This is a genomic window from Aquabacterium sp. A3, assembly GCF_038069945.1.
GTDB lineage: Bacteria > Pseudomonadota > Gammaproteobacteria > Burkholderiales > Burkholderiaceae_C > Aquabacterium.
Window position 1 is genome coordinate 1 of the sequence record NZ_JBBPEV010000003.1, and the last position, 228,150, is coordinate 228,150.

Genomic DNA, 228,150 nt, shown 5'->3' on the forward strand with positions numbered 1-228,150 from the left:
TGGCGTGGATGTTGGGCTGCCAGGTCATGAACCAGTCGGTCGAGAAGGGCAGCTGGCCTTTGGAGGGCGACTTGCCGGCCACTTCCTTGTACAGGCGCAGCAGGCGCTCGTAGGACATGTCGGTCTCGGATTCCAGCACCTGCAGGCGTGCCCCCAGGGTGATGAGCGTGACGGCACGCTCGATCTGCTTGGCTTCGGTCAGGAGGCTCTTGGTGCGCATGGTGGTGTCTCCGAGGGAATGTGAGGGGTGTCTGGTGAGCCGGATTCAGGCGGCTTCTTGATGGCGGCCGGCCATCAGGATCGAGGCATGCAGGCGGTTGACGCTGTCGTTGCCATCCTTGCTGTGGTTGGTCAGCAGGCTCCACACCAGGTCATCGTCCACCCGCATGCGGCACAGCAGCGTGTTGCCCGATGAAATCTTGAGGATCTGGGCGGGCGACAGCGAGGACAGCAGCGTGGCGGTCTCTTCGGAGATGCCCAGGCGGAACAGGGCCTGCTCACGATCACTGCGGATCAGGTTCTGTGCCAGCATCAGGTAGGACAGGTTGACTTCGCGGATCTCTTGCAGCATTTGGTCGGCGTTCATGGCGGGCTCCTGAAAACGGTGGAAAGGTCGGGTTTCAACGGTTTGTTTCGGGGGCCAGCCGGTTTGTTGTGCTGGCATGGGTTGAATTCTGGGCACCCCTGGTGGTTTTCTGAATAGGCACGCCGCTGTAAGGCGCGTCGGGTCTGTGCTGAGCACCGTGTCAGAAAAAATCCGACAAACCCGTCCTGATGCCCGGTGAAACAGGCCAAAACACGCGCACAAAAAAGCCCGGCATCGCCGGGCTTGTTTTGCATCGCGCAAGTCAGCGCGGGTGCGTGGGGGCGCCTCAGGCGCGCTCGGGCAGGATGGATTCCACCTCGATGTGCACCGCCTTTTGCGGGCCGCCTGGCAGGCTGTAGCGCGCGATGCGCTTGAACACCGTCCACAACTGGGCGGCGAACGAGCCGGTGTTGTAGGGCACGCCATACTTGGCGCACACGGCACGCACCTTGGGCGCCATCTCGATGTAGCGGTTGGCCGGGATGTCCGGGAACAGGTGGTGCTCGACCTGGTGTGACAGGTTGCCGCTCATCAGGTGCAACACGCTGCCGCCGCTGATGTTGCTGGAGCCCAGAATCTGGCGCAGGTACCACTGGCCTTTGGTTTCGCCTTCGATGGACTCGCGCTTGAAGGTGTAGACCCGCTCGGTGAAGTGGCCACAAAAGATGATGGCCCAGGCCCACACATTGCGCATCAGGTTGCCGATCAGGTTGCCCGCCATCACCGCCAGTGCGCCGTCGATGGCACCTTGCGTGCTCTGGAAGAACAGGCCTGCGGCCAGCGCCCCCACCAGGGGCCACGCGATGTAGTCCTTGCGCACCTGACGCCAGATCTTGGCGCGCACCAGCAGCCACTGGGGCCGGCACTCCGACCACTTCTTGCGGCCGATGGCCACCTTGTCCATTTGCAGGTCATGGATGGCCACGAACAGCTCGAAGAAGGTGGCCAGCAGGGCCGTCAGCAGCAACTGGAAGGGGTGCAGCCAGCTCCAGCGCAGGTCGTTGGACAGGCGCAGCAGGCCATAGCCAAAGTCCCGGTCTTTGCCGATCACGTTGGTGTAGGTGTGGTGCACATAGTTGTGCGAGTGACGCCATTCTTCCTTCGGGCAGGTGTTGTCCCATTCGAAGGTGTCGCCATGGAAGCGCGGGTCGTTCATCCAGTTGAACTGGCCGTGCATCACGTTGTGGCCCAGCTCCATGTTGTCGATGATCTTGCTGATGCCCAGCAGGACGGCGCCCAGGATGAACGTGGGCGGGAACCAGCCAAACATCAGCAGGGCGCGGCCAGCCAGCTCGGTGCCACGCACCAGCTTCAGGATGCCCCGGATGTAGCGCGCATCGCGCTCGCCCAACTGAGCCCGGGTCTCATCGCGGATGGCATCCAGTTCCTGTTGGAAGGCTTCCAGTTCCTCGATCGACTTGGGGCCGATCTGAAGCGTTTGTGGATTCATGGTCATTCTCGCGTTCATGTCATGGATTCGAGTTCGACATCGCTCATGGCGCTGCTCACGCACAGGCGGATGGGTTGGCCTTCGCCATCGATCCGCTCGCCGCTGACGAGGTCGCGCACCGACCCGCTCTTGAGTCGGCAGGTGCATTCATGGCAGATGCCTTGCCGGCATCCGTGCTTGATCTGGTGTCCCGCCTCTTCGCCAGCCACCAGCAGGGTCAGGTTGCCGGCCGCCACGAAGTCGATGTGCCCCTGGATGCGATCCAGGGCCACGCGATGTCGGGCGTTGGGGTCGCCACTCGGGCTGGGCGCCGTGAAGGCCTCCAGGTGCAGTTGGGGCGACAGCCCTTGCTCAGCCCACAGGGCTTTGGCCGCGTCCATCAAAGGCGCCGGGCCGCAGCAATAGGCGGGCATGGTGCGCCAGTCGGTGCAGGCCGCCTCCAGCAGGGGCAGGTTCAGCACGCGGGCCGCGCCGCCCTCGGGCGATGGGGTCACCGGGGCCTGGCCTGGGGTGTGGGCCATGCTGTCGATGGGCACGTAGTGCAGCTGCTTCCAGGTCCTGGACAAGGCCAGCAGCTCTTGCGCGAAGATGCGGTCCACGCTGCTGCGGGCAAAGTACACCAGGGTGACCAGGGTGTTGGGCGCCGTGGCATACAGGTGCTGCAGCATGGACATGCATGGCGTGATGCCGCTGCCACCGGCCAGCAGCAACACCTTCGGCGGGGTCGTGGCCGGCAGCACAAAATCGCCGGCCGGGGGATCGATGTCGATCACCGCACCCACAGGCAACTGGTCTCTGATGTGGTTGGACACGCGCCCCCCGGGCTGACGCTGCACCGTGATGGCGATCTGATTGGTGTGGCCCTTCACCGAGCGCGGCGAATAAGCACGCCGATGGCGAACGCCATCGATCGTCACGCCAATGACCACATACTGGCCGGGCGTGAGGGCAGGAAAAGCCGCGCCCACTTGCAGCACCAGGGTGCAGGCCGACGGGGTTTCCATGTGTTTGGCCACCACCCGCGCCTGCAGGTGGTGCACCCGCCACATCGGATTGATCCACCCGAGGGTGTCATCCAGGACGGCGGGGGTCAGTCCCAGCGGGCTCAACAAACCGGCGACTCGGCGGGTGGCGGCAACCGGCAAGGGCACGGCGGTGGCGGCTGGCATCTCGATTCAACTCCAGGGAAACAACAACATTTGGCGACAGGGTAGTGTTTCACCCTCCGAAGGGGGAACCGGGTAAGCCCCTGAAGAGGGTCTGTCACCCCTTAAATGGGTGACGTTAGGCCGCGGATTGTGCAACACCTGTCTCATCGACAATTGGGGCACATCAATGAACATGAAGGACCTCGATGGCCCGCCTGCCGCGTGCTGAAGTGCCTGGATGGCCGCAACTCGTGCAGCAACGCTCGCACGATGGCGTGCCCTGGATACGTGACGAGGTGGACGGGTTGCGCGCGCTGGCCGACCTGAAAGAGGTGTCGGCTGCGGCGGGGGTGCAGGTGCACGCCTACGCCATCGTGGCCGAGCAGATGCTGTTGCTGGTCACGCCCGATGCGCCGGCCGGGGTGTCCCGAATGATGCAGGCATTCGGGCGGCGTTACGTTGGCGCCTTCAACCGGCGCCATGCCCGCGCTGGCACCCTGTGGGCGGGGCGGTACCGCAGTGCCATGCTGGACCCGGCTCATTTCTTGCTTGATGCCATGGTGATGGTCGACGCCCTGGGGACAGGCCGCGCGGGTGGCCTGGCGTTCACCAGCTTGGCGCACCACCTGGGGCAGGGCGCCGAGCGCTGGCTGGTCGATCATTCGGCTTACTGGGCCCTGGGCAACACCCCGTTCGAGCGGCACCTGTCATGGGCTCGTCGTGTCGAGCTGGGGCTGGATGCCGCCATCCGCGATCGCCTGCTGGCAGGTCTGCGCGGTGGGTGGCCGATCATCTCGGGTGAGCAGGTGTCGGTGCTGGAGGCGGCTGCCGGTCGGCGCTTGGCCCCGGCCCGCCGAGGTCGCCCCAAAAAAATTCAACCTGACCCCAATTAGTTTGAGTCGAATTTGTTTTGCTTATTAAATGTGATCTGACCCTATTTTAATTTTCTTGTCATCAGGGCGGGTGAGGGTTATCCTCACGCTCCCCCTAGTTGTTTCCACACTTTCCAACTGGAGCGCCCTCATGAGCCAGGCGACTTCGGGAACCTCGTTCCCTATCATCCCCGTGTCTGACGCCGCCGCTGCGCCTTCCGCAGCCATGGCCACCCGTCAGGAAATCCAGGCAGCGGCCGACACCGGTCTGTATGTCAACGCCGAGCACGATGCGTGTGGCGTGGGTTTCGTCGCCCACATCAAGGGCCTGAAGGCGCACAGCATCGTGCAGCAGGGCCTCAAGATCCTGGAAAACATCGACCACCGCGGCGCCGTGGGTGCCGACCCGCTGATGGGTGACGGTGCCGGTCTGTTGATCCAGATCCCCGACGAGTTCTACCGTGCCGAGATGGCCAAGCAGGGCGTTGAGCTGCCCCCGCCGGGCGAATACGGCGTGGGCATGATCTTCCTGCCCAAGGAAAGCGCCTCGCGCCAGGCCTGCGAGCAGGTCATGGAGCGCGCCATCCGCGCCGAAGGCCAGGTGTTGCTGGGCTGGCGCGATGTGCCGGTGGACGCCGACATGCCCATGTCGCCCCTGGTGCGCGAGAAAGAGCCCGTCATCCGCCAGGTCTTCATCGGTCGTGGCCCGGACATCCTCGTGCCCGATGCCCTGGAGCGCAAGCTCTACGTCATCCGCAAGACGGCCTCCAGCAAGATCTCCAGCCTGAACCTGACCCACGGCAGCGAGTACTACGTGCCCAGCATGTCGTGCCGCACCATCATCTACAAGGGCCTGCTGCTGGCCGACCAGGTGGGCAAGTACTTCCTGGACCTGCGCGACGAGCGCGTCACCTCGGCCCTGGCCCTGGTGCACCAGCGCTTCTCCACCAACACCTTCCCCGAGTGGCCGCTGGCTCACCCCTACCGCATGGTGGCCCACAACGGTGAAATCAACACCGTCAAGGGCAACTTCAACTGGATGCGCGCCCGCGAAGGCGTGATGAAGTCGCCCGTGCTGGGCGATGACCTGGCCAAGCTGTACCCCATCAGCATGGACGGCCAATCCGACACCGCCACCTTCGACAACGCGCTCGAACTGCTGGTGATGGCGGGCTACCCCCTGGCTCAGGCCGCCATGATGATGATCCCGGAAGCCTGGGAGCAGCACAGCACCATGGACGAGCGCCGTCGCGCCTTCTATGAGTACCACGCCGCGATGATGGAACCCTGGGACGGCCCCGCCGCCATGGTGTTCACCGACGGCCGCCAGATCGGCGCCACGCTGGACCGCAATGGCCTGCGCCCCGCCCGCTTCCTGATCACCGACGACGACCTCGTGGTGCTGGCCTCCGAATCCGGTGTGCTGCCCATCCCCGAGAACAAGATCGTCAAGAAGTGGCGTCTGCAGCCTGGCAAGATGCTGCTGATCGACTTCGAGCAAGGCCGCATCATCAACGACGAAGAGCTCAAGGCCCAGTACGCCTCGGCCAAGCCCTACCGTCAGTGGATCGAAAACGTCCGCATCAAGCTCGACGCCCTCGAAGGCAAGGGCTCGGCTGGCGAGTTCGCCGAGTCGCTGCTCGACCGTCAGCAGGCCTTCGGCTTCACCCAGGAAGACATCAAGTTCCTGATGGCCCCGATGGCCACCAACGGCGAAGAAGCCACCGGTTCCATGGGCAACGACTCGCCCCTGGCCGTGCTGTCGGACAAGAACAAGCCGCTGTACAACTACTTCAAGCAGTTGTTCGCCCAGGTCACGAACCCCCCCATCGACCCCATCCGCGAAAACGTGGTGATGTCGCTGGTGTCCTTCGTCGGCCCCAAGCCCAACCTGCTGGACATCAACGCGGTGAACCCGCCGATGCGCCTGGAGTTGAGCCAGCCCGTGCTGGACTTCGACGACATGGCCCGTCTGCGCAACATCGAAAAGACCACGGGCGGCAAGTTCAAGCCCTTCGAGGTGGACATCACCTACCCGGCGGCCTGGGGCCATGAAGGCGTGGAAGCGCGCCTGGCCTCGCTGTGCGCCGAGGCCGTGGAAGCCATCCAGAGCGGTCACAACATCCTGATCATCACCGATCGCAAGATGGACCGCGCCAACATCGCCATTCCCGCGCTGCTGGCCCTGTCGGCCATCCACCACCACCTGGTCCGCAAGGGCATGCGCACCTCGGCCGGCCTGGTGGTCGAAACCGGCACCGCCCGCGAGGTGCACCACTTCGCTGTGCTGGCCGGCTACGGCGCCGAAGCCGTGCACCCCTACCTGGCCATGGAAACGCTCACCGAGCTGGCCCGTGACCTGCCGGGTGACCTGTCGGCCGACAAGGCCATCTACAACTACATCAAGGCCATCGGCAAGGGCCTGTCCAAGATCATGTCGAAGATGGGCATCAGCACGTACATGTCGTACTGCGGCGCCCAGATCTTCGAAGCCATCGGCCTGAACAAAGAGCTGGTCGACAAATACTTCCGTGGCACGCCCACGCAAGTCGGCGGCATCGGCGTGTTCGAGGTGGCTGAAGAAGCCATCCGCAACCACACGGCCGCCTTCGGCACCGACCCGGTGCTGGCCAACGCCCTGGACGCAGGCGGCGAATACGCCTGGCGCACCCGTGGCGAAGAGCACATGTGGACGCCGGACGCCATCGCCAAGCTGCAGCACAGCACGCGCTCGGGCAAGTTCGACACCTACAAGGAATACGCCCAGATCATCAACGATCAGTCGCGTCGTCACCTGACCCTGCGCGGCCTGTTCGAATTCAAGATCGACCCGGCCAAGGCCATCCCGGTCGAGGAAGTCGAGCCCGCCACCGAGATCGTCAAGCGCTTCGCCACGGGCGCCATGTCGCTGGGCTCCATCTCCACGGAAGCCCACAGCACCCTGGCCCTGGCCATGAACCGCATTGGCGGCAAGTCCAACACCGGCGAAGGCGGTGAAGACGAGCGCCGTTACCGCGACGAGCTCAAGGGCATCAAGATGAAGGCCGGCACCAAGGTGTCGGACATCGTGGGCGCTTCGCGCATCGAAGCCGACTACGAGATGAAGGAAGGCGACAGCCTGCGCTCGAAGATCAAGCAGGTGGCCTCCGGCCGCTTTGGCGTGACCACCGAGTACCTGGTGTCGGCCGACCAGATCCAGATCAAGATGGCCCAGGGCGCCAAGCCCGGTGAAGGTGGTCAGCTGCCGGGTGGCAAGGTGTCCGAGTACATCGGCAAGCTGCGTCACTCGGTGCCCGGTGTGGGCCTGATCTCGCCCCCGCCGCACCACGACATCTACTCCATTGAGGATTTGGCTCAGCTGATCCACGACCTGAAGAACGTCAACCCCAAGGCCGACATCTCGGTCAAGCTGGTGTCGGAAGTGGGCGTGGGCACGGTGGCAGCCGGTGTGGCCAAGGCCAAGGCCGACCACATCGTGATCGCCGGCCACGACGGCGGCACGGGCGCCTCGCCCTGGTCGTCCATCAAGCACTGCGGCACGCCGTGGGAGCTGGGCCTGGCCGAAACGCAACAGACCCTGGTGCTCAACCGCCTGCGTGGCCGTGTGCGCGTGCAGACCGATGGTCAGATCAAGACCGGTCGCGACGTGGTCGTGGGCGCCCTGCTGGGTGCCGATGAGTTCGGCTTTGCCACCGCACCGCTGGTGGTCGAAGGCTGCATCATGATGCGCAAGTGCCACCTGAACACCTGCCCGGTGGGCGTGGCCACGCAAGACCCGGTGCTGCGCAAGAAGTTCTCCGGCAAGCCTGAGCATGTCGTGAACTACTTCTTCTTCGTCGCCGAAGAAGCCCGCCAGATCATGGCCCAGCTGGGCATCAAGAAGTTCGACGAGTTGATCGGTCGTGCCGACCTGCTGGACATGAAGAAGGGCCTGGCGCACTGGAAGGCCAAGGGCCTGGACTTCAGCCGCGTGTTTGCGCTGCCCCCGGTGCCGGCCGAGATCCCGCGCCTGCACGTGGACACGCAAGACCACGGTCTGGACAAGGCCCTGGACGTCCGCCTGATCGAGAAGGCCCAGCCCGCCATCCAGCGCGGCGAGGCCGTCAAGTTCATGGAAGTGGCCAAGAACGTCAACCGCACCGTGGGCGCGATGCTGTCGGGCGAGCTGATCAAGCACCATCCCGATGGTCTGCCCGACGACACCGTGTTCATCCAGATGGAAGGCACGGGCGGCCAGTCCTTCGGCGCCTTCCTGGCCAAGGGCATCACGCTGTACCTGATCGGTGAAGCCAACGACTACACCGGCAAGGGCATGAGCGGTGGCCGCATCATCGTGCGCCCCAGCATCGAGTTCCGCGGCAACGCCACCGACAACATCATCGTGGGCAACACCGTGCTGTACGGCGCCACCAGCGGTGAGGCCTTCTTCCGTGGTGTGGGCGGCGAGCGCTTTGGCGTGCGCCTGTCCGGCGCCACGGCGGTGGTCGAAGGCACGGGTGACCACGGTTGCGAATACATGACCGGCGGCACCGTGGTGGTGCTGGGTCAGACGGGTCGCAACTTTGCCGCCGGCATGTCGGGCGGGCTGGCTTACGTCTATGACGAAGATGGTCAGTTCAACAAGCGCGTCAACCTGGCCCAGGTGTCCCTGGAGAAGGTGCTGCCCGCGGCTGAGCAAGCGGATGCCGGCATCCCCATGCACAAGGGCATGGCCGACGAGGCCCTGCTCAAGAAGCTGGTTGAAGACCACCATCGCTGGACCGGCTCGCAGCGTGCCCGCGAGATCCTGGACAACTGGTCGACCGCCGTCACCAAGTTCGTCAAGGTGTTCCCGCACGAGTACCGCCGCGCCCTGACGGAAATGGGTGCCAAGCAAGAAGCCTCGGCCGTGGTTGCCAAGGCCAAGTCCGCCACCAAGGCCAAGGCCTGATCGGCGCTCGAGGAGTTTGAAATGGGAAAAGTCACTGGCTTTCTGGAATTTGAGCGCCTGGAAGAGGGCTATGAGCCCGTCGAACAGCGCGTCAAGAACTACAAAGAGTTCGTCATTGGTCTGACGCCCGAGCAGGCCAAGCAACAGGGTGCGCGCTGCATGGACTGCGGCACGCCCTTCTGCAACAGCGGGTGTCCGGTCAACAACATCATCCCCGACTTCAACGACCTGGTGTACCACCAGGACTGGAAGCAGGCGATCGAGGTGCTGCACAGCACGAACAACTTCCCCGACTTCACCGGCCGCGTCTGCCCGGCGCCCTGTGAAGCCGCGTGCGTGCTCAACATCAACAACGACCCCATCGGCATCAAGTCGATCGAGCACGCCATCATCGACCGCGCCTGGGCCGAAGGCTGGGTCAAGCCCCAGCCTGCCCAGGTCAAGACCGGCAAAAAGGTCGCCGTCGTGGGCTCCGGCCCCGCTGGCATGGCCGCCGCTCAGCAACTGGCCCGCGTCGGTCACGACGTGACCGTGTTCGAGAAGAACGACACCATCGGTGGCCTGCTGCGTTTCGGCATCCCCGACTTCAAGTTCGACAAGTCGCACATCGACCGCCGCGTCAAGCAGATGGAAGCCGAAGGCGTGGTCTTCAAGACCAACGTGCTGGTGGGCGAGATGCCCGCAGGCTCCAAGGTCACCAACTGGGCCAAGGAATCGGTCAGCCCCGAGCAGCTCAAGAAAGACTTCGACGCCGTCATCCTGACCGGTGGCGCCGAGCAGTCGCGTGACCTGCCCGTGCCGGGCCGCGACCTGGCCGGCATCCACTTCGCCATGGAGTTCCTGCCCCAGCAGAACCGCGTCAATGCGGGCGGCAAGGTCAAGGACCAGATCATGGCCACGGGCAAGGACGTCATCGTCATCGGCGGTGGGGACACCGGCTCTGACTGCGTGGGCACCTCCAACCGCCACGGCGCCAAGAGCGTCACCCAGTTCGAGGTGATGCCACAGCCGCCCGAGCAGGAAAACAAAGAGCTGACCTGGCCCTACTGGCCGATCAAGCTGCGCACCTCGTCCAGCCACGAAGAGGGTTGCGCCCGCGAGTTCGCCATCGCCACCAAGGAATTCTTTGGCGAGAACGGCAAGGTCACGGGTCTGAAGACCGTGCAGGTGGAGTTCAAGGACGGCAAGTTCGTGGAAGTGGCCGGCACCGAGAAGACCTACAAGGCCGATCTGGTGCTGCTGGCCATGGGGTTCACCAACCCGGTCAACACCCTGCTGGACGGTTTTGGTGTTGACAAGGATGGCCGCGGCAACGCCAAGGCCTCGACCGACGAAGGCGGCTACCGCACCAACGTGGACAAGGTGTTCGCGGCCGGTGACGTGCGCCGGGGCCAGTCGCTGGTGGTGTGGGCCATCCGCGAGGGCCGCCAGGCCGCGCGCGAGGTCGATGCCTTCCTGATGGGCTCGACCACCTTGCCGCGCTGATCCATCGGCCTGTTGCGCCCACCCATCTGGGTGTTCGGCAGGCTTGAGACGGATCGCCTATCATCCGAAGGGCTGGTGCATCACTCACCGGCCCTTTTTGTCTCTCATGCCCGAATCCACTTCCTCTCCTTCCGACGCCTTGTCCTCTCCCTCTGATGCGCTGGTCGAGTTGCGCGGGGTCACCTGCGGCTATGGCGATCGCGTCATCCTGGAGAACATCGACATCCTGGTGCCACGCGGCAAGGTGGTGGCGCTGATGGGCACATCGGGTGGTGGCAAGACCACCGTGCTGCGCCTGATCGGGCGGCAGTTGCTGCCCATGAAGGGCGAGGTGCTCTTTGATGGGCAGGACCTGGCACAGGTGCAGGGCGAATCCTTGATGGCCCTGCGTCGTCGCATGGGCATGTTGTTCCAGTTTGGCGCCTTGTTCACCGACCTGTCGGTGTTCGAGAACGTGGCCTTTCCACTGCGCGAACACACCCGCCTGCCAGAGTCCATCATCCGTGATCTGGTGCTCATGAAGCTCAACGCGGTGGGCTTGCGCGGCGCCCGTGACCTCATGCCCAGCGAGATATCGGGCGGCATGTCCCGGCGGGTGGCCCTGGCGCGTGCCATTGCGCTCGATCCCGAACTGGTGCTCTACGACGAGCCCTTTGCGGGGCTGGACCCGATTTCCATGGGCGTGTCGGCGCGGCTGATTCGCGAGCTCAACGACACCATGGGCCTGACCAGCGTGGTCGTGTCCCACGATGTGGACGAAACCTTCCTCATCGCCGATCACGTCGTGTTGCTGGCCAATGGCCGCGTGGTGGCCCAGGGCTCACCGGACGAGATGCGCGCCAGCCAGGATCCCCTGGTCAAGCAGTTTGTGCATGCCGAGCCCGATGGTCCGGTGCGTTTCCACCACCCGGCGGCGGACGCCGGTCAAGATTTCGGGGTGCGCTGATGCTGCGCTGGTTGCAACCGTCGGTCGTGGGGCATGCCGTGCGCAGCAAGCTGGCCGATGTCGGCTATGCCTCGCGCCTGTTCCTGCAGTTGGTGGCCTTGCTGGCCGCGGCGTTTCGTCGCCCGCGCCTGGTGGCCGAGCAGGTGTTCTTCCTGGGCAATTATTCGCTGGCCATCATCGTGGTGTCTGGCCTGTTCGTGGGGTTTGTGCTCAGCCTCCAGGGCTATTACATCCTGCAGCGCTATGGCTCCAGCGAAGCACTGGGCCTGATGGTCGCCCTGTCGCTGGTGCGTGAACTCGGGCCCGTGGTGTCGGCCTTGTTGTTCGCGGGGCGGGCCGGCACGGCGCTGACCGCTGGCATCGGCCTCATGAAGGCGGGCGAACAGCTCGCCGCCATGGAGATGATGGGGGTCGACCCGCTGCGCCGCGTGCTGGCGCCTCGTTTCTGGGCGGGCGCCATCGCCTTGCCTCTGCTGGCAGCCGTGTTCTCGGCCGTGGGCATCATGGGGGGCTGGCTGGTGGGCGTGGTGATGATCGGGGTGGACCCCGGCGCCTTCTGGTCGCAGATGCAAAGCGGTGTGGACGTCTGGTCTGACGTGGGCAACGGCCTGCTCAAGAGTGTCGTCTTCGGCTTCACCGTCACCTTCATCGCCCTGCTGCAAGGCTTCGAATGCAAGCCCACGCCCGAAGGGGTGTCGCTGGCCACCACCCGCACGGTGGTCATGGCCTCACTGGCGGTGCTGGGGCTCGATTTTGTCCTCACGGCCATGATGTTTTCCATCTGAGGCCACACAAGAACGCAAGGACTGACAAGATGCAAAAATCCAAACATGACGTCTGGGTGGGGCTGTTCGTGCTGATCGGGGCGGCGGCCATCCTGTTCCTGGCCCTCAAGGCGGGCAACCTGCTCACCTTGTCTTTTGATCCCGGCTACAGCGTCACTGCGCGCTTTGACAACATCGGCGGGCTCAAGCCCCGCGCGGCGGTCAAGAGCGCCGGTGTGGTGGTGGGGCGGGTGCAGTCCATCAAATTCGACAGCCAGATCTATCGCGCCGAGGTCCTCATCACCTTGAACAATGGCGTGGTGTTTCCCAAAGACACGTCGGCCAAGATCCTCACCGCCGGCCTGCTGGGCGAACAGTACATCGGCCTGGAGGCCGGGTTTGGTGAAGAGCAACTCAAGCAGGGCGACGAGATCACGACCACGCAGTCGGCCATCGTGCTTGAAAACCTCATTGGGCAGTTTCTGTACAACAAGGCCGCCGAGGGTGGCCCTGCGGCCGGAGGCAAATGATGCACGCTCGCCTGTTTTCTGTGCTGAAACTGGGCTTGGCCGCGCTGACGCTGTCGGTGGTGGCCGGTTGTGCCACCCGCGCCCAACCTGACCCGCTGGAGGGGTGGAACCGCAAGGTGTTTGCCTTCAACGAGGTGGTCGATCAAAACGTCATGCAGCCTGTGGCGCGTGGCTACCGCGAGGTGACGCCTCAGCCCGTGCGCTCGGGCGTGAGCAATTTCTTCGGCAACCTCAAAGACCTGTGGTCCACGATCAATCTGTTTTTGCAAGGCCGCCTCAAGGACGGCGCCATGGGCGTCATCCGTGTGAGCATCAATTCCACGCTCGGGCTGGGTGGCCTGATCGATCTGGCCACGCCGATGCAGATCGACAAGCCCAACGAGGACCTGGGGCAGACGCTGGGGGCCTGGGGGGTGCCGCAAGGTGCCTACGTGGTGTGGCCCCTGTTGGGTTCGTCCACGTTCCGTGACTCGGTGGACATCCCGGCCGACATGTACAGCAGCGGCGCCTTGCTGACCTCGGACCACGGTACGCAGTGGGGCATGGCCGCGCTGCGGGTGGTGGATGTGCGGGCTCGTTTGCTGGACGCCTCCACCCTGGTGGATGACGTGGCCCTGGACAAATATGCCTTTGTGCGCTCGGCCTACCTGCAGCGACGCCTGAGCCTGGTGCACAACGGGCAGCCGCCCATGCTGGACGACGAGGACGATGATGAGCCGGTTTATGCGCCCTACGAGCCTGAACCGGAGCCAGCGTTGGATCCAGCGCCTGAAGCCGAGCCGGCCCCGGCCCCCGCGTCGGCGCCGGCTTCCGCCCCGTGAATTTGCAAAGCCTTGTGAAGCCTGGCGCCTGCGGTCGTCCGACCCGGCAGCTGGTGCGTTGAATCACTGACAGATCAAGAAGAAAGGACCTCCATGCGTTCCTCCTCGACAGGGCAGTATTTCTGCTGGCGCCAGGCCGTGGCGCCGATCGTTGTGGCCACTGCGGCCGTGTTGGCGGGTGCTGCGCCCGGCGTGGCCCATGCCCAGGCGGTGGCCGCCACCGAAGAGGCGCGCATGCAGGCCCCCGACACCTTCGTGAAGATGATCACGGCGGACGTGTTCGCGGCCGTCAAGGCCGACGCCGCCATCCGCGGGGGCGACCTGGTCAAGCTCAACCAGCTGGTGGACACGAAGATCATGCCCTACGTGAACTTCCAGCGCATGACGGCGTCGGCCGTGGGCCGGGGCTGGCGTCAGGCCACCCCTGAGCAGCGCCAGCGTCTGCAGGCCGAGTTCAAGAACCTGCTGCTCTACACCTACTCTGGCGCCGCCGCGCAGATCCGGGATCAGACCGTCGAGTACCGCCCCGTGCGCGCACGTCCGGGCGACACCGAGGTGGTGGTGCGCACCCTGGTGCGCGGACAGGGCGAGCCCATCCAGATCGACTACCGACTGGAGAAGGCCAACGATGGCTGGAAGATCTACGACGTGAACGTGCTGGGGGCCTGGCTGGTGCAGACCTACCAGAGCAGCTTTGCGCAAGAGGTCAACGCCTCCGGCATCGAGGGCCTGATCAACAAGCTGGTCGAGCGCAACAAGCAACTGGCCGCGCGCAAGGCGGGTTGACGCCATGTTGATGTTGCCCGCCGTGATCACGCATGCGGAAGTGCCGCATGTGCTGGATCTGTTTCGCCAAACCCTGGAGCAGGCCGAGGCCCAGCAAGGGCAGGCGGGCGTCATGTTGACGGTGGATGGCTCGGCCCTGACGCAGTTTGACTCCAGCGCGCTGGCCGTGTTGCTGGAGTGCCAGCGCATGGCGCGCAACCGTGGCAGGGCCTTTGCCGTGCAGTCCCTGCCGCCCCGGCTGCGAGAGCTGGCGCGGCTGTATGGGGTAGAGCAGTTCCTGCAGTCGGCGTGAGCACCCTCACCTGAGTGGTGCAGGCAGTGTCTCCCTAGTTTGAAGGGTGTTCTTTGACCGGCTGATCCTTAGCATGTGGTGGTCACATTGTTGGGGAGTTGGTCATGTCTTTGAAAACCTGGGGCACAGGTGCTGTTTTATCGTTGGTGCTGGGCGTGGCCCATGCCCTGCCGGCGGTGTCGTTGAGCTTTGCGCAGCCAGATGGCGTGGTCGGGCCGACCGACGAAATCCCGGTGCAGTTGCTGCTCAGCGTGGATCCGGATGCCACCGAGTCCCTCGTGCTGGATTTTGACAGCCCCACGCTGGGCTTGTTGGACCCACCGTTGTCGGGCACCTATTCGTACCAGGACGCCGAGGGCGTGTGGCAAGGTGTTGAGGTGCCATTTGTCTCGTACGAGTACGCCTACCTGAGCAACTGGTTCGGGTGTGCGGGCACGTTCACCAATGGCTGCACCAATGGCACCCCTTACACCTTCAGCTTTGGTGATGGGGCGGCCAATGTGACTTCACTGGCGCCGGGCGACGTCTACCTGCTGGACTTCGGTGTTTTCAAGCCGGCCCATGGTGCAGTACCGGCGGGCACGTATGTGTTCCATGGCGCGGGGCTTGATTTTTCGGTGTATGGACAGGGTGAAGACCCCTTCAACCCTGGCGAAATGGTGTCGATCGAGTTTCGTCAGGTGCTGACATCCACCTGTTCGGATTGGTGGGCCGGCACCGATTCGGTGTGTACTGGCGCAGCAGCCTTCAGCCGTACCGTGATGGCGCCGGTTCCCGAGCCCGGGGCGTGGGCCCTGATGGCCGCGGGGTTGCTGGTGGCGTTGCCTTCGTGGCGCGCTCAGCAACGCCGGGCGCGCAAGCGCCACGAGCTGGTCTGATCACCTCGGTGGCTCAAGCCTCTTCCGGCCAGCAAAAACCGTCCCTGGTGAGCAAGGCGCTGGCGGCCGAGGGCCCCCAGGTGCCGGCGTTGTAGGGTTTGGGGCCCAGCTCATCGCCTTGCCAGGCTTCCAGAATGGGCTCAACCCACCGCCACGCTTGTTCTTGCTCGTCCGAGCGCACGAACAGGTTCAGGCGGCCGGCCAGCGCATCCAGCAGCATGCGTTCGTAGGCGCCCACGCGCTCTGAGCTGAAGGCCCGATCAAAGTCCAGGTCCAGCGACACGGGCGACAGGGGCTCGAAGGCCTGTCCACTGGCGTGATTGCCCGTGCCCCGCGAGGCCATCAGGTGCAATTGCAGGCCATCTTCTGGCTGCAGCTTGATCACCAGGCGATTGGGCAGGTGCCGGCCCGGAAAGATCGCATGGGGCAGGGCCCGAAAGTTCACCACGATTTCGGCCTGCCGCTGGGCCAGCCGCTTGCCGGTGCGCAGGTAAAACGGCACGCCAGCCCACCGCCAGTTCTGTACCTCGCACCGCAGGGCCACGAAGGTTTCGGTGCGGCTGTTGGTGGGTACCTTGGCTTCTTCCAGGTAGCCACACACCGCTTGCCCTGCGGCTGCCCCCGCGCGGTATTGCCCGCGCACCACATCGCTGACCACCGAGCGCTCGTCAAACGGTTTGAGTGAGCGCAGCACCTTGAGCTTTTCGTCGCGGATGGCGTCTGCATCCGGGCTCGATGGTGGCTCCATGGCGATCATGGTGAGCAGTTGCAGCGCATGGTTCTGGATCATGTCGCGCAGGGCACCCGTGCGGTCGTAAAAGTCGCCCCGGCTGCCCACGCCCAGCCCCTCGGCCAGGGTGATCTGGATGTTGGCGATGCTTTCGCGACGCCACAGTGGCTCGAACAGGACGTTGCCGAACCGCAGCGCCATGAGGTTTTGCACCGAGGGCTTGCCCAGGTAGTGGTCGATGCGCAAGGCCTGCTGTTCGGTGAACACCGCCCCCACCGCGCGGTTGATGGCCTGCGCCGAGGCCAGGTCGTGCCCCAGGGGTTTTTCCAGCACGACACGCACGCGCTCGTGGTTCAGGCCCGCCGCCCCCAGTTGCTCGCAGATCACGGGAAACAGGTGCGGGCTGGTGGCCAGGTACATCACGACGGTGCGCGCATTGCGGTGCTGCAGCCACTGCTGAAGCTGTTGGTAGTCGCCTGCCTGCGACAAATCCATGCGCAGGTAGTGCACGCGCTGTGAGAACGCGTTGAATTCGGCCTCGGTGGGGCGCTTGGCTTCTTCGGCCTGCAACAGCCGCTCGAACAGCCATTGCCGGTATTGGTCGTCGTTCTGATCGTCGCGGGCCACCGCCAGGATGCGGCCGTCGGCGGGCAGGGTGCCATGGCGCCAGGCCTGGAACAGGGAGGGCATCAACTTGCGCCAGGTGAGGTCGCCGGTGCCACCAAAAAAGACCAGGTCAAAGGACATGTGCGTGTGTGGGGTGTGAGACGTGTTCACAACCCCTTTGAGGGGTGTGCTGGGACTTTGTCATCAAATTCAGTCCAGAATGAAGGTGACGATAAATCAATTCGGGCCGCATTTCGGCCTTTCAGCGTTCAGGTAGTGCACATGTCCTCCCAACTCGACCAGCTCAAGGCGGTCACCACCGTGGTGGCTGACACCGGTGATTTCAAGCAGCTTGCCCAGTTCACCCCGCAGGACGCCACCACCAACCCGTCATTGATCCTCAAGGCCGTTCAGAAGCCCGACTACGCGCCTTTGCTGGCCGACACCGTGGCGGCCCACCGCACCGCGCCGCGCGAGGCCATCGTGGACCAGGTGCTGGTGCGTTTCGGCCTGGAGATCCTGAAGGTGGTGCCTGGCCGTGTGTCGACCGAGGTGGACGCCCGCCTGAGCTTCGACACCCAGGCCACCATCGCGCGAGCGCGCGGCCTGATGGCCCTGTACGAATCCGCCGGCGTCGACCGTGAGCGTGTGCTGATCAAGATCGCGGCCACCTGGGAGGGCATCCAGGCCGCCCGCGTGCTGGAGGCCGAGGGCATCCATTGCAACCTCACCCTCTTGTTTGCGTTCGCCCAGGCACGCGCCTGTGGTGATGCGGGGGTGCAATTGATCTCGCCGTTTGTCGGCCGCATCTACGACTGGTACAAGAAGTCGGCGGGGGCGGCGTGGGACGAGGCCGCCAACGCGGGGGTCAACGATCCGGGGGTTCGCTCGGTCAGCCGCATCTACCAGTACTACAAGCAGCACGGTGTGCGCACCGAGGTCATGGGGGCCAGCTTCCGCAACGTTGGGCAGATCCTGGCCCTGGCGGGCTGCGACCTGCTCACCATCAGTCCTGACCTGCTGGCCCAGTTGCAGGCCACCGATGGCCCCGTCACGCGCCACCTGGTGCCGGCGTCTGGCGTTGACGTGGCCGAAGCGCCCCTGAGCGAGGCCGAGTTCCGCTATCAGCTCAACGACGATGCCATGGCCACCGAGAAACTGGCCGAAGGCATCCGGGCGTTCGCCGTGGACGCGGGCAAGCTCGATGAGCTGATCGACGCACAGCGTTCGTCGCGTTGATCCGGCCCGAGGATGCCCGCATGAGTTCTGCACCGTCTCGCGCGCCTCGTTGCGACCAGACCGTGGCCTGGCAGGCCCTGATGGGGCACGCCCAGGCCCATGGCCGCTCCATGGACTTGCGCGCCTTGTTTGCCGATGATCCGCAGCGTGTGCAACGCCTGGGCCTGGCGGCCCCCGAGGTGTTTGCCGACCTGTCGCGCGCGCACTGGGACATGGCCACCCACAAACACCTGCTCGACCTGGCGCGTGAATGCCGCCTGGAGGCCCAGCGCGATGACATGTTGCGAGGGGCATGCATCAATGGCACCGAAGGGCGCCAGGTGCTGCACACGGCCCTGCGGGCGCCTCAGGGACAAGGGCCGCACAGCCAGGCCGTGCACGAGGTGCTGGAGGCCATGCTGGCCTACGTCGAGGGTGTGCGTGCGCGTGCTGGTGGCACCCAGCCGGGCGACATCCGCGATGTGGTGAACATCGGCATCGGCGGCTCTGACCTGGGGCCCCAGATGGTGGTGCCCGCGCTGGAGGCCTTCGTGCACCCCGGTCTGAACTTCCACTTCGTGTCGAACGTGGATGGCCAGGATCTGGCCTCCGTGTTGCGCAAACTCAGGCCAGAGCACACGCTGTTCATCATCGCCTCCAAGACCTTCACCACCCAGGAAACCATGGCCAACGCCCACGCGGCACGGCAATGGTTTGTGGAGCACGGCGGCCACGACGTGGCGCACCACTTTGTGGCCACCACCACCAATGTCGAGGGCGCGCGTGCGTTCGGCATCAGCACCACCTTCGGATTCTGGGATTGGGTGGGCGGTCGTTTTTCCATGTGGTCGTCCATTGGCTTGCCCATTGCCCTGGCCCTGGGGGCCGAGCAGTTTCGGGCCATGCTGGCCGGGGCGCACGCCATGGACCAGCACTTTGCACAGGCGCCGCTGGAGTCCAACCTGCCGATGTGGCTGGGTTTGCTGGACGTGTGGTACCGCAACGGCCTGGGCTACAGCAGCCGCTGTGTGTCGCCCTATCACCATGGCCTGCGCCGATTGCCGGCCTACTTGCAGCAACTGGTGATGGAAAGCAACGGCAAGTCGGTGGACATGGCTGGCCAGTCATTGCCTTACGCCACCTGCGGCGTGTGGTGGGGCGAGCCGGGCACCAACGGTCAGCATGCGTTCTTCCAGATGCTGCACCAAGGCACCGACGTCATCCCGGTGGAGTTCTTGCTGGTGCGGCGGCCCAGCCACCGCGACGCTGCGCACCTTTCGCCCGCCTTGAAGGCCTTGCTGGACGAGCAGCACGACAAGCTGCTGGCCAACGGGCTGGCCCAGGCCCAGGCCCTGATGTGGGGCAAATCCACCGAGCAGGCCCGCACCGAGCTTGCGCCCACGGCGGGTGCCGACGTGCCCCCCGAGGTGATCGCCCGCCACCGCACCTTCCCGGGCAACCGCCCCAGCACCACGCTCTTGCTGGACGAGGTGACCCCCCATGCGCTGGGTGCCCTGGTGGCGCTCTATGAGCACCGCACGTTCGTGGCCGGTGCCCTGTGGGGCATCAACTCCTTTGACCAATGGGGGGTGGAATTGGGCAAGGCCATGTGCAAAGAGTTGCTGCCTCGCATGGCCGATGGTGATGTGCGTGACCTGGACCCGGCCACGGCGGCCATGATCTGCCGCTTGCGCACGCCGGGCGGCGCATGAGCGGCCTGCCCGCTGCGGGCGCGATCGATGCCGTGGTGTTCGATTGGGGCGGGGTGCTGTTCACCTGGCAGCCCGCGGCCCTGATCCTGTCCGTGTGGCCGCACCTGGTTCGCGACGAAGTGCAGGCCCAGCAGATGGCCCAGCAGGTGTTTCAGTCGTTTGTGCCCGGCAGCGAGTGGTCAGAGTTTGACCGTGGAGCGCTCGAGCCCGAGGTGGTCTGCCACCGCATTGCGGCCCGCACCGGCCTGCCGGTGGCCGATCTGCAGCGCCTGATGCAGGCCATACCGCCCCACCTGGCGCCGGTGCCGGCCACCGTGGCGTGGCTGCGGGCCCTGGATGCGCATGGCGTGCCCTTGTTTTTCCTGTCCAACATGCCCAGGCCTTACATGCACTTCTTGCTGGCGCGGCACGACTTTCTGAAACGCTTCAGGGGTGGGGTGTTTTCGTGCGAGGTGGGGCAGGTCAAGCCCAACCCGGACATCTTCCACACCACGGCCCAGCGCTGCGGTCTGCGGCCTGAGCGAACGGTGTTCATCGACGACCACCCCCAGAACGTGCAAACGGCCCGCAGCGTGGGCTGGCGGGCCGTTCAGTTTCAGAGTGTGGCGCAGTGTCAGGCCGAACTGGCGATGCAGCCCTGGTGGTCTGCTGCGTCGCCCGTCTGAATCAGTGCGCCACCGCGTCGATCGTTGTCGCTTCGGCCAGGGCCTTGCGCATTTTTTTCATGGCGGCCACCTCGATCTGCCGGATGCGCTCGGCGCTGACGCCGTACTCGGCCGCCAGATCGTGCAGGGTGAGGCCACCTGAGCCATTGTCATTGACCTGCAGCCAGCGCGCCTCGACGATGCGGCGGCTGCGTTCGTCCAGGCTGTCCAGGGCGTGGCGGATGCCATCGCTCGCCAGCCAATCGCGGCTGCGGGCTTCGATCACGCGGGTGGGCTCGTGCACCTCGTCGGCCAGGTAGGCCATCGGTGCCACAGGGGCCTCGCCGTCGTCGTCGACCGGGGCTTCCAGGGCCACGTCGCCGCCGGCCATGCGCATCTCCATCTCGATCACGTCTTCAGGGCGCACATCCAGCTCGGTGGCCACGCGCTGGATTTCGGCTTCCGTCAGTCCGGCACGTCCCAGGTGGGCTTCGTGGGCCACATCGGCATCGGCCGCTTCACCCTTGAAGCTGTGCTTGAGCGAGCGCAGGTTGAAAAACAGCTTGCGCTGGGCCTTGGTGGTGGCCACCTTCACCATGCGCCAGTTCTTCAGGATGTATTCGTGGATCTCGGCTTTGATCCAGTGCATGGCGTAGCTGACCAGGCGCACCCCCTGATCAGGGTCGAAGCGCTTGACGGCCTTCATCAGGCCCACATTGCCTTCCTGGATCAGGTCGCTCTGGGGCAGGCCATAGCCCAGGTACTGCCGAGAAATGGACACCACCAGGCGCAGGTGAGACATCACCAGGCGTGACGCAGCCTGAACGTCCTGCTGGTCGCGCAGGCGGCGGGCCAGTTGCTGCTCTTCGTCGGCTTCCAGCATGGGGATGTTCTGGACGGCACGGATGTAGGCGTCCAGGTTGCCCAGCGAGGGCACGACACTCCAGGGGTCACGGGCGACAAGGGCGGTCGACAGGGTCATCAGGGCCTCCTTCACGGTGTGGGGGGGCTGACACACCCCCGACAAACTCATATTAGCACTCTTGCTTGGTGAGTGCTAAGGCGGAAAAAGTTCCACCACTGGCCAAGGGGCTGCCCCTCTGGCCCACCCACGCCATGTCGGCGCCCTCGAGGGTTGATGTGCGTCAATGAATCGTCAGACATTCAACTAAAGTCAAACGCCAGCCGATAAGCCGTGAACTGGTTGGCGAGCCTGTCCGCGGTGGGCAGGGGGTTCATGTCAGGGGGGTTGAATGAACTGGTTTGAGCGGCTGACGCTGAAGCGTCAATTGGGTTTGGGCTTTGGCGTTCTGATCGCCATCTTTGCGGCGGTGGTGGGTTTCGCGCTGTGGACGGACGCCCGACTGGTGCGTGCCGAGCAGTGGAATACCCACACCTTGAAGGTCATGCAGCACGCCAACCACCTGTTGGTGTCCATGCTCAACATGGAGACCGGCGCGCGCGGGTACTTGCTGGCTGGTGAGCAGGCCTTCCTGGAGCCCGTGAGGTTGGGCGAGCGGCAGTTTGAAGAGCAGTGGCAAGCCCTGAAGTCGCTCACGGCAGACAACCCGGTGCAGCAAGAACGACTGCAAACCATGTACGAGCACGAACAGGCGTTTTCAGGTGTGGTGCAGGATTTCACCGACCAGCGTCAGGCGGCCGGGGGTGATGCCGAGCAAATGGCCGTGCTGTTGCGTGATTTTTCTGAAGGGCGCGACAAGGCCCACATGGACGCGTTCCGTGAGGTGCATCAGGCCTTCACGTTGGCCGAGCAAACCCTGCTGGACGAGCGGTCGGCGCAAGCCCTGCAACTGCGGCACACCTTGGACGCGGTGCTGATGGGGGGGCTGTTGGTGGCTTGCCTGACAGCTGGCCTGGTGGGCTGGACCCTGATCCGCGCACTGTACCGCCAGTTGGGGGGCGAGCCTGCGCAAGCCGCTGCGGTGGTGGCCCGCATCGCAGATGGGGACCTGTCTCACCCAGTTTCGGTGTCGGCGGGTGACCGTGACAGCCTGATCGCCCGCATGGCCTACATGCAGTCCAGCCTCACGCGCCTGATTGCCGAGGTGCGCAACAACGCGGAAAGCGTGGCCACCGCCAGCGCGCAGATCGCGCAAGGCAACCAGGACCTGTCGGGGCGCACCGAACAGCAGGCCAGCGCCTTGCAGCAAACAGCGGCCACCATGGACGAGTTGGGCTCCACCGTGCGCAACAACGCTGACAGCGCGCGCCAGGCCAACCAGATGGCCCAGAACGCCTCGGCCGTCGCGGTTCGGGGTGGGGAGGTGGTGCAGCAGGTGGTGGACACCATGGGGGGCATCAGCCACAGTTCCCGCAAGATCGGCGACATCATTGGCACGATCGACGGCATCGCCTTTCAGACCAACATCTTGGCGCTGAACGCTGCGGTGGAGGCCGCCCGCGCAGGTGAGCAGGGACGAGGTTTTGCCGTGGTGGCCGCTGAGGTGCGCACGCTGGCGCAGCGCAGCGCCGAGGCCGCGCGCGAGATCAAGGCCCTGATCGGCAGCAGCGTGGAGCAGGTGGATGCCGGCGCTGCCTTGGTGGCGCAGGCGGGCGGCACGATGGAAGAGGTGGTGGCCTCCATTCGCCGGGTGGCCGACATCGTGGGTGAGATTTCTGCGGCCAGCAGCGAGCAAAGCACCGGCGTGCAGCAAGTGGGGCAGGCGGTTTCGCAGATGGACCATGCCACTCAGCAGAATGCGGCCTTGGTGGAAGAAAGTGCCGCAGCGGCAGAAAGCATGCGTCAACAAGCCGAGCAACTGGTGCGCCTGACCAGCACCTTCCGCATGGCCGCCGGGCAGTGATGAAACTTCGGCCTGCAGGCCGGGTCCATCAGGGCCTTGCATGCTTGCCTTGTTCATGGACACCACCATCGCCGTGGGCCCGCTGGCCCTCAACCTCTTGCCCGTGCTGCTGGCCTTGTCGGCCTGGGTGGGCGTGTGGGTCGGGCAGCGCCTGGCCCCGCCCGAGCACCGTCAGGCGGTGGATCAGACCCTGTGGCGCGCCCTGATCCTGGGCCTGGTGGTGGCCCGGCTGGGCTACGTCTGGATGTGGCGCCAGGCGTACCTGGCACAGCCGTGGAGCATCCTGGACATCCGCGATGGCGGCTGGGCCCCGGCGGCGGGTCTGGCGGCGGCCTGTCTGTACGGCATGTCGCGGGTGCGGGCGCGGTCTTTTTTGCGCCGTCCGGTCATGGCGGGGTATGCCGTGGCCTTGTCCGTGATGGGCCTCAGCACCTGGTTGATGTGGACGCAGGCCCCTCGCGCCGTGCCCTTGCCGGACCTGCAGGTGCAGGGTCTGGACGGCCAACCCCAGACACTGCAGTCCTTGCGCGGCCGGCCCGTAGTGCTCAATTTGTGGGCCACGTGGTGCCCGCCCTGCCGGCGTGAGATGCCGGTGCTGCAGGCGGCCCAGCAGGCGCACCCCGATGTGCACATCGTGCTGTTGAACCAGGGCGAATCGGCCGCCGTCGTGCAGGCCTACCTGCGCACGCATGGGCTGGCGCTGCGCCAGGTCTGGCTGGACCCAGCCCAGCGTGCGGGGGCCGCCTTCGACCAGGTTGGTTTGCCCACCACTTTGTTCTTTGATGCCCAGGGTCGGTTGGTCAGCCGTCGCGTGGGCGAGCTGTCATCCGCCGTGTTGCAAGACCGGTTGCGTGACATCGGGGCGGATTGACGCTCCCGGGGGCATTCAGGTGGCAGTGCGCTGCTGGTTGCCCTGCCAGCCTTGGGCCATCAGGGTTCGCAGCGTGTCTCTGACCGGCAGATGGCAGGGCAGGTCGGTGTTGGTGTGGTGCCAGGCCCCAGAGACGATGTGGTCGGCCGGGATGCGGGCCCTGGAGTTCAGCGCCCCAAAGCCATCGAGCTGGCCCATCACGTCGGTCACCTGGGTGCACTCGCGTGGCATGGCAATCCGTGCACTGAGCGTGACGATGCGCTGGCGCCTGCCCAGCTCGGACAGCCGCTCAGGCGCGCGCTGTCGCAAGGCAAACAGGGCCTCTGACAGCACGAGGTTGCCTTTGGAGTGCCCGATGAGCATGCCGATCGGCACCCGGTCGTCCTGCAGCAGCCCCAGCACGGCCTGGGTGTCGCGGCTGGTTTGCGCCAGCGACCGGGAGGGGCCATCGCCATCGGGCTCGGCGATCAGGCCTGTTTCCCGCCAGCGGTCCAGGCCTTCGAACTGATGACGCAGCGCGTTGAGTGCGCCGAACAGGAAGAACCCGCCCAGGGCCTCGGTGAGCAGGTCGGACAAACCGTAACCCGAGACGACGGCCACGGTGGGTCGGCCCAGAGCGTCGGCCACATTGCGCGCCAGCGCTGCCGAGCCCAGCGCCGAGCTGCCCACCCCGGCCACGACCACCGGCACCCCATCACGCAGGCTCGCACTGTCAAGGTGGGCGCACAAGACATCGCGGCTGGCGCACAGCACCACGGGCCCCTGCCCGGAGGGCGGCACATGCAGCAAGGCGCCTTCGGCCGCCAGGGTCGGGGCCAATGTGCGGGCCTCTTCGGGGCTGATCACCTTCACGTCGTAGAAGAGGGCGTCCAGCAGGGCGTTGCGCTGTCGCACCAGCTCCAGCGTGCCTTCAGAGGTCAGGGGCGCCGGCGAGGGAGCCTGCGGTGTCATCCAGCGCGTGAGTTGCGTGGCCCACCAGGTGGCGGTGCTGCTGTGGTCCGGCATGAAGACCTCCCTGTGACGATGGGTGTGGTGTCGGGGGCGACAACCACTCGAAAACCCGTGATGGCATCAGTGTGCATCGTCCTGAAACCTGGGTAAAGTCTGTTGAAGGAGGCGGCGTTCATGAGGTGGTGGGCTGGGTGGCTGATGGGGTGGCTGTGCTGGTGCGCGTCCGTCATGGCGCAACCCGGCGCGGTGGTGCTGGGGGCTGAAGACGACTGGGCGCCTTACTCCTCGGTGGACGCCCCCGGTCAGCACCCCGCAGGCCTGTCGCCTGAGCTGGTGAGCGCCGCCTTTGCCACGCAGGGGGTGCAGGTTCGTTTTCAGAGCCTGCCCTTTGCGAGGTGCATGCTGCACGCCCAGCGCGGGCTGATCGCCGGCTGCTTCAATGCCACCCGAACCCAAGACCTGCATGACCGGTATTGCTGGCATCCCACGCCACTCTTTGAGGAAGAGCTGGCCATCTTTGGCCCGATGTCGGCGCCCGACGCCATGACGCGTGAGCGCATGGCGGGCAAGCGCCTGGGCGTCACCTTGGGTTACACCTACCCGTCGGAATGGATGCAAGATCGGCGCATCATCCGCGTCAGCGCCGCCTCTGATGACAACCTGCTGAAGATGCTGGTGGCAGGCCGGGTGGATTACATCTTGCTCAACACCATGCCCGGCTGGGAGCGCATCAGCCGAATGCCAGCCGTGCAAGGGCGGGTCAAAAAGGTGTCGGTGATCCGGCAAGACGGGTTCTGGGTGGCCTTCTCCAAAAGGCACCCCGAGGGGATGCGGCTGTGTGCGCAGTTTGAACAAGGCTTGCAGGCCCTGCACGCCTCGGGACGGTACCAGCAGATGATGGCCCAGTTCCGGGCACGGTGGCAGCCACATTGAGGATGGTCGTGAAACACAGTGTCTCGCGTCGCATGATCTTTCTGGTGCTGGCCGCCAGCCTGCTGACGGCCTTGGCCGGCACGGCCTACCAGATTCATGCAGCCTACCGCGACGGCTTGCGCGCCATGGACGCCACCCTCAACATCATCGAGCACAGCCACGTGCCGGCGTTGACGGCCAACGTGTGGATTCTCGACCAGGGGCTCATTGAAAAGCAGCTGCAAGGCATTGCCCAACTGCCCGACGTGACCGACGTGACCTTGTCGGGGGACTTCCCCTTTGCCGTGCCCACCGTCCGGCGCGAGGTGCCCGCAGAGTTTCGCTGGCTGGATGCGCCCACGCGCGCCGAGCGCTTCTTGTTGATGCACCTGGACCCGGCACAGACCGAACCACCTCAGCGCATTGGCGAGCTTCGCGTGCAGTTGTCGCTGGCCGGCTTGCATGACCGATTGTGGCGTCTGGCCCTGAGCACGGTGGTGGCCGAGGTGGCGCGCATGATGGTGCTGGCGATGGTGATCATCATCGGGATGCGGCTGATGATCACCCAACGCATCGAGCGCATTGGCCGTTACGCCGCAGACCTCAGCCTGGACCGGCTGGACCAGCCCTTGATCCTGCCGGACCCTCGCGAGCGCCCTGATGAAATCGAGGGCCTGGCGGCGGCGATCAACCGCATGCGGGCGTCGCTGTCGGACCAGATCGAGCAGCGGCGCGAGATTGAACAGCACAGCCAGCAGTTGCTCATCGAGAAAGAGGCGGCCGAGCTGGCCAATGTGGCCAAGAGCAGCTTTCTGGCCACCATGAGTCACGAGATCCGAACACCGATGAACGCGATCATCGGCATGTCGCAGCTGGCCATGCAGACGCCGCTCAATGAACAGCAGCGCAACTATGTCCAGAAGGTGCACACCTCGGCCAGGCTGTTGCTGGGCATCGTCAACGACATCCTGGATTTCTCGAAGATCGAATCCGGCAAGCTGGAGCTGGAGTCGGTGCCGTTCAGTTTGCATGACCTGGTCTCAGGTCTGGCCGACTTGCTGCGCCTGCGGGCGCAAGACAAGGGCCTGGAGCTGATCATCGATCAGGCACCCGACGTGCCGGACCGCCTGGTGGGCGACCCGTTGCGCTTGCACCAGGTGTTGCTGAACCTGGCCAGCAATGCCGTGAAGTTCACACCGCAGGGCGAGGTGGTGATCGGCATTCGCCGCGTGGCACCGGCCGAAGCCGGGCGACTGAGGTTCTGGGTGCAGGACACGGGCATTGGCATGTCGGCCGACCAGGTCGGGCAGTTGTTTCAGCCCTACGCGCAGGCCAGCCCCGACACCGCCCGACATTACGGTGGCAGCGGGCTGGGCCTGGCGATCAGCCAGCGCCTGGTGGGCTTGATGGGCGGACAGATACAAGTGCACAGCGAGCCGGGGCAGGGCAGCACCTTCGAGTTCGAACTGAGCTGGCCCGTCGAGGCCACCGAGCCCCCGAGCCGCGCCGAGCCGCTGGTGCCGGCGGGCACCCGCAGCCTGCTGGTCGAGCCGCATCCGCACCTGCGGTCTTTGCTCACATCGCAGCTTCAGGGCTTGGGGTTCCAGGTGGATGCGCTGGCCGATGAGCGCCAGGTGGTCGACCATGTGCGGGTGGCCGACCTGGCGCGCCGACCTTACCGGCTCTTGCTGCTGGAGGCCAGCGGGCGCGACGGGGCGGGGCTGGGCTGCCTGCAGCAACTGCAGGCGGCCGGCCTGACGGTGCCGGCCATCGTCATCACCACGGCGCAAGAGCGTGAACAGACCATGGCCCGTTGGCGCGAGGGGGGGCTGGCGGTTCGGTTGGTCATCGGCAAGCCCGTCACGCCCGGCGCGCTGCGAGGGGCGTGTCAGGCCCTGCTGGACAATCGCAGCACCGCGGCATCGGCCGCCCGGCCGGTGGGCATCATCGATTTTGACCGGCACCGCGCCGCGCTGGAGGGCGCGCGGGTGCTGCTGGTGGAAGACAACGAGATCAACCAGGAACTGGCCGTGGACCTGCTGGCCCGCGTGGGCGTGCGTGTGGTGGTGGCCGGCAGCGGCGATGAGGCTTTGCAGGCGCTGGAGCGCGCGAGCTTCGACGGTGTGCTAATGGATTGCCAGATGCCTGGCATGGACGGGTACGAGACCACGCGCCGCATCCGGGCCAACGGTCGTTGGCGCGAGTTGCCCATCATCGCCATGACCGCCAACGTGATGCAGGGCGATCGAGAGAAGGCCGTGTTGTCGGGCATGAACGACCACGTGGGCAAGCCCGTGGACGTGGAAGACCTGTATCGCGTGCTGACACGGTGGCTGAGTCCGGGAGGGCAGGCGCCGGTGGCCCAGATCATCGAGACGGCGTCCTCCATGGACATCCTGGCACAGCATGGCGTGGATGTGCGCGCGGGGCTGGCGCGCACCCTGGGCAACGATGCGCTGTACCGCCGCATGCTCACGCTGTTTGCGCAACAAGAGCGCGACTTTGTGCCCCAATGGCGACAGGCCATGGAACGGCTGGACGAGCGCACCTTGCGCCGCATGTTGCACACCATGACCGGGCTGGCCGAGACCCTGGGCGCCACTCAGGTCGAACGCGCCTGCGAGCAACTGAACCAGGCGCTGGACCGTGGCCTGGCCCACGAGGACATGCGCACAGCGCTCAACCGGCTGGAGCACGCCTTGCAGCACATGTTCGACGGCATCGACCGCATGCCGGCCGTGGTGTGATCAGGGCAGTCGGGCTTCGGCAGGAGGCTCGCCACCGTACTGGATGTCGATGCGCTTGTAGACCTCACCGGTGGCCGGGTTGAGGATGTTGGACACGCCGGCATAGTGCAACAGCCTGCGGCCGGAGCGATCGTAGATCAGGTCGATGGGATCGACCAGAAAGCGCAGCATCGAATCCGGCTCCACGCGGATGCGGGTGGCGGCCTGTTGCAGGTAGGTCAGCTCGCCTGCGTGCCGGGCGCGGAAGGCGTAATCGCTGAGCCGGCCTGCCACCAGCAGCCGGAAGCGCACCGTCTGACCGCGCTGCAGGCTGGGCCAGAGGTCCATGATCAACTGGTTGAAGCCGGAGTCGCCCGCCACATGGCCTTCGGGCATGTCCAGCCGCTCTTCCTGTCGGGTTCGCTGACTGGTCTTGAACATCATCACCGTGCCGCCCACCTCGGTGATGCCCTCGCTGTAGCCCTGCGCCGGCAGCTCCAGCCGGTAGACCGGGACGGTGCGGTGACTGCGGTAGTCCACCGTCTTGCGCGCCATCTCCTGGCCTTGCGGGTCCAGGTAGGTGGTGGTGCCCGTCACGGGGGCGCCGTCGCGCCCGATCTGCAACTGGTGCACCTCGGTGTACAGGTAGCGTTGTGTGTTGGCGTCGCGCACATAACCCACGATCCGTTCGGATGTGGCCTGCGCGTGCGCAGGGTGCAGTGCTGCAAGCGCCAGCACCAGCCCCAGTGAAGGGGCGATCACCCAAGGCGCCCTCCGCAGCGGCGGGCAATGAAGGCGGTACAACAGCTCGGTCATGCGGTGTCTCAGGCGTCAGAGGGGGTTGGAACTCCCCGTGCGGGCTGCCGCAGCGGGGCGGGGAGGCCAGGGCACCAGCATGCTCGTGCGGGCCGCATAGTCTGCATAACCGGGCTTGCGCCTGAGCAACTCGCGCTCCATCAAGGGCACACCTGACAGTTTGAGGATCAGACCCAGCATGACCACCGGCGCCAGCAGTGACCACCAGCCCCATGGGCCGCCCCAGGCCAGCGGCACATAGGCCACCCAGTGCAGGCATTCAAAAAAGTAATTCGGGTGGCGGCTGTAGCGCCACAGCCCTCGGTCGCACACCCCCGCATGCCCCGCGCGTTTGAAGGCGGCCAGTTGCGCGTCGGCCAAGGCCTCGCCGCCCAGCGCCACCACCGCGATCAGCACCGCCATGCCCAACGCCCACGTCGGGGGCATGTCGGGACGCCAGGCCACCGGCATGAAGGCGCTGGCCGCCAGCATGAGCGTGAACACATTCTGGAACTGAAAAAACCAGAACAGGCGCGATGCTGCATGGGGCGCCCATTCCTGGCGCAGTTGCGCGTAACGCCAGTCTTCTGGCGTGCGCCAGTTGCGCCACCACAAGTACCAGCCCAGCCGTGCGCCCCACAGTCCGCCCAACGTGGCCAGCAGCCACCGCAACTCGACGGGCGCGGGGCCCACCCAGGCAAACCACAGTGCCAGAGCGCCCAGCGCCCAGGCCCAGATGCCGTCCACGATGCCCGCGTTGCCCAGGCGGCGCTGAATCAGCCAGGCCAAGGCCTTGGCTGCAAACAGCACCAACGCTGCGGCCAGCAACGCGATCAAAGGGTCCATGCCTGTCATTGCCACACCATCGTCGTTCAACGCGACGATTGTAGGGTGGCCAGGATTCCATGGCTACTGGTCAGGGTAAACCGTGACCAATGGGTAAAGTTATGTTGCTGCCCCGGACGTATCGTCGTTGAGCACGCTGGGCGTGGTGGCCCGATGGAATCCGTTGAAGGTGGGTGCACCCGGGTGCGGTGCCTGAGGCATGACCGGGTTGTTCAGGGGCGCGCCACCATCGATGGCCACCGTGATGCCCGTGACGAAGGCCGCCCCGGGGCTCAGCAAGAAGCAGATCACCGCGCTGACCTCGGCCTCCAGGCCCATGCGCTTCATGGGCAGGTTGTTCTTGAGGCTGCGGATCATGGGCGCCATGGCCGGCCCATAGCTGTCCATCCCGCTGGAGGCGATCCAGCCTGGGGCCACCGCGTTGACGCGGACATGGGCATGGGCCCACTCGAAGGCCGCCGTTTTGGTGAGGTTGGCCATGCCCGCACGGGCGGCGCCACTGTGGGCCATGCCGGGCATGCCGTTCCACATGTCGGCGGTCATGTTCACCACCGCACCACCGGTCTTGTGCATGCTTTGGTTGAACACCTCGCGCATCATCAGAAACCCGCCGGTCAGGTTGTTGGTCACCACCGCGTCAAAACCGCGCTTCGAGATGGCGGCCATGGGGGCAGGAAACTGCCCGCCGGCATTGTTCACCAGGCCGTGGATCGCACCGTGGCGCTTGACGATCTCGGCCACAGCGGCCTTGACCTGGTCCTCGTCGCGGATGTCGAAGGCGATGGTGTCGGCCTGGCCGCCGTCTTCCGTGATCTCGGCTTTCACCCGCGCGAGCTTGTCTTCGTTGCGCCCGGTGATCACGACGCGCGCGCCCAGTGCCGCCAGTTCGTGTGCCACGCAGCGCCCAATGCCGCTGCCGCCGCCGGTGACGACGATGACCTGGTCGGTGAACAGACCAGGACGGAAGACGCTGTCGTAATGCGGGGGCGGGGCGCTGATGCTCATGGGGTGTCTCTGGGCGGGTGATCGGGCATGGAAAGTGCCAACTCTACTGTCAGTTAACGTTTACGTCAACTAGTGACAATTAAGGTAAATTAGCGCGTCATCACTTCACGAGCAAGGGCCTGGCACATGACCGCACACGCACTGGATTACTTCAACGACACGCATGCCATGGTGCGCGAGACCACCCGCCGTTTTGTGCAGCAGGAGATCCTGCCGCACATTGCCCAGTGGGAGGAAGAGGGCGGTTTCCCTCGGGCGCTGTACCAGAAGGCGGGCGCCTTGGGCCTGCTGGGCATCGGCCATCCCGAGCGCCTGGGTGGCACGGGCGAGCACGATGTGTTCATGAAGGTGGCCGTGAGCGAAGAGCTGATGCGCAGCACCTCAGGGGGCCTGGTGGCCAGCCTGGGCTCGCTCGACATCGGCCTGCCGCCCGTGTGGCGCGGCGCCTCAGCCGAGGTGCAAGAGCGCGTGGCACCCGCCGTGCTGCGTGGCGACAAGATCATGGCCCTGGCCATCACCGAGCCGGGTGGCGGCTCCGACGTGGCCAACCTCCGCACCCGTGCTGTGCGCGACGGCGATCACTACGTGGTCAATGGCGCCAAGACTTTCATCACGTCGGGCGTGCGGGCCGATCACTACACGGTGGCCGTGCGCACGGGGGGCGAGGGTTATGGCGGCGTGTCGCTGCTGCTGATCGACAAGGGCACGCCGGGCTTCAGCGTGGGCCGCAACCTCAAGAAAATGGGGTGGTGGGCATCGGACACCGCCGAGCTGTTCTTTGAGGATTGCCGTGTGCCCGTGGGCAACCTGATCGGGCCCGAGAACGCCGGCTTCATGCTCATCATGTCGAACTTCCAGGCCGAGCGCCTGGCCCTGGCCGTGATGGCCTACATGACGGCGCAGATGGCACTCGAGGCCTGCATGACCTATGTGAAAGAGCGCGTGACCTTTGGCAAGCCGCTCAGCAAGCACCAGGTCATTCGCCACAAGCTGGCCGAGATGGCCACGCAGGTGGACGTGGCCCGCGAGTACGCCTTGCGGGTGGCCGCGCGCATGCAGGCTGGCCAGCCGGTCATCCAGGAGGTGTCGATGGCCAAAAACTTCGCCACCGAGGTGGCTGACAAGGTCACCTACGAGGCGGTGCAGATCTTCGGTGGCATGGGCTACATGCGCGAATCGGTGGTGGAGCGGCTGTACCGGGACAACCGCATCCTCTCCATTGGCGGCGGCACACACGAGATCATGAACGAGATCATCGCCAAGCAGATGGGCCTGTGAGGCTGGAGGCCGGTGCCGCGCTGTAACACAGGCGGCTGGGCCGCAACCGCATGCGCACCAGGCCGATCACGCTGCTGATGCCGGCCTGGTTGGGGTCGATCACGGGCACGTAGGTTTGCAGCACCTCGCTGAGTCGCTGCGACAGCACATCGGCCACGCCGACAAAGCCCGTGCAGCCCAGCAACAGCGCCTGGGCGCCCCGCTGGCGGATCAGCTCCAGCGCCACGGGCATGGCCGCGGCCACCACCTTGTCCACGTTGTCCAGCTCATCGACCGGACAGTTGATGGGGGCGATGCCGGCAAAGTTGTCCTGTTGCCCGTAGGTCAGCACATGGCCCTGCTGCATGGCCAGCGTGCTGGGCAGGATGGTGAGGATGCCGAAACGCTGACACAGGCTCAGTGCCGTGAAGGCCGAGCTGGGGAAGCCACCGATGATCGGGATGTCGATCACCTCGCGCGCCGCCTCCACGCCGCACATGTCGAAGTCGCTCAGCCAGATGCCGTCGGCGCCTGCGTCCTGCAGTTGCCTGGCCAGTTGCACGACCGGAAAGCCGTTGTGCAGCCAGTCGGTGCGGTTCTGGATGCAGTCGTGTCCCTGATGCAGGTTGTGCACGCTCACGTCCACATCCGGGGGCAGCACAGGGCGGACCGCCTCCAGCAGGCGATCGTTGTACTGGCTGGTGTTCACCGGCGCGATGATGGCGATGCGCAGTTGGCGTGTGGTGTCAACCATGGACCACCTCCTGGGCATGGGTGCCTGGCAAGGTCTGCAACCGCTCCACCGGCACGTACGGCCCCCGGTAGCCCAGTGTGTTGACCTGGGCCATGAAGCTGTCGAGGATCAAGCCGCCGGGCACGCGCAGCGGGGCCGCCGCAGGCAGGCCCAGCAGCGTCACCGGGCGCCCTCGGTAAGCGGGGTTCAGCCGACCATCCGGTTGCACGAGGTCGCCATTGGAGGCCACGGCATCGCCTTCGCCCTCAAAGAACCAGCACAGGCTGTCGGGCGCCATGCCCAGCGGGTGTGCATGGCGGCTGCTCCAGGCCAGCAGGGATTCGTTTTGATAAAGCACTTCGGTGGTGGCGTCACCCGAGCGCACACTCACGGTACCCAGATCGAAGCCGCCCGTGGTGTCGACCGCGGCCTCCCACAACTCACCTGTGGCGCACAGGGGCAGGGCCTCCAGCCCCCAGCGTGTGCGCAGCAGGGCCTGCATGTCGCGCAGCGATCTGGCTTCGCCGTTGCGCAGGGCCTGGCCCAGCTGCAGGGCCCGTGTGAGGGTGCCGGTGATGGGCATGGCCCGGCGCAGTTCCGCCGGCTTCATGACCCACATGGCCAGGCCGCCAAACTCTTTGAATTCGGGGGCGGCCACGATCGGACGCATCATCTGCTCCAGGATGACCGAGACATCCTGCTGATGCTGAGGGTCGCCATGCTCACCTTTGGCCGGGGTGACGTCCAGCTCGACGGTCAAACCGTCCTGGCTCACCAGCACGGCGGGCCGGGGATCCACGTGCTGCGCGGCGTAGGTCAGCATCGGCAGCGAGGGCACGGCGCGGCCTGCGCCATCGCCGTCAATCACCGTCAAGCCCAGGCGCGCCGCCACCAGGCAGGCCACGCTGAAGCCCAGCGCGCCACTTTCCGGGGGCACCACATGGGTCAGTTGGCGGCCCTGGGCCCGCAACTGTGCCTGGATGGTGGCCACGGCCTGCACGGGGCCCAAGGGGTACGCCGCGCCATCGATGGCCTCGGGCGACCCCATGTAGGCCACCATGACCGCCTCGCCCTCGTGCACCTCGTCCACGCTGAGCACCGTCACGGTGTCGGTGGGGTAGTAGGCGCCACGCTCGAAATGCGACACCAGTTGCCGGGCAGATTCCAGGGTGCCGCCCCCGCCACTGCCAAAAAAGCAACCACCGATGATCAGCGCCTCGAGGTCGGCGCGGTTCAAGGTCAAGGCCATCCCATGCTCTCCAGACCCCGGTGCGGGGCAGTTCATCAAGAACTGGATGGTGCAATCTGGTGGCGCAGGGCCAAAGCCTGATGTGTGCCCTCAAAGCGGCTTTGTTTGTCCAGGGGGCGCAGCAGTTTGTCGAGCAGCTCGGTGGCCGCACGCGTGCGACCGAGCTGGTGCAGCAGCGCGGCCAGGTGGGTGGTGGCGCGGATGCGCGCGGGCACGGCGCCCAGGGCGGTGGCCGTGGACAGGGCGCTGCGCAAGGCTTCTTCGGCGCCTTCCAGGTCGCCCGTGGCCTGCCGGGCGCGCCCCTGAACATCCAGCAATTCGCCCAGGTACGCCCGGTCCTGGTGGTCCAGGCAAACGTCCATGGCCTGGGTCATGAGCCGGTCGCATTCCGAGGGGTGGCCCGCCGCCAGCAAGACTTCACCCAGCTTCCACGCGTGGAAGGAATAGAACAGACGGCCACCGTTGCGCAGCATGTGCACCTCGAAGCCATCGCGGATGGCGGTCTCCGCCTCGTCATAGCGATGTTGGGTCAGCAGGTGCACGCCCCGGAAGATCTGCCCCACCCCCTGGTAGAACACGAAGCCATGGCGTGCCGAGAGCTGTTCGAGTTCGCAGGCCAGCGCGCCCATGGCGTCGGTGTCGTTGAACAGGCACGACAGCCACGCGGCCCCTTGCAGCGCGATGGCCTGGTTGAAGGGGTGATCTGCGGTTTGCTCCACCCGGGTCACCAGCCGACGTCGGGCCGCTTCGGCGCGGTCGAAGTCGCCCACCTGGAAGGCGGCCAGGCCCTCGAAGTTCAACGCCAGGCCGACCAGGTCAAAGCCCTGGGTGCGGCAGCGCTCCTGGTTGCCCACGGGCACCAGACCACCCCGCTGCAGGCAGGCCAGCGCCTCGCCGCTGTCGCCCAGCCAGAACAAGGTGTTGGCCATGGCCACGTGGGCCTCGGCCACCAGGTCGGCGTCGCCGCTGCCCTGAGCGCGTTGCAGCATCTCCTGCACCGTGCCCCGTGCTTTGCCCAGGTCCATGGCCATCAACTGGGCCGTCCAGATGCCAAACAGGATCGAGCTCAGTTCAGCGTCGTCCACGATGCCATCGCCCACCGCGAAGGCGGCTTCATAAGCGGCCAGCGCATCGGCGCTCAGCCATCCCTCCAGCGCCCGAAGGCTGACGCCCAGCTGGCGGTGCAGGTCGTAGCTCAGGCGGCGGGATTCGGGCGTTTCGCTGGTGTTGCGCAGCCGGTCCAGACCCATGCGCAGCAAGGGCACGGCCTCTTTGAAGGCGGCCGCCTGGATGTGTCGCTCGGCGTCGTCGAGGCAGTCTTGAGCGGTGCGCTGCCGGTCACTGCGGGCCGCCAGGCGCCGCTCGACGGCCTTGCGGCTCACGCCCAGCAGCCGGGCTGCAGCCGATTTGTTGTCGTCGCTGAGCTGCATGGCCCGGTCGATCAACAGTTGTTCGGCCATGGCCAGTTTGTCTTCTCCCGGCAGGCTCAGCAAGGCGTCGGCCAGCGAAATCGGATCCACCTGCTCGTCCAACGCCACAGGATCGAGGAAGCGCTCCAGCTCTTCCAGGGTGATGTGGGCGTGTTCCGAGAGCACGCCCAGGCGGTCCACCACGCTGCGCAACTGCCGGATGTGTCCGGGCCACTGGTGGTTCTGCAGGCGCTGCAGCGCCGCTTCGCTGAAGCTCAGCGAGCGCGCTTGCAGCGACGCAAAGTGCTTGACCAGCTCCGGGATGTCTTCGCGGCGCTGCTCCAGACCAGGCACCTGCAGCACGAACACCGCCAGGCGGTAGTACAGGTCTTCGCGGAAGGTGCCGACCTTGACCAGGGCCTCGAGGTCTCGGTGGGACGCTGCCACCACCCGCCCCGAAAAGCGTTTGACCTCGGTCGACCCCAGTGGGCGAAACGAGCGGGTCTCCAGCACGCGCAGCAGTTTGGGCTGCAAGGCCAGCGGCAACTCGCCGATCTCGTCGAGGAACAGGGTGCCGGTGCCCACCCGCTCGAAGTAGCCCGGATGGCTGCTGACGGCCCCCGTGAAGGCGCCTTTGGCGTAACCGAACAATTCGGCCTCGACCAGGTGCTCTGGCAGGGCGCCACAGTTGATGTCCATGAAGGGCGCCTGCGGCTGCCGACCTCGGCGGTGAATCAGCTGCGCCATCACCTCCTTGCCCGATCCGGTGGGGCCGGAAATGAGCACGGCCCGGTCGGTGTGCGCCACGCGATCCAGCATCCGCAACAATTGCTGAAAAGCGGGGGCGTGCCCAACCACACCCGTGTCGGTGTGGGCCAGCGTGGGGAGCAGCGTTTGCATGGAAAGCTTTTGTAAAAACGTCATCCATCCTACCCGAAATCGTCCACCAGGTTCTTGCAAATGGACGTTTTCGTCCATGAGTTTGGGCTGAAATCGCCCTGATTCTGGAAATTCAGCCGATATGGGGGCTGGCACACAGCTTGCAGTAAAGGTGGTGAATGCCAGGCTCTTCAAATCCGGGACATGGTGGCGCCAGTGCCCCGGATCGAGCCGTATCACAACAAGGCATCTGCTCAGGGAATCGCGCCGCCAGAAGTACAGGGAGAGTCTTCACGCCATGCAGGAGCCGACCCTCGACCACCGTCAGGCCAATCCTCACGCCCTGGCCACGATCATGAAGGCCAGCGAAGAGGGCCAGATCGTGGCCCACCAGGACATCCTGGACGACCGGGGCGTCAAGTTGTGGGCCAAGGGGCAGCCGGTGTCGCGCGAGTTGCAGCAACGCTTGCTGGAGCGCAAGCTGCGCGAACCGCTGGAGTCGTGTTTGCGGGCCGAAGACGGTGTCACCCACCACGATTTGCAGGTCACTGCCGAGCGCTTGCTGGCCGAACTGCCCGCCCTGCGCAGCGGCGTGGGGCCATGGGCCGACGCCCTGTTGGCCGACATCGCCCACCTGCCCCTGCACCCGGTGGCTCAACTGCTGTTGACGGCCGGTCGCAGTCATTCGCCACAAGCCCACGACCATGCGGTCATGGCCATGATGCTGGCAGGGGCCTTGGGCATCCATGCGGGGGGCGATCGTTACCAGGTGCGGATGCACATGCTGGGAGGGCTCCTGCACGACCTCGGCGAGCTGTACATCCAGCCCGATTACCTGCATGACGACCGACCGGTCAGCCCGGAGTCCTGGCGTCACATCTGCGTGCATCCCCGCGTGGGCGAGATGCTGCTGCAGCAACAAACCGATTACCCAAGAGAGTTGTGCCGCGCCATCGGCGAGCACCACGAGCGGGGCAATGGCCTGGGCTATCCCCTGCGGGCGCGGCAGGTCAGTTGGTTGGGCAAGCGTCTGGCAGCCGTCGAGACCTTCATGGGCGTGCTGTCCAGCCAGGCGCCTGATGCCTGGGATCACGCGGCATTGGCCGTGCGCTTGCTGCCCAGCGAGTTCGATGAGGTGGCCGCCGGGTTCGCCAGTCAGGCGGCGCGTCGCCACGGGGCGGACCACCCGGCCTCGCCGGTGGCGGTGGACGCCGATCAGGTCTGGGCCCGGGCGCAGTCGCACAAGCAGGGCATCCAGGCGGCGTTACGGGCCTCATGGAAGCTGGCCTCGTCGGCCGAGCCTCGGTTGACGGCGGCCGCTGGCCTGATCACGCCGATCCTGGAAGAGCTGATGCGGGCGTGTGACGCCCTGGGTCTGTGGGCGCCACGGCACCTGCTGGGAGGCTCGCTGCATGAACTGCATCTGGCCAACCAGGAGCTGGACTTCAGGATCCAGACCTTGCCCCGGGTGATGTGCTGGCTGGACGAGCGCTGGTCGCCCGAAGAGCGGCTGGCGCTCGACGACGTCTGGAGCGCCTTGCAGGGGCGTCAGGCAGAACTCGAACCCGCCTGATCCTGGTGGAAGCGCCCGAGCAGGGTGGACGCCTCAGCGCGACCGTGCGGCCACGAAAGCGCCGCCAGACACCAGCAGCAGCCCGGCCACCAACCAGGGAGTGAGGGGCTCGTCCAGCAAGGGAACGGCGCCCAGGCCCGCCATCACCGGCACCAGCGCCACCAGGGCGCCCGTGCGTTCGGCGCCCAGCAGCTCCACCGCCTTCAGGAACAACACCATCGCCAGGATGGTGGGCCCCAGGCCCTGATACAGCCCTTGCAGCACCAGCATCTCGGTGGGCACCTCATGCAGTGCCTTGGGCAGCCACAGCAGGTAAATGGGCATGAACACCAGGCATGAGGCCAGGGCCACGAACCGCGTCAGCAGCCAGGGGTCGTACACCCATTTTTTCACCAGCACGCTGTAAGCCGCCCAGGTGAGTGAGGCCAAGAGCATCAGCAGGTCGCCCGTCAGGGTGCTGTCGCCTTCGTGGTGTCCCAGCACCTGGGGCACCGCCACGCAGGCCACGCCCAGGGCAATCGGCAGCAGGCCCCACAGGCGTTGCCGTGAGGGCCGCGCGCCCAGAATCACCCACGCCAGCGCGGTCACCAAAAACGGCTGCATGCCCGGCAGCAGGATGCCGCCGTGGGCGGCGGGCGCCAGCTTGAAGCCCGCGTACACCAGCACCAAAAACAGCAGGCCACCCAGCAGGGCCAGCGTCCACAATCGCAGGTCGCGCCAGGCCGCGCGCGGGATGTTCAGCGCAAACGGCAGCAGCACCAGCGAGGCGGTGCCCAGGCGAAGGGCCACGATGTCCCACCCGGTCAGTGCGGTCTTGCCCCCCAGGCGAGACACCAGGATGAACCCAGCCCAGATCAACACGGTGCCCAGGGCCGCCGCGTAGCCCCGGGTCAGTCCGGGACTTGAGCTCGATGCTGGATCAGACGGTGCCATGCGCGACGGCCACGGCCGTCATGTTGACGATGCGCCGCACCGTGGCCGAGGGCGTCAGGATGTGCACCGGCTTGGCCGCACCCAGCAGGATGGGGCCCACGGTCACGCCCTGGCCACCCGTCATCTTCAACACATTGAAGAGGATGTTGGCGGCGTCCAGGTTCGGGCAGATCAGGATGTTGGCCGTGCCGTCCAGCGTGGTTTCGGGCATCAGCTTGTGGCGCACCGATTCACTCAGTGCCGCATCGCCCTGCATCTCGCCATCGGCCGGCACATCCGGCATGCGCTGGATGAACAGGTCGCGCGCCGTGCGCATCTTCTTGGCCGACGGACGGCTGCTGGAGCCGAACATCGAGTGCGACAGGAAGGCCACGCGCGGTGGCAGGCCAAAACGCTTGACCTCTTCCACGGCCAGCACGGCGATGTCGGCCAGCTGTTCGGCCGTCGGGTCTTCGTTGACGAAGGTGTCGGCGATGAACAGGTTGTGGTTGTCCAGGATGAGCGCGTTCAGCGCGGCCAGGCCATGGGCCTCGGGGCGTGCGCCGATCACTTCGCGGATGTGGTCGAGGTGGAAGTCGTAGCGCCCGATGACGCCGCAGATCATGCCGTCGGCATCGCCCATGTGCACCAGCAGGGTTGCGATCAGCGAGTTGGAGCGCCGCACCACCACCTTGGCCAGGTCGGGCGAGATGCCATCGCGGGCACACAGCTTGTGGTACGCGTCCACATACGACTTGAATCGGTCGTCTTTACCGGGGTTGACGATTTCGCAGTCCACGCCGGGTTGCAGGCGCAGACCGGCCCGCTCGGCGCGCTGCAGGATGACTTCAGGCCGGCCGACCAGGATGGGCTTGGCGATGCCTTCGTCCACGGCGATCTGGGCGGCGCGCAGCACGCGCTCATCCTCACCTTCGGCAAAGGCGATACGCTTGGGCGCGGCCTTGGCCCCCAGGAACAGCGGGCGCATGAACAGGCCCGTGTTGGTCACGAATTGCGACAGCGACTCGCGGTAGGCCTTGAGGTCGGCGATGGGGCGCGTGGCCACGCCCGAGGCGGCAGCGGCCTCGGCCACGGCGGGTGCGATGCGCAGGATCAGGCGCGAATCAAACGGCGTGGGGATCAGGTAGTCCGGGCCGAAGCGCAGTTCGCGCCCCGGGTAGGCGGCGGCCACCTCGTCGGATATCTCGGCCTTGGCCAGGTCGGCGATCTGGCGCACGCAGGCCAGCTTCATGGCCTCGGTGATCTTGGTGGCGCCGCAGTCCAGCGCGCCCCGGAAGATGTAGGGGAAGCACAGGACGTTGTTGACCTGGTTCGGGTAGTCCGACCGGCCCGTGGCGATGATGCAGTCGGGGCGGGCCGCCTTGGCGATTTCGGGGCGGATTTCGGGCTCGGGGTTGGCCAGCGCCAGGATCAGCGGCTTGTCGGCCATGGTCTTGACCATGTCGGCGGTCAGCACGCCCGGGGCCGAGCAGCCCAGGAACACGTCGGCCCCGTCGACCACGTCGGCCAGGGTGCGGGCGTTGGTGATCTGGCAGAAGCGTTGCTTGGACTCGTCGAGCTTGCCCGCCTTGGCGTCGGCGCGTTCGCTCTGGATCAGGCCCTTGGAGTCGCACACATAGATGTTCTTGCGTTGCACGCCCAGGCCCACCATCACTTCCAGGCAGGCGATGGCGGCGGCGCCTGCGCCCGAGACGGCGATCTTGACCTCACCGATCTGCTTGCCCACCAGCTCCAGGCCGTTGAGCAGCGCGGCGCTGGAGATGATGGCCGTGCCGTGCTGGTCGTCATGGAACACGGGGATGTTCATGCGGTCCGACAGCTTCTTCTCGATGTAGAAGCACTCGGGCGCCTTGATGTCCTCGAGGTTGATGCCGCCCAGCGTGGGCTCCAGCGCGGCGATGATGTCCACCAGCTTGTCGGGGTCGCGCTCGGCCAGTTCGATGTCGAACACGTCGATGCCGGCGAACTTCTTGAACAGGCAGCCTTTGCCTTCCATCACCGGCTTGGAGGCCAGCGGGCCGATGTCGCCCAGGCCCAGCACGGCGGTGCCGTTGGTCACCACGGCCACCAGGTTGCCGCGCGAGGTGTACTCGGCCGCCAGGGTCGGGTCTTGCTCGATGGCCAGGCAGGGGTAGGCCACCCCGGGCGAATACGCCAGAGACAGGTCACGCTGGTTGGACAGGGGTTTGGTGGGGGTCACCGACACCTTGCCACGGGTGGGCAGGCGGTGGAACTCCAGGGCGGCATCGCGCAGCGATTGCTCGGCATCGGACAGGGGCTTGTCGGCACTCATGGCGGTGAACGGTTTCTCCGGACAGGGCGTGCATGGTAAGCGATCCGCCCGTGAGATATCTGACACCGAGTGTGTCAACATTGATTCGAGTGTGCGGACAACCCCCTGTCCGCCATGCTGGGCACATGGTGAAATCAAGTTTGGCGCCAATTGGTCGAATCCCACATGGATTGTTCACCCGTTTGATGAGAAGCAGCCCTGGATGACCCCAGACCACGTGTCCGCGTTGAGGCATTGGCCGGCCGCCTTGCGCCAGGCCTGGCATTCGGTGGTGCCTCATGAGTCGGTGGATGGGCCACTGGTTCGGCACTTTCGGGCCCGTCAGATCATGGCCCTGCTGGCCTTGCTGCCCTTGATCGCCACGGGCAATGTGGTCAACACGCTCATCATCGGCTGGTATTTCCGGGCCCATTTGCCCCACACCTGGTTGTGGGCTTGGTGCCTGGTGGCCACCGTCAGCCTGGTCGTGGCGTATTTCTGGTGGCGTGCCCTGATCCAGTCGGGGCGTCGCCCCACGGCCGATCCCAGCGCCACCTCCATCATCGCGGCACAGGTGGTGTTTTTTTCGCTGCTGTGGTGTGCGATGCCCGTGCTGGTGTTCCCGCAGGCCGATCACCATGGGTCCATGCTGATCGCCACCGTGATCGTGGGCATGATCTGTGGTGGGGCCTTCATGCTCAGCCCCGTGGCGCCAGCGGCCCTGGCCTACGTCGGGGGCATGGGGGTGGCCAGCGCGGTCGGCTTGATGCGTTCCAGCTATGCCAGCGGCGGCGCGCTCCTGGTGTTGCTGGCCGTGTATTGCGTGATCATGGGTGGTGTGGTGCTGACCACCGCGCAGGCGTTCATGAGCCGCTTGCGGGCCGAGGCCGAGACCGAGCGCCAAAAGCAACTGGTTGATCTGTTGCTGCGCGATTTTGAAGAGCACGCCTCTGACTGGCTGTGGGAAATCTCGCCCACGGGGCATTTGCGCCATGTGTCGGCTCGCCTGTCCGAATCCTTCGGGGTGCCTGCCCGCCAGCTGGTGCAGCGCTCTTTGCTGGACTGGCTGAGCTGGATGAGTCCCAAGGACGCGGTCGACGGAGGAGAAGCCCTGGCGCGTCTGACCTCGTGCATGCGGCTGGGGCAGCCGTTCCGCGACCTGGAACTGCCGGTGGAAGTGGGGCAGGAGCTGCGCTGGTGGTCGCTGTCGGCCAAGCCCTTGTTTGATGAGCAGGGGCGGGCGGCAGGCTGGCGCGGGGTGGGCGCCGACGTCACCCAGAAGCGGCTGGCGCGGGAAGAGTTGGCCCGCCTGGCCAATTTTGATGCCCTGACAGGACTGGCCAACCGCCACCGGTTCAGCAAGGAGCTGGACCGCCTGGGCCATCGAGCGAGCGTCACGCCCCGAGACTGCGCCTTGCTGTTCCTGGACCTGGACAACTTCAAGGCCATCAATGATTCACTGGGCCACAGCGTGGGTGACCAGCTCTTGCGCCGCGTGGGCGCCCGTTTGCGCACATGCGTGGCCGACGGTGACCTGCTGGCCAGGCTGGGGGGCGATGAGTTTGCCCTGTTGACCTGGCACCACACCTCGGAGCCGTCGGCCTCCGCCCTGGCCGAGCGCCTGCTGACGCTGCTGGCCGAGCCGTGTCAACTGGACAATGTCCTGGTGGAGGTGCGCGCCAGCATCGGGGTGGCGCTGGCGCCGCGCGATGGGGCCGATCCGCAGTCCTTGCTGCAGTGCGCCGATCTGGCCTTGTACGCTGCGAAGGCGGCAGGACGCAACACCCACCGGTTCTTTCGGCCCGACATGGCCGACATGGCGCGCGCCCGAGCACGCCTGCAGCATGAACTGGGCATGGCGCTGGCGGCGCAGCAGTTCACCCTGCATTTCCAGCCGCAGCGCCGCCTGGTGGGCAATGAGCTGATCGGCTTCGAGGCGCTGGTGCGCTGGCAGCACTCCGAGCGGGGGCTGATCGGGCCGGGCGAATTCATCCCGGTGGCTGAAGAGACCGGTCAGATCGTGCCCCTGGGCACCTGGGTGTTGCGCGAGGCGTGCCGTCAGGCGGCGCAATGGCCGGGCCACCTCCGCGTGGCCGTCAACCTGTCGGCCGTGCAGTTTCGCAGCAGCGCCCTGATCGAGCTGGTGGATGAAGCCCTGTCGCTCAGCGGTCTGGCCCCCGAACGGCTGGAGCTGGAAATCACCGAGTCGGCCCTGATCGAAGACCATGAAGGCGCACAAGCCACCCTGATGGCCTTGCGCAGTCGTGGCGTGCGGGTGGCCATGGACGACTTCGGCACGGGTTATTCGTCCTTGGCCTACCTGCGGCGCTTCACCCTGGACAAACTCAAGATCGATGGCATGTTCGTGCGTTCGCTCGACAGCGACGCCGACGCGCAGGCCGTGGTCATGGCCATCATCAGCCTGGCCCGCGCACTGAGGCTGGAGACCACCGCCGAAGGCATCGAAACCCCAGGCCAGCTGATGATGCTCAAGGCGCTGGGCTGCGACGACGTGCAGGGCTACCTGATCGCGCGGCCGATGCCGGCGTCCGAAGTGCCCGCTTATCTGAGCAAGGTGCAGGCCGTGACGGTGTGATGATGCGCGCTGACCAGGGAACCTTGAGGCGCCCGGACGCACCAAACACTGCCCACTGTGCTGCGCAGTGACAGAGCGGTGGGTCATGGGCCGGTGATACATTGGCAGGATTGAAGGGCTTCGGAGATGACCCGGGCCCCATGCTTCAACAGAGGAACGAACGATGAAGTGGATGCAAGTCTTGATGCGTTGGATGATGGCCTCGCTGTTCATGGTGGCCAGCCTGGGGGCGCAGGCCTCTTCGCCCACCGGCGAGTACGTGCTGGGAGCGGGCGACCAGATCCGTATCACCGTGTTTCAAAGCCCCGACCTGTTGCTGGAGACCCGCGTCAATGCCGCAGGCTCCATCTCCTACCCGTTGATCGGGTCGGTACAGCTCGGCGGCTTGACCGTCAGCCAGGCCGAGCAGAAGATCGCCAACGCCTTGCGTGAGGGCAACTTCCTCAAGCAACCGCAGGTGTCGATCCTGGTGCTGGCCGTCAAGTCCAACCAGGTCTCGGTGCTGGGCTACGTGAACCGCCCGGGCCGTTACCCCCTGGAGGCCGGTACCTCCAAGGTCAGCGAAGTGCTGGCCCAGGCCGGCGGCATCCTGCCGGGCAGTGGCTCGGAGATGATCGTCGTCACCGGCACTCGCGATGGCAAGCCGTTCCGCAAGGAGATTGACTTCCCGCTGATCTTCTCGGCCGCCGGCGGTGGCAACGACGTGGTGCTGCAAAACGGCGATGCGATTTTCGTGGACCGCGCGCCGCAGATCTACATGTACGGTGAAGTGCAGCGTCCGGGCACGCAAATCCTGCTGCGCGACACCACGCTGTTGCAGGCCCTGGCCACGGGTGGTGGTCTGACCCTGCGCGGCACCGAGCGTGGCATCCGCGTGCACCGCCGTGACGCCTCGGGTCAGGTCAAGGTGATCCAGCCCGAGATGAACGACAAGTTGCAGCCTGGCGACGTGATCTACGTCCGCGAGAGCCTGTTCTGATCACTCCGGCCGCTGCCAGGCGGCCGCGAAGAAACCATCTGTGGCGTGGCGATGAGGCCACAGCCGCAGGTGGCCTGCGGGGGTGACCAGTTCATCGGCCCGTGCCACACCGGCCTGCGTCAGCAGGCCGTTGGCATTCATGGGCTGCCATTCGGGCATCTCGGCCTGGAAAGCGGCCACCACGTCTTCGTTTTCCGCCGGCAGCAGGCTGCAGGTGGCGTAGACCAGGCGTCCGCCAGGTTTGAGCAGGCGGGCAGCGCTGCGCAAAATGGCCAGTTGCTTTTCGCGCAGTTCCTGAACGGCCTGCGGGCTTTGGCGCCATTTCAGATCGGGGTTGCGGCGCAGGGTGCCCAGGCCCGAACAGGGCGCGTCCACCAGCACGCGGTCGATCTTGCCGGCCAGGCGCTTGATGCGCTCATCGCGCTCGTGCGCAATCTGGGCGGCATACACGTTCGACAGCCCGCTGCGGGCCAGGCGCGGCTTGAGCTTGTCCAGGCGGTGGCCCGACACGTCAAAGGCGTACAGCCGGCCGGTGTTGCGCATCATGGCGCCCATGGCCAGGGTCTTGCCGCCGGCGCCGGCGCAAAAATCCACCACCATCTCGCCGCGTTTGGCGCCGGTCATCAGGGCCAGCAACTGGCTGCCTTCGTCTTGCACCTCCACATGGCCGCCCACGAACAGGGGCAGTTTTTGCAAGGCGGGCTTGCCCTGCAGGCGCAGCCCGATGGGCGAGTAAGGGGTGGGCTCGGCGGTCAGGCCGGCCTCGGCCAGGGCGGCGCTCACCTCGTCGCGTTTGGCCTTGACCTCGTTGACCCGCAAATCCAGCGGCGCCCCGCCCGAGAAGGTGTCGACCAGTGCCCAGAAGCCCTCGTCCCCCAATTCGGCCTTCAAGGGGTTGGCCAGCCAGTCGGGCAGGTTGTGACGCAGTTTTTCGGGCAGCGTGCTGCGGTCGATTTGTTGGGTGCGCTCCAGCCAGGCCAGTTCGTCAACCGTCAGGCCATTTTTGAGCACATGGGGCTGGCCTTGCCAGGCCAGGATCACCATGCGGCGCTCCATGGGACCGTGACCGGATTGGGCCAGGTGGGCCCACAGCAGGCGCTGGCGCAGCACGGCGTAGGCCGTTTCGGCCAGGGCGTGACGCTCGCGCACGCCCAGCGACTTCTGGCGCTTGAAGAACAGGGACACGAGGCCGTCGGCAGGGGCGTCGAGCTTGAGCACCTCACGGACGAGCTGGGTCGTGAGATCGAGGAGGACTTTGGGATGCATGGACGTGATTATCCCGCGCCCGCTCCCATTCCGGGGGCGCCCACAGGTGTTTCATGCGTTGACCCCAGGGGCCGGGCCGTGCGATGTCGCGCAGCATGTGCACCCACTCGTGCACCGTCAGCCACAGCGGGTTGTGGCTGCGCACCTGGCGCACCAGGCCGTAATCCACGGGCTCGCGCTCTTCCACGAAGGTGCCGAACAGGCGATCGAAAATGATCAGCGTGCCACCGTAATTGCGGTCGATGTAGGCCGGGTTGCGACCATGGTGGGCCCGGTGGTGCGAGGGGGTGTTGAAGATGAACTCGATGGGGGCGGGCAGTTTGTCCACCCACTGGGTGTGGATGAAGAACTGGTAGGCCAGGTTCATGGACAGTGCAAACAGCACCCACCCAGGCTCAAAGCCGATGAACACCATGGGCGTGTAGAACAGCCAGTTGCCGGCAAAGCTGTACAGCCAGCTTTGGCGCATGGCGGTGGTGAAGTTCATGTGTTCGGAGCCATGGTGCACCACATGGGCGCACCAGAACCAGCGGATGCGGTGGCTGGCGCGGTGAAACCAGTAGTAGCAAAACTCCACGCCCAGGTACAGGGCTGCAAACGTCCAGGCCGTCACCTCGATGGTCATCAGTCGGTGCTCGTGGGCCCAGTTCATGGCGGGCAGCACAAACGCCACCACCAGCATCACGTCCAGCACGGTGTAGATGCCGCCCAGGGTCATGCTGTCCAGAGAGTCGCGCAGCTCGTACACCGGGCGGCCGTTCGCGCCGAGGGTGCGGCGCATGCGCCACCACTCCAGCACCACGGCGGCAAAAAAGACGGGCATCAACAACACCAGCACCCAGTCACGCACCTGCGTGTGGCTCAGGGCATTCACCGCATGGCCCCAAACAGCAAACCAATCGGACATCACACACCACTCGGACGAGATCACGACAAGCAGGATCTTCCGACGACGCCCCCCATGCTGGCTTGACATCGTCAGACAAATTCTTGACGTATCGCGTCATTCTTCATGGGAACGCCTCCCGTGAAGTACCGATGGTCAGCCGCGCGACGGCTGGGCATGATCCGTTCATCTCAGGGTGGCCGAATGATGTCCGAGTCTCGCATTGCTGCTTCTTATGCCCGCTTGCTGCACGACTATCTGCAGCGGCAAGGTCACGATCCGTCTGCCGTTTTGGGTCCACAGACGTTGACCACGCAACACTTTGTGCCCATGGCGGTGTGGCAGACGTGGCTGGCCGCCGTGGATGACCACGAAGGTCGCCGTCCGGCGCTGGGCTTGCGCATCGCCGAGGGCGTCCGCGCCCAGCACTTTGGTGTGGTCGGGTACGCGGCGCTGGCGTGCGCCAACCTGGGCGAGGCGCTGCAGCGCATGGAGCGCTTCCACGCGTCGGTCTACGACGCCAATCCGGCGCACCTGTCGGTGCACGGCGACACCGTGTGCATCGAGTGGGGGGTGGCGCGTGGCCGGCCTGGCGCGCTGGTGGATGAAACCGGCCTGGCCTCGCTGGTGCAATTGTCCCGGGACCTGGTGGGCAAGCACATCCCGGCGCGCGAAGTGTGGTTTGTCAACGAGACTCCGGCAGACTTGGCGCCTTACCGGCAGTTCTTTGGTGGCGAGGTGCGCTTCGACATGCCCTGTACCCGGCTGGTGCTGGACGCGGCCTGGCTGGCCCATCCTTTGCGCAAGTCCGACCCAGAACTGCTGGCGATGATGGACCGCCAGGCAGAGGCCTTGCTGCAACTGGTGTCGCAGGTGCCATCGGCCATCGAGGCGTGGCGCCGCAGCCTGGTGCCCTTGATTCGCGAGGGCCGCACGACGCTGGCCGAGTTGGCGCGCCTGCACCACACCAGCCCCCGCAGCCTGCAGCGACGCCTGGCGGACCAGGGCACCACGTTCCAGGCCTTGCTGGACGAGACCCGGCGCCACCTGGCCGAGGCCCACCTCAAGGAGGGGCGGCTGGACCTGGCAGAGATCGCCTTGTTGTTGGGCTACTCCGAGCAAAGTGCGTTCACGCGCGCCTTCCGGGCGTGGACGGGGCAACCGCCCGCCCAATGGCGCAGGGCCCAATTGCGAGGAGCCTCATTGCCGGGGGCTTCTGTGCACACGCCCGCGCCATGAAGCCGATGAACGAGGGGGCGTGCGTGACCCTGCCTGCGGCCCCCGTCAACCTGCTCACACAGGGGCAGCCCTGTGTGGGCCGACATGCCGGCTGCCTGCCCATGGTGGACTTGCGCCACCTGCCCGCGCCCTGGGCCCGCTCGGCCTGGTGGCGGCGCTTTCACCACAAGCGCTGGCAGTACGTGGGCATCGGATCGTCCACGGTGTTCGTGGGGCTGGCGGTGGTGGACCTGGGCTGGGCGGCCACCGCGTTTGTGTATGTGTTCGATCGCCTGCGGCGTCGCCTGCTGCTGGATTGGTCTGCCGATGGTTTGCCCGGTTGGCATGGCAGTGTGTCTGACCACCCGGTCATGGGCATGCACAGCCGCTTCGAGGGCCGTGGGGGCACGCTGACCCTGACCCAGCAAGGCGATGGCGGCCCCTTGCAGGTGGACGTCCGGCTGCATGAACTGTCGTTGCAGGCCGCGCTGTCGTGGCACGATCGACCGCCATTCCTGCTGGCCGTGGGGCCGGTGGAGGGCGGCTCGCTGCACACCACCCACAAGTCACCCGGCCTGCCGGTGCAGGGCACGCTGCAGTGCCAGGGCCAGCACCTTGACCTGGGCAAGGCGGTGGCCTGCCTGGACAGCTCCAATGGGCTGCTGCCTCGGCGAACCCGCTGGCGATGGGCGTGTGCGCATGACCTGGACCTGGGCTTCAACCTCCAGTCGGGGTATTTTGGCGGACACGAAAACGCGCTGTGGCTGGACGGGCAACTGCGCCCCCTGGGCGCCGCGACCTTCCAGTTTGATGAAGGCAACCCGCTGGCCGAATGGCGCATCCGCACCGAGGACGACTTGCTGGACCTGAGGTTTCAGCCCGAGGGCGCCCGCAGCGACGACCGCCACTGGGGGGTGGCGGCCACGCGTTACGTACAGCCCGTGGGCACCTTTCACGGACGGGTGCGGGCCGACCAACGCAGCCCGTGGCGCCTGGTCGAGCACCTGGTGGGGGTGACCGAAGACCACGACTCCTTGTGGTGACCGCGCCCGACCGGGCCCTCACTCGTACTTCAGCCGCGCATCGTTGGGAATGCCTTTGATCGGGCATTCCGCCGTGCCCACGGTGGGGCGCGTGATGGCCTCCACCTTGGCCTGGGCGGCCATGGGGTCGGTGATCCACTCGCGGTAGAAGTCGTAAGGGCACTCGGCCACGCCCTTGTCGCCTTCGCCCGAGTTGATCTTGCCCGTGTAGCCGCGGTGCAGGAGCTTGAACAAATGGTTCTGCGATTGCGAGGTGGCGCGCGCGTCACGGATCAGCCGCTTGCTCAGCTGCGCGTACTGGATGCCGTAGTCCTCTTCGCCGCACTCGCCCAGCGTGCGCCCGTCGAAGCCGATGATGGCGCTGTGCCCGAAGTAGCTGTAGACGCCATCGAAGCCCGCCGCGTTGGCCACGGCCACGTAGCTGTTGTTGGCCCAGGCCATGGCCTTGGCCATCAACACCTGCTGGTCTTTGGCCGGGTACATGTAGCCCTGACAGCGCACGATCAGCTCGGCGCCCTTCATCGCGCAGTCGCGCCAGATCTCGGGGTAGTTGCCGTCGTCGCAGATGATCAGGCTGACCTTCATGCCCTTGGGGCCGTCCGACACATAGGTCTTGTCGCCGGGGTACCAGCCCTCGATCGGCGTCCACGGCATGATCTTGCGGTACTTCTGCACGATCTCGCCCTGGTCGTTCATCAGGATGAGGGTGTTGTAGGGCACCTTGTTGGGGTGGTCTTCGTGGCGCTCACCCGTCAGCGAGAACACGCCCCAGACCTTGGCATTGCGGCAGGCCTGCGCAAAGATGTCGGTCACGTCGCCGGGAATGCTCACGGCGGTGTCCATCATCTCCTGCTTGTCGTACATGATCCCATGGGTGCTGTACTCGGGGAAGATGACCAGGTCCAGGCCGGGCAGGCCCAGCTTCATGCCCTCGATCATCTGTCTGATCTTGTGGGCGTTGTCGATGACCTCGGCCGTGGTGTGCAGCCGGGGCATCTTGTAATTGACGACCGCGACGCCGACGGTGTCGTCGCTGCTGGAGATATCGCCGTGCAACATGGTGCGCTCCTGTCGGGGGTGGAAGACCCCTGATTCTGGAAAGCGCCTCGCATCCACCCAATACGTTGTTTGACGTACAAGTCCGCCCGCTGGCGGCACAATCGGGCTCATGTGGACACAGATCATCGAGGCCGACCTGGGCCACCCTGAGCACGCCGACGCCATCGTCATGCTGCTGGACGTGTATGCGCGCGACCCGGCCGGCGGCGGCCAGGCCTTGAACGATCGCGTGCGTGAGCGCCTGGTGCCCGAGTTGCGCAAGCGCACCGGGGTGCATGTGGCGCTGGCTTTCGAGGGCGATGAGGCCGTGGGCATGGCCATCTGCATGGAAGGGTTCTCAACCTTCGTGTGCGAGCCCCTGCTCAATGTGCACGACCTGGTGGTGCACCCGTCCCGCCGAGGGCAGGGCCTGGCTGGCCAGTTGCTGGCCGAGGTCGAGCGCATCGCGCGCCAGCGCGGCTGTTGCAAGGTCACGCTGGAGGTGCTGGAGGGCAACACCTCTGCGCAGGCCGCGTACCGCCGCGCCGGTTTTGAAGGCTACCAGCTCGACCCGGTCATGGGACGGGCCATGTTCTGGCAGAAATGGCTGTCTTGAGCAGCCCACCAAGGAGACCGACGATGTCTGATGCGCGAGCCACCTTCACCCGGATGGAACACAGCACCCAGGACGACTGGGCGGTGATCATGCCGCAGGCCATGAAAATGGCGCAGGGCCTGCCAGACCGGGTGCTGGCCCATTTGCGGCTGCTGGACGGGGATTTTGGCGGGTTTCCGGTGGACCGGCTGACCCATTGCCTGCAGGCGGCCACGCTGGCCGAGCGCGATGGCCGAGACGAGGAGTACATCGTGTGTGCGCTGCTGCACGACATCGGTGACACCCTGGGCAGCTACAACCATCCAGACATCGCCGCGGCCATCCTCAAGCCCTTCGTGAGCGAAGCGCACTTGTGGATGGTGCAGCACCACGGCATCTTCCAGGGCTACAACTTCTTTCACCACATCGGGCTGGACCGCCACATGCGTGACCAGTTTGCCGAGCACCCACACAGCGCCTTGACGGCCGAGTTCGTGGCCCGGTACGACAACCCGGCCTTCGATCCAGCGGCCGCCTTCCAGCCTTTGAGCCACTTTGAGCCCATGGTGCGCCGCGTGATGGCCGCCCCCAGGCAATCGGTGTACAAGGCAGCGCTCGCCGCCTCGCCGACGCGCTGAGGCCTCAGCCCTTCATGAGCTTGCGCGACAACCACACCGAGCCGGGCTGGTACCACGAGCCCAGCAAGCGCACAAAGAAATCCATCAGCTTGGCGTCCGGGCCCACCAGCACGCGACGCTGATTGCGCTCCACCGCCCGCAGGATCTGCAGGGCGGCGCTTTCGGCCGTGGTCACGTTGAGCATCTTGTCAAAGCGCGAGCGGGCCGCTTCGGCTTGCCCGCCGGTGGCCTGGTCCATGCTCTGGTCCATCTTGGCCGCCCGGGCGATGTTGGTGCGGATGCCACCCGGGTGCACGCAGGTGGCGCTCACGCCGCACTTCTCCAGGTCCAACTCCTGACGCAAGGCTTCGGTGAAGCCGCGCACCGCGAACTTGCTGCTGTTGTACGTGCCCTGGGTGGGCGAGGCCAGCAGGCCGAACAGGCTGGAGGTGTTGACGATGTGGCCCTCGCCGGCGCGCTTGAGGTGCGGCAGGAAGGCCTGCGTGCCCCACACCACACCCCAGAAATTGATGCCCATGATCCACTGGAAGTCTTCGGGTTTGACGGTCTCCAGGAAGGCGCCCAGGGCCACGCCGGCGTTGTTGAACACCAGGTTGACCTTGCCGTGGTCCCGCGCGGCCTGATCGGCCCAGGCGAACACCTCGTCGCGGTCGGCCACATTCACCTTGGCGGTGGTGACCTTCACGCCCAGCTTGCCGGCCAGAAGGGCGGTCTCGGCCAGGCCGGCCTCGTTCACGTCACTCAGCGCCAGGTGGCAGCCGCGGCGGGCCAGTTCCAGCGCCAGGGTGCGCCCCATGCCGGAGGCCGCGCCGGTGATGGCGGCCACTTTGCCGTTGAAGTTCTTCATGGTCGGGGTTCCTTGATCAACTGAAGCGGTGGTGCGCGGGCTTGAAGGCCTTGCACATCTGGCGGAAGGTGAAGCTGAAGCCCGGGAACATGGCGATCACGTGGCCGCTCTTGCTCTTGTACCAGCTGTTGCAGCCGCCCCAGTGCCACACGGTTTTCTTCATCTCGCGGTGGATCATGCTGGTGTAGTCGGCCTCGGCCTGCGTGGTCACCTCGATGGTCTTGGCGCCTTTCTTTTCGGTGGCGGCGATGGCGCGTGCGATGTACTCCATCTGCGCCTCGATCACGAAGATGGCCGAGGTGTGGCCGATGCCGGTGTTGGGGCCCGTGACCACGAACAGGTTGGGGAAGCCCGGCATCATGGTGCCCAGGTAGGCGCGTGGGTATTCGGCCCAGTACTGCGCCACGGTGGTGCCGCCCTGGCCGATCACTGGGTAGCTGATCACGCCGTCGGTGGCGTCGTAGCCGGTGGCGTAGACGATGGCGTCCACATCCACCTGCTCGCCCTTGGTGGTCAGGATGCCGCGTGCGTTGATCTCGGCGATGCCGTCGTCCTTGGTGTGCAAGGACACATTGGGCCGCGCCAGCGCCGGGTACAGCGTGCTCGACAAGATGATGCGTTTGCAGCCGATGGTGAAATCGGGCGTGACCGCCGCTTGCATCTTCGGGTCTTTGAGTTGCGCCTTGATGTGTTGTTGGGCGGGACGCTGCGCGACCAGGTGCAGGCCCAGCTTGCTGTACTTGAAGCCCAGCATGCGCAGCTCCAGCTCCCAGTAAATGGCCGTGCGCAGCATCTTGTAGATGAGCTTGTTGCCCAGCAAGGCGCGCTGCCAGGGCTTGAAGACCCGGTCAGGGCGCGGCAGCACCCAGTGTGGTGTGCGCTGGAACACGTGCAGCTTGCCCAGCTTGGGCGCGATGGCCGGAATCACCTGTGCGGCCGAGGCGCCGCTGCCGATGATGGCCACGCGCTTGCCCTCCAGCGGGTAGTCGTGGTTCCAGTTGTTGGTGTGCCAGGTGGTGCCCTCGAAGGTGTCGCGGCCCTTGAAGTTGGGAATCACGGGTGTGGACAAGGGCCCCGAGGCGTTGATGAGGTATTTGGCCAGGAACTGCCCTTGGGTGCTGGTGTCGATCACCCACAGCTTGCGGGCCTCATCCCACTGCACCTGCTGCACATCGGCGTTCAGGCGCACCTTGTCGTCCAGCTTGTGCTTCTTGATGCAGTACTTGGTGTACTCCACCAGCTCGTGCTGTTCGGCGAACATCTGCGACCAGGGATAGGGCTCGAACGACAGCGAGTACAGCGGCGACTGCACGTCCACGGCTGCACCGGGGTAGCTGTTCTGGCTCCAGGTGCCCCCGATCCAGGGGCGGCGCTCCAGGATCAGGAAGTCGTCGACGCCGATGCGGCGCAGGTAGTGGGCGGCGGCCTGGCCGCCGAAGCCGCTGCCGATGATGATCGCGGTGAACTGCTGCATGTTGAGGGGGCGCGTGGTGGGCGTTACAAGTGAAGATGAATGTCGTCAGTTTACAAGTGACGATGAATGTCGTCAAATACGGGGATGACCCGATCCTCTGTTTCGTCCTCGTCGGGGCGTGCCTATGCCGGCGAAAGCCTGGGCGAACGCGTGGCGCGCCGACGAGCGCAGTTTCTTGAAGCCGGGCTGGAGGTGTTCGGCACCACCGGCTACCGCACGGCCACCGTGCGGCAATTGTGTCGACAGGCGGCGTTGACGGACCGGTACTTTTACGAGTCTTTTGGCGGCCTGGAAGACCTGCTGGTGGCCGTGTACGAGCGCCAGTTCGACCAGTTGCAGCAGGTGGTGTTGCAGGCCCTGGCGGAGGACGCGGTGTTGAGCGATCCGATGTCGGCCGTGGAGGCCGGCCTGCAAGCGCTGTTTGACATGGCCTCTGACCCCCGCGTGGCGCGGGTGTGCTGGCTGGAGGTTCTGGGCGTCAGCCCCCGGGTGGATGCGGTGTACACACGCACCTTCGAGCGGTTTGCGAGCCTGGTGGTGGCGTTTGCCCGGCAGCGTTTTCCCAACCTTGACGTCTCTGACGACGAGGCCCGGGTGCTGGGCTATGCGCTGATCGGCGCGGTCAGTCTTCCCGTGCAGCAGTGGCTGCTGGGCGGCTACCAGGAGGAGCGCGCCACGCTGGTGGCGGCGACCGCCCGGGTCTACCGCAGCGTGATCGCCAGCCTGGCGTGAGCCTTTGGAACTGACCTCAGTGGCTGATCATCCACGGGCGCTTGGTGGGAAAGGCTTTGGCCCCGTTGGGCGCCGTGACCGTCGCGCTGCGGATGCCTTTGCTCGTGCTGCAGCAGCCACAGCCTGAGGGGTGGCGCAAGCGCCCATAATTTCCATACGCGCCCTCGGCGTAGCCCTTTGAACTCATGGGCGCATGGCGCGCTGTTTCATTGCGGTCCATGGCCGTGCGTGTGTCGCTGCTCAGGCAGGCCAGGCGTGGGGCGCTGACGAACACGCGCGGTGATGCGGTGCCGCAGTCGGGACAGGCGGCCGGCTCGTTGCGCTCGGCCAGGCTGCGAAAGGCGTCGAAGCCCCCGCAGCTCGGACAGTCGTAGTCGTAGGTGGGCATGCGGGGGCTCCTGGCTTCAGCGTTGCACTGTCACTTCACGATGTCGTACGAGATCGGCATGTCGATGCTGCCATCGAGCATCTTCACGGGGCCCGAGGCCGTCGGGTTGATGTCGAAGTCGAAGATCTCGGTGGGCAGCCACAGCGTGGCGCAGGCGTTGGGGATGTCGACCACGCCGCTGATGTGCCCCTGCACCGGCGCTGTGCCCAGGATCGAATACGCCTGAGCCTTGGAGTAGCCGAACTTGGTCAGGTACTCGATGGCGTTCAGGCAGGCCTGGCGGTAGGCCACGTGCACGTCCAGGTAGTGCTGCTTGCCTTGCTCGTCCACCGAGATGCCCTCGAAGATCAGGTAGTCCTTGTAGTTGGGCGTGATGGGGCTGGGCTTGAAGATGGGGTTCTTGATGCCGTACTTGGCCATGCCGCCCTTGATCAGCGTGACGCGCATGTGCACCCAGCCGGCCATCTCGATGGCGCCGCAGAAGGTGATCTCGCCGTCGCCCTGGCTGAAGTGCAGGTCGCCCACGCTCAGGCCCGCGCCCTCCACGTACACGGGGAAGAAGATCTTGGAGCCGCGTGACAGGTCCTTGATGTCGCAGTTGCCGCCGTGTTCACGCGGGGGCACAGTGCGGGCGCCTTCGGCCGCAATCTTCTCTTTGACCTCGCCCGTGGCCTTGCCGGCGTGCGTGGTTTTGGCAAAGGGCGGGTTGGCCAGCGGCGGCACGCGATCCGGCTGGGTGGCGATGAAGTCCACCTCGCGCTCGTTCCACATGGCCAGCATCTTCGGGTCGGGCAGGCAGCCGATCAGGCCAGGGTGGATGAGGCCCGCGAACTCGACGCCGGGGATGTGGCGGCTCTTGGTGAACATGCCGTTGAAATCCCAGATGGACTTCTGTGCGTTGGGGAAGTGCTCGGTGAGGAAGCCGCCGCCGTTGTTCTTGCTGAAGAAGCCATTGAAGCCCCACAGGCTGTCGGGCTTGGCGCCGATGTCCAGCAGGTCCACCACCAGCAAGTCGCCAGGCTCGGCGCCCTTGACGCCCACCGGGCCCGACAAGAAGTGCACCGTGGTCAGGTCCACATCGCGCACGTCGTCGGCGCTGTCGTTGTTCTGGATGTAGCCGCCCGTCCAGTCGTAGGTCTCGAGCACGAAGTCGTCACCCGGGTTGACCCAGCAGGCCATCGGGATGTCGGGGTGCCAGCGGTTGTGCACCATCGGGTTGTTGTAGGGGGAGTCTTTGAGATCGACCTTGATCAGGGTTTCGGGCATGACGTGCTCCTTGGTACGAACGAATCAGACGGACAAATAGGCTTTGATGCGATCGGCATCCGTGTCGGCGCGGGTGGTTTCATGCACCAGCCGGCCGCCTTCAATCACGAACAGGCGGTCGGCCACGTCCATGGCGAAGCTCAGCACCTGCTCGCTCACGACGATGGTGATCTCGCGCAGCTTGCGGATCTCGTTGAGCGCCTTGGCGATGTCTTTGATGATCGAAGGCTGGATGCCTTCGGTGGGCTCATCGAGCAGCAGCACCTTGGGGTTGGTGACCAGGGCGCGTGCGATGGCGAGTTGCTGTTGCTGGCCGCCCGACAGGTTGCCGCCCTTGCGGTGCTTCATGTCGAACAGCACAGGGAACAGCGCATAGATCTCGTCGGGGATGCGTTTGTTCTTGGCATTCTCCAGACCGGTCTGGATGTTCTCTTCCACCGTCAGGGTGGGGAAGATCATCCGGCCCTGTGGCACGTAGGCGATGCCCTTTCTCACGCGCTGGTAGCTTTCGTCCTTCACAACGCTGCTGCCGGCCACGGTGATTTCGCCGGCCTTGGTGGGCAGCACCCCCATCAGGCTCTTGAACAGCGTGGTCTTGCCCATGCCGTTGCGGCCCATGATGGCCACGGTTTCGTTCTTGTTGGCCTCGAACGAAATGCCATGCAGCGCCTGGCTCTGGCCATAGGCCACGAACAGATCCTTGACTTCCAACATGCTGTGATCCTTTCTCTGGCCGATCAATGGCCGAGGTAGACGTCAATGACCTTGGGGTCGCTCTGAACCTGATCCATCGTGCCTTCGGCCAGGATCTTTCCCTGGTGCATCACCGTGACCTTGGAGGCGATCTGCTTGACGAAGTCCATGTCGTGTTCGATCACGATCATCGAGCGGCCCTTGCAGATGCGCTTGAGCAGGTCGGCAGTGAGCTCGCGCTCTTTGGCGCTCATGCCGGCGATCGGCTCATCCAGCATCAGCAGCTCAGGCTCTTGCATCAGCAACATGCCGATCTCCAGCCACTGCTTCTGGCCGTGGCTCAGCAGGCCGGCCTCGGTGTCGAGCTTGTCGGCCAGGCCGATTTCTTCGGCCACCACCTGCATCTTGGCCTTGACCTCGTCGGTGCACTTGAACGCCAGCGCACCCAGCACCGAGCGGCCCCGGGGGTACGACACTTCCAGGTTCTGGAAGACGCTGAGGTTCTCGTAAATGGACGGTGTCTGGAACTTGCGCCCCACACCAGCGCGCACGATGGCGTGCTCGGACTTCTTGGTCAGCTCTTGTTCCTTGAACTGGATGCTGCCCGTGCTGGACTTGGTCTTGCCGCAGATCAGGTCCAGCAGCGTGGTCTTGCCGGCGCCATTGGGGCCGATGATCACGCGCAGCTCGTTCTTGTCCACGTAGAGGTTGAGGCTGTCGATCGCCTTGAATCCATCGAAAGACACGGTGAGGTCTTCGATGTAGAGCACGAATTCCTTGGGGCTCATGGTCGGTTCCTTGCTGGTGTCGTTGGGTCAGGCCTGTTGTCCGCTCATGCCGCCTGGCAGGCCGCCCACGTCCTTGCCCGATTTCGGGGGCGGCGGCTCGGGGTAGCTGGCCTGGGCAAGCGCCACGCCTTCACGGATTGCTCGGCGTTCGATCTGCTTGCTGCGCCACCAGGGCTTGATCTTTTCTTCCCACAGACCGGCCAGGCCGTTGGGGAAGGCCATCGTCACGCCGATGAACAGGGCGGCCATCAGGAAGAGCCACAGATCGGGGGCGGATTCGGAGAAGTAGGTCTTGCCGAAGTTCACCAGCAAGGCGCCGTAGATGGCGCCCACCAGGCTCATGCGGCCACCCACGGCGGCATAGATGACCATCTCGATGGAGGGCACGATGCCCACAAAGGAGGGCGACATGAACCCCACCTGCAGCGAGAACATGGCGCCGCCGATGGCCGAGATGCCCGCCGACAGGCAGAACACGAAGACCTTGAACATGGACACGTCGTAGCCCGAGAAGCGCACACGGTCTTCCTTGTCACGCATGGCCAGCAGCAGCGTGCCGAGCTTGGACGACTGAACCCAGCGACACAGCAGCACACACGCGATCAGCAAGGCGCAGCACACGTAGTACAGCACCATGCGGGCTTCGTCGGTGCGGATGTCCCAGCCGTTCAGGGTCTTGAGGTCGGTGATGCCGTTGACGCCGCCGGTGTAGCCCTGCTGGCCGATGATCAGCACCGTCAGCACCAGGGCCACGGCCTGCGTGATGATGGCGAAGTACACACCGCCCACACGCCGCTTGAACATGGCAAAGCCGATGATGAAGGCCAGCAGCATGGGCACCGCCACCACGGCGATCAAGGCGAAGGCCAGGCTGTTGAACGGCTCCCACCACCAGGGCAGGGCGGTGAGCTGGTTCCAGTCCATGAAGTCGGGGATGCCGGGGGTGGACTGGATGCTGGTGCTTTCGGGGTCCGAGGCCTCCAGCTTCAGGAACATGGCCATGCAGTAGCCACCCAGGCCAAAGAACACCCCCTGGCCCAGGCTGAGGATGCCGGCGTGGCCCCACAGCATCACCAGGCCCAGTGCGACAAAGGCGTAGGTCAGGTACTTGCCCACCATGTTGAGCCGGAAGGCGTCCAGGCTCAGCGGGAACACCACCAGCAGCACCACGGCCAGCAGCAAGAGGCTGCCCAGTTTTTGTTGGTTCATCCAGTTTGTGATCGCATTCATGTTGATACTCCCGTGGCGATGTCAGCGGCGAACCTTGGAGGCGAACAGACCTTGTGGACGCAGCATGAGGATGCCGATCACCAGCAGCAGGGTCAGCACCTTGGCGTTCGATCCGCTCATGAAGAACTCCGAGATCGATTGCGTCTGGGCGATGCCGAACGCCGAAGCCACCGTGCCCAGCAGGCTGCCTGCGCCGCCGAAAGTGACCACCAGGAAGCTGTCGACGATGTAGAGCGAGCCGCTGGTGGGGCCGGTGGAGCCGATGGTGGTGAAGGCTGCGCCCGCCACGCCGGCGATGCCGCAGCCGATGGCAAAGGTCAGGCGGTCGGTTTGTTTGGTGTTGATGCCAATCGCGTTGGCCATCACCCGGTTGCTCACGGTGGCGCGCACCCGCAGGCCCCAGCGCGCCTTGTACAGCGCCACCAGCAGCAAGCCGGTCACCACCAGGGTCAGGCCCATCACGAACAGGCCGTTGATCGGGATGTCCAGTCCTTCAGCCGGCGCCCACGAGCCCATCAGCCAGTCGGGCAGGGTGGGGCTCACTTCCTTGGGGCCGAAGGTGGAACGAAACACCTGCTGCAGACCCAGGCTCAGGCCCCAGGTGGCCAGCAAGGTGTCCAGCGGGCGTTTGTACAGGTGCCGTATCAGCGCCCACTCCGTGAGCCACCCGGCAGCGAACGCGATCAGGAAGGCAGCCACGATGGCCACCGGAAAGTACATCTGGATCAGGCCCGGGGCAAAGCTCTCGGTGAGCACAGAGCCCAGGTAAATGGTGTAGGCGCCAATGGTCATGAACTCGCCGTGGGCCATGTTGATCACGCCCATCTGCCCAAAGATCACCGCCAGCCCCAGCCCCATGAGCAGCAACACCGAAAACAGGCTCAGCCCGGCAAAGCCTTGCATGAGCCCGATGTTGAACATGTCGGTCAAAGTCAAGTCCATCTTGATCACCCTCGCATCAGAAAAAACCTGCGCGGCCCGGCCAGCACAGGCGCGGGCCGCCGCAGGAAGCAGGTGGCATCCAAAGGGGCCACCTGCGCGCTCACACGGTCACTGATATCCCTTGGGGAAGGGGTTGGGTTCGATGAGCTCGGCCGATTCGGCCACCACCTTGAAGGTGCCGTCGGGCATGCCCTGGCCAATGCGGGCCTTGCTCCACAAGTGGTGGTTCTCGTGCACCTTCACATAGCCTTCGGGCGCGGTCTTCAGCTCGATGCCAGGCGAGGCGGCCACCACCTTGTCCACGTCGAAGCTGCCGGCCTTCTCCACCGCGGCCTTCCACAGCCACGGGCCCAGGTATGCGGCCTGCGTCACGTCGCCGATCACGGCCTTCGGCCCATAGGCCTTCTTGAACGCGGCCACGAAGGCCTTGTTGTTGGCGTTGTCCAGCGACTGGAAGTACTTCATCGAGCTGTAGAAGCCGGCGAAGTTTTCGCCACCCACGCCCGTCATTTCGTCCTCGGTCACCGACAGGGTCAGCAGGAACTGCTTGGCACCGGTGATGCCCGCGGCCTTGAGCTGCTTGTAGAAGGCCACGTTCGAGCCGCCCACCACGGCCGCGAAGATGCAGTCCGGGCGTGCGATCTTGATCTTGTTGATCAGCGAGTTGAAGTTGGTGTGACCCAGGGGGTAGTACTCCTCGCCCACCACCTTGCCCAGCTTGCCCACCGATTCGATGTGCTTGCGGGCGATCTTCATCGAGGTGCGCGGCCAGATGTAGTCCGAACCGACCAGGAAGAAGGTCTTGGCCTTCTTCTCTTTCGAGCCCCAGTCCAGCGACCAGATGATCTGCTGCGTGGCTTCCTGGCCCGTGTAGATCACGTTCTTGGACTGCTCCAGGCCTTCATAGAAGGTGGGGTAGTACAGCAGGCCGTTTTCTTTCTCGAAGATGGGCAGCACGGCCTTGCGCGACGCCGATGTCCAGCAGCCGAAGACGCAGGCCACCTTGTCGTTGACCAGCAGCTTCTTGGACTTCTCGGCGAAGGTGGGCCAGTCGGAGGCGCCGTCTTCCTTGATCACCTTGATCTTGCGACCCAGGATGCCGCCCATGGCGTTGATCTGGTCGATGGCCAGTTGTTCGGCCTGGATGGAGCCGGTTTCGGAAATGGCCATGGTGCCCGTGGCCGAGTGCAGCTGGCCCACGGTGACTTCGGTGTCGGTGATGGCCAGCTTGGTGGTGTTGACCTTCGCGGTCGGGAACTTCTGGGCGCTGGCCACGGCGGGCAGGCCGGCCACGGGCAGCGCGGCCAGGCCTTGCATCAGCAGGCGACGATGGCGGTCCATCTCGGTGCGCTGGGATGGGTTGTCGAACTGGTCATCACGGTCTTGGCTCATGAAAATGCTCCTTGCACAAAAAAGGGTTGCGCGTGTTGCGCATCGGTGCATGTCGTTCGCGGGATGCGTCACAGCGACCTGGGTGCAACGTTAAGGAGCCCTGGGTTTTCCATGAATACGTCAATTAACGTAGTGCACGCACATCGGGGGGTGCGCACACTGCTGGAGCGCTTCTTGCTGAAAGCATGTCTGCCGCGTTGTCCGGAGCCCGTTTGTGTCCGTTGCCCGACAGAAGATCTTTCGCATCCGCCGCGAATACAACTCCTGGGTTGCCAATGAAACCCTGGAGGACTATGCGCTGCGCTACACCCCGCGCACCTTCCGCAAGTGGAGCGAAATGCGCGTGGCCAACACGGCCTTTGGCGCGGTGTCGTTCCTGGCGCTGGAGGCCATCGGGGGGGCGATCGCCCTGAGCTACGGCTTCACCAACGCCTTGTGGGCCATCCTGGTGGTGGGGCTCATCATCTTCCTGACGGCGCTGCCCATCAGCTATTACGCGGCCAAGTACGGGCTGGACATGGACCTGCTCACGCGCGGGGCGGGCTTCGGTTATCTGGGCTCGACGCTGACATCCTTGATCTATGCCAGCTTCACGTTCATCTTCTTCGCGCTGGAGGCGGCCATCATGGCCTTGGCCATCCAGATGGTGTTCGACTGGCCGCTGGCCTTGTGTTATCTGATTTCCTCGTTGGTGGTCATTCCGCTGGTGACGCACGGCATCACCTTGATCTCGCGCCTGCAGATGTGGACGCAGCCCCTGTGGTTGGCCATGCTGGTGCTGCCCTTTGTGGTGATCGCCTGGAAGCAGCCCGACGCCTACGTGGACTTCACCAGCCTGTCGGGCCGGATCTCTGGCTCGTCGGATTTCGACCTGATCTCGTTCGGCATGGCCGCCACCGTGATCTTCTCGCTGGTGGTGCAGGTGGGTGAGCAGGTGGACTACCTGCGGTTCCTGCCAGAGAAGACGCGCGAAAACCGCTGGCGCTGGTGGGGGGCGGTGCTGGTGGCGGGCCCAGGCTGGATCGTGCCGGGCATGCTTAAGATGATCGCCGGGGCCTTTCTGGCCTTTCTGGTCATCCAGCGCGAGGTGCCCGTGGACAAGGCCATCGAGCCCACGCAGATGTACCTGGCGGCGTTCAGCGAGGTGTTCACGTCGTCCAGCTGGGCGCTGTGGGCCACCCTCATCTTTGTGATCGTCTCGCAGATCAAGATCAATGTCACCAACGCCTATGCCGGCTCGCTGGCCTGGTCCAACTTCTTTGCGCGTCTCACGCACAGCCACCCTGGGCGCGTGGTGTGGCTGGTGTTCAATGTGCTGATCGCCGTGTTGCTGATGACGCTGGGCGTGTTTGGCGCACTCGAGCATGTGCTGGGGCTGTACAGCAACGTGGCCATCGCCTGGGTGGGCGCCCTGGTGGCCGACCTGGTCATCAACAAGCCCCTGGGCTGGTCGCCGCGAGGCATCGAGTTCAAGCGCGCCCATCTTTATGACCTCAACCCGGTGGGGCTGGGTGCCACGATCCTGGCCGCCAGCGTGGCCATCGCGGGGCATGCGGGTCTGCTGGGCGAGGCCGTGCTGCCCTGGTCTCCGTTCATTGCGCTGGGCATCGCGTTGGTGGCCTCGCCGGTGCTGGCCTGGGCCACGCGGGGGCGCTTTTATCTGGCACGCCAACCCCGGCCGGTGTGGCGACCGGGCGAAATGGTCCGTTGCTCGGTGTGCGAAAACGAGTTCGAGTCCGAGGACATCGCCACCTGCCCTGCCTACGAGGCCCCCATCTGCTCCTTGTGCTGCACGCTCGAGTCGCGCTGCCACGATCGCTGCAAAAGCCGCTCTCGCGCGGCCGAGCAGGTCTCTGATGGCCTGGTGGCGCTCTTGCCTGTGCAGTTGTCGCGCCGCATGAACTTCCAGGTGGGGCACTACCTGGTGGTGTTCTTGTCGCTGGCGGCGCTGCTGGCGGCGGTGCTGGGCGTGGTGTATTACCAAGAGGGCGTGGTGCACACGGGCTTGCTGGCCGATGGCAGCATTGCTTCGGCGGCCTTGCAAGGCCCCTTCATCAAGGTGTATGCCCTGCTGCTGATGGTGGTGGCCGTGTGTGCGTGGTGGGTGGTGCTGGCCTCTGAAAGCCGGCGCATGGCGCAAGACGACAGCAACCGCCAGAACCAGCTGTTGCAGCAGGAAATCGACGCCCACCGACGCACCGATGCGGCCTTGCAGCAAGCCAAGGAGCTGGCCGAGGCGGCCAATCAGGCCAAGACCCGTTACGTGGCCGGCATGACCCACGAGCTGCGCACGCCGCTCAACAGCATCCTGGGCTACGCCCAGATCCTCATCAAGGGGCAGGGGCTCGATGCCCGTGGACGGCATGACGGACTGACCACCATCCAGCGCAGTGGCGAGCACCTCATGGGCTTGATCGACGGCCTGCTGGAGCTGGCCCGCATCGAGGCGGGCCGTTTGCGGCTGGAGCCTTCGCCCGTGCCCTTGCAGGCGTTTCTGGACGACGTGGTGCGCATGGTGAGGCCGCAGGCCGAGGCGCGCGGGCTGACGTTCGAGCTGCAGACCCGCGGCCGTGTGCCCGAGTGGGTGCAGGCCGATGCCAAGCGCCTGCGCCAGATCTTGCTGAACCTGCTGAGCAATGCGGTGCGCTTCACCGAACGTGGCAGCATCACGCTGCGCGTGGACGCCCGCCGTGAGGTCTTGCGTTTCGAGGTGCTGGACACCGGCATGGGCATCGCCCCTCAGGATCTGGACCGCATCTTTCTGCCCTTCGAGCGTGGTCGTGGGGGGCGCCGCATCGGTGAAACCGGCACAGGCCTGGGCCTGACCATCACCCACTTGCTGACCGAGCTCATGGGCGGAGAGTTGTCGGTGCGCAGCCAGCTGGGTGTGGGCAGCACGTTCATCGTGCGGCTGTACCTGCGCGAGATCTCTGCGCCCGTGCAGGCCCCGCTGGCGGTGGACGGACTGCCAGACCCCGTGGGCTTGCGGTCCATCGTGGGCTATGAAGGCCCGCGCCGCACCTTGCTCGTGGTGGACGATCAGCCCATCCAGCGGCACATGCTGGCGGGCATGCTCTTGCCGCTGGGTTTTGTGGTGCGCGAGGCGGCCAGTGGCAGCGAGGCGCTCGAAAGCGTGCGCAGCGATCCGCCTGATGCCCTCTTGCTGGACATCAGCATGGACGACATGGACGGCTGGGCCACGGCGCGCGCGCTGCGTGCCAGCGGGGTGACGTCGCTGCCCATCATCATCGTGTCGGCCAATGTGTTCGAGAACCGGCCCGAGAACCTGGAGGCGGCGTCCTGCCAGGCCTTTGTGGGCAAGCCCGTGATGGAGTCCGAGCTGCTGCGGGCCCTGGGCAGTGCCTTGGGGCTGAACTGGGTGACCCGCCACACCCAGGTGCCAGGCCACCGCCTCGGCAGCACGGCGCCACCGTCCGAGGTGGCGTCTGCCCTCGGTTCCTCAGATGTGCCCGCGCCGCCCGCCGACGCCGTCTGGGAGCTGAGCCGCCTGGCGCGCAAAGGACACGTGCAAGCCTTGCGCGAATCCTTGGCGGACTGGCGCCGCACGCACCCCGATCATGAGCCCCACTGGGTGCGCCTGCATGGCTGGATCGATGCCTTTGAACTGGATGCCGTGACGGCTTACCTGAGCCCATTTGTGGAGGAGGATCCGATCGATGAACCCCAAGCGTGAACAGCATGCCGGGACCGTGCTGGTGGTGGACGATGTGCCAGACACCTTGCGCATGCTGTGCGACGCCCTGATGCAGGAGGGCTACACCGTCCTGGTGGCCCGTGATGGCGAGCAGGCGCTGGAGCGGCTGGCGGCCATCGAGCCTGATGCCATCCTGATGGACGCGGTGATGCCCGGGCTCTCAGGGTTCGAGACCTGTCAGCGCATCAAGGCCCATGCCGTGTGGTCGGCCATTCCCGTCATCTTCATGACGGGCTTGTCCGACACGGCCGATGTGGTGGCCGGCTTCGACGCCGGCGGGGTGGATTACGTGGTCAAACCCGTGCGCATCGAAGAGGTGCTGGCCCGACTGAGCACCCATGTGCGCAATGCACGGGCCGCGCGTGAGGCCTGGCAGCGTGCCAGCGAGGCGGCCGCCCAACCCAGCCTGGCCGAGGCCGCCGTGTTGTCGCGGCTGGAAGAAGCCGCCCTGACGCCCCGTGAAACCGAAGTGCTGACCTGGGTGGCCCGGGGCAAGACCAACCGGGACATTGCCGACATCCTGGGCATGAGCCACCGCACGGTCAACAAGCACCTGGAACACATCTTCGAAAAGCTGGGTGTGGAAACCCGCGCTGCGGCGGCGGCCCTGGCCAGCCCCGTGCTGGCGGGCGGGGCCGGGGGGACTGGTGCGGCCTGAGCCCCGGTGCTACATTGCCAAGACCAATTTCAAACTGAGGAGAGTCGCATGCGCACCTGCCTGCCAACCTTGGGCGCCCTGGTCCTGGCGCTGAGTTCCAGTGTGGCGTCGGCCAACCTGCTTTACACCTTTGACAACGATGCGCAAGGGGTGACGTCCACCGGGGCGATTCTCACCGAGGGCTCGGGGTTTCTGACGCTGCAGGACATTGACGGAGCCGACATGGCGGTGTACTTGCCATCGGCTGACCTGGTCAACGGGTTGCAGTACCTGGGTGGCACGCTCTCATTTGATGCCATCAACCTCAATGGCGCCAGCAACGACTGGTTCTCGTTCGGCACGGTGCGCTTGAGTGGCGGTGGTCAGTTCGTCGAACTCGACATCGTGCCCGGCGCCGAGCCTGGCGGTGCATGGCAAACGTACGCCGTGGCGCTGGACGAAGCCACCTGGGGGCCCAGCCTGTCGGTGGTGCTGGCGCAGTTGTCCGGTGTGAGCATCACGCTGGAGTCGCACATTGGCTACGACAACAGCAATGGCGGCTTTGAACTCAATGGTGTGGACAACATCCGCCTGGCCGCTGCCGTGCCCGAGCCAGGCACTTGGGCGCTGGCCCTGGCCGGCCTGGCGATGCTGCCCTGGGTGGCCCGTCGTCAGTTGGCGAAGCGCCACTGAGGCCGGCCGCCCACGTCAAACTCAGGCTTTATTGCGCTTGAACAGTTTGCCCAGGCCGCCCAGCAAGGCGATACCGCCCAGCAGGATCACTTTGGCGAACTTGGCCAGAAAGGCCGCGGCCATGGCAAAAAAGCCCAACTTCTTCGCCGCCACGCCACCCACCAGCGCCGCCAACCCGTACTCTGCAACCTTGTCGGTTGACGAGTCGAAGTCGGCGTAGCGCTTGCCATCGCTGAAGCTCAGTGCGGCCAACAAGGTCTGAGCATGCGCTTTGTCCTGTGGGATGTCTGCCAGCGCGGTGATGAGGTTGAGCGTGATGTAGCCATCACGGCCCAAGGCATAGGTGTTGTAGTTGATGCTCATGGGGGCGTCTGCTGGGTCTCCCTTGTGGCGAGCCGACATGGACCACACCAGGCGATGGGTGTCGTTGCTGTAGTTGGGACGCTCCACCCAGTCAACGATCTCCAGTTCTGCGTGACCGTTCTTGCGGCGCTCTTCGTTGGCCGCCTCGGTGCCTTCTTTCAGGCTCTTGAAAAGATCGTCGACGTTCCAGTTTCGGGCATCGTCGTCCTGGATGTATCCAGATTCCTCGAATTCGGCGACGACCATCCAGTGCTGGTCATCGGCTTGCGGGAAGATCAGGCCCAGCTCTCGTGAGTCGGTGTGGTTGCCCATGGCCTGCATCAACTTGCTGGCAGCAGGCTCCGGCACCCACACGTAACCGGCCGGCAGCTTCAGCGTAGCCTGGTCGCGCAAGAGGATGTCGGCGGGCCCCACGATTTGCGCCGCCTCGACTTCGCGCAGGATGTCAGCCATCTGCTCGTCGCGCTGGCTGGCCCCAGCCGGTGACGCCAGAGCCAGGGTGATGGCCATCACCCCCGCCATGCCGATCCAAGAAAAAATGCGTGTCACCGCCTGCCGGACGGCGTTCAATGTGCAGATCATGCCCTGCTCCCTGTCTACTGTTTTCTGATGAATCAGCTTAACAGAACCAGGTGACGCTTTGAACAGCGTGGCGGTGGCCTTCAGTCGCTCCAGCAGACCTGCTGGCGTCCATCGAGGTGGCGAACCACGCCACCGTGTACGCTCAGTTGCTCATCGACCAGCCAGCGCACCGCCTGCGGGTAGATCTGGTGCTCTTGGACCAGCACTCGCGCAGCCAGCGTGTCGGCCGTGTCGTCGGCCCGTACCGGCACCGCTGCTTGCAGGATGATGGGGCCGTGGTCCAACTCGGGCGTCACGAAGTGCACCGTGGCACCGGCCAGCTTGCAGCCCGCCTCGATGGCCCGCTGGTGCGTGTGTAGCCCCGGGAAGGCCGGCAGCAGCGAGGGGTGGATGTTGAGCAGCCGGCCTTCGTAACGGCGCACAAAACCCTCGGTGAGGATGCGCATGAACCCGGCCAGCACCACCACGTCGGGCTGAAATCCATCGATCACCTGGGCCAACTCGGTGTCGAAGGCCTCACGGCTGCCAAAGGCCTTGTGGTCGACCACCGCCGTGGCGATGCCGTGAGCCGCCGCAAACTGCAGGCCGGAGGCGTCGGCCTTGTTGCTGATGACGGCGGCGATGCGGGCGGGCCAGCCTTCGCGCTGGCAGGCGTGCACGATGGCTTCCATGTTGGAGCCGCGGCCGCTGATGAGGATGACGATGGATTTCATGGTGAGCCCGGGATTTTAGCGGGGCGCCTAAAATGGCGGGATGACCCAACGCGTCCTCACCGGCATCACCACCACCGGCACCCCCCACCTCGGCAATTACGTGGGGGCCATCCGCCCCGCCATCGCGGCCAGCCGCGAGCCCGGCGTGGAGAGCTTCTTCTTCCTGGCGGATTACCACGCCCTCATCAAGTGTGACGACCCGGCGCGCATCGCCCGGTCGCGGCTGGAGATCGCCGCCACCTGGCTGGCCGCCGGCCTGGACACCGAGCGCGTCACGTTCTACGCACAAAGTGACATCCCCGAGATCACCGAGCTGAACTGGCTGCTGACCTGCGTGACCGCGAAGGGGCAGATGAACCGCGCCCACGCCTACAAGGCGTCGGTGGACGCCAATGTGGCCAAGGGAGAAGACCCCGACGCCGGCGTGACGATGGGCCTGTACTGCTACCCGGTGCTGATGGCCGCCGACATTTTGATGTTCAACGCGCACCGCGTGCCCGTGGGCCGCGACCAGGTGCAGCACATCGAGATGGCGCGGGACGTGGCCCTGCGCTTCAACCACCTGTACGGCGCCGGCAAAGAGCTGTTTGTGCTGCCCGAGGCCGAGATCGAAGAGGCCGTGGCCACCTTGCCCGGGCTGGATGGCCGCAAGATGAGCAAGAGCTACGACAACACCGTGCCCTTGTTCGAGGGGGGCCCCAAGGCCCTGAAAGACGCCGTGGCCCGCATCGTGACCGACTCCAAGCTGCCGGGCGAGCCCAAAGAGCCCGAGGGTGCCCACCTGGTCACGATCTTTGATGCCTTCGCCGATGCCGGGCAGCGCGAGGCGTTCCGTGCCGATTTGCGCGCCGGCCTGGCCTGGGGTGAGGCCAAGCAGCGCCTGGTGGACCTGATCGAAGCCCATGTGGGGCCCATGCGCGAGCGCTATGCCGAGTTGGTGGCCCACCCGGCTCAGATCGAATCGGTGTTGCAGGCCGGGGCCGACAAGGCCCGTGCGCGCGCCACGCCGTTCCTGAAGGAGTTGCGCCACGCCGTGGGCCTGCGCCGCATGGTGGCGTCGGGCGCGGTGCAGACCGACGCACCGTTGACCGCCAAGCCAGCGGCGCCCGTGTTCAAGCAATACCGCGAGGCCGACGGGCAGTTTTATTTCAAGTTGAGCACCTCAGCCGGGGACACCTTGCTGCAAAGCCAGGCCTTTGCCGACGGCCGCGAGGCCGGGCAGTGGGTGAAGCGATTCAAGCAAGAAGGCGCCGCACCCTTGGGGGATGCACCCGTGTCGCTGGCCGACGGCGTGGCGCAGGCCGATGTCATCGCCGCGCTGGATGCACTTCAAGCCCACGAGGTCGAACTGGCGGCTGCCAAGGCCGCCAATCTGGCCGCAAATCGGGCCGCCAACAAGTCAGGAACCTGAGGTGGCCGGCATCCACATCACCGACATGGAGTCGGCGATCAACTGGTGGCGCGAGAAAGAGCGTGCCACGCCGGCAGGCTTGCTGGAGTTGGGCCCTGAGGTGCAGGCCTTGGCGCAGGTCTATGCGCTGATGGTGTACTACCGCGAGACCGAGTGCGACGAAGACTCCATGCCGCGCCAGGCTTACCGAGCGTGGCTGGCCTGGTACGACACCACGCAAGACACCCCCTGCATCGCGATCTGCTCCACCAGCCAGGGCGACGACCTGTGCAAGGGCTGCGGGCGCACCTTCGACGAGGTGCAGCTGTGGCCCGAAATGAGCCCGGCCGAGAAGCGCGCCACCTGGCGGCGCATCACGATCGAGTCCAGCGCCTGGCGCTTCAACCGCTACGCGGAGCGCGCGCCAGATCAGGCGGGCCGCACCACGTCGTCCGACTGATCGGCCGGGACGACGGTCGAGACGGTGGAGGCGGGCACGGGGCGGCCCTTGAGGCGGTCGCGCACCACCTTGGCCATGAAGGGGCCGATGGTCTTCAGGAAGGCCCACAGGTCGGCGCGGGCAATGCACGGCAGTTCGGTGCCTTGGGCCCAGGTGGGGTTCAGGCGCTCGAAGTGACGGATGTCCGGGTCGCGGCGCATGGCGTCGGTGATGTCGGCCACCTCGGGCTTGAGGCGGTTGGCATCGTCACCAAACTCCAGCAGCATGGTGTCGCGGTTGAGCTTGCCCGGGAACATCGCTTCGCAGTACTCGGCCACCATGTCGGTCATGGCCGGGTTGTCTTCGCCACGGCGAGGGTAGTAATCAGGGAAGTTGCGGGCCATCAGCAGGTAGGTTTTGTAGCCCTTGCTGATCAGCAGCCAGTACTGGGGCGTGAGCGGGGCCTTGAGGGCCTCGATGAAGATGCGCCAGGCGAACGCCTTTTGCAGGGTGCGCGAGCCCCGGTGCGCACCTTCGATGATGGTGTCGCCACTGAACAGGCCCTTGGCCTTGCGGCCGGCCAGCTGAAACTCGTACACGCCCAGGGTGGAGAAGCCCACGATCTCGCCCGTGTCGCGGCGGCGCACGATGAAGGCGCCATCCTTGCGTGACAGGTCGTCCAGAAAGGTGTCCAGCGGGCTGCTGGCGTAGTGGGCCTCGAACAGTGCGTGCATGCGCAGGATGTCTGGCAGGCTGAGGGTGCGAACTTTCTGGTAGCGGGTGGTCAGCATGATGTTGGCGCTTTATGTGTCGTTGTGTCAGTGAATGTTCCTTCACGACGCCGCGCCGCCTCACCGGGTTTCTCTGTACGAATCTCGATAAACGCTCACTCGGGGGGTGTTTGAAATGTGCGCTATTTCACTAGGTAGATGGGTCAATCGTTCGTTTGAAACGGGGGTATGGGGTGGTGCCCTGTCGGATAGCGCTCTTTGGCCGGCTGGCCCTCCAGCGGCGGCATGTCGATGGTCTGTTCGGGCACCTGCTGGTCGGGGAGGTGGTCCAGCAGGTGGCGGATCAGGGTGAGCCGGCCCAGGCGCTGGTCGTTGAAGTCCACCAGCGTCCAGGGGGCCTGTTCGGTGTGGGTGGCTTTGAGCATGGCGTTGCGCGCCTGGCCATACTCGGCGTACTTGGTGCGGGCCACCACGTCCACCGGCGACAGCTTCCAGCGTTTCAGCGGGTCGTCCAGGCGTTCGGCAAAGCGTTGTTCTTGCTCGGCCTGGTCCACACACAGCCAGTACTTGAACAGCAAGATGCCGTCGTCGGTCAGCATGCGCTCGAACAAGGGGGCCTCGCGCAGGAAGCGCTTGTATTCCTCGTCGGTGCAAAAGCCCATCACCTTTTCCACCCCGGCCCGGTTGTACCAACTGCGGTCGAACAGCACCACGTTGCCGGCCGAGGGCAGGTGGGGCACGTAGCGCTGGAAGTACCACTGGCTGCGCTCCAGCTCAGAGGGCTTGCTCAGCGCCACCACCTGGCAGCGACGAGGGTCCAGCACCTCGGAGATGGCCCGGATGACACCGCTTTTGCCCGCCGTGTCGCGGCCCTCGAAGATCACCAACAGGCGCTTGTGGTGGTGGGCCAGCCAGCGTGACATCTGCAGCAGTTCGTGCTGCATGGGCTCCAGGGCGGCTTCGTAGTCTTTGCGGTTGAGGCGGGTGGAAGCGGTCTTTGATGGTTTTGCCATTTGAAAATCCTCGCCCGGTGGGCTGTTCGCTTTGATCCAGATCATGGGCGCGTTTCTTTCCGCGATCCACGTTCTCAAGTTTGAATTGGCGCGGTCGTAACACCGGTCGTCAAACCGATCGGACATGCACATGATGAACCTGTTTGCCTCCAGCCGGCCTCAGTCGGGCACCTTCGATGGGCAGTCCTTGCCCGGCTCGTTGCGCCAGATGGGGGTCAAGGGCCGTTCAGGTGTCCTGGCGGTGTTCGTGCCGCCCCGGGTGGACCTGGCGCGGGTCAATCAGGCGCTGCAGGCGATGGCCCCGCAGGACATGACCGTGGTTTGTCTGTCGTCCACCGGCGCCTTGTGCAGCCAGACGGGTTCGGTGTACTGCGATGCCGAGGGTCCTCGCTGCAGCTGGATGTTCCTGCCGTCCGGGCTGGTGGTCCGACATGAGTTGCATGTGATCGATTTGAACGTGCAAGGTCCGCATGACGCCAGGGCCCGCGTGGCGGCCATCCGTCAGGGACTGGACCGTGTTCAGGTGGGCATGCCCTTGTCGGCCGATCGCCACTTTGCCCTGGTGTACTGCGACGGGGTGTCTGCGTCTGAAGGTTTTCTGATGCAGGCCTGGTACGCCAGTGCCCGCTTCCCGTGTCTGGCCATCGGCGGCTCGGCCGGCGGTGCGCTGGAGTGGGGCAAAACCTTCATCGGCACGCGCCAGGGGGTGTTGCAGCACCAGGCGGTGGTGATCTTTTGTGAAATGGCCGCCGGCAAGTCGTTTGCGCCGTTCAAGAGCCAGAACTTCGAGCCCACCAACAAGAGCTGGCTGGTGGCGCAGGCCGACCCCGTGTCGCGCACGGTCAGCACGGTGTTTGATGATCAACACCGCCCTCAGCCCATCACCGAGGCCTTGTGCGCGCATTTTCAGTGCGCCCCAAGTCAGTTGGTGCAGCGCCTGAGCGACCATACCTTCGCGGTTCAGGTGGACAAGTCCTACTTCATCCGCTCGGTCGCGAGCATGGGTGACGACTGCATCACCTTCTTTTGCGACCTGGAGTTTGGCGACCGCCTGCACCTCATGCGCGCCACCCGTTTTGTGGACAGCACAGAGCGCGACTGGCAGCAGTTTCTGTCAGGCAAGCCCAAGCCGTCGGGGGTGCTGATCAACGACTGCGTGCTGCGGCGGGTGAACAACGCCCAGGCGCTGGGGCAGGCCCATTTTTTCCAGGGGGTGCCTGCGGCCGGTTTTTCCAGCTTTGGCGAGGTCATGGGGGTGCCCATCAACCAGACGCTGACCGCCTTGGTGTTCTTCGACGGTGATGCGCGCGCCATGACCCGGTTTCCGGTGGATTACGCGGCCTACTCGGCCCACTACGCTCAACGGGCCTTGTACCGTTGGGAGGCCCTGCACACCATCCAGTCGGACATGGTGAACCGCATCGTGCGGTACCAGCAGGGCATCGAGCCCTTGTTGCAGGCCTTGCCCCGCCTGGAGCAGGCCACCTCCACCCAGTCCGACGCGCTGGACCTGGCGGAAAACAGCATCCGCAGCCTCAGCGACACGGCCTCGCAAACGCAGGATGCCCAGCGCAACCTGGGCACCGAGCTGACCGAGCTGGAGCGCATCTCCAACGGCATCAGCCAGATCACCCACGGCATCAGCCGCATCGCTGATCAGACCAATCTGCTGGCGCTCAACGCGGCGGTGGAGGCGGCCAGGGCAGGGGAGTCTGGCCGGGGCTTTTCGGTGGTGGCCGATGAGGTGCGTCGCCTGGCGCAATCGTCCAAAAGCCAGGCCGACGCCACCCGCAAGGACATTGACGGCGCGGTGGACGCCATCGCCCGCATCCGGGAGGTGGCGGCGCGCACGGTCGAAACCACCCAGGGCATGGCCAGCCAAAGCATGTCGGCGGCCGATCGCATTGCCTTGATGAGCGCGCAGACCAGCGAAGAACGCCGCAACATCACGGAGGCGATCGGCAAGCTCAAGGACCTGGCGCGCAGCGTGGATGCGATGAACGAAAGCGTGGAGCAGGTGGCCATGCTGACGCGCCTGGCGTCCACATGATGGGGACTTGAGCGCTTCGGGAGCCCGCAGCCTCGATAGAATCGAGGCATGAGCGACGCCCCTTCCGATTCCACCCACAAGCCCACCAACTTCCTGCGCGGCATCATCGACCGCGATCTGGAGCAGGGCACCTACGCCAGCCGCCGCTGGGCCGGCACGCCAGGCGATGCGGCCCACCACGAGGCGGGCCAGCCCGATCCGGCCAAGATCCGCACCCGGTTTCCGCCCGAGCCCAACGGCTACCTGCACGTGGGCCACGCCAAGAGCATCTGCCTGAACTTTGGCCTGGCGCGTGATTACGGTGGCGTCTGCCACATGCGCTTTGACGACACCAACCCCGAAAAGGAAGAGAAGGAGTACGTGGACTCCATCCTGGACGCGGTGACGTGGCTGGGCTTTGGCTGGACGTCGAGCTTCAACGGGCAGGCCGAGAGCCACCTGTACTACGCCAGCAACTACTTCGACTTCATGTACCGCGCGGCCGAGGCGCTGATTGCCGCCGGCCTGGCGTATGTGGACGAGCAGACGCCCGAAGAGATGAAGAAAAACCGCGGCGACTTCACCACGCCCGGCACCGACAGCCCTTTCCGCAGCCGCACGCCGGACGAGAACCTGGCGCGTTTCCGCGAGATGCGTGACGGCCAGCTGGCCGACGGCGCCGCCGTGCTGCGCGCCAAGATCGACATGGCCAGCCCCAACATCAACATGCGGGACCCGGCCATCTACCGGATCAAGCGGGCCACGCACCACAACACGGGCGATGCCTGGTGCATCTACCCGATGTACACCTTCGCGCACCCCATCGAAGACGCGCTGGAGCAGATCACGCATTCGATCTGCACGCTGGAGTTTGAAGACCAGCGGCCGTTTTACGACTGGTTGCTGGACAACCTGGCCACGCTGGGCCTGCTCAAGCAACCGGTGCCGCGCCAGTACGAGTTTGCGCGCCTGAACCTCACCTATGTCATCACCTCCAAGCGCAAGCTGAAAGCGTTGGTGGACGAGGGTGTGGTGACCGGCTGGGACGACCCCCGCATGCCCACCATCGTGGGCTTGCGTCGTCGTGGCTACACCCCCGAGGCCATCCAGTTGTTCGCCGAGCGCATCGGCGTGAGCAAGGCCGACAGCTGGATCGACTACAGCACGCTGGACATCGCCCTGCGCGACGACCTGGAGGGCAAGGCCCACCGGGGCATGGCCGTGCTCGACCCCGTCAAGCTGGTGCTCACCAACTGGGACGAGGTGATGAGTGCCGGCCACCTGGAGCCTTGCTCGCTGCCTGCGCTGCCGCACCCGCCCGAAGGCGTGGAGTCGCCGGTGCGGCATTTCACGCTGGGCCGCGAAGTGTGGATCGAGCGCGAAGACTTCGAAGAGGTGCCGCCCAAGGGCTACAAGCGCCTGTTCCCGGGCAACAAGGTGCGCCTGAAGGGCGGCTTCGTCATCGAATGCACGGGCTGCGCCAAGGACGCCGATGGGCGCGTGACCGAGGTGCTGGCCACCGTGGTGCCCGACACCAAGAGCGGCACGCCCGGCGCCGACAGCGTCAAGGTCAAGGCCGCCATCACCTGGGTGGGCGCGGCCGATGGCGTCGAGGCCGAGGTGCGCCTGTACGACCGCCTCTTCACCGACCCGCATCCCGATGCGGGCGGCAAGGACTTCAAGGCCAGCCTGAACCCCGACAGCGTGAAGGTGGTCAAGGCCTACGTCGAGCCCTCGCTGGCGGCGGCTCAGCCTGACCAGAAGTTCCAGTTCGAGCGCTTTGGCTATTTTGTGGCCGACCGCGTGGACCACGCCGCGGGCCGACCGGTCTTCAACAAGATCACGGGCCTGAAAGACGGCTGGAAATGAGCCTGAGCGCCGGTCTGCGCCGCCAACTGCTGGTGCTGGCCGGGCTGGTGTGTCTGGGCCTGGGCGGCCTGGGGGTGGTGCTGCCAGGGCTGCCCACCACGCCCTTTGTGCTCTTGGCCGCGGCCTGTTTTGCCAAGGCCTCGCCCCGTTTGCACGGCTGGCTGATCAACCACCGCTGGATGGGCCCGATGGTGCGCGACTGGGAGGCCCACCACAGCCTGCCCATGCGCATCAAGGTGCTGGCCATCGGCACGATGGTGCTGATGGTGGGCTTGTCGGTGTGGCAGCTGGGCGGGCGACCCTGGGTGCAGGGTGCCATCGCCATGGCGGGGGTGGTGGGGGTGATCGTGGTGGCGCGCATTCCCACGCGCCAGGCGGCGCCTCCCCCCTGAGGGGGGCTCAGTAGTGGGGCGGCAACTCGTCGCGCAGGCTTCTGAACGTGGGCCCCTGTGCCGCGCTGCCCAGTTGGTCGCGCAGTGACCGCAACTCGTGAACCAGTGCGTCGATCGTTGCCTGCTGGCGCGCCACCGTGAGGTTCAGCGTGTCCAGCAGATCGTCCGCATAGGTCAGCTTCAGTTCGAGCTCGGTGACGCGCTGCTCCAGGGCGTCCGGGCCTGCGGTGGTGGCGTTGGCGTTGACGCGAGAGGAGGTCATGGCATCTGATCGGGTTCGGTCAAGGGGTGGCGGCGGGCCTGTCGCTGGCGCTGCATGGCCAGCAGTCGATCCCGCTCTGCGTCGGTGGCGCCAGGGCCGGGCAGCACGGTCACGTCCCGAGGTCGAACCGGGCGACCGGTGGTGGTTTGCAAGGCCATCGCGCCCAGCGGTTCCTGGGTCACGCGGTCGACCAGCGTGACCGCAGGCCCTTCGGGCGGCGCCTCGTGTCGGTCGCCCCATTGGGTGAGGGCCACCAGCACCGGCAAGAGGTCGCGGCCCTTGTCCGTCAGGGCATACGACAAGGCCTTGCCGTTCTGGCTGGTCTGCAGCACCTCCAGCACCCCGTGGGTCACCAGGCGGCTCAGGCGCTGGCTGAGGATGTTGGGCGCAATGCCCAGGCGGGCTTCAAACTCGCCGAACCGGCGCGCACCCCAGAAGGCTTCCCGCACGATGAGCAGCGTCCACCACTCGCCGATCACGTCCAGTGACCGGGCGATGGAACAGCGCATGTGGGCAAAACTGCTGCGTGACATGGGCGACATTGTAGGCTTCGCCCCAGTTGCTTGCATCACGAAAGTAAATGGCTTAGGATATTTGCTTTCAATTTGCAAGTAGATGTGGGGTTGATGATGGCCGAGATCGCCTTGTTCGTTCATTCCACGGGCACGGGCCCGTTCATGTGGAACCGCCTGCTGGCCCAGCGCCCCGAGGGGCTGACGCCCTTGACGCCCACCAACCGGGGCTACAGCCTGGCCGATGCCGTGCCTCGGGGACAGCCGGTGAGCCTGGCTGACGAGGTGGCGCACCTGCGGGCGCAGATTCCGCCGGGCACCGCGGCCGTGCACCTGGGCGGGCATTCTTATGGCGGTCTGGCGGCCCTGACCCTGGCGCTGGACCCGACCCTGCCGGTGCGATCGGTGTGGCTCTACGAGCCGGTGTTGTTTGGGGCCTTGCGCGCCGACCTGTCCAGCCTGCCGGCGGATGCGGCCGCAGACGTGCGCCACCTGTTTGAGGGCGAACACCCGATGCTGGACGACGAGACGGGTGGCCTGGCCCTTTGGCTGGAGCGTTTTGTGGACTACTGGAATCAGCCGGGCGCCTGGGCCGCCATGAGCGACAAGGCCCGGCAGATGGCGCAGTTCGTGGGCTGGAAGATGTACCAGGAGGTGAGGGCCGTGTCGATCACGGCCGAGCCTTTTGACCACTATCGCTTGTCCGTGCCGCTGACCCTCGTGCGGGGTGAGCGCTCGCCCGCGCCCACCCGCGAGATGGTGCAGCGTCTGGCGGCCGTGAACCCGCAGGCCCAGGTGGAGGTGTTGTCGGGCCTGGGGCACATGTCCTTGATGAGCCACCCGGAGCAGGTGCTGCCGACCCTGCAACGGCACTGGCGTCGGGCCATGGCGTGACCCTGGATTGACGTGCCTGCGTTCACGGTTTTGTCGTGCCACGCCGGGTGCGCCAGCGCCAGCGTGCGTACGATGTGCTCATGGACAATGCACCCACTCTTCACACACGCCCTGCCCGCGGCACCCGCCATGTGGCCGTGATCGGGGCAGGCATGGCCGGCCTGAGTTGCTCCACCGCCTTGCACCACGCGGGCTGCCGCGTCACCGTGCTGGACAAAAGCCGTGGTCCGTCAGGCCGCATGAGCACGCGCCGTGCCGAGGGCTGGCAATGTGACCACGGTGCGCAGTACTTCACCGCCCGCCACCCAGCGTTCGCCACGCAGGTGCAGGCCTGGGCGGACGCGGGTTGCGTGGCGCCCTGGTCGCCCCGTTTGCGGGCGTGGTCACGCGAGGCGGGCTGGAGTCAGCCGGGTGAGGCCGTGACACGCTGGGTGGGTGTGCCACGCATGACCGCGCCGGCGGCCAGCCTGGTGGGGGCCTTGCAGGCTGCAGGGCATGTGCTGCACCTGCAGCACACGGTCACCGGCCTGCTGAGGGGGCCCCAGGGCTGGCAAGTGCAGGTGGCCGAGGCCGATGCGCCGGGCATGGGCACGGCGTTCGATGCCGTCGTGCTGGCCGTGCCGTCGCCCCAGGCTGCGCCCTTGCTGCGCCCGGTGGCGCCGTCGTGGGCCGCTGGGGTGCAGGCCGTGCGCATGCGCGGCAGTTGGGCCTTGATGGTGCGTTTTGAGCGGCCACAGGCCGCCACGTTGGGCTGGGAGGCGGCGTTCGTCAACACCCCGCCTTTGCGCTGGGTGGCCTGTGACAGCCACAAGCCTGGACGCCCCTTGGGCGTGGAAACCTGGTCATTGCACGCCGACGCCGACTGGAGTGATGCGCACATTGACGATGAGCCCGACACCGTGGCGGCCGCCATGCTGGCCGCTGCGGCCGAACTGGGCTTGCCCGCACCAGCCGCCTGGACAGCGCACCGGTGGCGTTACGCCGACACGGCGCCGCAGCCCGTGCGTCCGGAGGTCTGGGATCCGGCGCTGCGGCTGGGTCTGTGTGGCGACTGGATCAACGAGGGCAAGGTGGAGGGCGCCTGGCTGAGCGGGCAGGAACTGGCACGCACCATGCTGTCATCCGGGCTGTGATAGAACCGATGGGCTGCTGAGGTGCCATCGCGCCTGAACCTGTCTCACGAAAGGACTGTTGCATGGCCATTCCGTGGCTGACCCTGCTCAAGACCGTGCCCTGGACCGACGTCATCGCCAATGCCCCGGCGGTGGCACAAGGTGCCCGCAAACTCTGGCAAAAGGTGGGGCGTGGTGCGGCCGAGGAGGCCACCGCCACCCCGTCGCCGATCGTGGTGCCGCCGGGTGGGGATGTGGTGCAGGCGCTGATTGAGCGTGTCGAGCGCCTGGGGGCCGAGTCCAGTGCCTTGCACCAGGAACTCCAGACCTCGTCCGAGCTGATCAAGGCCCTGGCCGATCAGAACGCCTTGTTGATCGAGCGCGTCGAAGCGCACCGCGTGCGGCTGCGTTGGCTCAGCGCCCTGGTGTTGCTGATGGGCCTGGGGCTGGCGGGCTTGTGGTGGCGCCTGGCTTGAGGGCCTCAGCGCCCACAGGCGCCTGCCAGGTGCCCCCCACGGGCAGCACCTGAAACTCATCCGGAGCCAGGCCAGCAGCCTCGCGCGCGCGGGCCAGGTCTTGCGGCGGGGCATCGGCCCGCTCGTCACTGAGCACGAAGGTGCCCCAGTGCACCCCCAGGCTCTGACAGGCCCGCAAATCCTGGTGGATGCGCACCGCCTCGGCCGGATTGACGTGGTAGTCCCGCATGAACCAGCGCGGCGCGTAGGCGCCGATGGCGATCAGGGCCAGGTCCGGGCCGGCGCACGCGCTGGGGCCAAGGCCGACCGGCTGGCGCTGAAACAGGCGTTCGTAGGTGGCCTTGAAGTCCGGGCTGTAGCCGGTGTCACCACTGAAATACCAGCGCCAGGGCGCGCGCGCGGCGGTACCCTGGGGCGAGTCCATGACCGCCCAGCCGCCCCACAGGGTTTGCCGGCGGTCGCGCAGGCCCCGCGCCGACCAGTGCTGCACGGGCGTCAGGTGAAACTGAACGCCCTGCACCTCATGGTGTTGCCACCAGTCCAGCTCGATCACGCGTGTGATGCCTTGCTGCCTGAACCAGTCGGCCAGGCGCAGCGGCACCAGAAACAGCGGTGATCCACCAGCTTGCGCGGCCAAGGCGCGCACCGAGGCCTCGTCCAGGTGGTCGTAATGGCTGTGCGAGATCAGCACCACGTCAATGTGTGGCAATTGGGTCAGCGACAGGCCCGGGGGCTGCAATCGCTGGGGCCCTGCCCACGACACGGGCGAAGCCCGCTCCGAGAAGTGCGGATCGGTCAGCACATTCAGCCCCATGGCCTGCACCAGCACCGTGCTGTGGCCGATCCAGGTGGCGGCCGGCTGCATGTCAACGCCGGCGCGTGCGTTGCGCTGGATGAAGGGCAGATCGGCCCTGCGGCGCGGGGTGGGCGCCCATGGACGGTCGTCCCTGGGGGCGAACCGGCGCTCCCACTGCCAGCGCAGAAAGCTGCCCAGGCCCTTGCGCTCGTCGTCGATGTGCAGGTTGCGAAAGCCCGTGTCGGTGTGGTGGGCGGGGCGCGTGGTGTCAGCCTGCGTTGCCCCTTTGGGCAGGGGCGCGCAGGCCGTCAGCGCGCCGGCCATGACCAGGGCAGCCCACGTGACCACAGTGCGTCGTGTCATGCCAAGGCGACCCTGCTCATTCGCCGGTGCTGCTGCCTGCGGCCGACTTGCCGCCACCACGGCGTCCGCCACGACTGCGGGGCGCGCGGGCTGGTGGGGTGTCGGCAGCCTGAGTGGGGGCAGGCGCGTCCGAGGCTGGGGCCGGCGCCGAAGGCTGATCAGCCGGTTCTGCGGCCTTGGATGCAGTTCGGGCGCGTCCACCACCCGTGCCGCGTGCCGCCGTTTTGCGGGCGCTGCGCTTGGTGGCGGGGGCAGGCGTCTTGTCGGTATCGGCCGTTGCGGGGGCGCCGATCTGGGTCTCGGGCACCGTGGGGGCATCGCTGGCGGCGGTGTTCTGGGCAGTGGGCACGTTGGCGGGCTCCTCATGGCGTCCGCCACCACCACCACCACGGCGGCCTCGGCCTGAGCGGCTGCGGTTGCCTGCACTGGCGCTCTGACGGTCGCGACGAGGAGCGGTCGCTTCGCTGCCATGTTCAAGCTCAGGCGCGTCACCGTCTTCGGCCATGAAAGACAACACCACGTCGGCCACGGCCTCATCACTGTGGGCCGTTGGCCCTGCGCTCATCGGCTCAGAGACCGGGATGGGCGCCACGGGGGGCTGGGCCGCTGACGGTGTGGCTTGGGCCATCGCCGGCACCCCGGTGCCACGCGACACATACGTGCCCGACTTCTCGTCACGCCCAAAGTCCAACAGCCCGCGGGCACGGGCCTCTTCCAGCAGGTTGCCGAAGGTGCGAAAGCCGTGGTAGTTCTCGTTGAAGCCCGGGTTGCGGCGCTTGATGGCCTCTTTGAGCACCGAGGCCCAGATGCGCCCGCCTTCGTCGCGGTCGGTCACCAGGGCCTCGTAGGTTTCGGCCGCCAGTTCCACCGCCTTGGTGCGGCGGGCGTCCATCTCGGCCTTGCGCTTGGCCTCTTCTTCGGGCGAGCGGCGTGGCTGGGCCTGATCGCGGCCCTCGCGGCGGGCCGACTGGCGCTGGCTGTCGCGCACCAGGTCGTCGTAGAAGATGAACTCGTCGCAGTTGGCCGTCAGCAGGTCCGAGGTGGACTGCTTGACGCCCACGCCGATCACGTACTTGGCGTTCTCGCGCAGCTTGGACACGAGCGGCGAGAAGTCCGAATCGCCCGAGATGATGACGAAGGTGTTGACGTGGGCCTTGGTGTAGCAGAGGTCCAGCGCGTCCACCACCATGCGGATGTCGGCCGAGTTCTTGCCCGATTGCCGCACATGCGGGATCTCGATCAGTTCGAAGTTGGCTTCGTGCATGGGCGCCTTGAAGCTGCGGTAGCGCTCCCAGTCGCAATAGGCCTTCTTGACGACGATGCTGCCTTTGAGCAGCAGGCGCTCCAGCACCTTCTTGATGTCGAACTTGTCGTAGTTGGCTTCGCGCACGCCAAGGGCGACGTTCTCGAAGTCGCAAAACAGCGCCATGCTGATGTGGTCAGGGGTAGAGGCCATGAGGAGGTGTGTGGGGGGTGTAAGGGAAGCGCGCCTGCATCAAAGCAGGCCCGCCTCGCGAAGGTAGGCACTGGGCCGGTCGGCGTCGCACAGCAGCGTCAGGCGCTGGCGCGCGCGGGTCATGGCCACGTACAGCAGGTTGCGATTGTCCACCGTATCGCCACCGGGCGCGAATTCACCGCGGTTCAGCCCGGGTACGATCACGTGATCGAACTCCAGGCCCTTGGCCGCTTCGATGCTGCTCAGCAGCAGGCAGTGCTGGGCTTTCATGGCCTGCTGGCGCAACTCGCGCTCGTTCATGGCGCGAAAGAAGGAGGTGAGGTGGTCAAAGCCATGGGCCGACCGGATCAGGCCCTCGATGTTGCCCACCACCTGGGCGATGTCCTGGCTGCGCACCAGCACCCGCTCGGCCAGGGCCTGCGGCTGCAGCACGGCCATGAAGCGCCGCTGCAGTTGCTCGGGGTCGTCGCTGTCCAGCACGTCCAGCGCGTCTTCCAAGCGCTCGCGCACCGCGCTGGGTGCATTGCGCAGCACCTGGTTGTTCAAGAAGGCCTGGGCCAGTGTGGGTTGCTGGGCCACCTCGCGGATGGCCTGGGCTTGCAGCTTTTGCTGGCGGGCCTGGGCGTCTGGGGCGTCGCTGCTGGCAGGGGCGCCATCATCGCCTTCGCTGACGAACGAGCCTGAAAAGCTCAACAGCGCGTTCAGCACCGCCTGCCGCACCTCCACCCGCTCGATGCCCTCCAGGCAGGCCCGTCCGCAGGCGTACAGACCGCGCACGAACAGCACCTCGGGCCGCTGCAGGTAGGGTTGGAAGCCCGTGGTGCGGTAGTCCAGGCCATGGTCCAGCAGCAGGTTCTCCAGCTCGACCGACTGGTGCGGGTGGCGCAGCAGGATGGCGATGGCCGACAGCGGGGCCTCGGGCGGCAGGCCCACGCGGTCGCGCACCAGTCGCGTCAGCTGCCAGCGTTGATCGGCCAGGTCGGTGGTGCGGATCAGCTCGATGGCGGTGTCGCGCGCGGTTTGTGCGGCGTAGGGCTTGTGGCGGGCCACGCGGCTCACGGCTTGCGCCAGGCGGGGCCCGAAGCGCCAGCTGGTGCTCAGGGGCAGGCGGGTGGCGGGGGCCACTTCGCGGTCGAAGGTCTCGCCCATGAAGGTGGCGTCGGCGCCGGTCAGGGCGTGGATCACCTGGTCGCGGTCGCCTACGCCCACAAAGCCCGCGTGGTTGCGGGCCATCAGCTCGCGCAGCACCGTGAACATGGCGCGGTTGGTGTCGTGCATCTCGTCGACCAGCAAGAGCTGCAGGCCCAGGGCCAGGGGGTGGTCTTGCCCGGTCTCGCCACCCAGCCAGCCCTCGTCATCGCGCAGCAGGCAGGCCAGGTCGTAGGTGGCATCCTGCGGGCCGCGAAACACCGGGTGGTCGGGGTGGCCGCCCCGGCGGATGTGCTCGTAGGCGCGCAGCACCTTCAGCGTCATGTAGTCTTGCCCCAGCTCGGCGGCCAGGGCCGGGCTCAGGCGCCGGTCAGCGGCCTCGGTGTGCAGCAAGAGCGTGCCCTTGAGGTACTCAAAGCTGGCCAACAGACCCTCCACGCTGGCCTCGCCGCTGTCGTGGATGCTCAAGGCCTCGGGGTAGGGCTCGTCCATGCGCTGCTGTACCCGCGCGATGGCCGCCAGCACATGGGGCCGCCGCTGCTCGGCCAGGGGCAGGGTGGGGGTGTCGGTGCCCTCGATGTGGCGCAGCCGCGCCGCACAAAAGGCCTCGAAGGTGCTCACCTGCACGGCCCGGCGCGTCGCCGCAGGCAGGCCCATGCGGGCCAGCGCGTCTTGAAAGGCCTGCACGGCGGCGTCGGTGTAGGTCAGCACCAGCACGCGGGTGGGGTCGGCCCCGCGCAGCAGGGCCTGGGCCAGGCGCAGGGCCAGCGTGGTGGTTTTGGCCGCGCCCGCGTTGGCCTCGATGATCAGGTGGGCTTTGCGCGCCAGCTGGATGGCGCGTTGCTCGGCCGTGGGCACCAGGCCCTTGGGCTCGAAGACGGCGTCGGGGCTGCTCACAGGCCGCGCGGGTCCTTGCGGCCACCCACCGGGCGGCCTCCGCGCTTGCCCTTGTTGGCTTGCGCTTCCAGCTGCTTCAGGCGTTGCCGCTCTTGTTCGGCCGCCTTGGCCTCGGCCAGCCAGGTCTGGATCTCGTCGGGCGTTTCCAGGGTGATGGCGCCCAGGGCCGCGCTGCGAAAGTCGTGGATGACGATCTCGGCGGCCTTGGCCAGGTTCACCTTGCCGCCGCTCATCACCGCGCCGCGTTTGCGGCCAATCTCTTCCAGCAGGGCATCGTCATGGCGCTGCCCGATGGTGTCGGGCTCATCCAGCCGGTACCGGGCGGCCAGCAGGTCGGCGTAGGGCTTCTTCAGCGTGCCCAGCAACTCCAGCGCCACCTCTGCGTCGTCATAGGCATTGCGGCCCACGGCGCCACTGGCGGCCAGGTGGTAGCCGCTCTTCTCCACGATGATCTTGGGCCACAACATGCCGGGCGTGTCGTACAGGTAGAAGTCGCTGGCCAGGTTGATGCGCTGCTCGATGCGCGTCACACCGGCCTCGTCGCCCGTCTTGGCGGCCTTGCGTCCCACCAGGGTGTTCATCAGCGTGGACTTGCCCACGTTGGGAATGCCGCAGATCAGCACGCGCAGGGGCTTGTCCATGCCCTGGCGGTGGGGGGCCAGGGCGCGGCACGCCGTGATCAGGCGCTGGGCCGGGGCCTTCTCGCCCGCATCAAGAGGGATGGCGCTGGTTTCGCTCTGGGCGTTGTACCAGTCCAGCCAGAGCTGGGTGCGGGCGGGGTCGGCCAGGTCCTGCTTGTTGAGCACCTTGAGCTTGGGTCGCGTGCCCGTGAGCTGCGCCAGCATGGGGTTGGCGCTGGAGCCAGGCAGGCGCGCATCCAGCAACTCGATGACGACATCGGTGTCCTTGAGCCGCTCGATGAGGGCTTTCTTGGTCACGTGCATGTGACCGGGGAACCAGTTGATGGCCATGGCGCAGGAGAACTTTCAGACGGGAGCAGGGGCAGTGGCGGCCTCGGGCAAGGCGGCAGGGCTGTATTGTGGGCCCTGTGCCGCCGGGTGTCCTTGCAGGGCGGCGTCCAGCCAGGCCTGGATGTCGCGGCTGTCACGCACGGTGCGCAGCGCGTCGTAGGCCGCTTGCGCTTCAGGGTGGGTGCGCCGCAGGTAGTTCAGCCACTGCTTGAGCCGGCCGGCGCGGTGGCGCGCTTCCACGCGCGTACACACCTGAGCCCAGAACACCTGCAGCATGGGCAAGAGATCGTGCCAGCCCACGGCGCGGGCGGCCTGCCCGTCCAGCTCGGCGCGGATGGCCCAGGCCAGCCCCGGGTTGGCCACCAGGCCGCGCCCCAGCATCAGCGCGTCACAGCCCGAGGCCTCGCGGCAGCGGCGGGCGTCGTCCACCGTCCAGATCTCGCCGTTGGCGATCACCGGGATGCGCACCACGGCCTTCACATCCGCGATGCGCTCCCAGTAAGCCGGTGGGCGGTAGCCATGCGCTTTGGTGCGGGCGTGCACCACCAGTTCGGCCGCGCCGGCCTCGTCAATCGCGCGGGCACAGTCTTCGGCCAGGCGGTCGTCGTCGTAACCCAGGCGCATCTTGGCCGACACGGGCATCTCGGGCGGCACGGCACGCCGCACGGCGGCCACCACGCGGTGCACCTGTTCAGGCTCTTGCAGCAGCAAGGCCCCACCGCCATGGCGGTTCACCACCTTGGCAGGGCAGCCAAAGTTCAGGTCGATGCCGGCCGGTCCCAGTCGGGCCAGGCGCGCGGCGTTGTCGGCCATGCAGGCCGGATCAGACCCCAGCAACTGTGCCCGCACCGGGGTGCCCGCCACCGTGCGCCCGCCGTTTTTCAGCTCGGGCACGATGCGAACAAACGCCCTGTCGGGCAAGACCGTGCCTGTTACCCGGATGAATTCGGACACGCACCGATCCACCCCGCCCACACGGGTCAGCACATCCCGCAAGGTGCAATCCAGCAGGCCTTCCATGGGGGCGAGCAGCAGGGTCATCGGGGTCAGGTGGGGCGATTTGAAACGGGCGCCAGTGTAGGGCCTGCGCCCACAGTTTCGGACTCAAGTTGGGGTCGAAGACGACGATACCAAACACAGCAGATCTGTTCTTCAGCCCTTCCGACGTCGCCGCGATGCTTTCTGACCCCGTCACCTCCGCCCCTGTCGCTGCCACGCACGATCTTCTGTGTGAACTGGATCACGCACGCACCCGCGGACCGCTCCAGCACATCGTCATCCCACCATGCCCGGAACTGCTGGTGCGATTGCAGCAGGCCTTGGCCTTGGCCGAGCCCGATCTGGGCGAGGTGGCGCACATCGCCACCTCGGACGTGGCCATGTCGGCCACGCTGATCCGGCAGGCCAACAGCCCCGCGTTCGCTGCAGGGCAGCCGGTTCAGACCATCGGTCAGGCCATGAACCGCCTGGGCCTGGATCACACCGCATCGGTGATGTCGTCCTTCCTGATCCAGAAGGCCATCCGCGTCAACTCGGCCCATTTGCAGCGCTTTTGGGAGCAGTCCACCAAGCGCTCCATCGCCATGACCTACCTGGCCAGCAAGCTGCCCGGTGTGTCGACCGATCTGGCGCAAACCTACGGTTTGTTTTGCCATGTGGGCTTGCCGGTGATGATGCAAAGCGTGAAGGGGTATGCCGGGACGATGGTCGAGGCCCGGGCCCGGATCGATCGCTCTTACATCCAGACCGAAAACGCCAACCACAAGACCGACCACGCGGTGGTGGGGGCCCTGGTGGCCCGGGTCTGGCGCTTGTCGCCGCTGGTGGTGGCCGCCATTCGTCTCCACCACGACCTCGACACCCTGGGTGAGCGCAGCGCCGACCCCGAAGTCAACACGCTGATCGCCATGGGTTTGCTCGCGGAGTACCTGACGCTGCGTCATGAGGGGCTGGAGCCTGATGCCGACTGGCAGCGCCACGGTGGCGAGGCGATGGCGTGGCTGCACGTCCACGCTGAAGACCTTGACGCCTGGGAAGACGAACTGCGCGAGGGCCTCAACACGGTCTGACCGACCCGCTGCGGATCAGCTACCATCCGGCCCATCAAACAGGGCCTGTGCGCCGGGATGGATTTCATGGCTGGTACAAGCTTGCTGGTACTGATCGACGACATCGCCACCTTGCTGGACGACGTGGCTGTCATGTCCAAGGTGGCCGCCAAGAAGACGGCCGGTGTGCTGGGCGATGACCTGGCGCTCAACGCCCAGCAGGTCACGGGCATCCAGGCCGATCGCGAGTTGCCCGTGGTCTGGGCGGTGGCCAAAGGCTCTTTGCTCAACAAGCTGATCCTGGTGCCATTGGCCCTGGCGATCAGTGCACTCGCACCGTGGACCATCACGCCCTTGTTGATGGCCGGCGGGCTGTTCTTGTGCTTTGAAGGGGCAGAGAAGCTCTTGCACAGTGTCTCTGGTGCTGCGCACGAACGGCAGGCCCATCACCAGGCTCTGACACAGGCGGTGGCCGATCCGGCCGTGGACATGGTGGCCTTTGAGCGCGCCAAGATCAAAGGCGCCATCCGCACCGACTTCATCCTCTCGGCCGAGATCGTGGCCATCACCCTGGGCATCGTCGCAGAATCAAGCCTGACCCAGCAACTGGCCGTGCTGTCCATCGTGGCCGTGGCCATCACGATCGGGGTGTACGGCCTGGTGGCGGCCATCGTGAAAATGGACGACGCGGGCCTGGCGCTCAGCCAGCGGCCACATGCCGGCCTGCAAGCGATGGGGCGTGCGCTGCTGGCCGCGGCCCCTCGCCTCATGAAGGCCTTGTCCGTGCTGGGCACGCTGGCCATGTTCCTGGTGGGGGGCGGCATCCTGATGCATGGCATACCCCATGCGCAAGAATGGGCGCATCACGCCGTGCAGGCCAGCGCGCCCGCTGCGGTGTCGGGGGGCTGGCTGATGTCGAGTCTGTCAACCGGGCTGGATGGCCTGGTGGGTTTGCTGGCCGGGGTCTTGCTGGTGGCCGGCATGGGCCTCATCAAACGGTTCAAGCCTTGAAGGGGTCGGCCGCTTCAAGTTCCACAGGCAACCAGCGCCCCAGGGTGGCCGCCAGCGCGTCGCGGTCAAAGGGTTTGGTGAGGTAGTCGTCCATGCCTTCGGACAGGCAGTGCTCGCGGTCGCCCGTGAGTGCATGGGCCGTCAGCGCCACGATGGGCGTTCGGGGGCGCGCCGTGTCTTCGTCTTCCAGTGCGCGGATCATGCGCGCCGCCTGGTAGCCGTCCATCACCGGCATTTCGCAGTCCATCAAGATCAGGTCAAAGGCATGATCCTTGAACAAGGCCACGGCCACTTCGCCGTTGCGGGCCTGCATGCAACTCACGCCCAGGCTTTCCAGGGTCATGCTGGCAATGAAGGCATTGACCTCATTGTCTTCCACCAGCAAGACCTCGCCGCGCATCTTCAAATGTCGCCCAGCCGCTGGCGGTGGCGCGTCGTCCACCGGCTCGGCGGCTGACGTGGACGGCATGTTGGCCGGTGAGTTGGTGCTCAATGGCAGGTCCAGGGTGATCTCGAACGTGGTGCCCACGCCCATCACGCTGCGCACCTGGATGCGTCCGCCCATTTCTTCGACGATCTGTTTGCAGATGGCCAAGCCCAGGCCGGTGCCGCCATACGAACGCCGGTTGCCTGACTCGACCTGATAGAACGGCTGGAACAGGTGCTCGATGGCTTCGCCCGGGATGCCCACCCCTGTGTCAGAGACGTCAATGTAAAGACGTGCCTCATTGGGGTTGGGCGTGCTGGCTTTCAAGCTCACCAGCACCTCTCCTTGCTGGGTGAATTTCACCGCGTTGCTGATGAGGTTGAGCAGCACCTGCCGCAGCTTGCCGGCGTCGCCCAGCAGGGTTTGGGCCATCGCCGGCACCCGGCTCAGGTCGTGACGGATGCGGATGCCTTTTTGCTCTGCCGTGGCCTGGAACGCCTGGCAGGCCCCGACCACGGTGTGCTTCAGATCGAAGGGTTGAGGGTTCAAGCGAATCTTCTGCGCATCGATCTTGGCGAAGTCCAGGATCTCGTTGAGCACCTGAAGCAGGTTGCGCGCGGAATCCCGCGCGGACTTGACGAATATCTGATCCCGGTCGGTGAGTTGATCGTCGTCCAGCATGCTCAGCGCGCCGATCACACCGTTCATCGGCGTGCGAATCTCGTGACTCATGTTGGCGAGGAAGGCGGTTTTGGCCCGGCTGGCGGCTTCGGCTTGTTCCTTCATGCGGCGCAACTCTGCCATGTGGTTCTTGCGCTTGGATTGAAGGAAGAGTTTGCGTTCCCTCGCCAATGAAAACCGGTACAAGCTAAAGCCCAGTGCATTCGCCGCCAGAATATGTACCGTCATCCGCTTCATTGCTGCCCAATCCAGATCAGGCTGTTGAAGGTTGTGCAGGATGGCCATCACCCCAATAACGGTTGCCAGCAGTAAAGTGCTTCCTGCTCGGAGCCTAGCGAATGCGTAAATCAGGAATGTGGCAAACACCGTTGCAGACGTCAGCCCCCAGCTGAGGCTCATGGAGGAATCATCTTGGTGACGAGAGACGATCACAAAGTTGCTCATTGCGCAGGTGATGATGACTGCGCTCATGAAGCTCAGAACGTAGTGTTTTGTGTAGAGATCCTTGAAATAGCGGGTGCTGATTCCAAATGACAGCAGCCCCAAGATCAAGAAAGCGCGACCAAATTGACTTGGGTCGCTGATGTCGGCCTGGTGCGTAACAAGGTCCGATACAAAAAAAATCAAGAAGTACAAGGCCGCAACCGTTGTGGTCACGAACAGAAATCTTTGGCCATTCGACCGATATGCTGCCTGGAACTCTTGCTCCAGTCGTCGATTTGAAAAGCCGCGATTTCCAAGGGTGCGCAACTTATTAATCATGGCTGATCCATTTCGAGCCACCCACCTCTGCGCTGAAGTGCGTCAAACGGCATTGCCTGGGCAACACCCCAAAGACTGATTGCGCGATTATTATTGATGGATCATGCGTTGAGTCAGGTAACAAGGTGCTAAAAAGCTGCCTTTTCAATGTACTCTTACTCGACCATGGTGAGGGCGCGATCGGTCAGGTTCGGCTGGAGTAGTGAGGTGTTGAAGCGCTGATGGACGATTGTGTAGTCGATGTCAGCGCCTTCATGTTGAGTCTCTGCTAAAAATTCGTAGAAAGGGCAAGAGGCCTCCCTCAGTCGTTGATCTACAGTGCCTATGGGAATGTAAAACAACGACACCGGAACCCCAGGCTGAGCTGATGTCTCCACCTTTTTCCCAGGAAAAACATCCTCAAAAGTCAGTGCCTTGTAGATGCGATCTATGGGGCTTCTCGCGATCAGAAGCAGGTACTCTATGCCAGCGCGGTAACTGATTTCAAACGCATATTTGATCAGTGCCGAAACCACCAGCTTGCCATCGGGCCCACTGGCTGCAGTCATGCGGCCAGCTTCGAGCAATGGCTGGCCCCGGAAGCAGCTTGGTAACGAGAACTCTTTTTCAAATCTCAAGGGCTTGTTGATGTTGGTGTTCAGTCGCATTGAGCCCACCAGTTTCCCTGAAGACGTTTCGGCCATCAGGTGAACCACATCCGCACGCAAGTCATCAGCTTCAGGTTCATGCAATGAGAGGGCGTGTACCAAGTCTGGCTGATGCCTGCGATATGCCTCGGCGCGCTGATGCGCAATTTTTTCGAGATCCTTCAGGTCACTGGCCAGCCTCACTCGGAATGGGAGCATCGCCACTTTCCTGGGGACACATGAGTAAGGAGGATTCAAGCGTGCAACAGGTCGCGACATCTACAACACCTCTTAAGACCCTGCTGTGAGAGCACTCGACGAGATCTGGATAGCTTGCTTCGAGAGCCCAATTTCACAAAGATACACAAGAATTGTGAAACTTTGTGAAATTTTTCACGTTACGGTGTTGTAAACCTTGAATCGCACTTCGTCAAGAGCTGAGCTTATCGTGCAAGAGTCTGAATTCCTGCGTCACCTTGTGCCGAGGGTCCAGGTGCACCATGGGGCGGGCCTGCTGATGTGACTCTTTGATCTTCACGGACGAACTGAGGTACGGCTGCAACACTGGCAGGCCTTCGTCGATCAGTTCCTGCACCAGCTTTTGCGGCAGGGATGCTCGCGGCTGGAACTGGTTCACCACGATGCCGCTGACCCGCAGTTCGTCGTTGTGGTCGGCCTGGATCTCTTGCACGCTCTCCAGCAGTGCGTACAGCGCGCGGCGCGAAAAATCGTCGCAGTCGAAAGGGATCAGGCAGCCCTGGGCGGCGATCAGGGCCGATCGCGTGTAGAAGTTCAGGGCCGGCGGCGTGTCGATGTAGATGTGGTCGTAGGTGTCGCTCAGTTCGTTCAGCGCGTCACGCAGTTTGTAGATCTTGTAGCGCGACTCCAGCTTGCTGTGCAGTTCGTCCAGCGTGGGATGCGAGGGCATGAGGTGCAGTCCTTCCCAGGGCGTTTCCACCACATAGGCCTCAGGCCCTTTGGGGCGCGCACTGAATTTCAGCGTCTGGTCAAAGAACTCGGCCGCCGAGACCTCGGCGTCGGTTTGTGCGTCGCCCAGCAGGTAATGGGTCGAGTTACCTTGCGGGTCCAGGTCGATCACCAGGGTCTTGAGCCCCTCGGCGGCGCTGATGGCCGCCAGATTGCAGGTGATGGTGGACTTACCGACGCCACCTTTTTGATTGAACACGACGTAACGCATGGTCCTTGCCTCATGGTGGAATGACTGCGTACATTGTGCACTGCAGCACGACCCATTCAGGGCCATCCAGGCAAGGACCTGCGCGTTTGCGGGATCAGCGTCCCGCGTCAGGCAACTCGATCTTGACTTCGAGCACTTCCAGGTCGCCCTGGCGCTCCATCGCCACCTTGATGTCGTCGGGGTTGATGGACACGTACTTCGAAATCACCGCCACCAGTTCTTTCTGCAAATCAGGCAGGTAGCTGGGGCTGTGGCTGCGGCCATTGCGCTCATGTGCGAGGATGAGCTGCAGCCGCTCTTTGGCGACGGTGGCCGTCTGCTTCTTTTCACCGAGGAAGAAGGAGAGGAATCCCATGGCGGTCACTTGCCTCCAAACAGGCGCTTGAAGAAGCCGGGCTTTTCGGCCTCGATGAAGCGCAGTGGTTTGTCCTGGCCCAGGAAGCGATCGATCACGTCGCTGTACGCCTCGGCCACGTCGGTGCCCTTCATGTGGATGGCGGGAATGCCCTGGTTCGAGGCGTTGAGCACCGTCTCGGATTCGGGGATGACCCCGATCAGTTTGACGCGCAGGATCTCATGCACGTCTTCCAGCGAGAGCATCTGTCCGCCCTCGACCCGGTTGGGGTTGTAGCGGGTGATCAGCAGGTGCTCCTTGATGGGTTCGGCGCCGTCCTGCGCCCGCTTGGTCTTGCTGTTGAGCATGCCCAGGATGCGGTCGGAGTCGCGCACCGACGAGACTTCGGGGTTGGTCACCACGATGGCCTCGTCGGCGAAGTGCATGGCCATGAGCGCACCGGTTTCGATGCCGGCGGGGGAGTCGCACACGATGTACTCGAAACCCATCTCGGCCAGATCCTGCAGCACCTTCTCGACGCCTTCTTGTGTCAGCGCCTCTTTGTCGCGTGTTTGCGAGGCGGCCAGCACAAAGAGGTTGTCACATTGCTTGTCTTTGATGAGGGCCTGGTTGAGGTTGGCTTCGCCATGGATGACGTTGATGAGGTCATACACCACCCGGCGCTCGCAACCCATGATGAGGTCGAGGTTGCGCAGGCCCACGTCGAAATCGATGACGGCGGTCTTGTGGCCGCGAAGGGCCAGGCCGGAAGCAAAGCTGGCGCTGGTGGTCGTCTTGCCAACGCCCCCTTTGCCGGAGGTCACCACGATGATCTTGGCCATGGATGGCGGTCCTTTCTGAGATGGGGTCGAGTAGGGGGTCAGAGGTCGATGGGGTCGAATACCAGCCTGTCGCCTGACAGGCGAATCTGTGCCGGCCTGCCCTTCACGTTGGCAGGCAGCGGGTTCTCGGTGGTTCGGTACGTGCCTGCGATGGACAGCAACTCGGGCTCCATGCAGGTGGAAAAGATGCGCGCCTGTTCATTACCGCGCGCACCGGCGATGGCCTTGCCGCGCAAGGGGGCGTAAACGTGGATGCTGCCATCGGCAATGACCTCGGCGCCATGGTTGACGGCGGCGGTGATGATCAGGTCTCCACCCTTGGCGTAAACCTGTTGCCCGGAGCGCAGGGGCTTGTCGATGATCATGGTGGGCGCCTGGCCGGGCACCTCCACCGGCACTTCAACGCGAACCTCCACGGGCACCTCGCGCACGACTTCCCGGATCACCTCCTGCACCACGGGCTCGGCCCGTGAGGGCGCGCCCAGGCTTTCCGGAGCCTCGGCCAGTCCCGCGTCCAGCGCCGCCCTGGCCTGAGCCGGACTGCCACCCCGAAAAGCCACTGGCTTGAGCTTGAACCTGGCCAGCAGGGGCAGCAGGATGGGAAAGTTCACCGGCACGTCCAGGCTGGCCAGGTGCGTGAGGTCGATGACGACGGGCTCGCCATTGAAGATGTCGGGTGTGGCGCCGAAGCGTTCGGTCAGTGCGGCGTCCAGTGCCGTCAGGTTGCCCGTCTTCAGCAAAAAAGCCTCCAGGGTGAGCGAGGCGCTCTTGAAGTCGAACAGGGTCGAATCGTTTCCGGGGGCGGGCATGGACTGGCGGCTCAGATAAAGCACGAAGTTTAAGCCAGCGGCGGGCGCATTCTGATGCGGCGGCATACTGGCGTCAGGACAAGACAGCGCATTGGCGTGCGCATGCAATCGATGGCTTCGGGTTGGACGGACGCGCTGTGGTGGCGCGGTGACCAGGTGGGGTTGGCGGTGGCCTTGGGGGCCGGCCTGCTCGTGGGCCTGGAGCGTGAGCGCCGCAAAGGGCAGGGCGATGACCGCCGGGCTGCCGGATTGCGCACGTTCGCTGTCGCCGCCATGGCGGGCGCGCTGGCGCAAAGCCTGTCTGCGGCGCTGGCGGTGGTGGTGTTGCTGGGCGTGGTGGGCATGGCCACCTTGTCGTATGTGCGCAGTGCCTCCAAAGACCCGGGGCTCACCACGGAGCTGGCGTTGGTGGCCACCACCCTGATCGGCATGCAGGCCGTTGTGCAGCCAGCTCTGGCGGCGGCGTGCGCCGTGTTGCTGGCGGCGGTGCTGGCGGCACGCAGCCGATTGCACCGTTTTGCCACCGACTGGCTGGGCGAAGACGAACTGCACGATGGCCTGCTGCTCGCGGCGCTCGCCCTGGTCTTGTTGCCCCTGTTGCCCCAAGAGCCCCTGCCCTGGCTGGGCGGGCTGTCATGGCATCGGTTGCTGGTGCTGGTGCTCATGATCCTGGTGTTGCAGGCCGCCAGCCACGTCGGGCAGCGCCTGCTGGGGCCGCGTTGGGGGCTGCCGATCTCGGGGTTGTTGGGTGGATTTGTCTCCAGCACCGCCACGGTGGGCGCCATGGGCAGTCTGGTGCGGTCGGGCCCGACCACGTGGCGTCACGCCGCCTGTGCGGCGGTCTTGTCCACGGCGGCCACGTGGGTGCAAGTGGTGTTGATGGCGTCGGTGGTGGCGCCAGCGCATTGGCCTGCCTGGGTGTCATTGGCCGGTGTGGGTGTGGTGGTGCCCCTCCTGGTGGGCTGGAGCCTGTGGCCGCCATCAGGGCCGGGGGGGACGGATGAGGCCATGGCTGGCCAAGCCCGCGCACAGGGGCGTGTGCTGCGCTTGCGCGAAGCCCTGATGGTGGCGGCCCTGTTGCTGGGCGGGGCCTTGCTGGTGCAATGGGCGCGGGGTTGGGGCGAACTGGGCCTGGTGGCGGGGGTGGCGGTGGCCGCCTTGGCCGATGCCCACGCGCCGGTGGTGGCCGTGTTGTCCTTGCAGCAGTCGGGCCAGTTGGGTCTGGTGGATGCCATGCAGGCGGTGCTCACGGCGGTGTCGGTCAACAGCCTCACCCGCACCACGGTGGCCTTGCTGGCGGGCGGGGCGCGCTTCGGTCTGGCCGTTGGTGGCGCCTTGGCGCTCAATCTGATGGTGGCGTGGGCATGGTGGGCCAGCCAGGCGGGCGCCTGACTTTATAATTCTGGCCCCCACTGAGCGTGGGCAATCGGCGCAGACGGTCTGCGTGGATCACCAAGGTGCCTCGATGGCCAATGACCTGCTTGTTCGTCAGACGCTGCGCGCCTATGCGCTGTCGGCGCTGGCTTTGTTGCTGATTTTTGCCTTCAGCATGCCGCTGGACGAGGCCGATCGGGTGTTCTACCTCAAGGAGGGGGGTGTGATCGAGACGGTCAGCGCCCTGAGCTACCTGATGTGTGCAGCCTACATGCTGATGTGGACGGGGCGGGCGCGGGCCTGGCCCTACATCGTGCTGATGGTGCTGTTTGCCATGCGCGAGTCCGACTTCGACAAGCGCTTCACCGAAGTCGGTGTGCTCAAGGGCAAGTTCTTGTTTTCGCCGCTGGTGCCCATCCACCAAAAGCTCATTGGTGGCGCCGTCATCTTGCTGGCGTTGTGGGTGCTGTACACCATCGTGCGTCGCGATGGGCGCAGTTTCCTTCGCGCTTTGCGTGACCGGGCTGTTGATGCCTGGGGCTGGGCCACCGCCATCGTCCTGATCGTGGTCAGCAAGGGGCTGGACGGCCTCGACCGCAAACTGGCGGGCTTCGGCATCCAGATCGACCCGCTGCTGGATCTGCACACCGGCGCGGCCGAAGAAATCCTCGAACTGGGCATCGGCCTGTACATCTTCCTGGCCTGCCGTTTGTTTTTTGCCCGCACAGACAAGGCGGGCGCCCGCTGATCAAGGCCGTCGCCGCGCCCGTTTTACCGGTGCCGTGGGCCGTTTGCTGATGCCGCGTGGGTCGCGCTCGCCGGTCTCGCGGGGCGGCAGGCCGGTGTGCTGGGTCAGCACGCGCCCCACGGTCACCACCGAGGTTTTGGTGCCGGCCTTGGTCGAGTTCTTGCGCCGCGCGCTTTCGTAGCCGCCATCGGTGGCCGGTTGGTAGGTGGGGATCAGGTGGTGCTGCCCATTGCCGATGAGGTCGGCGCGGCCCATGGCCTTGAGCGCCTCGCGCAGCAGCGGCCAGTTGTTCGGGTCGTGGTAGCGCAGGAAGGCCTTGTGCAGGCGGCGGCGCTTCTCGCCCTTGACGATGTCCACGCGCTCGCCCCTGCGGCTGTCACGGCTGATGCCTTTGAGCGGGTTCAGCCCCGAGTGGTACATGGCCGTGGCCGTGGCCATGGGGCTGGGGTAGAAGGTCTGCACCTGGTCGGCCTTGAAGCCGTTGGACTTCAGCCAGATGGCCAGGTTCATCATGTCTTCGTCGGTGGTGCCCGGGTGCGCCGCGATGAAGTAGGGGATGAGGTACTGCTTCTTGCCCGCTTCGGCGCTGTACTTCTCGAACAGCGCCTTGAAGCGGTCGTAGGCGCCCATGCCGGGCTTCATCATCTTCGACAGCGGGCCTTGCTCGGTGTGTTCGGGCGCGATCTTCAGGTAGCCGCCCACGTGGTGGGTCACCAGCTCTTTGATGTACTCAGGAGAGCGCACGGCCAGGTCGTAACGAAGCCCCGAGCCGATCAAAATCTTCTTGATGCCCGGCAGTGCGCGCGCGCGCCGGTACATGCGGATCAGCAGGCTGTGGTCGGTGTTGAGGTTGGGGCAGATGTCCGGGTAGACGCACGAGGGCTTGCGGCAGGCGGCCTCGATCACCTTGGACTTGCAGCCGATGCGGTACATGTTGGCCGTGGGGCCGCCCAGGTCGCTGATGACGCCCGTGAAGCCCTTGACCTGGTCGCGGATGGTTTCGATCTCGCGGATGACGGAGTCTTCGGAGCGGCTCTGGATGATGCGGCCTTCGTGCTCGGTGATGGAGCAGAAGGTGCAGCCGCCAAAGCAGCCGCGCATGATGTTCACGCTGAAGCGGATCATGTCCCAGGCCGGGATCTTGGCGTCGCCATACTTGGGATGGGGCGCGCGGGCGTAAGGCAGGTCGAAGACCAGGTCCATCTCGGGCGTGGTCAAAGGGATGGGCGGTGGGTTGATCCACACATCGCGGGCACCGGGGCCCTCGCCATGGCGCTGCACCAGGGCGCGGGCGTTGCCGGGGTTGGTCTCCAGGTGCAGCACGCGGTTGGCGTGGGCATAGAGCACCGGGTCGTCCTTGAGTTGCTCGTAGGCCGGCAGACGGATCACGGTGCGCTCACGCGGGGGCAGGGCGATCTTGCCACGCTGGGTGGGCTGGGCTTCGAGTTCGTCGGCCTCAGCATCGTGGTCGTGGGCATCGATGTCCGCTGTCGCGACCGCCTCTGCGGTTTTCTTCCTCAGCGCCGGGTTGGGCACGATGCGGATGGGCTTGGCCTGGCCAGCCTTCAGGGGATCGGCCTTCACCGGATCGAAGGCCCCCGCATCCTCCAACGCACAAGTCTCGCCCTGTTCGGCGGCCAACTGTGTGGTCATCAAATAGGGGTTGATGTGCTGGTCGATGCGGCCGGGGCGGTCCACGTCGGTGCTGTCCAGCTCGAACCATCCCACGGCCGTGGGGTCGTCGCGTCGGCGAATGAAGGCGGTGCCGCGCACATCGGTGATGTGCTCAACGGGCTCGCGGGCGGCCAGGCGGTGGGCGATCTCGACGATGGCCCGCTCGGCGTTGCCGTACAGCAGCAGGTCGGCCTTGGCGTCCATCAGGATGGAGCGGCGCACTTTGTCTTGCCAGTAGTCGTAGTGGGCGATGCGGCGCAGTGAGGCCTCGATGCCACCCATGACGATGGGCACGTCCTTGAAGGCTTCGCGGCAGCGCTGGGCGTACACCGCCGAGCAGCGATCAGGGCGGGCGCCGCCCACGCCGCCGGGCGTGTAAGCGTCGTCGCTGCGGATTTTGCGATCGGCCGTGTAGCGGTTGATCATCGAGTCCATGTTGCCGGCGGTCACGCCCCAGAACAGGTTGGGGCGGCCCAAGGCCTTGAAGGGCTCGGCACTCTGCCAGTCCGGCTGGGCGATGATGCCCACGCGAAAGCCCTGGTTCTCCAGCATGCGGCCGATCACGGCCATGCCGAAGCTGGGGTGGTCCACATAGGCGTCGCCTGTGACGATGACGATGTCGCAGCTGTCCCAGCCAAGGGCGTCCATCTCGGCCCGGGTGGTGGGCAGAAAGCGGGCCGTGCCAAAGCGCTTGGCCCAGTGGGGCTTGTAGCTGCTCAGGGGTTTGGCGGTGGGCAGGGTGGGGGCGATCTGTTCAGGCATGGGCCAGGCGGGAATGCGGGTGCCGTGGGATGGGCAACCCGCTATTGTCGCTGCAGGCCGCACCGGCAGGGGGCGAGACCCCCTTGGCCCTGGGGATGCAGGGGCCATATTTCTGAATGTAAAGACCCCCTGGGGCCAAATCCCTTCAATGCGTGGGTTGGTTCTGTGCGCCTCACAATCAGGGTGTCCGAAATCACCATTTGAATCACCCGTGACTGGAGCCTCGTTTTCAATGAACAGCATCAAGCAGACCCTGACCAGCATCCTGGCCTCCGTGGCGGTGGCCGTGGGGGGCGTGACCTTGTCGGTGGCCCCCATTGAAGCCGAGGCCAAGCGCCTGGGCAGCAGCCGGCCCGCCGGCATGCAGCGCCAGATGCCCCCCAAACAGCAGCCCAGCCAGCCGACGCAGAACCAAAACGCGGCGCCTCAGCAAGGCACGCCGGCACAGCAGCCGACCAATGCCGCAGCGGCGGGTGCCACTGGCGCGGCCGCCCAGGCGGGCAAGCGCTCGTGGATGGGGCCGATCGCCGGCCTGGCGGCCGGTTTGGGCTTGGCGGCGTTGGCCAGCCACCTGGGCTTCGGTGAAGAACTCGCCAACTTCATGATGATGGCCTTGCTGGCGGTGGTGGCTGTGGTGGTGATTGGCTGGCTGATGCGCCGCTTGCGTGGCGGCCAGGCCGCCGGCCCCCAACTAGCAGGCGCCACCGCAGGCGCTGGCACGGGCCCCGCGCCCATGGCCCGTCAGGCCTTCCAGGCCCCGGCATCGCCGTCTCCGCAGGCCTCCTCGGGCTCCTCGGCCGCTGCCCCTGCGGTGGCCTCCGCCAGCAGGCCCGCAGGCTTTGATGCGGCCGGCTTCGAGCGCATCGCCAAGATGATCTTCATCCGCTTGCAGGCCGCCAACGACGCGGGCCAGGTGGACGACCTGCGCAAGTTCACCACGCCTGAGTTGTTCGCCTCGCTGCGTCTGGACCTCCAAGAGCGCGCTGGCGCGGCACAGCAGACCGACGTGCTGGAGTTGCACGCCGAGTTGATCGACACGGCCCAGGAAGATGGGCAATGGGTGGCGACGGTGCGTTTCACCGGCTTGATCCGCGAAGAGGCCGAGGCGGGCGCTCAGCCGTTCGACGAGTTGTGGCACCTGGTGCGTCCCCTGGACGAAAGCCGCGACTGGGCGATCGCCGGCATCACGCCTCAAGACGTGCTGTGAGCTGCTGACGCCCCTGCATTGACGTCACTCACGACGTCAATGGCATCGGCATGACCCTGTGATGAGCCGGAGGTGACCCGCGTTGCCTCCGGTTTTTTTGCGTTAAATGGCGCCTGGGCATCCATTCGTTGGACGTTTGTCCATGTTGAATCTTGTTTGAATCGTTTTGAGGGCGGTTTTTGCCGTTCCATGTCTCCATTGTGGGTTTGATTTTTGGCAATATCGAGTTCATGAAAAGGAGATGAACGGCCATGAAACACGACAATGGATTGGATGACTCGGGCATGCCCCGGTATCGCAGCAGCGCCGCTGCCCGGATGGTGAACATTCCCGTCGCCACGTTGCGGGTTTGGGAGCGTCGCTACAAGGTGGTGGGGCCCCAGCAGGCGCCCTCGGGCCACCGGCTGTACTCCAGCCAGGACGTGCGTCGCCTGGTGCTGATCAAGCAGTTGTTGAACAAGGGGCACAGCATCGGCATGCTGGCGCGCCTGGACACAGCGCGCCTCCAGGAGCTGCTGGATGAAGCAGAAAACACCGTGTCACTGACGCAGCGCACGGCCATGGAGCGCCCCGCCCAGCGCGAGGTTTCGTTGGACGAGGCCTTGACGCAGCCGGTGCGTGTGCTGCTGGCGGGCCCCGACGCCGCGCCACGTTGGCGTGACGTGCTGGACGCGATGCCGGGCATCGAGGTGATTGGCAGCGCCGAAGACAGTGGTCCCGCCGAGCTGGCCCTGCGACAAGCCCAGGCCGATGTGGTGGTGGCCGATCTGGGCCCCGTGCACATGGAAACGGTGGACTGGCTGGTGCGCCTGACCCGGCTGGTGGGCGCCCGGCAGATGATCGTGGTTTATGGCTTTGCCAACAGCCAGGTGCTGGAGGCCTTGCGCGCCCGCGCAGCGTTGATCAAGCGGGCGCCCATCGAGGCCGGTGAGTTGGGGCAGGTGGTGCGAGACACCGTGCGCGGCTGGCGCACCGTGGCCCAGGGCCTGCGGTCGGTGCCTGATCCGGCGCCGCCCCGTCGCTTTGACGCGGTGGCCTTGCAGCAGTTGATCCGCGCCATGCCCCGCGTGGCGTGCGAGTGCCCGCAGCACCTGTCCGAACTGGTGCGCCTGCTCAGTCAGTTCGAGGAGTACAGCGCCGAGTGTGAAACCCGCCAGCCGGCCGACGTGGCCCTGCATGCCTACCTGTACCGCGTGGCCGGCCATGCTCGGGCCCTGATGGAAGAGGCCCTGGCCACCCTGGCCGTGGCCGAAGGGGTGCCCCTGCCTGACCGCATGCCCTCGGGCCGGGCTTGATCATGGGCGACGAGCGCGGTTTGGCCCTGGATCCAGGGCTGGCGGTGGTCGTGGGCGCAGGCGGTGGGGTGGGGCAGGCGCTGTGCGAGCGCATCGAACAGCACCTGCCTCAGCTTACGCTGTGTCGCCTGGGCCGGCGTGAATCGGTGCGCCTGGAATTGCTGGACGACGACAGCCTGCAGCAGGCCCGCGACCACGTGGCGGCGCTGGCTGCGCAGCAGCCCCTGCGCCTGTTCATCGACGCCACGGGCTATCTGCACCAGGGCGATTGGCAGCCCGAGAAGAGCTGGCGTACGTTGGAGCGCGACCACCTCATGCACCAGTTCGCCATCAACACCGTGGGCCCGGCCTTGCTGATGAAGCACTTCTTGCCGCTCATGCCCCGGCGCGAACGCTCGGTGTGGGCCACGCTGTCGGCCAAGGTGGGCAGCATTGGCGACAATCAACTGGGTGGCTGGTATGGCTACCGGGCGGCCAAGGCGGCGCTCAACCAACTGGTGCGCACGGCCTCGATCGAGCTGCGCCGGCAGTCGCCGCAGGCCGTGTGCGTGGCCCTGCACCCCGGCACGGTGAACACGGCCTTGTCGGCGCCGTTTGCCAAAGCGGGGCTGGAGGTGCAAAGCCCGGCCCAGTCGGCCGAGCGTTTGCTGGCCGTGATGCAAAGCCTGCAGCCTGAGGACTCAGGCGGATTTTTCAACCACCACGGGCAACGGCTGCCCTGGTGAGGCTTGCGCCGCGTCCGCTTCATCCGCCTCGCCCGCCTCATCCACCAGAAACCCGCCACTCTGGTGTGCCCACAGCCGGGCGTACAGCCCGCCGTGCGCCAGCAGCTCGGCGTGGGTGCCTTCTTCCACGATGCGCCCCTGGTCCAGCACGATGAGCCGGTCCATGGCCGCGATGGTCGACAGCCGGTGGGCAATGGCCACCACGGTCTTGCCCTCCATCAGCCGGTACAGGCTGGTCTGGATGGCGGCCTCCACTTCAGAGTCGAGCGCGCTGGTGGCTTCGTCCAGCAGCAGGATGGGGGCGTCCTTCAGCATCACCCGCGCAATCGCGATGCGCTGGCGCTGACCGCCCGAGAGCTTCACGCCCCGTTCGCCCACATGGGCGTCGTAGCCGCGCCGGCCTGCCGGGTCGCTCAGGCCATCGATGAAGCCCTGCGCTTCGGCGCGTTCCGCAGCGCGGCGCATGGCCTCGTCGTCGGCATCGGGGCGGCCATACAGGATGTTGTCGCGCACCGAGCGGTGCAGCAGCGAAGTGTCTTGCGTGACCATGCCGATCTGCGCGCGCAGGCTGTCCTGGGTCACCTCGCGCACGTTTTGCCCGTCGATCAGCACGCGGCCCGACTGCACGTCATGAAAGCGCAGCAGCAGGTTGATCAGGGTGGATTTGCCCGCGCCCGACCGCCCCACCAAGCCGATCTTCTCGCCAGGCCGGATGCACAGGTTCAGGTGCTCGATCACGGGCTTGTCGGGGCTGTAGGCAAAGCTCACGTCTTCGAAGCGGACCTCGCCCCGCGTCACGCGCAGCGGCTGGGCCCCCGGCGCATCGACGATCTGGTGCGGGCGCGACAGGGTGTTCAAGCCATCCTGCACGGTGCCCACGTGTTCGAACAGCGAGGCCACTTCCCACATCATCCAGTGCGAGATGCCATTGAGGCGCAAGGCCATGGCGGTCGAGGCCGCCACCGCGCCCAGGCCCACCTGGCCTTGGGTCCACAGCCACAGCGTGGCGCCCGCCGTGCTCAGGATCAGCAACATGCTCAGCGTGTGGTTCACCACCTCGAAGCCACTGACCAGGCGCATCTGCCCGTGCACCGTGGTCATGAACTCCTGCATGGCCGCGCGTGCATAGGCCGCCTCGCGGTGAGCATGCGAAAACAGCTTGACCGTGGCGATGTTGGTGTAAGCATCGGTGATGCGGCCGGTCATCAAGGAGCGGGCATCGGCCTGGGCCCGGGCGCGATCGCTCAGGCGGGGCACGAAGTAAAACACCGCGCCGACATAGCAGAGCAGCCAGCCCAGAAAGGGCAGCAACAGCCAGGCGTCAAAGCCGCCCACGATCACCGTCATGGTCACGAAGTAAATGACCACGAACACCAGGATGTCGCCCACGATGAAGCAGGTGTCGCGCACGGCCAGGGCCGTCTGCATGACTTTGGTGGCCACCCGGCCGGCAAACTCGTCCTGGTAGAACGACATGCTTTGCGCCAGCATGTGCCGGTGAAAGCGCCAGCGCAGCGCCATCGGGAAGTTGCCCGCCAGCGTCTGGTGCTTGAGCAGGGTTTGCAGCCACACCGCCAGCGGACTCAGCAGGATGACACCGGTCAGCATCAGCAGGTGCGTGCGGGCCTCGGTCCACAGCGTGGCGGGGGTGTATTGCCCCAGTTGGTCGACGATGCCGCCCAGCATGCCGAACAGCCAGGCTTCAAACGCCGCGATGCTGGCCGTCAGCAAGGTCATGCCCAGCAGGAAGGGGCGCATGCCTTCGGTGCCGGCCCACACAAACGCCAGAAAACCCTTGGGCGGCGTCTTGGGGGGCGCCTCAGGGTAGGGATGGACCAGGTTCTCGAACCACTTCAACACGTGCGGGCTCCGCTTGCGGGCAAAGTCGCAAGGGTAGCGCGAAGTTCAATACACCTCAGGCACGATCATCGAATCCGGCACCGGGTTGCGGATGTAGTCCTCATGACGCACGCGTGGGGGCAGCGTCACTGGCTGGTGGGGCACCTCGTGGTAGGGCAGTTGAGACAGCAGGTGGTGGATGCAGTTCAGGCGCGCGCGCTTCTTGTCCACGGCCTGCACCACCCACCAGGGGGCTTCGGGGATGTGGGTGCGCTCCAGCATCACTTCCTTGGCTCGGGTGTAGTCTTCCCAGCGGCGGCGGGATTCCAGGTCCATCGGGCTGAGCTTCCACTGCTTGAGCGGGTCGTTGATGCGGGCCACGAAGCGGGCGGCCTGCTCTTCATCGTTGATCGAGAACCAGTACTTGATGACGCGGATGCCGCTGCGCACCAGCATTTTTTCGAACTCGGGCACCGAGCGGAAGAATTCTTCGTACTCGTCGTCGCTGCAAAAGCCCATCACGCGTTCCACGCCGGCGCGGTTGTACCAGCTGCGGTCGAACAGCACGATCTCGCCGGCGGCCGGCAGGTGGGCCACATAGCGCTGAAAGTACCACTGTGTTTTTTCGCGGTCGTTGGGGGCGGGCAGGGCCGCCACCCGGCACACGCGGGGGTTCAGGCGTTGGGTGATGCGCTTGATGGCCCCACCTTTGCCTGCGGCGTCACGCCCCTCGAACAGCACCACCACCCGCTCACCGGTGTGCACCACCCAGTCTTGCAGCTTCACCAGCTCGCCTTGCAGGCGGAACAGCTCGCGGAAGTACATGCGGCGCAGTTCCTGCGATTCGCGCGCGCGGCCAGACTGAGCATCCAGGAACTGGTCGTCCAACTCCTGCTCCAGCTCTTCGTCGTAGCTGTCCAGCAGGTCTTCCTGCAGACGTCGCAGCAGTTCAGGATCGAGGGGCGGTAGAGGCTTGTCCATGGTGACGGGCAGGGTTCAATGCAACCCCTCAGCTTGCCTGAAGGATGTGACAGCATGGCGACAAAGGGCCTTGGCCATTGCTGCACATCTGTGCACATAATCCCGGGGTTGTCATTCCCAAGGGCTGTGCCCTGCCGTTCATGAAAGCCCTCAAGGCCGTGTTCGCCAGCGTTGTGCTGGTGCTCAACATCTTCTTTCACATCAGCCTGCTGTTGCCGTTTGCGCTGATCAAGCTGGTGTTGCCCTTCCGCCCGGTGCGGCGGGTGGTGGATGCCGTGCTGAACGCGATCGCCGAAAGCTGGATTGGCCTGAACAAGTTCTGGATGTGGGCCGTGGGCCGCACCCGCTGGCAGATCCAGGGCGTGGACGGACTGCGCTATCGCGGCTGGTACCTGGTGAACTGCAACCACCAGAGCTGGGTGGACATCCTCGTGCTGCAGTGGGTGTTCAACCGCAAGATCCCGCTGCTGAAGTTTTTCATCAAGCACGAGCTGATCTACGTGCCCATCATGGGCTTCGCGTGGTGGGCGCTGGACTTTCCGTTCATGAAGCGCCGTGGCGGCGCCTCGGCCCAGAAGGATCTGGAGACCGCCCGCCAGGCCTGCGAGAAGTTCAAGGTCATCCCCACCTCGGTCATCAGCTTCATGGAAGGCACGCGCTTCACGCCAGCCAAGCACGATCAGCAAAAGTCGCCCTACCGCAACCTGCTCAAGCCCAAGACGGGCGGGGTGGGCATGTCGCTGGAGACCATGGGCGAGCTGTTCGATGGCCTGCTGGACGTGACCATCGTGTACCCCAAGGGCGTGCCCACCTTCATCGATCTGATGACGGGCCGCATGGACGAAGTGATCGTGACCGTGCGCTTGCGGCCCATCCCGCCCGAGCTGCTCACCGCCGCCCAGGGCAAGGGCGTGGACCGCGCGCAACTGCAGGCCTGGGTGAATGGCCTGTGGGCGGAGAAAGACGCCGAGATCGACGCCCTCAAGGCTGGGCGGGCGCCGACGCCGGTGGCGAGCCAGCACTGAGCATCAGCGGCGCGCGCAGGCGGCTGTCAAAGGCCGCGGGGGCCACGTACTGCAGCAATTCCTTGCCCTGGGTGGACAGGGCGATGTCCAGGCCCAGCGAAGGGTAGAGCAGGTGCGTCAGCTCATCGCTGACCTTCACCCGCTCGGCGGGCTCACCAAAGCGAGCCACCACGGTGGCCTCGTCCAGATTGGCCTGGGGGATGAACCCCAGGGCCAGGATGGGGGCGCGCAGCGCTTGCTGCAGCGCCTCGCCTGAGAGCTTGAACTGCCGGGTCGTGCTCTCCATGAAGGACACGTCCTGGGTGCTGCGCTTGAAGGCGTCGATCTGCTCGGGCGTGGCCTGGGCCGTGATCACCAGCTTGCCGCCGATGAAGCCGGCCTGCATCGGGTCCACGAAGGCCTCCAGGCTGCCCACCTCGTTGCTGGCGGCGATGACGGCCACGGTCATCTTGTCGCCCCACCGGGCGTGGGCGTCGGCGAGGGTGCTGCCCTGCCCGGGTTCGGCCAGGGCCAGGCCCATCACCCGGCTGCTGCCGTCCGCCTGGGTGGCGATGCGCCAGGGCAGGTCTTGCGCCGCCTGTTGTGCGGCTTGTTGGGCTTCGGCCGACGAGGAGTCGGTGAAGGCGTCGTGCCCCAGCACCAGCACGGCGCTGACGCCCAGGGCCGCGGCCACCAGGCCGCTGATCGTCCAGAAAGTCTTCATGTGATGTCGAAAACGGGTGAGCGGCAGGTGCGGTCTCAGGTGCGGTAGCTGGTGTCCATCCGGTCGAGCTTGCGCAGCAGGGCCGGCCATACAAAGTCGCCCCCCTGACCGCCGGTCTGCACCTTGGTGGCCTGGGCCACACCTTCCAGAATCTTGGGGTCGATGGCCACCAGCCCATGGTCGGTGTCCGGCCCGGCGGCTTGGGCCGACAACTGGATCTGGCAGGTGCTTTCGAACAGGTACATGTTCAAGAAGGCGTTGGGGACGGTGCGGCCCAGCGTGAGCAGGCCATGGTTGCGCAGCATCAGAAAGCGCTTGTCGCCCAGATCGGCTTGCAGTCGCGGCTTCTCGTCTTCGCGAAAGGCCACGCCCTCGTAGTCGTGATATGCCAGCGAGGTCAACACGAAGGTGCTTTGCTGCGAGATGGGCAGCACCCCGCAACGCTGGGCCGAAACCGCCACGCCGGCGCGCGTGTGGGTGTGCATCACGCAGCCGGCGTCGTCACGCGCGGCGTGCACGGCGCTGTGGATGTTGAAGCCCGCCGGGTTCACCGGGAAGGGCGAGTCCATCAGCTTGTTGCAGTGCTGATCCACCTTCACCAGGCTCGACGCCGTGATCTCGTCGAACATCAGCCCGTAGGGGTTGATGAGGAAGTGGTGATCCGGCCCCGGCAGGCGGGCCGAGATGTGGGTGAAGACCAGGTCGCTCCAACCATAGAGTGCGGCCAGGCGGTAGGCGGCGGCCAGGTCCACACGCAGTTGCCATTCTTCGGGGCTGACCTGATCGCGCAGCGAGGCGATGGGGGGCAGTTCGTGGTTCATGGGGTCTCCGGTGCGCCAGTGAACGTGGTGGCCAGGCGATCGCGCAGCAGGTTCTTCTGCACCTTGCCCATGGCGTTGCGGGGCAGGTCGTCGGCCACGATCAGTCGCTTGGGCACCTTGTAGGCGGCCAGCTGGTTTTTGAGCTGGCCAATGGCGGTGGTTTCGTCCAGTGTGGCGCCCGGCGCCAGCACCACCACGGCCACCACACCCTCGCCAAAGTCGGGGTGGGGCACGCCCACCACGGCCGATTCCTGCACGCCGGGCAACCGATCGATGTGGCCTTCCACCTCGGCGGGGTAGACATTGAAGCCGCCGCTGATCACCAGGTCTTTGGCGCGCCCCACCAGGTGCACATAACCCTGCGCATCGATGCGGCCGACATCGCCGGTTCGAAACCAGCCATCGTCGGTGAAGGCCTCGGCGGTTTTGTCAGGCAGGCCCAGGTAGCCTGCAAACACATTGGGGCCGCACACCTCCACGTCACCCACGGCGTCGGTGGGCAGGGGCTGGCCGGCATCGCTCACCACGCGCACGCCCACCCCGGGCAGCGCGCGGCCCACGCTGCCGATGAGGCGTTCACCTTCTTCAGGGCGGCAGGGGTTGGAGCACAGCATGCCGGTTTCGCTCATGCCGTAGCGCTCCAGGATGGTGTGGCCGGTGCGCTGGGCAAAGGCGGCTGAGGTGGCGGGCAGCAAGGGCGCCGAGCCCGAGATGAAGAGCCGCATGCCTGCGGTGCTTGGGGCATCCAGTTTGGCCTCCTGCAGCAGGCGCACATACATGGTGGGCACGCCCATGAACACGGTGGCACGCGGGCCGTCGGTGGAGGTCAATTGCGCCAGCACCTGTGCCGCGTCAAACCGCTGCAGCCAGCGCATGGGAGTGCCCGCCAGCAGGCTGCAGTGCACGGCCACGAACAGGCCATGGATGTGGAAGATGGGCAGCGCGTGCACCAGGCAGTCGTCCTGGCGCCAGTCCCAGTGCTGCAGCAGGGTGCGGGCGTTGCTCCACAGGTTGGCGTGGCTCAGCAGGGCGCCCTTGCTGCGGCCCGTGGTGCCCGAGGTGTAGAGGATGGCGGCCAGATCGTTGGGCTGCCGTTGCGCAACTTCATGCACATCGCTGTGCAGGGCCGCGTGGCTCAGCAGGCTGCCCGTGCGCGCATCCGACAGGGTGAACAGGTGCTGCACGCCACCGTGCGCGGCCAGCGGGATCACCCACTCCTGGTCGTCCGGGCGGCACACCATCACCGAAGGCCGCGCGTCGTTGATGAAGTGCTCCAGCTCGCCGGCCCGGTAAGCCGGGTTCAGCGGCAGGTAGGCACAGCCCGCGCGCAGCGTGGCCAGGTACAGCAGCAGGGATTCGACCGATTTGTCCACATGGGCGGCCACCACCGGGGGGCGCCCATCCACACCCTGCAGGTGCAGGCTGTGCAGCAGGTTGGCCAGCATGGCCGTGGCGCGGTCCAGGTCGGCCCAGGTGTAGGCGCGTCCGTCGTCCAGCAGGATGGCCGGGGCCTGGCGTCGGGCAGGCCAGGCGGCCTGAAGGGCAGCGAAGAGGTTCATGGGGCGTGATGGTACGCCGTCTGGGGCGCCCACCACCCGCTGTGATCAGACGTTGATGGCCTGCGCCGAGCCCACCTGCTTGCGCAGTTCGAACTTCTGGATCTTGCCTGTGGAGGTTTTGGGCAGCTCGCCAAACACCACGGCGCGCGGCACCTTGAAGCCGGCGATGTGCTGTTTGCAGTGCGCAATGATCTCTTCGGCCGTCACCTGGGCACCGGCCTTCAACTCGATGAAGGCGCAGGGCGTCTCGCCCCACTTTTCGTCGGGCTTGGCCACCACGGCCGCGGCCATCACGGCCGGGTGGCGGTACAGCACGTCTTCCACCTCGATGGACGAGATGTTTTCGCCGCCCGAGATGATGATGTCCTTGCTGCGGTCCTTGATCTTCACGTAGCCATCGGGGTAGAGCACGCCCAGGTCGCCCGTGTGGAACCAGCCGCCCGCGAAGGCTTCTTGCGTGGCCTTGGCGTTCTTCAGGTAGCCCTTCATGGCGATGTTGCCCCGGAACATGATCTCGCCCATGGTCTCGCCATCGGCGGGCACGGGCTGCATGGTGGCTGGGTCCAGCACGGTCACGGCCTGCTGCAGGTGGTAGGGCACGCCCTGGCGCGCGTTCAGGCGGGCGCGCTCGCCGATGTCCAGCGTGTCCCATTCGGCGTGCTTGGTGCACACGGCCGAGGGGCCGTAGACCTCGGTCAGGCCATACACATGGGTCAGGTCAAAGCCCATTTCTTCCATGCCCTCGATCATGGCTGCCGGTGGCGCCGCGCCGGCCACCATGGCCTTGATGCCCGTGGGCACGCCGTGCTTGAGTTCGGCAGGTGCAGCCAGCAACGACGCGTGCACGATGGGTGCGCCGCAGTAGTGCGTCACGCCATGTTCACGGATGGCGTCGAAGATGGCCTTGGGGTCCACCCGTCGCAGGCACACATTCACGCCTGCGCGGGCCGCGATGGCCCACGGGAAGCACCAGCCATTGCAGTGGAACATGGGCAGCGTCCACAGATAGGTGGCGTGCTTGGGCATGTCCCATTCCAGCAGGTTGGAGATGGCGTTCAGCGCCGCCCCCCGGTGGTGGTAGACCACGCCCTTGGGGTTGCCGGTGGTGCCCGAGGTGTAGTTCAGGCTGATGGCCTGCCATTCGTCGGTGGGCAGGTCCCAGGCAAAGTCAGGCGAACCGCTGGCCACCACCGCCTCGTAGGTTTCGCTGCCAATACGGCGGGCTTCACCGGTGTACAGCGCGTCTTCGGCATCGATCACCAGCACGGGCTCGGTGCGCGTGCGCAGGCTCAGGGCGCGCTCCATCACCTTGGCAAACTCGGGGTCGACGATCACGACCTTGGCCTCGCCGTGGTCCAGCATGAAGGCGATCGCGTCGGCGTCCAGCCGGGTGTTGAGGGTGTTGAGCACCGCGCCCGACATCGGGATGCCAAAGTGCGCCTCCACCATCGGCGGCGTGTTGGGCAGCATCACGGCCACGGTGTCGCCCAGACCGATGCCGCGCTGTTGCAGGGCATCGGCCAACTGGCGGCAGCGGGCATAGGTTTGCGCCCAGGTCTGTCGCAGGGGGCCGTGCACGATGGCCAGTTGATCGGGGTGCACCAGGGCCGATCGCTCCAGGAACGACAGGGGAGAAATGGCCAGGTGGTTGGCGGCGTTGCGGGGCAGGTCCTGCTCGTAGATGTTGCTCATGGGGTTCCTCGGCGTGTGTCATGTCCTTGTGGGACGCAAAACATCCTGCCCGAGAAAACCCTGGGGTTGCATGGGTTTATCCCTGTGTCAGTCTGGTGCACTTTCCACGCGGATGGTCTGCCCCTGGCACTGCACCGTTTGCCCTGCCCGGATTTTGGCCGTTTTGCGGGTTTCAGGCTGGCCGTCCACCGTCACCAGGCCGTCGGCCACCATCAGCTTGGCCACGCCGCCGCTGCCCGCCAGGCCGCAGGCCTTCAGCAATTTGTCCAGGGTGATGAAATCACCGCGCAGGGCGAAACTCAGTTCAGAGGGTGAGGGCATTTCAGCTTGACAGCCAGGCGGCTTTGCTTGATGGTTGACAGGTGTACATCTTGCCTGAAAACAGGCACAATCCCAGGCATCACGATGGAGAACGCCATGAACCGCCCCATGATGCACGTAGTTGACCCGCAAACCGGCGAGTCCGATCCGGCTGAAATCCGCCGCGTGTTCGATTCGCAGTCGGCCACGGCATTGGCGTGGCGTGAATCGACCATCGCCGAGCGCATCGCGCGCCTGAAGAAACTGCGCGAGGCCATGCTGGCCCGCCGCGAGGACTTTTACGCCGCGTTCCACAAGGACTACCACAAGCCCAGCTCTGAGGTCGAGGGCACCGAGTTCATGCCCGTGCTCGACGAGATCCGGCACACCATCGGCAGCCTGAAAAAATGGGCTCAGCCCAAGCGCGTGCGCCCCACCACCACCACGCTGGACACCAAAGCCTGGGTCGAATACCAGCCCCGTGGCCGCGTGCTGATCATCGCCCCCTGGAACTTCCCGCTCAATCTGTGTTTCGGCCCCCTGGTGTCGGCCCTGGCGGCAGGCAACACCGTCATCCTCAAGCCCTCAGAGATGACCCCCTCGGTGAGTGCCGTGATGGCCGAGGTCATCGCCCAGGTGTTTTCGCCCAACGAGGTGGCCCTGTTTGAGGGCGCGCTGCCCACCTCGCAGGTCCTGCTGGACCTGCCGTTTGACCACATTTTCTTCACGGGCTCGCCGGCCGTGGGCAAGGTGGTGATGGCGGCTGCCGCCAAGCACCTCACCAGCGTCACGCTGGAGTTGGGTGGCAAGTCACCCGTGATCGTTGATGAAACCGCCGACATCAAGCGCGCCGCCGAAACCCTGATGTGGGGCAAGTTCACCAACTGCGGGCAGATCTGCGTGGCGCCCGATCACATCCATGTGCACGAGTCGGTCAAAGACCGCTTCGTGGCGGAGTGCCGGCGGGTGATCGAGTCTCGTTATGGCAGCACCGCCGAGGCCCAGCGCAACAGCCCCGACCTGACCCACGTCATCAATCAGCGTCACACCCAGCGCATCGCCGGCCTGCTGGACGACGCCCGCCAGAAGGGCGCCCGCGTGCTGACCGGCGGCGAGGTGGATGTGGGCAACTGCTTCATCGCACCCACCTTGATCGACCAGGTGGCGCCTGAAGCCTCGATCATGTCCGAAGAGATCTTTGGCCCGGTGCTGCCCATCCTGAGCTACCGCAACCTCGACGACGTGGTGCGCGCCATCAACGCCCAGCCCAAGCCCCTGGCCCTGTACATCTTCAGCAAGGACAAGGCCCGTACCCGTCGCCTGCTGGCCCAGACCAGCTCGGGCGGCGCCGCCATCAACCATTGCGTGATGCACTATGCCCACGGCAACCTGCCCTTCGGTGGCGTCAACAATTCGGGCATCGGCAGCGCCCACGGCGAGTTCGGCTTCAAGGCCTTCTCGCACGAGCGTGCCGTGCTCCAGTCGGGGCCCATCATGCTGGCGCAGCTCTTCTTCCCGCCGTACACCGACTTCAAGAAAAAGCTCATCCGCCTGACGGTGGATTCGCTGCGCCTGCCCTCGTTGTGAGCATGGCCTGCGGGATGACCGATAATCCCGGTGCCTGAACTGTCAACGGCCCGCCGACTGGCTTGACCATGTGGCGGGCTTTTTGCATTGTTTGCGACCGTGGACATCTTCATTCAACAACTGATCAATGGCCTGGTGCTGGGCAGCATGTACGCGCTGCTGGCCCTGGGCTACACCATGGTGTACGGCATCATCAACCTCATCAACTTCGCCCATGGCGAGGTGCTGATGGTGGGGGCGCTGGTGAGCTGGACGGTGGTCACCACCCTGGCGGACACGGGCTGGCCCGGCTGGACGCTGCTGCTCTTGTCGCTGATGGCCGCCATGCTCGTGTGCATGGTCTTGAACATCGTGATCGAACGCCTGGCCTACCGGCCGCTGCGCAACGCGCCACGCCTGGCGCCGCTGATCACGGCCATGGGGGTGTCGCTGCTGCTGCAGACCCTGGCCATGATCATCTGGAAGCCTGACTACAAGCCTTACCCCATCTTGCTCAACGATGAGCCGTACGAGGTCATGGGCGCCGCCATCAACCTGGTGCAGATCCTGATCATCGGCGTGACCGCCATGACCCTGGCCGGGCTGATGTTGCTGATCAATGGCACGCGCCTGGGGCGGGCCATGCGCGCCACGGCCGAGAACCCCCGGGTGGCCCAGCTGATGGGCGTGCGCCCCGATCTGGTGATTTCGGCCACCTTTGCCCTGGGCGCGGCCCTGGCGGCCCTGGCGGGCGTCATGTGGGCGGCCAATTATGGGTCTGTGCAGCACACCATGGGTTTTTTGCCGGGCCTGAAGGCCTTCACGGCGGCCGTGTTCGGCGGCATCGGCAACCTGCCGGGCGCCATGGTGGGCGGGGTGCTGCTGGGCGTCATCGAGGCCATGGGTGCCGGCTACATCGGCGACCTCACCGGGGGCGTGCTGGGCAGTCACTACCAGGACATCTTTGCCTTTGCCGTGCTGATCCTCATCCTCACCTTGCGGCCGCAAGGCCTGCTGGGTGAGCGGGTGGCCGATCGGGCGTGAGGCAGGCCGCGATGATGACCGCCACCTCCACCGCTTCAGGGCGCAATCCCTTGCCCGTGTTCCTGGCCAGTGCCGCGGGTTTGCTGGTCCTGCCATTGGCCATGCAGATGCTGGGGGTGGGCGACGCCTGGATCCGCATCCTGGACGTCGCTCTGCTGTACATCCTCTTGGCCCTGGGCCTGAACATCGTCGTGGGCTTTGCCGGCCTGCTGGACCTGGGCTACATCGCCTTCTACGCCGTGGGGGCCTACCTGTTTGCCCTGCTGGCCTCGCCCCACCTGGTCGACAACTTCCCGGTCATCGCCGCAGCCTTTCCCGAAGGCCTGCACACCCCTTTCTGGATGGTCATCCCCTTGGGGGCGGGCCTGGCCGCCCTGGCCGGGGTGCTGCTGGGTTCGCCCACGCTCAAGCTGCGCGGTGATTACCTGGCCATCGTCACCTTGGGGTTTGGCGAGATCATCCGTGTGTTCCTGAACAACCTGGACGCCCCCGCCAACATCACCAACGGGCCCATGGGCGTCAGCCAGATCGAACCCATCCGCATTTTCGGCGTCAGCCTGGGCGAGCCCTGGCACATCGGTGGCTTCACGCTGCCCTCGGTCACGCTGTACTACTACCTGTTCCTGATCATCGTGGTGGTGGCCGTGATCATTTGCCAGCGCTTGCAGGATTCCCGCCTGGGCCGGGCCTGGATGGCGGTGCGCGAAGACGAGATCGCGGCCAAGGCCATGGGCCTGAACACCCGCAACCTCAAGCTGCTGGCCTTCGGTCTGGGGGCCACCTTTGGCGGTGTCTCGGGCGTGCTGTTTGCCAGCTTCCAGGGCTTTGTCTCGCCCGAATCCTTCAGCCTGCACGAGTCCATCATGGTCGTGGCCATGGTGGTGTTGGGCGGGCTGGGCCACATCCCGGGCGTCATCCTGGGGGCCTTCCTGCTGGCGGCCCTGCCCGAGGTGCTGCGCCACGTGGCCGGCCCGCTGCAGGCCATGACGGGCGGCCGGCTGGACGCGGCCATCCTGCGCCAGTTGCTGGTGGCCAGTGCCATGATCCTGATCATGCTGTGGCGCCCTCAGGGCATCTGGCCGGCGCCCCAGGCGCGTGCCGCAGCGAAGGAGGGCCGGGCATGAGCGCGTTGCTGACGGTTCAAGGCGTGTCCAAGCGCTATGGCGGTGTGCAGGCCCTCAAGGATGTGTCGCTCACGGTGCAGGCCGGCCAGATCCACGGGCTGATCGGCCCCAATGGCGCGGGCAAGACCACCTTCTTCAACATGATCACGGGCATGGCCCCGGCCGATGAAGGCCGCTTCGAGCTGGACGGCCGGCCCTACAAGCCCACGGCGGTGCATGAGGTGGCCAAGGCCGGCATCGCGCGTACCTTCCAGAACATCCGCCTGTTTGCCGAGATGAGCGTGCTGGACAACGTGCGCGTGGGCCGCCACGTGCGCACCCAGGTGGGGTGGTGGCAGGCCCTGCTGCGCACCCGGGCCTTCCAGCACGAAGAAGCCCAGATCACGGCCAAGGCCCATGAATTGCTGGATTTTGTGGGCCTGGGCGGTCGGGGGCACCTGGTGGCCCGCACCCTCAGCTACGGCGACCAGCGTCGCCTGGAAATCGCCCGCGCCCTGGCCACCGAGCCCAAGCTGTTGGCGCTGGACGAACCCGCGGCCGGCATGAACGGCACCGAAAAGGTCGAGCTGCGCGCCCTGATCGAGCGCATCCGCCAGCAAGGTCGGGCCATCCTGCTGATTGAGCACGACGTCAAACTGGTCATGGGCCTGTGCGATCAAGTCACCGTGCTGGACCAGGGCCAACGCATCGCCGCAGGCCTGCCCGCCGAGGTGCAGCGCAACCCCCAGGTGATCCAGGCCTACCTGGGCAGCGCCCACCAGGCGGCGTGAGCCTCCGCGCTTTCTTGATGCCCTGATGACCTGACGCTGCTGATGACCACCACCGACACCTCCACCGCCTTGCTCAGCGTGCGCGACCTGCGCGTGGCCTACGGCGGCATCCAGGCCCTGAAGGGCGTGAGCCTGCACCTGAACGCCGGCGAACTGGTGTGCCTGATCGGCGCCAACGGCGCGGGCAAAACCACCACCCTGAAGGCCATCTGCGGCCTGCTCAAGCCCACCTCGGGCCAGGTGCTGTATCAGGGCCGGGTCATCACCGGCCAGGGGCCCTGGACACTGCCCGAGCACGGCCTGGTGATGGTGCCTGAAGGGCGGGGCATCTTTACGCGCATGTCCATCGACGAGAACCTGCGCATGGGCGCCTACCTGCGGCGCGACCGCGAGGTTGAGGCCGACATGGCCGCCGTGTACCAGCGCTTTCCGCGCCTCAAAGAGCGCATGAAACAACTGGCCGGCACACTGTCAGGCGGCGAGCAGCAGATGCTGGCCATGGGCCGCGCGCTGATGGCACGCCCCAAACTGCTGCTGCTGGACGAGCCTTCCATGGGCCTGTCGCCCATCATGGTGGACACCATCTTCGAGGTCATCCGCGACATTGCGCGCCAAGGTGTGACCGTTCTGCTGGTGGAGCAAAACGCCCACCGCGCCCTGGCCATGGCCGACCGCGGCTACGTGCTGGAATCCGGCGAGCTGGCCCTCACGGGCCCCGCCAGCGAGTTGCTGGGCAATCCTCAGGTGCAGGCGGCGTACCTGGGGGTGTGAAGGGGTTTGCGGCTGGCCCGACCTTGGCCTATGATGAAGCATCAAGATGAATCATGATGGAGTGAGTCATGAGCAGCGCTGTGAGAGAAAAGTTCTCATCCCAGGCCGCGCCTGAGGTGCTTGCGGCCCTGCGCCAGATCGCTGAAAGCCAAGGTCGGCAGTTTCAGGCGGTGCTCGACGAGGCCCTGCGTGACTACATCGATCGCCAGCAAAAGGAGCGCCCTCGTCGGCATGTGATGACCGCGTTTGCCTCCAGTCTGGATGAGTTTGATCACCTCTACCGCGAACTGGCCAAGTAAGTCGTGGCGCACGACTACCTGACGGTGGCCGACGTGCTCGGCATGCACACCGTGCTGATGCAGCGCTATGGCGGTGCCACCGGCGTGCGTGACCCGGGCGCCTTGGAGGCTGCCTTGTTCCGGCCCCAAACGGGCTATTACGAGGACATCGTGGCCGAGGCAGCTTCCTTGATGGAGAGCCTGGCGATCAACCATCCTTTTGTGGACGGCAACAAGCGCATCGCCTTTGCGGCGGAGGACGTGTTTCTGCGCATCAATGGCTGGCGCTTGCAGCGTGCACCCATGCAGATCCACGCGGAGATGATGCAGATGTTCGAGTCCGGACACTTCCACATCGCTCACCTTGAGCCGTGGTTGCGGGGGTTCGCCGTGGCTGACGTGAATACCTGAATGAAATCATCGAGTAACGAAGATGCCGGTCAACAGCCTCAGACGAAGCGCAGCAAAGGCGCTGCTCATTGCCTTGGCGGTCTTGGCTTTGGTGTCAGCCTGCGTCCATTGGCGTGAGGGCAATCATGGCAGCCACCCCGAAACCAACCCACGCTATTTGGTCGGAGAACTTGGTGGAATGAAGGTCAATATACCAAGGTATTACGTTGAATTGGTGGAGTACGAGGGCGATCCGGGCTGGTCAGGTAAGCGAGATGCCCCCAAGCCAATTCGAACACACCAGTCACGCATCAACAGCTTCGGCGTGACAGTGCGCTACCCAGACATGGCTGGGTTGAGTAGTTCAGCCATGCGGGCTGATAAGCGTCAGTACACGTCTGCGAATACGCCATGGATTTCTGTTGGATTCATATCTGGGTCGATTTATCCGGGTGACGGATTCTTGGATCGCATGGCGAAATATGTCATTGATAGCGATGCGCGGCACTCATCAGATGTGTTTAAAAGGGAAGCCCTTGACTTGTATGGTGGGCTGGATTTGTATGTGCAACAAGGCACAACCATCAATGGGAGGCCTCGCAGAGAGATTGAGTCTGATGTGTACATCCATCAAGATGGAGACGGTCGAGTCAAGGCCTATATTGACTGCAGTAACGCCAAATTCCCCGGCGTCCTTTGTTTGCATGCATTCTCTATGGAGAGTGATGGGTTAAAGGTTTGGGTCAAAATTATGTACCGCCGGTCCATGTTGGTGCATTGGCAAGACCTGCAGGAAAGAGTCAGACGTCTGATATTGAGTTGGCGAGCGGTGGAAACGTCCCCTCCGGCCCCGTCTGCTGCCTCAGTTCCTTGATGGGCTTTGAGTCGCCCACCACGTTGATCGCGCGTCGCTCAGCCAACCAGCGCCGCCCTGATCTTCTCAGCCACCGCCTGCAAATGCGCCATGTCGCCCATCACGCTGGCGTGGGGCTGGCGCAAGGTGCCGATCGAGCCCGGGATGCTGTGGATGTGAAAGTGCGGCACGGTCTGGCCAGCGGCCGGGCCATTGAGCTGCATCAGCACGATGCCTTCGGCGCCCAGTCCTTTCTTTTGCGCGTTACCGATACGGCGCACGGTGGCCATGCAGGCGGCAGCGGCGGCATCCGACAGTTCGAACAAGGTGACGGCCGGCTCTTTGGGGATCACCAGGGCGTGGCCTTCGGCCTGCGGCATGATGTCCATGAAGGCCAGCGTGTGCTCGTCTTCATACAGCTTGATGCAGGGGATCTCGCCGCGCAGGATCTTGGCGAAGATGTTGTTCGTGTCGTAGGCCATGGGGTTCCTTGGGTCAAACGGGGTGCGCAGGCTCAAGCGTGCTTGTCGGCTTCGCTGGTGAAGGCATCAGCATAGAAGAACTCGTCGGGCAGGCCGGCCTGGGCCACAAAATCCGTGCGGGCCGACGACACCATCACCGGGGCGCCGCAGGCATACACCTCGTGGCCCGACAGGTCGGGCAGGTCGGCCAGCACGGCCTGGTGCACGAAGCCCGTGCGGCCCGTCCAGCCATCGTCCAGTTTCGCGTCTGACAGCACCGGCACGTAGCGCAGCCAGGGCAGCTCGGCGGCTTGCTGCTCGGCCCAGGCGTGCAGGTACAGGTCGGCCTTGGCGCGGCAGCCCCAGTACAGCGTGGTGGGGCGGGTGATGCCCTGGTGGCGCATGTGCTCGATGATGGCCTTGATGGGCGCGAAGCCCGTGCCCGAGGCCAGCAGCACGATGGACCGGTCCGAGTCTTCACGCAGGAAGAAGGTGCCCTGGGGGCCTTCCACGCGCAGGATGTCCTTGACCTTCATCTCGCCAAACACCTGGTCGGTGAACAGGCCGCCGGGCATGTGCCGGATGTGCAGCTCCAGCCCATTGACCTCGGGGTCGCGCACCGTGTGGGGCGCGTTGGCCATCGAGTAGCTGCGGCGCTGACCGTCTTTCAGGATGAACTCGATGTACTGGCCCGCGCGCCAGCCAAAGTTGTGCGTGGCCGGCAGTTGCAGGCGCACGATCATCACGTCATCGGCGGCTCGGGTCAGGCTGGTCACGCGGGTGGGCAGCTTCACCACGGGGAAGTCGTCCAGGCCCACCACCTGCCGGCATTCGATGACCAGATCGGTCTGCGGCGTGGCGCAGCAGGTCAGCAGGTAGCCCGCGGCCTCTTCGGCCTCGCTCAGGGCCTTGGCCTGGTGCGCGCCGTGGATCACACGCCCCTCGATCAGCTTGCATTTGCACGATCCGCACGCGCCATCCTTGCAGCCATACGGCAGGCCCACGCCAGCGTGCAAGGCGGCGCTGAGCACCGTCTCATCTCGCTGCATGCTGAAGGCGCGGTCGCTGGGTTGAATCCGGACGTTGAAACTCATGGTCTGAATCCTGGGCTCGTGTGCACAATCGGGCAGGGGTCAAAACCCCGGATTTTCGCTCACTCTCTGGCCTCACCTGGTGCCTGCTTCATGATCCCCATCAGCCGACCTGCCCGTTTTCGTCGTTCTCGCGTGCTCATCGTGGGTTGTGGGGATGTGGGCGTGCGCAGTCTGAGCGGCTTGCGCCATGCCGTGGTGCGGGTGCTCAGCTCCAGTGCCGAGCGGTTGCCGGGCTTGCGTGCGCAAGGCGTGACCCCCTTGCTGGGCAACCTGGACGAGCCCACCACGCTGGCCCGCCTCTCGGGTCTGGCCACGCGCGTGTTGCACCTGGCGCCGCCGCCGTCGTCCGGTCGCAGCGATCCCCGCACGCGTCACCTGCTGCAGGCCCTGGCGCGGCGTGGGGGCGTGCGCAGCCTGGTCTATGGCAGCACCTCGGGCGTGTATGGCGATGCGCAGGGCGCACGCTTTGACGAGACCCGCGCCGTGCACCCCACCACCGACCGCGCCTGGCGCCGGGTGGATGCTGAACGTCAGGTGCGCCTCTGGGGGCGTCAGCAGAATGCGTCGTCGGGTGCGCGCGCCTGCATCCTGCGCATTCCCGGCATCTATGCGCTCGACCGCGAGGGTGGCGATCCGCGTGACCGCGTGCGCCGGGGTGCGCCGCTGCTCGCGCCCGCCGATGACGTCTACACCAACCACATCCATGCCGACGACCTGGCGCGGGCCTGTGTGCTGGCCCTGTGGCGCGGGCGCCCGGGCCGTGTGCTGCACGTGTGCGACGACACCGAGTTGCGCATGGGCGATTACTTCGACGTGGTGGCCGATGGCTTTGGCCTGCCCCGCGCGCCCCGCCTGAGCCGCGATGAGGCCCGCACCCAACTGAGCGCCATGCAGTGGTCGTTCATGAGCGAGTCGCGGCGGCTGGTGAACCAGCGCCTGAAGACCGAGCTGCGGCTGGTGTTGCGCCATGCCACCGTTCAGGACGGGCTGGGCTTGCGGGCGGCCCCGCAGCACACCTGAGTGCGGGCCCCCGTATGGGGGTGCCCTGTCATGAACCTGTCACGGCCTGCTATCGTTGCCGGATCATTTTTCGTCATCCGGGAGTGCCGCGTGCGTCTTCGTTCGTCTTTTGCTTCGGTGCTGGCCGCTTCGGTGCTGGCCGTGTCGTTCAGTGTGGCGCCCTCGACGGCGCTGGCCTACAGCCAGGTGGTGGCCTTTGGCGACAGCCTGTCCGACACCGGCAATCTGCTGGCGCGTTTGCAGCCCTATGGTCTGACGGTGCCCAACGCGCCCTATGTGGACGGCCGTTTCACCAACGGCCCGGTGGCGGTGGAGGTGCTGGCCGATGCCCTGGGCGTGTCGCTCACCAGTTACGCCTATGGTGGCGCCCTGACGGGCACGCTCAATCAGTTTCAGATCAGCGTGCCGGCATCGGCGCCCCTGGTGGCTGGCACGGGCATGGCCAGCCAGGTGAGTGCCTACACCAGCTCTGGCCTGCTGGACGCCCAGGCCCTGCACGTGGTGTGGGGCGGGGGCAATGACTTCCTGGCCGCGCTGTCCGGTGGTGACCTGAGCGTGTTGCCCTCGGTGGTGGGCACGGCCGTGCAGAACCTGACGGGACAGGTGCAAAGCCTGTATGGCGCCGGCGCACGCTCGTTCCTGGTGCCGCTGATGCCCGACTTTGCCACCAGCTACCTGGGCACCTCGGGCGCCTATGCCACGGCCCAGCTCAGTGGCTTGAGCATGAGCTTCAACCAGGCGTTGAGCGGTGCCATGGCCTCGCTGGGCGCGGCCTTGCCCGGCGCCGACATCGTGGTCTTCAACACGCCAGAGGTGCTGGCCGCCGTGCGCGCACAGATCGCTGCCGAAGGCGGCAACGTGACCGACCGTTGCTGGAGCGGCACTTACCTGGGCCAAGGCAGCACGCCCGCGTGTGGCAACCCAGACAGCTACTTCCTGTTCGACAGCGTGCACCCCACGGCCCGCGTCCATGCGGCGGTGGGCCTGGCCATGGCCGCTGCCGTGCCAGAGCCCTCGACCTGGGCCTTGCTGGTGGCCGGGCTGGTGTGTGTGGGCGTGGCCGCCTTGCGCCGCCGCTCGCACGCCTGATCAGGCGCGCCCTCCCGGCGCCTTACCCGGGGGCGGCGGTCTTGGGCTTGAAGCGGCACTGCTCGCGCACGCCGCATTCCCAGCAGCGTGGCTTGCGGGCCTGGCACACATAGCGCCCGTGCAAGATCAGCCAGTGGTGAGCGTGCTGCAGGTAGTCGGGCGGGATGCGCTTGAGCAGTTTTTGCTCCACGGCCAAAGGCGTCTTGCCCAGGGCCAGCCCCGTGCGGTTGCCCACACGGAAGATGTGGGTGTCCACCGCCATGGTGGGCTCGCCAAAGGCCACGTTCAGCACCACATTGGCCGTTTTGCGCCCCACGCCCGGCAGCGCTTCCAGGGCCTCGCGTGAGCGGGGCACCTCGCCGCCATGCAGCTCGATGAGCATGCGGCAGGTTTCCAGCAGGTGTTTGGCCTTGCTTTTGTACAGCCCGATGGTCTTGATGTACTCGCACAGGCCATCCAGTCCCAGGTCCAGGATGGCCTGGGGTGTGTTGGCCACCGGGAACAACTTGCGCGTGGCCTTGTTCACCCCCACGTCCGTGGCCTGCGCCGACAGCAGCACCGCCGTCAGCAGCTCAAAGGGCGAGCTGTATTCCAGCTCGGTTTCCGGATGGGGGTTGGCGGCCTGGAAGGTGGCGAACATCTGGTCGATGTCGGCGCGGGTCATGGGGCTGGGCATGTTGGCGCGAGCGAAAAGCAGGTGCTCAAATCAGCACGACGCTGTCTGGCAGTTCATTGAGTCGACGGACCTGGCTGGCCGCCGGGTGGTGCAGGCGAAGCAGTTCGCACACGCGGTCGATGGCCTGCAGCAGGCCGTCCTCAACCGTGTGGTCGCGCAGGGCTTGGGACAACTCGGCCACCAGGGCGCGCCACTGGCTGTCAGGCACCAGCTGGGCCAGGCCTCGGTCGGCCAGGACCTCGATGCGGCGGTCGGCCAGCAGCAGGTAGATCAGCACGCCATTGTTGTGCTCGGTGTCCCACACGCGCAGTTGGCTGAACAGGTCCAGCGCGCGATCGCGCGCATCCACGCCGCGCCACAGGTGGGGCACGTCCAGCCCGCCTTCCACGCACACCCGCAGTTCACCCAAGTGCCGGGCTTCGCTGTCGCGCACGGCGTTTTCCAGGCGCTTGAGGCCCTCGGGGGTGATCAGGCGTTGGGCGTCGTCCGCGTCCAGCCACAGGTGTTGGGCCCAGCGCATCAGGGTTCGTTTCATGGGCTGAACCTTACCAGCGACCCGAGGCGCCGCCACCGCCGAACGAGCCACCGCCGCCCGACGAGAATCCACCTCCGCCGCCACCCAAGCCGCCCCCGCCACCCCAGCCACCGCCCATGGGTGGGCCACCCCAGCCGCCACGGCCAGGGCGTCCACCCCTGTGGCCCATGGCCAGCGCCAGCACCGAGGCCAAGGGCCATGCCAGCAGTCCCAGCAGCACGCTGGTGGTGATGACCCAGACCGCGCCACCGGCCAGGCCGCCTGTGAGCGCGGCTCCCCATTTGCGGCCCACCAGCGCGCTCAGGATGCCGTGCACGAAGGGCACGCCGAACAAGCCAAAGACGACCAGGGTGTTGAGGTCCAGACCTGGCGGAGGTGATGGGGTCGAGGCGCTTGGGGGTGGCAAGCCTTCACCGGCGATGAGTTGCCCTATTTGCTGAACCCCTGCCTGAAGCCCACCCGCGAAATCACCTTGGCGGAAGGCCGGCGTGATGGCGCCTTCGATGATGCGGCTGGCGGCCAGATCGGGAATGGCACCCTCCAGCGCGCGGGCCACCTCGATGCGCACGCGGCGGTCATCTTTGGCCACGATCAGCAGCACGCCATCTCCCACCTCCTTGCGCCCGATCTTCCACGCATCGGCCACGCGCCAGGCGTAGGCGGCGATGTCTTCCGGTTGGGTGCTGGCCACGATCAGCACCACCACCTGCGCGCCGTGCTGTGTTTCGATGGCCGCCAGCTGTTGCTTCAGCGCGGCCAGCGCCGAGGCGTCCAGGGTGCCGGTCTGGTCCATGACCTGTGCCGACAGCGCCGGCACGGCTTGAACGCCTCCGCTGGCAGGGGCTTGGGCGTGGGCCAGTCCCATCGCGCCGCACAGGCACAGGGCGACCATGGCCATCAGGGCTGTCATGGCCACCTGCCACGGGTGGCACCAGGGGCGGGCGGACATCATCCTGGCCTTCTCCGCCAGGTTCATTTCGCGCCGAAGTCCACCGTGGGCGGCGCACTGATCTGGGCTTCGTTTTGCACCGTGAAGTTGGGCTTGGGCTCGTAGCTGAACAGCATGGCCGTCAGGTTGGTCGGGAAGCTGCGCGCCAGCACGTTGTAGCTTTGAACCGACTGGATGTACTGGTTGCGGGCCACGGTGATGCGGTTCTCGGTGCCTTCCAGTTGCACGCGCAGGTCTTGAAAGCCTTGATTGGCCTTGAGGTTGGGGTAGTTCTCGGTGACCATCATCAGGCGCGACAGGGCGCCCGACAGTTCGCCCTGGGCCTGCTGGAACTGGTTGAATGCCTCGGGGTTGTTGATGAGCTCGGGCGTGGCCTGGATGCTGGTGGCACGCGAGCGCGCCTCGATGACCCGGGTGAGGGTTTCCTGCTCGAAGTTGGCTTCACCTTTGACGGTGGCCACGATGTTGGGGATCAGGTCGGCGCGGCGCTGGTATTGATTCAGCACCTCGGACCACGCGGCCTTGGTGGCCTCATCCTGTCGCTGGAAGTCGTTGTAGCCGCAGCCACTGAGGGCCACGGTGGTGCTCAGTGCACCAACGAGGATCAGGCGCTGCATGGCCCGTGCGGAAACGTGTGTGAACATGGGTCGACCTCTTTGAGCGGTGGGCACCTGCCTGCTGGCGTGCCCGTCCTGGCAGCATAAATCAGGTCGACGGTGGCCCTCTTCAAGGGGCCATCAATTCAAGAGGCCATCAATTGGCCATCGTGTTCAGGCCGGCTGCAGGCTCACGCAGGACAGCACTTCGTGCGCCCGCGACATGGGGTAGCGATCACGCACGATGCGGATGGCGCCCATGGGCGTGTCGGCCATCACCTTGAGCACGCGTTTGACCGCCTGCTGAGAGGGCTTGACCACCACCAGGGTCGAGACTTCGAACAGCTTCATGGCCGGCTCGATGGCCAGGTTCATCAATGCACGCATGCAGATCTCCTCTTCTTGACGAACAGCGTCACGTTTCGTCCATGCTTTAAGCATGCATTTTGTGGGCCAGCCGTGACATGGGGATGACCCTCGACAAAAAATGAAGTTGTGTGAGGCCTGCACGCCTGGGAATTTTCATTGGTGTTGGCCTGCTGAAACAGGGTTGTTCCCCGGGAGCTCGCGCTCCCGGGGGCGCAGCCTCATTGAATCAGATCGCGCGTGGCCAACACCTGCTCTTGGCGCAGCCCCGTGAACGTGCTCAGGTGGACCGGGGTGGCCGGGCCGGCACCGTCGGGATCGAACTGCAAGGTCAGCCCGCGTGCCGCTTGACGCCACCGCAGGTGACCCGTGGCGAACAGGTCGGTCTGCGCGCCCAGGGTGTCGCGCAAGGGCGCGGTCAGGGCCGAGATGTCCAGCCGGTCCACGCCCGGGGTGAAGTCGACCAAGGTGTCGCCAGCATCGCTCAGGCGCGTGATGAGGAAGGTGTCGGCGCCATCGCCGCCGTGCAGCACGTCCCCACTGCCCAGGCCCATGATGAGGTCGTCGCCCGGGGTGCCCACGAGGGTGTCGCGTGCCGGCGTGCCCACCAGGCGCTTGCGCAGGTCCAGGCCCACCACCACCGGGTCGTGGTCTGAGGAGCGGTAGGGGCCGGGGCTGTAGAGGTCGGGGCCGCAGGTGGCGCAGGCCGGCTGCTTGAACTCGAGGTTGTAGTCGATGACGAAGGGCTCGTCGGCGTTGATGGCCCAGGCGGTGGCCCCGGTCACGCGGTCGGCCAGGGCCGGGCTGGCCTGGGCGTGGTCCAGGTGCCCTTGTTCACCATCGAATACGTAGGTGGCCGCTGCGTCGCCCATGTGGCGAACCAGCACGTCGGTGTAGCCCGCGCCAGCCAGGGTGCGCACCGGGTCTTCCTGGCCATAGGCATTGAGGTCGCCGATGATCAGTGCATGTGCGTGGCCGTCCTGGGCGAGCACCTCGTCCACAAATCCGACCAAGGCCTGCGCCTGGGCCACGCGGGTGGCGTTGTAGCAGCCCTGCCCATCGCCTTGATCCTGGTCGGCGCCGCTGGCCCCGCTGCAGCCCTTGGACTTGAAGTGGTTCACCACCACGGTCAGGCGCTCGCCATTGCGCAGCTCGAAGGTCTGGGCCAGGGGCGGACGGTTGTGCACGGCGCGCGTGTCGCTGCGTGCGCTGCCAAGGGGTGACACCTTGCCAGGTTTGTGAATCAGGGCCACCTTGATCTCGTCGGTGCCTGTGGCGCCGGGGTCGGCCGGTGGTGGCGTGATCGCGTACACCTCATGGCCATATGCCGAGTTCAGGCCTTGCACCAGGTCGGCGATGGCGCTGCGGGGGCCCACGCCGTCGTTCTCGATTTCCATCAGCCCCACGATGTCGGCGTCGATGGCTTGGAGGGCTGCAATGATCTTGTCGCGCTGACGCACGAACTCGGCGGGCGTGCTCGCACCGCGCGCGGTGGGATAGCCCCCGCCTTGACCGTCGCCATTGAAGTAGTTCAGCACGTTGAAGCTGGCCACTTTCAGGTTGCCGCCAACCTCGCCGGGGGCCGCCGTGCGCGGGTTGTCGCGCTGGAAGTTCACGGGCTCGGTGGGGTGGATGCGGTCGTCGGCCAGGCCGGTGTTGCTGGCGGTGGCCAGACCATAGTCCAGCACGCCGGTCAGGCCGCTGACCGTGTCGCCTGCCCGTTGGGTCTGGTCCGCCCCGATGTACGGGATGGGGTCTGGATTCTGGCGGCTGCTGCCATCGTCGAGGATGATGCGCCGGCGTGCGTTGTCGGCGGCCAGGGCCAGGGCTTCTGGGCTGCCGGCAGGATGCAGGTTGGTGGGTTTGCGAAGGCGACCCTCGGCCGACAGTGTGATCTGACCGAACCGGCCCAGGAAGTAGTTCTGGCTGGCGGTCAGCTCGGCGTCGATGCGCACCAGCATGCCCTCGGCCTTCTCCAGGTCGCCGTCCTGGGCTTCGGGAAATTCGATGGGGGTGGGCGTCACCACATGGCCGCTGCCCAGCACCTGCAGGCCGCTGATGCCGTTGAGCTGCGTGACGGTGCGTGACAACGTGAGCGTGTTGCTCGCCGCGCCCGTGTTGTATTCGGTGACGGTGCCACTGAGTTGCACCAGATCGCCTGGCTGCACGGTGCTGGCGCCGCCCGTGAACACGAACAGGCCTTCGGAGGTGTTCGGGTCGCTGTCCGGCACCAGTGATTGAATGAAAAAGCCGTTGTTGGTCAGCAGGGTGACCACACCTTCGGTGCGCACGGCCTGGCCTTGCAAGGGGCTGGTGTGGCCAGGGCCCTGGATCTGGTGAATGGCCACGACCGCCTGGTCTGGTGGTGGGGTCTCACCGCCGCCACCAGTGCTGGCACAGGTGCCCGCCGGGCTGGCGCTGTTGCGCGGCGTGGGCGCCACGGCACTGAAGTCCGCCGCGTTGTCCTGGGTGTCGGTGCAGCCACCCAGGGCACGCAGGGCGGCCAAGGTGCTGTTGAGGGCGGGCGCGGCCCCCGCGCCCTCGAAGGTGCTGGCCGAGCCGTAGCCCACCAGGTCCAGCACGCGGGCGCTCTGGGTGGCGTTGCAAGCGGTGCTGCCACCGCAGTTCAGGGCGGTGCTGCCCTGCACCAGGGCCACCTTGCCGCTGCTGGCACTCATGGTGAGCGTGCCGGTGGCATCGGTGGTGGGCAGCACCGGGCCCAGGCTGCCGCTGGACAAACCCACCAGGAAGTAGCGTTTCGGCGCCAGGGCCACGTTGGGCAGGGCACTGACGTTGCCGCTGAAGCTGCCCAGATTGCCGCTGGCCGATCCGTACTGCAGCGACAGGTCGCTCAAAGAGACGGTCGCATCGCCAGCGTTGAACAGCTCAACAAAGTCTTGCCGATAGGCCGGGTTGCCGGTCGTGGCACCGCCGCCGCCGTAGAGCTGGCTGATCACCACCTGGGCATGCACACTCAGGGGGCTGGCCGCCAGGGTGCCCCACAGGGCGGCATAGAGGCAGGTGCTCAGGCGGGTAGGGCGTGGTGGGCGCATCTCGGGTCTCGAAGTTGGATGGCCTGGAGTGTCCCGACCTCCTGTGTCATGCCGATGTGCCTGCGGACTCGGCGGCATGAACCGTTCAACCCATGCGCCAACCCATGCGCAGCCTCATGGCTCACTCCGAGCGGGTGTCTCCCCGGCGTGCGCGCGCGCGCGCCAGGGCCGCCTCGATGACCGAGCGTTTGCGGTCCAGCTCGGCCGGGTCGGTGAGCTTGGAGGCCTCGGCCAGGTGGGCCAGCTTGGCCTCGGCTTTGGCCTCCAGTCGGCGCTCATGCTCGGCCTTCGCCTGCACCAGACGAATCTGGCGTGCCTCATGGCGTTGGCGGGCCTGGTCTGCCTCGGCCTGCGACCACGCCGCCCAGCCGGTGGGCGCAGGCGCGGGGTGCGCGGGCTCCAGGCTGATGCAATCCACCGGGCACGCCGGTATGCACAGCTCGCACCCGGTGCACAGCGACTCGATCACGGTGTGCATGCGCTTGTTGGCCCCCAGGATGCTGTCAACCGGGCAGGCCTTGATGCACAGCGTGCACCCGATGCACCAGGTTTCATCGATGATGGCCACCGAGCGCGGCCCCTCCACCCCGTGCTCGGGATTGAGGGGCACATGAGGGCGACCGGTGGCCGCTGCCAGCCGACGCACCCCTTCGTCACCGCCTGGCGGGCACTGATTGATGTCGGCCTGCCCCTGCGCGATGGCCTGCGCGTAGCTGGCGCAATCCGGGTAGCCGCAACGCGTGCACTGCGTTTGCGGCAAAAGGTTGTTGAGGTCTTGAGCATCGATCATGGGCGAGCGGCAGTGTAGCCGCCAGCACGGTGCCACCCATTCAAGTGGGTGTTGTCAGTCTGTGCGAATGCCAACAAACTCTCGGCCCATCAGCACACGATGGATGGCACTCATGACCGATGCGCACTGGCACCAATCACGCGTTGGCCGACCCTGGCTGGCGATGACCTGTGTGGCGCTGATGGCGTGCTCAGGCCCGGCCGTGGCGGCATGGGACACCTACCTGCGTGGCTCGATCGGGCCGGTGGTGAATTGGCCTGTGATCCCCATTCACGCCGCGTTGCTGCCCGATGGCCGTGTGCTGAGTTACGGCACCGACGGTCAGGGGCGCCAGGGCGCACAGTTTCAGTACGACGTGTGGGATCCGGCCGACGGCACGGATGCCGGGGCTCACCTCACCTTGCCCAACACCACCGGCGCCGACACCTTTTGCAGCGGGCAGATCGTGTTGCCGGCCAGCGGGGCGGTGTTGTTGACCGGGGGGGACCGCACGGTCAATGGCGAGCGCAATTACTCCATCAACGACGTCAACCTCTTTGACTGGCGCACCAACGCCCTGTATTCGGCGCAGCAGCCCATGGCGCAGTTGCGCTGGTACCCGACGGTGCTGACCTTGGCCAGCGGCGACACCCTCGTGCTGGGCGGCCGCAGCGCCCCCGATGCCTATGTGCCGGTTCCGGAGGTGTACTCGCCAGCCACAGGCTGGCGCAGCCTGAACTCGGCCGTCAGTGACGACGCCTATGGTGAACGCAACTGGAGCTATCCCAAGGCGTGGCAGGCCCCCAATGGCCAGGTGTTCATCACCACGATCTGGGGCGGCACGTACTACCTCGACCCCCATGGCGCCCAGGGGGGCGGCACGCTGCAGCGCACCGACCTGGACCTTCCGGTGGGGGACAACTACCTGCCAGCGGTGATGTTCGAGCCGGGCAAGATCCTGGCGCTCAGGCGCTACAACCGCGCCCTGGTCATTGACCTCACCGGCGCAGCACCCCGCGCCACCCGGGTGTGGGGCGTGGGCCAGGACCGCTTTCATGGCTCGGCAACGGTCATGGCCGATGGCCGGGTGCTGGTCAGCGGCGGGTCGATGGTGCCCAACATCGCGTGGGGCGTGACGTACTCGGGCCGCATCTGGAACCCCGCCGACAACAGCTGGACGAGCACCCCTTCAGCCAAGCGCATGCGCCTGTACCACTCGGTGTCGTTGTTGTTGCCGGACGGGCGGGTGTTGATGGGCGGTGGCGGCGCGCCCGGGCCCCAAAACAACCTGAATGCCGAGATCTACACGCCGCCTTACCTCTACCGACGCGACTGGTCCGGCACGCTGGCCACCCGCCCCCAGATCACCTCGGCGCCCACAACGGCCGGCTGGGGGCAGTCCATCCAGGTCGACACCGACACGGCCGGCATCGGCCGCGTGACCCTGGTCAAGACCGGGTCAGCCACGCACACGGTGGATTTTGACCAGCGCTTCTTGCCCCTGAGCTTCACCAGCAAAGGCACGGCGCTCACCGTGTCCATGCCCGCCTCGGCACAGGTGGCGCCGCCTGGGTTTTACATGCTCTTTGCCTTCAACAAGGACGGTGTGCCCTCGGTGGCGCGCATCATCCGCCTGGGGTGAACCTCAGGCGGACGGCGGGAGCCCTCACGCGGCGGCGGCTTGCTGGCGACGGCGTGGGGCCTTGGCGGCCACGTTGTGTGCCAGGATGAAGTCGCGGATGCGTGGATACGCGTGTTCGCGCCAGCGACGGCCCGAGAAGATGCCGTAATGCCCCGCGCCCACCACGTCGTAATGTTCGCTGCGGCTGTCCGGGATGCCTGTGCACAGATCGTGCGCGGCCTTGGTCTGGCCGGCGCCTGAGATGTCGTCAAGTTCACCCTCCACGGTCAGCAGTGCCGTGGTCTTGATGTCTTGCGGGCGGACCAGTTCTTCCTGGCCTTGCGGGTTGCGCACCTTCCAGGTGCCGTTGACCAGGGCAAAGTCCTGAAACACGGTCTTGATCGTGTCCAGGTAGTACTCGGCCGGCATGTCCAGCACCGCGTTGTACTCGTCATAGAACTTGCGGTGCGCGTCGGCGCTGTCGCCATCACCGCGCACCAGGTCCAGAAAGTAGTCGTAATGCGAGGTGGCGTGGCGGTCAGGGTTCATGGCCACGAAGCCCGTGTGCTGCAAGAAGCCCGGGTACACGCGTCGACCCGCGCCGGGGTAGTTGGGCGGCACCCGGTAGATCACGTTGGTCTCGAACCACTGGAATGACTTGTTCATGGCCAGGTTGTTGACCGACGTGGGCGACTTGCGCGCGTCAATCGGCCCGCCCATCATGGTCATGCTCAGCGGGGTGGTCTCGCCGCGGCTGGCCATCAGCGAGACCGCCGCCAGCACCGGCACCGTGGGCTGGCACACCGAAATCACATGCACATTGGGGCCCACCAGGCGGATGAACTCCTGCACGTAGTTCACGTAGTCGTCCAGGTGGAACGCGCCTTCTTCCACCGGCACCATGCGGGCGTCGATCCAGTCGGTGACATAGACCTTGTGGTCTTGCAGCAGGGTGCGAACGGTGTCGCGCAACAGGGTGGCATGGTGGCCCGACAGCGGCGCCACCACCAGCACCGACGGTTGACCACGCATCGTGTCGAGCAGGTCTGCGTTGTCGGTGAAGCGCTTGAAGCGCAGCAGATGGCAGAACGGGTTTTTGGCCACGACCTGCTCCTGAATCACCACCTCGGTGCCACCCACATCCACGGACTTGATGTCGAACGTGGGCTTTTCATATTCCTTGGTCAGCCGATGCACCAGGTCAAAGCCTGCCGCCATGCGTTGGGCCGTGGGCACATGGGCAAACGGCGACAGCGGGTTGCTGTACAGCTTGGAGCTGGCACTGGCGAACTCTGAAAACGGGCTGAGCCAGGCTCGGTGGGTTTCGTAGATCTGATAAAGCATGTCGGGACCTTGTGAGCGGTTTTGCCTGCGCGCGGGTGGCGCAAGATCTGGCATGTCAACAACCCATGGGTTCATGGGGAGCGCTGCTTATGGTGCAATGCAGCATAAAGCACATTTTGCATCTTTGCATGCATCCATGCGCCTTGAACGTCCCAACAGGGCAGGGTGTGCGGTGTATTTCATGGTTGGCGATGCCGCACAGGCTGGGGATTTCAGACGGACCGGCATGACCCGGTTTTGACGACACCCGTTCAGGCCGGGGGGGGTGCGTTTGGCATTCGACTGCCGTGAATTCATCACGAAGCTGTCATACAGCGTGCCTAAGCTGCGAGGCGGTTCAAACAATGCGCCAACGCGCCGGAATGCGTGCGTCTGCGCCACCCACCCCCACAGGAGTATCCCCATGTCGAGCTGCATGCACCCAGACAACGATCAACCGATCAACCCGTCCGGCAATTCTTCCATTCGCGACGTCATTGAGGCCTACACCGGTCGCCGCAACTTCCTGAAGGGCACCCTGGGCGCCGCGGCCGTGATGACCATGGGTGGCTTTGCACGCGAGGCCGCCGCCTACACCACCGCCGCCACTTCGCCCGCCATCACCTTCGGTGGCGTGCCTGCCAACCTGGCCGCTTCGTTCACCGACCAGATCACCGTGCCCCAGGGCTACACCGCCCGCGTGCTGATCGGCTGGGGTGATGCCATCGGCAAGGCCGGCCCCAAGGCCCATACCCACTGGGATGCCAGCCAGCCCATGACCGAGGCGCTGCAGCTGAGCACCTTCGGTTCGCACAACGACGGCATGCACCTGTTCCCCTTCCCGGCCGTGGGCGCTCAAGGCCTGTCGAACGACCGTGGCCTGCTGGTCGTCAACCACGAGTACGTGGACCCGGGCCTCGTGCACAGCACCACCACCTACGGCACCGACACCATCACCAAGGCGATGGTCGACACCCAACTGGCCGCCCATGGCGTGTCGGTCGTTGAGGTGCGCAAGAAGGGCAGCAAGATGGACGTGCAGCGTCCTTCGGCTTTTGCTCGCCGCATCACCGGCAAGAGCCCGGCGCGCATCAGCGGCCCGGCCGCCGGCCACGCCCTGATGAAGACCGCGGCCGACCCCAGCGGCACCGTGGTGCTGGGCACCCTGAACAACTGCGCCAACGGCTACACCCCTTGGGGCACCTACCTGGCCTGTGAAGAAAACTTCAACGGCTACTTTGGCACGGCTGCGGCCAACCTGGCCACCTCACCTCTGAGCACCCTGGAGCGTCGCTACGGCCTCAGCGCCGGTGGCTTCGGCTACCGCTGGCACGAAGCCGACGCCCGCTTCGACCTGCGCGCCAACCCCAACGAAGCCAACCGCTTCGGCTGGGTGGTCGAGATCGACCCCTGGAACCCCAACTCGCTGCCCGTGAAGCGCACGGCGCTGGGTCGCTTCAAGCATGAAAGCGCCGCCTACGCCGTGGGCGACGACAACAAGCTGGCCATGTACATGGGCGACGACGAGCGCAACGAGTACATCTACAAGTTCGTGGCCGCCAACAAGTACAACCCCCGCAACCGCGCCGCCAACCGCGACCTGCTGGACAGCGGCACCCTGTACGTGGCCCGCTTCAAGGCCGATGGTTCGGGCGAGTGGCTGCCCCTGGTGTTCGGTCAGAACGGCCTGACCCCCGAGAACGGCTTCAACAGCCAGGCCGAGGTGGTGATCAACGCCCGTGCGGCGTCTGACCGCGTGGGCGCCACCATGATGGACCGCCCGGAGTGGGTGGCCGTGCACCCCACCACGCGTGAGGTCTACATCACCCTGACCAACAACACCCGCCGCGGCACCAACCCGGCCTCGGTCAATGCCGTGGATGGCACGACCACCGGTGGCTCGGCTCGCCCGCCGGTGGATGCGGCCAACACCCGCGCCAACAACGTGCACGGTCACATCCTGCGCTGGAAGGAAGCTGGCAACGACGTGGCCGCCACCACCTTCGAGTGGGAGATCTTCGTCGAGTGCGGCGACAAGATGGCCACCTCGCCCAACCTGCAAGGCAACATCATCGGTGACGACCTGGGGTCGCCCGACGGCCTGTGGTTCGACAAGGATGGCCGCCTGTGGATCCAGACCGACCAGCAAGGTGACGGCACCGGTGCCTACGCCAACATCGGCGGTAACGTCATGTCGTGTGCCGATCCGGTCACCCGCCGCATCACCCGCTTCCTGACCAGCCCCCGCAACTGCGAAGTCACCGGCGTGACCAGCACCCCGGACTGCAAGACCATGTTCGTGGGCATCCAGCACCCGGGCGAAGACTGGTCGGGCAGCTTCACCTCCAACAGCACCTGGCCGGACAGCGGCATCAACGGTGCCACCACCCAGAAGACCGTGGCCAAGCCCCGTTCGTCGGTGGTGGTCATCACCAAGGACGACGGCGGCGTGATCGGTACCTGATACCGGCTTGCTCGCCCCTTTTGGGCCCTTGTGGTGACGCAGGGGCCTTCACTCCAGAGTTTCAAGGACTTCATGATGAAACAGATCATTTCGACCCTGGCCGCAGCGGCGGCCCTCAGCTTCACCGCCGCGCATGCGGCCCCGGTGGTCGTGGCCAACGGCAGCCTGATCCCCGATGCCCAAGTGGCCGATTTCGAAGCCTTCGACGGTTTGTTGACTGGCGGCCCCGAAATGGTGGCCCCGGGCGTGACCTTCACCGGTGACGTGGATTCGACGGTGGGCGCCTTCATCGCCGAACTGGGCACCAACGGCCTGTGGGGCGTGGACACGAAGTTCGTGGCCAGCACCGCTCCCGGTACCCTGACCTTCACGTTCGATGGCACCACCCAGGCCGTGGTGGCCTTGGTGAACCACTACGCCACGTCGTTCGGTGACGGTTCGGTGACGGTGTCGGCCTTCGGCGCTGACAACCAACTGCTGGAGTCGTTCAACCAGACCGTGGTGACGGGTGAAGACAGCTACAACGCCGGCTTCTACATGGGCTTTGTGCGCGCCACCGCCGACATCCGCTCGATCTCGTTCAGCGGCAACGCCGTCGTGGTGGACAACCTGACCTTCACCACCCCGGTGCCCGAGCCCGAGGCGCTGGGTCTGGCCCTGGCGGGTCTGGCCGCTGTTGGCCTGATGAAGCGTCGTCGTCGCGGCTGATCCAGCCTCACGCGCGCAGCAAAAAGCCCGGCCATGGCCGGGCTTTTGACATGAAGGGTCAAGCGCCGATCACATCACGGCCTTGATGGCATCAGAGACGTACTTCAGGTTGCCGCTGTTGAGCGCGGCCACGCAGATGCGGCCGGAGTCGACACCGTAGACACCAAATTCGCTGCGCAGGCGCTGCATCTGGGTGGCGTTCAGACCCGAGTAGCTGAACATGCCCTTCTGGCGGGTGATGTAGCTCAGGTCGCCTTCCACGCCCGAGGCCTTCAGCTGCTCCACCAGGGCACCGCGCATCTGCTTGATGCGCTCGCGCATCTCGGCCAGCTCGTCTTCCCACATCTGGCGCAGGGCCGGGGTGGTCAGCACCGTGGCCACCACCTGGGCGCCGTGCGTGGGCGGGTTGGAGTAGTTGGTGCGGATCACGCGCTTGAGCTGGCTCAGCACGCGGGCGCACTCTTCGGCGGTCTCACTCACGATGCTCAGGGCGCCCACGCGCTCGCCGTACAGCGAGAAACTCTTGGAGAAGCTGGTGGACACGAAGAAGCTCAGGCCAGCGTCCAGGAACTTGATGACCACGGCGCCGTCTTCAGCGATGCCGTTGCCAAAGCCCTGGTAGGCCATGTCCAGGAAGGGCACCAGGCCCTGGGCCTTGCATGTGGCGATGACGTCATCCCACTGGGCGTCGGTCATGTCGTAGCCGGTGGGGTTGTGGCAGCAGGCGTGCAGCAGCACGATGGTGCCGGCGGCCGCGGCCTTCAGCTTGGCGATCAGACCGTCGAAGTTGATGCCGCGCTTGTCTGCGTCGTAGTAGGGGTAGGTGTCGACAGGGAAGCCGGCCGACTCGAACAGCGCACGGTGGTTTTCCCAGCTCGGGTCGCTGATCAGCACCTGGGCGTTGGGGTTCAGGCGCTTCAAGAAATCAGCGCCCAGCTTCAGGCCACCGGTGCCACCAATGGCCTGGGCCGTGGCGATGCGGCCACCCTTGACGGCGGGGTGCTCGGCGCCAAACACCAGGCCTTGCACGGCCTTGTCATAGGCCACGATGCCGTCGATGGGCAGGTAGCCACGGGCCTTGGGGGCCTCCAGCATCTGCTTTTCAGCAGCGGCCACGCACTTGAGCAGGGGCAGCTTGCCCTGGTCGTCGGTGTACACGCCCACCCCCAGGTTCACCTTCTTGGGGTTGGGGTCGGCGTTGAATTGTTCGTTGAGGCCCAGGATGGGGTCACGAGGGGCCATTTCAACTTGAGCGAACAGCGAGGCCATGCAAGCAGTCTCCGGACGGTTGGAGTGGGTTGGGATAAGCTGGAAAGCTTGAAAATCTTGTTCAGCGCGCTTCTGGCGCGTCGCCCTGCATCGGGCAAACCCTTTATTCTATCCAAGCGCCGTCCGGATGTCTGAGTCCATTTCACGCTCCAGCCCCCTTTTGTCTGCCGAAGGGCTCGCGCCGGTCGAGGCCGCGCCCTCGGCGGAGGGGCAATTTGTCAGCTTTCCGGACTCGCCGTTCGAGCTGTTTCAGCCCTATCCCCCGGCGGGCGACCAGCCCACGGCCATCGCGCAGTTGTGCGAAGGGGTGGAAGACGGCCTCAGCTACCAGACCCTGTTGGGCGTGACCGGCTCGGGCAAGACCTTCACCATGGCCAACGTCATTGCCCGCGAGGGCCGGCCCGCCATCGTGTTTGCGCCCAACAAGACGCTGGCCGCGCAGCTGTACGCCGAGTTCCGCGAGTTCTTCCCCAAGAACGCGGTCGAGTACTTCGTCAGCTACTACGACTACTACCAGCCCGAGGCCTACGTACCGCAGCGCGACCTGTTCATCGAGAAGGACAGCGCCATCAACGAGGCCATCGAGCAGATGCGCCTGAGCGCCACCAAGAGCCTGCTGGAGCGCCGCGATGTGGTCATCGTGGCCACCGTGTCGGCCATCTACGGCATCGGCAAGCCCGAGGACTACATGCAGATGGTGCTGATCGCCCGCGTGGGCGACAAGCTGGGCCAGCGCGACGTGATCGCGCAGCTCATCCGCATGCAGTACAAGCGCAACGACATGGATTTCGGGCGCGGCACCTTCCGCGTGCGGGGCGACACCATCGACGTCTTCCCGGCTGAGCACAGCGAGCTGGCGGTGCGCATTGAATTGTTTGACGACGAGATCGACTCCATCCAGCTCTTTGACCCGCTCACCGGCCGCATCCGCCAGAAGATCCCGCGGTTCACCATTTACCCCAGCAGCCACTACGTCACCCCGCGCGAGCGCGTGCTGGTGGCCATCGAGGGCATCAAGGAAGAACTCAACCAGCGCGTCAAGCAGTTGGTGGGCGATGGCAAGCTGGTCGAAGCCCAGCGCCTGGAGCAGCGCACCCGCTTTGACCTCGAAATGTTGCAAGAGGTCGGTCACTGCAAGGGCATCGAGAACTACACCCGGCACCTCTCGGGCGCCAATCCGGGCGACCCACCGCCCACGCTGGTGGATTACCTGCCGCCCGATGCGCTGATGTTCCTGGACGAGAGCCACGTCATGATCGGCCAGCTGGGCGGCATGTACAACGGCGACCGCTCGCGCAAGACCACGCTGGTGGAGTATGGGTTCCGCCTGCCCAGCGCGCTGGACAACCGGCCGCTCAAGTTCGACGAGTTCGAAGGCAAGATGCGGCAGGTGGTGTTCGTGTCGGCCACCCCCGGCGACTGGGAAAAGGCCCACACCGGCAACGTGGTCGAGCAGGTGGTGCGGCCCACGGGCCTGGTGGACCCGGTGGTCGAGGTGCGGCCGGCCACGCACCAGGTGGACGACGTGCTGCAAGAGATCCGCATCCGGGTGGAGAAAAACGAGCGCGTGCTGATCACCACGCTCACCAAGCGCATGGCGGAACAGCTGACCGATTACCTGACCGACAACGGCGTGAAAGTGCGCTACCTGCACTCCGACATCGACACCGTGGAGCGCGTCGAGATCCTGCGCGATTTGCGCCTGGGCACCTTTGACGTGCTGGTGGGCATCAACCTGTTGCGCGAGGGCCTGGACATCCCCGAGGTGTCTTTGGTGGCCATCCTGGACGCCGACAAGGAAGGCTTCTTGCGGGCCGAGCGCAGCCTCATCCAGACCATCGGCCGTGCCGCGCGCAACCAGAACGGCATGGCCATCCTCTACGCAGATCGCATCACCGATTCGATGCGCCGTGCCATCGACGAGACCGAGCGCCGCCGTGCCAAGCAGATCGCGCACAACGAGGCGAACGGCATCACCCCACGCACCGTGCTGAAGAAGGTGAAGGAGCTGATCGACGGCGTGATGTCCAACGCGGCCAAGGACGACCTGAAGGCCGCCGAGGCCCTGGCCAAGTCCATGGAAGGCAGCCAAGGGCTGTCAGAGCGAGACCTCAGCAAACGCATCAAGCAACTCGAAAAAGAGATGCTGGAGGCTGCCAAGGCGCTGGAGTTCGAGAAGGCCGCCCGCCTGCGCGACCAGTTGTCCATCCTGAAAGAGCAGGCTTTTGGCGCGGTGGTGCACGACCAGGTCATTCCCATTCAGGCGGGTCGCAAGGCCTGACCGGGCCCCCCGCGTGGGCCTTGTTGCGCTGCGGCTTGCGTCTGTGGTGTGGTCGGGCGCAGAATCGGTCGCAAGGGCCGGGGTGTCCGGCCTGATCTCAAGGAGCCGTCATGGACAAGCAACTTCACCTCCTGGAGACCTTTCGTGCGCGTGACGCCGCAGGTGCTGAACACACGGTGCGCGCCTACGAGCACCTGGTGCGGCCGGGGCCAACGCCAGACCTGCTGCAGCCCTGGGAGCCCACCGGGCTCATCGAGTTTCGGCTGGACGATGGGCGCGCCCTGGTGATGGAGCCCGATGGGGCGCTTCATTTGCCGGGCAGCGGCGATCGCATGGAGCGTTTGCACTGAGATGGCCTAGCATGAGGCCATGAACACCACATTGGCCTCACCGTCAGGCAGCCTGAGCGTGCTCATGGTCTGCATGGGCAACATCTGTCGCAGCCCCACCGCCGAGGCGGTGCTGGCGCACAAGCTGCGCGAGGCGGGCTTGCATGCCTGGGTGCGGGTGGACTCGGCGGGCACGCACGCCTACCATGTGGGCAGCCCGCCCGACGAGCGCTCCCAGGCCCATGCGGCCCGCCGGGGGTATGAGCTCTCGGCCTTGCGGGCTCGTCAGGTTTCCGACGTCGATTTTGTGGGTTTTGACCTGATCCTGGCCATGGATTGGGACAACCTGGCCTTGCTGGAAGACGCCTGCCCGGACGACCCGGCCTTGCGCCGCAAGCTCAAACGGTTGACCGAATTTGTACCCGCCGACTCGCCGCACGCTGGCGCACAGGTGGTGCCAGACCCTTACTACGGTGGCCCCGGTGGCTTTGACCACGTGCTGGACCTGGTCGAAGCTGCGGCCGATGGCCTGGTGCGCCATTTGCGTGAGCGGGTGCAGCGCTGAAGGCCCTTGACCTGAGAATGTAAGGGAACTCCCGGAGGCGAAGTTGACCAAAACAGTGGGTTTCCCCTATAATCGACTTAATCACTCGGGAATGTCGCCACCCTGAAACACAGGCCACTTTGAGTCTGTGGTCGCGGTGACGGCACCGGGTCCAGCAAAGGAGTGAGCCATGCGTCTGACCACCAAGGGACGGTTCGCCGTCACCGCCATGATCGATCTGGCCCTGCGTGAACACACCGGGCCGGTGGCTTTGGCTGCCATCAGCCAGCGTCAGCAGATTTCGTTGTCTTACCTGGAGCAGCTGTTCGGCAAGCTGCGCCGCCATGAACTGGTGGAAAGCACCCGTGGCCCGGGCGGCGGGTATTCGCTGGGCCGCAAGGCCGAAGACATCACCGTGGCCGACATCATCGTGGCGGTCGATGAGCCCATCGACGCCACCGGCTGTGGCGGCAAGGAAAACTGCATGGGTGATGACGGCGGCCGCTGCATGACCCACGACCTCTGGACCAGCCTGAACAACAAGATGATCGAGTACCTGGATTCGATCAGCCTGCGCAAGCTGGTGGACGACCAACTGGCCAAAGGCGTCTCGATCGAAGCCCAGCCGATCAAGCGGGCCATCTCCAGCCAGCCGGTGGTCAAGCCCATCAAAGTGACGGCGCCCAACTCGGTTTTTGCCCTGGGCACGGCGCTGAGCAAATGAGCTTGGGTGCCCCTGTTGGCACCGTGGATGACATAAGTGGCTGCAGCGCATCCGGTGTGCGCTCGGCCGATAATCGAGAGTTGGCCTCACAGGCATTGTTATGGACATGACCCCGCACTTCCCCATCTACATGGATTACGGCGCCACCACGCCGTGTGATCCGCGTGTCGTTGACGCCATGATCCCCTGGCTGCGCGAGCACTTCGGCAACCCTGCCAGCCGCACCCACGCCTATGGCTGGGAGGCTGAAGAGGCCGTCGAGAAGGCGCGCCAGCAGGTGGCCGATCTGATCGGTGCCGACCCGCGGGAGATCGTCTGGACGTCTGGCGCCACCGAATCCAACAACCTGGCCTTGAAGGGTGCAGCGCACTTCTACAAGAGCCGTGGCAAGCACATCATCACGGTCAAGACCGAGCACAAGGCCGTGCTGGACACGGTGCGTGAGCTCGAGCGCCAGGGCTTTGATGCCACCTACCTCGACGTCAAGGAAGACGGCCTGCTGGACATGGACGCGCTCAAGGCGGCCATCCGCCCCGACACCATCCTGATCTCGGTCATGTACGTGAACAACGAGATCGGTGTCATCCAGGACATCCCCGCCATCGGCGCCCTGTGCCGCGAAAGGGGCATCGTGTTCCATGTGGATGCCGCCCAGGCCACCGGCAAGATCGACATCAACCTGGCCGAGCTGCCGGTGGACCTGATGAGCCTGGCCTCGCACAAAACGTACGGCCCCAAGGGCATTGGCGCCCTGTACGTTCGCCGCAAGCCCCGCGTGCGCATCGAGGCCCAGATGCACGGCGGCGGTCACGAGCGTGGCATGCGCTCGGGCACCTTGCCCACCCACCAGATCGTCGGCATGGGCGAGGCCTTCCGCATCGCCAAGGAAGAAATGCACGCCGAGAACGAGCGCGTGCGTGCCCTGCAGCAGCGCCTGCTGGCGGGCCTGCAAGGCATCGAACAGATCTTCGTCAATGGCGACCTGGAGCGCCGCATCCCGCACAACCTGAACGTGTCGTTCAACTACGTGGAAGGCGAATCGCTGATCATGGGCATCAAGGGCATCGCGGTGTCCTCGGGCTCGGCCTGCACCTCGGCCAGCCTGGAGCCCAGCTACGTGCTGCGCGCCCTGGGGCGCTCGGACGAGCTGGCGCACAGCTCGCTGCGCATGACGATCGGCCGCTTCACCACCGAAGAAGAAGTCGACTTCGTGGTCAACACCTTGAAAGACCGTGTGGCCAAGCTGCGCGAGTTGTCTCCCCTGTGGGACATGTACAAGGACGGCATCGACCTGAGCACCATCCAATGGGCTGCTCATTGAATTTGGAGTACTGACATGGCATACAGCGACAAAGTCATCGACCACTACGAAAACCCCCGCAACGTGGGCTCGTTCGAAAAGGGCGACGAGACCGTGGGCACCGGCATGGTGGGTGCGCCCGCCTGCGGCGACGTCATGAAGCTGCAGATCAAGGTGAATCCCAGCACCGGCGTCATCGAAGACGCCCGCTTCAAGACCTATGGCTGTGGTTCGGCCATCGCGTCGAGCTCGCTGGTCACTGAATGGGTGCGTGGCAAGACCCTGGACGAGGCGCTGACCATCAAGAACACCCAGATCGCCGAAGAGCTGGCCTTGCCCCCGGTCAAGATCCACTGCTCGATCCTGGCGGAAGATGCGATCAAAGCCGCCGTCAACGATTACAAGGCCAAGCATGCAGCCTGAGCTCAATTCCTGCACCAGCGGGCCTGGCAACGGGCCGCTGCCCGACCTGGGTGTCGCCGCCGGTGGCATGAAGGTCGAGCTGTCCGAGGCCGCCGCCCGCCACATCACCCGCTACCTGGCCCGCCGCGGCAAGGGGGTGGGTGTGCGCCTGGGCGTGAAGACCACGGGTTGCTCCGGCTTGGCCTACAAGATCGAGTACGCCGACGACGTGGCCCCTGAAGACGTGATCTTCGAGCAGCACGGCGTGAAGATCCTGGTCGACCCCAAGAGCCTGCCCTACATCGACGGCACCGAACTCGACTTTGTGCGAGAAGGGCTGAACGAAGGCTTCAAATTCAACAACCCCAACGAACGAGACCGTTGTGGTTGTGGTGAATCCTTCCGCGTCTGAGCCGCACCGACGCGGCACGCCGATTGCGTAGACCGAAGCCCCGCCCCTGGTGGGGTTTCGCACTTTGACCGACCATGAACATCGACGCCGACGACTTCACGCTGCTGGGCCTGCCCAGGCAGTTTGCGCAAGAGCGCGCTCAACTGGACAGCGCCTGGAAGGCTTTGCAAGGCCAGGTGCATCCAGACCGGTTTGCGGCGGAAGGTGCGGCGGCCCAGCGGGTGGCCATGCAGTGGGCGGTGCGTGTGAATGAGGCTTATCAGCGCCTGAAAGATCCGCTCAAGCGCGCAGCCTACCTGTGCGAACTGGCGGGTGCCCCTGTGCAATCCGAAAGCAACACGGCCATGCCGGGCAACTTTCTGATGCAGCAGATGATGTGGCGTGAGGCGCTGGAAGACGCGGCGGGGCAGACCGATGTCGAGGCCCTGTCGGACGAGGTGCAAACCGCCCGCCGCGAGCGGCTGGCCCGCCTGGCGCAGTTGCTGGACGAGGCCGGCGATGCGGCCGCCGCCGCGCAAGAAGTGCGCGCCCTGATGTTCATCGACCGCCTGCTGGAAGAAGTGGATGCGCGGCTCGAACAATACGAAGATGGTGTCTGAATGGCCCTGCTGCAAATTTCCGAACCTGGGCAGACGCCCGACCCGCACCACCGCCGCGTGGCCGTGGGTATCGACCTGGGCACCACCCACTCGCTCGTGGCCGCCGTGCGCCATGGCGTGGCCGAATGCCTGCCCGACGACGATGGCCGCGTGATCCTGCCCTCCGCCGTGCGTTACCTGCTGGATGCGCAAGGCCAGACCCGGCGTCAGATCGGCCACGAGGCCCTGGCCCTGCAGGCCGAAGACCCGCTCAACACCATCGTGTCGGTCAAGCGCTTCATGGGGCGCGGCCTGGCCGACCTGCCCGATGCGGGCAAGCTGCCGTATCAGTTTGTCGATCAGCCCGGCATGGTGGGCGTGCAGACCGTGGCCGGCGTGAAGTCGCCGGTCGAGGTCTCGGCCGAGATCCTGGCCAAGCTGCGCCAGCGCGCCGAAGACACCTTCAACGACGACCTGTTTGGCGCGGTCATCACCGTGCCGGCCTACTTTGACGACGCCCAGCGCCAGGCCACCAAAGATGCCGCGCAGATGGCCGGCTTGAACGTGCTGCGCCTGCTCAACGAGCCCACGGCCGCCGCCATCGCCTACGGCCTGGACAACAGCGCCGAAGGCCTGTACGCCGTGTACGACCTGGGTGGTGGCACCTTCGACATCTCGCTGCTGCAACTCAGCCAGGGGGTGTTCGAGGTGGTGGCCACGGGCGGTGATTCGGCCCTGGGTGGTGACGACGTCGACCATGTGCTCGCCGAGGCTGCGCTGGCCGAGGGGGGCATGCAGACCAGCACGCCGCAAGACAAGCGTGCCGTGCTGGTGGCCGCCCGCACCGTGAAAGAAAAGCTCTCGACCGATGGCAGCGCCCACCTGAGCTGCAAGCTCTCGGGCGGCATGCTGTCGGTGTTCGTCACCCGCGAGCGCCTGGCCGAGCTGGCCAAGCCCCTGATCGACAAGACGCTGAGCGCGGTCAAGCGCGTGCTGCGCGATGCCAAGATCAAGCCCGACGAGGTCAAGGGCGTGGTCATGGTGGGCGGCTCCACCCGCATGCCGGCCGTGCGCGATGCGGTGGGTGCTTTCTTTGGCCAGACCCCGTTGACCGACCTCAACCCCGATGAGGTGGTGGCGCTGGGCGCCGCCATCCAGGCCAACCAGCTCGCGGGCAACAACGCACAGGGCGACTTGCTGCTGCTGGACGTGCTGCCGCTGTCGCTGGGCCTGGAAACCATGGGCAGCCTGGTTGAGCGCATCATCCCGCGCAACACGCCCATCCCCTGTGCCCGCGCACAAGACTTCACCACCTTCAAAGATGGCCAGACCGCGCTGGCCGTGCACGTTGTGCAAGGCGAGCGCGAGCAGGTCGAGCACTGCCGCTCACTGGCCCGCTTCGAGCTGCGGGGCATTCCGCCCATGGCCGCCGGTGTGGCCCGCATCCGCGTCACCTTCCAGGTGGACGCCGATGGCCTGCTGAGCGTCTCGGCGCAAGAGCAGATGTCGGGTGTGCAGGCCTCGGTCGTGGTCAAGCCCAGCTATGGCTTGAGCGACGACCAGGTGGCCCACATGCTGCGCGAGGGCTTTGCCACCGCTGCGGCCGACATGAAAGACCGCGCCCTGCGCGAAGCCCGCGTCGAGGCCGAGCGCCTGCTGGAAGCCACCCGCGCCGCCCTGAACGCCGATGGCGACTTGCTGAGCGCTGACGAACACCAGCGCATCGAAGCCCTGATGGCCCAGATTGGCCAGCGCTGCGACCGCGGCGACCTCGAAGCCCTGGAAGCCGCCACCAAGGCCCTCGCCGAAGGCACCGAGGCCTTTGCCGCCGAGCGCATGAACCGCAGCATCCGCGACGCCCTGGCCGGCCGTTCGGTGGACCAGGTCTGAGCGTCAGGATTGAGCGATTAGAGTAGCCCCACCATGCCCATCATCAAGATCCTGCCCCACGCCTCGCTGTGCCCTCAGGGCCAGACCATCACGGCCGCCCCAGGCACCAGCATCTGTGAAGCCCTGCTGGAAAACGGCATTGAAATCGAGCACGCCTGCGACATGAGTGCGGCCTGCACCACCTGCCACGTCATCGTGCGCGAAGGCTTCAACAGCCTCAACGAGATCGAAGACACCGAAGAAGACCTGCTGGACCGCGCCTGGGGCCTGGAGCCCAATTCGCGCCTGAGCTGCCAGGCCATCGTGGCGGGGCAAGACCTGACGGTCGAGATCCCGAAGTACACGATCAACCACGCCCGCGAGAACCATTAAGCTGCGCGCATGACCCGCCAGATCTTTCTCGACACCGAAACCACCGGCCTGAGCCCCGACTCGGGCGACCGCATCATCGAAATCGGGTGTGTGGAGATGGTCAACCGCCGCTTGACCGGCCGGCACCTGCACTACTACATCAACCCCGAGCGGGCCAACAGCGAAGACGCGGTCAAGGTGCACGGCCTGACCGATGAGTTCCTGGCCGACAAACCCGTGTTTGCCAGCCTGGCCGATGACATCCTGGACTACTGCCAGGGCGCCGAGATCATCATCCACAACGCCGCATTCGATTTGGGCTTTCTGGACGCTGAACTGGCCCGCCTGGGCAAGGGCAAGTTCCGTGACCACGTGGCCGGCGTGATCGACAGCCTCCTCATGGCCCGCGAGATGTTCCCGGGCAAGAGCAACTCGCTGGACGCGCTGTGTCGCCGTCTGGAGGTGGACAACACCCACCGCACCCTGCACGGCGCCTTGATGGACGCCGAGTTGCTGGCCGAGGTCTACATCAACATGACCCGGGGCCAGGATGCCCTGCTGATCGACGCCGAGGCCGACGCTGGCGGCGCAGGGCAGGGCGCGTCCGAGGTGGGCAGCATCGACCTCAGCCAGTACGCCTTGCCGGTGCTGGGCCCCACGCCCGAAGAGGCCGAGGCCTGGGCGGTGTCGCTGAAAGACATCGACAAAGCCTCTGGCGACAACACGGTGTGGCGAAAGTTGGAAAACATGGTATAGTTGCGGTCTTCGCTGATCGATGCAGAAAAAAGCGCAACAATCAGCCGGTGGACCCAGTCCCGAGCACAGTTTCGGGCGGTTAGCTCAGCGGTAGAGCACTGCCTTCACACGGCAGGGGTCGCAGGTTCGAACCCTGCACCGCCCACCAGATCAAACCCCTTGAGTTCGCGCTCAAGGGGTTTTTTCTTTGGCCGACTTGTGCTGGGATCGCTACCATCGGGCACATGCTGCTCCAGCGCGACCAATCCGCCCTCATCCTGGTGGATTACCAGGCCCGACTGATGCCCGCCATCCATGGGGGTGATCAGGCCGTGCAGCACGCCGTGTGGCTGGCCCGGGTGGCCCATGCCCTGGATGTGCCGGTGTGGGCCACAGAGCAAAACCCGGCGGCGCTGGGTGGCCAAGTGCCCGAGCTCTTGCCCTGGGTGGACCACACCTTCAGCAAGATGTGCTTCAGTGCGGTGGCCGATGGCCTGGTGGACGCCGTGCGCATGCGGGCGCCCCAGGCTCGGCAGTGGGTGCTGGCTGGCTGTGAAACCCACGTGTGCCTGCTGCAAACGGCCCTGGAGGCCAGCGAGGCGGGGGTGCAAGTGGCGGTGGTGCCCCAGGCCTGCGGCAGTCGCCGCCCTGAGGACAAGGCCCTGGCGCTGCAGCGCCTGACGCAGGCAGACATCACACTGGCATCACCCGAGATGGTTGCGTTTGAGTGGATGCACAACTGTCAGCATCCTGCGTTTCGCGAGGTGCTGGGGTTGATCAAGGCGGTGCCGACATGAGCCGGGGGCTGCGCCCGGTACGCGCCACCACCCACGCACACACCGACCGCGCGCCCGCCTCCCGCAAGGTGAGGGCCGCCTCGTTCAAGGTGGCCCCCGTGGTCATGACATCGTCGACCACGGCCACGTGGCGGCCCAGCACCTGCCGGCGCAAGGCAGGGTTCACCGCGAAGGCGCCGCTGATCGCGGCCTGGCGATCGTCGGGGTTCAGGCGCATCAGCCGCTCGGTGTGTTTCACGCGGTGCAGCACCTGCGGCGCCACGGGCAGTTGAAGGCGGCGCCCCAGGGCTTGCGCCACCAGGGCGCTTTGGTTGTAGCCGCGCTCTTGCAGGCGTCGTGCCGAGATGGGCAGGGGCAGGATCACGCTGGCGCGCTGCGGGCGCCGGTGCCAGGCGCTGGCCAGGCGGTCGGCCAGCCAGGGGGCCAGGTGGCAGGCATCTTGAAACTTCAGCTGCGCCATCAAGGTGGACCACGGGGCGTCGTAATCCAACGCTGCCAGGGCGCGGTCGAATTCCGGGCCATGGGCCTCGCAGTCCATGCACACGCCATCCAGGTGCGGCAGGCCCTGCAGGTTGATGCCGCAGCGACTGCAGCGCGGCACCTCAGGGGCCCACCGGTGCAGACAGCGGGCGCACACGGCGGCCGGGTTCCAGTGCCCGCACACCAGGCATTGGCCGGCGGGGCGCCAGCCGCGCCACCGTTGCAGCCAGGAGGCGGCGCGCCCGGTGGTCGAGTGGGTAGCCGAGTGGGTGGCCGAGTGGGTGGTCTGCAAGGTGGGCAAGTCTGGCATCGGCTCACTATACTGAGCGCCCCACGCCTTGAACCATCACCCCCTGGGGGGTGTTGCCCATGCCTGCTTCGCCACCTGTGTCGCCATCCGCGCCGTCGCCCCATCCGGCCTCGCCTCATCCCCAGGCCCTGGCCCGACAAGCGCGCCGGCTGGCGCAGGCTGGTGCGCCTTGGCTGAACCAGGAGGTGGCCCGGCGGCTGGCCGACAAGCTGGCCCCCATCCGCCTGCAGCCACGGCGCTGGCTGGACTGGTCGGCCCACCTGGGCGATGGTGCCGCTGTGGTGCGGCAGGCTTATCCCGATGCGCAGCGCCTGCTGGCCGAGCCCCATTCGGCGCTGGCCGGCGCCTCGGCGGCCACGGCGGCGGCTCAGGCCCCTGTGGGCTGGGCGGCCCGTTTGCTGGGGCGTCGCGCCCAGGCGCCCGCCGTCTGGGTGCCAGGCGATGGTGCGGCGCCGCCCTGGGGGCAGGAGGGGGTTGATCTGCTGTGGGCGAACATGGCCCTGCACACGGCGGCCGACCTGCCCGGCCTGATGACGTGCTGGCATCGGGCGCTCGCGGTCGATGGGTTTCTCATGGCTTCAGGCCTGGGGCCCGACACCGCCCGCGAGTTGCGCAGTTTGTATGCCGAACTGGGGTGGGGGCTACCCACGGTGCAGTTTGTGGACATGCACGACCTGGGCGACGAGCTGGTGCAGGCCGGTTTTGCCGACCCCGTGATGGACATGGAGCGCCTGACCCTGACCTGGGCCACGCCCGAGGCCATGTTGGCCGAATTGCGCACCTGGGGCGGCAACGTCGCCGTGGGCCGTTTTGCCGGTTGGCGCACGCCGCGCTGGCGCGAGCGGTGGCTCGCAGCAGCCCAAGAACGCCTCGTCGGTGGGGATGGTCGGCTGTCGCTGACGGTGGAGCTGGTGTATGCCCACGCGGTCAAGCCGGTGCCCCGCGCCATGGTGGCGCCCGAAACCCGGGTCAGCCTGGATGACATGCGCCAGATGATGCGCCGATCGGGGAAGCCCTGAGTCGCCAACAGGCACGCCGGATTCAAGGCTGTGTCATTCCAGGTGAAACCGGGGGTAATCCATAGCGTGTTTGCCCTGATTCCGTATTGAGCGCGCGCAAGGCTCTCCCTAGAATGAATTGTCAATTTTGCTGAATGCAAAGTTCATAGAGCCCCCGGAGTGGGGGGTGCGTTCGTTCGACCCCAGGAGTGACCTTCCATGCGTCAGGAACCCGCGCAACGCCTAGCCCGATCCAGGGTAGTCGCGCCCCCCCACGCCCACCATCGCCGTTCAGGCCTGGGCGACCGCTGCCGCCTGGCGTTGATGGGCCTGGCCTTGGCCTGGGCCGGTGGCGTGCAGGCGCAAGGTGCTGCCGTGAACAACCTGCCGGGTGGCCCTGCGGTCAATCAGTTGGACATGCACCCGCCGGTCACCAAAATCGCGGCGGCCCAGCAAGACCTGCACTACATGATGCTGTGGATCTGCGGCGCCATCTTCGTGGGCGTCTTCGGGGTGATGTTCTACTCCATCTGGGCCCACCGCAAGTCCAAGGGCGCCAAGTCGGCTGATTTCCACGAGTCCACCACCGTCGAGATCATCTGGACGGTCATCCCCTTCATCATCGTCATTGGCATGGCCCTGCCGGCCACCAAGGTGGTGGTGGCCCAGAAAGACACCACCAACGCCGACATCACCGTCAAGGTCACCGGCTACCAGTGGAAGTGGGGCTACGACTACATCAAGGGTGAAGGCGAGGGCATCGGTTTCATCTCCACGCTGGACCTGAGCCAGCGCGTCATGTCGGACGAGGGCAAGCCTCAGGGCGATGATTACCTGCTCAAGGTGGATCAGCCCCTGGTGGTGCCCGTGGATCAGAAGATCCGCATCATCACGACGGCCAACGACGTCATTCACTCGTTCATGGTGCCTGCCTTCGGCATCAAACAAGACGCCATCCCCGGCTTCGTGCGCGACACCTGGTTTCGCGCAGAAAAGATCGGTGACTTCTATGGCCAGTGCGCCGAGTTGTGCGGCAAAGAGCACGCCTACATGCCCATCCACGTGAAGGTGGTGACCCAAGACGAGTACAAGGCCTGGGTGGCCGAGCGCCAGAAAGAAATGGCCGCCAAGGCCGATGACCCCAGCAAAGTGTGGGAATTGGCCGCTCTGGTGGCCCGTGGCGAGCAGGTCTACAAGGCCAACTGTGCGGTGTGCCACCAGGCCAGCGGCAAGGGTGGTGGTGCCATCAAGGCACTGGACGGTTCGGCCGTGGTGCTGGACGCCGACCACATGAAGCAGATCATGGTGCTGCTCAACGGTCAGGGCGCAGGCATGCCCGCCTGGAAGCAACTGTCAGACACCGAGATCGCTGCCGTGATCACCTACACCAAGAACCAGTGGACCAACCAGACGGGCCAGATCGTGCAGCCCGCCGAGGTGGTGGCCGCGCGCAAGTGACGCGTGCTCAACCCGCGAGAACCGGACTGAAAAGGACACACCATGAGCGCAGTGCTTGAGCCGGGCGGACACGCCCACGGCCACGATGACCACCACGATCACCCGCACGGCTGGCGCCGGTGGGTGTACGCCACCAACCACAAGGACATCGGCACGCTGTACCTGCTGTTCAGCCTCACGATGTTGATGATCGGCGGCGTGCTGGCGCTGGGCATCCGCGCCGAGCTGTTTCAGCCGGGCTTGCAGGTGGTGAACCCCGAGCTGTTCAACCAGCTCACCACCATGCACGGCATCATCATGGTGTTCGGCGCCATCATGCCGGCCTTCGTGGGGCTGGCCAACTGGATGCTGCCCCTGCAGATCGGGGCCTCCGACATGGCCTTCGCCCGCATGAACAACTTCAGCTTCTGGCTGATGATCCCGGCGGCGCTGCTGCTGGTCGGCTCGTTCTTCATGCCGGGCGGTGCGCCTGCCGCCGGCTGGACGCTGTATGCGCCGCTCACGCTGCAGATGGGGCCATCGATGGACGCCGGCATCTTCGCGATGCACATCCTGGGCGCCTCGTCCATCATGGGCTCGATCAACATCATCGTCACCATCCTGAACATGCGCGCACCGGGCATGACGCTGATGAAGATGCCGATGTTCTCGTGGACGTGGCTGATCACCGCCTACCTGCTGATCGCCGTGATCCCCGTGCTGGCAGGCGCCATCACCATGACGCTGACCGACCGCCACTTCGGCACCAGCTTCTTCAATCCGGCCGGCGGTGGTGATCCGGTCATGTACCAGCACATTTTCTGGTTCTTCGGTCACCCCGAGGTGTACATCATGATCTTGCCGGCCTTCGGCATCATCAGCCAGATCGTGCCGGCCTTTGCCCGCAAGAAGCTCTTCGGCTACCACTCCATGGTGTATGCCACGGCCTCGATCGCCATCCTCAGCTTCATCGTGTGGGCTCACCACATGTTCGCCACCGGCATGCCGGTGACGGGTCAGCTGTTCTTCATGTACGCCACCATGCTGATCTCGGTGCCCACCGGGGTGAAGGTGTTCAACTGGATCGCCACCATGTGGCGTGGCTCCATGACCTTCGAGAGCCCGATGCTGTGGTCCGTGGGTTTCATCTTCGTGTTCACCATGGGCGGCTTCACCGGCCTGATCCTCTCGGTGGCGCCCATCGACATCCAGCTGCAAGACACGTACTACGTGGTGGCGCACTTCCACTATGTGCTGGTGGCTGGCTCGCTGTTTGCCCTGTTTGCGGCCTTCTATTACTGGGGCCCCAAATGGACCGGCGTGATGGTGCCTGAATGGAAGGGCAAGCTGCACTTCTGGTGGTCGCTGATCGCTTTTAACATCACGTTCTTCCCCATGCACTTCCTGGGGCTGGCGGGCATGCCGCGACGTTATGCCGACTACCCCATGCAGTTTGCTGACTTCAACGCCATTGCCTCGGTGGGCGCCTTTGCCTTCGGACTGGCGCAGGTGTACTTCATCTTCGGTGTGCTGATTCCGGCCATGCGTGGCAAGGGTGAGCCCGCGCCCGCCAAGCCCTGGGAGGGCGCCGAGGGCCTGGAGTGGGAAGTGCCGTCGCCCGCGCCGTTCCACACCTTCGAGACCCCGCCCAAGCTGGACCCCACCGCCACCAAGGTGATCGGGTGAATGCCATGAGCACCCCCTCTTCCAGCGAGGCTCAGCGACGCAGCAATGTGCGCCTGGGCCTGATCCTGGCGTCGATCGCGCTCACGTTCTTCGCGGGCTTCGTGATCAAGACGGTGTTCTTCGGATCACACTGAACCAGGCCACGTCATGCCCACCACCTTCAAAGGCCGATTGCAGCGCGCCAACGCCGACATGGTGTTCAAGCTGCTGGTCATCACCGGGGTGATGTTCGGTTTCGGCTATGCCATGGTGCCGCTGTACCAGCACATTTGTGCAGCCCTGGGCATCAACGTGCTGTCCTTGTCTGAACAGAAGGTGCCCGGCATGGCCAGCCGCGTGCAGGCCAACACCCAGGTGGACACGTCCCGCACCATCACCATCGAGTTCGACGCCAACGCACGCGGCCCATGGGACTTCAAACCCGAGAAGCGCTCGGTCACTGCGCACCCGGGCGAGATGGTCACGGTGATGTACGAGTTCCGCAACATGCAGGACCGCACCATGTCGGCCCAGGCCATCCCCAGTTACGCACCCAAGCAGGCCACGGCGCATTTCAACAAGCTGGAGTGCTTCTGTTTCAACGAGTACACCTTGGCCCCGGGCGAGAGCCGGGCCTGGCCGGTGGTGTTTGTGGTCGATCCACGCCTGCCCAAAGACGTGACCACCATCACCCTGTCTTACACGTTTTTCGAAGTGGGTGGCAAGGTGCCGCCCGCGCCGTCCGGACGCACTTGAGCGATGCCCGATGAACACCTGCCTGATGAGCGCCATGAGCCGCCACCGTCTGCTGATGCCTCCCCGCCGGGGGATGACCTGCGCGACGCCGTGGCCCGTCAGGGCTCGTTCTGGCAGACCGCCAAGGCCGTGGCCTGGTCGTTCTTCGGGGTGCGCAAGTCCAGCGATCACGCCCAGGATGTGGAGCGGCTCAACCCGCTCCACGTGGTGATCGTGGGGTTGCTGGCCGGTGTGTTGTTTGTGCTGGGACTGCTGGCGCTGGTGCGCTGGGTGGTGGCCAGTGGCGTGAGTTTGTGAGCCCATTGGGCCGGAATCGAGGAGAGCACGAGATGTCTGCAACGGTTCACAAGGGCGGGGCCCCTTACTACTACGTGCCGGGTCCCTCCCGACACCCGATGATGGCGGCCTTTGGTCTGTTTTTTGTCATCCTGGGGGCCGGGCAATGGGTCAATGGCGTCAACTGGGGGCCTTATGCGGTGGCCTTCGGTCTCGTGTGGTGGCTGGTGGTGCTCAAGCAGTGGTTTGGCGAGGCCATCCGCGAAAGCGAAAGCGGGCTGTACAGCGACCGCATCGACCTGTCGTTCCGCTGGAGCATGGCCTGGTTCATCTTCTCCGAGGTGATGTTCTTTGCGTCCTTCTTCGGCGCCCTGTATTGGGCCCGCGTGCACTCGGTGCCCGCGCTGGGCAATTTCGAGAACGCGCTGCTGTGGCCTGACTTCAAGGCGATCTGGCCATCGATGCAGGCAGGTGCCACGGCCTCGCCCGCGGGCACGGTCGAGCCTTTCAAGATCATGGGCCCGTGGCCCATCCCCACCATCAACACCGCCTTGCTGCTGACCTCGGGGGTGACCCTCACCATCGCGCACCACGCCCTGCGTGAGAACCTGCGGGGGCGTTGCATCACCTTCATGTGGGCCACGGTCATCCTGGGCACCGTGTTCCTGGGTGTGCAAGGCTACGAGTACTACCACGCCTACGTTGACCTGAACCTCAAGCTGACCTCGGGCATCTATGGCTCTACGTTCTTCATGCTCACAGGCTTTCACGGCATGCATGTGTTCGTGGGCATGCTGATGCTGTTGTTCATCACCCTGCGCCTGCAGAAAGGCCACTTCACACCCGAGCGGCACTTTGGCCTCGAAGGTGCGGCCTGGTACTGGCACTTTGTGGACGTGGTCTGGCTCGGGCTCTACATCGTCGTGTACTGGATGTGAGCCAAGGCGGGCCGATGGCCTGCCATCACACCGCCCACACAACCCGACGCTGACCGGGTTGTGTGTTTTCAGGGCTGTAGCGGAATGCCTGTGGGCTGGATCCAGCCCAGCTGATGTGCCACCAGGATGAAGACGAACAGGGCGATGGACAAGGCCACGCGCAAGGCCAGTGCCCGCACCATACGGTTGCTTTTGGGTTGGCCATCGCGGCCATCACGCAACATGGCTTTGCCGGCAAAGGCCAGTGCGAGAATGATGGCCACCAGGGCGCCTGCGATGATGATCTTCATGGTCTCTGATTATGGTGCCCGTCTGACCGGAACCGATAGGCGATGACCCCAGTACCCCCACTCGATTCGGCGTCAGCAGATGCCCGCCGCCGCGAGCGCAAGGCCTTGTTCCTGGCCCGCATGGTGATCTGGTTTTCTGCGGCGCTGGGCATCAGCCTGACCGCCGGGCTGGGCCTGTGGCAGATGGGGCGGGCCGATGAAAAGCTGGTGCGACAGGCCGAGCGCGACCAGCGCGCGGCGCAAGCACCCTGGACGGCGGCCGACTGGCCATGCACGGGACCGGTCGCAGGCCTGCCGGCTCAGCAGCCTGTGCGCCTGGCTGGGCGGTGGTGGCATGAACGTTCGGTGTTGCTGGACAACCGCCCGATGGCGGGGCAAACGGGCTTCATCCTGGTCACGCCCTTGCGGGTGCAGGCGCCCGCCGCCTGTACAGACCGGGTGATCCTGGTGCAGCGGGGCTGGTTGCCCCGCCATGCCAGCGACCGCACCCAGGTGCCCGATTGGCCACGCCCTGAGGGGCAGGTCGAGGTGCAGGGCCATCTTGAACCCGTGCTGTCGCGGGTGTATGAGCTGGGGGATGAGGGCATGCCCCAGGGTTTGGCTTCCACGCCGATCCGACAAAATGCGCAAGAGCCGTTCTGGACAGCATGGCTGGGCCAGGCCGCGCGCCCCGGCGTCATGGTGCAAACCGAGGGCGGGCCCGCCGACCCCTTGCGTCGCGACTGGCCTGCCCCCGATGCCGGCGTGGACAAGCACCACGGTTATGCTGCCCAGTGGTTTGGCCTGTCGGCCTTGCTGGCCGGCCTGACCCTCTGGTTTCAGATCATCCGCCCCGCCCGGGCACGAGCCGCACAACAACGTGATGTCCAGCAGTCCTGACACCCTTCTACAGATGAGCGTTCACAGCCTGCCCGATGCCCAGGAGGCCGCGCGGCGCACACGGCGTGGTCGTTGGCAGATGCTGTGGGTGATGTTGGCGTGCGCGGCGCCGGTGGTGGCGTCGTACGTCACGTACTACGTGATCAAGCCGCAGGGGCGCACCAACTATGGCGAGCTGGTTCAGCCCACCCGTCCCATGCCGGCCGAGCTGCCCCTGAGCCGTCTGAACGGTCAGGCGGTTGCCGCCGACAGCCTGAAGGGGCAGTGGTTGTTGATCACCGTGCAGCCGGCCGCCTGCGAGGCGGCCTGTGAGCAGGCCCTGTACCTGCAGCGCCAATTGAGAGAAATGCTGGGGCGTGACAAGGACCGCGTGGACCGTGTCTGGCTGGTGCCCGACGAAGGCCAGGTGCGCGAAGCCTTGTTGCCCGCCATGGAAGGCGCGTGGTTGTTGCGCGCACCGGCTCAGGCGCTCGGTGCGTGGCTGCAGGCACCGTCCGCAGGGCCGTTGCCCACCGGTTTTTACCTGGTTGATCCTCGCGGAGAATGGATGATGCGATGGCCTGCCGATGGCGATGTGCAGCGCATCCGCAAGGACCTGGCCAAGCTGCTGAAGGCCGCCGAGTCCTGGGATCAGGCAGGCCGGCCATGACCGCGGCAGAGCTGATCGACCTGGCCCCGGTGCTGGAGTTGTTGGCCTTGGGTGCGGCCCTGGCCGTGCTGCCGCTGACCGCCGTGGTGTGGAAAGCCCGCCGCGATGGTGTGCATGGCTGGCCAGCGTGGCAGCGGGTGCTCACCGCTGCCACGCTGTTTCTGACGCTCGACCTCGTGGCCTTTGGCGCCTTCACCCGGCTGACCGACTCCGGCCTGGGGTGCCCGGACTGGCCGGGCTGTTATGGCGAGGCCAGTCCGTGGGGCGCCCGTGAAGACATCCATGCCGCCCACCAGGCCGCGCCGCACGGGCCGGTCTCGCCGGGCAAGGCCTGGATCGAGATGGTGCACCGCTACCTGGCCTCGGGCGTGGGGGCGCTGATCACCTTGCTGATGGTGATGGCCTGGCGCCATCGCCGTACCCAAGGTGGCTTGTCGCCCTGGTGGGCCACCATCACCTTCGTGTGGGTGTGCGTGCAAGGGGCCTTTGGCGCACTGACGGTCACCATGAAACTGCAGCCGCTGATCGTGACCATCCACCTGCTGGGGGCGCTGCTGGGCGTGGGCCTGTTGACGGCCCAGGCCCGGGTGCTGGAGGGCTACCGCCCTCAGCGGGCCCACCACGCCGCGCAAGAGGGTGTGTGGCGGGTCTGGCAAGGCGCCGGGCTGCGCCGCTGGGGCTGGGTGGTGCTGGCCTTGCTGGGCCTGCAGGTGGCGCTGGGTGGCTGGGTAAGCACCAACTATGCCGTGCTGGCCTGCATGGACGTGCCCACCTGTCAGGGCCGCTGGTGGCCCGAGATGGATTTTGTGTCGGGCTTCCGCCTCTGGCGCCCCTTGGGCCAGGACGGTCACGGCGAAGCGATCTCGGCGGCTGCGCTCACGGCCATCCACATGGCCCACCGCTTGATGGCGCTGGTGGTGGTGGGCGCCTTGCTGGCCTACGCCTGGCGCCTGTGGCGTTGGCGGCCTGTCGGGGCGGCCACACCGATGGCCTCGACCCCATGGCGCCGCGAAGCCCAGGTGCTGCTGGCCATGACGGTGGTGCAGGTGCTCACCGGCCTGAGCAATGTGGTGCTGGGCTGGCCCTTGCTGGCGGCCCTGTTGCACACGATGGGTGCCGCCCTGCTGGTGTGGTGGCTGGTGCGGCTGCTGGTGGTGCCGGTGGCGGTGCCCCAGATGGCCACGGCGCCCCAGGGCAGCCGCCCCGTCACTCAGGGACTTCACCGTACTGTTTGAGGCCCGTTGTGGCGCATAGTGTGCCCATGCTTTACTGTGCGTGTGCTTGAAGCCCATGTCTGACACTGCGGTCACCGCCCCCGAATCTGCCGATGCCCTGGGTGCGTCGACGCCTTCTGCGTCGGCCACGCTGTCGCCCTGGCGCCAGTACTACGCTCTGACCAAGCCCCGCGTGGTGCAGCTGATCGTGTTCTGCGCGGTCATCGGCATGATGCTGGCCGTGCCGGGCCTGCCCGACGCGCAGCAGGCGCTCACGGCCCTGGCGGCCTGTGTGGGCATCTGGCTGGTGGCCGCTGCGGCTGCCGCCTTCAACTGCCTGGTCGAGCAACACATCGATGCCCGCATGAAGCGCACGGCCTGGCGCCCCACGGCCCGGGGTGAGTTGTCGCGCTCACAGGCCCTGGTGTTCAGCGCGGTGCTGTGCGGTGCTGGCATGGCCATCCTGGCCGTGTGGGTGAACTGGCTGACCATGTGGCTCACCCTGGCCACGTTCGTGGGCTATGCCATCGTCTACACGGTGTTGCTGAAGCCCATGACACCGCAGAACATCGTCATCGGCGGCGCCTCGGGCGCCATGCCGCCGGTGCTGGGCTGGGCGGCCATGCGCGGTGCGGTCGAGCCCGAGGCCATGCTGCTGTGCCTGATCATCTTTTTGTGGACGCCGCCGCACTTCTGGGCTCTGGCCCTGTACCGCGTCGAAGACTATGCCCGCGCGGGCCTGCCCATGCTGCCCGTCACCCACGGCAACGCCTTCACGCGCCTGCACGTGCTGCTGTACACCGTGATCCTGGTGGCGGGCACGGTGCTGCCGTTCATCTACGGCATGAGCGGCTGGATCTACCTGGCTTCGGCCCTGGTGCTGGGCGCGATGTTCCTGGGCTATGCGGTGGCGCTGTGGCGGCGTTACAGTGACGAACTGGCCCGCAAGACCTTCCGCTTCTCCATCATCTACCTGATGCTGATGTTCGCGGCCTTGCTGGTCGACCACTACTGGACGATCTGAGCCCTTTCATCATGACCCGATTTGTTTCTCGGCGAGCCGTGCTCGCTGGGGCCGCCACGGTGGTGGCCACCTCCGCCTTGCCTTTCTTGTCGGGCTGTGATGCCCCGGGGACGGGCAGCGCCTCGTCTGGCGGCAGCTTCAAGGGCGTGGACATCACGGGCGCCAGCTACGCCAAGGGCCTTCAGTTGAAGGACTTCAATGGACAAGTGCGCAGCCTGGCCGAGTTCAAGGGCAAGGTGGTGTTCCTGTTCTTTGGCTTCACGCAGTGCCCCGATGTGTGCCCCACCACCATGGCCGAGCTGGCCGAGGTGCGCCGCCGCCTGGGGCCTGATGGCGAGAAAGTGCAGGGCGTGTTCGTGACGGTCGACCCCGAACGCGACACGCCCGAGCTGCTCAAGGGCTACCTGGGCTCGATGGACCCGAGCTTTGTCGGCCTGACCGGCACGCCCGACGAGATCAAGGCCGCCGCCAAAGAGTTCAAGGTGTTCTACCAGAAGGTGCCCACCCAGAACGGCAACTACACCATCGACCACACGGCCGGAGCCTTTGTGTTCGACCCCAGCGGCCAGGTGCGCCTGTTTGTGCGCTACGGCATGCCGGTGGACGATCTGGTGTCCGACATCCGCCAACTGCTCTGAATCAGGGCGGCGCCCATGAGCGCCGGCCCCAGGGCGTCAGTCGGCGCCCACCAAGGCCAGCGTGTGCAGGCCGGCCCAGCTTTCGCCAGGTTGCAGCGTCACGGGCGACTGGATGCGCGCGGGCTCCACACACAGCATCTGTTGCCAGCCGTCGGGCGGCATGTCCTTCAGCGCAGCGCATTTTTCGGGGCCTGGGTTCCACACCACAGCGTCTTCAAAGCCCTGGCTGCGCAGGCTAAGTCGGCGCGGGCCGTCGCGCAGCAACAGGTCGGGGGCGCGGTGGTAGATGCGGTCCATCTCACCGTGGAAGCGCTTCTCCGGGTGGTCTTCCAGCGTCATGCCACCCAGCACGCGGTCCTGATAGCGACAGCCTTGCAAGCCCTCCAGTCGCACCTGCGTCAGGTCGGACACGGCCAGGTAGGTGTGCAAGGCGGCGGCAAAGTCCCAGGGCGTCTCGCCGGTGTTTTCGGCATACAGCTCCAGGTCCAGCCGGGGGCCGCCCACCGAGATGGTCAGCTCCAGGCGGAAGCCGTGGGGCCACAGGGCGCGCGTGTCGGCATCGTCGATCAGCACCAGCGTGAGCTGGGTGTGGTCGCGGCGGGCGTGGTGGCTGTCCACCTGCCAGGGCCGGGTGCGCGCCAGGCCATGGCGGGGCAGGCTGGTGTCGGGGCCCAGTTGCTCGAACTGGGGAAAGATCACCGGCACACCGCCGCGCACGGCCTGTCCGGGGCCGGCCACCGCGCGGGGCGACAGGTAGAGTTGCTCGCCGGCCCCCGCTGGAATCCACGACACCAGGTGGCCGCCATGCAAGAGCACGGTCGCGCGTGAGCCGTCGTTGGCGGTGATGGTCAGGGCCGGCTGGCCGAGCACGGTGCTCAAGCTGTCTTTCAGGGAATCGGGCAAATCGTTCATGCCGTGAGTATCCACCCTTCAACCGGGTCCACCTCGGCCGGCAGGCCCCAGCAGGGCGCGCCGGCCTCAGCTTGCTGATGAGCCCAGGCGGCTTGCAGCAGGCACAACACGGCGTCCAGCCGGTCGCCCATGGGGTCGGCCACCAGGTGGTCGCGCTGGGCGGGGCTCAGCTTCAGGCGCAGGCCCAGCCGGGTGCGACCTTGTTCCAGCGCGTCCACCAGGTCCATGCGGGCGATCAGGCGGGCTTGCTGTGCGGCTGTATCTGCCTTGGCGTCGGTTTTGTAGCTCCGTCGGCCCAGCACTTCGTGGGCCAGCAGGCCAGGGTAGGCCTCCAGCGCGACGGCCTCGGGCCGCCCAGGATGCAGGGCCGGCAGGGTGATGCCCGCTTGCACCAGTCGGGCCAGGCCTTCAAAGTACATCTTGCCCACGGGCACATAGCGGGTTTGCAGCGGGCTGGTGCTGGACACCCCGGGCATGGCCCCGTCGGTGCGGCGGTGCAGCAGCTTGCGGCCGGCCACGGGTGCACCAGGGCCTTCGGTGTGCCAGGTTTGCCCCCAGCCGTCCACCAGGCGCTGAAAGCCGGCACGGTCGCCACAGTGTTGGTGCAGGGCGCGGATCAGCCGGGATGCCTGGCTGGGCATGCCGTCTCCCAGTGGCTCGGCCAAGGCCTGGGGCAGTGTGCCTGGCCCTTCTTGCCCCAAGGCGTCGACGAAGCCACGCGGCAGGCCGAACGGAAAGTCGCACCCCATCACGAACCCTTCGCCCGGGGCGCGCAGCACCTGCACCCAGGCGTCGAGGGTCTGGAAGGTGTCCAGCCGGTCCAGCCGTACCACCGAGGCCGCGCGGTGCCCCACGGCCAGCGTCAGGGGCTTGCGCTGGCTGGGCGCGCAACTGAAATCCAGCCCCATCAGGGTGGTGGGCAGGGGCACGGCCGTGCTCAGCAAGGGCGGCTGATGATGGACGCGGTGGCGATCAGTTCTTCCAGCAGGGCCATCGACACGGCGCCGGGCACCGCGTAGGGGTCCAGCACGGGGCGTTCCGAGTACTTGAGCAGGATGGACGGATTGACCCGCGCCAGATTGACCTGCCCCATCGTCCAGCCGGCAAAACGCCGTTCGGTGATCTCGTCGTACTGCAGCAGCATGATCTCGCCATGCCGGGGGTCACGGCTGATGCGGGTGTAGAGCTCGTTGACGGCCTGACGACCACCTTCCAGCACCTGCATGAAGATGTCGCCGCTGTGGCACAGCAGGCCCGTGATGCCCAAGGCGGGGTTGTGACGGCGAGAGGCCAGCAAGATGCTGTCGATCACCTCGGGGCTCAGCGGGGTCGTGGCCCGGCTGGCATACAACAAACGAACCAGCATGGCCCATCACCCCTTGCGGTTGTTGACGAGGGAGAGGAACTCCCGCCGCAGGTTGGCGTCCTTCAGGAACGACCCGCGCATGACGCTGTTGATCATCTTGGAGTCCATGTCCTTGACGCCGCGCCAGTGCATGCAGAAGTGATCGGCCTCCATGACCACGGCCAGACCATCGGGGTTCATGCGCGATTGCAGCAACTCGGCGACCTGCGTCACGGCCTCTTCCTGGATTTGCGGGCGGCTCATGATCCAGTCGATCAGGCGGGCGTACTTCGACAGGCCGATCAGGTTGGAGTGCTCGTTGGGCATGATGCCGATCCACACCTTGCCCATGATGGGGCACAGGTGGTGAGAGCAGGCGCTGCGCACGGTGATGGGGCCCACGATCATCAGCTCGTTGAGCCGCTCGACGTTGGGGAACTCGGTGACCGCCGGGGCAGCGTGGTAGCGCCCCTTGAAGATTTCGTGCAGGTACATCTTGGCCACGCGGCGGGCCGTGTCCTGGGTGTTGTGGTCACTGTCGGTGTCGATGACCAGGCTTTCCAGAACGCCCCCGAGCTTGCCGGCGACCTCGTCCAGCAGCGTTTCAAGCTCGCCGGGCTCAATGAACTCGGCGATGTTGTCGTTGGCATGAAAGCGCCGTTGGGCCGCCTTGATCCGCTCGCGAATCTTGACGGACACGGGCACGCCCTCATCCTGTTGGGCGGCTTCAGCCGACGGTGTGGACGCAATTGGCATGGTGACGGCTCTCAAGGTGGGCGTGGTCATGGTTTGTCCAAAGGTTAGACGGGGAGGGCCAGGCTCGCAAGTTGGCCGGGCAGCAGCAAAGGTGACTGATCAGTCACCATGGACAACATGGTAGCCGTCTTGAACAGATGCTGTGCAAGGGGGCGCCCGGATTCCCCGCCTGAGGCAAGGTTGACGCAGGCATGACGCCAATTTTCTGCGGCGAATTGGTGTCAATCGGGGGTTTGAACCCGCGCCAGCCGCTGCAGCGTCGCCATCGTGTCGGCGTCTTGCAGCCGTTTGTCGGTGCGCCAGCGCAAGATGCGCGGAAACCTCACGGCCACGCCGCTCTTGTGTCTCGGGCTGGGGCCGATGCCTTCGAACCCCAGTTCGAACACCAGCGTGGGCTTGAGGCTGCGCACCGGGCCAAAGCGTTCCACGGTGGTCTGGCGGATGACCTTGTCCACCGCCTGCAGTTCGGCGTCCGACAGGCCGCTGTAAGCCTTGGCGAACGTCACCAGTTGCAATCCGCCGGGCTGTGGCGGCTGCCGCGTGGCGATGGCGTTCAACACGGCCTGCACCTCGTCGTCGTCATCGGGCGCCCGACTCCACACGGCAAAGGTGTAGTCGGTGTAGAGGTTGGCGCGGCGACCGTGTCCAGCCTGGGCGTACACCAGCACGGCGTCCACGGTCATGGGGTCGAGCTTCCACTTCAGCCACACGCCGTCGCCGCGGGTGCGGCCGCTGCCATAGCGGGCATCGCCGTGCTTCAGCATCAGCCCCTCCAATCCCGCGTCGCGGGCGCGCAGGCGCAGTGCCTGCCAGTCGCGCCAGTCGGTGGCCGGCAGCAATGGCGATGGGCTCAGTCCCAGCGTGGGGGAGATCTGATCGAGCACCCCGCGGCGCACCCGTTGTGGCAGCGTGCGCTGATCCTGCCCCTGCCATTCCAGCACGTCGTAAGGCACGAACACGACCGGGTGGTCGCGAACGATGGCGCGGGTCACTTGCTTGCGCCGGATGCGTGTCTGCAAGCGCGCGAAGGTGGCGGGGCGCCATCCCCAGGGCAGCAGGGCCGGCGTGGTGTCGTCGGGTGCCAGCATGTCCTGCACCACGATTTCGCCATCGAGCACGGTGCCGTCAGGCCACTGCTGCCCGTGGGCCACCAGTTCAGGAAAGGCGTCGTTGAGCAACTCTTCGCCACGCGACCACAGCCCCACCTGGCCATCGCGGCGAACGATTTGCGCGCGGATGCCATCGAACTTCCATTCAGCCTGCCAGTCGTGCACTGGTCCCTCGGGCAGTGCCTCCAGCGCGTGCGCCAGAAAAAACGGATAGGGCTGGATGCCTGCCATCCCGTGCTGTTCGGGCGATATGAGGCGCTCGAAGTCGGCGGCCAGCGGTTGATGCCGGGCGTCTGTGTAGCCCATCATGCGTTGGGCCACCAGGGCGGCAGGCAGGTCGGCATGGGTTGCCAGCGAACGAATCACCAACTGACGGCTCACGCCCACACGCCAGCCGCCGCCAATGAGCTTGAACAGCACGAATCGCTCGGTGGGTGTCAGACCCCGGCCCCAGGTGCTCAACTGCGCCAACTGCTCGTCCAGCGCTTGCTCGCGCCAGGGCAGGAGGCGCTCGGTCATCCAGCGATGCAAGGGGGTGTCGTCGTGGGTGTCGCCATGGGGCAGCAGGTGGGCCATGGTTTCTGCCAGGTCGCCCACCGCCGCATAAGACGCTTCGAACAGCCAGTCATCGATCCCGGCAGTGCGTGCGGCCCATTGGCGCAGTGCCATGGTGCTCAAGGTGCGGCGGGGACGACCGCCCGCCAGGAAATAGGCCGCCCAGGCCGCGTCGGCCGGCGGGGCCGAACGCCAGTAAGCGCACAGCGCGTCGACCTTGTGGCGGATCGACGTGCTGGCGTCCAGCGTCACATACAGTTGGGCGAAGCCTTGCATGCCGCCCGCATCGGGCCTGGGGGGCCGTTGGTCATTGACAGGCCGGCACGCCCGGGTGCTGCACACAGATGCGGGCGCGGCAGATGGCCGATTCGGCCCCGGTCATGCCCTGGCAGGCCTTGAAGAGCTCGGCCTTGCTGGCCGTGCGTGGGTCGTGTTTGGGGAACACCGCCTCCAGCAGCCGAACATCGGCAGAAACGCTCGTGGCGGCGGGACTGGCGGTCGCCATGGTCGGGGCAGGTTTGGGTTTGGGGGAGGGCGACGGTGTTGCCGGTGCCGCCGGCGTCAGTGCCGCCAGTGGTGCTGCCGCTGTTGGTGCAGGTGCAGGTGCCGGTGCCGGTGTCGTTGACGTTGTCGGTGTGCTGACCTTTGGTGCGGCAGCTTGGGCGTTCGCTGCCACCGAGGCCGCGGCCTCAGACGCTGCCGTCGCCACAGGGGGTTGTGGTGGCGTGGAGGTGACCACTTCAATGAGGGCGCCGTCCGCGTCAGGGGGGGACATCACCTCGGTCGTGTCCAGGGTCTCTTGGTGCAGCAAGCCGAAGGTCTCGGCCTCGGCCACCTCGGCGCTCAGAACGCCAGCGCCCGGAGGCTGACTGGACAGCAGGGTGTCCGGGTCGTTCGCCGCATCCTGGGTCGCCGGGGTGACGATGTCCCAGCGGGTCAGGGGCAACTCATTGTCACGAGACGACTTGATGATCAGGAAGACCGCCAACGCCACCGTGAACAAGCCCATGCCCATGAGGCCCAGCAACACATGAGACCACCAGCGCGTGGGCGGTGCCGAGCGCGCACCGGCACCTGTGTGCTGGCGTCCCTGCCGAGCGGTGGACGTGTGGCCGCGCGAGCGCCGACCCTCAAGCGACGACAGGATGCGGATGCGGTCGGGCTCCACGTCCACGACGTCGTCCTCTGCGCCCGCGAACAGGCTCGGACGGTCTGGGCCGGTCCGGCGAGTGCGTTGGTTGGCAGGATCTGGGCGGCGAAAATGGCCACCGGGCGTCGAAGTCAATGCAGCCCCTCGGGATAAGATGAACAGCGTGATGAGCCTGCCATTCTACGAAGTGGGCTCTGGAACACCAGCGCCGTGCTGGCGTTTCGCAAATTTTGGTTACATGAACCATGCAAGCAGGGTGGGTGTTGTTGTATTTCATGTTGGGTTGCGGCGTGCTCGCGATGCTCGCATTCCCTTGGCTGCGCGGGGCGATATGGCGACCCTGGCGGCAGTTATGGCGTCAAGGCTGGCCTGAGCCCTCTTTGTGGTGGTGGCGGATGCAGCGGCGGTGGCAGTCTTGGCGCGATCAACCCGACGTGCTGGGAGCGCCGCTGAGCGTCACGGGTCGGCGCCGTCTGGTGTGGTCGACGGCGGTCTTGCTCAGTGCCCCGGCGGCGCTGATTCTGGCATGGTCGGCATGGAACGAGCGCACGCTGGACGGCTTTGACGACCGCGTCGAGGCGGTCGATCCACGGCTGGCGCATTTGCTGGCCGGCGAGCAACTGTCGCCCCCCGCGCCCTTGCCGCCAGAGGTGTTTGCCACCGCCGAGGTCGAAATCGAGCGCCCGATGACGGCCACCGCCGATCGCCGCTGGGAGCAACTCCAGCCCGCATTCATGCAGCGTCTCTTGCGCATCTTCAAAGTGATGCAAGACGAGCATGGCTACGAGTTGGTGTTGCTGGAAGGCTATCGCAGCCCACAGCGTCAGGCCCAACTGGCGGCCCAGGGCACCCATGTGACCATGGCCGGCGCGTGGCAGAGCTATCACCAGTATGGCGTGGCTGCCGACGTGGCCTTCTGGCGCGACGGGCGCGTGGTGATTTCAGAGAAGGATGACTGGGCCGCTCGGGGCTACGAGCGCCTGGGGCAGGTGGCCGAGGCCCACGGACTGACCTGGGGTGGCCGCTGGCGGATGCGCGACCTCGGCCATGTCGAGTGGCGAACACCCGAAGTCCAGCAGGCCATGCGTGCCGCCCGGCGAGCCCCGCCAGCGCCGGCGTTCGAGGCGGACACAAGCGGTAACACCAACACCCCCTGAGGGGGGGGCGCGCATTGAAGCTCAGCCTTTAGACTGCGCCCCGCGCCGTTGTAAACGGTGACGACAACACAGACACCGCAGGGAGCACGACATGGGCAGGCCTTTCATCGTCCTGGGCGACGCCACGAACCATGGTGGGAAGGTCATCGAGGCCTCAGGGACCACCGACACGCACGGCAAGCGCATCGCCCGTGTGGGCGACAAGGTGACTTGCCCCAAGAAGGGACACGGCGGTACCACCGTGATCGTCAGCGGCGACCCCACCATGGTCATTGACGGCAAGCCTGCCGCCCGCCATGGCGACAAATGCGCCTGCGGCGCCACCTTGCTGTCCGCGCAAGCGGTGTCCACCGCTGGCTGACGCTGGTGATCTGTGAGGCGGCGGCGATGATGCAGGCAGACAAGGCATGAACAGGCTTCTTCGGGCGTCGGGTTTGCTGTTGCTGGTGGGCGCGCTGGTCTGGCTGGCCACCCTGTGGCAGTGGCAGACCAGCGGGCGTGATGTGTCCATGGCCGACATCGTGGTTCAGTTGCTGTTGCTGCCTGTGTTGCTGGTGGCCGCCTTTTTGGTGGCCGCCTGGGCCATCAAGCGTATGCGCCAGCCGCCTGTGGTGGCCAGCAGCAGCCTTGGCACCGCAGCGGCGCCAACGCCATCGACACCGCCGCCCGAGGTGTCCCTGCCTCGGGCCTGGGTGGTGGCCCAGGCGGTCAATGCCCCGGGGGCAGACGACGTGGCCGCGCTGTGGCGCGTCGTGCAGGGAGGCGACGCCATGCCCACACTGGACCCCGAGCTGACCGATGCGCAGGGCTTGCCCATTTTCAGTGGGCGTGGTCAGCAAGACGATTCGATCGCTGAAGCGCTGCAGGCTCCAGACGAAGGGGCATCGACCTGGCCCACGCCGGCCGACGGCCTGCCCTGGTCGGTGGGCGCTCAGCGCGCCTTGTGGCGACTCAAGCCCGTGCTGGCCCAGTTGCTGGAAGTCCTGCATGCCTTGCCACAGGCGGATGATCCAGCCCAGACCACCCCTGGCGGTCGCCCTGAGCTGTTCGAGCCGGCGTCCAACCACCTCTCGGGTGTGGCGCGCGCCGTGACGCCCGCCATGGTGCAAGCGCAGGCTGATCGCGCCCCCGTGCTCACGGTGCGTCTGATCCTGCCGGCTGTCTGGCGAGACGCCGAACGCGACGCCGCCGTGAACTGGGTTCGGGTACAGGCTGCCGAGGTGCTGGACTGGGCGAAAGCCCAACGTGCCCAGGGCATTCGATGGGTGACCGAGACACTGCCAGAGCCCGATCAGCTGTGGGCTGAGTTGAATCAGTTGCTGGTGCAGTGGTCGCGCGAGGCCCGTCCCCAGGCGTGTTTGCTGCTCAGTTGTGACAGCGCGCTCGACCCTGACAGGGTGGCGCAGTGGGAAGCCACCGGCACCTTGTTCACGGCCCAGCACCAGCGGGGCCGGGTGCCCGGAGAGGCCGCCGCTGGCGCGCTGCTGGTGCATCACGCCTGGCCAGGTCTGGACGGGCCGCACCAAGACCACAAGCCGGTGTGCTTGCTGGCGCCCTTGCAGGCCCGACGCGACAAATCGGCCGACGCCGTGGGCCGCGTTGGCCACCAACACCTGTTGGCCCTGCTGCAGGCCACGCAGCGCCTGGCCATGCCTTCGGGCTGGACGGAAGAACTGCTGCTGATCACGGATGCAGACCACCGGGCCAGCCGGGTTGCTGAGCTCTACGAGGCCTTGCAGGAAGCCGCCCCCGCGCTGGACCCGGACACCCAGGTCATGCGCCTGGGCTCCGTGTGCGGGGACCTGGGGCAGGCGCGTCCCGTTGTGATGCTGGCCTTGACGGCCGCCAGCCTTGGCCAAGAACCTTCGTGGACGACGGCACTGGCCGTGCTGCTTCATGACGCCCGTGACCGGGCGGTTTTGCCCCTTGTTCGCTCGTGGCCACCCGTCGCGGCGCCCGAACCATCTCCGGCGGAGGCTGCAGCCGACGCCGTGCCCGCTTGAACTGCAGGATTTGTTCATGCAACGTTTCTGGTCATTTCTTCTGGATCCACGGGCACTGACCGTGATTGGCGTGTTGGCCCTGGCCGCCTTGCTGCTGCTGAGCGCCGATGCCTTGCGCATGGGCCTGTATGGCGCCGCAGCGCTGCTGCTTGGCGTGATGGTGGTCTGGCTGTTTGTGTGGCTGGTGCGCCGCTGGCGGGCCCGTCGTGCGGCCCGCGCGCTGGAGCAGGCGCTGGACGCCCAGGCCAGCGACGCCGTCAAGGCGGCCGAGCACCGAGGCTCCGGCGCCGAAGTGGCGGCCTTGCGCGAGCGCATGGCCGAGGCGGTCAAGCGCATCAAAACCTCGCGCCTGGGTGAGCTGTCGGGTTCGGCGGCACTGTATGAGCTGCCCTGGTACGCCATCATCGGCAACCCGGCCGCAGGCAAGAGTTCGGCCATTGTCAAATCCGGGCTGAAGTTCCCTTTTGCGGAAAACACCGACCACGTCATCCAGGGCATTGGCGGCACACGCCATTGCGACTGGTACTTCACCAGCGAGGGCATCGTCCTGGACACGGCGGGCCGCTACGCCGTGCATGAAGAAGATCGTGACGAGTGGCTGGGTTTTCTCTCGCTGCTCAAGAAATACCGCGCCAAGGCCCCGCTCAACGGCGTGATCATCGCCGTGAGCGTGGCGGAGCTGGCCAACCACAAGGCTGATTTCGGCATTGAACTGGCCCGCAAGCTGCGCCTGCGCGTTCAGGAGCTCACCGAGCGCCTGGAGGTGTTCGTGCCGGTGTACGTGATGTTCACCAAAGCCGACCTCATCGCCGGTTTTGTGGACTTCTTTGAGGACCGTGAGCGATCAGAGCGTGACAAGGTCTGGGGCGCCACCTTGCCTTACCAGGTGCAGGGAAGGATCGATGCGGCCGAGGCCTTCGACCACCACTTCGAGGTGTTGTATCAGGGGCTCAAGGAGGCCTCCGTGGCCCGCATGTCGATGCACCGGGGTGAGCAGTTGCCCCCAGGGGTGTTGACCTTTCCGCTGGAGTTCGCTGCGCTCAAGCCCGCCCTGCGCACCTTCATCCATACGCTGTTCGAAGACAACCCCTATCAGTTTCAGCCTGTGTTCCGGGGCTTTTACTTCACCAGTGCCGTTCAGGAAGGGCAGTCCACCAGCCGCGCCAGTCAACGCGTGGCCGAGCAATTCGGCCTGCAGTTGCAGCCAGGCACCGCCGCAGCGGTGTATTCGCAAAGCGGGTTCTTTGTCAAAGAGCTGTTTTCGCGCGTGATCTTTGCCGACCGGCGTCTGGTGCAGCAGTACACCAGCCGCCACAAGCTGCGTTTGCGTTATGCCAGCTTCCTTGGTGGCGTGCTCTTGTTGGGGGCGCTGCTGGCGGGCTGGACGTGGTCCTACATGGGCAACCGGCAGTTGGTGGCCAATGTCGAGGCCGACCTGGTCAAAGCACAGCAGGTACAGACCCAGCGGGTCGATCTGCAATCCCGGCTGGAGGCGCTGGCGATCTTGCAAGATCGCCTGGAGCAGATGCAGCGTTACCGCGACACGCACCCCTGGTCCATCGGGCTGGGCCTCTACCAGGGCGACGCGATCGAAGACCGTCTGCGCGAGGAGTACTTTCACGGTCTGCGTGTGGTGCTGCTGCAGCCGGCAGCCCAGGCGATGGAGGCCTACCTGGCCGACGTCAATGCCCGGGCTGATGAGCTCAAGCCCTTGCAGCGTGGCCCCGATGGCACGCTCCTGGTGGAAGAAGAGTCCGCCCCCATGGCCATGTTGACTGCAGCGCCGCCAGCCGCCGGGCGGTCCCCGTATGCGCGCGCGTCCGCCGCCGATGTGACCGAAGCCTACAACGCACTGAAGGCTTACCTCATGCTGGGCGATCGAAGCCGCCTGGAGAGTGCCCACATGAGCGATCAGCTCACGAGGTTCTGGCGTGGCTGGCTCGAGGACAACCGCGGCAGCATGACCCGTCAGCAGATGATCCGACACGCCGAGAGCATCTTGTCGTTTGCGCTGGCGCAGGTCCATGCCCCCGAGTTTCCTCAGCTCGATCTCAACCTGGGGCTGCTGGACCAGACCCGAGACACCCTGCGGCGGGTCGTCAAGGGCATGCCGGCGCGCGAGCGCGTCTACGGTGAAATCAAGGCCAGGGCGGCCACCCGCTTCGCGCCGGTCACCGTGGCCCGGCTGGTTCAGGATGCCGACCGGCAACTGGTCAGTGGCAGCCATGCGGTCTCAGGGGTGTTCACGCGCGAGGCCTGGGAAGGCTATGTACAGGAGGCCATCAAGGAGGCCGCCAACAAAGAGCTGCAGTCGTCCGACTGGGTGCTCAAGACGGCCGTGGCCGACGACCTGACCCTCGAAGGCAGCCCGGAGCAGATCGAGAAAGTGCTGACCCGCATGTACAAGACTGAGTACGTGAAAGAGTGGCAGCGATTCATGCAGGGCATCACGGTGCAGGAATTCGGAGGCTTTGAACAGGCCGTGCTCAGCATGAATCGCCTGGGCGATCGCCGTCATTCGCCCGTGGGCGTGCTGTTGCAGACCCTGTATGACCAGACCTCCTGGGACAATCCCAGCCTGCTCAATGACCGCCTGGCCAGTGGCCAGACGCGTTTTTTGAGCTGGTTCAAACAGCGCATCATGAGCACCACGCCCAGCCGGGCCAATGTGGACGTGAACTTGCAGACCGACCAGCTCAAGGCCATTCCCATGGGCCCGATCGGGCAGGAGTTCAGCGCGCTGACCAAGGTGGTCATGGCGCGCGAAGGTGGTGAGCCCATGCTGAGCCGCTACCTGGCCGCACTGGCCAAGGTGCGCACGCGCTTCAACCAGATGAAAGCCCAGGGTGACCCTGGACCCGGGGCCCGCCAGTTGATGGCGCAAACGCTGGCCGGCCAGGGTGAGCTGGCCGAAGCCCTGCAGTTGGTCGATGAGCAGATGCTGGTGGGCATGAGCGAGTCTGCTCGCGCGGCCTTGCGGCCCATCCTGGTGCGGCCATTGATGCAGGCCTTTGCGGTGGTGGTGGCACCCGCCGAGCAAGAGCTCAACCGTGTCTGGACGGCGCAGGTGTATGAGCCCTTTCAACGCACCCTGGCCAACAAGTACCCCTTCGATCCCCAGTCGCGCATGGAGGCCAGCCCACAGGAGGTCGCGCAGATCTTTGGCAGCAGCGGCGCGGTCGCCCAGTATGTTGACAAGACGCTGACCGAGTTGGTGCTGCGCCGTGGCGATGTGCTGACACCGCGCGCCTGGGCCGACATCGGTGTGCGTTTGCAGCCCGCCTTTGTGCAGGGGGTGGCGGGTTGGTTGGCCCCGCTCAATGGGCAAGGCGCAGCCAACCAGGCTGGGGCGGGTGCCGCACCGCCCGCCGAGGCGCAAACGGTGTTCCAGATCCTGCCCCTGGCCGCCCCCGGCCTGACCGAGTATTCGGTCGAGGTGGACGGCCAGGTCATGCGTTACCGCCAGGGGGCCGCCAGCTGGACCCACTATGTGTGGCCAGGCCCCGGCACACCAGGCGCCCGTGTGTCGGCCGTCACCTACGAGGGCCGCACCATCGACCTGTTCAATGAGCCGGGCCGCTTTGGCCTGGAAAAAATGGTGAACGCTGCCCAGCGACGCAAGCTCGATGATGGCGTGTTTGAGCTGGCATGGGGCCAGGGTGAGCCGGTCGTGAAAGTGCGCCTGCGCATCATCTCCAATGTCAGCACGCAGGGGGCGTCAGCACCTGCTGCCAGCACTGGTGCCCATGCGAGGTCAGGCCCCACGGGCGCCTTGCCCGCCCAGGTGGCCGGACTGGACGTCAACGGAGGTCAACCATGAGCGTGGCGGCCACTGGGCTTCAAGGCGAACTGCTGTACTTTGGCAAGGTGCCCGCCCGGGGCGACTTCATCCGAAGCGTGCAGCATCCGGCGTTTGTGGATCAACTGGACCGATGGCAGTCGCAGCTGATGGACCGCCTGTCCACCGATCCCCGCTGGAAGCTGATCTACGACCAGGCCCCTGGCCTGGTGTTTGCGGTGTTGGGCACGGGCAGCCGCACGGCCCTGGCGGGGCATTGGCTGCCCAGCGTCGACTCGTCCGGGCGCCGCTTTCCATTCGTCGCGGCGGGCACGTTCGAGCTGCCGACCTCCAGCGCTCTTTGGCCTGCGGTGCCCATGGCCCTCGACCGCCTGTGGTTGCGCGTAGAGCAGGTGGCCCGCGTGGCCCATGCGGCCACCGCACTGGAGCACGCGCAGGCCAGCCTCAACGCCCCGCTGCCATGCGCGGTGGATGTGGACGCTGCCATGTCTGCGCTGGCCGATTTTCTGGACAGCCACACGCTGGCCAGCCTGGAGCAAATGCTGCATGCCGTGGGGTGCGAGTGGTCGGTGCGCCAGTCCATGCTCGCCCTGGGTCTGTTGCTGACACCGGCCATGGCCCAAGGGGCGGGCCGCCTCACCAAGGTCTTGCGTCTTCCGTTGCCGGCAGAGCCAGCCGTGCGCACGGCGGTGGCTGCCTGGTGGCTCAGCCTGGTCCATGGATTTTTTGACCGGCATGCCTTGGAGCTGGGTGTGTTCATCGTGCCGCGTGAGCGCGGCGCGGAGCTGTTGCTGGGCTTCCAGGGCGCTTCGGCCGTTGGCCTGCTGGCCGCCATCGATGCCCAGGCCAAGGCCACACACACGGTCAGCCTGGATCAATCGGAGTGGGTGGAATCCGACGTCGCACAGGATGCCGGCTTGCGCAAGCTGTCGAACTACCTGCGTGATCCGGGGCTGTCCTTGGGGCAGGCCTTGGCCATCTACCGTGAAGTCTTTCTGGGGGTTTGACATGTCTGCATGGGGAAGCTGCTTTCGACAGAGGGCTGCATGGCGGTGGCCGGTGGCGTGTCTGGGTGCCATGCTCTTGTCATGTGCGCCATGGCCGTCCTGGGCACAGTCGCCCGAGGCCGCCACCGTGGTGGGCGCCGGGCAGGTGGTGGCGTCAGGTACCGTGCCGGACGAAGCCACCCGTGTGGCCATCCTGACGCGCCTGCGCGAGGTCTATGGCAGCGACCGTGTGGTGGATCAACTGGCGCTGGGGCCTGTGGTCGCACCGCCTCAGTGGAGCCAGTATGTGCACCGGTTGTTGGGCCCGCAGCTCAAGCAGGTTCGGCATGGTCAACTGGTGGTGCAGGGCCAGACCGTCGAGCTCAAGGGCGAAGTGCCCAACGAGCTGGTTCGCCAGGAGGTGGTCAGTCAGCTGGCCACGTCGCTCAACCCGACCTACACCGTGCGCAATGGGCTGCGCGTGGCCGTTCGCGAACAAGAGGTCGTGGACAAGACCCTGGCCAATCGCATCATCGAGTTCGAGCCCGGCAGCGCGGTCTTGCGTCCGGAAGGTGCCTTGATCCTGGACGAACTGGCCAAGGCTTTGCTGACGCTCGGCGAGCGCCGCGTGGAGGTCATCGGGCACACCGATGCCCAGGGTTCGCGTGCGTCCAATGTGGCGTTGTCGCTGGCGCGCGCTCAGGCCGTGAAGTCCTATCTGGTGGGACGTGGCCTGGACAACGAGCGCATTGCCACCTCGGGGATGGGGCCCGATCAGCCGGTGGCCGACAACCTCACCGAGCAGGGGCGAGCCCGCAACCGCCGCATCGAGTTCCGTGTGGGCTCGTGAGCGCTGGCCTCACTGCCCTGGCTCGTCGGCTGGCCGTGTCAGCCCCAGCAGCTCTTCCAGGTGCGACAAGGACCCCTGGTCCTTGACCACCTGGCGCAACCACTCGTGCAGGGGCATGTCTCCCCAGCGCACCGCCTTGTCGGCCAGGTAGGTCACGGGGCTGTGTGGTTCGGTGCGACGAAAGTAGGCCGCGACCTCGCGCAGCTGCTGCAGCGCTTGCTGGCGTGACTGCAGGGGCCCGCTGGCCCGACCGACGGGCGCCGTTGGTGTTTCGCCCTGGTCGGTGTGTGCAGGCAAGGCCTCGCGGCCATGGTCATCCTGTGCGGCCTCTGATGCCATCCCCGCCTCACGCATCAGTCGATGCAGCTCGTGGTGGGCTTGTGCGAGGGCCTCCTTGGCCGCCACGAAGCTGGGGCCGTCGTCTCCCACCTTGGCATCGATCCAGCTTTGCAGGGCCCGCACACTGGCCTGGAGGTCGGACAGCAGCGTCAGTTGCTGCTGCAGGTGGTGCACTGGCGTGTCTTTGAGCGCCCGCATGAACACCTCAGGGGTCAGGGCCCCGGTGTTCGTGCCTTGCACAGTGTCTTGCCCCTGGGGGGGCTGTTGTTGCAGGTGCCGGGCCTCTTGAAGCGAGCGCAGGCTGTACGTGGCGTGGTGTGGGCCGCGCCCTTGCGTGACGGGCAGGCTGGTGGCCAGGGACACGGTTTTCTGAAGCAGCCACCGCAGATTGCCGACGCGTTGCTCGGGGTCTCCGTCGTCCAGCGCGGGGTGCAGGTTGTCCCAGTAGCGTTCACACAGGCCATGACACAGGCGCATGCCGCGCAACAGACCGGCATAGCCATCTTGCACGGCCCAGGCTTCAGTCAGCCACATGGCCAATCGCAGGTCTTTGGAGCGTTCTCTGAGCAGTTGCTCACACAGGCGCGCCACACCGCCCCAATCGGCCACCTTCAAAGGGGTCACCCACTCGCCTTGGTCCAGCGTGGGGTCGTCTTCTCGCCGCAACTCGGCGATGTGGTCAAACTCGTGAGAAAACGACAGGTCTTCGCCGCACGGGTTGGACCCGTCGACGGCGGCAAACAAAGTGTCCAAATCCATCTCTATCCCTGAGGCTGTCAGCGCAGCCAAATGTCATGGTCGGGCGCGGTGCCCGACGGTCGAGATCTTCCCACAGGGTGCCGTGCTGGATTCTCTGGTCGGCCATCAATCTGTAACACGGTGTGCACAGCACACATTAACTGAGAGTGATTCGCAATAACTATTTTGATGCTAAGATGCGCTCGCCATGAACACCCTGTCGATGCCCTCGTTTTCTCCCGGTCTGGGGCCTGTGTCGGATCTGTCCGCCCCTCAGCGCGTGGCATTGGCCGCGGGGGTGGTTGTGCTGCACCTGGCTGCCGCCTGGGGCATCTGGTTTCATGCAGACACGGTGACGATGCCAGCAGGGGCGCCGCCCATCACGGTGGCCCTGATCAGTGACGAGCCCACGCCACCGGCGGCGCCATCGGTCACGCCAGAGCCTGTGCCTGTGCCGCCGGCGCCTCGACCCACGCCCGTGCCACCGGCTCGACCAGCGCCTGCGCCCGTGGCCGTTGCGGCCAAAACCCCACAGGATGCCACCGTGGCAGCGCCAGCACCTGCCCCCGTCAAGCCGATACAGGACACACCGGCGCAGGACGCACCGGCCAGCACGTCTGCCCCGCCGGGGCCCGTGACGGCGGCTGCCGCGCCTGCATCGGGGCCCAGCACGCTGGCGCCCGTGGCCCCGCCGGCGCCCAAGGTGCTGCCGTCGTCAGCGGTGCGGTACCTGGTGCCGCCGTCCTTGGTGTACCCCCGCATTTCCCGCGAACTGGGTGAGTCTGGTGTGGTGCGTCTGAAGGTGTTGGTTGACGAGCAAGGGCGCACCAAAGACGTTTTGGTGTTGCAGTCTTCAGGCTTCAGCCGACTGGATCAACAAGCCGTGCAGGCCATGCGCCAGGCTCGATTTCAACCGCATCTGGAGGACGGGGTGCCGCGCGCCGTGTGGGTGGTGGCGCCCCTGACATTTCAACTGGAAGACCAATGAGCAATTCAATCAACACCACGCCCCTGACCGAAACCGTCGAGGTGTCCTCGGCGCCAGCGCCAGAGATGGGGTTTGCCCACTTCATCGCGCAGTCTGACGCCGTGGGCAAAGGCCTGTTCATCATCCTGGTGCTGATGTCGCTGGTGTCGTGGTCGCTCATCGTGATCAAGGGGGTGGCCCTGATGCGACGACAAAAGCGGAGCAAGGCGTTCCTGAACTTTTTCTGGAACGCCACCTCGCTGGAGGCCGTTCAACACGAAATTGCCACGCACGGGGCCAGCGAACCGTTTGCCCACCTCACGGCCCATGCCATGCACGCCCAGGCGCACCATGCGCGTTATGGCGCGGCCAAGCTGGAAGAAGCCGGCAGCGCGCAAGAATTCCTGACCCGCACCATCAAGAAGGTGCTGGATGAAGAAACCATGCGCATGGAAAGCGGCCTGGCCGTGTTGGCCACCATCGGTGCCACAGCGCCCTTTGTGGGGCTGTTCGGCACGGTGTGGGGCGTCTATCACGCCCTGATTGCGATCGGGATGACGGGTGCTGGCACGCTGGACAAGGTGGCGGGCCCGGTGGGTGAGGCCCTGATCATGACCGGGGTGGGCTTGGCGGTGGCCATTCCCGCCGTGATGGCCTACAACTGGCTGACGCGCAGCAACCGCGTCTGGGGTGCTCGGCTGGATGCCTTCGCGTTCGAGTTGTTCGCCTTCCTGTCGACGGGCCAGACCCTGAAGACCTCTTCAGGGGGCGATGGTGGTGGCAACGTGCGCAGCCTCAAGGCTGGCGCCACGTCTTGAGGTAACGGTCATGGCCTTCGCAAGTTTTGACGACAAACGGGGCAGCGCGCCCCTGGCCGAGATCAACATGGTGCCGCTCATTGATGTGATGCTGGTGCTGTTGGTGATCTTCATCGTGACGGCGCCCTTGCTCAGCCATTCCGTCAAGCTGGATCTGCCCAAAGCCAGCGCGCAGGTGATGTCGGCCCAGAGCGAGAAGGTGGACTTGTCGATCGATGCCAACGGCGTGCGTTACTGGAACGGTCAGGCCCTGAGTCGTGAGGCGCTGGTGGCCCGGTTGGCGCTGGAGGGTGCCAAGCCCACCCCGCCCGAGCTGCACCTGCGGGCCGATCAGGCGGTGCCGTACCGCGCCGTGGCCGAGACCCTGGCAGATGCGTCCAAGGCGGGCGTCTCCAAGATCAGCTTTGTGACCGATCCGGGGCCGGTGGTGGCCCCCTCTGCGGCGGCCTCTCGCTGAGGCTGCAGGGCGCTGAATCCGTTGATGCTCGGTCGTTGCCGTCGCATCTTTGCCCTTACCATGCGGTGCCATGAACAGCGCCGCCTCCATCCCTTCCATCCCTCCTCAGGCCCTGGCGGGCCTGAAGGTGCTTGAACTGGGCCAGTTGATTGCGGGCCCGTTTGCGGGCAAGACCCTGGCCGATTTCGGGGCCGAGGTCATCAAGATCGAGCCCCCGGCCACCGAGGCTGCGGCTGGTGGCGACCCGTTGCGCCAGTGGCGCATGCTGCACGAAGGCACCAGCGTGTGGTGGCAGGTGCAAAGCCGCAACAAGAAGAGCGTGGTGCTGGACCTGCGCACGCCCGAAGGGCGCGAGCTGGCCGCACGCCTCATCGACGAGGCCGACGTGCTGATCGAGAACTTCAAGCCCGGCACCATGGAAAAGTGGGGCATGGGCTACGAGCAGCTCAGCGCGCGCAACCCTGGCCTCATCATGCTGCGCATCAGCGGCTATGGCCAAAGCGGCCCCTACAAAGACCGCCCGGGCTTCGCCGTGGTGGCCGAGGCCATGGGGGGCATGCGTTACCTCAATGGCGAACCCGGTCGGGCGCCCGTGCGTGCGGGCGTCAGCCTGGGCGACACCTTGGCCGCCTTGCATGGCGTGATCGGGGTGCTGCTGGCCCTGCAGGCCCGCCACGCCAGCGTCAGCGCCGAGGCGCCCAAAGGCCGTGGCCAGGTGGTGGACGTGGCCTTGTACGAGGCCGTGTTCAACTGCATGGAAAGCCTGCTGCCCGAGTACAGCGCCTTCGGGGCGGTGCGCCAGCCGGCGGGCTCGGCGCTGCCAGGCATCGCGCCCAGCAACGCCTACCCCTGTGCTGATGGCATGGTGGTGATTGGCGGCAATGGCGACTCCATCTTCAAGCGGCTGATGATCGCCATCGGGCGAGACGACCTGGCCACCGATGCCGAGCTGGCGTCCAACCCGGGGCGCGTCCGGCGGGTGGCAGAGATCGATGCGGCCATCGGGGCGTGGACGTCTCGGCGCGCGGTGGCCCAGGTGCTGGAGGTGTTGAACGCCGCCAGCGTGCCGGTGGGCCGCATCTACACCGCCGAAGACATCGCGCACGACCCGCACTACCGTGCCCGCGACATGATCCTGCCCGTCACCACGCCTGAGGGCCTCACCGTCGAGGTGCCGGGCATCGTGCCCAAGCTGTCGGCCACGCCCGGGGCCATCACGCGGCGCGCGCCCGTGCTGGGCGAGGACACGGACGAGGTTTTGGGGCGCTTGCGCCCCGAGCGTTGAGGAGCTGGCGTGTCAGCCTCGCAATTTGGCCTGCTGCGTCAGCGGCGCTTTGCCCCCTTCTTTGCCACCCAGTTCCTGGGCGCGGCCAATGACAACCTGTTCAAGTTCGCCTTGACGGTGCTGGTGACCTACCAGTTGCAGCTGGATTGGCTGCCACCGGCCATGGCCGGGCTGGTGATCGGGGCCTTGTTCATCCTGCCCTTTGTGCTGATGTCGGCCACGGCCGGCCAATGGGCCGACAAGTACGACAAGGGCACCATCATGCGGCAGACCAAGCTGCTGGAGGTGGTGATCATGCTGGTGGCCGCCTGGGGGCTGTTGACCCAGCAGGTGCCGGTGCTCTTGCTGTGCATCTTCATGATGGGCCTGCAGTCCACGCTGTTCGGCCCGGTGAAGTACGCCTACCTGCCGCAGCACCTGAACGAGCGCGAGCTGACCGGCGGCAATGGCATGGTCGAGATGGGCACCTTCGTGGCCATCTTGCTGGGCAATGTGGCCGGTGGCCTGTTGATGGGCCTGGGCGCTGAGGGACGCCACTGGGTGGCTGGGGCCTGTGTGCTGCTGGCCTTGGTGGGGTGGTGGACGGCGCGGCGCATTCCGGCTTCGCCCTCGTCCGACCCCGACCTGGTGCTGAACTGGAACCCTTTCACCGAGACCTGGCGTAACCTGAAGCTGGCCTACCAGTACCCCAGCGTGTTCCGGTCGCTGCTGGGCATCTCGTGGATGTGGTTCTTCGGGGCGGTGTTCCTGTCGCAGTTCCCGGCCTTTGCCCGCGAGGTGCTGGGCGGCAGTGAGCAGGTGGCGTCGCTGCTGCTGGTGGTGTTCTCGGTGGGCGTGGCCGTGGGCTCGCTGTTGTGCGAACGCTTTTCGCACCGCCATGTCGAGATCGGTCTGGTGCCGCTGGGCGCGCTGGGCATGACGATCTTCGCCTTCGATCTGTACCTGGCCTCCAAAGGTTTGCACCACGATGGCGGCCCGCTGCTCAGTGTGGGCGAGTTCATGGACAGCCCCACCCACTGGCGCGTGATGATCGACCTGGCCCTGCTGGCCTTCAGCGCGGGTATCTACAGCGTGCCCATGTACGCGCTCATCCAGCTGCGCTCGCAGCCCAGCCACCGGGCGCGCATCATCGCGGCCAACAACATCCTCAATGCGCTGTTCATGGTGGTCAGCAGCCTGCTGGCGGGCGCCTTGCTGGCCGCAGGCCTGAGCGTGCCCGAGGTGTTTGGCGTGACGGCGCTGCTCAACATCCTGGTGGTGGGCTATGTGTTCTGGCTGATGCCCGAGTACATCGTGCGCCTGGTGATGCTGTTGCTGACCCGCATCGTGTACCGCTTGCGCCTGCGCGGCGAGATGAACATCCCGACCGATGGCGCGGCCATCCTGGTGGCCAACCATGTGAGCTTTGTGGACGCCATCATCCTGGGGGTGTGCAGCCCCCGCCCGATGGTGTTCATCATGGACCACCGCATCTTCAAGACGCCCGGCATGGGCTGGTTCTTCAAGCTGGTCAAAGCCATTCCCATCGCGCCGCAGAAGGAAGACCCGCAAGCCTACGAGGCGGCGTTCCAGCGTGCGCGTGCCGTGCTCGCTGAGGGCGAACTGCTGTGCCTGTTCCCTGAGGGCGCCATCACCCGCGACGGCCATCTGCAGCCGTTCAAAGCCGGGATCATGAAGATCCTGGAGACGAACCCGGTGCCGGTGATCCCGGCCGCGCTGCACAACCTGTGGGGCTCCACCTTTTCTCGCGTGGAAGGCGCGGCCCTGTCCAGGCCCCTCAGGCGAGGGGTCTTCAACCCGGTGGGCCTGGTGGTGGGGGAACCTATCGCCCCTGAGGCGGTCAGCCCCGAGGGCTTGCAACAGCGTGTGCAGGCCTTGCTGAACGAGCCCATGCCGCGATGACCACAGATCGCGTGTCCTCGGATGTCATGCGGTGGCGGCACAATGGGCCGCCAAGCTCTTCGTTGTCACTACCTGCGCCGTGGCGCGCTGTTCAATAAATGGGAAACCTGCTGACCCCGGCCGCTTTGGCCCGCATCGTGCCCTTCGTGCTGTTCATGGTCTTGCTGGCCGCGCGCGGCAACTGGCCTGAGGGCTGGACCTTCTTTGACGCGCGCTGGCTGTACGCGCTGGCGGTGGTGGTGGTGTCCGGCAGCCTGTTGTGGTTCTGGAAGCAGTACAGCGAGCTGCGCCAGGGCCTGAGCCTCAAGCACGCGGTGCTGTCGGTGGCGGTGGGCCTGGTGGTCTACCAGATCTGGATCATGACCACCGAGCCCTGGATGATGCTGGGCGAGCCCACGGCCGGCTTTGTGCCCGTGGACGAGAACGGCGAGCTGATCTGGTCGCTGGTCATCTTCCGTTGGGTGGGCGCGGCGCTGATGGTGCCCATCATGGAAGAGCTGTTCTGGCGCAGCTACCTGATGCGCTGGATCGACAAACCCGAGTTCGAGCAGGTGGACCCGGGCAGCGTCACGCTCAAGGCCATGGCGCTGTCCACCGTGGTGTTCACGCTGGCTCACACGCAGTGGCTGGGGGCGGTGATCGCCGGTCTGGCCTACGCCTGGCTGTACCGCCACACCCGCAGCCTGTGGGCGCCCATCATCGCCCATGTGGTCACCAACGGGGTGCTGGGGGTGTGGGTGGTGCTCAACGGCAACTGGACCTTCTGGTAATTCTGGTAAGTCGCCGAGCACTCAGACGCCGTGCGCCCGGTCGGCGGCGAACTGCCGCTGAAACTCCGCAAAGCGGCCTTCATCCAGCGCCTCGCGCACTTCCTTCATCAGGTTCAGGTAGTAGTGCAGGTTGTGGATGGTGGTGAGCATCGGGCCCAGCATCTCGCCGCAGCGGTCCAGGTGGTGCAGGTAGGCGCGGCTGAAGTTCTGGCACGTGTAGCAGCTGCAGGTTTCGTCGATCGGGCGCTCGTCGGCCTTGTTGCGGCTGTTGCGCAGGCGCAGGTCGCCAAAGCGGGTGAACAGGTGGCCGTTGCGCGCATTGCGCGTGGGCATCACGCAGTCGAACATGTCCACCCCGGCGGCCACGCCCGCCACCAGGTCTTCCGGCGTGCCCACGCCCATCAGGTAGCGTGGTTTGTGGGCCGGCAGCTTCGGGCTGATGTGGTTCATCACCCGCATCATCTCGTCCTTGGGCTCGCCCACGCTCACGCCGCCAATGGCGTAGCCCGGCAGGTTCATGTCGGCCAGCGCGGCCAGTGATTCTTCGCGCAGGTGCTCGAACATGCCGCCTTGCACGATGCCGAACAGCGCGTTGGGGTTCTGTAGCTTGTCGAACTCGGTCTGGCAGCGCTTGGCCCAGCGCAGGCTGAGCTCCATCGAGGCGCGGGCTTCCTTCTCGGTGGTGATGTGGCCCAGCGACTTGTCACCCTTCCAGTAGGGTGTGCACTCGTCGAACTGCATGACGATGTCCGAGTTCAGGATGGTCTGGATCTGCATGCTGATCTCGGGCGTGAGGAACAGCTTGTCGCCGTTGACCGGCGAGGCGAAGCGCACGCCTTCTTCCGAGATCTTGCGCATCTCGCCCAGCGACCAGACCTGGAAGCCGCCCGAGTCGGTCAGGATGGGTTTGTGCCAGCTCTCGAATTGATGCAGGCCGCCGAACTGCTTCATGATGTCCAGCCCCGGGCGCATCCAGAGGTGGAAGGTGTTGCCCAGGATGATCTGGGCCCCCATCTCTTCCAGCGAGCGTGGCATCACACCCTTGACGGTGCCGTAGGTGCCCACGGGCATGAAGATCGGGGTCTCGACCACGCCGTGGTTGAGGGTGAGGCGGCCACGGCGGGCCTGGCCTTCGGTTTTGAGCAGTTCGAATTGGAGCATGGTCGGTACGTCAGGCTGCCCGGGCCGCCGGAGCCGGCTCCGGTGGGGTGTGCAGCAGTTGTTCCAGCAGGCGTTCGCTGCGGAAGGGTTTGGGAATCACCGTCAGGCCTGAAGCCCCCAGGCGTTGCAGCTCGGACGGGTCGGTGTCGCCAGAGATGATCAGCGATTGGAGCCGAGGGCGTTTGGGCCTCAATTGCTGGCTCAGCAACTGCACCAGCTGCACGCCGCTCATGCCGGGCAGACGGTAGTCGGTCAGCACGGTGTCGGGCAGGCTGTCCGGCGCGTGCATCATGATCTGAGGCAGGTCGTCGATGAGGGTTTCGGCGTCTTCCCAGGTGCGCACCTGGGCGCCCCAGCTGCGCAGCATTTCTTGCAGGGCGCGCCGCAACAACACATCGTCCTCCACCAGCCACACGGTGCGCGATTTCAGTGGTTCAACCAGTTGCACCTCTTCGGTGTGTGACAGCGGCTGGTTGTCGTGCAGGGGCAGCTCGATGGCGAAACACGAGCCCTTGCCTGCGCGTGAACGCACCTCGATGCGCTCGCCCATGATCGAGGCCATGCGCCGCACGATGGCCAAGCCCAGACCGATGCCTTTGCTGCGGTCGCGAGCGGCGTTGCCCACCTGGTAGAACTCCTCGAAGATGCGTTCGCGTTGGTCATCAGGGATGCCAATGCCGGTGTCCCAGACCTCGATGCGCAGCCGGTTGCGGCCCCGGCGTCGTGCGGCCACCAGCACACCGCCACGCTGGGTGTAGCGCAGCGCGTTGGAGACCAGGTTGCGCAGGACGCTGTGCAGCAGCATCGGGTCGGTGTGCAGCACCGGGTATTCGCCCGCCGGCCCCCGGGGCAGCCGGAACCGCAGGTTCAGCCCCTTGGCCTGGGCGGCGCTTTGTTCGTGCACCTTCACCGCCTGGAACACGTCATGCAGGTTCACGGCCTGGAACTCGGGTTTGACGGCACCTGCGTCCAGCCTGGAGATGTCCAGCAGGCCCACCAGCAGCGATTCCATGGACGCCACGGCTTCGTCCAGCAGGTTGATGAGGTCTTTGGCCTCTGCTGGCTTGTTCTGTTGACGCAGCAGGCTGACCAGCAGCCCGATGGCGGCCGTGGGTTGGCGCAGGTCGTGGCTGGCCGCCGCCAGGAACCTTGTCTTGCTCTGGTTGGCGGTTTCCAGCGCCCGGGTGCGGTCGGCCACCCGTTCTTCCAGGATCAGGTTCATGCGCTCGGCCATGTTCATGGCTTCAACGAACTTGCCCATCAGCGTCAGCGCAAAGCCCAGGAAGATCACCGGGGCCATGTAGGGCGTCCAGTACAGGTCGGTGACGGGCAGCAGCGGTGTGAGAAACAGGTAATCGTGCGCCACGCTGACCATGGTGCCCACCGGCCCCAGGGTCATGGCCGAGGCTTCGATCCAGTGCTTGCGCCATGCGGCATGCACCACGCGCACCACAATCAGCACACCACAGCCCATCATCAGCGGGTAGGCGACGAGGCGCAGCATGTCCAGGTACGGGGTGCCCATGGCCAGCAGCGCCAGGATGGGAAACCCGAAACCGATGAAGCGCAAGGGCCATCGCCAGCGCTCCACATGCATGCCGGCGTAGATCATGCCGAACAGCGAGAGGTAATAAGTGCCCACCGCCTGGCTGGCAAAGAACATCCAGTCCACCACGGGCGCCGGCCAGGTGATGGTCTCGACAAAGTAGAAGGCGTTGCGGCCGCACATGACCACCATCAGCCCACCGAAGTAGGCAAAGATGACGTCGTTGGGGCGGGTGCGCCAGGCCAGCAGCAGGAACAAGGCCATGCCGGCCACGCTGAGGTTCAGGATGCGTGGCAGGTCGACCGTCCACGCATACCATTGGTCGTGCGCCAGCCTGGCTTCTGCCAGGGGGCCGACCTGCAACTCGCCGATGCCGGGTTTGCGAAAGGGGTTCATCCGCACATCGATTTCGATGTCGTTCTCGCCGGCCAGCAGCACGTTCACGGGCAGCTCGATCAGGTAGGGCAGGGTGGCCATGCTGGTGATGGCCTCACCCTCCATGTGCCGCGTGCTCATCTGAATGCCATTGACGGTCACGCGGTGGTTGCCCGGCAGGCGCTCGATGCGCAGCCCCCAGGGAATCACGGGCGAGCGTTCCATGTAGAGCTTGGCGCGGTAACACGCCACCGCCGGCACGCTCATGCCCAGCTCTCTCCAGTCGTCGGGCAGCGTGACCACGCGCGCAGGCTGGTGTTCTGAGCAGGCCCCAGGGGCCAGGGTGGCTTGCCGGATGGTGGCAGACGCCGGTGCGGTGGGGCGATCGGCCTGTGCCGGATGCCAAAGCAGCAGCCAGGCCAGCATGGCCAGCAGCAGCAGCCACGCGCCCGCATTGGCGCCACTTTGCAAGGTGGCCTGCAGTTGATGCCAGAAGTTGGGCGGCTCAGTCGGGCTGGCGGCCTGGCGTGGTGTGGTCAAAAGGCGTCCCATTTTTTTCTCGTCGGGTCTGCAGCAGCATGGCATCTCCGTAACTGAAGAAGCGGTACCGCTGTGCAATGGCGTGCCGGTACAGCGCACGGATGTGGTCGTACCCCGCCAGCGCACTGACCAGCATCATCAGCGTGCTCTTGGGCAGGTGGAAGTTCGTGATCAGCAAGTCCACCACCTTGAAGTCGAAGCCCGGGGTGATGAAGATGTCGGTGTCGCGGCTGCCCGTCTGAACGATGTCGGCGGCAGTGGCGTGCAGCGCGGCCGATTCCAGCGCGCGCAAGGTGGTGGTGCCCACCGACACCACGCGTCCGCCGGCGGCTTTGGTTTCGCGGATGGCCGTGGCCGTGGCGGCGGGCACCTCGAACCATTCGCTGTGCATCTTGTGCTCGTGCAGGTTCTCGGTTCGCACGGGCTGAAAGGTGCCCGCGCCCACGTGCAGCGTCACTTCAGCGGTGCGCACCTGGTGCCTGGCCAGGTCCGCCAGCACGCCTTCATCGAAGTGCAGCGCCGCCGTCGGGGCGGCCACCGCGCCGGGCTCTTTGGCAAACACCGTCTGGTAGCGACGGGCATCGTCGGCGTCGTCCGCGTGGGTGATGTAGGGCGGCAGCGGGACATGGCCGTGCAGCTCCAGCAACTCGAATGGGTTGCCGTCCAGTCGCAAGTGAAACAAACCCTGGTCGGGCCCGCAGCGGCCCAATACTTCGGCATCGAAGGCGTCGGCAAACCGCACGCGCGCACCCGGCTTGGGCGACTTGCTGGCCCGCATGTGGGCCCAGACCTCCTGGGTGCCGGGCAGCACCCGCTCGACCAGGGCTTCAACCGCACCGCCGGTGGCTTTGGTGCCGAACAGGCGGGCCTTGATCACCCGGGTGTTGTTGAACACCAGGAGGTCACCAGGCGTCAAAAGAGAGGGCAGCTCACGAAAGATGCGGTCCACCGGCGCCGGATCGCGCCCGTCCAGCAGTCGGGAGGCGCTGCGTTCGGCGGCCGGGTGTTGCGCGATGAGTGCCTCGGGCAACTCGAAGTCGAAGTCGGCCAGGGTGTAGCGGGGGCGCTCGCCAGTGGCGTGGGCGGTGCTGGCGGTGACCGGGGCTGGGTGTGTCATCGTGTTTGAGGGGCGGACGGGCCCCGTGCCAAAAACAAGCCGCCATTGTCGCTCATTGCCAGTGCAGAACCATTGCTTATCTGTTTTGCGCATATGAAAGCGCGAAATCGTCAGTTCGGTATGGCGTGGCCCGTCGATATGCTGCGCAGCCATGTGGATGCCAGAGACTTTTCATGCCCCGGCCGTGGCCTTGGTGCTGTTGGCCCTGTTCGTGTGTTTCGTGCGCGAATGGCTCAAGCCGGACGTGGCCGTGGGGGTGGCCGTGGCCGTTTTGCTGGTGCTGGGCCTGATCAGCCCCAAAGAGGCCACCAGCGTGTTCAGCAACAGCGCGCCCATCACCATCGCCTGCCTGTTCGTGATCAGCGGCGCCTTGTCCAGAACAGGGTGTGTGGACCGCCTGGGCGACTGGCTGGGCACGCTGGCAGGTGCCAGCGAGCGCCGGCTGTTGTGGGCCCTGATGGCGCTGGGGTTGCTCGTGTCGCCCTTTGTGAACAACACACCCATCGTGATGGTGATGATTCCGGCGGTCATTGCCCTGGCCGCACGCCAGCAGGTGGCCCCCTCTCGTCTGTTGATTCCGCTGTCTTACGCCACGATCCTGGGTGGCTTGATCACCATGGTGGGCACGTCCACCAACCTGCTGGTGGACGGCGTGGCCCGCCAACACGGCCTGGCGCCGTTTTCGATGTTCGAGCTCAGCGCGCCAGCCATCGTGCTGGCGCTGGCAGGGGCCGCCTTCATGGCCATGTTTGCGCACCGCCTGCTGCCGTCTCGGGAAACACTGGCCCAGCAGTTCACAGGCAGCGGCGATCGCTTGTTCATGACCGAGCTGTTCGTGCCGCCCGAGTCGGATCTCATCGGCAAGACACTGAAAGAGGCCCGCCTGGCCAACGGCGCCATCCAGGTGTTGAATCTGTGGCGCGGTGAGACCGAGTGGGCTCAGCCTGACCCGGCCACCCGCATCGAGGCCGGTGACCGTCTGGTGGTGCACAGCCGCAGTGGCGACATGATGGCCTTGCGCAGCGTGGGCCTGCGGGTGCAGGCTGGCCACCACGATCTGGAGACGCTGCGTCGGCGGGACGTGGTCATCGTCGAGGCCATCGTGGGGCCAACGTCTCGCTATGTGATGCGTCCGGTGCGTGATCTGGATTTGCTGGCCCGCTATGGTGTGCACATCATTGCGGCCCACCGACGCGATGCCTCGTATGCGCAGATTGGTGACGACTTTCAGCTGCAGGTGGGTGATGTGCTGCTGGTGGAAGGCACGCCCGCGCAGATCAAGCGCTTTTGCGACAACGGCGACCTGCTGGCCATCACCGAGGGGCGCCAGGTCAGCAACCGCCACGCCAAGGCACCCATCGCACTGGCCACCATGATCGGTGTGATGGTGCTGGCGGCCTTCAACGTCATGCCCATCGAAGGGCTGGCGATGGTGGGCGCGGCGGTGGTGCTGGTCACCGGGTGCATCCGGGCCGATGAGGCCTACAAGGCCATCGAGTGGCCCATCCTGGTCATGATCTTTGGCATGCTGGCCATCAGCGTGGCCATGGCCAATTCCGGGCTGGACCGGATGCTGGCCTCGGGGCTGGTGGTTTGGGGAGAGGGGCTGTCGCCCTGGATGATGTTGTCGCTCGTCATCCTGATCACGTCGGTGGCCACCGAATTCATCAGCAACAACGCCATTGCAGTCTTGTTCACCCCGATCGTCATCGGGGTGGCCGAGCACCTGGGGGTGGATCCTCGCCCCTTCGTGGTGGGCGTGATGTTCGCGGCCAGCTGCAGCTTTGCCACGCCCATCGGTTACCAGACCAACACCCTGGTCTACAGTGCAGGCAACTATCGTTTCGGTGATTTTGCCCGCATGGGCGTGCCTCTGAACATCCTGACCTGGCTGCTGGCCAGCGCCCTGATCCCGGTGTTCTGGCCGTTCACGGGCACATGACAGGCACGAGCATGGACCTGCCACTGTTGTACAGCTACCGTCGCTGCCCGTATGCCATGCGTGCCCGCATGGCCTTGCTGCGGGCGGGCCGTTCGGTGCGGGTGCACGAGATCGTCTTGCGCGACAAGCCAGCCGCGATGCTGGCCGCCTCGCCCAAGGCCACGGTGCCGGTGTTGTGCCTGCCCGATGGCGGGGTGATTGAAGAGAGCTGGTTGATCATGGCCTGGGCCGCGTCGCAGCACACCGATCCGGCGGTGCTTCGATGGTGGCAACAGGCTCAGACGAGCGACAACCTGGCCTTGCTGCACACCAACGATGGGCCGTTCAAGGCCCTGCTGGACCGCCACAAGTACCCTGAGCGATTCGGGCTGCACGAGTCCGATCGCACCCAGGTGGTCGCGCAGGCGGTGGCGGTGCTGTTGATGCCACTGCAGCAGCGACTGCAAGCGGCGCCATGGCTGGGAGGCGACGAGCCCTGTGCCACCGACGTGGCGATCTTTCCGTTTGTCAGGCAGTTCGCTGCCGTATCGCCCGGTGTGTTTCAGGCCTTGCCCCTGCCCGCCGTGCAGGCCTGGCTGGCCCACTGGCAGGGCAGCACCTTGTTCGAGGCCTGCATGCACAAGCAAGCACCCAATGAGGTGGTGGTGATGGGGGCCGGCATCCCCTTGGCCTGAGCACGCCGTTGCGCCGACGGCCCTATCATCCCCGGCATCGACACTTTCTTGCCCGCAAGCGGTTCACCGTGGCGCCACCAGCCTCACCGACCTCGGCTCCGGCCAAATCTGCCCCCCAGCGGGCAATGGAAAAGCTCGGCCTGCTGCGCGACATCGACCTGGCGCTGCACCTGCCGCTGCGCTACGAAGATGAAACCCGCCTGACCCCCTTGCGCGACGCGCGCGATGGCGACACCGTGCAGGTGGAAGGCGTGGTGACCGACAACCGGGTGGAGCAGCGCAGCCGCCGCCAGTTGCTGGTGCGCCTGGACGATGGCAGTGGCGAGGTGCTGCTGCGCTTTCTGAACTTTTACGGCTCTCAGCAAAAGAGCTGGGCCCCTGGCGTACGCTTGCGCGTGCGTGGCGAGTTGCGCCACGGCTTTTGGGGGCGCGAGATGGTGCACCCCACGGTGCGCATCGTGCAGGCCGACACGCCCCTGGCCGAGTCACTCACCCCCATCTACCCCACCGGGGCCGGGCTGCCCCAGGCCTATTTGCGCAAAGCCGTGGCCTCGGCCTTGCAGCGCGCCCCGCTGGACGAGGTGCTGCCCGAAGGCGCCATGCCGGCGCACTGGCCCCGCCTCAAGGACGCCCTGAAGGCCCTGCACCACCCGCCGCCCAGTGTGGCCCTGCACGTGCTGGACGACCGCGACCAGCACCCCGCCTGGCAGCGGTTGAAGCTCGAAGAGCTGCTGGCCCAGCAACTCTCGCAATTGCAAGCCCGGGCCGAGCGCGCGCACCTGCGGGCGCCGGCGCTGCAGGCACAACGCGGGGGGCTGGCCGATCGCCTGCTGGGCGTGCTGCCGTTTCAGCTCACGGGCGCCCAGCAGCGCGTGGTGGAAGAGATCGCGCAAGACCTGGCCCAGCCACGCCCCATGCACCGCCTGCTGCAAGGCGATGTGGGCTCGGGCAAGACCGTGGTGGCCGCGCTGGCCGCCGCCGTGGCCATGGACGCCGGCTGGCAGTGCGCCTTGATGGCGCCCACCGAGATCCTGGCCGAGCAGCATTTTCGCAAGCTGGTGGGCTGGCTGGAGCCCCTGGGCATCCGCGTGGCCTGGCTCACGGGCAGCCTGCGGGCCAAGGCCAAGCGCGAGCAGATCGCGGCCGTGGCCTCGGGCGAGGCCCAACTGGTGGTGGGCACCCACGCCGTCATTCAAGACCAGGTGGAGTTTGCCAGGCTGGGCCTGGCCCTGATCGACGAACAGCACCGCTTTGGCGTGGCCCAGCGCCTGCAATTGCGCCGCAAGCTCGAAAGCCATGAGCTGGAGCCGCACCTGCTGATGATGAGCGCCACGCCCATCCCGCGCACCCTGGCCATGACCTTTCTGGCCGACCTGGAGGTCAGCACCATCGACGAGCTGCCGCCTGGGCGCACGCCCATCGTCACCAAGGTGTTTGCCGACAGCCGCCGTGAGGAGGTGATCGCCCGCATCCGCGATGAGGTGGCCCGTGGCCGACAGGTGTACTGGGTGTGCCCCCTGATCGACGAGACCGAAGACAGCGATGCCGCGGCCGATCAGGCGGCCGGGCGCGACAGTGCCCGCCGCAAGCCGCTGGACCTGAGCAACGTGACACAAACCCATGCCGACCTGAGTGAGGCCTTGCCCGGGGTGGGGGTGGGCCTGCTGCACGGCAAGCTGCCCTCGGCCGAGAAGGCCGAGGTGATGGCGCGGTTCTCGGCGGGTGAGCTGTCCGTGCTGGTGGCCACCACCGTGATCGAGGTGGGGGTGGACGTGCCCAACGCCAGCCTGATGGTGATCGAACACGCCGAGCGCTTTGGCCTGAGCCAGCTGCACCAGTTGCGCGGCCGGGTGGGGCGCGGCGCGGTGGCCAGTGTGTGTGTGCTGCTGTATGCGCCGCCCCTGTCGGATTCGGGCAAGCAGCGCCTCAAGGCGATGGTGGAGACCACCGACGGCTTCGAGATCGCCCGGCGCGATCTGGCCATCCGTGGCCCGGGCGAGTTCATGGGCGCGCGCCAGTCGGGCGCAGCCTTGCTGCGTTTTGCCAGCCTGGAAGATGACCAGCCCCTGATCGAGCAGGCTCGGCGCACGGCCGCATGGTTGCTGCGCGAACATCCCCACGCGGCGCAACGGCATGTGGCCCGGTGGCTGGGGGCCAAGTCCGAGTTCCTCAAAGCCTGATCGAGGCCTGGCGTAAGATTCCTGCATGACCCTGACCGAACTTCGATACATCGTGGCCGTGGCGCGCGAAAAGCATTTTGGGCGTGCCGCTGAAGCCTGCTTCGTTTCGCAACCCACCCTGTCGGTGGCCGTCAAGAAGCTGGAAGAAGAGCTCGACGTCAAGCTGTTCGAGCGCGGCTCGGCCGAAGTCAGCGTCACGCCGCTGGGTGAAGAGATTGTTCGCCAGGCACAGGCCGTGCTGGAGCAGGCCCAGGCCATCAAGGAGATTGCCAAGCGCGGCAAGGACCCGCTGGCGGGCCCCTTGCGACTCGGGGTCATCTACACCATCGGGCCCTACCTGTTGCCCGATCTGGTGCGCGCTGCGATTGCACGTGTGCCGCAGATGCCGCTCATCCTTCAGGAGAATTTCACCGTCAAGCTGCTGGACATGCTCCGCACCGGCGAGCTGGACTGCGCCATCCTGGCCGAGCCATTCATGGACACCAACCTGGCGATGGCGCCGCTGTACGAAGAGCCCTTCATGGTCGCCGTGCCGCGCTCACACCCCATGGCCGAGCGCGATGCCATCAACGCCGAAGAACTCAAACGCGAGACCATGCTGCTGCTGGGCTCAGGCCACTGCTTCCGCGACCACGTGCTCGAGGTGTGTCCTGAGTTCGCGCGGTTTTCCAGCGACGCAGAGGGCATTCGCAAGAGCTTCGAAGGCTCTTCGCTGGAAACCATCAAATACATGGTGGCCGCAGGCATGGGCGTGACCGTGGTGCCCCGTTTATCGGTGCCGCCCGAACCCCATCCCTACATCAAGTTCATCCCGTTCGAGGGCCACCCGCCCACGCGTCGGGTCGTGCTGGTGTGGCGCCGCAGCTTCACGCGCTACGAGGCCATCGCCGCGTTGCGCAATGCCGTTTACGACTGCCCGCTGGAAGGGGTCACTCGTTTGTCGGAGTGAGGTTTTCGGCGGTTTCCGACTCGAAACAATCGACCACCGTGAAGTACAGCGAGCCATAAAAGGCCGAGAACAGCCACAGACCGGCCGACACGGCCAGCAGGCTGCTGAGCACATCGGGCAGGGCGGCGAACACCAGGCGATCGACCACCACCAGCAGGGCGACGCTCAACAGCCATGCCGCGCCATACACCAGGAAAGCCCCAAGGTTGCGCCATGTGGCCACGATGCTGAAAAACAGGGCCTTGGTCACCGGCAGACGCATCCAGAAGATCAACGCTGGGGTGTGCCAGAACATCAGGCTCACGGGCAGGCTCAGGGCCACCCGCCACAAGAGATCGCGCTGCACGTCGGGGTGTGAGACCACCTCGGAGGCGGTTTTGGACTGCTCGATGACCTGGCCCAGCACGTCAGCGCCGGGGCCCAACAGGTGGGCCAGCTGCATGATCGCCAGCGTGGCCAGCACATAAGCCCCACCCAGCTGGGCAAACTGTTGTCTGGGGCTGTCGGTGGGGCGCACGGCTTCGATCAGCACGCCGGGGGTCACGCGTTGCTGCTGCACCACCCGCCGCGTGGCCAACATGAAACCCATCCACATCAGCGGCATGGCCGCCACCACCAGCAGTGGCCCCAGCACAGGCAAGCCTGCCAGCAAGATGCCCGTGGACACGACCAGCCCCAGCAGGCCCATGAAATGGAGCGGCTGCCGGCGGGCCACATCCAGCCCACGGCGCCACCAGACCAGCCCCTGGCTGGCTGCAACAATGCGTAACTTCATGGGCGCTGATAGTGCCACGCGCTGGCCGCCGGGTGTCGGCGCAGTCGCAACACCCGTTCAAAATGGGCGGGATCATGGGCCTGCAGCATCGAGGCCTGGCGCGGCAGGTGGAAGTCCCACAAGCGCGAGGTCCAAAAGCGCAGGGCAGCGGCCCTCAGCAGGGCGGGCATCAGCCCCAACTCATCGTCCGTCAGGCGACGCTCGGCATCGTAGGCCGCCACAAACGCCTGGGCACGCTGCGCGTCGAGCGCGCCGGTCGACAACTCGATGCACCAGTCATTCAGGCACACGGCAATGTCGAACAGCCAGGTGTCAAAGCCGGCAAAGTAAAAATCGAAGAAACCGCCCAGCTGCGGCCCGTCGAACATGACGTTGTCGCGAAAGAGGTCGGCATGGATGGGCCCACGGGGCAAGGCCTGGTACGGCGCCTGCTGGGCCAGCGCTTGCTGGAACGCCAGCTCGTCATCGATCATCGTGGCCTGGTCGGCGCTGAGGAAGGGGCGCACCACAGGCACCGTGTCGGTCCACCATGCCAGCCCTCGCAGGTTGGGCTGTTCATGCGGGTAGTCGCGGCCGGCCAGGTGCATGCGTGCCAGCATGGCGCCCACCTGCGCACACTCGGCGGGGCCCGGGCTCAGCTGGTTGGCCCCCTTCAGTCGCGTGACCACCGCCGCCGGCTTGCCCTTGAGGCTCAGCAGGATCTCGCCGCGCTGATCGGGCTGGGGGGCGGGCACCGGGATGCCTCGCCGCGCCAGGTGGTCCATCAGGTGCAGGTAAAAGGGCAATTGCTCGAAGCTCAGCCGCTCGAACAGCGTCAGCACGTACTCGCCCCGGTCGGTGGTGACGAAGTAGTTGGTGTTCTCGATCCCGGATGTGGCCCCCTTGAGCAGTTGCAGGGTGCCCAGGTTCAGGGTGTCGAGCAGGGATTGGGCTTCCTGCGGGGTGACGTCGGTGAAAACAGCCATGAGCGGGTGCGGGGGTCGAGAAGGGGGGAAATCCTGTCAGGGTGAGCCCCTGAACGCCATCTGAGAGGGCCTGTTTAGGCGTAAACCCTCAGCGGCTACGGGATGCCAAGGGCTGGATTGTAGAAGTCCATGTGGCAGACTCAGCAAAATTCCGATGCGCTGCAGTCGTTTCGTCGTCCGCAGCGTGTTGCCACCCCCTCACGAGCACCTGGCCCGACACCATGAGCAAGATCGTTTCCCGCACTGTTTCGTCCATCGCTGCCGCCCTGCCTCTGGCCCTGGCCCTGATCGGTTCTTCGGCCTCGGCCCAGACGCTGACCCCTCAGCCTCGCACCTTGGGCATCTATGCCGGTATCAACGCGGGCGTGGGCGTGTACGAATGGGACTGCGGCACCAGCTGTGGCCGCACCGCCTTCAGCGGCAAGCTGTTCGGTGGCAAGCGCCTCACGCCGGGTTTGGCCGCCGAGGTCAACTACATGTTCTTCGGCCGCGTGGACAACGCCAACGAGCCGGGCCTGGCAGCCACCACCAACATCGCAGCAGAAGAGCGCAAGGCCTCGGCCATCACCCTGGGCATCAACTGGGAAGTCGAGCTGCTGCACGACGTGACCAACCACCTGCGCATCGGCGTGGCACGTGTCAAGCGCGAACAAGACATTGCTCGCCCCAGTGGCGCCGTCGAGTCGGTCTCCAGCTACCGCACCGCCCCGCACGTGGGCGCTGGGCTGTCGCTGCAGGTGGTGCGTGATCTGCGCATCAACACCAACTTCGACTACATCATTGACGGCCAAGACAGCCTGTACCTGTTCTCGGTCGGTGGCTCGATGGAATTCTGATCACCCGGGCCGTGCGCTGCACGGCCACCGCAGGGTGATTTCACCGCACAATCCGGGGCATGACTGCCCCGGTTTCCATTTCAGCGTCCATGGACGCCCCGTCTGCACCCACCTTGCTGCTGGTGGACGGCTCCAGCTACCTTTACCGCGCTTTCCATGCCATGCCCGATCTGCGCGGGCCGGACAATGTGCCCACGGGGGCCATTCACGGCATGGTCAACATGCTGGGATGGATCCGTGACCACCTGAAGGTCGAGCATGCCGTGTGTGTGTTCGATGCCAAAGGGCCGACGTTTCGCGACGAGTGGTACCCCGAGTACAAGGCCCACCGGCCGTCCATGCCGGACGACCTGCGCACACAGATCGAACCCATCCACGAGGTCGTGAAGCTCCTGGGCTGGCCCGTGCTGGAGGTGCCCGGCATTGAAGCCGATGACGCCATCGGCACCCTGGCCCGCGTGGGTGTGACCTCAGGCCACAAGGTGGTCATCTCCACCGGCGACAAGGACCTGGCCCAACTGGTCAACGCCAACGTCACCCTGATCAACACCATGGCCAAGCCGCCCGAGGTGCTGGACGAGGCCGGGGTGCTGGCCAAGTTCGGTGTGCCCCCCGAGCGCATCATCGACTACCTCACCTTGATCGGTGACACCGTGGACAACGTGCCGGGTGTTGAAAAGGTGGGGCCGAAGACGGCGGTCAAGTGGATCACCGAGCATGGCTCGCTCGATGGCGTGGTGGCCGCGGCCGACAGCATCAAGGGCGTGGCGGGTGAGAACCTGCGCAAGGCCCTCGACTGGCTGCCCATGGGCCGCAAGCTCATCACCGTCAAACTGGATTGCGACCTCCATGGCCATGTGCCCGACTGGCCAGGGCTGGACGCGCTGGCCATGCGCACGCCAGACCTGCCCGGTTTGCTGGACTTCTACACGCGGTTTGGCTTTCGCAGCGCCAAGGCCGAGGTGGAGCGCCTGTTGAAGGGTGCGAAGGGTGCGAAGGGCGCGATGGGCGAGATGGGCCAGGCGGTCACGCCATCGGGCCGTGACACCGCCACCGCAGGCACGGGCGATTTGTTTGCCGCCGCAACCACGTCAGGCGCAGAGGCAGCGCCTGACGCCTGCTTGCCGGCCGACATTCACTACGACACCATCCTCACCTGGGCGGACTTCGATCGCTGGCTGGCCCGCATCGAGGCGGCCGAACTGGTGGCCTTCGACACCGAAACCGACTCGCTCGAATCCATGCGTGCGCGCATCGTGGGCCTGTCGTTCAGCGACCAGGTGGGCGAGGCCTGCTACATCCCGCTGCGCCACGAAGGGCCGGATGCCCCGGAGCAGTTGCCGCTGGATGAGGTGCTGGCGCGCCTCAAGCCCTGGTTCGAAAACGAAGCCAAAGCCAAGCTGGGACAGCACATCAAGTACGACACCCATGTGCTGGCCAACCACGGCATCAACATCCGGGGCTACCGCCACGACACCATGCTCGAGAGCTACGTGCTGGAGGCCCATCGCAAACACAACCTGGGCGACCTGGCGCAGCGGCATGTGGGCCGAAGCGGCCTGAGTTATGAAGACGTGGCCGGCAAAGGGGCCCAGCAGATCCCGTTTGCGCAGGTGGCGCTGGACCGCGCGGCGCTGTACTCCAGTGAAGACAGCGACCTGACCCTGGCCGTGCACCAGGCGCTGTGGCCCCAACTCGAAGCCGAGCCGGGCCTGAAAGACATCTACGAGCGCTTCGAGATGCCGACCTCGCGCGTGCTGCAGCGCATCGAGCGCAACGGGGTGCTGATCGACAAGGCGCTGTTGCAGCAGCAAAGCCACGAGTTGGCGCAGCGCATCGTGGCGCTGGAGCAAGAAGCCTACGAACTGGCTGGGCAGCCCTTCAACCTGGCCTCACCCAAGCAACTGGGCGAGATCCTGTTCGTCAAGCAGGGCCTGCCCATCGTCAAGAAGACGGCCACGGGCGCGCCCTCCACCAACGAAGAGGTGCTGGAAAAGCTCGCCGAAGACCACCCGCTGCCCGCGCGCATCCTGGAGCACCGCAGCCTGGCCAAGCTCAAGTCCACCTACACGGACAAGCTGCCGCTGATGATCAACCCCGAGACGGGCCGGGTGCACACCAACTACGCGCAGGCCGTGGCCGTCACCGGGCGGCTGGCCAGCAACGACCCGAACCTGCAGAACATCCCCGTGCGCACCGCCGAAGGCCGCCGCATCCGCGAGGCCTTCATCGCCCCGCCGGGCCACGTCATCGTCAGCGCCGACTACTCGCAGATCGAGCTGCGCATCATGGCCCACATCTCGCAAGACGAGAACCTGCTGCGCGCCTTCGCCGAGGGGATGGACGTGCACAAGGCCACCGCCAGCGAGGTGTTCGGCGTGCCTGTGGACGAGGTCTCCAGCGAGCAGCGCCGTTATGCCAAGGTCATTAACTTCGGCCTGATCTACGGCATGAGCGCGTTCGGGCTGGCTCAGAACCTGGGCATCGAGCGCAGCGCGGCCAACGCCTACATCGAGCGCTACTTCCACCGCTTCGCGGGCGTGAAGCGCTACATGGACGACACCCGTGCGCAGGCCAAAGAAAAGGGCTACGTCGAGACCGTGTTCGGCCGTCGCCTGTGGCTGCCCGAGATCAACAGTGGCAACGGGCCCTTGCGCGCCGGGGCCGAGCGCGCCGCCATCAATGCGCCCATGCAGGGCACGGCGGCCGACCTCATCAAGCTGGCCATGGTGGCGGTGCAGGACACGCTGGACGCTGAAGCGCGCGCCTCGAAGATCATCATGCAGGTGCACGATGAACTGGTGCTGGAGGTGCCCGAGACCGAACTGGCATGGGCCCAGGTCGAGGTGCCGCGCTTGATGGCCTCGGTGGCCACCTTGCGAGTGCCCCTGCTGGCCGAGGTGGGCTCGGGCCCCAACTGGGAGTCTGCGCACTGACGCTGGCGGGCTGACGCCCCAGCGATGGTGGGTGTCACGGAACTGTCATCAATCCGACGCCTCCAATCGATAAACTTGACGCGGCCGGCGTCATGCCGGTTTTTCGATGGTTTTCTTGGAGGATGTGTGCCGTTTCCCGTGGTTTCGCCTGTGGTGTCGAATGTGAAATTGCTCAGCCGTGAGCAGGCCATCCTGGAGTTCAACCGGCGGGTGCTGGCCCAGGCGCAGCGCGATGACGTGCCCCTGCTGGAGCGCTTGCGCTACATCTGCATCGTCTCGTCCAACCTGGACGAGTTCTTCGAGGTGCGATTTGCCGACGTTCTGGAAGCCGCACGCACCCCTGGCATCGGCATCGGACGCGATGAGGTGGCCCTGGCCACCAACCTGGCCCAGGCGCTGGTGGAAGACCAATACCGGGTGTTCAACGATGAGTTGGCCCCGGCCCTGCAAGCCGCCGGCATCTGGATCCTCAACCATGCCGATCGCAATGCCGCCCAGCGCGAGTGGGTGGCCAGCTTCTTTCGCAAACAGGTTCAGCCCCTGTTGGTGCCCATCGGGCTGGACCCGTCGCATCCGTTTCCTCAGGTCGCCAACAAGTCACTGAACTTCATCGTGCGCCTGGGCGGCCAGGACGCCTTCGGGCGAGACAACGACATCGCCATCGTCCGGATTCCACGCGTGCTGCCGCGGGTGATCCGCCTGCCTGCGCACCTGGTGGACCCCGGTCAGCAGGCGTTTGTGCTGCTGTCCAGCATCATCCGGGCGCACCTGGAAGAACTCTTTCCGGGACGTGACATCCATGCCTTTTCGCAGTTTCGCATCACCCGCGATTCCGACATCGAGGTGGACGAAGACGATGTGACCGACTTGCGGCAAGCCCTGCGCTCCAAGATGAGCACCCGCCAGTTTGGGCGCGCCGTGCGGCTGGAGGTGGTGCGCTCATGCCCTGACGACCTCACCGCGTTCCTCGTGGAGCAATTCGACATCGACCCGCAGGCCGTGTTCAGGGTGCATGGGCCGGTGAACCTGGTGCGCTTGACGCAACTCATCGACCAGGCCGATGCGCCGCACCTGCGGTTCCCCGACTACATGCCGGGCTGGCCTGAGGGCCTGCCCACCACGGGATTGTTTCAGCACGTGCGTCACCATGACTGCCTGTTGCACCACCCGTTCGAATCCTTTGACGCCGTGGTGCAGTTCTTGCGCGAGGCCGTCTACGACCCGGACGTGCTGGCCATCAAGCAGACCATCTACCGTACCGGCAGTCAGTCGGTGTTGATGGAGCTGCTGCTGGAGGCCGTGCGCCGAGGCAAAGAGGTGCTGGCCGTGGTCGAGCTCAAGGCACGCTTCGACGAAGAGGCCAATATCAACTGGGCCGAGCGTCTGGAGGCCCTGGGTGCCCAGGTGGTTTACGGTGTCGTGGGGCTCAAGACCCACGGCAAGATGATGCTGATCACGCGTCGCGAAGGGCACCGGCTGCGCCGCTACGCCCACCTGTCTACCGGCAACTACAACCCGCGCACGGCCCGCTTGTACACCGATGTGGGGTACCTGACGGCCAGCCCTGAGTTGACGCACGACATCGACACGGTGTTTCAGCAACTGTCCAGCCTGACGCAACTGCGTCCACCCAGGCAACTGCTGCTGGCCCCCTTCAATCTGCAGACCCAGATGCTGCGCCTGATCGAGCGCGTGGCCGATGCCGCGCGAGCAGGGCGGCCGGGGCGCATCGTCGTCAAGGTCAACTCCCTGACCGATGAGGTGCTGGTGCACGAGCTCGTCAGGGCCGGCCAGGCCGGTGCCCACATTGACCTCATCGTCCGGGGCGCCTGCATCCTGCCACCCGGCCTGGAGGGGCTCACCGACCGCATCCGCGTCCGGTCGGTGGTGGGACGCATGCTGGAGCACACCCGCGTGTTTTATTTCCGCTGGGGTGATGCCGAGCACGAAGAGCAGCTCTACCTGTCCAGCGCCGACTGGATGAATCGCAACATGACCCGCCGTGTGGAGGTGGCCTGGCCGGTGCGTCATCCTGCCTTGCGCCAGCGCGTGATTGACGAGTGCCTCATTCCCTACTTGCTGGATGCGCGAGACGCCTGGCGCCAGCTGCCAGACGGTCGCTATGAGCGTGTGCCCCCCACCGGGCACAGCGCCCAGCAAGCCCTGATGGCCCGACATCACGACCGTCATCCGACCGACACCTGAGCCTGCTACGCTGGCCTGCACCGCACCGGAGACCTGACATGGACCTGATCCTGTGGCGCCACGCGCAGGCCGAAGCCCTGCCCCTGTCGGACGAGTTGACCCGCCAGGCGCAGGCGGGTGAGTCCGTCACCATCCAGATCGACTGGCAGGCCGACCTGGCCCGCGTTCTGACGGCCAAAGGCCAGCGCCAGGCCGAGCGCATGGCCGTGTGGCTCAACGCCCGTTTGCCTGAAGGCACGCGGGTGCTGGTCAGCCCGGCGCAGCGCACCCAGCAAACCGCGCTGGCCTTGGGGCGTTCGTACAAGACCGTGGCCTCCATTCATCCTCAGGCGTCGGTGGACGATCTGCTGGCGGCCGCCCGTTGGCCTGATGCGCGCACCCCGGCCTTGATCGTGGGGCACCAGCCCGCACTGGGGCAACTGGCCGCGCGCCTGCTGACCGGCCAGGATCTGGCCTGGTCGGTCAAGAAGGGGGGCGTCTGGTGGCTGCGCTCACGTGAGCGGGACGGACAGAGTCAACTGTTGTTGCACGCGGTGCAGAACCCCGACAGCCTCTGATCACCCGATCAGCCCGTGGGGCATCGCCCCGTGAGGCCATAATCGCTCCATGAGCGTTGTTCGTGACCCGCAGAGTTTGTCGTCCCGTCTGGCTCGGGCGCAATTCCGCTTGAGCGTGCGGGTGTACTGGGAAGACACCGATGCCGGTGGCATCGTGTTCTACGCCAACTACCTGAAGTTCATGGAGCGTGCCCGAAGCGACTGGTTGCGCAGCCTGGGCCTGGGGCAGGAGCGCTTGCGCACCCAGGGCCACGGGGTGTTCGTGGTCAGTGAAACCCATGTGCGTTACCTGCGCTCGGCCCGTCTGGACGACGAGCTGGTGGTCACGGCCTCCTTGCGCGAGCGCGGGCGCGCCTCGCTGGTGTTTGATCAACTGGTGATGTGTGGCGAGCACGTGTTGTGCGAGGGTGACATCCGGGTGGGTTGGGTGCAGCCAGACGCACAAGGCCAATTACGCCCCGCGCGCATGCCGTCCACGATCGCGCAAGCCCTGCCGGCCCCATGGACCGAGTCCGTCCCCGGTGAAACCCACGGACATTGAGAGACCGAGACACAAGGTAAAGATTCATGAATCAAGACATGTCGATCCTCTCGCTGGTGCTGCAGGCCAGCCTGGTCGTGCAACTGGTGATGGCCTTGCTGCTGGGGGTGTCCCTGGTCAGCTGGAGCGTGATCTTTGGCAAGGTGATGGGCCTGCGACGGGTGCGGCAGGACAATGCCGAGTTCGACCGAGAGTTCTGGGCGGGCAGAACCCTGCAGGAGCTCTTTCAGGATGCGTCGCGCGGTGAGGGCCCCCCGTCACCCCAAGAGCGGATCTTCGCTGCGGGCATGCGTGAGTTCATGAAGCTGCGCGACAAGCGTGTCACCGACGTGAACGCTTTGCTGGATGGCGCCCGCCGTGCCATGCGCGCCAGCTACCAACGAGAGATGGATGCCATTGAGGCACGCCTGGATTTTCTGGGTTCGGTGGGCTCGGTGTCGCCCTATGTGGGCCTGTTCGGCACGGTCTGGGGCATCATGCACGCCTTCACCGGGCTGTCCAATCTGCAGCAGGTCACGCTGGCCACCGTGGCCCCCGGCATCGCAGAGGCCCTCGTGGCCACCGCCATCGGCCTGTTCGCGGCCATCCCGGCGGTGCTGGCCTACAACCGGTTCGTGCGCGACATCGACCGCATCGCCATCCAGATGGAGTCCTTCATGGAAGAGTTCTCCAACATCCTGGCACGCAACATCCCGCCGGCAGCGGCCGAGCCTCCGCGCGCGGGCATGGGGCGCTGAGATGGCGGGGATGTCGTCCGGCCGCCGTGCGCGGCGGCTCAAAAACGAGATCAACATGGTGCCGTTCATCGACGTCATGCTGGTCTTGCTCATCATCTTCATGGTGTCGGCACCATTGCTGCCCACCGGGGTGGTCGACCTGCCCAGCGTGGGCCAGGCTCGGCAGACCCCGCAGCAGGTCATCGAGTTGGTGGTCGAGAGCGAAGGGGCCGTGCGCATCCGCGTGAACCAGCGCGATGTCGAGACCACCACCATGGAGAACATGGTGGCGCAGGTTCAGGCCTTGCAGGCCCAAAGCCCGGGAGGCGCCGAAGGTTCTCCCGTCATCATCAGTGCCCGCAAAGACCTGCGTTACGACACCGTCATGCAGGTGATGGACCGGCTGAACCGCGCTGGTGTGCCCCGGGTGGGGCTGTCGGTGCGGCCCACGGGGGGCTGAGCCATGTCGGCGGCAGGGCTGTCTGCGCGTTTTGAGGGCCCTGGCGGCCGTCCGCAAGCCCCCGACCAGTGGGGGCTGGGCGCGGCGATGGCCCTGGGTGCCCACCTCTTGCTGGTCGCTGCGCTGGCACTGAGCCTGAACTGGAAGGTCAACGTGCCGCACGTGGCCGAAGCAGAGCTCTGGGCCGAGGTGCCTCGCGCGGCAGCGCCGCCCGCGCCAGTGCCTGCGGCCCCACCCCCGGTCGAGCCGACGCGGCCCGTGCCACCACCGCCCGCACCGGTCGCAGAGGTGCCGCCGCCTCGACCCGAGGCCGACATCGCCGTGGCGCCGACACCCGAGCGGCCACGCCGTGCCCCGCCCAAGGAGGTGTTTGACACCAGCCCGCCGAAGCGGGCTGAGCCGGCCAGGGAGCGCCCACCCAAGGCTCCACCCAAGACGCCACCCAAAGAATCCCCTAAGGTTCAGCCCAAAGCCCCGGCCGCCCCGACGGCCAAGGCGGCCGACAAGCCGGCGCCACAACTGACGGCGGCGGAGCGCGAGGCCCAGCGCCAGGCCAACCTCATGCGCATGATGTCGGAGCTCGGCACCCTGGGCACCTCAGGGCAAGAGGCCCAGTCGGCGGGCCCCACCAGCAACTATGCGGGGCGCATCAAGGCCAGGATCAAACCCAACATCGTCTTCACCGAGTGGGTGCAGGGCAACCCGCTCGCGGTGGTGGAATTGCGCTGTTCGCCAGACGGCCGCATCGTGGCCAGCCGTTTGGTCACGCCCTCCGGCGTGCCGTCCTGGGATGCCGCCGTGCTGCGTGCTGTCGAGCGCACCGAGGTGCTGCCCGCCAATGAGCAGGGCCGCGTGCCACCGGTGATCGTCATCGAGTTCCGGCCGCGCGACTGACGTGCGGCGCGCTCAGGCCAGCGCCTCGCGGGCGCAGCGGGCTTCATCCAGCAGCACCGACAGCGGCGGGATGTCGCGCTCCCAGGCCAGACGCACGGCGGGGGCGTGGCCTGAGGCATGCAGGGTGGCCAGGGCCTCCCAGAGTGCCGGCGGCACCCGATGATCGGTGAGCGCCGAGTCGGCAGACCAACGCTGGAAGCCGCCGATTTCCAGCAGACCCAGGCCCTCGACGGGCAAGGCCTGAATGCGTGCGACCAGGTCATCCACGGCCGGCAGCCAGGCCCCGTGGGCCGCCAGCAGGCTCGCCAGTGCCTGTGGCAGGTGAATGCTGCGCCGCCGTTGCGGCGTGTTCAGCCAATGCGCCACCAGCGACTCCTGGCCACGAACATCGCCGGCCTCGGGCAAGGTGGTGCAGCGCGCCCACAGATCGCCGGTGCACCACTGGGCGCCACGGAGCGGGCCCGATGGTGACACCAGGGCCAGTGCCTCGGGGTCGGGCGTGCCATGGGCCCAAAACACCCCCTGCAGGCCGCTGCGGGCCCACCCTGCGGTGCCGAGTTGTCTCCATGCGGGCACGTGCTGGAGATGAAGGTCTACCAGCAAGGGCACGGGGGCAGGGGTGTCAATGCGCACAAGCTTGCAAGAGAGTCTGGCCCCCGATTCTGGCGTTTTTCATCTCCCGCTGCGAGGTAATTTTTCATAGCATGATCGCAAGGCGCAGAGGCGGCCTGTTGCGCCGCCCTGCCTGCCGTAAGGACACCCATGGCCGACACCTCTTCTGTTGACGCCCGCAACGGCGGGTCTTCGTTGCCCCCGGAATCCGGCAGTTTTGTCTGGCCTGTGCCACCCCATTCCAGTTATCCGCTGGACCAGGCCCGGCACCACCACGAGCCCTGCGACATCGTGGGCCTCAATGGCAGGCTCATGCACGGTCGGCTCAACTTCTTTGTGCCCGAGCAACAACTGGCACACATCCAGGTGCCACCCGCGCGCACGACCATGCCCCTGCGCTTCGGGCACTTTCAGTCGCTGTTGCTGACGCGGGCCATCGTGCCGCGCGATGCCTTGCTCAGCGGTCCTGCCCCCCTGGACGCGCTGGCCGAGCGCCCCCACATGGGCTACCGCGTTGTCACACGGCATGGCGACATCCTGGTGGGCGACACCATCGGGCATGTGAACCTGGATTTTGGTTTGTTCCTGTTTCCGCCGGTCGACGAGCACGGCGCGGTCAGGCGCCTCTTCATCCCGCGCGAGGTGATCGATCGCATCGAGTTTGTTCCGCTGGGTGCTCAGCCAGCGCCTGTGGCCGATGAGCTGACCCTGGCTCCCGGGCCCCTCGACGAGCGCCCCGAGCAGGCACATGCCGATGTGGCGCCCCCGGCGCCTGCGGACGTGCCCGGGGCAGCCCAGCGCCAGGCCCTGGAGGCCATCTTGGGCCACATGGTGCAGACGCCCTCCGAGCTGATGTCGGCCATCGAAGCCCAAAGCCGCATGCCCATGGTGCGCATTGGCGAGGCGCTGATCACCATGGGCCTGATCACCGAGGACCAACTGCATGAGGCCTTGAGTCAGCAGCAGGGCGATCGCAGCGTGCCGCTCGGTGAGTTGCTGGTGCGTTTGGGGCTGATCACCCGTCAGGATTTGCTGCTGGCCCTGGCCCGCAAGATGGGGTATCCGGTGGTCGATCTGGCGCGATACCCGATCGATCCTGATGCGCTGCACAAGGTGCCCTTCAACGTGGCGGTGCGCCTGTCGGTGGTGCCGCTGTACCTGAAGGACAACGTGCTGGTGGTGGCCGTGGAAGACCCCAGCAAGCGCCTGGTGCTGTCCGAGCTGGAGTTCGTCACCCAGTGCAAGGTCAAACCCGTGCTGGGCCAAAGCCTGCAGCTGGAGCTCGCCTTGCGCGATGCTTATGGCCGGTTGGGGGCCGATGTCTCGGCCCTGGCCTACATCGATGCCCCCATGGTGTCGGTGGATTTTGACGCGCTCGATTCTGGCAAGCTCGTCGAGAGCCTGGAGCGCGAGGGCCTGGAGGGCACAGGCTCCGAGGATGAAAAAGCCATCGAGCAGAGCGACAACTCCCTGGTGCGCCTGATCAACACCATGATCATCGAGGCGTATTCGCAAGGGGTGTCCGACATCCACGTCGAAAGCCACCCAGGCCGCGAGAAGGTCAAGATCCGCTTTCGCAAAGACGGCTTGCTGGTGCCGTACCTGGAGCTGCCGCACAACTACCGCAGCGCCATGATCGCGCGCATCAAGATCATGTGTGATCTGGACATCTCGGAGCGCCGCAAGCCACAGGATGGCAAGATCAACTTCGTGCGCTTCGTGCCCCAGTACCGCATCGAATTGCGGGTGGCCACCATCCCCACCAACAACGGCCTGGAGGATGTGGTGATGCGCATCCTGAGTTCGGCGCGCCCGATGCCGCTGGACAAGCTGGGCCTGAGCCCCGCCAACCTCGGCCAGTTCAAGGAAGCCCTCGAGCGCCCCTATGGCCTGATCTTGTGCGTGGGGCCCACCGGGTCGGGCAAGACAACCACCTTGCATTCGGCGCTCAGCTACATCAACGTGCCCGAGCGCAAGATCTGGACGGCCGAAGACCCGGTTGAAATCACGCAGCCGGGCCTGCGCCAGGTGCAGGTCAACCCCAAGATCGACTGGACCTTTGCCAAGGCGCTGCGGGCCTTCCTGCGCGCCGACCCCGATGTGATCATGATCGGTGAAATGCGCGACGAGGAGACCGCCTCGATGGGCATCGAGGCCTCACTGACGGGCCACCTGGTGCTGACCACCCTGCACACCAACAGCGCCCCGGAAACCGTCACCCGCTTGCTGGACATGGGCATGGATCCGTTCAGCTTCGCCGACGCCCTGCTGGGGGTGATGGCCCAGCGTCTGGTGCGGCGCTTGTGCGTGGCGTGCCGTGTCGAGCACGAGGCCACCCCGGAGACCATTGAAGACCTGCTGCAAGAGTACCTGCAGGCCTTTCCCGACGGCAGCCACATGCCCCCCAGAGACCAGATCCTGAAGGACTGGATGGGGCGCCATGGCCACGAGGGGGTGCTCAGGCATTACAGCAACACGGGCTGCGAGCAGTGCAACCACACGGGCTTCAAGGGGCGCCTGGCCATCCATGAACTCATGTTGATCAGCCGCGACATGCGACGCCTCATCCAGACGGGCTCTCGGGCCGAAGAACTGCAGCGTCGCGCCATGGGCGAGGGCATGCGCACCTTGCGACAGGACGGCATCGAAAAGGTGCTGGCCGGCCTCACGAGCATCGAAGAGGTGCGCGCTACCAGCAACACCTGAGTCAGGTGGAGTGCAGACCTCACGAATTTCGGGTCTGTTGTGGATGTGCTGCACGCAAACGCCAAAAAAGGTGCAAGATAGTCACGACGGAATCGCCAAAGTGGCGGGCGAAAGCAGGTCTAGTCTGCCGATGCCACTGTGACGATTTCCTCGATCTTTGGTGTCAAGGCGATGCAGCAGCGGTCGCGCCGGTTCACCAGGCAGATCCGGCCTTCCAAAGCGGCATCCATGTTCCAGGCGATGGTTCGGAGGTCGGTATGGACGTGATCAGCAACTTCGCAGCTCGGTACGAGCGCACGCGCGAAGAAGAGTACACCCTCGAGGAATACCTCGAGATCTGCAAACGCGACAAGACGGCCTTTGCCACAGCGGCCGAGCGCATGCTGCAGGCCATCGGTGAGCCGCAGATGATCGACACGCGCAATGACCCGCGCCTGTCGCGCATCTTCACCAACAAGATCATCAAGGTCTACCCGGCCTTCGAAGAGTTCTTCGGCATGGAAGACGCCATCGAACAGGTGGTGAGCTACTTCCGGCATGCCGCCCAAGGTCTGGAAGAAAAGAAACAGATCCTGTACCTGCTGGGCCCCGTGGGCGGCGGCAAGTCGTCGATCGCCGAGCGACTGAAGTCGCTGGCCGAGAAGGTGCCGTTTTACGCCATCAAGGGTTCGCCCGTGAATGAGTCCCCACTCGGACTCTTCGACCCGGTGGAAGATGGCCCTATCCTCGAGAAGGAATACGGCATCCCCCGCCGCTACCTGCAGCGCATCCTGAGCCCCTGGGCTGTCAAGCGCCTCGAAGAATTCGGCGGCGACATCCGTCAGTTCAAGGTGGTCAAGCGCTACCCCAGCATCCTCAAGCAGGTGGGCATCGCCAAGACCGAACCCGGTGACGAGAACAACCAGGACATCTCCAGCCTGGTGGGTAAGGTCGACATCCGCAAACTCGAAACCTACGCCCAGGACGACCCGGACGCCTACAGCTACTCGGGTGGCCTGTGCCTGGCCAACCAGGGCCTGCTTGAGTTTGTGGAAATGTTCAAGGCACCGATCAAGGTGCTGCACCCGCTGCTGACCGCCACGCAAGAGGGCAACTTCAAGGGCACGGAAGGCTTCGGCGCCATCCCGTTTGACGGCGTGGTGCTGGCGCACAGCAACGAAAGCGAGTGGAAGGCCTTCCGCAACAACAAGAACAACGAAGCCTTCCTGGACCGGATCTACATCGTGAAGGTGCCGTATTGCCTGCGCGTGAGCGAAGAGATCAAGATCTACGAGAAGCTCGTGCGGGGTTCTTCATTGGCCAAGGCACCGTGTGCGCCGGGCACGCTCAAGATGATGAGCCAGTTCGCGGTGCTCACCCGCCTGAAGGAGCCTGAAAACAGCAGCATCTTCAGCAAGATGCAGGTGTACGACGGCGAAAGCCTCAAGGACACCGACCCCAAGGCCAAGTCCATCCAGGAGTACCGCGATTACGCCGGTGTGGACGAGGGCATGAGCGGCATTTCCACGCGCTTCGCGTTCAAGATCATCTCGAAGGTCTTCAACTTCGATCCGGCCGAGGTGGCGGCCAACCCCGTGCACCTGATGTACGTGCTGGAGCAGCAGATCGAGCGCGAGCAGTTCCCGGCCGAGACCGAGCAGAAGTACATCGCCTACATCAAGGAGATGCTGGCACCGCGCTATGCCGAGTTCATCGGCAAGGAGATCCAGACGGCCTACCTGGAAAGTTATTCCGAATACGGCCAGAACATCTTCGACCGCTACGTGACCTACGCCGACTACTGGATTCAGGACCAGGAATACCGCGACACCGACACCGGCGAGATCTTTGACCGCCAGTCGCTGAACGCCGAGCTGGAGAAGATCGAAAAGCCGGCCGGCATCGCCAACCCGAAGGATTTCCGCAACGAGATCGTGAACTTCGTGCTGCGGGCCCGTGCCAACAATGGCGGCAAGAACCCGCTGTGGACCAGTTACGAGAAGCTGCGCACCGTGATCGAGAAGAAGATGTTCAGCAACACCGAAGAGTTGTTGCCGGTCATCAGCTTCAACGCCAAGGCCAGCGCCGACGAGGCCAAGAAGCACGAGGACTTTGTCAACCGCATGGTCGACAAGGGCTACACCCCCAAGCAGGTGCGATTGCTGTGCGAGTGGTACCTGCGGGTGCGTAAATCGTCCTGACCTGGCGAGGCGGCTTCAGCGACCCTCAGGCAGTGCAGAAACGGACAAGCGATGCGGCAACACATCATCGATCGGCGGCTGGCGGGCAAGAACAAATCCATTGGCAACCGCGAGCGCTTTCTGCGGCGCTACAAGACGCAGGTGCGCGAGGCCGTGCAGCGCGCCATCAATGGGCGCAGCATCCGCGACATCGAAAAGGGCGAAGACATCGCCATCCCCAAGAAGGACTTGTCTGAGCCCACCTTTCGCCACGGCGAGGGCGGCACGCGCGAGGTGGTGCACCCGGGCAACCGCGAGTACGTGCAGGGCGATCGCATCGAAAAACCCCAAGGCGGGGGCGGGCAGGGCAGTGGCAACGGCCAGGCCAGCGACTCGGGCGAGGGTGAGGACGACTTCGTCTTCAGCCTGAGCAAGGAAGAGTTCATGCAGGTCTTTTTTGAAGACCTGGCCTTGCCCAACCTGGTGCGCACCGCCCTGGCCGAGGTGCCTGAGTGGAAGAGCCAGCGCGCCGGCTTCAGCAGCGATGGCACACCGAACAATCTGCACGTGGTGCGGTCGATGCGGGGCTCATTGGGCCGGCGCATTGCGCTGGGGGCCTCCAGCCGCCGAGAAATCGCCGAACTGGAAGACCGTCTGACCGAACTGCAGGCCTTGCCCGAGTCGCTGGACGCGGCCGTGATGCGCGATCGTGCGGCCGAGATCGATGAGATCGAGCAGCGCCTGAAGCACCTGCGCGGACGCGTGGCCGGCATTCCCTTCCTCGACCCGATCGACCTGCGGTTTCGCAGCCGCGTCAAGGTGCCGGTGCCCACCACCAAGGCGGTGATGTTCTGCGTGATGGACGTCTCTGGCTCGATGGACGAGCAGCGCAAGGAGCTGTCCAAGCGGTTCTTCATCCTGCTGTACCTGTTCCTGACCCGGCACTACGACAAGATCGAGCTGGTCTTCATCCGTCACCACACCCAGGCGGCCGAGGTGACGGAAGACGAGTTTTTCCACGCCACCGAGACCGGGGGCACGGTGGTCTCCAGCGCCCTGGTGCTGCTCGATGAGGTGATTCGTGCCAGATACCCCACCAGCGAGTGGAATCTGTACGTGGCGCAGGCATCCGACGGTGACAACTGGCATCATGACTCCAGCCGTTGTCGCGAGATCCTGGAAGACAAGATCCTGCCGCTGGTGCGCTATTTCGCCTATGTGCAGGTGGCGCAGACCGAGCAGAACCTCTGGGACGAGTACATGGGCCTGGCCGAGAGCCACAAGCACTTTGCCATGCGCAAGGTGCTGGACGCCTCGCAGATCTATCCGGTGTTCAGGGAGCTGTTCAAGAAGGAAGGGGTCGACGCATGAGCGCACTGCTTTCGTCCATACAGCCTGACAAGCCGCTGCCAGGCACCTCCGACTGGTCGTTCGATCTGATTGACCAGTACCACGAGGTCATTCGGTCTACCGCGCAGCGTTACCAGCTCGACACCTATCCCAATCAACTCGAGATCATCACGGCCGAGCAGATGATGGACGCCTACGCCAGCGTGGGCATGCCGGTGAACTACCGGCACTGGTCTTACGGCAAAGAGTTCATTGCCACCGAGAAGAACTACCGCCGGGGCTACATGGGCCTGGCCTACGAGATCGTCATCAACTCCAACCCCTGCATCAGCTACCTGATGGAGGAAAACACCATGGCCATGCAGGCCCTGGTGATCGCGCACGCGGCCTACGGACACAACAGCTTCTTCAAGGGCAACTACCTGTTCCGCATGTGGACGGATGCGGGCTCCATCATCGACTACCTGGTCTATGCCAAGAACTACGTGGCGCGCTGTGAAGAGCGTTACGGGGTGGATGTGGTCGAGGAGTTCCTGGATTCGTGCCATGCCTTGCAGAACCACGGGGTGGACCGTTATCGTCGCCCTGGCAAGTTGTCGCTGGACAAGGAATTGGCCCGTCAGGAAGAGCGCGAGGCCTACCTGCAGCAGCAGGTCAATGACCTGTGGCGAACCCTGCCCAGGCGCGCCGATCGCGCAGAAGAAGAAACGGTGCGACGCTTTCCGGCAGAGCCTCAGGAAAACCTGCTGTACTTCATCGAGAAGCACGCGCCCTTGCTGGAGCCCTGGCAGCGCGAGATTGTGCGCATCGTGCGCAAGATTGCCCAGTATTTCTACCCGCAGCGTCAGACCCAGGTCATGAACGAGGGGTGGGCCACCTTCTGGCACTACACCTTGCTCAACACCATGTACGACGATGGCTGGTTGAGCGACGGCATCATGCTGGAATGGTTGCAATCGCACACCAACGTGGTGTACCAGCCTCCGGTGGGGCACCGGGCCTACAGCGGCTTGAACCCCTATGCCCTGGGCTTCGCGATGTACACCGATCTCAAGCGGATTTGCGAAAACCCGACCGAGGAAGATCGGGCCTGGTTTCCGGATTTTGCCGGCTCGGCCGTCGGCACGCCCAAAGAGGCGCACGCCTGGCTCAAGACCCTGGATTACGCCATGCGTAACTTCAAGGACGAGAGCTTCATCGGGCAGTTCCTGTCGCCCAAGGTGATGCGGGATTTCCGCTTGTTCTCCATCCGCGACGAAGAGGAAGACAGCGAGTACGAGGTCAGCGCCATCCACGACGACGCCGGGTACCGCCGTCTGCGCGAGACACTGTCACGCCAGTACGACCTGGGCACGCGCGAGCCCAACATCCAGGTCTGGAGCGTGAACCTCCGGGGCGATCGATCGCTGACCCTGCGTCACGCACAACACAACGGGCGGCCGTTGAACGACGGCACGCGCGAGGTGCTCAAGCACGTGGCCCGCCTGTGGGGCTTTCCGGTGCACATGGAAAGCGTCGATGCGTCGGGAGACGTTCGGCAGCAATGGACGGTCGTCCCGGCATCGATGGAGTGACATTCGTCACGCCTGGGACGCGCAATTCGCCTGGTGAAATTCTCAGCCCCGGAATAAGCCCCCGGGGCACTTGTTTATCGGCCTAAAGATTCGGCGCCGGCGGCAAAGAATGCTGTTCAAGCAGCACATCTTTGCCCACCATGTCCGACCAAGGTTCCCAAGACAAGCAGTTGCCCGCCAGTGAGCGGAAGCTGCGCAAAGCCCGAGAAGACGGCGACGTCGTCCGCTCGCGGGACCTGGGGCATTTTCTGGTGATCCTCGCGGCCACGGGGGTGCTGATGGGCTTGACACCGCTCTGGGTGGAGCGCCTCAAGGCCCAGGTGGTGTCGGGATTGCGCTTTGACGCGCGCACGGTGGCCGCCCCCGACATGATGGTGGAGCGCCTGTCCCGCTGGTCCGTGGATGCCTTGTGGCTGGTGGTGCCCTTTGGGCTGGCCATCGCCCTGGCGTCGCTGGCGGCGGGGGTGCTGGCTGGCGGCTGGGTGCTCTCTTTCAAGGCGGTGGCGCCCAAGTTCAGCAAGCTCAATCCCATCCAGGGGCTGGGCAATCTGTTTGCCAAAAAGCAGCTCATTGATGCGCTCAAGGGCAGTGCGCTGGCATTGATTCTGGGCACGGTCGGGGCGTTTTTGTTGTACCGATCCTGGCCCTCGATGGTGGACTTGCTGTCACGCCCCCTGCCGGCCGCGTTCGCGGACTTGGGCTACACGATGGGCTCGGTGCTGGGGGCGATGTTGCTGGTGATTGCCTTGTTCGCCCTCATCGACTGGCCCTTGCAGAAGTTCCTGTTTGCCCAGCGCATGCGCATGAGCCATCAAGAGGCCAAGGACGAGCTCAAGCAGACCGAAGGCAACCTGGAGGTCAAGGGCCGCATGAAGCAGAAGATGCGCGAGATGTCGCGCAAGCGCATGCTGGCCGCGGTGCCGACGGCCGATCTGGTGGTGATGAACCCCACCCACTACGCTGTGGCGCTGAAGTACGACGAAGCCCGCATGGGTGCCCCTCGCGTGGTGGCCAAAGGGGTGGATGTGCTGGCCTTGAAGATTCGCGATGTGGCCACCGAGCACAAGGTGCCGGTGCTGGAGGCCCCGCCGCTGGCGCGCGCCCTGTATGCCCACACCGAGCTGGACATGGAGATTCCCGTGGCGCTGTACAGCGCCGTGGCCCAGGTGCTGGCTTACGTCTTCCAACTGCGTCAGGCCCTCAGTGGCCAGGCCCCCATGCCCGGCACCATGCCGGACCTGGACGTGCCGCGCGAGATGGACCCGCACCACCAGACCCCACAGCCCGTTTGAGCAGGCAGGTAGCACATGAACGCCTTCGTGATGCAATTGCAACGTCTGACCGGCGCCGACGCCCGGCAGCTCCAGACCGTGGCGGCGCCCCTGGTCGTCATCGTCATCCTGTCGTTGATGGTGCTGCCCCTGCCGCCGCTGGTGCTGGACATGTTCTTCACCATCAACATCGCCTTGTCGCTGATGGTGATGATGGTGGCGGCCAGCATGCTCAAGCCGCTGGACTTTGCGGCCTTCCCGGCGGTGCTGCTGCTGACCACCTTGCTGCGCCTGTCGCTGAACGTGGCCTCCACCCGGGTGGTGCTGATGGAAGGGCACACCGGAGCCGGGGCCGCCGGCCGCGTGATCGAGGCGTTTGGTCATTTCCTGATCGGTGGCAACTTCGCGGTGGGCCTGATCGTGTTCGCGGTGCTGGTGGTGATCAACTTCGTGGTGATCACCAAGGGCGCCGAGCGGATCGCCGAAGTCAGCGCCCGCTTCACCCTGGACGCCATGCCCGGCAAGCAAATGGCCATTGACGCTGACCTGAGCGCGGGCCTGATCGATGAGAAGGAAGCCAAGAAGCGCCGTCGCGAGGTGGGCGAAGAGGCCGAGTTCCATGGCTCCATGGACGGTGCCTCGAAGTTCGTGCGCGGTGATGCCATCGCCGGCATCCTGATCCTGTTCATCAACATCATCGGCGGCATGATCATTGGCATGAGCCAGCACAACCTGGGTGCCGGTGACGCGGCCGATGCGTATGTGGTGCTGGCCATCGGTGACGCCCTGGTGGCCCAGATTCCCGGTTTGTTGATCTCGGTGGCAGCCGCCATCGTGGTGTCGCGCGTGGGCAAAGAGCAGGATGTGGGCGGCCAGATCCGCGAGCAGATGTTCGAAAACCCCAAGGTGCTGGCCACGGCGGCGGGCATCATCGGTTTGCTGGGCGTGATCCCCGGCATGCCGTTCCTGATTTTTGTGCCGGTGGCAGGTGGGCTGGGTTACTGGGCCTGGTCCATGAACGAAAAGCAAAAGCGCGCGGCCAATGCCCCCAAGAAGGAAGAGGCCCCGGTGGCACCCGCCAACCCGAATGGCGAAGCCACCTGGGACGACCTGCAGCCTGTGGACACCCTCGGCCTGGAGGTGGGCTACCGCCTCATCCAGCTGGTGGACAAAGAGCGTGGCGGCGATCTGCTCAACCGCATCAAGGGCGTGCGCCGCAAGTTTGCGCAAGAGGTGGGCTTCTTGCCGCCTTCGGTGCACATCAAGGACAACCTGGAGCTTCGCCCCAGCGTGTACCGCATCACCTTGCGGGGCGCTGTGGTGGGCGAGGGCGAGGTGTTCCCCAACATGTTGATGGCCATCAACCCCGGGCACGTCACCAACCCGATTGCCGGTACAGCGGCCGTGGACCCCGCCTTTGGCCTGCCCGCGGTGTGGATCGAAGAGCGTCAGCGGGATGCGGCGCAAATGGCCGGCTACACCGTGGTTGATCCCTCGACCGTGGTGGCCACCCATCTTTCACACTTGATGCAACTCCAGGCAGCCAAGCTGCTGGGACGGATCGAGACCCAGCAACTGGTCGAGCATGTGACCAAGCTGGCCCCGAAACTGATTGAAGACGTGGTTCCCAAAATGATCGGCATCTCTACCCTGCAGAAGGTGCTCCAGCTCTTGCTGGAGGAAGGGGTGCACATCCGCGACATGCGCTCGATCATTGAGACCATCGCCGAACAGGCCGCGATCATGCCCAATGTGGTGAATGACCCCTCAGAACTGGCCCGGCGCATCCGCATCGGTCTGGCCCCGGCCATCGTTCAGCAGATCTACGGCCCCGTCAAGGAGCTGGACGTGATCGCGATCGAACCCGATCTGGAGCGCCTGCTGACCCAGGCCCTGACCTCGGCCAACGGCCCCATGCTGGACCCCGGCGTGGCCGACCACCTCACCCGCGAGGCCGCCGAGGCCTCCAACCGGCAGGAAAACATGGGGCAACCCGCCTGCCTGCTCGTGCCTGACGCCATCCGGCCCTCCGTGGCCCGGTTGCTCAAGCGCGCTGCGCCCCGCCTGAAGGTGCTGGGGCACAGCGAAATCCCTGAGACCCACTCCATCCGCATCGGTACCCTGATTGGAGGCCACGCATGAACGTCAAACGCTTTACTGGACGGAACAGCCGCGAGGCCATGCAGAAGGTGAAAGCCGCCTTCGGTGACGATGCCGTGGTGCTGTCCACCAAGCCCGCCTCTGAGGGCGGGATCGAGATCCTGGCGATGGCGGCCGACAGTGTGCCGGCGGTGGACCGCATGGCCCAGGATGCGCCCGAGGTGGCATCGCCATCCGGCGATCAAGAGGCGCTGCCGTCCTTTCTGCAGCCCTCCCGCAAGGACGGCAAGTCTGGCAAGGGCGGCGCTCAGCAAGCCCTGCAAAGTGTGTCGGCGCTGGCCAATTCGGTGCAGGATGACGTCAAGCAGTTGGCCATGAGCACGCTGTCCTTCCAGGACTATGTGCGCGAGCGCATGCTGCGTCGCCGGCAGGCGGCCTTGCAAGCCCAAGAGCGCACCGAACCCGCCCTGGCCGCGAATCCTGAAGAGCAACTGCAGCAGCGTTTTGCCCCTGCAGCACGCCCGCCAGCCCGCCCCGCACCGGCCACGGCCCTGGACCTGAGCGAAGGCCTGGTGGCGCCCCAGCCCGACCGGCGCGAGCCCGCTCGCGCCGCTGCCGAGCCCGCCACGCGCGCCGCCCAGGTGGTGCCCTTGCGCGCAGACCACGCCGAGCTGGCGTTTGACCAGGTGGCACCGCGTCGCGATCAACCCCGCGCCGCCGCCCCCACCGCCGATCCGGCCATGGCCGAGGCCCTCAAGGCCGCTCAGGAGGCCAACACCGCCATGCTGGGCGAGTTGCGCTCGCTGCGGGCGATGATGAAAGAGCGCTTCGAAACCATGGCCTTCATCGAGAAGCTGGGCCGCACGCCCGCTCAGGCGGCCCTGGCGCAACGGCTGCTGGACGGAGGCTTCTCGGCCGTGCTGATCCGCAAGATGCTGGACGCGATGCCCGCCGAGGTGACCCATGGTGGCCACGATGAGCAGGCCTGGGCCGCCCAGGTGCTGCAGCGCAACCTGAACACCGCAGATCAATCCCCCGCCATCGAGGACCGGGGCGGCGTCTTTGCCCTGATCGGCTCCACGGGCGTGGGCAAAACCACCACCACCGCCAAACTGGCGGCTGCGTTCGCCGCCAAGCACGGCGCGTCCAACCTGGGCCTGATCACGCTGGACGCCTACCGGGTGGGGGCACACGACCAACTGCGCGCCTATGGCCGCATCCTGGGCGTGCCCGTGCACATGGCCCACGATCGCGCCGCGCTGGAAGACCTGCTGGAGCTGCTGTCGGCCAAGAAGCTGATCCTGATCGACACCGCCGGCATGGCCCAGCGTGACAGTCGCACCAAAGAGTTGCTGGACATGCTCACCCATCCAAGCATCCGCAAACTCCTGGTCATCAACGCCGCCACCCAGGGTGATGCCATCGAAGACGTGATGCACGCCTACCAGGCCAGCGCCTGCGAAGGCGTCATCCTGTCGAAGCTGGACGAGGCCGTGAAGCTCGGTCCGGCGCTGGATGCGTTAATTCGTCACAAGAGCCGTGTGCTGGGTGTGGCCAACGGCCAACGGGTGCCCGAAGATTGGCACAGGTTGTCGTCGCAAGCCCTGGTGCACCGGGCCCTGCGTGCCAGCCTGAACCCGGCCTATAGGCTGGACATCAACGAAGTCAATCTGGTGTTTGCCACGCCCACCCCGGTGGACGCCGGCATCGCCGCCAACCACGCCTGACACGCTGCCCATGAACCGTCCAGAACGACATGCTGCAGGCCGCACCGGAAGCCCTCCGGTGGATCAGGCCCAGGGTTTGCGCCGGATGTTCGCCACCCGTGTGTTGCGTTTCATCCCGGTGGTGGCCAGCCCGGAGGCCCGCTGTGGCGGGCTGGTGCTGGAGCGTTTGTGCACCGCCTACGAGAGCTTTGGTTTGCGCACCCTGGTGGTGGACGCCAGCCCCCAGGCGCGAGACCCTGGCGAGCTGGTGGCCTTTGACATCGCCGAAGGCATTGAGGCGCTCTCGAGCCACGTGAGCTACATGCCGGCGCGAGGCCTGCCCTTGCGGTATGCCGACGCACGCGGCTCATGTGCCACCTTGCTGGACGCGCTGGCGGACGCCTCGCCACAAAGCGATGTCGTGCTCTTGCACGCGCCCGCCAGCGAGTTGGCGCGGGTGATGGCCCAGCGTGCCCGTGAATGCAGCGTGCGCCCGCTGGTCTACACCAACGACCTGGCCGAGGGTCTGACGCAGGCCTACGCCGCCGTGAAGGTGCTGGCGCAGCGGGGCGGCTGGATGAGCTACGACCTGCTGGTGGCCGCACCCGTGCACAGCACGCAGGCGCAGGCGGTGGCCGATCGCCTGGCCCGGTGTGCCGATGATTTTCTGGGCGTTGCCCAGCGTCTTGCCGTGCAGCTGGATCTGCAGCAGGCCGCGCAAGCCCAGCCAGACGCCCGATTCCTGTCGCTGGCCAGCGGTCTGTTGCACGCTGCCCTGCCGCATTCGCTGGGCGACTCCGCCTTTGAGCACCTGACCTCGCCCGGCAGCGCCTTGCCCGGGCGCGTGGCCCCCGTATTCAACTGATGATGCCCTCGGAGACACACATGTACACCGCCAAAGGTCGTCTCGACATGGACTCGATGCTGCGTCAGTACAGCCCCCTGGTGCGGCGCCTGGCACACCAGATGATCGCCAAGCTGCCTGCCAACGTCGAGGTCGATGACCTCATCCAGGTCGGCATGATCGGGCTCAGTGACGCACTGACGCGATTTGATGCCGGGCAGGGCGTGCAGTTCGAAACCTTTGCCACGCAGCGCATCCGCGGCGCCATGCTCGACGAACTGCGCGGGGCCGACTGGATGAGCCGAGGCACCCGCAAACAGCAGCGCGACATCGAATCGGCCGTGCACAAGCTGGAGCAGCGCCTGGGCCGGGCCCCACATGAAAGCGAGATCGCCAAGGAAATGGGCCTCAGCCTGGTCGAGTACCAGGAAATGCTGGGCAAGGTGCGCGGCACCCAGCTCATCTACCTGGAGGACATGAGTGGCGAAGACGGCGACAACGACTACCTCGACCGGCATGTCACGGATGAAGGCAATGACCCGCTGAGCTTGCTCGAAGACCACCGCATGCGGCATGCCCTGGTCGAAGCCATCAAGAACCTGCCCGAGCGCGAGCAGTACGTGATGAGCATGTACTATGAACAAGACATGAACCTCAAGGAAATCGCGGCCGTGCTGGGCGTGACCGAATCGAGGGTGTGCCAGCTCCACAGCCAGTCCATCGCCAGGCTGAGGGTCAAGCTGCGAGAATGGTGAGGGCATGATGCTCACCGCTGCGATGGTCTCCCCTTTGAAGGAGGCAGTCGATGTGGTCCCCGTTCAGGAAGTTGCCAGCGCTCGCCACGGACGACGGTGCCCTGGCCCCCGATGAGCCCGTGGCGCACAGTGCCACGGCCCTGGCGCAGACGCTGGCACGAGACACCAGTGGCCTGGGGCGTGAGGCCGCCGAGCTGCGTGGCACGCTGGAAGACAGCGCAGCCGTGGCCGCTCGACAGGCCGACACCCTGCAGCAGTTGGTGAGCCACCTGCACAGCATCGTGCAGGCCCAGCAGCAGATTCATCAAGAAACCGACCACAGCGTGCAGGCCATGCAGCAGGCCCGCAACACCGTCGACCGTGTGGGGCGAGACGTCGGGCAGGTGGTCGACACCCTGCGCGATGTGGCCCAGGCCGCCCAGGAAATCACCCAGGTGGCGCTGCAGACTCGGCTGGTGGCATTCAATGCATCCGTGGAGGCCAAGCGGGCCGGGGAAGCCGGGGCCGGGTTCTCGGTGGTGGCCGACGCCGTCAAGACCTTGTCCACCCAGGTCGAGCACATCTCCAAAACCATCATGAGCACCGTGGGCAGCCTGGACCAGCGCATCCAGCGCCTGGCCGATGAGTTGCGCATGGACGAGCAGGCCCGCCAGGGCGGGCAAGCGTGCCTGGCCCAGGCCCTGGCTGGTGTTGAGTCGGGGGTGCAGCGCATCAAGGGCGCTGCCGATCACAGTGGCGCGCTCTCGTCGGGCATCCATGAGCAGATCGGGCGCATGGGCCAGGAGGTACAGCACACCCGCCAGTCGCTGGATGGGGCCCTGAAGCGCAGCGAAAGTGTGCTGGGCGTGTCCGAGCGCTTGATGGAGGTCATTGCCACATCAGGTGTGAGGACCGACGACACGCCGTACATCGAACTCGCGCAGCGCGTGGCGGCTCAGATGGCGCAGGCGCTGGAGCAGGCGGTGCAGCAAGGCCGCATCACCCTCGCCCAGTTGTTTGATGACCGTTATCAGCCCATTCCGGGCAGTGCGCCAGCGCAGCACACCACGGCCTTCAACGCCTTGACCGATGCGCTGTTGCCAGGGTTGCAGGAACCACCATTGCAGGCCTTGCCCCAGGTGGTGTTTTGCATCGCCGCAGACCGCAACGGCTACATCTCGACCCACAACCGGCAGTACTGTCATCCACAGCGGACCGGTGATGTGGCGTGGAACACCGCCCACTCGCGCTGGCGCCGCATCTTCAACGACCGCACCGGCCTGGCCTCGGCGCGCAACACCCGGCCTTTCTTGCTGCAAACCTACCGACGCGACATGGGCGGCGGCAATTTCGTGTTGCTCAAGGAGGCCTCGGCACCCATCGTGGTGCAAGGCCGGCATTGGGGCGGACTGCGTCTGGCGTACCGCTTTTGATCCGTAGGGGTCAGCCGATCCGCCCGAGCAGAAGGTACTCCATGAGCACCTTCTGCACGTGCAAGCGATTCTCCGCCTCGTCCCACACGACGGATTGGGGGCCATCGATGACCTCGGCCTCCACCTCTTCGCCCCGGTGGGCTGGCAGGCAGTGCATGAACAGGGCGTCGGGCTTGGCCACGGCCATCATGTCGGCGTCCACGCACCAGTCGGCGAAGGCCTTCTTTCGCGCTTCGTTTTCGGCCTCGTAGCCCATCGACGTCCACACGTCCGTGGTCACCAGATCAGCACCACGGCAGGCGTCCATCGGGTCCTTGAAGACCTTGTAGCAATCGGTGTTGGCGATGCCGGCCACGGCCGGGTCGACCTCGTAGCCATTGGGCGTGCTCACATGCACGGTGAAGCCCAGGATCTCGGCGGCCTGCAACCAGGTGTTGGCCATGTTGTTGCCATCGCCCACCCAGGCCACCACCTTGCCGGCGATCGAGCCGCGGTGCTCGATGAAGGTGAAGATGTCGGCCAGGATCTGGCAGGGGTGGTACTCGTTGGTCAAGCCATTGATGACGGGCACCCGCGAGTTGGCCGCGAACTTCACGAGCTTTTCTTGCTCGTAGGTGCGGATCATCACGATGTCGACCATGCGCGAGATCACGCGTGCGCTGTCTTCAATGGGCTCGCTGCGGCCCAACTGGCTGTCGCCCGTGGTCAGGTGCACCACCGAGCCGCCCATCTGGTACATGCCGGCCTCGAAGCTCACGCGTGTGCGGGTGCTGGCCTTCTCGAAGATCATGGCCAGCGTGCGGTCGGACAAGGGTTGGTACTTCTCGTAGTTCTTGAAGCGCTGCTTGATGATGGCTGCGCGCTGGAACAGGTAGTCGTACTCCTGGGCGCGCAGATCTTTGAACTGCAGGTAATGTTTGATGAGGCTGTTTCCGGGCTTCATGCGATTCAGGCCTTGGGTTCAGAGAGGAACTGCTTGATGAGCGGGATCAGGATACCGATCAGTTCATCAGCCTGCGCGGGTGTGAAGATCAGGGGCGGCAGCAGGCGCACCACCTTGTCGGCCGTCACGCTCAGCAGCAGGCCGGCGTCCAGCGCGCGGTTCAGGATCACGCCACAGGGCCGGTCCAGTTCGATGCCGATCATCAGGCCCTGGCCGCGGATGTCGACCACGCCGTCCACACCTGCCAGTTCACGGCGGAGTGCCGCCATCAGGTGCTCACCCACCTGGGCGGCGTTGGCCAGCAGGCCGTCTTGCTCCATGATCTTCAGGGTTTCAACGCCCGCACGCATGGCCAGCGGGTTGCCACCGAAGGTGGTGCCGTGGTTACCGGGCTTGAGCACGTCTGCGGCCTTGGGGCCACAGACCACCGCGCCCACCGGCACGCCCGAGCCCAGGCCCTTGGCCAGTGGCATCACATCGGGCTGGATGCCCGACCACTGGTGGGCAAACCATTTGCCGGTGCGGCCGATGCCGCACTGCACTTCATCGAGCATCAGCAACCAGCCTTGGCGGTCGCACAGGGCGCGCACGGCCTGCAGGTAGTCGGTGCGGGCCGGGTTGATGCCGCCTTCTCCCTGAATCACTTCCAGGAACACGGCCGTGACGTTGGGGCGCGTGCGGGCCACTTCCTCCAGTGCCGCGATGTCATTGAGCGGCACGCGCACAAAGCCTTCCACCAAGGGCTCGAAGCCGGCATGGACTTTGGGGTTGCCGGTGGCCGACAGGGTGGCGATGGAGCGGCCATGGAAGGCCTTCTCGTACACCACCACCTCGGCGCGATCGATGCCCTTGTCGTGGCCGTACTTGCGGGCGATCTTCAGGGCCGCTTCGTTGGCTTCCAGACCCGAGTTGCAGAAGAAGACATTGGTCAGCCCCGAGCGCTCCACGAGCATGGCGGCCAGTTCTTCCTGCAGCGGCACCTGGTAGTAGTTGCAGCAGTGGATCATCTTGCTCAGTTGATCCTGCAATGCAGGCACCAGCTTGGGGTGGTTGTGCCCCAGGGTGTTGACCGCGATGCCCGACAGGCCATCCAGGTAGCGTCGGCCCTCGGTGTCCCAGACGTCAGCGCCCTGACCGTGCGACAAGGCAACGGGCAGGCGGCCATAGGTGGGCATCACGTGGGGCATGGACACAGGGGCAGACATGACAGGCTTTCAAGCGCGAAGGGATGAAAAAACAAATGGCGCAGCCGACACTGCGCCCAGGCACATTCTATGTAAAAGCCACGGGATAACGCGCTCCGTATTGCGCGCAGCGCCCAGGTCCGGGACAATAGGCGGTGTCTGCATGGCGCGCCGGATTCGTCGCGGCCATCACCGGGCAAGGCGTTTGGTCACCCGCCGGTCGTCTTGCTTGCTCACCGCGTGTCACGGACACAATCCGTGTGCCGCGCTTGTTTTGCCTGTGAATTGACCCATTCCCAGTCCGACGGAAACGCCACCGTGTTGACGCCCAACGCCCATGCCGCCCCCAAGCCCTCGCCATCTCGAGAAATCTTCATTCAGGGCCTGACCCGGCAAGGGAAGGTGTTTCGTCCCAGCGACTGGGCAGAGCGTCTGGCCGGGGCCATGTCCTGTTTTCGTCCTGGCGGTGCCAGGTTGGGCCCTGGGGCTCACATCGGCTACTCACCCTATTGCGTGCCCACCACCCTGGACGGGGTGAAGTGTGTGGTCGTCAATGAGGCCTTGCGCGAGATCGAGCCCATGGCCTGGGACTTCGTCATGAACTTCGCCCGCGATAACGATTTACAGGTGGCCGAGGCGTGCCTGTTGCCTGATGCGCCGCGCGCCTGATCTGGGCGGCTTGACACCGAAGGCCGTGCCAACGCCGGCGCCAAAGAAAAAGCCCGCACACGGCGGGCTTTGTTCAGGGTGACGGCTGATCAGGCAGCGGTCATGCCCTTGATCTTGGCCGACAGGCGGCTCTTGTGGCGAGCGGCCTTGTTCTTGTGGAAGATGCCCTTGTCGGCGATCGAATCGATCACGCTTTGAGCGGTCTTGAAGGCGTCAGAGGCCTTGGCCTTGTCGCCGGCTTGCACAGCCTTCAGCACGCCCTTGATGGCGGTGCGGAACTTCGAGCGCAGCGCCGAGTTGGCGGCGTTCAGTTTGACGTTTTGGCGGGCGCGCTTGCGGCCCGACGCAATGCGGACGGTCTTCTTGGGTTTGGACGATGCCATGATCTTCGGGGCGCCGGGGATGCCTGAGGCGGGCGGCCAACCGCAGGCAAGCTGCAGCCTAAGCCCACGCCAGCTCGCACCACAGCGGCACCAGTTGGTTGGAAAGCCCAAAAGCATACCATAAGAGACCCAAAAATGACAAGGCGCACCCCAGGCCGCTTCCTATAATCGCGGCCCATGAGCCTGTTCAAATCTGCCTCCGTCGTGTCTTTGTTGACACTGGCGTCCCGCATCACCGGGCTCGTGCGCGAGTTGCTGGTGGCCTCTGCCTTCGGGGCCAGCGCCACCACCGACGCCTTCCAGGTGGCTTTTCGCATCCCCAACCTGTTGCGCCGCCTGTTTGCCGAAGGGGCGTTCTCTCAGGCCTTCGTGCCCATCCTGGCTGAAACCCGCGCCCGACAGGGCGACGCGGCCACCCACGCCCTGGTCAATGCGGTGGGCACGGTGCTGTTTGGGGCCTTGCTGGTGGTGTGCGTGGTGGGCGTGGTGGGCGCGCCCGTGCTCGTGTGGGCCATGGCCTCGGGCCTTCAGGACAGTGGGGGATTCGATGCGGCCGTGGTCATGACCCGCTGGATGTTTCCCTACATCGGCTTCATGTCGCTCGTGGCCTTGAGTGCCGGCATCCTCAACACCTTCAACCGCTTTGCGGTGCCTGCGGCCACCCCGGTGCTGCTCAATGTCACGGTGATCACGGCCGCCGTGCTGCTGGCGCCCTGGTTGCGCGGGCAGGGCATCGAGCCCGTGTATGCCCTGGCCGTGGGCGTGATGGCCGGCGGGGTCTTGCAACTGGCCATCCAGGTGCCCGCGCTGTGGCGCATCGGCATGGTGCCGCGCATCGGGCTGACGCCGGGGGCATGGCGCGCCGCCTGGCAGCATGACGGGGTCAAGCGTGTGCTGCGTCAGATGGCCCCGGCCATCCTGGGGGTGTCGGTGGCGCAGTTGTCGATGCTCATCAACACCCAGATCGCGTCGCACCTGGGGGCCGGATCGGTGTCGTGGCTCACCTATGCCGATCGCCTCATGGAGTTTCCCACCGCCTTGTTGGGCGTGGCCTTGGGGGTGGTCTTGCTGCCGCAGTTGTCCAAAGCCCAGGCCGGTGGGGATCAACGGCGGTTTTCCGAGCTGCTGGACTGGGGCTTGCGCCTGGTCATGCTGCTGGCCCTGCCTGCCGCGGTGGCCTTGCTGGTGTTTGCCGAGCCCCTGGTGGCCGTGCTGTATCACTATGGACGGTTCAGCGCCCACGACGTGCAGCAAACCATGCTGGCCTTGTCATGCTACGGCGTGGGCCTGATGGGGCTGATCGGCGTCAAGGTGCTGGCGCCTGGCTTTTATGCCACCCAGGACATCCGCACGCCGGTGCGGATAGGCATCGTCGTGCTGGTGCTCACGCAGTGCATGAACGCGCTGTTCGTGCCCTACCTGCAGCATGCTGCGCTGGCCTTGTCCATTGGCCTGGGCTCGCTCATCAACGCTGCGTGGCTGCTGATCGGCCTGCGCCGCACCGGGCGTTACCAGCCTGCAGCAGGCTGGTGGTTGTTTGCGCTGCGCGTGCTGGTGGCCACGACCGTGCTGGGGGCGGGCTTGTGGGCCGCTGCCCACCACCTTGACTGGGTGGCCTTGCGCGAGCAGCCCTGGCTGCGCGTGGGGGCGCTGGCCGCGTGCCTTGTGGGGGCCGCACTGGTGTACTTCGGCACCCTGATGGCCACAGGCCTGAAGCTCAAGCAGTTCATTCGGCGGTGAGCGCCGTCGGTCGGCCTTAGACGGCGCCGCGCACCAGGTCCATGGCCTCATCCACCCGCTCTACCGGGTGGATGGTCAGCCCGTCGATGGGTTTTTTGGGCGCGTTGGCCTTGGGCACCACCGCCACCGTGAAGCCCAGCTTGGCCGCTTCTTTCAGGCGCTCTTGGCCGCGCGGGGCCGGGCGCACTTCGCCAGCCAGTCCCACCTCGCCGAAGGCGATGAAGCCCTTGGGCAGAGGCTTGCCCCGCAGGCTGCTCTGGATGGCCAGCAGCACGGCCAGGTCGGCCGCCGGCTCGCTGATGCGCACCCCACCCACCGCGTTCACGAACACATCCTGGTCGCCACAGGCCACGCCCGCGTGCCGATGCAGCACCGCCAGCAGCATGGCCAGGCGGTCACGCTCCAGACCCACGCTCAGGCGGCGGGGGCTGGGGCCGCCGGCATCCACCAGGGCCTGGATCTCGACCAGCATGGGGCGCGTGCCTTCCAGCGTCACCAGCACGCACGAGCCTGGCACCGGCTCGCTGTGGGTCGACAGGAAGATGGCGCTGGGGTTGCTGACGCCTTTGAGGCCTTTGTCGGTCATGGCGAACACGCCAATCTCATTGACCGCGCCAAAGCGGTTCTTGATGGCCCGGATCAGGCGGAAGCTGCTGTGCGTGTCGCCCTCGAAGTACAGCACCGTGTCCACGATGTGCTCCAGCACGCGGGGGCCCGCGATGGCGCCTTCTTTGGTCACGTGGCCCACCAGCACCACCGTGCAGCCGCTGGCCTTGGCCACCCGCGTCAGGTGGGCTGCACATTCGCGCACCTGCGCCACCGAGCCGGGGGCGGAACTCAGCTGGTCCGAAAACAGGGTCTGGATGGAGTCGATCACGCAAAACGCTGGCTTTTCAGCCTCGAGCGTGGCGATGATGTTCTCCAGCTGAATCTCGGCCTGCACCCGCACTTTCGAGCCGTCCAGCCCGAGGCGACGGGCGCGCAGGGCCACCTGGGCGCCGCTTTCTTCGCCGGTCACGTACAGCACCTTCATCTGGTGCGACAGTGCATCCACCGTCTGCAGCAGCAGGGTGGATTTGCCGATGCCAGGGTCGCCACCGATCAGCACCACACCACCGGCCACGATGCCACCGCCCAGCACGCGGTCCAGCTCTTCCAGGCCGGTGGGCGTGCGTGCCACCTCGGCGGCCTCGATCTCGGACAGTGTGGTGACGGCTTGGGCGGCATTGAGCCCCCTGGCCATGGCCTGAAGGCGGTTTTTGCCTGAGCCGCTGGGCTCGGCCCGGGTCTCTTCCAGCGTGTTCCAGGCGTTGCAGTGCGGGCACTTGCCCAGCCATTTGGGGCTGATGCCCCCGCACTCGCTGCAGGTGTAGACGGTTTTTTCCTTGGCCATGCGCGATTGTCGGTCAGGCCGAGGTCTCGGCCTCGCCCGATTGCACAGCCTTGAATCGCTGCTCAAACTCTTGCCGCAGTTGGCGGCGCAGCTGCGCGGCCTTGAAGCGGCGGATTTCGTCAGGCGTTTGAGGGCTCAGCGGTGGCACGGCGGTGGGCTTGTGCTCGTCGTCCACGGCCACCATGGTGAAAAAGCAGCTTTGTGCGTGCCTAACCACCTGGGTGCGGATGTTTTCGGTGACCACCTTGATGCCGATCTCCATCGACGACTTGCCGGTGAAGTTCACCGACGCCAGGAACGTGACCAACTCGCCCACGTGGATGGGCTGCCTGAACGTGACCTGATCGACCGACAGTGTGACCACGTACGTGCCCGCGTAGCGCGATGCGCAGGCGTAAGCCACCTGGTCCAGCAGCTTGAGGATGGTGCCGCCGTGCACGTTGCCCGAAAAGTTCGACATGTCGGGGGTCATGAGCACGGTCATGCGCAACTGGTGGCGGTGGTGGTCAATGTCCATGGTGTGGTCAGAAAAAATGGGATGGGCTGAACGGCGCAAACTCTGTGCCAGCAACGAGGTCAGGCCTGCGCCCTGGCATGGCCGCTGTCTTGCGGGTCGCGGTCTTGCGGGTCGATCACCACGAAGGGTACCCGGGGGGAGACCGCACACATCAGTTCATAGCCGATCGTGCCGCAATGGGCCGCCACCTCGTCGATGGGCAACAGGCTGTCTGCGGGTCCGGTGCCCCACAGGGTGACCTCGCTGCCCACGGCCGCGTCGGGCAGGTGCTCCAGGCTGACGGTGATCATGTCCATCGACACCCGGCCGGCCACGCCGGTGCGTTGGCCATCGACCAGCACGGGCGTGCCATCGGGCGCGTGCCGAGGGTAGCCGTCGGCGTAGCCACAGGCCACCACGCCGATGCGCATGGCCCGGGGCGCCACGAAACGGCTGCCATAGCCCACCGTGTCGCCAGCGTTCAGGTGCTGGATGGCGATGAGTTGAGAGCGCAAGCTCATGGCGGGCTTCAGGCCCCAGTGCGAGGCCGGGTGTTCGGGGTGGTCGGGCGATGCGCCGTACAGCATCACGCCTGGCCGAACCCAGTCGCCGCGCACGGCCGGATCATGCGCGTGGCGCAGGGTGGCGGCGCTGTTGCACAGGCTGCGCTCGCCCGGCAGGTCGTGCGTGTGCTGCACGAACACCTCAAGCTGATGGGCGATGCCACGGGGGCCATCGGCATCCGAGAAATGTGTGATGAACGAGACTTCGTCCACCTGTGGCAAGGCGCTCAGGCGCGCCCAGGCCTGTCGAAACGCCTCTGGCCGAAAGCCCAGGCGGTTCATGCCCGAATTCATCTTCAGGAAGACACGGTGCGGCCATTCGGTCTTGTGTTGCGCCAGCCAGTCGATCTGGGCTTCACTGTGCACGACGTGCCACAGGTTCAGTCGCGAGCACCACTCCAGGTCGCGCGCGTCGAACACCCCCTCCAGCAGCAGGATCGGGCCGCGCCAGTCCATCTCGCGCAGCTTGCGTGCTTCGTTGAGGTCCAGCAGGGCAAAGCCATCGGCGGCGCGCAGGCCCTGGTAGGCGCGCTCCAGGCCATGGCCGTAGGCGTTGGCCTTGACCACGGCCCAGACCGCCGCGTCCGGTGCGTGTTGACGAACCACGCCCAGGTTGTGTCGCAGGGCGTCCAGGTGAACGAGGGCTTCGAGAGGGCGGGGCATTTTGTGATTGTGCCAGTCGGCCCGTGGACTGTTCGCGCGTGCGCAAGGGGGGCGCATGCTATAACGGCCGACTTTCACAGGTCTCCCCGATCCGCCGCGCCTCATGAAAAAAGGCTTTTACACGATCATGCTGGCGCAGTTCTTCAGCTCGCTGGCCGATAACGCCTTGTTCGTCGCGGCCGTTGCCTTGCTGCATGCCCAGGGTGCCCACGAGTGGCAGCGCGCCGCCCTCGTGCCCATGTTCGCGCTGTTCTACGTGGTGCTGGCCCCCTTTGTGGGGGCCTTCGCCGACGCCTTGCCCAAAGGGCGCGTGATGTTCATTTCCAACAGCATCAAGGTGGTCGGCTGCCTGATGATGCTGTTCGGACACCACCCCCTGCTGGCTTATGCGGTGGTGGGGCTGGGTGCTGCGGCTTATTCGCCGGCCAAGTACGGCATCCTCACCGAGTTGCTTCCGCCCTCCCAATTGGTGAAGGCCAATGGCTGGATCGAAGGCTTGACCATCACCTCCATCATCCTCGGGGTGGTGTTGGGTGGGCAACTGATGGGGCCTGTGCTGGCGCCTCACCTTCAGGCCTGGCTGGATGGCGTGGGCGGACTGCAGGCGCCCTCTGCGGCTGAAGCGGCCATTGCCAGCATCACCGTGTTGTACGTGGTGGCAGCGGGTTTCAACCTGCGCATTCCGCGCACGGTGTCGCACCACCATGCCATGAACGCCCACCCCGTGGCGCTGGTGCGCGATTTTGTCGATTGCAACCGCCGTCTGTGGCGCGATCGGCTGGGGCAGATCTCCTTGGCCACCACCACGCTGTTCTGGGGGGTGTCTGGCAACCTGCGGTACATCGTTCTGGCCTGGGCCGCCGTGGCCTTGGGCTATGACACCACGAAGGCGTCGGCGCTCGTGGGTGTGGTGGCCGTGGGCACCGCCGTCGGCGCCGTGTGGGCTTCCATGAAGATGCAACTGGATCGCGCGACCGCCGTCATCCCGCTGGGGGTGGGCATGGGGGTACTGGTGCTGGGCATGAACTTCCTGCGGGATGTGGAGCTCACAATTCCGTTCATGATTTTGCTGGGCGGCCTGGGTGGGTTTCTGGTCGTGCCCATGAATGCCTTGCTTCAGCATCGGGGGCACAACCTCATGGGGGCGGGGCGTTCCATCGCCGTTCAGAACTTCAATGAGCAGGCTTGCATCCTCGCGCTCGGGGCGCTGTACGCCGGGCTCACCACGGCAGGTCTGTCGGCCTATGGGGCCATCACGGCCTTTGGGCTGGTGGTGGCGGGCACCATGGCGCTCATCGGGCTGTGGCACCGTCACAATGCGAAGCATCACGCCCAGGAGCTGGAGCGTTTGCTCGAGATCGCGCGCAATGATGCGCATCATGCAACGCTGGTGCCCCCCACCAGCGACGGCAAGCATTACTGACAATCAGCAACGCAGCTTTACACGTTCAGCGTCGTCACCGGCTGCTGGCACTGCGTTGAATGAGGGAAAGGAGACCCCTCATGCGAGTCAATTCCCTCATCTCTTCTGCCCGCTTGTGGCTCACTTGCGCGCTGGCGGCCTCGGGCGCTGGCATGGCCCAGGCAGGCGATGTGTACTGGTCGGTCGACATCGATGTGCCCATTGAACGCCATGGCCGAGTCGGCACGGTCGTCTCCAATGTGCCCGGTGGCGTGGTGCGAGGAGGCCAGACCGTGGTGCTTGCCCCGGCGCCGGTGGTGATCAAGACCGTGGCGCCCCGTGTGCATCACCCGCGTGAGGTCATCGTGGTGCCCGTGCGGCATGCGCATGGCAAGCCTGCCTGGGCGGGCCATCGGCATCGCCACGTTGGCCACCACCATGCGCACCATGGTGGCTGGCACGCACGCGCAGAGCGACGGGAAGACCGTCGCGAGCAACGGCGAGAGCATCGCCGCGAACGCGACTGGCGCTGAGTCGTGAGGGGGGGTGCGGGGGGATCAGCGTCGGCGGCTGCCGCCGAGGATGGACCCCAGCACCCCCCGGATGATTTCCCGTCCCACCGTGGACCCGATGGTGCGGGCAGCCGACTTGGCCAGCGCCTCAAACACCGAGTCGCTGCGCGATGCCGGCGCACGGCGCGCGGTTTCCCGGGGCGCTTGCGCGCGGGGTGCGGGCGAACGCTCGCGCATCACCTGCTCGGCCTCGTCCAGCATGCTGCCGGAGCGCGGTTCGGCGGTGTCCAGGCGCTGTTGGGTCTGGGCCTTGAGTTTTTCGTAAGCCGATTCCCGGTCCAGCGCCTTTTCATACACGCCGGCCACCAGCGATCGTTGCAGCAATTGGCGGCGCTGCTCGGGTGTGATCGGCCCGATCTGGCTGCCCGGCGGCAGCACAAACACCTGCTGCGTGATGCCCGGGCGGGCCTTTTCATCCAGCAGGCTGATCAGGGCCTCGCCCACACCCAGTTCGGTGATGGCCGCCGTGATGTCCAGGCTTGGGTTGGCGCGCATGGTTTCAGCCGCCGCCTTGACGGCCTTCTGGTCGCGGGGCGAAAACGCCCGCAGCGCGTGCTGCACGCGGTTGCCCAACTGGCCCAGCACCGTGTCGGGCACGTCCATGGGGTTTTGTGTGACGAAGTACACGCCCACGCCCTTGGAGCGCACCAGGCGCACCACCAACTCAATGCGCTCGACCAGCGCGGCGGGCGCGTCCTTGAACAGCAGGTGGGCCTCGTCGAAGAAGAACACCAGCTTGGGCTTGTCCAGATCGCCCACCTCGGGCAGGGTTTCGAACAACTCCGACAGCATCCACAGCAAGAAGGTGGCGTACAGGCGGGGCGCGTTCATCAGCTTGTCGGCCGCCAGGATGTTGACCACGCCACGGCCATCCACGGTCTGGATGAAGTCGTGGATGTCGAGCATGGGCTCGCCGAAGAACTTCTCGCCGCCTTGCTCTTCAATCTGCAGCAGTCCACGCTGGATGGCGCCGACGCTGGCCGGGCTGATGTTGCCGTACTCGGTGGTGAAGTCCTTGGCGTGGTCGCCCACGTGTTGCAGCATGGCCCGCAGGTCTTTCAGGTCCAGCAACAGCATGCCTTGGTCATCGGCCACGCGAAACACCAGTTGCAGCACGCCTTGCTGGGTCTCATTCAGTCCCAGCATGCGCGACAGCAG

General features: G+C 65.7%; 205 protein-coding genes and 1 tRNA gene (1 of these 206 only partly in view). 121 read left to right on the forward strand and 85 right to left on the reverse strand.

Annotated features, from left to right (window positions below; translation table 11 throughout):
* The 4 genes from WNB94_RS11660 to WNB94_RS11675 form a co-directional block, all read right to left on the reverse strand.
* The coding region (locus tag WNB94_RS11660) for a FlhC family transcriptional regulator (RefSeq protein ID WP_341390581.1) at positions 1–220 on the reverse strand (220 nt) is incomplete at its 3' end.
* A 45-nt stretch (positions 221–265) separates the two neighbouring features.
* Positions 266–586: a flagellar transcriptional regulator FlhD gene (gene flhD, locus WNB94_RS11665; RefSeq protein WP_341390582.1), complete on the reverse strand. Its 321-nt coding sequence runs from the start codon at positions 584–586 to the stop codon at positions 266–268.
* A gap of 286 nt (positions 587–872) precedes the next feature.
* On the reverse strand, positions 873–2,042 hold the full coding sequence (locus WNB94_RS11670; RefSeq protein ID WP_341390583.1) for a fatty acid desaturase family protein: 1,170 nt from the start codon (positions 2,040–2,042) through the stop codon (positions 873–875).
* Between the two features lie 8 nt (positions 2,043–2,050).
* Entirely contained in the window at positions 2,051–3,205 is a 1,155-nt protein-coding gene (locus tag WNB94_RS11675; protein ID WP_341390584.1) for a ferredoxin reductase, read from the reverse strand.
* A gap of 185 nt (positions 3,206–3,390) precedes the next feature.
* On the opposite strand from WNB94_RS11675, the gene WNB94_RS11680 reads away from it, so the two are divergent.
* The 10 genes from WNB94_RS11680 to WNB94_RS11725 all read left to right on the forward strand — a co-directional run bounded on the left by WNB94_RS11680 (position 3,391) and on the right by WNB94_RS11725 (position 15,488).
* Positions 3,391–4,077 (forward strand): transposase, encoded by a 687-nt coding sequence (locus tag WNB94_RS11680; RefSeq protein WP_341390585.1) that lies wholly within the window; start codon positions 3,391–3,393, stop codon positions 4,075–4,077.
* Between the two features lie 205 nt (positions 4,078–4,282).
* On the forward strand, positions 4,283–8,986 hold the full coding sequence (locus tag WNB94_RS11685) for a glutamate synthase-related protein (protein ID WP_341390848.1): 4,704 nt from the start codon (positions 4,283–4,285) through the stop codon (positions 8,984–8,986).
* Positions 8,987–9,007: 21 nt separating this feature from the next.
* Complete coding sequence (locus tag WNB94_RS11690) at positions 9,008–10,471, forward strand: glutamate synthase subunit beta (protein ID WP_341390586.1); 1,464 nt, start codon at positions 9,008–9,010, stop codon at positions 10,469–10,471.
* 106 nt (positions 10,472–10,577) lie between these two features.
* Positions 10,578–11,417 carry an ABC transporter ATP-binding protein gene (locus WNB94_RS11695; RefSeq protein ID WP_341390587.1) on the forward strand — a complete coding sequence of 280 codons (840 nt, stop codon included), beginning with the start codon at positions 10,578–10,580 and terminating at the stop codon, positions 11,415–11,417.
* A 2-nt stretch (positions 11,418–11,419) separates the two neighbouring features.
* Positions 11,420–12,202 (forward strand): lipid asymmetry maintenance ABC transporter permease subunit MlaE, encoded by a 783-nt coding sequence (mlaE, locus tag WNB94_RS11700; protein WP_341390849.1) that lies wholly within the window; start codon positions 11,420–11,422, stop codon positions 12,200–12,202.
* Between the two features lie 29 nt (positions 12,203–12,231).
* Positions 12,232–12,711, forward strand: a complete 480-nt coding sequence (gene mlaD / locus WNB94_RS11705; RefSeq protein ID WP_341390588.1) for an outer membrane lipid asymmetry maintenance protein MlaD — start codon at positions 12,232–12,234, stop codon at positions 12,709–12,711.
* A complete protein-coding gene (locus tag WNB94_RS11710; RefSeq protein WP_341390589.1) occupies positions 12,708–13,532 on the forward strand; it encodes an MlaA family lipoprotein in 825 nt (274 codons plus the stop codon). Before mlaD ends, WNB94_RS11710 begins: the two co-directional genes overlap by 4 nt.
* 93 nt (positions 13,533–13,625) lie before the next feature.
* Positions 13,626–14,318 (forward strand): MlaC/ttg2D family ABC transporter substrate-binding protein, encoded by a 693-nt coding sequence (locus tag WNB94_RS11715; RefSeq protein WP_341390590.1) that lies wholly within the window; start codon positions 13,626–13,628, stop codon positions 14,316–14,318.
* 4 nt (positions 14,319–14,322) lie between these two features.
* Positions 14,323–14,610, forward strand: a complete 288-nt coding sequence (locus WNB94_RS11720) for an STAS domain-containing protein (RefSeq protein WP_341390591.1) — start codon at positions 14,323–14,325, stop codon at positions 14,608–14,610.
* A gap of 104 nt (positions 14,611–14,714) precedes the next feature.
* Positions 14,715–15,488: a PEP-CTERM sorting domain-containing protein gene (locus tag WNB94_RS11725; protein ID WP_341390592.1), complete on the forward strand. Its 774-nt coding sequence runs from the start codon at positions 14,715–14,717 to the stop codon at positions 15,486–15,488.
* A 13-nt stretch (positions 15,489–15,501) separates the two neighbouring features.
* On the opposite strand, the gene zwf is transcribed toward WNB94_RS11725, so the two are convergent.
* Positions 15,502–16,965, reverse strand: coding sequence for a glucose-6-phosphate dehydrogenase (gene zwf, locus WNB94_RS11730; protein ID WP_341390593.1), 1,464 nt, complete (start codon positions 16,963–16,965; stop codon positions 15,502–15,504).
* Positions 16,966–17,106: 141 nt separating this feature from the next.
* On the opposite strand from zwf, the gene tal reads away from it, so the two are divergent.
* The 3 genes from tal to WNB94_RS11745 are packed head-to-tail and all read left to right on the forward strand — an operon-like array spanning position 17,107 to position 20,419.
* Positions 17,107–18,063 carry a transaldolase gene (tal, locus tag WNB94_RS11735; protein ID WP_341390594.1) on the forward strand — a complete coding sequence of 319 codons (957 nt, stop codon included), beginning with the start codon at positions 17,107–17,109 and terminating at the stop codon, positions 18,061–18,063.
* A 20-nt stretch (positions 18,064–18,083) separates the two neighbouring features.
* On the forward strand, positions 18,084–19,754 hold the full coding sequence (pgi, locus tag WNB94_RS11740) for a glucose-6-phosphate isomerase (protein WP_341390595.1): 1,671 nt from the start codon (positions 18,084–18,086) through the stop codon (positions 19,752–19,754).
* Positions 19,751–20,419 (forward strand): HAD family hydrolase, encoded by a 669-nt coding sequence (locus tag WNB94_RS11745; protein ID WP_341390596.1) that lies wholly within the window; start codon positions 19,751–19,753, stop codon positions 20,417–20,419. The genes pgi and WNB94_RS11745 overlap by 4 nt, the downstream gene beginning before the upstream one ends.
* Before the next feature lies 1 nt (position 20,420).
* On the opposite strand, the gene rpoH is transcribed toward WNB94_RS11745, so the two are convergent.
* Positions 20,421–21,380 carry an RNA polymerase sigma factor RpoH gene (gene rpoH, locus WNB94_RS11750; protein ID WP_341390597.1) on the reverse strand — a complete coding sequence of 320 codons (960 nt, stop codon included), beginning with the start codon at positions 21,378–21,380 and terminating at the stop codon, positions 20,421–20,423.
* A 271-nt stretch (positions 21,381–21,651) separates the two neighbouring features.
* Between rpoH and WNB94_RS11755 the strand changes: the two genes are divergently transcribed.
* Together WNB94_RS11755 and WNB94_RS11760 are read left to right on the forward strand one after the other, a co-directional pair.
* Positions 21,652–23,223 carry a methyl-accepting chemotaxis protein gene (locus WNB94_RS11755; protein WP_341390598.1) on the forward strand — a complete coding sequence of 524 codons (1,572 nt, stop codon included), beginning with the start codon at positions 21,652–21,654 and terminating at the stop codon, positions 23,221–23,223.
* Between the two features lie 40 nt (positions 23,224–23,263).
* Positions 23,264–24,094, forward strand: a complete 831-nt coding sequence (locus tag WNB94_RS11760; protein ID WP_341390599.1) for a prolipoprotein diacylglyceryl transferase family protein — start codon at positions 23,264–23,266, stop codon at positions 24,092–24,094.
* A 15-nt stretch (positions 24,095–24,109) separates the two neighbouring features.
* Here WNB94_RS11760 and WNB94_RS11765 read toward each other — a convergent pair whose 3' ends face one another.
* Entirely contained in the window at positions 24,110–25,099 is a 990-nt protein-coding gene (locus WNB94_RS11765; protein WP_341390600.1) for a hypothetical protein, read from the reverse strand.
* Between the two features lie 120 nt (positions 25,100–25,219).
* On the opposite strand from WNB94_RS11765, the gene WNB94_RS11770 reads away from it, so the two are divergent.
* Both WNB94_RS11770 and WNB94_RS11775 read left to right on the forward strand, forming a co-directional pair.
* Positions 25,220–25,978 (forward strand): substrate-binding periplasmic protein, encoded by a 759-nt coding sequence (locus WNB94_RS11770; RefSeq protein WP_341390601.1) that lies wholly within the window; start codon positions 25,220–25,222, stop codon positions 25,976–25,978.
* An 8-nt stretch (positions 25,979–25,986) separates the two neighbouring features.
* A complete protein-coding gene (locus WNB94_RS11775) occupies positions 25,987–28,704 on the forward strand; it encodes a response regulator (protein WP_341390602.1) in 2,718 nt (905 codons plus the stop codon).
* Here WNB94_RS11775 and WNB94_RS11780 read toward each other — a convergent pair whose 3' ends face one another.
* From WNB94_RS11780 to WNB94_RS11790, 3 genes are all read right to left on the reverse strand, one after another.
* Positions 28,705–29,499: a hypothetical protein gene (locus tag WNB94_RS11780; RefSeq protein ID WP_341390603.1), complete on the reverse strand. Its 795-nt coding sequence runs from the start codon at positions 29,497–29,499 to the stop codon at positions 28,705–28,707. It abuts the gene before it with no gap.
* Positions 29,500–29,514: 15 nt separating this feature from the next.
* Positions 29,515–30,324 carry a DUF1295 domain-containing protein gene (locus WNB94_RS11785; protein WP_341390604.1) on the reverse strand — a complete coding sequence of 270 codons (810 nt, stop codon included), beginning with the start codon at positions 30,322–30,324 and terminating at the stop codon, positions 29,515–29,517.
* Between the two features lie 99 nt (positions 30,325–30,423).
* On the reverse strand, positions 30,424–31,329 hold the full coding sequence (locus WNB94_RS11790) for an SDR family oxidoreductase (protein WP_341390605.1): 906 nt from the start codon (positions 31,327–31,329) through the stop codon (positions 30,424–30,426).
* Positions 31,330–31,455: 126 nt separating this feature from the next.
* On the opposite strand from WNB94_RS11790, the gene WNB94_RS11795 reads away from it, so the two are divergent.
* On the forward strand, positions 31,456–32,607 hold the full coding sequence (locus WNB94_RS11795) for an acyl-CoA dehydrogenase family protein (RefSeq protein WP_341390606.1): 1,152 nt from the start codon (positions 31,456–31,458) through the stop codon (positions 32,605–32,607).
* Here the strand turns inward: WNB94_RS11795 and WNB94_RS11800 are convergent.
* Genes WNB94_RS11800 through WNB94_RS11810 form a run of 3 tightly spaced genes read right to left on the reverse strand, consistent with a single transcriptional unit; the run spans position 32,582 to position 36,877 of the window.
* Positions 32,582–33,340 (reverse strand): aspartate/glutamate racemase family protein, encoded by a 759-nt coding sequence (locus tag WNB94_RS11800; RefSeq protein WP_341390607.1) that lies wholly within the window; start codon positions 33,338–33,340, stop codon positions 32,582–32,584. The genes WNB94_RS11795 and WNB94_RS11800 overlap by 26 nt on opposite strands.
* Positions 33,333–34,568 (reverse strand): S-methyl thiohydantoin desulfurase domain-containing protein, encoded by a 1,236-nt coding sequence (locus tag WNB94_RS11805; protein ID WP_341390608.1) that lies wholly within the window; start codon positions 34,566–34,568, stop codon positions 33,333–33,335. The genes WNB94_RS11800 and WNB94_RS11805 overlap by 8 nt, the downstream gene beginning before the upstream one ends.
* Positions 34,569–34,603: 35 nt before the next feature.
* On the reverse strand, positions 34,604–36,877 hold the full coding sequence (locus WNB94_RS11810; RefSeq protein WP_341390609.1) for a sigma 54-interacting transcriptional regulator: 2,274 nt from the start codon (positions 36,875–36,877) through the stop codon (positions 34,604–34,606).
* A 277-nt stretch (positions 36,878–37,154) separates the two neighbouring features.
* On the opposite strand from WNB94_RS11810, the gene WNB94_RS11815 reads away from it, so the two are divergent.
* On the forward strand, positions 37,155–38,429 hold the full coding sequence (locus WNB94_RS11815) for an HD-GYP domain-containing protein (protein WP_341390610.1): 1,275 nt from the start codon (positions 37,155–37,157) through the stop codon (positions 38,427–38,429).
* A gap of 33 nt (positions 38,430–38,462) precedes the next feature.
* On the opposite strand, the gene WNB94_RS11820 is transcribed toward WNB94_RS11815, so the two are convergent.
* Together WNB94_RS11820 and WNB94_RS11825 are read right to left on the reverse strand one after the other, a co-directional pair.
* Positions 38,463–39,362: a DMT family transporter gene (locus WNB94_RS11820; RefSeq protein WP_341390611.1), complete on the reverse strand. Its 900-nt coding sequence runs from the start codon at positions 39,360–39,362 to the stop codon at positions 38,463–38,465.
* Entirely contained in the window at positions 39,349–41,655 is a 2,307-nt protein-coding gene (locus WNB94_RS11825) for an NADP-dependent malic enzyme (RefSeq protein WP_341390612.1), read from the reverse strand. The genes WNB94_RS11820 and WNB94_RS11825 overlap by 14 nt, the downstream gene beginning before the upstream one ends.
* Before the next feature lie 202 nt (positions 41,656–41,857).
* Between WNB94_RS11825 and WNB94_RS11830 the strand changes: the two genes are divergently transcribed.
* Positions 41,858–44,230 (forward strand): putative bifunctional diguanylate cyclase/phosphodiesterase, encoded by a 2,373-nt coding sequence (locus WNB94_RS11830; RefSeq protein WP_341390613.1) that lies wholly within the window; start codon positions 41,858–41,860, stop codon positions 44,228–44,230.
* 163 nt (positions 44,231–44,393) lie between these two features.
* Positions 44,394–45,209, forward strand: a complete 816-nt coding sequence (gene epsE / locus WNB94_RS11835; protein WP_341390614.1) for a polysaccharide export protein EpsE — start codon at positions 44,394–44,396, stop codon at positions 45,207–45,209.
* On the opposite strand, the gene WNB94_RS11840 is transcribed toward epsE, so the two are convergent.
* Both WNB94_RS11840 and WNB94_RS11845 read right to left on the reverse strand, forming a co-directional pair.
* Positions 45,210–46,475, reverse strand: a complete 1,266-nt coding sequence (locus WNB94_RS11840) for an RsmB/NOP family class I SAM-dependent RNA methyltransferase (RefSeq protein ID WP_341390615.1) — start codon at positions 46,473–46,475, stop codon at positions 45,210–45,212.
* Positions 46,429–47,382 carry a sterol desaturase family protein gene (locus WNB94_RS11845; RefSeq protein ID WP_341390616.1) on the reverse strand — a complete coding sequence of 318 codons (954 nt, stop codon included), beginning with the start codon at positions 47,380–47,382 and terminating at the stop codon, positions 46,429–46,431. Before WNB94_RS11845 ends, WNB94_RS11840 begins: the two co-directional genes overlap by 47 nt.
* A 156-nt stretch (positions 47,383–47,538) precedes the next feature.
* Between WNB94_RS11845 and WNB94_RS11850 the strand changes: the two genes are divergently transcribed.
* Complete coding sequence (locus WNB94_RS11850) at positions 47,539–48,600, forward strand: AraC family transcriptional regulator (RefSeq protein ID WP_341390617.1); 1,062 nt, start codon at positions 47,539–47,541, stop codon at positions 48,598–48,600.
* The gene (locus WNB94_RS11855; RefSeq protein WP_341390618.1) at positions 48,597–49,622 is read left to right on the forward strand and encodes a DUF2804 domain-containing protein; all 1,026 of its coding nucleotides are present in this window, start codon (positions 48,597–48,599) and stop codon (positions 49,620–49,622) included. The genes WNB94_RS11850 and WNB94_RS11855 overlap by 4 nt, the downstream gene beginning before the upstream one ends.
* An 18-nt stretch (positions 49,623–49,640) precedes the next feature.
* On the opposite strand, the gene WNB94_RS11860 is transcribed toward WNB94_RS11855, so the two are convergent.
* Positions 49,641–50,681 carry an aliphatic amidase gene (locus WNB94_RS11860; RefSeq protein WP_341390619.1) on the reverse strand — a complete coding sequence of 347 codons (1,041 nt, stop codon included), beginning with the start codon at positions 50,679–50,681 and terminating at the stop codon, positions 49,641–49,643.
* 109 nt (positions 50,682–50,790) lie between these two features.
* Between WNB94_RS11860 and WNB94_RS11865 the strand changes: the two genes are divergently transcribed.
* Together WNB94_RS11865 and WNB94_RS11870 are read left to right on the forward strand one after the other, a co-directional pair.
* Positions 50,791–51,276, forward strand: a complete 486-nt coding sequence (locus tag WNB94_RS11865; protein WP_341390620.1) for a GNAT family N-acetyltransferase — start codon at positions 50,791–50,793, stop codon at positions 51,274–51,276.
* A gap of 23 nt (positions 51,277–51,299) precedes the next feature.
* Positions 51,300–51,893 carry an HD domain-containing protein gene (locus tag WNB94_RS11870; protein ID WP_341390621.1) on the forward strand — a complete coding sequence of 198 codons (594 nt, stop codon included), beginning with the start codon at positions 51,300–51,302 and terminating at the stop codon, positions 51,891–51,893.
* 4 nt (positions 51,894–51,897) lie between these two features.
* On the opposite strand, the gene WNB94_RS11875 is transcribed toward WNB94_RS11870, so the two are convergent.
* Together WNB94_RS11875 and WNB94_RS11880 are read right to left on the reverse strand one after the other, a co-directional pair.
* Positions 51,898–52,740: an SDR family NAD(P)-dependent oxidoreductase gene (locus tag WNB94_RS11875; RefSeq protein WP_341390622.1), complete on the reverse strand. Its 843-nt coding sequence runs from the start codon at positions 52,738–52,740 to the stop codon at positions 51,898–51,900.
* A gap of 16 nt (positions 52,741–52,756) precedes the next feature.
* A complete protein-coding gene (locus WNB94_RS11880) occupies positions 52,757–54,214 on the reverse strand; it encodes a flavin-containing monooxygenase (RefSeq protein ID WP_341390623.1) in 1,458 nt (485 codons plus the stop codon).
* 84 nt (positions 54,215–54,298) lie between these two features.
* On the opposite strand from WNB94_RS11880, the gene WNB94_RS11885 reads away from it, so the two are divergent.
* Positions 54,299–54,946 carry a TetR/AcrR family transcriptional regulator gene (locus WNB94_RS11885; protein ID WP_341390624.1) on the forward strand — a complete coding sequence of 216 codons (648 nt, stop codon included), beginning with the start codon at positions 54,299–54,301 and terminating at the stop codon, positions 54,944–54,946.
* A gap of 16 nt (positions 54,947–54,962) precedes the next feature.
* Here the strand turns inward: WNB94_RS11885 and WNB94_RS11890 are convergent, their stop codons facing one another.
* From WNB94_RS11890 to urtA, 7 genes are all read right to left on the reverse strand, one after another.
* On the reverse strand, positions 54,963–55,334 hold the full coding sequence (locus WNB94_RS11890) for an FmdB family zinc ribbon protein (protein WP_341390625.1): 372 nt from the start codon (positions 55,332–55,334) through the stop codon (positions 54,963–54,965).
* Positions 55,335–55,364: 30 nt separating this feature from the next.
* Positions 55,365–56,600: a formamidase gene (fmdA, locus tag WNB94_RS11895; protein ID WP_341390626.1), complete on the reverse strand. Its 1,236-nt coding sequence runs from the start codon at positions 56,598–56,600 to the stop codon at positions 55,365–55,367.
* A gap of 24 nt (positions 56,601–56,624) precedes the next feature.
* Positions 56,625–57,314, reverse strand: coding sequence for an urea ABC transporter ATP-binding subunit UrtE (urtE, locus tag WNB94_RS11900; RefSeq protein WP_341390627.1), 690 nt, complete (start codon positions 57,312–57,314; stop codon positions 56,625–56,627).
* Positions 57,315–57,337: 23 nt separating this feature from the next.
* Positions 57,338–58,081, reverse strand: coding sequence for an urea ABC transporter ATP-binding protein UrtD (urtD, locus tag WNB94_RS11905; RefSeq protein WP_341390628.1), 744 nt, complete (start codon positions 58,079–58,081; stop codon positions 57,338–57,340).
* Between the two features lie 27 nt (positions 58,082–58,108).
* Positions 58,109–59,311: an urea ABC transporter permease subunit UrtC gene (gene urtC, locus WNB94_RS11910; protein ID WP_341390629.1), complete on the reverse strand. Its 1,203-nt coding sequence runs from the start codon at positions 59,309–59,311 to the stop codon at positions 58,109–58,111.
* A gap of 21 nt (positions 59,312–59,332) precedes the next feature.
* Positions 59,333–60,247 (reverse strand): urea ABC transporter permease subunit UrtB, encoded by a 915-nt coding sequence (urtB, locus tag WNB94_RS11915; RefSeq protein WP_341390850.1) that lies wholly within the window; start codon positions 60,245–60,247, stop codon positions 59,333–59,335.
* 114 nt (positions 60,248–60,361) lie between these two features.
* Positions 60,362–61,594: an urea ABC transporter substrate-binding protein gene (urtA, locus tag WNB94_RS11920; protein ID WP_341390851.1), complete on the reverse strand. Its 1,233-nt coding sequence runs from the start codon at positions 61,592–61,594 to the stop codon at positions 60,362–60,364.
* 265 nt (positions 61,595–61,859) lie between these two features.
* On the opposite strand from urtA, the gene WNB94_RS11925 reads away from it, so the two are divergent.
* Genes WNB94_RS11925 through WNB94_RS11935 form a run of 3 tightly spaced genes read left to right on the forward strand, consistent with a single transcriptional unit; the run spans position 61,860 to position 66,690 of the window.
* Positions 61,860–65,339: a hybrid sensor histidine kinase/response regulator gene (locus WNB94_RS11925; protein ID WP_341390630.1), complete on the forward strand. Its 3,480-nt coding sequence runs from the start codon at positions 61,860–61,862 to the stop codon at positions 65,337–65,339.
* The gene (locus tag WNB94_RS11930) at positions 65,323–66,018 is read left to right on the forward strand and encodes a response regulator (RefSeq protein ID WP_341390631.1); all 696 of its coding nucleotides are present in this window, start codon (positions 65,323–65,325) and stop codon (positions 66,016–66,018) included. The genes WNB94_RS11925 and WNB94_RS11930 overlap by 17 nt, the downstream gene beginning before the upstream one ends.
* Positions 66,019–66,066: 48 nt before the next feature.
* Positions 66,067–66,690, forward strand: a complete 624-nt coding sequence (locus tag WNB94_RS11935; protein ID WP_341390632.1) for a PEP-CTERM sorting domain-containing protein — start codon at positions 66,067–66,069, stop codon at positions 66,688–66,690.
* A gap of 21 nt (positions 66,691–66,711) precedes the next feature.
* Here the strand turns inward: WNB94_RS11935 and WNB94_RS11940 are convergent, their stop codons facing one another.
* Together WNB94_RS11940 and purN are read right to left on the reverse strand one after the other, a co-directional pair.
* The gene (locus WNB94_RS11940) at positions 66,712–67,635 is read right to left on the reverse strand and encodes a DUF2167 domain-containing protein (protein ID WP_341390633.1); all 924 of its coding nucleotides are present in this window, start codon (positions 67,633–67,635) and stop codon (positions 66,712–66,714) included.
* Positions 67,636–67,715: 80 nt separating this feature from the next.
* Complete coding sequence (purN, locus tag WNB94_RS11945; RefSeq protein ID WP_341390634.1) at positions 67,716–68,348, reverse strand: phosphoribosylglycinamide formyltransferase; 633 nt, start codon at positions 68,346–68,348, stop codon at positions 67,716–67,718.
* Between the two features lie 40 nt (positions 68,349–68,388).
* On the opposite strand from purN, the gene WNB94_RS11950 reads away from it, so the two are divergent.
* A complete protein-coding gene (locus WNB94_RS11950) occupies positions 68,389–69,759 on the forward strand; it encodes a tryptophan--tRNA ligase (RefSeq protein ID WP_341390635.1) in 1,371 nt (456 codons plus the stop codon).
* A 1-nt stretch (position 69,760) separates the two neighbouring features.
* Complete coding sequence (locus WNB94_RS11955) at positions 69,761–70,198, forward strand: DUF3717 domain-containing protein (RefSeq protein WP_341390636.1); 438 nt, start codon at positions 69,761–69,763, stop codon at positions 70,196–70,198.
* Here the strand turns inward: WNB94_RS11955 and WNB94_RS11960 are convergent.
* Positions 70,168–70,968 carry a hypothetical protein gene (locus WNB94_RS11960; protein ID WP_341390637.1) on the reverse strand — a complete coding sequence of 267 codons (801 nt, stop codon included), beginning with the start codon at positions 70,966–70,968 and terminating at the stop codon, positions 70,168–70,170. The genes WNB94_RS11955 and WNB94_RS11960 overlap by 31 nt on opposite strands.
* A gap of 143 nt (positions 70,969–71,111) precedes the next feature.
* Positions 71,112–71,921 carry a polyphosphate kinase 2 gene (gene ppk2 / locus WNB94_RS11965; RefSeq protein ID WP_341390638.1) on the reverse strand — a complete coding sequence of 270 codons (810 nt, stop codon included), beginning with the start codon at positions 71,919–71,921 and terminating at the stop codon, positions 71,112–71,114.
* A 130-nt stretch (positions 71,922–72,051) separates the two neighbouring features.
* Between ppk2 (WNB94_RS11965) and WNB94_RS11970 the strand changes: the two genes are divergently transcribed.
* Genes WNB94_RS11970 through WNB94_RS11980 form a run of 3 tightly spaced genes read left to right on the forward strand, consistent with a single transcriptional unit; the run spans position 72,052 to position 76,211 of the window.
* A complete protein-coding gene (locus WNB94_RS11970; protein WP_341390639.1) occupies positions 72,052–73,971 on the forward strand; it encodes a methyl-accepting chemotaxis protein in 1,920 nt (639 codons plus the stop codon).
* A gap of 48 nt (positions 73,972–74,019) precedes the next feature.
* Positions 74,020–75,819: a glutamine--tRNA ligase/YqeY domain fusion protein gene (locus WNB94_RS11975; protein WP_341390640.1), complete on the forward strand. Its 1,800-nt coding sequence runs from the start codon at positions 74,020–74,022 to the stop codon at positions 75,817–75,819.
* Complete coding sequence (locus WNB94_RS11980) at positions 75,816–76,211, forward strand: YbaN family protein (protein WP_341390641.1); 396 nt, start codon at positions 75,816–75,818, stop codon at positions 76,209–76,211. Before WNB94_RS11975 ends, WNB94_RS11980 begins: the two co-directional genes overlap by 4 nt.
* Before the next feature lie 7 nt (positions 76,212–76,218).
* On the opposite strand, the gene WNB94_RS11985 is transcribed toward WNB94_RS11980, so the two are convergent.
* Positions 76,219–76,473: a SlyX family protein gene (locus tag WNB94_RS11985; RefSeq protein ID WP_341390642.1), complete on the reverse strand. Its 255-nt coding sequence runs from the start codon at positions 76,471–76,473 to the stop codon at positions 76,219–76,221.
* Entirely contained in the window at positions 76,470–76,982 is a 513-nt protein-coding gene (locus WNB94_RS11990) for a winged helix-turn-helix transcriptional regulator (protein ID WP_341390643.1), read from the reverse strand. Before WNB94_RS11990 ends, WNB94_RS11985 begins: the two co-directional genes overlap by 4 nt.
* Positions 76,983–77,099: 117 nt before the next feature.
* Between WNB94_RS11990 and WNB94_RS11995 the strand changes: the two genes are divergently transcribed.
* The 3 genes from WNB94_RS11995 to WNB94_RS12005 all read left to right on the forward strand — a co-directional run bounded on the left by WNB94_RS11995 (position 77,100) and on the right by WNB94_RS12005 (position 79,467).
* The gene (locus WNB94_RS11995; protein ID WP_341390644.1) at positions 77,100–77,879 is read left to right on the forward strand and encodes an alpha/beta fold hydrolase; all 780 of its coding nucleotides are present in this window, start codon (positions 77,100–77,102) and stop codon (positions 77,877–77,879) included.
* A gap of 80 nt (positions 77,880–77,959) precedes the next feature.
* The gene (locus tag WNB94_RS12000; RefSeq protein ID WP_341390645.1) at positions 77,960–79,012 is read left to right on the forward strand and encodes an NAD(P)/FAD-dependent oxidoreductase; all 1,053 of its coding nucleotides are present in this window, start codon (positions 77,960–77,962) and stop codon (positions 79,010–79,012) included.
* A gap of 62 nt (positions 79,013–79,074) precedes the next feature.
* Entirely contained in the window at positions 79,075–79,467 is a 393-nt protein-coding gene (locus tag WNB94_RS12005; protein WP_341390646.1) for a hypothetical protein, read from the forward strand.
* Here the strand turns inward: WNB94_RS12005 and WNB94_RS12010 are convergent.
* The 5 genes from WNB94_RS12010 to WNB94_RS12030 are packed head-to-tail and all read right to left on the reverse strand — an operon-like array spanning position 79,406 to position 86,140.
* A complete protein-coding gene (locus WNB94_RS12010) occupies positions 79,406–80,626 on the reverse strand; it encodes an MBL fold metallo-hydrolase (RefSeq protein ID WP_341390647.1) in 1,221 nt (406 codons plus the stop codon). The genes WNB94_RS12005 and WNB94_RS12010 overlap by 62 nt on opposite strands.
* Positions 80,627–80,642: 16 nt before the next feature.
* On the reverse strand, positions 80,643–82,082 hold the full coding sequence (locus tag WNB94_RS12015) for an NYN domain-containing protein (RefSeq protein ID WP_341390648.1): 1,440 nt from the start codon (positions 82,080–82,082) through the stop codon (positions 80,643–80,645).
* Between the two features lie 39 nt (positions 82,083–82,121).
* Positions 82,122–84,128 carry a UvrD-helicase domain-containing protein gene (locus tag WNB94_RS12020; protein ID WP_341390649.1) on the reverse strand — a complete coding sequence of 669 codons (2,007 nt, stop codon included), beginning with the start codon at positions 84,126–84,128 and terminating at the stop codon, positions 82,122–82,124.
* A complete protein-coding gene (gene ylqF, locus WNB94_RS12025; RefSeq protein ID WP_341390650.1) occupies positions 84,125–85,099 on the reverse strand; it encodes a ribosome biogenesis GTPase YlqF in 975 nt (324 codons plus the stop codon). The genes WNB94_RS12020 and ylqF overlap by 4 nt, the downstream gene beginning before the upstream one ends.
* 15 nt (positions 85,100–85,114) lie before the next feature.
* Complete coding sequence (locus WNB94_RS12030) at positions 85,115–86,140, reverse strand: tRNA dihydrouridine synthase (protein WP_341390651.1); 1,026 nt, start codon at positions 86,138–86,140, stop codon at positions 85,115–85,117.
* A 134-nt stretch (positions 86,141–86,274) separates the two neighbouring features.
* Between WNB94_RS12030 and WNB94_RS12035 the strand changes: the two genes are divergently transcribed.
* Positions 86,275–87,168 carry an HDOD domain-containing protein gene (locus tag WNB94_RS12035; RefSeq protein WP_341390652.1) on the forward strand — a complete coding sequence of 298 codons (894 nt, stop codon included), beginning with the start codon at positions 86,275–86,277 and terminating at the stop codon, positions 87,166–87,168.
* Between the two features lie 66 nt (positions 87,169–87,234).
* The gene (locus WNB94_RS12040; RefSeq protein ID WP_341390653.1) at positions 87,235–88,158 is read left to right on the forward strand and encodes a DUF808 domain-containing protein; all 924 of its coding nucleotides are present in this window, start codon (positions 87,235–87,237) and stop codon (positions 88,156–88,158) included.
* On the opposite strand, the gene WNB94_RS12045 is transcribed toward WNB94_RS12040, so the two are convergent.
* From WNB94_RS12045 to minC, 6 genes are all read right to left on the reverse strand, one after another.
* Entirely contained in the window at positions 88,148–89,389 is a 1,242-nt protein-coding gene (locus tag WNB94_RS12045; protein ID WP_341390654.1) for an ATP-binding protein, read from the reverse strand. The two genes, WNB94_RS12040 and WNB94_RS12045, sit on opposite strands and share 11 nt — an antisense overlap.
* A 794-nt stretch (positions 89,390–90,183) precedes the next feature.
* Positions 90,184–90,873: a hypothetical protein gene (locus tag WNB94_RS12050; RefSeq protein ID WP_341390655.1), complete on the reverse strand. Its 690-nt coding sequence runs from the start codon at positions 90,871–90,873 to the stop codon at positions 90,184–90,186.
* A 211-nt stretch (positions 90,874–91,084) separates the two neighbouring features.
* Entirely contained in the window at positions 91,085–91,852 is a 768-nt protein-coding gene (locus tag WNB94_RS12055; protein ID WP_341390656.1) for a ParA family protein, read from the reverse strand.
* Positions 91,853–91,946: 94 nt separating this feature from the next.
* Complete coding sequence (gene minE, locus WNB94_RS12060; protein WP_341390657.1) at positions 91,947–92,207, reverse strand: cell division topological specificity factor MinE; 261 nt, start codon at positions 92,205–92,207, stop codon at positions 91,947–91,949.
* 5 nt (positions 92,208–92,212) lie between these two features.
* Positions 92,213–93,028, reverse strand: a complete 816-nt coding sequence (gene minD, locus WNB94_RS12065) for a septum site-determining protein MinD (RefSeq protein WP_341390658.1) — start codon at positions 93,026–93,028, stop codon at positions 92,213–92,215.
* 38 nt (positions 93,029–93,066) lie between these two features.
* Positions 93,067–93,837, reverse strand: coding sequence for a septum site-determining protein MinC (gene minC / locus WNB94_RS12070; RefSeq protein WP_341390659.1), 771 nt, complete (start codon positions 93,835–93,837; stop codon positions 93,067–93,069).
* A 102-nt stretch (positions 93,838–93,939) separates the two neighbouring features.
* Between minC and WNB94_RS12075 the strand changes: the two genes are divergently transcribed.
* The gene (locus WNB94_RS12075; protein ID WP_341390660.1) at positions 93,940–95,229 is read left to right on the forward strand and encodes a DUF4010 domain-containing protein; all 1,290 of its coding nucleotides are present in this window, start codon (positions 93,940–93,942) and stop codon (positions 95,227–95,229) included.
* Between the two features lie 73 nt (positions 95,230–95,302).
* Complete coding sequence (locus WNB94_RS12080; RefSeq protein ID WP_341390661.1) at positions 95,303–95,959, forward strand: hypothetical protein; 657 nt, start codon at positions 95,303–95,305, stop codon at positions 95,957–95,959.
* On the opposite strand, the gene WNB94_RS12085 is transcribed toward WNB94_RS12080, so the two are convergent.
* Positions 95,960–98,395, reverse strand: coding sequence for a YgiQ family radical SAM protein (locus WNB94_RS12085; RefSeq protein ID WP_341390662.1), 2,436 nt, complete (start codon positions 98,393–98,395; stop codon positions 95,960–95,962).
* Between the two features lie 232 nt (positions 98,396–98,627).
* Between WNB94_RS12085 and WNB94_RS12090 the strand changes: the two genes are divergently transcribed.
* The 3 genes from WNB94_RS12090 to WNB94_RS12100 all read left to right on the forward strand — a co-directional run bounded on the left by WNB94_RS12090 (position 98,628) and on the right by WNB94_RS12100 (position 101,622).
* Positions 98,628–99,602, forward strand: a complete 975-nt coding sequence (locus tag WNB94_RS12090; RefSeq protein ID WP_341390663.1) for a Tim44 domain-containing protein — start codon at positions 98,628–98,630, stop codon at positions 99,600–99,602.
* Positions 99,603–99,853: 251 nt separating this feature from the next.
* On the forward strand, positions 99,854–100,897 hold the full coding sequence (locus WNB94_RS12095) for a MerR family transcriptional regulator (protein WP_341390664.1): 1,044 nt from the start codon (positions 99,854–99,856) through the stop codon (positions 100,895–100,897).
* 2 nt (positions 100,898–100,899) lie between these two features.
* Complete coding sequence (locus WNB94_RS12100; protein ID WP_341390665.1) at positions 100,900–101,622, forward strand: SDR family NAD(P)-dependent oxidoreductase; 723 nt, start codon at positions 100,900–100,902, stop codon at positions 101,620–101,622.
* On the opposite strand, the gene WNB94_RS12105 is transcribed toward WNB94_RS12100, so the two are convergent.
* Together WNB94_RS12105 and ppk2 (WNB94_RS12110) are read right to left on the reverse strand one after the other, a co-directional pair.
* The gene (locus WNB94_RS12105) at positions 101,578–103,482 is read right to left on the reverse strand and encodes an ABC transporter ATP-binding protein (protein WP_341390666.1); all 1,905 of its coding nucleotides are present in this window, start codon (positions 103,480–103,482) and stop codon (positions 101,578–101,580) included. The two genes, WNB94_RS12100 and WNB94_RS12105, sit on opposite strands and share 45 nt — an antisense overlap.
* Before the next feature lie 45 nt (positions 103,483–103,527).
* The gene (gene ppk2 / locus WNB94_RS12110) at positions 103,528–104,442 is read right to left on the reverse strand and encodes a polyphosphate kinase 2 (RefSeq protein WP_341390667.1); all 915 of its coding nucleotides are present in this window, start codon (positions 104,440–104,442) and stop codon (positions 103,528–103,530) included.
* 140 nt (positions 104,443–104,582) lie between these two features.
* Between ppk2 (WNB94_RS12110) and yihG the strand changes: the two genes are divergently transcribed.
* A complete protein-coding gene (yihG, locus tag WNB94_RS12115; RefSeq protein ID WP_341390668.1) occupies positions 104,583–105,467 on the forward strand; it encodes a 1-acylglycerol-3-phosphate O-acyltransferase, YihG family in 885 nt (294 codons plus the stop codon).
* Here the strand turns inward: yihG and WNB94_RS12120 are convergent.
* The 5 genes from WNB94_RS12120 to WNB94_RS12140 form a co-directional block, all read right to left on the reverse strand.
* Positions 105,424–106,170 carry a hypothetical protein gene (locus tag WNB94_RS12120; protein ID WP_341390669.1) on the reverse strand — a complete coding sequence of 249 codons (747 nt, stop codon included), beginning with the start codon at positions 106,168–106,170 and terminating at the stop codon, positions 105,424–105,426. The two genes, yihG and WNB94_RS12120, sit on opposite strands and share 44 nt — an antisense overlap.
* 35 nt (positions 106,171–106,205) lie before the next feature.
* Positions 106,206–106,991, reverse strand: coding sequence for a class II aldolase/adducin family protein (locus tag WNB94_RS12125; protein WP_341390670.1), 786 nt, complete (start codon positions 106,989–106,991; stop codon positions 106,206–106,208).
* Positions 106,988–108,550 carry a malonate--CoA ligase gene (locus WNB94_RS12130; protein WP_341390671.1) on the reverse strand — a complete coding sequence of 521 codons (1,563 nt, stop codon included), beginning with the start codon at positions 108,548–108,550 and terminating at the stop codon, positions 106,988–106,990. Before WNB94_RS12130 ends, WNB94_RS12125 begins: the two co-directional genes overlap by 4 nt.
* A gap of 45 nt (positions 108,551–108,595) precedes the next feature.
* A complete protein-coding gene (locus WNB94_RS12135) occupies positions 108,596–110,242 on the reverse strand; it encodes an acyl-CoA synthetase (protein WP_341390672.1) in 1,647 nt (548 codons plus the stop codon).
* A gap of 87 nt (positions 110,243–110,329) precedes the next feature.
* Positions 110,330–110,563, reverse strand: coding sequence for an RNA-binding S4 domain-containing protein (locus WNB94_RS12140; RefSeq protein ID WP_341390673.1), 234 nt, complete (start codon positions 110,561–110,563; stop codon positions 110,330–110,332).
* 108 nt (positions 110,564–110,671) lie between these two features.
* Between WNB94_RS12140 and WNB94_RS12145 the strand changes: the two genes are divergently transcribed.
* From WNB94_RS12145 to WNB94_RS12180, 8 genes are all read left to right on the forward strand, one after another.
* Positions 110,672–112,129: an aldehyde dehydrogenase family protein gene (locus tag WNB94_RS12145; RefSeq protein ID WP_341390674.1), complete on the forward strand. Its 1,458-nt coding sequence runs from the start codon at positions 110,672–110,674 to the stop codon at positions 112,127–112,129.
* 99 nt (positions 112,130–112,228) lie between these two features.
* A complete protein-coding gene (locus tag WNB94_RS12150; RefSeq protein ID WP_341390675.1) occupies positions 112,229–113,152 on the forward strand; it encodes a branched-chain amino acid ABC transporter permease in 924 nt (307 codons plus the stop codon).
* Between the two features lie 11 nt (positions 113,153–113,163).
* The gene (locus WNB94_RS12155) at positions 113,164–114,276 is read left to right on the forward strand and encodes a branched-chain amino acid ABC transporter permease (protein WP_445819067.1); all 1,113 of its coding nucleotides are present in this window, start codon (positions 113,164–113,166) and stop codon (positions 114,274–114,276) included.
* Positions 114,273–115,046, forward strand: coding sequence for an ABC transporter ATP-binding protein (locus WNB94_RS12160; RefSeq protein WP_341390676.1), 774 nt, complete (start codon positions 114,273–114,275; stop codon positions 115,044–115,046). Before WNB94_RS12155 ends, WNB94_RS12160 begins: the two co-directional genes overlap by 4 nt.
* Before the next feature lie 42 nt (positions 115,047–115,088).
* A complete protein-coding gene (locus WNB94_RS12165; RefSeq protein WP_341390677.1) occupies positions 115,089–115,817 on the forward strand; it encodes an ABC transporter ATP-binding protein in 729 nt (242 codons plus the stop codon).
* A gap of 68 nt (positions 115,818–115,885) precedes the next feature.
* On the forward strand, positions 115,886–116,116 hold the full coding sequence (locus tag WNB94_RS12170; protein WP_341390678.1) for a hypothetical protein: 231 nt from the start codon (positions 115,886–115,888) through the stop codon (positions 116,114–116,116).
* A 3-nt stretch (positions 116,117–116,119) separates the two neighbouring features.
* The gene (locus WNB94_RS12175) at positions 116,120–116,506 is read left to right on the forward strand and encodes a type II toxin-antitoxin system death-on-curing family toxin (protein ID WP_341390679.1); all 387 of its coding nucleotides are present in this window, start codon (positions 116,120–116,122) and stop codon (positions 116,504–116,506) included.
* A gap of 22 nt (positions 116,507–116,528) precedes the next feature.
* The gene (locus tag WNB94_RS12180) at positions 116,529–117,359 is read left to right on the forward strand and encodes a hypothetical protein (protein WP_341390680.1); all 831 of its coding nucleotides are present in this window, start codon (positions 116,529–116,531) and stop codon (positions 117,357–117,359) included.
* 38 nt (positions 117,360–117,397) lie between these two features.
* Here the strand turns inward: WNB94_RS12180 and WNB94_RS12185 are convergent, their stop codons facing one another.
* A complete protein-coding gene (locus WNB94_RS12185) occupies positions 117,398–117,820 on the reverse strand; it encodes an HIT family protein (RefSeq protein WP_341390681.1) in 423 nt (140 codons plus the stop codon).
* Positions 117,821–117,852: 32 nt separating this feature from the next.
* Complete coding sequence (locus WNB94_RS12190) at positions 117,853–118,893, reverse strand: CDP-6-deoxy-delta-3,4-glucoseen reductase (protein WP_341390682.1); 1,041 nt, start codon at positions 118,891–118,893, stop codon at positions 117,853–117,855.
* A 90-nt stretch (positions 118,894–118,983) separates the two neighbouring features.
* Here WNB94_RS12190 and WNB94_RS12195 point away from each other — a divergent pair, with 90 nt between their 5' ends.
* On the forward strand, positions 118,984–119,913 hold the full coding sequence (locus WNB94_RS12195) for an NAD-dependent epimerase/dehydratase family protein (protein WP_341390683.1): 930 nt from the start codon (positions 118,984–118,986) through the stop codon (positions 119,911–119,913).
* A 90-nt stretch (positions 119,914–120,003) separates the two neighbouring features.
* Positions 120,004–121,002 (forward strand): SGNH/GDSL hydrolase family protein, encoded by a 999-nt coding sequence (locus WNB94_RS12200; RefSeq protein WP_341390684.1) that lies wholly within the window; start codon positions 120,004–120,006, stop codon positions 121,000–121,002.
* 22 nt (positions 121,003–121,024) lie between these two features.
* Here WNB94_RS12200 and nth read toward each other — a convergent pair whose 3' ends face one another.
* The 7 genes from nth to rsxB all read right to left on the reverse strand — a co-directional run bounded on the left by nth (position 121,025) and on the right by rsxB (position 127,967).
* On the reverse strand, positions 121,025–121,666 hold the full coding sequence (gene nth, locus WNB94_RS12205) for an endonuclease III (RefSeq protein ID WP_341390685.1): 642 nt from the start codon (positions 121,664–121,666) through the stop codon (positions 121,025–121,027).
* 37 nt (positions 121,667–121,703) lie between these two features.
* Positions 121,704–122,213 carry a TPM domain-containing protein gene (locus WNB94_RS12210; protein WP_341390686.1) on the reverse strand — a complete coding sequence of 170 codons (510 nt, stop codon included), beginning with the start codon at positions 122,211–122,213 and terminating at the stop codon, positions 121,704–121,706.
* Between the two features lie 10 nt (positions 122,214–122,223).
* Positions 122,224–123,123, reverse strand: a complete 900-nt coding sequence (locus tag WNB94_RS12215) for a TPM domain-containing protein (RefSeq protein ID WP_341390687.1) — start codon at positions 123,121–123,123, stop codon at positions 122,224–122,226.
* Positions 123,124–123,185: 62 nt separating this feature from the next.
* Complete coding sequence (locus WNB94_RS12220; protein ID WP_341390853.1) at positions 123,186–123,779, reverse strand: LemA family protein; 594 nt, start codon at positions 123,777–123,779, stop codon at positions 123,186–123,188.
* A 153-nt stretch (positions 123,780–123,932) separates the two neighbouring features.
* Positions 123,933–124,145 carry a hypothetical protein gene (locus WNB94_RS12225; protein WP_341390688.1) on the reverse strand — a complete coding sequence of 71 codons (213 nt, stop codon included), beginning with the start codon at positions 124,143–124,145 and terminating at the stop codon, positions 123,933–123,935.
* A gap of 200 nt (positions 124,146–124,345) precedes the next feature.
* A complete protein-coding gene (locus WNB94_RS12230) occupies positions 124,346–127,177 on the reverse strand; it encodes an ExeM/NucH family extracellular endonuclease (protein ID WP_341390689.1) in 2,832 nt (943 codons plus the stop codon).
* Positions 127,178–127,298: 121 nt separating this feature from the next.
* Positions 127,299–127,967, reverse strand: a complete 669-nt coding sequence (rsxB, locus tag WNB94_RS12235; RefSeq protein ID WP_341390690.1) for an electron transport complex subunit RsxB — start codon at positions 127,965–127,967, stop codon at positions 127,299–127,301.
* Between the two features lie 112 nt (positions 127,968–128,079).
* Here rsxB and WNB94_RS12240 point away from each other — a divergent pair, with 112 nt between their 5' ends.
* Positions 128,080–129,588, forward strand: a complete 1,509-nt coding sequence (locus WNB94_RS12240) for a galactose oxidase-like domain-containing protein (protein ID WP_341390691.1) — start codon at positions 128,080–128,082, stop codon at positions 129,586–129,588.
* Positions 129,589–129,612: 24 nt separating this feature from the next.
* On the opposite strand, the gene WNB94_RS12245 is transcribed toward WNB94_RS12240, so the two are convergent.
* Entirely contained in the window at positions 129,613–130,911 is a 1,299-nt protein-coding gene (locus WNB94_RS12245) for a polyhydroxyalkanoate depolymerase (RefSeq protein WP_341390692.1), read from the reverse strand.
* A 403-nt stretch (positions 130,912–131,314) separates the two neighbouring features.
* On the opposite strand from WNB94_RS12245, the gene WNB94_RS12250 reads away from it, so the two are divergent.
* Together WNB94_RS12250 and WNB94_RS12255 are read left to right on the forward strand one after the other, a co-directional pair.
* Complete coding sequence (locus WNB94_RS12250; protein WP_341390693.1) at positions 131,315–133,354, forward strand: PhoX family protein; 2,040 nt, start codon at positions 131,315–131,317, stop codon at positions 133,352–133,354.
* 72 nt (positions 133,355–133,426) lie between these two features.
* Complete coding sequence (locus WNB94_RS12255) at positions 133,427–134,062, forward strand: PEP-CTERM sorting domain-containing protein (protein ID WP_341390694.1); 636 nt, start codon at positions 133,427–133,429, stop codon at positions 134,060–134,062.
* Between the two features lie 69 nt (positions 134,063–134,131).
* Here WNB94_RS12255 and WNB94_RS12260 read toward each other — a convergent pair whose 3' ends face one another.
* Positions 134,132–135,331, reverse strand: coding sequence for an amino acid aminotransferase (locus WNB94_RS12260; protein WP_341390695.1), 1,200 nt, complete (start codon positions 135,329–135,331; stop codon positions 134,132–134,134).
* 127 nt (positions 135,332–135,458) lie between these two features.
* Here WNB94_RS12260 and uvrB point away from each other — a divergent pair, with 127 nt between their 5' ends.
* From uvrB to WNB94_RS12325, 13 genes are all read left to right on the forward strand, one after another.
* A complete protein-coding gene (gene uvrB / locus WNB94_RS12265) occupies positions 135,459–137,612 on the forward strand; it encodes an excinuclease ABC subunit UvrB (protein ID WP_341390696.1) in 2,154 nt (717 codons plus the stop codon).
* 110 nt (positions 137,613–137,722) lie between these two features.
* Positions 137,723–137,962, forward strand: a complete 240-nt coding sequence (locus WNB94_RS12270) for a hypothetical protein (RefSeq protein WP_341390697.1) — start codon at positions 137,723–137,725, stop codon at positions 137,960–137,962.
* 19 nt (positions 137,963–137,981) lie between these two features.
* Positions 137,982–138,506, forward strand: coding sequence for a low molecular weight protein-tyrosine-phosphatase (locus WNB94_RS12275; RefSeq protein WP_341390698.1), 525 nt, complete (start codon positions 137,982–137,984; stop codon positions 138,504–138,506).
* A 169-nt stretch (positions 138,507–138,675) separates the two neighbouring features.
* Complete coding sequence (iscR, locus tag WNB94_RS12280; RefSeq protein ID WP_341390699.1) at positions 138,676–139,209, forward strand: Fe-S cluster assembly transcriptional regulator IscR; 534 nt, start codon at positions 138,676–138,678, stop codon at positions 139,207–139,209.
* A 100-nt stretch (positions 139,210–139,309) separates the two neighbouring features.
* Positions 139,310–140,530: an IscS subfamily cysteine desulfurase gene (locus tag WNB94_RS12285; RefSeq protein ID WP_341390700.1), complete on the forward strand. Its 1,221-nt coding sequence runs from the start codon at positions 139,310–139,312 to the stop codon at positions 140,528–140,530.
* A gap of 15 nt (positions 140,531–140,545) precedes the next feature.
* Entirely contained in the window at positions 140,546–140,932 is a 387-nt protein-coding gene (gene iscU / locus WNB94_RS12290; RefSeq protein ID WP_341390701.1) for a Fe-S cluster assembly scaffold IscU, read from the forward strand.
* A gap of 67 nt (positions 140,933–140,999) precedes the next feature.
* Complete coding sequence (gene iscA, locus WNB94_RS12295) at positions 141,000–141,323, forward strand: iron-sulfur cluster assembly protein IscA (protein WP_341390854.1); 324 nt, start codon at positions 141,000–141,002, stop codon at positions 141,321–141,323.
* A gap of 74 nt (positions 141,324–141,397) precedes the next feature.
* Positions 141,398–141,922 carry a Fe-S protein assembly co-chaperone HscB gene (gene hscB, locus WNB94_RS12300; protein ID WP_341390702.1) on the forward strand — a complete coding sequence of 175 codons (525 nt, stop codon included), beginning with the start codon at positions 141,398–141,400 and terminating at the stop codon, positions 141,920–141,922.
* Positions 141,923–143,791, forward strand: coding sequence for a Fe-S protein assembly chaperone HscA (gene hscA, locus WNB94_RS12305; RefSeq protein ID WP_341390703.1), 1,869 nt, complete (start codon positions 141,923–141,925; stop codon positions 143,789–143,791).
* Positions 143,792–143,824: 33 nt separating this feature from the next.
* Positions 143,825–144,163, forward strand: coding sequence for an ISC system 2Fe-2S type ferredoxin (fdx, locus tag WNB94_RS12310; RefSeq protein WP_341390704.1), 339 nt, complete (start codon positions 143,825–143,827; stop codon positions 144,161–144,163).
* A 9-nt stretch (positions 144,164–144,172) separates the two neighbouring features.
* Entirely contained in the window at positions 144,173–144,898 is a 726-nt protein-coding gene (gene dnaQ, locus WNB94_RS12315; protein WP_341390705.1) for a DNA polymerase III subunit epsilon, read from the forward strand.
* 73 nt (positions 144,899–144,971) lie between these two features.
* Positions 144,972–145,046: transfer RNA gene (locus tag WNB94_RS12320), tRNA-Val, on the forward strand.
* A gap of 76 nt (positions 145,047–145,122) precedes the next feature.
* Positions 145,123–145,674: an isochorismatase family protein gene (locus WNB94_RS12325; RefSeq protein ID WP_341390706.1), complete on the forward strand. Its 552-nt coding sequence runs from the start codon at positions 145,123–145,125 to the stop codon at positions 145,672–145,674.
* Here WNB94_RS12325 and WNB94_RS12330 read toward each other — a convergent pair.
* Positions 145,655–146,464 carry a ComF family protein gene (locus WNB94_RS12330; protein ID WP_341390707.1) on the reverse strand — a complete coding sequence of 270 codons (810 nt, stop codon included), beginning with the start codon at positions 146,462–146,464 and terminating at the stop codon, positions 145,655–145,657. The genes WNB94_RS12325 and WNB94_RS12330 overlap by 20 nt on opposite strands.
* 59 nt (positions 146,465–146,523) lie before the next feature.
* On the opposite strand from WNB94_RS12330, the gene WNB94_RS12335 reads away from it, so the two are divergent.
* The 7 genes from WNB94_RS12335 (at position 146,524) to WNB94_RS12365 (ending at position 152,534) form a co-directional block, all read left to right on the forward strand.
* The gene (locus WNB94_RS12335) at positions 146,524–147,483 is read left to right on the forward strand and encodes a methyltransferase domain-containing protein (protein WP_341390708.1); all 960 of its coding nucleotides are present in this window, start codon (positions 146,524–146,526) and stop codon (positions 147,481–147,483) included.
* 303 nt (positions 147,484–147,786) lie between these two features.
* The gene (coxB, locus tag WNB94_RS12340) at positions 147,787–148,920 is read left to right on the forward strand and encodes a cytochrome c oxidase subunit II (RefSeq protein ID WP_341390855.1); all 1,134 of its coding nucleotides are present in this window, start codon (positions 147,787–147,789) and stop codon (positions 148,918–148,920) included.
* A gap of 42 nt (positions 148,921–148,962) precedes the next feature.
* On the forward strand, positions 148,963–150,585 hold the full coding sequence (ctaD, locus tag WNB94_RS12345; protein ID WP_341390709.1) for a cytochrome c oxidase subunit I: 1,623 nt from the start codon (positions 148,963–148,965) through the stop codon (positions 150,583–150,585).
* Positions 150,586–150,590: 5 nt separating this feature from the next.
* Positions 150,591–150,719 (forward strand): cytochrome oxidase small assembly protein, encoded by a 129-nt coding sequence (locus WNB94_RS12350; RefSeq protein ID WP_341390710.1) that lies wholly within the window; start codon positions 150,591–150,593, stop codon positions 150,717–150,719.
* A 13-nt stretch (positions 150,720–150,732) separates the two neighbouring features.
* Entirely contained in the window at positions 150,733–151,320 is a 588-nt protein-coding gene (locus tag WNB94_RS12355; protein ID WP_341390711.1) for a cytochrome c oxidase assembly protein, read from the forward strand.
* A gap of 3 nt (positions 151,321–151,323) precedes the next feature.
* Positions 151,324–151,617, forward strand: coding sequence for a DUF2970 domain-containing protein (locus tag WNB94_RS12360; RefSeq protein ID WP_445819068.1), 294 nt, complete (start codon positions 151,324–151,326; stop codon positions 151,615–151,617).
* Positions 151,618–151,649: 32 nt separating this feature from the next.
* Complete coding sequence (locus tag WNB94_RS12365; protein ID WP_341390712.1) at positions 151,650–152,534, forward strand: cytochrome c oxidase subunit 3; 885 nt, start codon at positions 151,650–151,652, stop codon at positions 152,532–152,534.
* Between the two features lie 68 nt (positions 152,535–152,602).
* Here WNB94_RS12365 and WNB94_RS12370 read toward each other — a convergent pair whose 3' ends face one another.
* A complete protein-coding gene (locus WNB94_RS12370; RefSeq protein WP_341390713.1) occupies positions 152,603–152,824 on the reverse strand; it encodes a DUF2909 domain-containing protein in 222 nt (73 codons plus the stop codon).
* Positions 152,825–152,866: 42 nt separating this feature from the next.
* Here WNB94_RS12370 and WNB94_RS12375 point away from each other — a divergent pair, with 42 nt between their 5' ends.
* Genes WNB94_RS12375 through WNB94_RS12395 form a run of 5 tightly spaced genes read left to right on the forward strand, consistent with a single transcriptional unit; the run spans position 152,867 to position 157,228 of the window.
* Positions 152,867–153,703, forward strand: coding sequence for an SURF1 family protein (locus tag WNB94_RS12375; RefSeq protein WP_341390714.1), 837 nt, complete (start codon positions 152,867–152,869; stop codon positions 153,701–153,703).
* A gap of 13 nt (positions 153,704–153,716) precedes the next feature.
* Positions 153,717–154,352 (forward strand): redox-active disulfide-containing membrane protein, encoded by a 636-nt coding sequence (locus tag WNB94_RS12380; protein WP_341390715.1) that lies wholly within the window; start codon positions 153,717–153,719, stop codon positions 154,350–154,352.
* Entirely contained in the window at positions 154,349–155,587 is a 1,239-nt protein-coding gene (locus WNB94_RS12385) for a COX15/CtaA family protein (RefSeq protein WP_341390716.1), read from the forward strand. The genes WNB94_RS12380 and WNB94_RS12385 overlap by 4 nt, the downstream gene beginning before the upstream one ends.
* A gap of 55 nt (positions 155,588–155,642) precedes the next feature.
* Positions 155,643–156,590 carry a heme o synthase gene (gene cyoE, locus WNB94_RS12390; protein ID WP_341390717.1) on the forward strand — a complete coding sequence of 316 codons (948 nt, stop codon included), beginning with the start codon at positions 155,643–155,645 and terminating at the stop codon, positions 156,588–156,590.
* Between the two features lie 11 nt (positions 156,591–156,601).
* Entirely contained in the window at positions 156,602–157,228 is a 627-nt protein-coding gene (locus WNB94_RS12395; RefSeq protein ID WP_341390718.1) for an SCO family protein, read from the forward strand.
* Between the two features lie 36 nt (positions 157,229–157,264).
* On the opposite strand, the gene WNB94_RS12400 is transcribed toward WNB94_RS12395, so the two are convergent.
* The 6 genes from WNB94_RS12400 to WNB94_RS12425 all read right to left on the reverse strand — a co-directional run bounded on the left by WNB94_RS12400 (position 157,265) and on the right by WNB94_RS12425 (position 163,079).
* Complete coding sequence (locus tag WNB94_RS12400; RefSeq protein WP_341390719.1) at positions 157,265–158,140, reverse strand: D-hexose-6-phosphate mutarotase; 876 nt, start codon at positions 158,138–158,140, stop codon at positions 157,265–157,267.
* Complete coding sequence (locus WNB94_RS12405) at positions 158,137–159,084, reverse strand: DUF429 domain-containing protein (RefSeq protein ID WP_341390720.1); 948 nt, start codon at positions 159,082–159,084, stop codon at positions 158,137–158,139. Before WNB94_RS12405 ends, WNB94_RS12400 begins: the two co-directional genes overlap by 4 nt.
* A complete protein-coding gene (locus WNB94_RS12410) occupies positions 159,078–159,506 on the reverse strand; it encodes a BLUF domain-containing protein (RefSeq protein ID WP_341390721.1) in 429 nt (142 codons plus the stop codon). The genes WNB94_RS12405 and WNB94_RS12410 overlap by 7 nt, the downstream gene beginning before the upstream one ends.
* Positions 159,507–159,512: 6 nt before the next feature.
* Entirely contained in the window at positions 159,513–160,241 is a 729-nt protein-coding gene (gene folE, locus WNB94_RS12415) for a GTP cyclohydrolase I (protein ID WP_341390857.1), read from the reverse strand.
* 221 nt (positions 160,242–160,462) lie between these two features.
* On the reverse strand, positions 160,463–162,181 hold the full coding sequence (locus tag WNB94_RS12420) for an ATP-dependent DNA ligase (protein ID WP_341390722.1): 1,719 nt from the start codon (positions 162,179–162,181) through the stop codon (positions 160,463–160,465).
* 31 nt (positions 162,182–162,212) lie between these two features.
* Complete coding sequence (locus WNB94_RS12425; protein WP_341390723.1) at positions 162,213–163,079, reverse strand: hypothetical protein; 867 nt, start codon at positions 163,077–163,079, stop codon at positions 162,213–162,215.
* Positions 163,080–163,354: 275 nt separating this feature from the next.
* Between WNB94_RS12425 and WNB94_RS12430 the strand changes: the two genes are divergently transcribed.
* The 6 genes from WNB94_RS12430 (at position 163,355) to WNB94_RS12455 (ending at position 171,850) form a co-directional block, all read left to right on the forward strand.
* Positions 163,355–164,212, forward strand: a complete 858-nt coding sequence (locus WNB94_RS12430; protein WP_341390724.1) for a M15 family metallopeptidase — start codon at positions 163,355–163,357, stop codon at positions 164,210–164,212.
* A 91-nt stretch (positions 164,213–164,303) separates the two neighbouring features.
* Entirely contained in the window at positions 164,304–164,573 is a 270-nt protein-coding gene (locus WNB94_RS12435; RefSeq protein WP_341390725.1) for a PAAR domain-containing protein, read from the forward strand.
* A 46-nt stretch (positions 164,574–164,619) separates the two neighbouring features.
* A complete protein-coding gene (locus WNB94_RS12440) occupies positions 164,620–166,215 on the forward strand; it encodes a hypothetical protein (RefSeq protein WP_341390726.1) in 1,596 nt (531 codons plus the stop codon).
* Between the two features lie 16 nt (positions 166,216–166,231).
* Positions 166,232–170,035 carry a type VI secretion system membrane subunit TssM gene (gene tssM / locus WNB94_RS12445; RefSeq protein ID WP_341390727.1) on the forward strand — a complete coding sequence of 1,268 codons (3,804 nt, stop codon included), beginning with the start codon at positions 166,232–166,234 and terminating at the stop codon, positions 170,033–170,035.
* Positions 170,032–171,021 carry a type VI secretion system-associated protein TagF gene (gene tagF / locus WNB94_RS12450; protein ID WP_341390728.1) on the forward strand — a complete coding sequence of 330 codons (990 nt, stop codon included), beginning with the start codon at positions 170,032–170,034 and terminating at the stop codon, positions 171,019–171,021. The genes tssM and tagF overlap by 4 nt, the downstream gene beginning before the upstream one ends.
* Positions 171,022–171,091: 70 nt before the next feature.
* Positions 171,092–171,850 (forward strand): OmpA family protein, encoded by a 759-nt coding sequence (locus tag WNB94_RS12455; RefSeq protein WP_341390729.1) that lies wholly within the window; start codon positions 171,092–171,094, stop codon positions 171,848–171,850.
* A 9-nt stretch (positions 171,851–171,859) separates the two neighbouring features.
* Here WNB94_RS12455 and tssA read toward each other — a convergent pair whose 3' ends face one another.
* The gene (gene tssA, locus WNB94_RS12460; RefSeq protein WP_341390730.1) at positions 171,860–172,948 is read right to left on the reverse strand and encodes a type VI secretion system protein TssA; all 1,089 of its coding nucleotides are present in this window, start codon (positions 172,946–172,948) and stop codon (positions 171,860–171,862) included.
* Positions 172,949–173,135: 187 nt separating this feature from the next.
* Between tssA and WNB94_RS12465 the strand changes: the two genes are divergently transcribed.
* The 6 genes from WNB94_RS12465 (at position 173,136) to WNB94_RS12490 (ending at position 179,126) form a co-directional block, all read left to right on the forward strand.
* Positions 173,136–173,915 (forward strand): energy transducer TonB, encoded by a 780-nt coding sequence (locus tag WNB94_RS12465; RefSeq protein WP_341390731.1) that lies wholly within the window; start codon positions 173,136–173,138, stop codon positions 173,913–173,915.
* On the forward strand, positions 173,912–174,712 hold the full coding sequence (locus WNB94_RS12470; RefSeq protein WP_341390732.1) for a MotA/TolQ/ExbB proton channel family protein: 801 nt from the start codon (positions 173,912–173,914) through the stop codon (positions 174,710–174,712). Before WNB94_RS12465 ends, WNB94_RS12470 begins: the two co-directional genes overlap by 4 nt.
* A gap of 10 nt (positions 174,713–174,722) precedes the next feature.
* On the forward strand, positions 174,723–175,169 hold the full coding sequence (locus tag WNB94_RS12475; RefSeq protein ID WP_341390733.1) for an ExbD/TolR family protein: 447 nt from the start codon (positions 174,723–174,725) through the stop codon (positions 175,167–175,169).
* A gap of 70 nt (positions 175,170–175,239) precedes the next feature.
* Entirely contained in the window at positions 175,240–176,454 is a 1,215-nt protein-coding gene (locus tag WNB94_RS12480) for a CaiB/BaiF CoA transferase family protein (RefSeq protein ID WP_341390734.1), read from the forward strand.
* Positions 176,455–176,463: 9 nt separating this feature from the next.
* Positions 176,464–178,356 carry an MFS transporter gene (locus WNB94_RS12485; protein WP_341390735.1) on the forward strand — a complete coding sequence of 631 codons (1,893 nt, stop codon included), beginning with the start codon at positions 176,464–176,466 and terminating at the stop codon, positions 178,354–178,356.
* Between the two features lie 98 nt (positions 178,357–178,454).
* Positions 178,455–179,126, forward strand: a complete 672-nt coding sequence (locus tag WNB94_RS12490) for a CAAX prenyl protease-related protein (protein WP_341390736.1) — start codon at positions 178,455–178,457, stop codon at positions 179,124–179,126.
* 21 nt (positions 179,127–179,147) lie between these two features.
* On the opposite strand, the gene tgt is transcribed toward WNB94_RS12490, so the two are convergent.
* From tgt to queA, 3 genes are read right to left on the reverse strand one after another with little or no spacing between them, the layout of a single operon-like run.
* Positions 179,148–180,287, reverse strand: a complete 1,140-nt coding sequence (gene tgt, locus WNB94_RS12495; RefSeq protein WP_341390737.1) for a tRNA guanosine(34) transglycosylase Tgt — start codon at positions 180,285–180,287, stop codon at positions 179,148–179,150.
* Positions 180,288–180,297: 10 nt separating this feature from the next.
* Positions 180,298–182,760: a hybrid sensor histidine kinase/response regulator gene (locus WNB94_RS12500; protein ID WP_341390738.1), complete on the reverse strand. Its 2,463-nt coding sequence runs from the start codon at positions 182,758–182,760 to the stop codon at positions 180,298–180,300.
* Complete coding sequence (gene queA, locus WNB94_RS12505; RefSeq protein ID WP_341390739.1) at positions 182,714–183,865, reverse strand: tRNA preQ1(34) S-adenosylmethionine ribosyltransferase-isomerase QueA; 1,152 nt, start codon at positions 183,863–183,865, stop codon at positions 182,714–182,716. Before queA ends, WNB94_RS12500 begins: the two co-directional genes overlap by 47 nt.
* A gap of 157 nt (positions 183,866–184,022) precedes the next feature.
* Between queA and WNB94_RS12510 the strand changes: the two genes are divergently transcribed.
* The 4 genes from WNB94_RS12510 (at position 184,023) to WNB94_RS12525 (ending at position 189,610) form a co-directional block, all read left to right on the forward strand.
* Positions 184,023–185,807, forward strand: coding sequence for an SLC13 family permease (locus WNB94_RS12510; RefSeq protein ID WP_341390740.1), 1,785 nt, complete (start codon positions 184,023–184,025; stop codon positions 185,805–185,807).
* 11 nt (positions 185,808–185,818) lie between these two features.
* Positions 185,819–186,481 carry a glutathione S-transferase gene (locus WNB94_RS12515; protein ID WP_341390741.1) on the forward strand — a complete coding sequence of 221 codons (663 nt, stop codon included), beginning with the start codon at positions 185,819–185,821 and terminating at the stop codon, positions 186,479–186,481.
* A gap of 125 nt (positions 186,482–186,606) precedes the next feature.
* Entirely contained in the window at positions 186,607–188,661 is a 2,055-nt protein-coding gene (recG, locus tag WNB94_RS12520) for an ATP-dependent DNA helicase RecG (protein ID WP_445819069.1), read from the forward strand.
* A 25-nt stretch (positions 188,662–188,686) separates the two neighbouring features.
* Positions 188,687–189,610, forward strand: a complete 924-nt coding sequence (locus WNB94_RS12525; RefSeq protein ID WP_341390743.1) for a LysR substrate-binding domain-containing protein — start codon at positions 188,687–188,689, stop codon at positions 189,608–189,610.
* Here the strand turns inward: WNB94_RS12525 and WNB94_RS12530 are convergent.
* Both WNB94_RS12530 and WNB94_RS12535 read right to left on the reverse strand, forming a co-directional pair.
* Positions 189,591–190,385: a BPSS1780 family membrane protein gene (locus WNB94_RS12530; protein ID WP_341390744.1), complete on the reverse strand. Its 795-nt coding sequence runs from the start codon at positions 190,383–190,385 to the stop codon at positions 189,591–189,593. The genes WNB94_RS12525 and WNB94_RS12530 overlap by 20 nt on opposite strands.
* Entirely contained in the window at positions 190,382–191,350 is a 969-nt protein-coding gene (locus WNB94_RS12535) for a homoserine kinase (protein WP_341390745.1), read from the reverse strand. The genes WNB94_RS12530 and WNB94_RS12535 overlap by 4 nt, the downstream gene beginning before the upstream one ends.
* Before the next feature lie 221 nt (positions 191,351–191,571).
* On the opposite strand from WNB94_RS12535, the gene WNB94_RS12540 reads away from it, so the two are divergent.
* The 8 genes from WNB94_RS12540 to WNB94_RS12575 all read left to right on the forward strand — a co-directional run bounded on the left by WNB94_RS12540 (position 191,572) and on the right by WNB94_RS12575 (position 200,495).
* Entirely contained in the window at positions 191,572–192,186 is a 615-nt protein-coding gene (locus tag WNB94_RS12540; protein WP_341390746.1) for a porin family protein, read from the forward strand.
* A gap of 89 nt (positions 192,187–192,275) precedes the next feature.
* Entirely contained in the window at positions 192,276–195,122 is a 2,847-nt protein-coding gene (gene polA / locus WNB94_RS12545; RefSeq protein ID WP_341390747.1) for a DNA polymerase I, read from the forward strand.
* A 126-nt stretch (positions 195,123–195,248) separates the two neighbouring features.
* Positions 195,249–197,327 carry a polyphosphate kinase 1 gene (gene ppk1 / locus WNB94_RS12550; protein WP_445819070.1) on the forward strand — a complete coding sequence of 693 codons (2,079 nt, stop codon included), beginning with the start codon at positions 195,249–195,251 and terminating at the stop codon, positions 197,325–197,327.
* A 38-nt stretch (positions 197,328–197,365) separates the two neighbouring features.
* Positions 197,366–197,884 carry a SixA phosphatase family protein gene (locus tag WNB94_RS12555; RefSeq protein WP_341390748.1) on the forward strand — a complete coding sequence of 173 codons (519 nt, stop codon included), beginning with the start codon at positions 197,366–197,368 and terminating at the stop codon, positions 197,882–197,884.
* A gap of 49 nt (positions 197,885–197,933) precedes the next feature.
* Positions 197,934–198,425 (forward strand): tol-pal system-associated acyl-CoA thioesterase, encoded by a 492-nt coding sequence (gene ybgC, locus WNB94_RS12560; RefSeq protein ID WP_341390749.1) that lies wholly within the window; start codon positions 197,934–197,936, stop codon positions 198,423–198,425.
* A 26-nt stretch (positions 198,426–198,451) separates the two neighbouring features.
* Complete coding sequence (gene tolQ, locus WNB94_RS12565) at positions 198,452–199,162, forward strand: protein TolQ (protein WP_341390750.1); 711 nt, start codon at positions 198,452–198,454, stop codon at positions 199,160–199,162.
* A 10-nt stretch (positions 199,163–199,172) separates the two neighbouring features.
* Entirely contained in the window at positions 199,173–199,601 is a 429-nt protein-coding gene (locus tag WNB94_RS12570; RefSeq protein ID WP_341390751.1) for a biopolymer transporter ExbD, read from the forward strand.
* 3 nt (positions 199,602–199,604) lie between these two features.
* A complete protein-coding gene (locus WNB94_RS12575; RefSeq protein ID WP_341390752.1) occupies positions 199,605–200,495 on the forward strand; it encodes an energy transducer TonB in 891 nt (296 codons plus the stop codon).
* Positions 200,496–200,507: 12 nt separating this feature from the next.
* Here WNB94_RS12575 and WNB94_RS12580 read toward each other — a convergent pair whose 3' ends face one another.
* Positions 200,508–201,128: a hypothetical protein gene (locus tag WNB94_RS12580; RefSeq protein ID WP_341390753.1), complete on the reverse strand. Its 621-nt coding sequence runs from the start codon at positions 201,126–201,128 to the stop codon at positions 200,508–200,510.
* Positions 201,129–201,257: 129 nt separating this feature from the next.
* Here WNB94_RS12580 and WNB94_RS12585 point away from each other — a divergent pair, with 129 nt between their 5' ends.
* The 10 genes from WNB94_RS12585 (at position 201,258) to WNB94_RS12630 (ending at position 216,984) form a co-directional block, all read left to right on the forward strand.
* Positions 201,258–203,813, forward strand: a complete 2,556-nt coding sequence (locus WNB94_RS12585) for a GspE/PulE family protein (RefSeq protein ID WP_341390754.1) — start codon at positions 201,258–201,260, stop codon at positions 203,811–203,813.
* Positions 203,814–204,070: 257 nt separating this feature from the next.
* Positions 204,071–205,993, forward strand: a complete 1,923-nt coding sequence (locus WNB94_RS12590; RefSeq protein WP_341390755.1) for a PrkA family serine protein kinase — start codon at positions 204,071–204,073, stop codon at positions 205,991–205,993.
* A gap of 51 nt (positions 205,994–206,044) precedes the next feature.
* Positions 206,045–207,343, forward strand: coding sequence for a YeaH/YhbH family protein (locus tag WNB94_RS12595; RefSeq protein WP_341390756.1), 1,299 nt, complete (start codon positions 206,045–206,047; stop codon positions 207,341–207,343).
* Positions 207,340–208,896 (forward strand): SpoVR family protein, encoded by a 1,557-nt coding sequence (locus WNB94_RS12600; protein ID WP_341390757.1) that lies wholly within the window; start codon positions 207,340–207,342, stop codon positions 208,894–208,896. The genes WNB94_RS12595 and WNB94_RS12600 overlap by 4 nt, the downstream gene beginning before the upstream one ends.
* 140 nt (positions 208,897–209,036) lie before the next feature.
* Complete coding sequence (gene flhB / locus WNB94_RS12605) at positions 209,037–210,188, forward strand: flagellar biosynthesis protein FlhB (protein ID WP_341390758.1); 1,152 nt, start codon at positions 209,037–209,039, stop codon at positions 210,186–210,188.
* A gap of 15 nt (positions 210,189–210,203) precedes the next feature.
* Positions 210,204–212,309, forward strand: coding sequence for a flagellar biosynthesis protein FlhA (gene flhA, locus WNB94_RS12610; protein ID WP_341390759.1), 2,106 nt, complete (start codon positions 210,204–210,206; stop codon positions 212,307–212,309).
* Positions 212,306–213,994: a flagellar biosynthesis GTPase FlhF gene (gene flhF, locus WNB94_RS12615; protein ID WP_341390760.1), complete on the forward strand. Its 1,689-nt coding sequence runs from the start codon at positions 212,306–212,308 to the stop codon at positions 213,992–213,994. Before flhA ends, flhF begins: the two co-directional genes overlap by 4 nt.
* Positions 213,995–214,004: 10 nt before the next feature.
* Positions 214,005–214,838: a flagellar biosynthesis protein gene (locus WNB94_RS12620; RefSeq protein WP_341390761.1), complete on the forward strand. Its 834-nt coding sequence runs from the start codon at positions 214,005–214,007 to the stop codon at positions 214,836–214,838.
* 20 nt (positions 214,839–214,858) lie between these two features.
* A complete protein-coding gene (locus tag WNB94_RS12625; protein ID WP_341390762.1) occupies positions 214,859–215,572 on the forward strand; it encodes an RNA polymerase sigma factor FliA in 714 nt (237 codons plus the stop codon).
* A 50-nt stretch (positions 215,573–215,622) separates the two neighbouring features.
* On the forward strand, positions 215,623–216,984 hold the full coding sequence (locus tag WNB94_RS12630) for a methyl-accepting chemotaxis protein (RefSeq protein ID WP_341390763.1): 1,362 nt from the start codon (positions 215,623–215,625) through the stop codon (positions 216,982–216,984).
* 10 nt (positions 216,985–216,994) lie between these two features.
* Here WNB94_RS12630 and argF read toward each other — a convergent pair whose 3' ends face one another.
* Together argF and WNB94_RS12640 are read right to left on the reverse strand one after the other, a co-directional pair.
* On the reverse strand, positions 216,995–217,927 hold the full coding sequence (argF, locus tag WNB94_RS12635; RefSeq protein WP_341390764.1) for an ornithine carbamoyltransferase: 933 nt from the start codon (positions 217,925–217,927) through the stop codon (positions 216,995–216,997).
* A gap of 5 nt (positions 217,928–217,932) precedes the next feature.
* Positions 217,933–219,132, reverse strand: a complete 1,200-nt coding sequence (locus WNB94_RS12640; protein WP_341390765.1) for an aspartate aminotransferase family protein — start codon at positions 219,130–219,132, stop codon at positions 217,933–217,935.
* Positions 219,133–219,429: 297 nt separating this feature from the next.
* On the opposite strand from WNB94_RS12640, the gene WNB94_RS12645 reads away from it, so the two are divergent.
* A complete protein-coding gene (locus WNB94_RS12645; RefSeq protein WP_341390766.1) occupies positions 219,430–219,780 on the forward strand; it encodes a DUF3579 domain-containing protein in 351 nt (116 codons plus the stop codon).
* 89 nt (positions 219,781–219,869) lie between these two features.
* On the opposite strand, the gene rpsT is transcribed toward WNB94_RS12645, so the two are convergent.
* Positions 219,870–220,163: a 30S ribosomal protein S20 gene (rpsT, locus tag WNB94_RS12650; RefSeq protein ID WP_341390767.1), complete on the reverse strand. Its 294-nt coding sequence runs from the start codon at positions 220,161–220,163 to the stop codon at positions 219,870–219,872.
* A gap of 177 nt (positions 220,164–220,340) precedes the next feature.
* On the opposite strand from rpsT, the gene murJ reads away from it, so the two are divergent.
* Positions 220,341–221,903, forward strand: a complete 1,563-nt coding sequence (gene murJ, locus WNB94_RS12655) for a murein biosynthesis integral membrane protein MurJ (protein ID WP_341390768.1) — start codon at positions 220,341–220,343, stop codon at positions 221,901–221,903.
* Positions 221,904–221,919: 16 nt separating this feature from the next.
* On the opposite strand, the gene radA is transcribed toward murJ, so the two are convergent.
* Genes radA through alr form a run of 3 tightly spaced genes read right to left on the reverse strand, consistent with a single transcriptional unit; the run spans position 221,920 to position 225,018 of the window.
* Complete coding sequence (gene radA, locus WNB94_RS12660; RefSeq protein ID WP_341390769.1) at positions 221,920–223,296, reverse strand: DNA repair protein RadA; 1,377 nt, start codon at positions 223,294–223,296, stop codon at positions 221,920–221,922.
* 13 nt (positions 223,297–223,309) lie between these two features.
* A complete protein-coding gene (locus WNB94_RS12665; RefSeq protein WP_445819071.1) occupies positions 223,310–223,813 on the reverse strand; it encodes an acyl-CoA thioesterase in 504 nt (167 codons plus the stop codon).
* A gap of 59 nt (positions 223,814–223,872) precedes the next feature.
* Positions 223,873–225,018, reverse strand: a complete 1,146-nt coding sequence (gene alr, locus WNB94_RS12670; RefSeq protein WP_341390770.1) for an alanine racemase — start codon at positions 225,016–225,018, stop codon at positions 223,873–223,875.
* Between the two features lie 103 nt (positions 225,019–225,121).
* On the opposite strand from alr, the gene lplT reads away from it, so the two are divergent.
* Positions 225,122–226,441, forward strand: coding sequence for a lysophospholipid transporter LplT (gene lplT, locus WNB94_RS12675; RefSeq protein ID WP_341390771.1), 1,320 nt, complete (start codon positions 225,122–225,124; stop codon positions 226,439–226,441).
* A gap of 80 nt (positions 226,442–226,521) precedes the next feature.
* Positions 226,522–226,953, forward strand: a complete 432-nt coding sequence (locus tag WNB94_RS12680) for a hypothetical protein (protein WP_341390772.1) — start codon at positions 226,522–226,524, stop codon at positions 226,951–226,953.
* Positions 226,954–226,977: 24 nt separating this feature from the next.
* Here the strand turns inward: WNB94_RS12680 and WNB94_RS12685 are convergent, their stop codons facing one another.
* Positions 226,978–228,150: the 3' portion of a helicase HerA-like C-terminal domain-containing protein gene (locus WNB94_RS12685; RefSeq protein ID WP_341390773.1), read on the reverse strand. Its footprint extends 354 nt past the window's final position; 1,173 of the gene's 1,527 nt are visible here — the last part of the coding sequence; its start codon lies off the right edge, out of view; the stop codon is at positions 226,978–226,980.

Coding starts and splice junctions, on each gene's coding strand:
- WNB94_RS11890 (WP_341390625.1), bottom strand. CDS start 55,334: ATGCCCACCTACGACTACGACTGTCCGAGCTGCGGGGGCTTCGACGCC.
- WNB94_RS11710 (WP_341390589.1), top strand. CDS start 12,708: ATGATGCACGCTCGCCTGTTTTCTGTGCTGAAACTGGGCTTGGCCGCG.
- mlaD (WP_341390588.1), top strand. CDS start 12,232: ATGCAAAAATCCAAACATGACGTCTGGGTGGGGCTGTTCGTGCTGATC.
- WNB94_RS12055 (WP_341390656.1), bottom strand. CDS start 91,852: ATGCGTTACGTCGTGTTCAATCAAAAAGGTGGCGTCGGTAAGTCCACC.
- tssA (WP_341390730.1), bottom strand. CDS start 172,948: ATGGATTTGGACACTTTGTTTGCCGCCGTCGACGGGTCCAACCCGTGC.
- WNB94_RS12135 (WP_341390672.1), bottom strand. CDS start 110,242: ATGAGCAACATCTACGAGCAGGACCTGCCCCGCAACGCCGCCAACCAC.
- hscA (WP_341390703.1), top strand. CDS start 141,923: ATGGCCCTGCTGCAAATTTCCGAACCTGGGCAGACGCCCGACCCGCAC.
- WNB94_RS11880 (WP_341390623.1), bottom strand. CDS start 54,214: ATGCAGCAGTTCACCGCGATCATCATCGGCAGCGGCTTCGGCGGCCAG.
- WNB94_RS12220 (WP_341390853.1), bottom strand. CDS start 123,779: ATGCAGCGCCTGATCCTCGTTGGTGCACTGAGCACCACCGTGGCCCTC.
- WNB94_RS12470 (WP_341390732.1), top strand. CDS start 173,912: ATGAGCAATTCAATCAACACCACGCCCCTGACCGAAACCGTCGAGGTG.
- WNB94_RS12630 (WP_341390763.1), top strand. CDS start 215,623: ATGTGGTCCCCGTTCAGGAAGTTGCCAGCGCTCGCCACGGACGACGGT.
- WNB94_RS12375 (WP_341390714.1), top strand. CDS start 152,867: ATGACCCCAGTACCCCCACTCGATTCGGCGTCAGCAGATGCCCGCCGC.
- WNB94_RS11990 (WP_341390643.1), bottom strand. CDS start 76,982: ATGCGCTGTTCCATCGCCCGGTCACTGGACGTGATCGGCGAGTGGTGG.
- WNB94_RS12555 (WP_341390748.1), top strand. CDS start 197,366: ATGGACCTGATCCTGTGGCGCCACGCGCAGGCCGAAGCCCTGCCCCTG.
- ylqF (WP_341390650.1), bottom strand. CDS start 85,099: ATGGCCATCAACTGGTTCCCCGGTCACATGCACGTGACCAAGAAAGCC.
- WNB94_RS12040 (WP_341390653.1), top strand. CDS start 87,235: ATGGCTGGTACAAGCTTGCTGGTACTGATCGACGACATCGCCACCTTG.
- WNB94_RS12515 (WP_341390741.1), top strand. CDS start 185,819: ATGGACCTGCCACTGTTGTACAGCTACCGTCGCTGCCCGTATGCCATG.
- iscR (WP_341390699.1), top strand. CDS start 138,676: ATGCGTCTGACCACCAAGGGACGGTTCGCCGTCACCGCCATGATCGAT.
- WNB94_RS12680 (WP_341390772.1), top strand. CDS start 226,522: ATGCGAGTCAATTCCCTCATCTCTTCTGCCCGCTTGTGGCTCACTTGC.
- nth (WP_341390685.1), bottom strand. CDS start 121,666: ATGACCCGCGCCGACATCGACCAGATGTTCGCCACCTTCCAGGCCGCC.
- WNB94_RS12275 (WP_341390698.1), top strand. CDS start 137,982: ATGAACACCACATTGGCCTCACCGTCAGGCAGCCTGAGCGTGCTCATG.
- WNB94_RS12230 (WP_341390689.1), bottom strand. CDS start 127,177: ATGCGCCCACCACGCCCTACCCGCCTGAGCACCTGCCTCTATGCCGCC.
- WNB94_RS12430 (WP_341390724.1), top strand. CDS start 163,355: ATGCTCGCATTCCCTTGGCTGCGCGGGGCGATATGGCGACCCTGGCGG.
- WNB94_RS12330 (WP_341390707.1), bottom strand. CDS start 146,464: ATGCCAGACTTGCCCACCTTGCAGACCACCCACTCGGCCACCCACTCG.
- WNB94_RS12360 (WP_445819068.1), top strand. CDS start 151,324: ATGCCCGATGAACACCTGCCTGATGAGCGCCATGAGCCGCCACCGTCT.
- WNB94_RS12190 (WP_341390682.1), bottom strand. CDS start 118,893: ATGAGTTTCAACGTCCGGATTCAACCCAGCGACCGCGCCTTCAGCATG.
- WNB94_RS12215 (WP_341390687.1), bottom strand. CDS start 123,123: ATGACAGCCCTGATGGCCATGGTCGCCCTGTGCCTGTGCGGCGCGATG.
- radA (WP_341390769.1), bottom strand. CDS start 223,296: ATGGCCAAGGAAAAAACCGTCTACACCTGCAGCGAGTGCGGGGGCATC.
- WNB94_RS12155 (WP_445819067.1), top strand. CDS start 113,164: ATGATGACCGCCACCTCCACCGCTTCAGGGCGCAATCCCTTGCCCGTG.
- WNB94_RS12325 (WP_341390706.1), top strand. CDS start 145,123: ATGCTGCTCCAGCGCGACCAATCCGCCCTCATCCTGGTGGATTACCAG.
- WNB94_RS11885 (WP_341390624.1), top strand. CDS start 54,299: ATGACCCGATCCTCTGTTTCGTCCTCGTCGGGGCGTGCCTATGCCGGC.
- WNB94_RS12245 (WP_341390692.1), bottom strand. CDS start 130,911: ATGCTTTATCAGATCTACGAAACCCACCGAGCCTGGCTCAGCCCGTTT.
- dnaQ (WP_341390705.1), top strand. CDS start 144,173: ATGACCCGCCAGATCTTTCTCGACACCGAAACCACCGGCCTGAGCCCC.
- epsE (WP_341390614.1), top strand. CDS start 44,394: ATGAAGTGGATGCAAGTCTTGATGCGTTGGATGATGGCCTCGCTGTTC.
- WNB94_RS12475 (WP_341390733.1), top strand. CDS start 174,723: ATGGCCTTCGCAAGTTTTGACGACAAACGGGGCAGCGCGCCCCTGGCC.
- WNB94_RS12585 (WP_341390754.1), top strand. CDS start 201,258: ATGGCCGACACCTCTTCTGTTGACGCCCGCAACGGCGGGTCTTCGTTG.
- uvrB (WP_341390696.1), top strand. CDS start 135,459: ATGTCTGAGTCCATTTCACGCTCCAGCCCCCTTTTGTCTGCCGAAGGG.
- minD (WP_341390658.1), bottom strand. CDS start 93,028: ATGGCCAAGATCATCGTGGTGACCTCCGGCAAAGGGGGCGTTGGCAAG.
- WNB94_RS12500 (WP_341390738.1), bottom strand. CDS start 182,760: ATGGGACGCCTTTTGACCACACCACGCCAGGCCGCCAGCCCGACTGAG.
- flhF (WP_341390760.1), top strand. CDS start 212,306: ATGAACGTCAAACGCTTTACTGGACGGAACAGCCGCGAGGCCATGCAG.
- urtD (WP_341390628.1), bottom strand. CDS start 58,081: ATGAGCCCCAAGGAATTCGTGCTCTACATCGAAGACCTCACCGTGTCT.
- WNB94_RS12465 (WP_341390731.1), top strand. CDS start 173,136: ATGAACACCCTGTCGATGCCCTCGTTTTCTCCCGGTCTGGGGCCTGTG.
- folE (WP_341390857.1), bottom strand. CDS start 160,241: ATGCCAATTGCGTCCACACCGTCGGCTGAAGCCGCCCAACAGGATGAG.
- WNB94_RS12385 (WP_341390716.1), top strand. CDS start 154,349: ATGACCGCGGCAGAGCTGATCGACCTGGCCCCGGTGCTGGAGTTGTTG.
- zwf (WP_341390593.1), bottom strand. CDS start 16,965: ATGTCCTTTGACCTGGTCTTTTTTGGTGGCACCGGCGACCTCACCTGG.
- tagF (WP_341390728.1), top strand. CDS start 170,032: ATGAGCGTGGCGGCCACTGGGCTTCAAGGCGAACTGCTGTACTTTGGC.
- argF (WP_341390764.1), bottom strand. CDS start 217,927: ATGAAGCCCGGAAACAGCCTCATCAAACATTACCTGCAGTTCAAAGAT.
- WNB94_RS12365 (WP_341390712.1), top strand. CDS start 151,650: ATGTCTGCAACGGTTCACAAGGGCGGGGCCCCTTACTACTACGTGCCG.
- WNB94_RS12160 (WP_341390676.1), top strand. CDS start 114,273: ATGAGCGCGTTGCTGACGGTTCAAGGCGTGTCCAAGCGCTATGGCGGT.
- WNB94_RS11865 (WP_341390620.1), top strand. CDS start 50,791: ATGTGGACACAGATCATCGAGGCCGACCTGGGCCACCCTGAGCACGCC.
- WNB94_RS12600 (WP_341390757.1), top strand. CDS start 207,340: ATGAGCGCACTGCTTTCGTCCATACAGCCTGACAAGCCGCTGCCAGGC.
- WNB94_RS11940 (WP_341390633.1), bottom strand. CDS start 67,635: ATGATCTGCACATTGAACGCCGTCCGGCAGGCGGTGACACGCATTTTT.
- WNB94_RS12335 (WP_341390708.1), top strand. CDS start 146,524: ATGCCTGCTTCGCCACCTGTGTCGCCATCCGCGCCGTCGCCCCATCCG.
- WNB94_RS12285 (WP_341390700.1), top strand. CDS start 139,310: ATGGACATGACCCCGCACTTCCCCATCTACATGGATTACGGCGCCACC.
- urtA (WP_341390851.1), bottom strand. CDS start 61,594: ATGGACCGCCATCGTCGCCTGCTGATGCAAGGCCTGGCCGCGCTGCCC.
- WNB94_RS12440 (WP_341390726.1), top strand. CDS start 164,620: ATGAACAGGCTTCTTCGGGCGTCGGGTTTGCTGTTGCTGGTGGGCGCG.
- WNB94_RS11810 (WP_341390609.1), bottom strand. CDS start 36,877: ATGCAAACGCTGCTCCCCACGCTGGCCCACACCGACACGGGTGTGGTT.
- WNB94_RS12185 (WP_341390681.1), bottom strand. CDS start 117,820: ATGGCCTACGACACGAACAACATCTTCGCCAAGATCCTGCGCGGCGAG.
- WNB94_RS12165 (WP_341390677.1), top strand. CDS start 115,089: ATGACCACCACCGACACCTCCACCGCCTTGCTCAGCGTGCGCGACCTG.
- tal (WP_341390594.1), top strand. CDS start 17,107: ATGTCCTCCCAACTCGACCAGCTCAAGGCGGTCACCACCGTGGTGGCT.
- WNB94_RS12370 (WP_341390713.1), bottom strand. CDS start 152,824: ATGAAGATCATCATCGCAGGCGCCCTGGTGGCCATCATTCTCGCACTG.
- WNB94_RS11970 (WP_341390639.1), top strand. CDS start 72,052: ATGATGAACCTGTTTGCCTCCAGCCGGCCTCAGTCGGGCACCTTCGAT.
- WNB94_RS12435 (WP_341390725.1), top strand. CDS start 164,304: ATGGGCAGGCCTTTCATCGTCCTGGGCGACGCCACGAACCATGGTGGG.
- WNB94_RS12145 (WP_341390674.1), top strand. CDS start 110,672: ATGATGCACGTAGTTGACCCGCAAACCGGCGAGTCCGATCCGGCTGAA.
- WNB94_RS11800 (WP_341390607.1), bottom strand. CDS start 33,340: ATGGTTGACACCACACGCCAACTGCGCATCGCCATCATCGCGCCGGTG.
- yihG (WP_341390668.1), top strand. CDS start 104,583: ATGAAAGCCCTCAAGGCCGTGTTCGCCAGCGTTGTGCTGGTGCTCAAC.
- WNB94_RS12000 (WP_341390645.1), top strand. CDS start 77,960: ATGGACAATGCACCCACTCTTCACACACGCCCTGCCCGCGGCACCCGC.
- WNB94_RS11995 (WP_341390644.1), top strand. CDS start 77,100: ATGATGGCCGAGATCGCCTTGTTCGTTCATTCCACGGGCACGGGCCCG.
- WNB94_RS11820 (WP_341390611.1), bottom strand. CDS start 39,362: ATGGCACCGTCTGATCCAGCATCGAGCTCAAGTCCCGGACTGACCCGG.
- iscU (WP_341390701.1), top strand. CDS start 140,546: ATGGCATACAGCGACAAAGTCATCGACCACTACGAAAACCCCCGCAAC.
- WNB94_RS11675 (WP_341390584.1), bottom strand. CDS start 3,205: ATGCCAGCCGCCACCGCCGTGCCCTTGCCGGTTGCCGCCACCCGCCGA.
- WNB94_RS11975 (WP_341390640.1), top strand. CDS start 74,020: ATGAGCGACGCCCCTTCCGATTCCACCCACAAGCCCACCAACTTCCTG.
- WNB94_RS12100 (WP_341390665.1), top strand. CDS start 100,900: ATGGGCGACGAGCGCGGTTTGGCCCTGGATCCAGGGCTGGCGGTGGTC.
- WNB94_RS12270 (WP_341390697.1), top strand. CDS start 137,723: ATGGACAAGCAACTTCACCTCCTGGAGACCTTTCGTGCGCGTGACGCC.
- tolQ (WP_341390750.1), top strand. CDS start 198,452: ATGAATCAAGACATGTCGATCCTCTCGCTGGTGCTGCAGGCCAGCCTG.
- ctaD (WP_341390709.1), top strand. CDS start 148,963: ATGAGCGCAGTGCTTGAGCCGGGCGGACACGCCCACGGCCACGATGAC.
- ppk2 (WP_341390667.1), bottom strand. CDS start 104,442: ATGGACAAGCCTCTACCGCCCCTCGATCCTGAACTGCTGCGACGTCTG.
- WNB94_RS12210 (WP_341390686.1), bottom strand. CDS start 122,213: ATGAAACGAACCCTGATGCGCTGGGCCCAACACCTGTGGCTGGACGCG.
- WNB94_RS12225 (WP_341390688.1), bottom strand. CDS start 124,145: ATGCGTGCATTGATGAACCTGGCCATCGAGCCGGCCATGAAGCTGTTC.
- WNB94_RS12595 (WP_341390756.1), top strand. CDS start 206,045: ATGCGGCAACACATCATCGATCGGCGGCTGGCGGGCAAGAACAAATCC.
- ppk2 (WP_341390638.1), bottom strand. CDS start 71,921: ATGGCAAAACCATCAAAGACCGCTTCCACCCGCCTCAACCGCAAAGAC.
- WNB94_RS12380 (WP_341390715.1), top strand. CDS start 153,717: ATGAGCGTTCACAGCCTGCCCGATGCCCAGGAGGCCGCGCGGCGCACA.
- murJ (WP_341390768.1), top strand. CDS start 220,341: ATGAGCCTGTTCAAATCTGCCTCCGTCGTGTCTTTGTTGACACTGGCG.
- tssM (WP_341390727.1), top strand. CDS start 166,232: ATGCAACGTTTCTGGTCATTTCTTCTGGATCCACGGGCACTGACCGTG.
- WNB94_RS12130 (WP_341390671.1), bottom strand. CDS start 108,550: ATGAACCTCTTCGCTGCCCTTCAGGCCGCCTGGCCTGCCCGACGCCAG.
- minE (WP_341390657.1), bottom strand. CDS start 92,207: ATGGGATTCCTCTCCTTCTTCCTCGGTGAAAAGAAGCAGACGGCCACC.
- WNB94_RS12090 (WP_341390663.1), top strand. CDS start 98,628: ATGAACAGCATCAAGCAGACCCTGACCAGCATCCTGGCCTCCGTGGCG.
- WNB94_RS11780 (WP_341390603.1), bottom strand. CDS start 29,499: ATGACCGAGCTGTTGTACCGCCTTCATTGCCCGCCGCTGCGGAGGGCG.
- WNB94_RS11685 (WP_341390848.1), top strand. CDS start 4,283: ATGGCCACCCGTCAGGAAATCCAGGCAGCGGCCGACACCGGTCTGTAT.
- queA (WP_341390739.1), bottom strand. CDS start 183,865: ATGACACACCCAGCCCCGGTCACCGCCAGCACCGCCCACGCCACTGGC.
- WNB94_RS11725 (WP_341390592.1), top strand. CDS start 14,715: ATGTCTTTGAAAACCTGGGGCACAGGTGCTGTTTTATCGTTGGTGCTG.
- WNB94_RS12535 (WP_341390745.1), bottom strand. CDS start 191,350: ATGGCTGTTTTCACCGACGTCACCCCGCAGGAAGCCCAATCCCTGCTC.
- hscB (WP_341390702.1), top strand. CDS start 141,398: ATGAACATCGACGCCGACGACTTCACGCTGCTGGGCCTGCCCAGGCAG.
- WNB94_RS11980 (WP_341390641.1), top strand. CDS start 75,816: ATGAGCCTGAGCGCCGGTCTGCGCCGCCAACTGCTGGTGCTGGCCGGG.
- WNB94_RS11815 (WP_341390610.1), top strand. CDS start 37,155: ATGCAGGAGCCGACCCTCGACCACCGTCAGGCCAATCCTCACGCCCTG.
- WNB94_RS12050 (WP_341390655.1), bottom strand. CDS start 90,873: ATGCTCCCATTCCGAGTGAGGCTGGCCAGTGACCTGAAGGATCTCGAA.
- WNB94_RS12170 (WP_341390678.1), top strand. CDS start 115,886: ATGAGCAGCGCTGTGAGAGAAAAGTTCTCATCCCAGGCCGCGCCTGAG.
- rpsT (WP_341390767.1), bottom strand. CDS start 220,163: ATGGCATCGTCCAAACCCAAGAAGACCGTCCGCATTGCGTCGGGCCGC.
- WNB94_RS11830 (WP_341390613.1), top strand. CDS start 41,858: ATGACCCCAGACCACGTGTCCGCGTTGAGGCATTGGCCGGCCGCCTTG.
- WNB94_RS12355 (WP_341390711.1), top strand. CDS start 150,733: ATGCCCACCACCTTCAAAGGCCGATTGCAGCGCGCCAACGCCGACATG.
- WNB94_RS12080 (WP_341390661.1), top strand. CDS start 95,303: ATGGCCAATGACCTGCTTGTTCGTCAGACGCTGCGCGCCTATGCGCTG.
- WNB94_RS12455 (WP_341390729.1), top strand. CDS start 171,092: ATGCTCTTGTCATGTGCGCCATGGCCGTCCTGGGCACAGTCGCCCGAG.
- fmdA (WP_341390626.1), bottom strand. CDS start 56,600: ATGCCCGAAACCCTGATCAAGGTCGATCTCAAAGACTCCCCCTACAAC.
- urtE (WP_341390627.1), bottom strand. CDS start 57,314: ATGTTGGAAGTCAAGGATCTGTTCGTGGCCTATGGCCAGAGCCAGGCG.
- recG (WP_445819069.1), top strand. CDS start 186,607: ATGGAAAAGCTCGGCCTGCTGCGCGACATCGACCTGGCGCTGCACCTG.
- WNB94_RS12490 (WP_341390736.1), top strand. CDS start 178,455: ATGGGAAACCTGCTGACCCCGGCCGCTTTGGCCCGCATCGTGCCCTTC.
- WNB94_RS12420 (WP_341390722.1), bottom strand. CDS start 162,181: ATGCAAGGCTTCGCCCAACTGTATGTGACGCTGGACGCCAGCACGTCG.
- purN (WP_341390634.1), bottom strand. CDS start 68,348: ATGAAATCCATCGTCATCCTCATCAGCGGCCGCGGCTCCAACATGGAA.
- WNB94_RS12120 (WP_341390669.1), bottom strand. CDS start 106,170: ATGAAGACTTTCTGGACGATCAGCGGCCTGGTGGCCGCGGCCCTGGGC.
- WNB94_RS12095 (WP_341390664.1), top strand. CDS start 99,854: ATGAAACACGACAATGGATTGGATGACTCGGGCATGCCCCGGTATCGC.
- WNB94_RS12625 (WP_341390762.1), top strand. CDS start 214,859: ATGTACACCGCCAAAGGTCGTCTCGACATGGACTCGATGCTGCGTCAG.
- WNB94_RS12410 (WP_341390721.1), bottom strand. CDS start 159,506: ATGCTGGTTCGTTTGTTGTATGCCAGCCGGGCCACGACCCCGCTGAGC.
- WNB94_RS12640 (WP_341390765.1), bottom strand. CDS start 219,132: ATGTCTGCCCCTGTGTCCATGCCCCACGTGATGCCCACCTATGGCCGC.
- WNB94_RS12240 (WP_341390691.1), top strand. CDS start 128,080: ATGACCGATGCGCACTGGCACCAATCACGCGTTGGCCGACCCTGGCTG.
- WNB94_RS11825 (WP_341390612.1), bottom strand. CDS start 41,655: ATGAGTGCCGACAAGCCCCTGTCCGATGCCGAGCAATCGCTGCGCGAT.
- WNB94_RS12540 (WP_341390746.1), top strand. CDS start 191,572: ATGAGCAAGATCGTTTCCCGCACTGTTTCGTCCATCGCTGCCGCCCTG.
- WNB94_RS12125 (WP_341390670.1), bottom strand. CDS start 106,991: ATGAACCACGAACTGCCCCCCATCGCCTCGCTGCGCGATCAGGTCAGC.
- WNB94_RS11855 (WP_341390618.1), top strand. CDS start 48,597: ATGAAGCCGATGAACGAGGGGGCGTGCGTGACCCTGCCTGCGGCCCCC.
- WNB94_RS12590 (WP_341390755.1), top strand. CDS start 204,071: ATGGACGTGATCAGCAACTTCGCAGCTCGGTACGAGCGCACGCGCGAA.
- WNB94_RS11850 (WP_341390617.1), top strand. CDS start 47,539: ATGATCCGTTCATCTCAGGGTGGCCGAATGATGTCCGAGTCTCGCATT.
- WNB94_RS12075 (WP_341390660.1), top strand. CDS start 93,940: ATGCAATCGATGGCTTCGGGTTGGACGGACGCGCTGTGGTGGCGCGGT.
- urtC (WP_341390629.1), bottom strand. CDS start 59,311: ATGAATGCGATCACAAACTGGATGAACCAACAAAAACTGGGCAGCCTC.
- fdx (WP_341390704.1), top strand. CDS start 143,825: ATGCCCATCATCAAGATCCTGCCCCACGCCTCGCTGTGCCCTCAGGGC.
- alr (WP_341390770.1), bottom strand. CDS start 225,018: ATGCCCCGCCCTCTCGAAGCCCTCGTTCACCTGGACGCCCTGCGACAC.
- WNB94_RS11695 (WP_341390587.1), top strand. CDS start 10,578: ATGCCCGAATCCACTTCCTCTCCTTCCGACGCCTTGTCCTCTCCCTCT.
- WNB94_RS11870 (WP_341390621.1), top strand. CDS start 51,300: ATGTCTGATGCGCGAGCCACCTTCACCCGGATGGAACACAGCACCCAG.
- WNB94_RS12035 (WP_341390652.1), top strand. CDS start 86,275: ATGCTTTCTGACCCCGTCACCTCCGCCCCTGTCGCTGCCACGCACGAT.
- WNB94_RS12620 (WP_341390761.1), top strand. CDS start 214,005: ATGAACCGTCCAGAACGACATGCTGCAGGCCGCACCGGAAGCCCTCCG.
- WNB94_RS12575 (WP_341390752.1), top strand. CDS start 199,605: ATGTCGGCGGCAGGGCTGTCTGCGCGTTTTGAGGGCCCTGGCGGCCGT.
- WNB94_RS12510 (WP_341390740.1), top strand. CDS start 184,023: ATGCCAGAGACTTTTCATGCCCCGGCCGTGGCCTTGGTGCTGTTGGCC.
- WNB94_RS11950 (WP_341390635.1), top strand. CDS start 68,389: ATGACCCAACGCGTCCTCACCGGCATCACCACCACCGGCACCCCCCAC.
- WNB94_RS11875 (WP_341390622.1), bottom strand. CDS start 52,740: ATGAAGAACTTCAACGGCAAAGTGGCCGCCATCACCGGCGCGGCCTCC.
- WNB94_RS12400 (WP_341390719.1), bottom strand. CDS start 158,140: ATGAACGATTTGCCCGATTCCCTGAAAGACAGCTTGAGCACCGTGCTC.
- flhA (WP_341390759.1), top strand. CDS start 210,204: ATGAACGCCTTCGTGATGCAATTGCAACGTCTGACCGGCGCCGACGCC.
- flhB (WP_341390758.1), top strand. CDS start 209,037: ATGTCCGACCAAGGTTCCCAAGACAAGCAGTTGCCCGCCAGTGAGCGG.
- iscA (WP_341390854.1), top strand. CDS start 141,000: ATGAAGGTCGAGCTGTCCGAGGCCGCCGCCCGCCACATCACCCGCTAC.
- WNB94_RS11960 (WP_341390637.1), bottom strand. CDS start 70,968: ATGCTGACCACCCGCTACCAGAAAGTTCGCACCCTCAGCCTGCCAGAC.
- WNB94_RS11765 (WP_341390600.1), bottom strand. CDS start 25,099: ATGCCGGACCACAGCAGCACCGCCACCTGGTGGGCCACGCAACTCACG.
- WNB94_RS11670 (WP_341390583.1), bottom strand. CDS start 2,042: ATGACCATGAATCCACAAACGCTTCAGATCGGCCCCAAGTCGATCGAG.
- WNB94_RS12250 (WP_341390693.1), top strand. CDS start 131,315: ATGTCGAGCTGCATGCACCCAGACAACGATCAACCGATCAACCCGTCC.
- ybgC (WP_341390749.1), top strand. CDS start 197,934: ATGAGCGTTGTTCGTGACCCGCAGAGTTTGTCGTCCCGTCTGGCTCGG.
- WNB94_RS11845 (WP_341390616.1), bottom strand. CDS start 47,382: ATGTCCGATTGGTTTGCTGTTTGGGGCCATGCGGTGAATGCCCTGAGC.
- flhD (WP_341390582.1), bottom strand. CDS start 586: ATGAACGCCGACCAAATGCTGCAAGAGATCCGCGAAGTCAACCTGTCC.
- WNB94_RS11795 (WP_341390606.1), top strand. CDS start 31,456: ATGACCGCACACGCACTGGATTACTTCAACGACACGCATGCCATGGTG.
- WNB94_RS11755 (WP_341390598.1), top strand. CDS start 21,652: ATGAACTGGTTTGAGCGGCTGACGCTGAAGCGTCAATTGGGTTTGGGC.
- WNB94_RS12005 (WP_341390646.1), top strand. CDS start 79,075: ATGGCCATTCCGTGGCTGACCCTGCTCAAGACCGTGCCCTGGACCGAC.
- WNB94_RS11720 (WP_341390591.1), top strand. CDS start 14,323: ATGTTGATGTTGCCCGCCGTGATCACGCATGCGGAAGTGCCGCATGTG.
- WNB94_RS12525 (WP_341390743.1), top strand. CDS start 188,687: ATGACCCTGACCGAACTTCGATACATCGTGGCCGTGGCGCGCGAAAAG.
- WNB94_RS11805 (WP_341390608.1), bottom strand. CDS start 34,568: ATGGCCTTGACCTTGAACCGCGCCGACCTCGAGGCGCTGATCATCGGT.
- WNB94_RS12085 (WP_341390662.1), bottom strand. CDS start 98,395: ATGCCTGAACAGATCGCCCCCACCCTGCCCACCGCCAAACCCCTGAGC.
- WNB94_RS12480 (WP_341390734.1), top strand. CDS start 175,240: ATGAACAGCGCCGCCTCCATCCCTTCCATCCCTCCTCAGGCCCTGGCG.
- WNB94_RS12140 (WP_341390673.1), bottom strand. CDS start 110,563: ATGCCCTCACCCTCTGAACTGAGTTTCGCCCTGCGCGGTGATTTCATC.
- WNB94_RS11985 (WP_341390642.1), bottom strand. CDS start 76,473: ATGACCTCCTCTCGCGTCAACGCCAACGCCACCACCGCAGGCCCGGAC.
- WNB94_RS11935 (WP_341390632.1), top strand. CDS start 66,067: ATGCGCACCTGCCTGCCAACCTTGGGCGCCCTGGTCCTGGCGCTGAGT.
- WNB94_RS12045 (WP_341390654.1), bottom strand. CDS start 89,389: ATGGCAGAGTTGCGCCGCATGAAGGAACAAGCCGAAGCCGCCAGCCGG.
- coxB (WP_341390855.1), top strand. CDS start 147,787: ATGGGCCTGGCCTTGGCCTGGGCCGGTGGCGTGCAGGCGCAAGGTGCT.
- WNB94_RS12395 (WP_341390718.1), top strand. CDS start 156,602: ATGACCCGATTTGTTTCTCGGCGAGCCGTGCTCGCTGGGGCCGCCACG.
- WNB94_RS12180 (WP_341390680.1), top strand. CDS start 116,529: ATGCCGGTCAACAGCCTCAGACGAAGCGCAGCAAAGGCGCTGCTCATT.
- lplT (WP_341390771.1), top strand. CDS start 225,122: ATGAAAAAAGGCTTTTACACGATCATGCTGGCGCAGTTCTTCAGCTCG.
- WNB94_RS12530 (WP_341390744.1), bottom strand. CDS start 190,385: ATGAAGTTACGCATTGTTGCAGCCAGCCAGGGGCTGGTCTGGTGGCGC.
- WNB94_RS11785 (WP_341390604.1), bottom strand. CDS start 30,324: ATGGACCCTTTGATCGCGTTGCTGGCCGCAGCGTTGGTGCTGTTTGCA.
- tgt (WP_341390737.1), bottom strand. CDS start 180,287: ATGCTCCAATTCGAACTGCTCAAAACCGAAGGCCAGGCCCGCCGTGGC.
- cyoE (WP_341390717.1), top strand. CDS start 155,643: ATGTCTGACACTGCGGTCACCGCCCCCGAATCTGCCGATGCCCTGGGT.
- WNB94_RS12030 (WP_341390651.1), bottom strand. CDS start 86,140: ATGACCCTGCTGCTCGCCCCCATGGAAGGCCTGCTGGATTGCACCTTG.
- polA (WP_341390747.1), top strand. CDS start 192,276: ATGGACGCCCCGTCTGCACCCACCTTGCTGCTGGTGGACGGCTCCAGC.
- WNB94_RS11840 (WP_341390615.1), bottom strand. CDS start 46,475: ATGCATCCCAAAGTCCTCCTCGATCTCACGACCCAGCTCGTCCGTGAG.
- WNB94_RS11680 (WP_341390585.1), top strand. CDS start 3,391: ATGGCCCGCCTGCCGCGTGCTGAAGTGCCTGGATGGCCGCAACTCGTG.
- rpoH (WP_341390597.1), bottom strand. CDS start 21,380: ATGACCCTGTCGACCGCCCTTGTCGCCCGTGACCCCTGGAGTGTCGTG.
- WNB94_RS12195 (WP_341390683.1), top strand. CDS start 118,984: ATGATCCCCATCAGCCGACCTGCCCGTTTTCGTCGTTCTCGCGTGCTC.
- WNB94_RS12260 (WP_341390695.1), bottom strand. CDS start 135,331: ATGGCCTCGCTGTTCGCTCAAGTTGAAATGGCCCCTCGTGACCCCATC.
- minC (WP_341390659.1), bottom strand. CDS start 93,837: ATGCCCGCCCCCGGAAACGATTCGACCCTGTTCGACTTCAAGAGCGCC.
- WNB94_RS11690 (WP_341390586.1), top strand. CDS start 9,008: ATGGGAAAAGTCACTGGCTTTCTGGAATTTGAGCGCCTGGAAGAGGGC.
- WNB94_RS12665 (WP_445819071.1), bottom strand. CDS start 223,813: ATGGACATTGACCACCACCGCCACCAGTTGCGCATGACCGTGCTCATG.
- WNB94_RS12350 (WP_341390710.1), top strand. CDS start 150,591: ATGAGCACCCCCTCTTCCAGCGAGGCTCAGCGACGCAGCAATGTGCGC.
- WNB94_RS12255 (WP_341390694.1), top strand. CDS start 133,427: ATGATGAAACAGATCATTTCGACCCTGGCCGCAGCGGCGGCCCTCAGC.
- WNB94_RS11770 (WP_341390601.1), top strand. CDS start 25,220: ATGAGGTGGTGGGCTGGGTGGCTGATGGGGTGGCTGTGCTGGTGCGCG.
- WNB94_RS11860 (WP_341390619.1), bottom strand. CDS start 50,681: ATGTTGCACGGCGATATCTCCAGCAGCGACGACACCGTCGGCGTCGCG.
- WNB94_RS11790 (WP_341390605.1), bottom strand. CDS start 31,329: ATGAGCATCAGCGCCCCGCCCCCGCATTACGACAGCGTCTTCCGTCCT.
- WNB94_RS11930 (WP_341390631.1), top strand. CDS start 65,323: ATGAACCCCAAGCGTGAACAGCATGCCGGGACCGTGCTGGTGGTGGAC.
- rsxB (WP_341390690.1), bottom strand. CDS start 127,967: ATGATCGATGCTCAAGACCTCAACAACCTTTTGCCGCAAACGCAGTGC.
- WNB94_RS12015 (WP_341390648.1), bottom strand. CDS start 82,082: ATGGCCTCTACCCCTGACCACATCAGCATGGCGCTGTTTTGCGACTTC.
- WNB94_RS11745 (WP_341390596.1), top strand. CDS start 19,751: ATGAGCGGCCTGCCCGCTGCGGGCGCGATCGATGCCGTGGTGTTCGAT.
- WNB94_RS12010 (WP_341390647.1), bottom strand. CDS start 80,626: ATGACACGACGCACTGTGGTCACGTGGGCTGCCCTGGTCATGGCCGGC.
- WNB94_RS12570 (WP_341390751.1), top strand. CDS start 199,173: ATGTCGTCCGGCCGCCGTGCGCGGCGGCTCAAAAACGAGATCAACATG.
- pgi (WP_341390595.1), top strand. CDS start 18,084: ATGAGTTCTGCACCGTCTCGCGCGCCTCGTTGCGACCAGACCGTGGCC.
- WNB94_RS11760 (WP_341390599.1), top strand. CDS start 23,264: ATGCTTGCCTTGTTCATGGACACCACCATCGCCGTGGGCCCGCTGGCC.
- WNB94_RS11715 (WP_341390590.1), top strand. CDS start 13,626: ATGCGTTCCTCCTCGACAGGGCAGTATTTCTGCTGGCGCCAGGCCGTG.